The organism is Sporosarcina sp. AD_1 (assembly GCF_057373025.1).
Genome location: NZ_JBPVIR010000009.1, coordinates 1 through 190,690 on the forward strand (window position 1 = coordinate 1; position 190,690 = coordinate 190,690).

A 190,690-nucleotide genomic window follows, 5' to 3' on the forward strand; every position below is an offset into this window, starting at 1 on the left:
ATTTGTGGCTCAGTAGCTCAGTCGGTAGAGCAAAGGACTGAAAATCCTTGTGTCGGCGGTTCGATTCCGTCCTGAGCCACCATTTATATCATGCCGGTGTAGCTCAATTGGTAGAGCAACTGACTTGTAATCAGTAGGTTGAGGGTTCAAGTCCTTTCGCCGGCACCATGCTCTTGGTGGGGTAGCGAAGTGGCTAAACGCGGCGGACTGTAAATCCGCTCCCTCCGGGTTCGGCGGTTCGAATCCGTCCCCCACCACCATTTAAATAGGGGCATAGTTTAACGGTAGAATAGAGGTCTCCAAAACCTTTGGTGTGGGTTCGATTCCTACTGCCCCTGCCATTACTGTTTTAATTCAATATTATGGCGGTCGTGGCGAAGTGGTTAACGCATCGGATTGTGGTTCCGACATTCGGGGGTTCGATTCCCCTCGTCCGCCCCATCTATGCTCAGTATTAATTCAGTCTTAATTAATGTCATCCAATTTTATTATGGCGGTCGTGGCGAAGTGGTTAACGCATCGGATTGTGGTTCCGACATTCGGGGGTTCGATTCCCCTCGTCCGCCCCATTACTTTGGGGTATAGCCAAGCGGTAAGGCAACGGACTTTGACTCCGTCATTCGTTGGTTCGAATCCAGCTACCCCAGTTTCGCGGAAGTAGTTCAGTGGTAGAATACGACCTTGCCAAGGTCGGGGTCGCGGGTTCGAATCCCGTCTTCCGCTCCACTTATTCTACGGCGGCATAGCCAAGCGGTAAGGCACGGGTCTGCAACACCCTTACCACCGGTTCGATTCCGGTTGCCGCCTCCAAGTTTTATGACGCTGTTGCAAAACTTCATATGCCCGAGTGGTGGAATGGCAGACACGCCGCACTCAAAATGCGGTGCCGCGAGGCGTGCCGGTTCAAGTCCGGCCTCGGGTATCCACTAAAAAAGATACAACTTCGGTTGTGTCTTTTTTTCTATCCTCTTTTTTTCCGTTTCCTATTTAATTCTCCGAATCCACTGTAATGAATCCGCATTTCGTTCGTCTACTTACTAGGAGGGGATCCACGTGCCGGATAGGGTTGAAGAATGGTTTCATTTATATGAGCGGGATCTGACCAGTTATCTCGTTTATTTTACAGGGAGCTTTGATGTGGAGGATTATGTCCAGGAGACCTTTCTCATCGCTCTGCAAAAACAAAGATCTTTTCATCAGCGCTTCCATCCAAGGACTTGGCTTATCTCCATTGCCCGTAATCACGTATTGGACACGTACCGACGCAAAAGGTTATGGGAGCGGTTAATGCCCTTTTTACATGCTTCTCCACCTGTGCAGGCGTCCTTGGAGGCTGCCCTGATTGCCACAGATGATCAACAGACCTTGTACCACGCCATATCGCAGCTCTCCGCTCGTTACAGAGACGTGGTCATTTTACGAGGGATTCTCGAGCTCTCTGTCAGCGAGACGGCGCAAGTCATGAATTGTTCTGCCAATCATGCTCGTGTGCTGTTTCACCGAGCTTTGGCAAAGCTGAGAAAATCCTTGGAGGAGGTTCCATATGAAGAAGCCTAAAGATGACTTGGAAGAGAGATTGAATCGCTTGCCTACTTTCACTTTGCCAGAGGAACAGAAGGCCAGGATTCTGCAGTCTCTCCAAGGCCACTCTCACGAAAGGAAAAAGTATTCCTTCCGTCCTTTCTTTGTTTGTGCAGCCTTGCTCTGCATTGCTTTTCTGTTATTTGTCCCGCTTCGAACGAATCTTTCCCTCACCGGCGACGGGCAATTGACACTTCCGCCCGGCAAAGAACTGGAACAGTTCCTTATGTCTCCTCGCCAACAGGAAGTATTAGGGATTGAAGGCCGTTTTGCGATGCTTGGTTCTCTCAAACCATTTGTCGCAGAGGATTGGAGGAGAGGAGCGAAAATCATGTTGTTCTTCTGGGGGGAGCCAGCCCAACTTGTTGACAAGCCATTCCGTATGGAAGCTGTCCATTCCAACCAGGCAATCACACTAGCTGAAGGGGTGCTGAGCGGTCCTCTGAACGATTCTGAAGATGCACACGTCCTGACGAGATTTACACCATTCCCGGAAGAAGGACGTTGGCATGTCAAGGTATATGTAAATGAAGAAGTCTTTGAGACGTTCGATTTGGATGTACTGCCTCCATTTCCAAAAACGAAGCATTATACGCTAGAAGATTCTCCTGCTGAGTTGGAGACAGGAAAAGAGGTAGACATCAGTATCGAACGGTTCGGAGAGAGTAAGAAGGAGATTCAAGTCGAACTTCAGAATAAAAAGGGTAAAGTGATTGATAGACAGTGGTTCAAAGAAGATGGAGAATTTATCGATGCTAGAGGATCCGGTATTTTGCATACTTTCACAGGGAAACTGACATTTCCGGAAAAGGGTACATGGATACTCGTCATTGATGGGGAAAAGACGCAGCCATTCAAAAATTGATTCATAAAAAAATGCAGTCATTCAAACATTGATTCAAAAAACGCTCTCGCCTATGAAGGCTGGAGCGTTGTATTATGGAATTTCTTATACAGTTAGTGCTTATTCAGGAATGACGATGGACCTTAGTGCAGCATGTAACACATGCGTTGTAGCGTCTCCGCCACTGATCGAGGTGAACATGTTAGCAGCGGCGTTTGTCAATTTTGCAGCGTTGTCTAGATCAAGAGAAGGGCGCAGAAACAGCACTTGCAAAGCGGATGTCGTTTCTTCCGTTACTGCAGTACGGATGGAATCAACAAACGGGCTGCCGAACGGACTATACTCATCTCGCAGGACTAACATGTTTTCCAGTGTGTTAAAACGGCCGTTCAGCCCATCATATCCTGCCGCCTCATCACCTACTGTCAGCATAACGTCACCTACGATTTTCTTCCGATCATAAATGCCTGCAGGAATTTGATATTGCAGTGAGAAGAAATTGTTCAAATCGACGGCACTATGATAGGGTGCTATGTAATTCTGCTTATTTATTCTCCGATATAATGCCTCTACGGAAGGCCGGTAGCGGCTCGCATCGGCTCCAAATGCCTTCCAGACCGTTCTCCATTCATTGATTCCAGGAAAATCGGTCAGCTGTTTGTCTTCTAAATCAAAAAACAACTGCTCCTGAAACAATTGCAACCGCCCTTTTAACATTTGAGGCGATTCTGATACTGTTATTTTGTTATAATAGATAAGGCCGATTTTCAAATCGGGCATGGCATGAAACAATTTTTCATCCATTTCTAGTTTCAATGAAATCACCCTTGTCTTTTTGTTCAATCTTACCATAAGGGAGGCGAATCTGTATGAATGTCGCTCAGTTCCAACAAGAGATCTGTGACTATGCAAAAACAATAGGCATCGATAAAATCGGCTTTACTACCGCTGCGCCTTTCCGGGAATTGAAGAACCGGCTGAGACGGCAACAGGAGCTCGGCTACCAATCCGGTTTCGAAGAGAGTGATATCGAAAAGCGTACGAATCCAGTTTTATTGTTGGATCAAGCTGAAAGTATCATTTCAATCGCCATTGCCTATCCATCCAAAATGGAACATGCCCCGAAGGGAAGAAAAGGTGAAAGACGGGGAATCTTTTGCAGAGCTTCATGGGGATTGGATTACCATGTCGTCCTGCGCGAAAAGCTCGAGTTGCTCGAGACATATATGAAAGAACGGATTCCCGGCGTTCAGTGCCGATCCATGGTAGATACGGGAGAGCTTGTCGATCGGGCGGTTGCGGAACGGGCCGGAATCGGCTGGTCTGCCAAGAATTGCTCTATAATTACACCGGAGTTCGGCTCCTATGTCTATCTGGGCGAGATGATCACCAATATACCATTTGCTCCAGACGAACCGATGGAAGACGAATGTGGCGACTGCACGCTTTGTCTGGACGCCTGTCCAACCGGTGCCTTAATACAAGGAGGACAGCTGAATGCCCAGCGTTGTATTGCTTTTTTAACACAGACGAAGCAACCGATACCAGAGGAATTTAGAAAGAAAATCGGGAACCGGATTTACGGCTGCGATACATGCCAGACGATTTGTCCGAAAAATAAAGGCAAGTATAATATGCATCAGGAAGCTTTTCAACCGGATCCCGAACTGTCAAAACCAATGCTTGAACCAATGCTTTCCTTAACAAATCGGGAGTTTAAAGAAACTTACGGCCATATGTCCGGCTCTTGGAGAGGGAAGAACCCGATCCAGCGAAACGCGGTCATTGCATTAGCGCATTTTAAAGAGGAATCAGCCGTTCCAACATTAGCGAAGTTATTGCAAACAGATGCGAGGCCGATGATTCGAGGTACCGCAGCGTGGGCATTAGGTGAAATTGGCTCCGCTGAAGGACGGCTTGCATTGGAACAAGCATTGGCGACCGAACAGGATTCCGGAGTGCTCACCGAGGTGAGACAAGCACTACAGATTACTTGAAAGAAGGGCTATATTATGGCGATACATGTCGCTCTATTTGAACCGTTGATTCCCGCTAATACGGGTAATATCGCAAGAACATGCGCGGGAACCGGAGCAAAACTTCATCTGATCAAGCCTCTCGGATTTTCAACAGATGATAAAATGTTGAAGCGGGCGGGCCTCGATTATTGGGAACATGTTGAGATTACGTATCATGAAGGCATACATGAATTTTTTGCAGCTTATCCCGATGGGGAGTTTTATTTCATTACGAAATTCGGGAAGCAAACGTATTCTGACTACGATTTTACCGACAGCTCCAAGGATATCTTCTTTGTTTTCGGCAAAGAGACGACAGGGCTGCCGCCAGAAATCATTGAAACGCATAGGGAGAATTGCTTGCGCATTCCGATGAATGGCAATATCCGCTCGTTGAACCTCTCGAATACGGCTGCCATTTTAATTTATGAAGCGCTTCGTCAGCAGTCATTTTTGGATTTGACATAAAGAAACGGGACAGCCAATTGGCATGTCCCGTTTTCTCATTGCATTATTTTTTTACTTTGCCTGGTTTGTCTTCATAGCCACCAGTTAAAATCGCAGATAGGAATGCGAAGCAAACGCCCATGATAAGGATAAGTTTCATCGGAAGTACCTCCTGTAAAAATCATTAGTCCTTCATTTAGTATACATGAATCTCATGTGAAATGAAATGAATGATGCCAATATTTGTGACAAGAAACGCAATAATTATGACATCAATGAGGCAGGAATAACAGCTGGTATGCGAATAACACAGCAAAGAAATACAATAAGAGCGGAACTTCCCGCCATTTGCCTTTCACAACTTTTAAGATTGGATACGTGATAAAGCCAAGCGCAATTCCCGTTGCGATGCTGGATGTCAAAGGCATCGTCAAAATGACAAGAAACGCAGGAAACGCTTCATCAAACGAATCCCAGTCAATATGCTTCACGGCACCGATCATCAAGCTGCCGACGATAATCAAAGCAGGTGCAGTAATAGCTGCCACATTCGAGAGAGCGCCGACTACCGGGCTAAAGAATGCCGCAATAATAAAGAAGATGGCGACTGTCAAAGTGGTGAGACCGGTCCGTCCGCCAACAGCTACTCCTGACGAGGATTCTACATAAGCGGAAGTCGGGCTTGTCCCTACCATAGCGCCGGCTGTTGCAGCAATGGAGTCTGCCAATAAAGCATGTCTTGCACGCGGAAGGGATTTGCCTTTCATTAAACCTGCCTGCTTCGCGACACCAATCATCGTACCTGTCGTATCAAACAGCGTCACAATTAAAAAGGCGAAAACAACACCATATAAGCCATGGCTGATGACATCGCCAACCGCTTGAATCGGATTCCAAACAAGAATGCCTTCCGGAAGATGAGGGACTTTCCATGGGGCCCCTTCAAAATGCAATTGCTTCGTAAAGAAGGCGACGATTCCGGTGGCGATCATGCCGATAAAGATGGCGCCATAGACGTTTAACGTCATCAGGATGACAGTTACAATCAATCCGAATAGCGTCAATAAGACAGGCGGGGAAGTTAAGTCACCAAGCCGGACAAGCGTCGACTCGTGAGAAGCGACAAGCCCGGATAGGCGCAAGCCTAAAAATGCGATAAATAAGCCAATGCCTGCTGTAATTCCATGCTTCAAATTTTCCGGAATGGATTCAATTAGTTTCTCCCGAAACGAAGTCAGGGATAGAATAATAAACAGCAAACCGGCGACGAAAACGGCAGAAAACGCTGCTGTATAATCAAGGCTGCCGTCGGAACCGATGACGACCGATGCAAAATAAGCGTTCAACCCCATGCCAGGAGCGATGGCAATCGGATAATTAGCACATAACGCCATCCATAACGTACCGATGACCGTTGCAATAATGGTCGCTAGAAACACTTGGTCAAAAGGCACGCCAGCATCCGATAAAATAATTGGATTGACGATGACGATATAAGCCATCGTTAGAAACGTTGTCATGCCTGCCAATAATTCAGTTTTAATCGATGTATTATTTTTTTCTAGTTGAAACAATGGTTGTACCCCTTTCAATAAAACACGAACATTTTTATTATCCTTATACATAATATTCGTTTCTTTGATTTTTTGCAATGACTATCCTAACAACAATAGGAAAATTAGAATGAAATCGGTACAATGGTACATATATAAGGAGGTTGTGGAATGGGTTTTATTTATCAAGAGAAAATTACATTGGCAAATGGTGTCAAGATGCCTCAACTCGGATTGGGAGTTTACAAAATGACCGATCCGGAAGAAGCGATAGCTGCGATATCGTATGCATTGGAACTTGGCTATCGGGCGATTGACACAGCTGCCATTTATGAAAATGAAGAAGAAACAGGCGAGGCTATTACGTATTCTGGTATCCCAAGGGAACAGTTATTCATCACCTCGAAAGTGTGGAATACCGATCAAGGCTATGATGAGACATTACGTGCGTTTGAAAAATCGTTAAAGAAGCTGAAGTTGGATTATTTAGATCTATACTTGACGCATTGGCCCGTAGCAGGGAAATATCAAGATACGTATAAAGCAATTGAACGTTTGTATGATGAGAAGCTGATTCGCGCGACTGGGGTTTCCAATCATCATGTGCATCATTTAGAAGAAATCTTATCGGAAGCGTCCATTCCTCCAATGGTTAACCAGGTTGAATTGCATCCTCTTTTATCGCAAGTCCCTTTGCGCTCTTATTGCGAGCAACATGGCATCGAGGTCACCTCTTGGTCGCCGCTCGCCAGGGGCCGGATTTTAGCGGATGAAACATTAGTGGAAATCGGCAAGGCTCACGGCAAGACACCAGCACAGGTCATTATTCGTTGGCATTTGCAACATGGGTTGATTGCCATTCCAAAATCAGTGACGAAGGAACGAATCAAGGAAAATGCCAGTGTCGCAGACTTTGCACTTTCGCTTGAGGAGATGCAAAGGATCGATCGATTAAACAAAGACGAACGGACTGGAACGAATCCAGAAAAATACGATCAGCTTTAATTGGGTATTTATACCCTCTGACTTTTCTCATAATAAACCGATATATAAAAGTAGAGAATAGACAGGGGGAATTAGAGTGTTCAGAAGCAAGAAGAGTGTAAGCCATGATGAGAGTTACTTGAAAGAGATCGAGCAATTGAAAGAAGACTATAGACGGAAAGAAGTAGAGGAAGCGGCACGGCTTGACGAGTTGAAAAGTGAACTGGAGGCAGCCGTTTCACAGCATGAAAAAGTGAATGCACAACATAATGTGTTGGGTGAAGCCGTTGCCCAAATCGAAGAGAGATTTGATAAAGTCGAAGGTCTAAGTGACAGCTCGGCTGTGAAATCAGAAGATCTGTTTGAAAAGGGACGTTCGCTAGAAGAAAAATCAAATCAGATGGTGACAGAGGCTTCAGAAGGGGCGAAGGAAGTCCATGGAACGGCGGATGTCATTAACCAACTAGGCGTACAAATCCAATCTTCTGAGCAAAACATGACAAACTTAAGCACTCGTTCTGTTGAAATTCAATCGATTGTTGGTGTCATTGAAGATATTGCAGCGCAAACGAATTTATTGGCTTTGAACGCTTCCATCGAGGCGGCGCGTGCAGGGGAATCTGGCAAAGGGTTTGCGGTAGTTGCCCAAGAAGTGAGGAAGCTTGCGGAAAGCACATCAAATAGCACGGCGAATATCCAGACATTGACGAACGCGCTTCGTGAAGAGATTGAGCAAGCATTGCAAGCGACACGGAAAAGTGCGCAGCTGGTAGAGAAAGGCATGCAAGTCAGCTTGGAAACAGAAGCGAAAATTGAACGGATTTTGCATACGGTTGAGGACAGTCAAACAGATATTACTGCCGTGCAGGACATGATTGAAGAACAGAAGAAGCTGTCGAGCAGCGTGAAGCAGGAGCTTCTCGAAGCGAAACAATTATTTGCGGAAGCGCACGCATTAATCATGGAGCATATTGATGACGCGAAAGAAGTGGACATGCGCCTGGAGAATGGTATCAAGCAGCTGGCGTATAATTGATTCCATAGAAAAAGCCGGAGAAATGGCTCTCCGGCTTTTTCTTATTCAATTGTCAATGATTCTTCCGTCATCGGATGGACAAAGGAAACTTTGACTGCGGTCAAGCGATATTGACCATCACCTGTTTCCGTGCCGCCGTATAAAGTGTCTCCTGTAATCGGATGGCCGATATGGGAAAAGTGGACACGGATCTGATGAGTTCGTCCTGTATCCAGTCTGGCTTCAATAATTGTCGAGTTCTCAAGCCGCTCTAGAATGCGGAAGTGGGTCGTAGCGGATTGGCCGCCTGGTGAGACCCTTCTCCGGGTTGGATGATGCCGGTCCCGTCCAATCGGGTACTTCAGCGATCCCCTCATACGGTTTAAGCGACCATCGACTTCCGCCACGTACGTCCGGGTCACTTCGTTCTGTTCCATCATCCGGTCAAGCAGCCCTTTGGCAATGGGGTGTTTGGCGACGACAATTAATCCACCTGTCCCTTTATCAAGCCGCTGCACATGCTCGGCATAGGTTCCTCCACTGCGTTGAACATGCCCCATGACCTGATTCATGAAGGTTCCAGTGCCATCTGGAAGATCTGGATGCGTTGCGATTCCGGCTGGTTTTCTTGCGATGAGAAGATGTTCGTCCTCCCAGACTACTTCAATTGATCCCGGATCCTCGGGTACATAACTTGATGTGATATCTGGAAAAGTGAATTTGAGAATAGTCCCGCTTTCAAGCGGCTCTCTCCAGTCAGCGGAAACTCCAGACGAATCATAAATACTTTTCGCCATCCGCATCTGGTGAACCGTTTTTTTGCCCACGACCCACTTATCTTGAAGCAATCTTTCAATGGTCAGCCCATCTTCTTTTAATGAATAATGAAATGTCGGTGTGGCTATCATCATTTTCCTGTATGTTCCTTAAGAAATTCTTCGATGGCTTTTTCAGGTTCTTCTGGCGGCAAACCAACAAGCCTGCCGACTTCTTTTCCGTTCTCATATTGAATGAGGGCCGGCCAGCTTTCAATTCCATATGGAGCCGCTTCTTTTTCAAACTCAAGCAGATTGTATTGATAGACATGAATCCCTTTATCTTTTGCGATCGGCATAAGAATTGGTGTCATCTTCATGCAAAACGGGCACTGAGGAGAAAAGAAATAGGCAGTAACTGGTTCCCCTGATTTGATCTTTTCCATCAGCTCATCAGGAAGGACGATATTGCTGTAATTTTTATTGCCAAGCAAATTTATGGTGGATGGTTCCAGTTCCTTTGTTCCGTAAGGGTTGTCCTTTAATTTTTGTTTGTTTGATTGATTCGTCAAGACGACAATCAAAACAAAGATGGCGATGATGACACCACCGATAATAAGCAGTTTTTTCATTTGGTCGAAACTCCTTTTGCCTGTTTTAGTAAGATTAGGCTTGTAATTAAAATAAGTAAAAATGCGACGAATGCCATAAATGGGATTGTAATAAATCCTAAATAATTGACGTATTGCCCTGTGCAAGGGATATTCCTGCAGGCGGGTGCGTGACTTTGGAAAAATGAGAGCTTTTGGATGCTGTAATGGTAAAGCGATGTACCTGCTCCGATAACTGAAAAGACGGCTGTCGTCATTGCAATTCTGGCATTCTTCTGAACTAGAGCAACTCCAGATATGAGAACGAGCGGATACATGAGAATCCGCTGATACCAGCAGAGGGTACAAGGAGTAAATCCTTTAATCTCTGAGTAATATAAGGACCCCAGTGTGGCAATCAATGAAACGGTGAAAATGAAAAGAAGTCCATTCTCCTGTCGTTTATCCAATATAACGAACCCCCTATCTTGCAGACTTCTCTTTGATTATAGAGTGTCCCATCAGGGCTGTAAATTATTCACTCTTTCATGACTTGTTAGCAAGCAAGTTGGGTAAACAAATAGGAGAGGTGATAGTAGTGAGTGAACAATTTGATTTAACTTCATTTGAAATGAGCATGGTAATCAGGCAAATGGAGTACGAGGACATTGCAAAAATACTAAGCATGCAATCTGTCTGTTTTCCAGGGATGGAGCCTTGGAAAAGGGAGCAGCTGGAAAGCCATCTGGACATTTTTCCGGAAGGCCAATTTGTGGCGGAACTCGATGGCGAAATCATCGGCTCCTGTTCAAGCTTGATTGTTAACTTTGACGAATATGATGACCGCCATACATGGGATGATATTTCTGATGGGGGTTACATAACCAATCATAATCCGGAAGGGTACAATTTGTATGGCATCGAAGTGATGGTCCATCCGGAGTACCGCAGAATGAAAGTCGGACAGCGTTTGTATGAAGCGAGAAAAGAGCTTGTCCGTCAAATGAATTTAAAATCGATTATTATCGGCGGGAGAATCCCGAATTATCATAAATACGCAGCAGAATTGTCTCCGCGCGAATATGTTGATGCGGTGAGCCGGCATAAAATCTACGATCCGGTTCTCTCCTTTCAATTATTAAATGATTTTACGTTAATGCGAATCAATCCGAACTATTTGCCGGATGATAAAGCTTCGAATAAATATGCGACATTGATGGAATGGAATAACGTCGATTACCGGGCAATGACGAAGCGGCATTTTAAAACGAGCTTTCCGGTGCGGATTTGCGTCGTCCAATATTTAATGAGGAAGATCTCCTCGTTTGACGACCTTGCCAACCAATGTGAGTATTTTGTGGATGTCGCTTCCGATGCCGGTTCTGATTTCGCTGTGTTTCCAGAGATTTTCACGACACAGTTGATGTCATTCTTAGATGAACGCTCTCCAAGCCAGGCAATCAGAAGGCTGACAGAATATACGCCGCAATATATCGAGCTGTTCACCAACTTGGCGGTTCGGTATAACGTTAATATCATAGGCGGCTCTCATTTTGTGGAGGAAGACGAAGAAATTTATAATGTGGCATATTTATTCCGCCGCGACGGTTCGATTGAAAAGCAATACAAGCTCCATATTACACCGAATGAACGAAAATGGTGGGGGATCAGCCGAGGAGATTCCGTCCGCGTGTTTGATACGGACTGCGGGAAAATTGCAATTCAAATCTGTTATGACATTGAATTTCCTGAGCTGGCCCGCATCGCTACGGATAAGGGAGCGAAAATCATCTTTACGCCGTTTTGCACAGAAGATCGTCAGGGCTATTTGCGCGTTCGATACTGTGCCCAGGCACGTGCGGTCGAAAATCAGGTATATACCGTCATTTCCGGTACGGTAGGCAATCTGCCCGAAACAGAAAATATGGACGTGCAATACGCCCAGTCGGCGATATTTGCCCCGTCTGATTTTGAATTTGCAAGAGATGGAATTGTAGGCGAGACGCATGCCAACGTAGAAATGGTGCTAATCGGAGATGTCGATCTTGAGATCTTGCGACGCCAGCGCCAAAGCGGTACGGTCAAGCAATTGAAGGACCGTCGGCCGGATATCTATCGAGTGGAATATTTGCGTGACTGAAAAAACATCTGTAAACCTTCCATATGGATGGTGAATATGATATAGTGAAAGGAGAAAGGGAAAGGGAGGATGCAGATGGTGGAGTCTGAAAAGATTACAATTAATATGAATGTCGTCGATTTGGGAAAGGTAGATCTGTTAGTAGAGCAAGGGTTTTATTCCAACAGGACAGATTTCATCCGGACGTCGATCCGAAACCAGCTCGCGACGCATGCGGCAGAAGTACAGGAGATTGTCGTGAGGAAGTCATTTGTTGTCGGCGTCATGCGGTTGAGCCGCGAGGATTTAATAAAGCACGCGGAGCATCACACGAAAATAGACATTAAAGTGGTCGGTCTATTGATTTTGGACAATGACATTGATGTGGATCTGGCACAACAGACGATCGCTTCCGTGCAGGTGAATGGGGTATGGAAAGCGAGCGCGGAACTGAAGGCGGCTTTGGGTTAGTTGTCATATGGAAAGTAGAAACGAAAAGTGACCTGCAGATTGTTTGCTGATTTGCAGGTCTTTTTTTGTTTGGAATTAATTTATCAGTTCTTAGAAAGTGCTCATATCCGTCGGCGAACCACTCGTATCCGCCGCCGAACCACTCGTATAATCCAGTAACCGCTCGTATCCGTGTGCGAACCCCTCGTATATTCTTCTAACCGCTCGTATCCGCCGCCGCACTACTCGTATATTCCTCTAACCGCTCGTATCCGCCGCCGCACTACTCGTATATTCCTCTAACCGCTCGTATCCGCCGTCGAACCCCTCGTATATTCTTCTAACCGCTCGTATGCGTCGTCGAACCCCTCGTATATTTCCGCAACCGCTCGTATCCGCCGTCGAACCACTCGTATATTCCCGCAACCGCTCGTATCCGCCGCACTACTCGTATATTCCTCTAACCGCTCGTATCCGCCGTCGAACCCCTCGTATATCCCGGCAACCGCTCGTATCCGCCAGCGAACCACTCGTATATTCCCGCAACCGCTCGTATCCGCCGCCGAACCACTTGTATATTCCTGCAACCGCTCGTATCCGCCGCCGAACCTCTCATATATTCAGGCAACCTCTCCTATATTCCAACCGGTCCAAGCCCCATCCATAAACAAGCCCTATAACAAAGGACTGTGTAGAAAATCAGATTCCGCTGACTTTCTGCACAGTCCTTATGTTTCGTTATCTCTTTTTTTGAGTTGCTTTCTTTTGTGTCTTCCGTTCTTTCGCTTCGGATTGCTTTAATTTCCGTTCTAGGAAGGCGAGTTCTCTTTGTAATTTTAAATAGCTGTCATAGCGCTCAGCGGGTAATAAACCTTCGGCAATGGCGGTTTGTACGGCGCAGCCGGGTTCTTTTTTATGCTGGCAGTCGCTGAACTTGCAGGAACTGGCGAGCTGGTCGATGTCTTGGAAGCTTGCGTCCAAGCTGTCACCCTGATCCCAGAGCTGAAATTCACGCATTCCTGGTGTGTCAATGAGGATGCCTCCGTGCGGCAAAAGCAGCATTTCCCGGTGGGTTGTGGTGTGCCTTCCTTTGGCATCATCTTCACGAATATTTTGAATCTCCATCTTGCCGTCTTCTAAAAGGGCGTTGGTCAGGGAAGATTTACCGACGCCTGACGATCCGAGAAGGGCAGCGGTTTTTCCATTTTGCAAGATCGCTTGCACTTCTTCGAGTCCTTCTCCTGTATGATTGCTGACTGCGATGATATCTGTTCCGGGAGCAATCCGTTGTGCTTTTTCAATAAAGACTTCTGCATCAGGGCATAGATCTTTCTTGGTCAATAGGATGATCGGCAACGCTCCTGAATCGTAAGAAGCAATCAGATATCGTTCGAGTCGTCTTTCATTGAAATCCTGATTCAGTGACATAACGAGGAATACGATATCGACATTGGTTGCGATGATCTGTTCTGTTATGGTCATGCCTGCGGATTTTCTTGAAAAGAGTGAAGTCCTGGGGAGGAGGGAGTGGATAATTCCCCGTTGCTCGCCTGGCATCTTTTCTACCGCCACCCAATCACCGACTGCGGGGAAGTCCCTTCGTTCGCTCGCCATATGTTCCATCGTGCCGGAACAGACGGATAGCCATTCGCCTTCTTCAGTGATGACGCGGTACATTCTTTTATGTTCAAGTGTAACTCTTCCGGGTAATGATTTCTGTTTCATTCCTTCGGGTAATGCAGACCAGTCCTGCTCCCGTAATTCTGTCCAACCTAGCTGTTGTAAGTTTGTCATTCAAAAGCCTCCTGTTTTGTGCGAATCAAAAAACCGTGGGTCCTGGATCGGACACCACGGCTTTCACGCGCATAACAGAATAGACATATCGATCAGTGCGATAGGTCAGGTGAAAGCATGGGTCCGATCCACATTACAAATAATTGAGTGTAAGTAGTAGTCTTTTTCATATGCCTTCACCCTCCTTCTATCAGTTGAACTAACAATAGCAAAAATATCCACAGCCGTCAATATGGTGAAAAAAAAACGGCGAGATGCCGTTTTTTATGATTCATAGGATAGATCGGATGAATCGCTTACTTCTTCTTTCTCGTGTTTGATAGCTTCCAAGTAAAGGATATGATGGCCTTCCACATCTTTTACTGTGAATTCATAGCCTTGTTCAATGATCTTTTCACCTGGGATTGCTTCAAAGCGTTCAGACATGAACCAGCCGCCGATCGTATCAATGTCTTCTTCGACGATATGGGTGCCAAGCACATCATTGACATTTTCGATCAGCATTTTCGCGTCGAAAATATAGTGGTCTTTATTAATCATTTGGACTTCCGGTATTTCATCCATATCAAATTCATCTTGAATTTCCCCGACGATCTCTTCGAGTATGTCTTCTATCGTTACGAGACCGGATGTCCCGCCATACTCATCCATCAACACAGCCATGTGGATTCGTTCCCGTTGAATCTTCAGCAAAAGATCGCCGATGGACATCGTTTCGATGACGCGGATGATCGGTTGCATGTATTCAATAACCGGCTGTTTACCGGTCGTCGGGTCTTTGATGTAGGCGGTCAACAGATTCTTCATATTGATGAGACCGATGACATGGTCTTTATCTCCGTCTGTTACGGGATAGCGCGTATACTGTTCCACGCCGATCATTTCAAACACGTCTTGTAACGTCATATCTTTTTCGATGGTCATCATTTCAGTCCGCGGCACCATGATTTCGCGAGCGACGCGGTCATCGAATTCAAAGATGTTATTAACGAATTTGTATTCGGCTGGATTGATCTCTCCGCCTTTCAGACTGTCAGACAAAATCATGCGGAGTTCGTCCTCGGAGTGGACTACTTCTGATTCGGATACTGTTTTGTAGCCTAGCATATGTGCGATTCCTCTTGCAGCGCCATTCATTCCTTTAATAATCGGATACATGACATTATGGAAAATGATCAATGGTCGTGAAAAGGATAGTGTAATCGCTTCGGCACGCTGTATGGCAATGGTTTTCGGAGCCAACTCACCGACTACGACATGCAAAAATGTCACGATTGTGAATGCAATTGCAAAAGAAAGGAATGTTGTCACATTCGGTGTCAAATCAAAATGGGAAAAAACTGGTTGTAAGAGCAGCTTGACTGTCGGCTCGCCTAACATACCGAGTCCTAATGCTGTGATGGTAATGCCCAATTGGCATGCCGACAAATATTCATCCAAGTTGCTGACCACTTTTTTCGCGATCATGGCTTTGCGGTTTCCTTCTGCGACAAGCTGATTAATGCGTGTTGTCCGTACTTTCACTATTGCAAATTCACTCGCAACAAAAAATGCGGTGAGAGCGATCAAGGCAGCAAATGCTGCCAATCGTATGGCAATGTCCAAATAAGTTTACTTTGCTCCGCGCCCGAATGAGGGGTAGAACAAAGTACACACCTCCTGTATAGGTAAAATAGTTAGTTAAGATTATGATAAATTATTTACAAGAAAAAAACAAATGATTTTGCCCGATTCAGGTATACTGGATGGAAGAGTGAAAGGGGGAGGATTTCGAATGAATACATCAAGGTATTGGGAGATCTTAAAGGCATCCACTAAGCTTGGGCTGACGTCATTCGGCGGTCCGGCCGCTCACATCGGATATTTCCGGGATGAATATGTGAAAAGGAAAAAATGGCTGGATGATAAGATGTATGCCGATCTCGTGGCGCTTTGCCAATTTCTGCCCGGACCGGCAAGCTCTCAGGTCGGCATTGCCATCGGTCTGATGCGCGGGGGATTGTTTGGCGGCCTGTTATCATGGATAGGATTCACTTTGCCATCTGTTCTTTTATTGATGGCATTTGCTTATCTCATGTCCAATGCGACGTTTGATATTGGTTGGCTGAAAGGATTAAAAATTGTTGCGGTTGCTGTTGTCGCGCATGCGTTGCTCGGGATGGGCAAAACGTTGACACCGGACCGGCAACGGATCACAATCGCTGTGCTGGCAGCCGTAGCTACATTATTAATGCCAACTGCATTTGGACAAATCATGATCATCGTGCTTGCAGGAGTGCTAGGATTTTATTTGTATAGGAAAGAAAAGACCGATGTAGTGAAGGATTTGTCTCTTTCCTTCGGGAAACGGATTGGAATGGCTGCATGGGTTGTATTTTTCGGACTGCTGGTCGCTTTGCCGCTGCTGCGTCCGTTATGGAATCATTCATTAGTAGCTATTTTCGATATTTTCTATCGGGTTGGTTCCATAGTATTCGGCGGAGGGCATGTTGTTTTGCCAATGCTGGAAAGAGAGATTGTGCCGGGGGGCTGGATGGATGCCGAGACATTCATCGCAGGTTATGGAGCTGCGCAGGCAGTGCCAGGTCCACTTTTCACCCTTTCCGGCTACTTGGGACAATACATGGATGGACCTGTCGGAGCGCTCGTTGCAGTTACGGCTATGTTTCTGCCTTCGTTTTTGCTTGTCATAGGTGCCCTTCCTTTTTGGTCGGCCGTTCGTTCGAAGCCAGGCATCCAGGCGGCATTAAAAGGAGTAAACGCGGCAGTAGTCGGCATTTTGCTGGCGGCTCTATACAATCCAGTATTTACGAGTTCCATACATAAGCCAGTCGATTTTGCCATTGCGTTAATTGCTTTTGCCCTGCTCGTCCATTATAAGCTGTCTCCATGGATTGTCGTCATTGTTACGACAATTTTAGGCGCTACGGCATTTTCGCTGTTTGGCTGAATGAATGAAGGGTTTTCATCATAGGATAGGACGGTCAAAAAAATACCAGGAGCGTTTTTCGCTCCTGGTGCATATGTTACATTGCCGTGGGGTTGTATGACGTCAAGGGGAATGGCGCCAACTTATCTTGCTAGTAACAGTATAATCAGAAATGTTGCAAACTATTCGCTGCAATCGGGAGACCTTTTCGGCCTTGCTCTATCATTACCCGGCGAGGACGTGGCTGAAACCAGGCAGGGCATAGTCCGAAGAACAAGAAAAGTAGGAAATTAGTGTCCAACTTTTTCCGATATTTTATTGACAAATGTAAATTGAACATGTAATGTAGAATTATTCGAAAATCGAAATAGTGAGGGAGGTGCGGAAAATGAAAACTTTGCAAACTGGATTTCAACATCTACAATATCATATTCCGTGCCGGCCAACTCGTTGAATTATAACTAATTCATATTTGGACGGCAAACAGCCGTTCCTTTTTTGAGCACACGCTTATTGTAGGAGGCGTGTGTTTTTTTGTCTTTCCAAATATGGAAATTGGGTGTTTTCACGCTATGCGTGTGACATATAAAAATACGAAGGAAAGGAGTGCTGGTGATGACTTTCATCAAACAGCAACGGAAATTATTAAAAAAGGAATCTCTTGAAAGTGGATAGTTACGAATCAAGGAAGAGGTAGATACGTATGTTTTCGGTTTTATTTAAATTAAAGTGGTTTTTCAAGGAGAATCGCAAGCGGTATACGATTGCGCTCGTTCTCCTAATGATTGCGAATGTGCTTGTCATTTTGCCGCCGTGGATTATCGGCCAGGCAATTGACGCTATCCATACGCAGACGATGACGACCCATCTATTGGCACTGTTCATCGGCGGAATGTTCTTGATCATGCTCGTATCTTATGTCGGAAACTTTGTCTGGCAATACCAGCTGTTTGGAGGAGCCTATGTCATTGAGCGGCAATTGAGGACTCGATTAATGCGTCATTTCCTAAAGATGACACCAACATTTTATGAAAAGAATAAGACGGGTGATTTAATGGCCCGTTCTACAAATGATTTGCGTGCTATTTCTGAAACAGCCGGCTTTGGTATTATGACGCTGATCGATTCGACTGCTTATCTTGGCACATTGATTATTACAATGGGATTCATTATCTCGTGGAAGCTGACACTCGTCGCCATCTTGCCGTTGCCGATTTTGGCATATAGTTTGCAAGTGCTTGGCAAGAAAATTCACGAACGGTATATGGTCGCGCAAGATGCATTCGGAGATTTGAATGACAATGTCCTCGAGGCGGTCGCAGGTGTCCGTGTTGTTCGGGCTTATGTGCAAGAACGTGCGACGGAACAACGGTTTGCGGATATGACAGAGGATGTCTATAAGAAAAATATGCATGTCGAAAAGATTGACGCGCTCTTCATGCCGTTTTCCAAAACATTTACGGCTTTAACGTATATGATCGGGCTTGGTTACGGAGCTTATCTCGTATCGACTGGAGAGATTACGCTTGGAAAGCTCGTTACATTTAACGTCTATTTAGGGATGATCGTCTGGCCGATGTTTGCAATCGGGGAACTGATCAACGTATTGCAAAGAGGGAATGCTTCCCTAGACCGTGTCATGGAGACGCTGGAGTACGAAGAAGATGTGAAAGATCCTGAGAAGCATATAGATGTAGAGAAACCGGAAAGTGTCGGCTTCAACGATGTCAGCTTCCAATATCCGATGTCGAGTGCAGTCAACCTCGATCATATCGAATTACGGCTTGAACGCGGGCAGACTCTCGGGATTGTCGGGAAGACAGGAAGCGGGAAAACGACGTTCGTTAAACAGCTATTGCGTGAGTATCCTGCTGGGGAAGGGGATATTGCGTTCTCGGATGTTTCGCTTCATTCATTAAGGAAAGACCAAGTGCGCGACTGGATCGGCTATGTTCCGCAAGATCATGTGCTGTTCTCGCGTTCGGTTCGGGAAAACATCTTGTTTGGCCGTCCAGAAGCGACAGAGGCCGATATCGCAGAAGCTATTCGACTTTCACACTTCGAAAAGGATTTGCAAATGCTTCCGGCTGGTCTTGAAACGCTCGTCGGTGAAAAAGGTGTTGCCCTATCTGGAGGACAGAAACAACGGATTTCCATTGCCCGTGCACTCGTGAAAAATCCTGAGATACTCATTTTAGATGACTCGCTTTCCGCCGTGGATGCGAAAACGGAAGCGAAGATCATTGAGAATATCCAGACGGAACGGGAAGGCAAGACGACCATCATTACAACGCATCGCCTTTCCGCCATTGAACATGCGGACTGGATCATCGTCCTGGACGATGGCAAGGTCATTGAAGAAGGAACACATGAAGACTTGCTTACGATGAATGGATGGTACAAAGAGCAATTCGACCGCCAGCAGATCGGGGAGGTTGAATAAGATGGGTACAGGAAAACGCTTATTGCATTATGCGTTGTTTTATAAAAAGCTTCTTATTACAGGATTGGTGTTGCTGGCGTTTGCCGTTGGAGCTGACTTGATGGGTCCATTGATTGCGAAAAAGATCATCGATGATCATATTGCCACATCGGTGGATCAGTCAATCAATTTCACACCAATTGCTAAATTACTTGCCGTCTTCTTCGGATTGGCAGTCGTGACAGCTATACTGCGTTATTTTCAATACTTGCTGTTGCAGCAGGCGGCAAACCGCATTATCCAAAAATTGCGGAATGAGCTGTATGCTCACATTCAAAGACTTCCGATCCGGTACTTCGATAATTTGCCGGCAGGGAAGGTAGTCGCGAGAATTACGAACGATACGGAAGCAATCCGTAACTTGTATGTGACGGTTGTATCGCAATTCGCAATCAGCGGCATGTATATGCTCGGTATTTTCATTGCACTCTTCTATTTGGATCCGAAGATGGGGGCGATCACCCTTTTCGTCTTGCCTGTCCTGTATATTTGGATGAAGGCATATCGTAAATTCGCTTCCAAAGTGAACCATATTATCCGAAGCAAGAACAGTGAAATGAACGCGATGATCAATGAATCCATTAATGGGATGACAATCATCCAGGCATTCCGTAGGGAAAAGCAGATGGATTCGGAGTTCAATGCTATCAATGACGAGCATTACACGTATCAAAGCAAGTTATTGAAAGTGGAGGCGGCGACGTCCCATAACTTGGTTGATATTATCCGCTCACTCGCTTTCGTGTTCCTTATCTGGTATTTCGGCGGGGCTTCATTAAATGCTGAAAGCGTTGTGTCTGTCGGGTTGCTGTATGCGTTCGTTGATTACATTACGCGTTTATTCAACCCGATCACAGGTATCGTCAATCAGTTTGCCCGGTTGGAACAGTCGCTTGTTGCTGCCGACCGTGTCTTTGATTTGATGGATCGCAACGGGGAGCCGGTCAGTGATGAAAAGATTGCCCGCTACCGTGGAAACGTACGCTTCGAGGATGTCTGGTTTGCGTATAAAGAAGAGGAATATGTGCTGAAGAATATTTCATTCGAAGCGAAGCAAGGTGAAACGGTGGCGCTGGTTGGCCATACCGGATCCGGAAAAAGTTCGATTATGAACTTGCTATTCCGTTTCTATGATGTATCGAAAGGTCGTATTACCATAGATGGCAAGGATATTGGCCAGATTCCGCGCCAGACGATCCGTGACCATATGGGAATCGTTCTACAAGATCCGTATTTATTCAGCGGAACAGTCGAGTCGAACATCAGCCTCGGGGATGCACGCATTTCCCGGGAAAAGGTTCAGCAATCGCTTGATGCGGTAGGCGGCGAACGCGTGCTGAAGCACTTGCCGGGTGGCATTGATGAGCCGGTTGTCGAAAAGGGAAGTACCCTTTCTTCCGGACAACGGCAATTGATTTCATTCGCGCGGGCATTAGCCTTCGATCCAGCCATTTTGATTCTGGATGAAGCAACTTCGAATATTGATACAGAAACAGAAGAAATCATCCAGCATGCGATGGATGTGCTGAAAAAAGGACGTACGACATTCATTATCGCTCACCGGTTATCGACAATTAAAAACGCGGATCGGATTCTCGTCTTGGACCGCGGAGAAATTGTGGAGCAGGGTACGCATGATGAATTGCTTGCTCTTGGCGGCCAGTATGCACAAATGTATAAATTGCAGGCGGGTAATGGCGCGAAGGTAGGATAAAGGAAAGGAGGCTCGGTAATGGGCCTCCTTTTTGCGTGCAATCGACCAGGTTCAAAGGCTTTTAGAAAAGCATGAATGAAGGCAGACGGAAGGTGCTGCAACAGGTTAATTGGCATAACCAGTTTTACGTCTGCTAATTCTCCAATTCTACTTGCGAAACTATTCAGTAACACGTATATTTAGATTATCGAAATAGTGTGCTAGGAAAGTTGGAAACGAAAATGAGATGGATGTCGGACTGGAAACGGAATTTCTTATCGTTTAACCGGAACGTCCGGTTTTTTATGTTAGGCAATATACTCATCCAAATTGGGATGGGTGTTTTTATGGTGATGTACAATTTATACATCCGTGAGCTTGGCATGCCGGAGACGGTCAACGGAAAGGTCATTTCCATGACGGCTACGGCTTCGGCGATCATGCTCATTCCGGCAGGTTTCTTAAGCGATAAAATCGGAAGGAAATGGCTGATTGTCGGAGGAGCCGTCTTAACAGCTTCGACTTTGTTTTTCAGGGGAGCGGCGGTGACAGAAGCTCCGATTATTACGGCAGCCTTTCTAACGGGGCTTTTCATGGCGTTCGTCCAAGTGTCTGGGATTCCGTTTTTAGCGGAAAATTCATCTCCTTCCGAGCGGGTCCACCTGTTCAGCGTCAACTTTGCCTTTATTACCATTGCCAATGTTTTCGGCAGCCTGTTTGGCGGAATTATTGCCGATGCCTTGGAAAGCCTGTTGAAAATGAGCACTGTGGATGCCATTCGTTATTCACTATATATTGGAGCAGCCATTTTTACGGCTGGGCTCATTCCTTTCTTTCAATTGAAGGAGAAGCAAAAGGAACATGCTGAGCAGAAAAGTGAAAGAGTCTCTAAACAGCAGCAAGCGGACGACAGCTTAAAACGTAATTTAATAGTTATTTTCCACTTCTCGTTCGCGGGCTTACTCATCGGTTTTGGATCAGGCCTAGTTGTTCCATATTTGAATCTTTATTTTGCGAATCGCTTTGGCGCCAGCAATTCCTATATCGGCTTGGTACTGTCGCTGGGCTCTGCGATGACAGCGGTGGCGGCGATGATTGGTCCTGCCCTGTCCAGAAGGATGGGGAAGGTAAAAGCTCTCATTCTCTTTCAAATGCTGTCCATTCCGTTTTTAATTTTAACTGCCTATACGACTTCCTTATGGCTTGCGTCGCTCGGCTTTTTAATGCGTCAGGCGTTAATGAATGCGGGCAATCCGATTCAAAGCGCAGTCGCGATGGAAGTGGTATCTGATAAATACAAGGGGCTTGCCAATTCGACGAACCAGATGGTTTTTAATTTAGGGTGGGCGACAATGGGGCCGATTGCAACGGGGCTCGTCGTCTCGCAAGGCACGTATTGGGGATATGCCTACGCCTTCACGATCACAGCCGTGCTTTATGTCATTTCATCTACTTATTATTATTTCATTTTTGGCCGCAGGAAATTGGAGGATGAATAAATCAATCAAAACTACAGACGAAATTTGTCTGTAGTTTTTTAGGTTTGAACTGATGTGTGAAATAATGCGCGGGTGGGCATCGCTTAGTGAGATTTTGGACAGTCATCATAAGGGCTAGGTAGACTTTTTATACATGATGCTGAGGAGTGTATTGATAATGAAATTAGTAGAAGTAGATGTGTGAATTGTGATCGAATATCTATTGAGCTTTTCCCTGAAGGTACTGACTTTAGTAAGTTGAATACTGATTTCGAACATGATTTCGATTGCAGCCAACTGGACTCAGAGGATGACTGTTAGAGATCCCTAATTTATCAGCTACCTCTTTCCTGGTTTGGCGTATTGATAGACGGAATTTAATTTATTATCGCAGGCATTCTATGGTGAAAGTGTACGGTAAGCACAGCCCGTAAGGTAAATATCTATATACCTGTTGTAAAGGCCCTACGCCACCCAAAACAGCTAATCAATTTCATAAACTCAGCAACGGATCCCTCTCCGGTTGGAGCCGCTGCTGTTTTTGCAATTTTGCTATTGACTTCGCATAGTTGGTCTTATACTGTACGATGCACTATTCAAATTGTTAGCTTTATAATCCGAGTCTGGCACCTACTTCTGCATACTCTATATCTTTTCTTTCTGCATTCCAATTACCCAATGTTTGTCCGTCCCATATCGCTCCTGTTTCAACGAAACCGACAGACGCATACAACTTCCGGGCGGCTTCGTTTACCATCCAATATGATGTAGAAACTGCATCGGCTTTTCCTTGTGGAAACGACTTTATGTAATCAATAACTTTCATCATTGCTTGTTTGCCAAATCCTTTGCCTTGATGCTTTTTATCAATCATAAAGCGATTAAGCCCATAAGTAGATTTATCTCCATATTTTTCACATAAAAATGCACTTTCCGCCAGTTCGAAAAATCCAATATCGACATATCCTATGACTTCATCATTGTTGCATATAGCGAAGATCATAGGAGGTTTTTCGTCGTTGAGTATCTTTACATAGGCTTTAGCCAAACAATATATGCTGGGATCCACATTTCCTTTCTGCTCGTCTGTTATGCTTAACTTCAACACTGCCTCAAAATTATCGTGGGTAATTTTTCTTAATTCAATCATTTTTCTTCCCTACTTCCGAAAATATAAATTCGCTGCATCTGCCCGTAACGCCGTTCCCGTCCCTAAGGGCAAGGGTGAAGCGCAGCGCCGACATTTTTACTATCTTTCAAGACGGGTCCTTTTTTATATAAAATTACCTCCTATTCTGTAATGTAATTACAATTATAAGTAAGCTAGAAAAGATAATCAAACTCATTATCTAAAAATTTTAAAAATGAATCCTTGGATGTAATTAATTTATTAATTATTGAAGTGGGATAGTAAGAATAATATATGACAAATTATAACATAAGGAGTTTATGAATATGAATTAATATCCATTTATTTACTCGTAACTAATGTGGAACACCCAGTACAATAAAATCCGAAACACGAAACAACAAAGAACAATGGTTCCTAAAAAGGGATCCGTTGCTCTTTGTTGTAGAGAGACTTCTTAACGACGCCGTATACGACTGCGCAGACCATCAAAAGGTACTTCTTTATAATTAACGATAAATAGTCACCTGAATGTTCAATTCGCGATGCAACCCATTTTATCGATGTCGTGGAAGTCATCATGGTAAAAGAACTCAATTCGGGATCCGGAATATAATTCATGATCGTTTAAATGGAAGCGCCCGCCAGAATTCCTAACAAGGTCTCCTTCAGTAATTACTTCTTTGTCCAGGTAATCTAAATCTGAAGATATAGTGTCCAATTGTTCAACAATCGAGAAATACTCTTCATCCAAAAGACTCATAATCATCAGGATCGATCGGGAAATGAAACTCACCATGTTTTTCGTAACCGGAGTCACGAATTATTTGTTTACTACATAGCCATATTAATTGAAAGCGGGGCGTGGCCATTTTCTTGAAGTAATTTGAGTTCGTTTTTGTCGGTAGAGGAAACGAGTTAATATGCGCGTATGCTGGCTTAATGGCGGGTACGAGAGCTTAATGCGCGGGTGGGCACTTATGCGCGCCTACACCTGTCAGTGGGTGCGGCGAGAATCGCGGGAGGATCCGTGGGAATGCAAGATATTAATCGAACAGAATGCCGTTGACCAATCAGGGGCTTGCATTTTATTAAATGAGGATATGGTTCTTTGATTGAAGGGAATAGGGAGAGCGTGGTAACAGGAGTTTCTGATATTTGCCGACATCCAAAAGGGTTGGAATTCAGTTCGAATTCCCAACCCTTTTGTCATTAAAACCGTTCAGGCTGCGTTTCTTTCCAGGCGTTTTGCTCATTCGGGACGCGGCTTTTGTCTTCAAAGACATTTTCGGTTTTTTGGTTCTGGATTTTCAATTGCTCTTTTTCTTTCCGCAATTGTTCCGGTGTTTTTTCTTTATCCATCATATCTCCTCCTCATCGGAAGGTAGTATATGTGGAATTCATTCTTTCATTCATAGACGTGAAACGTCATGAGCTCATGGATCATTTTTTTGACGGTCTCTTCTTCAGGTGGTGTGTCTCCGGTCCATCGGATTTCGCCGTCCGGCATGTAATCTCCTGTGTAGCGTTGTTGTTGATAGAAAAAAGAGAACGTCCAGCCTGGCAGTGTGCCTTCCGTATACATCGGTTTATAGTTGAAATGCTGCAGCAATGAAATCGCTCCTTTCATATGGCAGCTTTCCCATGCATAGAGTGAAGAAATGAGAGCGAAAGGATGCTGCCGTGTTTGTGAATCAATTGAAGCAGGCCATCGAGGACGAATATCGGTCCTATTATTTTTACAAATCCATGTATGAGCAGACAAATAATCAATTGTGGCGGGATTTCATTCAACATGCGTACGAAGATGAAAAAAGCCATTACGAGATGATGCAACAGCTCTATTATATGATGACCGGGACATTTGTTCAAAATCCTAGAAAACCGGTTGCATGCCATGATTTGAAAGAGTGCGCAAGGCGGGCGCTTGTCGATGAACTGGATTCCGTCGAGCATTATAAGATCATGCTGCTGAGTATACCATTTCAACAGGCACACAATCCAATTTTCATTGCCATGCATGATGAGATGGAGCATGCCATCCGAATGACGGCGATTTACAATGCATTGGGTGGATAAAAGAAGGGCTGTCTGAAGTCAGTAGACATTCATGACAGCCCTTTTGACGTTATAATTTAAATTGTCTTACTAGACCATTTAGGTTTTCTGCAAGCTTGGCAAGCTGCTCGGAGCTCGCTGCGACTTCTTCCATGGAGCTGGACGTCTGTTGAACCGAAGCGGATGTTTGTTCAACACCTGCCGCCGCTTCTTGAGAGACGGAAGCGATATCGTCCGCTGCCTGGTTCATTTGCTGGCTGTTTTCGGCAATCTCATTCAAGTTGCCAGCAATGGTAGCAATGCCGGTTTCCATTTGATTGACTGCTTCATTGATGCGCTCAAATGTTTGAACCGTATCCTTCAATTGGTCCGAACCGGATTCCACTTCACTATAACCATCCTTTAACGTGTTCGTCACCTGGCTCGTGTCTTGCTGAATCCGCAGGACAATCGATGAAATATCCGAGACGGATAAAGCGACCTGTTCGGCCAGTTTCCGCACTTCATCAGCCACAACAGAAAACCCTCGTCCGGATTCGCCTGCTCGTGCCGCCTCGATGGCTGCATTCAGCGCAAGCAGATTAGTTTGCTCGGCAATATCTTTAATAGTAGAAACAAGCAATGAAATTTGAGCTGAGTTGTCTTGCAATTTCTCCACTTTGTCAACTGAATCACGCACGATTTGGTTAATGCGCTCCATTTGGTTCATAGACGAGTCCATGAGTCGATTCCCTTCGGAAGCCATGTCGCTGACTTGGCGGGAATACCCTTGAATCCTCGCACCGCTCTCATCCGTTTCTTGCACTTTTTGATGGAACGAAGCGGTTAAAGAGGCAAGATCTCCGGCATGCGAGGCTTGTCGTTCCGTACCTACCGCCAATTCCTGCATTGTCATGGCGACTTGCGCCGATCCGGCCTTCACTTCATTAGCCGATTGGGTCAGTTCCTCGCTATGGGAAGCGACCGTGTTTGCTACCTCGTTGATCTGTTGAAGGATCGAATGCATCTTGGCATTCATTTCATTCGTCGCTCCGATCAGCTGCCCGATTTCATCACGTGATTTTGTAACTAACGGTTCCTGGCTAATATCGCCATCCGCAATGGCACGCATACGACCCGTAACGGACTGAATCGGTTTGGAAATGAGACGCGCTGTTACGAATGCTGCAATGATGGCTAGGATTGTTATCGTAATGGACGTAATAACGCCAATGATGGAATTTGTCTTACTATGCTTAAGCATTTTATCGCCTAAGGCTTTAATTTCCGCTTCCCGCTCTTTTGCCATCTGTTCATAGCCGTCTTTGATGACCTTCAAGTCATTGCTTGAAATCATCAAATTTCGAAGGGCATTGTCTTTATTGCCCCGATCGTATTCATTGAAAACTTCCTCTTTCATATACTCCCGCCATGCGACGGTTTGCTGGATGAGCTTTTCAAATTCTTCGCTGTCATCCAAAGAGCGGACAATATCTTCATTCGTTTTTCCCAGCTCGGTATATTGATCAAACAGATCTAAATAAACGGTTTGGCCAGTTAGTAAATACCCTTGAACAAAAGAAATTCTTGAGGATAATGAGTTGGACAACAGCTGATTGGCAATCAACAATTCGGTCTGCCGGTTAATAATCTCTTCCATTTGCTTGTTTTCACTTTTCGTAACGTAGAAATTGAACGTGCTATAGGAAGAAATTAATAAAATAACAATGCCGAAACCTGCCAATATTTTCATAGCAACGCTCTTAAATGCAAAACGATTCACAATGTATACACCTCTTATGGAGTTTAATGAGCCATTAGTAGCACATTTAGTATAGATACCATAGAGGATGATAGCATGCCTATCAAACTATGTAAAGTATAACCAATTAGTAGATTGGGCATATAAAGGTTGATTACAAACCTAGATTTTTAATGAAATAGTCTGGTGCCTCAAGCATTCGAGGCCCATACCAAAGCATCTCGCCATCGATCAGGACCACTTCAGCTCCTGGCGCCATTTTCCTGAATTCATCCAGATGTTTCTCTTTAAACGGATACGGCTCAGAAGCTAAAAAGATCGTATCCAACTGCGCTTCCTGAAAATCATCCGGTGTGACTGCGGGATAACGGCCTTCCTTTTGAAGGAAGGGATTTTCAAATCCGAGTCGTTGCAATACATCGTGTATATACGTATCTTTGCCGACGACCATGTAGGGCTTTTTCCAGATTACATAAGCGGCCCGCGCACCTGCTCGAGCCGACAATTTTTCAAATCGCAATTGTATGTCCGCCACCAGCTTTTCTGCTTGAAGCCGGCGATCCGTCAAGTCTCCCATTGTCTCAACCATTTGCAGTGCTTCTTTGACCGTCTGCACTTCTGCCACATAGACAGGCACATGCTGCTCCAGCAGCTCTGCCATTTCCTTCGTGTTTTCCTCTTTTTCCAAAATAACTAGATCGGGTGCTGCTTCCAGGATCGCCTCAAGCTTCAAGTCCTTTGTACCGGCCACAGCGGGCACCGATTGGACACGATCTTCAGGATATTTGCAAAAACGGGTTCTGCCGACAATCTCCTGTTCCAATCCGAGAGCGAATAAAGTATCTGTAATCCCTGGACACAAGGAAATGATCCGCTTGGGTGGATAAGTAAAAGTCACAGGACGTCCAGTCCGGTCAATCACTTCTTTTTTCATCAAAAACACCTACTCTATTAGTTTTCTGCAAAATGGAGTTTGGCCGCCTTCGCCACTTCCTCCGGAGCTTTCAAGGAAAGCGGTTCTCCGTGTAAATAATTAAAGACATTCATATCGCTCGTCTTCAATATGCCAATTGTCATCCTTGGAATGAGGCGGATATGAACCCGCTCGGCTTGGGAACCGGAGAGGGGAATGAACAGGCCTAAATTAAAACTGTTAATGCCGGCTTGTTGGAAATAAGCGAAGAATGCTTTTAGACTTTCCGCCAAGCTTTCATAATGTGCATCCGTTAAATCCTCTAAGGCAGCTGCATCGATTATGCCGATAAAGTCGGCATGGCTGAGCGGGGCAAAGGCGTGAACCCATTCAATGGATCCTTTAGTGCCGATCCAACGCTCTCCAAGTGTTTTCTCCTCCGCTGCCAATGATTCAAAAAAGCCGACGCCTTCCCGCTCGGTAAAATTCCTGCTGGAGAGGGCGATTTTTGCCTGATAGTTTGTTGGATGTTCAGAAGCGAGCACATGGATGTGCGGGTGAATAATACTGCCTCCAGAGGGAGGGAGATAGTTCCAGTTGATGGATGCGTATGCCGTTTTCGGATCAAACTCCGCGACTTTCTCTACATATTGGTGAGCAGTCATGAATGCATCCTTTAGAAGCGGCACTGTAAATTCATCCAGCTTCACATAATGCTGATCGCTCATCCGGACGACGGCATTATGCTTACTATAAGGGAAAAGATTAGGGAATGCGACAGCCTCACCATGAATCAGACGCCCTCCGTCGAATAATTCATCAGGAAATCTAGGTGTTGAATCAAAGACATTTTCAGGACAAAACGGACACTTCTTGCCTTCTGTTGATACAGCTTCTTCAGAAAAATCAGCAGGAGTGAAAGGCGCTCCCGGATCAAAAATGATACGCGCTGTCTCTCCTGTCAGCGGATCGAATCGAACTTCTGTCTTGCGATCAATTAGTTTGCCACCCTGCATCGGGTCATGGAAAGTAAAAAACTCTTCTTCTTTTCGAAATTGAATTGTCATCGTGCTCCTCCTTTGAGTATGTACAGCCGCGGGACAGCTGCAGCATGGATATGTTAGAATTGTTGTATAATAGTTTACCAATAATTCTTGAAATAGTCACTGTGATTGGATGGTTGATATAGCTAGGATTGGGGGGAGAATATGCTGCGCTATAAGAAGTTATTCGGCTTTTGTGTCTTATTTGTTGCGCTTTCAGCTTTGATTATTCCGCAGCCCGGATATCGCTTTGGCTGGCCGCTTCGCTGGGTTGAATACTATGGAAAAGAACCGATTGCCGTATCGGCTGACTTGTTTAAACCGGGTAACTTACAACATCTGTTTTTTGATTTATGGAATTTAGTCTTTGGCTCATTGCTTCTATACTTTACTCTCATACTTTTGCATAAACTGCTTTCAAAAGTGATGGGGAAAACAGACGGGAGAATCCAGGGATGATTGAATCAGCGACATTTTATACAAATAAATTAAAAGCATTGAAACGGTTTTACGTAGATTTACTGGAGCTGGACGTAGTCGAACAGTCAGAAGGGCAGATGACATTTCGAGTAGGTGAATCAGAAGTAACCTTCAAAGAAATGGAACAGCCCGCATTTTATCATTTCGCATTCAATATTCCGGGAAATCAATTCTCCATGATGAAATACTTTATCAAAGACCGGCTTTCTTTAAATTGGGAAGACGGACGGGATGAGGTGTATTTCCCGAGTTTCGATGCAGATTCGATGTACTTTGAAGATCCTGCGGGCAATATCGTCGAGTTGATTGGCAGGAGAAAAAGAGATTTGTTTGGCGATTTGACAAAAGAGTCCTTCCTAAATATTAGCGAGGTCGGTATCGTCACGCCAGATGTCGCGGGAGTCGGAGAACAGCTTCTGGATGCAGGCATCCCACTGCGGAAAGGAACGGATATCCATCCGGATGAGTTAAACTTCCTAGGAAGAGGAGACACGTACATTGTGCTTGTCCCTCCCGGCAGGCGATGGTATTTTTCGAAGAAGGCATCCGAGGTATTTCCACTTGAAATGTCCTGGAATGGAAAGAGGATTGGGATAGACAACGATGGAAATTGGCTGAAATGATTTATAGTCAAGCAGACCTTATTCTTTTTGCCTATGCGATGGTTCTGTTATAATGTAGCGGAACTATGTAGGAAAAGGTGAAGCGATGAATTTCATATGGACCCTTCTGTTCATGGCAGTCATCGGGGCTTTGATCGGCGGCTTTACGAACCATTTGGCCATCAAGATGCTCTTTAGGCCGCATGAACCGAAATATATCGGCAGCTGGCGGGTGCCTTTCACCCCTGGCTTAATTCCGAAACGGCGTGATGAGCTGGCGAAGCAACTAGGGAAGACTGTGACGAATTATTTATTGACCCCTGAGACATTCCGGAAGAAACTGCTTACTCCGCAAATGGAAACGAAAGCGGAACAAATTGTACAGCGCAAATTGGATGAGCATATTCTCCAATCTGACAAGACATTGAACGATTGGCTGGCAGTCGCTGGCGCTTCTGAATTTGCAGGGAAAGCGGAAGAAAAGGTCATGGCAGTCATGGACGGGCAATTGGCATCTGTACGCCGAAAATTAATGACCGGGACAGTCGAGGAAGTGGTGCCGGCGCAATGGCTTCAACAGGCAAGCGGACATTTGCCTACCATTACGAATCACATTTTGCAAAGTGCTGAGAATTATATTGATTCCTATGAAGGAAAAGTGATGTTTCAGAAGCTGATTAATGATTTTCTGGAGTCCAAAGGAACATTCGGTGGCATGTTGAATATGCTATTCGGAGATTCGAACTCCCTTGTGGAAAAAGTTCAGCGGGAAGCTTTGAAATTCGTCACCGCTCCGGGGACATATAACTTGGTACATTCCTTGCTTGAGAAAGAGTGGAATAAACTCACAAAACGTCCAATGGAAGAGCTGATCGGCAACTTCGATTGGGATGGACTGTTCATTTCCATCAAAGCATATGCTAAGAGGGAGCTTGCGATCGAAGCAAGATTGGATAAGACACTGGCCGAGTATTGGCCGTCAGGATCCGATTGGACTTCGGCCCATATTACGCCGAAGCTTGTGGGGTTTGCATTCGACCAGGCAGAAAAGCAGTTGGAGGCATCTCTTAGCAGGCTGAAGCTAGATGAAATTGTCAGGGAGCAAGTAGATTCATTTCCGGTTGCCGTGTTGGAAGACTTAGTATTAGGCATTTCCAGACGGGAATTTAAAATGATCACCGTTCTCGGCGCTTTGCTCGGAGGTCTCATTGGAATCGTGCAAGGCTTGATCGTATTTTTTACAACATAATCTGAGGGGGACCTACTATGACAGTAAATATTTATGACGACGTAAACCGATTGGAAGCAACACTTCGCAAGACCGATGAATTTGCGGAAGTCGAACAAGCGATTAACGAAGTAAAAACAGATTCGACGGCATTGGAGCTTTTCAAGAGCTTTCGTCAAATCCAAGTGACATTGCAGGAGAAGCAAATGAAAGGGGAAGAAATTGCCCCAGAAGAATTTGAGTATGCACAGAAAACAGCTCAATTGGCGCAACAAAATGAGAAGATCATGAACTTGCTCCAAGCGGAAATGAAGCTGAGCGGCTTGATTGAAGAAGTCAACCGGGTACTCATGAAGCCGGTGCAAGAATTGTACCAAACGATATCATAACGAAGTGGACGGCCTGTCATCAGGTCGTTTTTTTATTTCGAGAAGCGGTTTTTCGGGATTTTTGATACAATGTGGAAAGGTATTTGAGTAATCAAAGAAAGTTGGTACTTCAATTGCAAAAAATCATTACACAGCAATCGTTTCCGCAAGATTGGATACGCATGTTCACCCATTTGGCGAATCTGTTTTTTGAAGAAGCGAAAATTGAAATAGAAAACACGGACGATGCAATTCAAGTTGAATTTACTGTCGAGCAGGCTGCAGGCACATGGCGAGGGGAATCCACCTTGAAGTGGAACGGGCATGTATACCATTCTGCTTTCTCGGAAAAGGAAGAAGAAGGGGACGAGAAGCAGCGCAACCGGCAATTAAAACGGATTTACTCCCATCTCTTCCTCGATTCACTGGAGCAGGCTACAGGCATGGAGCAGGCTTGGGGGATATTGACCGGCATCCGCCCGACGAAGTTGTATCATAAGTATCGAAACGAAGGACTATCAGTAAAAGATACAAAGGAATTGCTAATGAAGCAGCATCGGATCTCGCAGGAGAAAGTGGATTTGCTGGCGAAAATAGCAGACGTGCAATTAGGAGCAATACCTGATCTGCATGACTTGAAAAACGAAGTGAGTCTGTATATCGGAATTCCATTCTGTCCAACGAAATGCGCCTACTGCACGTTTCCTGCTTATGCCATCCACCGGAAAAATGGACGGGTCGAGTCATTTTTGGATGGCTTGCACGAGGAAATGCGGGAAATTGGCAAATGGCTGAAAGAACGAGACATCAAAATTACGACCATTTATTTTGGCGGAGGCACGCCGACAAGCATTGAAGCAGACGAGATGGACGCTCTCTATCAAACGATGTATGATTCATTTTCGCATATGAAAGAAGTGCGTGAAGTGACCGTAGAGGCGGGGCGCCCGGACACGATTACTCCAGAAAAGATTGAAGTGCTGAAAAAATGGGGTATCGACCGGATCAGCGTCAATCCGCAATCCTACACCAATGAGACATTGAAGGCGATCGGACGACACCATACAGTACAGGAAACGATCGACAAGTTTTGGCTGTCTCGAAACATGGGCATGCGAAACATCAATATGGATCTCATCATTGGCTTGCCAAATGAAGGACTGGACGAGTTCCAACATTCATTAAATGAAACCGAAAAAATGCAGCCGGAATCATTGACGATTCATACGCTATCATTCAAACGCGCCTCGGAAATGACCCGGAATAAGGACAAATACCGGGTAGCCGACCGCGTGACTGTCGAGCAGATGATGAAACGGGGCGAGCAATGGACTGCCTCAAACGGCTATGTTCCATACTATCTGTATCGGCAGAAAAATATCCTCGGCAATTTGGAAAACGTCGGCTACGCAAAACCAGGAGAAGAGAGCATATACAATATCCTCATCATGGAAGAGGTTCAAACGATCATCGGGATCGGCTGCGGGGCGTCCAGCAAATTCATGGATCCCGTCACCGAAAAGATTACACAATTCCAAAATCCGAAAGATCCGGCTGCTTACATTTTGACGTTCGAAGAGTATATTGATAAAAAGATCGAACACTTGGAGCGAATCTTCCCCAACCGCCCGGTTGTTTCGGAAGCATAAATATGAATGAAAACCGCCTTTGAAATCAGTATGTAGCTGATTTGCTAGGCGGTTCTTTTTTTTGTTTAGTTACCACTTTCCGGTGGATGAGCAAACAGCTTCGCGGGGATCGAAAGATGTAAGAACAAATGATGGTGCGCTAAATGCCTTTGACCAACTATGGGTTTTTACTGAAAGACGCATCCATATCACGAGGAGCCTGTTAAGAAACTAGTTTTATGCGCGGGTGAAGCTGCGTTATGCGCGGGTGTCCCGACTTAATGCGCGCCTGGGGCAGGGGTATGCGCGGGTGGAAGTAGTTTATGCGCGGGTAAGGCAGTGTAATGCGCGGTTACGGTGGTTTTATGCGCGACTAGCGCGGCTTGCTGAATACCAGCTGCGCGAACAACAAAAATGATGTAGAACAAATGATGTCCCGCTAAATGCCTTTGACCAACTAAGGGTTTTTATTGAAAGACGCATACATATCAAGAGGAGCCTGTTAAGAAACTAGTGTTATGCGTGTCTGACCGAAGCAACCCCCGCGGACAACAAAAAGGATTTAAATCAAATGCAACCAAAGTGTAAAATACTTTATCCCCACCGATTAAAGGATTTTAGCGAAATACGCCGAATAGTACATTATGAACGGCTATTCATTTTAAAAGGGGTGTCATGATGTATCAGACAATTAGATTGGTGAAAGAGGGAAGACTTGCACGTTTGTATTTAAATCGTCCAGCAGCGATGAATGCGATGGATGATGTGATGATGAAGGAGCTGGCGGATGCGTTTGAGGCATTGCGCGATGATGCGTCTGTGCCGGTGCTGATCCTTCAAGGAGAGGGACGGGCGTTTTCGGCAGGCGGGGATATTAAGAAAATGATCGATCCGGAATCGCCGATGGATATCGGGAAAGTGATGGTGGATGTGACCCGGCTCGCGAAAGGGTTGTACAGTTTGCCACAAGTGACGATCGCGGCTATACATGGTGCGGCTGCCGGACTTGGCTTCAGCATGGCGCTAGGCTGCGATATTATTGTTGCCGAGGAAGATAGCAAACTTGCGATGAATTTCATTGGCATCGGTTTAGTGCCTGATGGGGCAGGCCACTTCTTCTTGAAGGAACGGATTGGAGTCGCGCAAGCGAAGCAACTCATTTGGAAAGGCGACGTGATGACCAGTTCAGAGGCAGAGGCGAAGGGGCTGGTGGATCAAATCGTTCCAAGTGGACAGCTGGATCAAGCGGTTTCGGGACTCGCTGCACACTTGCTGGCATCCCCGATACAGGCGATGCTGGCTACGAAAAAGATTTTACACGCTCCAAAGATGAGCGAACTGGATGACATGCTGCAAATGGAGAGCGAAGCCCAAGTAGCGATGCGCAGCACTGTCGATCACATGGAAGGAATACAAGCATTTATTGAAAAAAGGAAGCCTTCTTTTACAGGGAAATGAATGTATTAAATTTCCAGTGAAACTATCTTTAAGTAAAGGTTTATTCTCTCTCTGAAACGGCTATATATGTAGATGCATAGATGTAAAAGGGGGAGCAAGAATGGACCGTATCTTCAACAATGAATCAGCTGAGAAGTACTTTGAAGAGAATAAGAAGTTGTTCGAACAAGAACTTTTGAATGAAGCTGTAACCGTCAGAGACAAAATAGATGACATTCTTGAAATCGGTAATATTGACTTGATTAACAATGCACATCATCTCGTTTCCTGTATTATGGAAGGCAGGGAAGAGGAGCTTCTCGCATTTGCCAAGCAGGAAGGAATTGCTTGGGCAACCCACTCGCTTACCTTATCCTTCAAGCTCGAATGGGTACAAGCAATCCGGAGAACGATTTGGTCCTTTATTAATAAATATACAGAAGCGGAACCAAGCAAGTTTGACTTCTTCAGTTTGGAAAAGCAGATTAATAATCGCGTAGATACATTTTTGAATGCATTTTTTATCAACTATTCGACATACAAAGATTCTTTGCTAAAAGCGCAAAGAGAATTAGTAGAAAATCTCTCGGTGCCGATCATTCCTATCACTCAGCATATATCCATTCTTCCTTTGATCGGAACGATCGATTATTTCCGTGCCAAAGTGATGGAAGAAAAAGTATTAATGGAGATCAGCCGTTTGCGCATTCAAACATTGTTCATGGATTTATCGGGTATAGCCAATATGGAAGCCGAGGTAATTGACCAATTGATGAAAATCATTGATGGCGCAACAATGATGGGATGCCGAACCGTGATTACGGGACTGCGGCCAGATGTTGTGCGCAACATTATTAGGCTCGGCGTCCGATTTGATGAACAGACAGAAACGATTGGCTCCTTGCAGCAGGCACTTCGTACGCATTTGTTGTAATAAATATAATAACCCGCCTCCACATTTGGAAGCGGGTTTTATTATGATTTTTTACATGAGCCCTTTGGAACGATATTTTTCTGCGGTATCCCGCCAGGAGAAGTAGCCTTTCTCAATCGCACGTATGAGCAGTTCAGCCGTCGCAATATTTGTTGCGAGAGGAACTCCGTATACATCGCATAAACGCAAAAGGGCACTGACATCCGGTTCATGAGGCTGTGCTGTTAGCGGGTCGCGGAAGAAAATGATTAAGTCCAGTTCCCCCGTCGCAATCATCGAGCCGATTTGTTGGTCGCCGCCTAATGGCCCGGACATTAGCCGATTGACATGCAAGTCGGTTTCCTCCATAATTCGTTTGCCCGTTGTTCCTGTACCATATAACGTATATTGTGAAAAGATATGCTCATAGGCAATCGTGAAATTCACCATTTCATCTTTTTTCTGATCGTGTGCAATAAGCGCGATGTTCATACAGCTACCTCCGGAAGTATTTTCTTCAGTATATCATGTATGGAAGAGCAATAGCTTCCCTGCAGGCGAAGCAAGGCGATGCGTCTTTTCCGCCAAGGCTTTCTCTTCCAGCAGGGCACGTCCTTTTTCCTTCGCTTCTTCGTCTGTCGCCGCGGTAAATGTCTCTTCCGTCAGCAATTCCCCATTTTTCTCATACGCCGTCAATTTATACGTTCTCATATGTCCATCCCTCCGTTCGCTTTTCTCTATTATACAATGCCAGGCCAATAAATGAACAGCCATTCAGTCGTTAAGGTAAAATAATATGTAAAGGTTGCTTGACAATGAATTCGAGGTAAAGTAAACTTTACGTAAAGTTAGCTTTACGTAAAAGAAACTTTACAAACGAGGGGAGGAGCATCCAACTGAATAACTTGATAAAGGAAAAGAGGACAGAGATGGGTTGGACGCAGGACGATCTTGCGGAAAAGCTGGATGTATCCAGACAAACAATCATTTCCTTGGAAAAAGGACGATACAACCCATCCCTCATATTAGCCTTCAAAATCGCAAAGCTCTTTGCTTGCAGGATTGAAGATATTTTCTTACCGGAGGAGGAATGACAGTTGTACGAAGGATTTGATATATGGGCATTTTTGTCCGGGTTGCCGTTAGGTTTGGCGATTGCCGGTATTATCTTCTATTTCAGCAGGCGGAAAGGAAAAAAGGAACGCAGGTTTGACGAGCGTTATACAAATATTCACCGGCAAGCCAGGTCGATCTCCTGGAGTGCGACGACCGTTGCGATTTTAGTTGCATGGGCCATTGTCATGATTGTGGAAGGCCCCAAGTTAGCCTTCTTCATCTTAGCCGCGATCTGGGTCATCCATATGATTTCCTACGGTATTGGCGCAGCCATAGCGAATAAACAGAATTAAAGGGGGGATTCTTATGAATCCAACATTGGAAACACTCGCAGGGTTTATTACAGGAGCGGGGGCTGTCCTGTTAGTTGCTTTGATTTACTTCCGGAAAGGCAGGAAAGAGCGGAAGTTCGATGAGCGCTACGAAGCGGTGCATACGAAAGCCCGCACAATCTCTTGGGCGATCACGGTCATTGTCCTTGCACTCATGTGGCTCGGTGCACTCATTTTTGAAGGTGTCGCTCTCGCATTCGTGCTTGTTGCCTCGGCATACGGCATTATGCTCATTTCATATGTAGTGGCGGTTATGATTCTAAATAAAAGATTATAAGTGAAACGAATATGCGGCCTATTGCGTAAGTAGGATAGCAGAGAAAGAGAGAGGGGAAAAAGATGACACTATTATTGGAGAATGTGACGAAACGGTTTGGTGATTTCACGGCAGTCGATCACCTGAACTTATCGGTAGAGGAAGGGACCATGTATGGTTTTCTGGGGGCCAACGGGGCAGGGAAAACGACAACGTTCCGGATGGTGTTGGGATTGCTGACGCCAAATGAAGGGACGATTACGTGGAACGGCAAAAGAATTTCGTATGCGACAAGTCCAGAAATCGGCTATTTGCCGGAGGAGCGCGGACTTTATCCGAAAATGAAAGTCGAGGATCAGCTCGTCTTTCTCGGGGAACTGCGAGGCATGAAAAAGAGTGATGCAAAAAAGGCAATCGATCATTGGCTCGAACGGTTCGAAGTGCCGCAATATAAGAACAAACGGGTGGAAGAGCTGTCAAAAGGGAATCAACAAAAGATCCAAGTGATTGCCGCTTTGATGCATAATCCGAAGCTGCTCATCTTAGATGAACCGTTTTCGGGCTTGGATCCCGTCAATGTGGAGATGTTAAAAAGCGCTATCCTCGATTTTCGGAATAATGGGGCGACGATCGTTTTCTCAAGTCACCGGATGGATCATGTCGAGGAGTTATGTGAACAGCTAAGCATTATCCATAGAGGTAATCAGATTGTCAGAGGATCGCTGCGCGATGTGAAGCGCTCATTCGGCAGACAAAATGTTCAAATCAAAGCTGATCATGATTTGACGGCATTGGAATCCATTGCGGGTGTCACCGGCTTTACGAAAACGGTAGAAGGGGGCATCTTCCAAATCGAGGACGAACAGGTTGCTCAACAGTTGCTCACTGGCGCAATGCAAGCCGGCCCGATCCGGCATTTTGAGATCGAGGAACCGTCCTTGCAGGAAATCTTTATAGCGAAAGTGGGGAAAGAGCATGCGTGAGTTTTGGATTATTTTTAAACAGGCTTTTGTCACGAAGGCAAAGGCGAAGTCTTTCATTATTACGACAGCCATTATGGTGGCGGCGATATTCATATTTGCCAATATCGGCAACATCGTTGACACTGTCAAAAATGTCACTGGGGATGATGAGGCTGCAAACGAGCTGAAGGTCATTGATAATAGCGGTGTACTTTTCCCGATGTTGAAAGCGCAGATAGATGCAGATGATTCATTGAAGCTTGTCCAATCCGATCTTGCGGAATCCGAACTTGAAAAGCAAGTGAAAGAAGGAAAACTGGATTCGTTTGTTACGTTGAATTTGAACGAAACGAATACAATCCAAGCGAAGTATATGACGAAAAGCGTCATAGATTTCGATATCCCGGGACAACTGCAAGAATCGCTTCAAACCATCCAAACGCAAATGAATGCTCAACAATTATCGTTGACAGGAGAGCAGGTGCAGTCGCTTTTCACCCCGATCCAGTTTGAGCAGAAGAACGTATCTCCTTCTGCGAAGTCGGAGGAAGAATTGATGCAGGCAAGCGTTCTTGTATACGTGTTAATGTTTGTCATTTATTTTTCGGTCATCATGTATTCCAGTATGATTGCGATGGAAGTCGCTACAGAAAAATCGTCCCGAGTTATGGAAATCCTTATTTCCAGTGTATCGCCCGTAAAGCATATGTTTGCAAAAGTATTCGGCATTGGAATGCTTGGCATCGTTCAAATTATCATCTACGGGTTAGCCGGTTTCATTGCTTTCAATACCTCTAAAACAAAAGAAACAGGCGGCTTTCTGGATATGCTGAATCTATCAAATTTCAATGTCGCCACCTTGGTGTATGCAGTTATTTTCTTCTTGCTTGGCTATTTCTTATATGCCACACTGGCGGCATTGCTCGGCTCGCTCGTCAGCCGGACAGAGGATGTCCAGCAAATGATTATGCCGATGTCGTTGCTAATCGTTGCGGCATTCCTAATCGCAATGGCCGGTCTCAATAATCCGGAACTTGGCTTTTTGAAATACGCTTCGTATTTCCCGTTCTTCACACCGCTCGTCATGTTCTTGCGTGTTGGTATGCTGAACTTGCCGCTATGGGAACCGCTTTTATCCATCGGCATTATGCTAGTCACCTTGTTCCTGCTTGGCTGGTTTGGGGCTCGTGTCTACCGCGGCGGCGTCCTAATGTATGGCCCGTCTCGTTCCTTGAAGGACATTAAAAAAGCAGTTCAGCTAGGGAAGGAATAAAAGAAAGGAAGTCTTCTACTAATGGGTTGGGTTAATATAACGTACATCAATTTTCACCCTAATCAGCATACGGTTCGCACCGATTAACAGTATAAATAGCAAGTAAAAACGCACAGTGTCGTCTGTGCTTTTTTACTTGCTATATTCTATTGTAGCGAATTATTTGACGATTTCGCCCTTATCCGGAATAGAATTAATCCCCGTTGAGTTGCGTTCCAGCCGGACGCTTTCCTGGGGGCGTGCGGTGAGCCAATCGAACAACGAAGAGTTCGATTTGCCGTATTTCTGTGTTCTTTGCAGAAATTAAGGCATCCTCTACCTGTTGTTTCGCCATTCAAGCTTGCTCCAAACACTTTGCTTATTATCGCAAAAGCCGTTCCGTGTTACGGTTTTTCCTGCGGGGTCTCACCTGTCACGCTTATCCCCAAGGAGTCGCCAGCTTCCACTCCAATCAACTAAGTACCTCCCTCTTAATTCTGAACCATACGGGCAATCCATTATTCCATATAACCATCCGTTTGTTGTTATTTCTAAAAACCATATCTGAAAACAGTAAATAGCGAACTGATAGCGGTCAGTCCTGCTAACGGGGCAGCAACTTTTATATTATTTTATGAACTCATAAAGAGTTGCGATTACACCCATTCCGCATAAAAGTAACCATATCGGTGTAAATGAAGCAATGCCAATCTTTCTAGGCAGTAATGCATATCCGTTAACAAGAAAGAATAACCACTGGAAAATTAACAATCCAAATATTATATGTGAAAATATCCGAGTTCTTTTTCTCTTTCTTTAAGAGCAGAAATAGAAAGGTGATAATTGTAGCAAGCACAATAACCACAGCTAGCCCCCATAAATATCTGTGTATCCCCATTCTTATCCCCTTAGAAAATACTATACTCAGTAATTAGACTTTATCTTCTGAACAATTGTTCTGCTGAAGGCTCCGATTGTAGAAAAACCTATATTCTTAGTGCTTGCCGTTGCTTGGAGTAGAAGGCGGCGACTCCGGGAGGATCAGCGGGACAGGTGAAACACCCTTCGAGCGTAGCGAGGGGTGTGGTTCACCGCCCGCCATCCGGAACGCGTCCGCCTGGAACGTAAAGCAACAGTTTGACAATCCAGCGTTTCCTATCCAACAATCGGCTCCGTCTGTTTGTGTCTCCAATCAGTATGCTATTTTACGTTTTCTCCCTACGTTCCGAACCCGTTAGTCTTCTACGGAGGGCTTCCTTTTATATTTATGTTTCTATTTGTGTTACATATGGTAAAATAGGAACAAATATTCGTTGCGTAAGGAGGAGTGCAATGTCTACTATCCGTTTTATCCATACAGCCGATCTTCATCTTGGAAGTCCTTTCAAAGGGATGACTGACTTGCCGCCATCCCGGCTGGAAGCACTCCGGAATAGTACAATCCGGGCATTTCAGCGTTTGATAGACTACGCGCTCGCATCGAAACCCGATTTTGTGCTCATTGTAGGTGATTTATATGATGGGGAAGACCGGAATTTGAGAGCACAGCTGAAATTCCAGGAAGGGATGGAGCAGCTTTATGGGGCAGGTATTCCTGTTCTTCTTTCTCATGGGAACCACGATCATTTGGGAGGGACATGGACAAGGGTCGCCTTGCCGCCTAATGTCCATGTCTTTGGCGATACAGTCGAAACGGTGACATTCCAAGTGAACGGAGAAGATGTATTCATCCATGGCTTCAGCTATAAAGAAAGGCATGTTCGGACTCCTATGATCCGCGACTATCCAAAAGCGGCAGGAAATAGCCTGACGATCGGCATGCTTCATGGCAGTGTCGCTGGGGATGCCACTCACGCTGTGTATGCGCCGTTTACGAAGGAAGAGCTTCTCGAAAAGCAATATGATTACTGGGCGCTTGGACATATCCATCTTCGCCAGCAATTGCATGAGGAGCCGGCCATCATTTATCCCGGTAATATTCAAGGCCGGCATCGAAATGAAAGAGGTATGAAAGGATTTTATGAGGTGGAGTTATCGAAGAGCGAAACAAAGCTTCGATTTGTGCCGACTTCAGAAATCCTTTTTGAGCGTGTGGAAGTGAACTGTTCGGGGCTGCGGCATGCAAATGAGTGGATACAGCGATGCGATGAAGCGCTGGAGACAGGTGAAACGAAGCGAGGACGCATTGTGGAATTGGTTTTGACCGAAGTGGATGCTGAGGCGGCTGATCTATTCAGTCAAGCACCTGATAATGAATGGGTGGAAATTTTGCGAGAACATCTGGAGGAGAATGAGCCGTTTGTCTGGATTCGGAGCTTGGAACTGGAACGACGTTCTTCAGGTATTCTCGCGGCACCGAATCTCATGGTTGATTCGATCGTCAGGACGATGGAAGACTGGTCAATGGATGATTGGCGATCCACTTTGCAGGAAGTTTATCAGCATGTCCGTATGAGCAAATACCTGGATGTCCTCGATGAAAAGGATGTCTCGCGCATCAAGGTGGATGCCAAGCAGCTTATAGAAAAGGAAATGATCCGTGGGGAGTGAGGTGAGTAAATGATCATCCGAAAATTGGTCATCTACGGTTTTGGAAAACATGAAAATGTGACAATTGATCTTCAGGACGGCATTAACGTTCTCTATGGCCATAACGAGGCAGGGAAGACGACTATCCAGCAATTCCTCCTGCATATTCTTTTCGGATTTCCCCAAAAGAATCATGTTCTACAACGCTATGAACCGAAGACAGGAGGTAAGTATGGAGGACAAGTCCATATCGAAGATCCTGAATCGGGTTCATGCATCATTGAACGCGTGCGGGGCAAATCGGCTGGCACAGTGACAGTCTATTTCGAAGATGGTTCTACGGGAGGGGAAGAGGCGCTCCAACAGCTTCTCCGCCACTACGACCGCTCCTCGTTTGAATCGATCTTTTCCTTCTCCCTCCTTCAGCTGCAAGGATTCGAGAAAATGGATGAGGAACAGTTGAGCCGGACGCTTCTTGCATCAGGAACGACCGGAGTGGATGCGTTGCTGCAGCTTGAATCAAAGCTTGAAAAAGAAATGGGCGAACTCTTTAAGAAGAATGGAAGAGTTCCCGAAATGAACGTACGATTGGCGGAATTGAGGGAGATGGAGAAGGCCTTAAAAGAAGAAAGGGAGCAGGCAGATGAATATGCTCCTGCTGTCAATCGTATGATGGCCATTGACAGAAATCTTGTTGAACTAAAAGACGAGGAACGGGATTTGGATGAGCAGCGCAAGCTGATAGAAACGCAGCGCCAGATGCTTCCATTAATCGAAAAGGAACGGGGATTACTGGCTCGGTTGGAGCAACAATCCGTTCGAAAGTTTCCGGCGGAAGGCATACGGCGGTACGAGATCATAAACGGCAAATTGCTTGACGTCTTGGCAAGAAGGCAAGTCCTTCAAAATGAGCTAGAAAAATTAACGGATTCAGGCGAAATGCGAGATCAGCATTTCCTACCCCGGCTTGACCGGCTCGTTGCAAGAGAAACCGAATGGCATCAATGGCGATCTGATAAGAGAGCTGCTACGGAAGAACTGCGTTTATTGGACAGCAAACGAGAACGTTATTTCGCCAGCCTCGGCATTCGAGATGATGAGAAAGCGGCCTTATTGCTTGCAGCGGATGTCTCTATCCAACAGGAGAAGACAATGCTTACGTTGCTGGACCAGCTGCACCAGCATACGAAACAAGTGGATTATGTACAAAGACAGCTCGCGCAGACATCCAGTGAAGAGAGGGCAATTATGCAAGACAAGCTGCGCCTGGATGAAATGGCTCCTACAGACGAAGAGCAGAAGAAGTGTGCCGACTGGCCGGGCATTCAGCGGCGTCTTGCAGAAGCGAAAGCATTCATTCAACTGAAGAATACACCTTCTGGGAATCTGCGGATCGTTCCGCTCGCTTTACTGCTGATGGCCGTTCTGCTGGCAGGCTTTGGAATCGTCAGCCAACAATGGATCCTTGCCATTTGCGGCGTGCTGCTTGGGGCTGTTGCCACTTTCCTAGTGGTGAAAATGAAGAGTGAGAATCCATCGGATGCAAAAAGAAAAGAGATGGAACAATTTATTGCGCAGCATGCGAAGGAAGAAGCACAGATGGATGCGCTCATTCAAAGAGTGGATAGCTATCTCCGGAAGAAAGAAACGCTGGAAAGTTCATTACTGGCAGTGAAGCGGAATCGGAAGTCATATGAAGAAGAGCTTCGAATGGCGGATAATAGGACGGACCTGGCAGCAGACGAGCTGTTTACGTTCCTGCAAGCGTATGGCTTTGACGAACTGCCAAGTTTGCAGATCATACCGGAAATTTTCCGCATGATCCGAGAACTCCAGGAAGTGGATCGTGAATTACTTGCTGCCCGGCAGCGGGAACAGAATGCCTCCCGCAAAATAGCCGAATGCATGGATAAGGCTCATAGTCTGTTAGGAAAAGAAGTGCCCGAAGAAATGCTTTTCGACCAGCTTCGCAATGAATGGATGCTGCAGAAGGAGCGGATGGAGAAACAGAAGTCAGACTCCGAAAAACAGCTTGGATTGCAAGAGGAACTCCAGCTGGTGAATCAAACTGCAGCTATGCTGCAGTCCCAGAGAGAAGAACTTCTGACCGAAGCAGATGCTACAACCGAGGAAGATTTCTATCGGGCATTCGACGTCTTTCAGGATGCCGAACTAGTAAGAAGGCAATTAGATGATCTGCGAAGTCAGCTCCGTATGCATGACCGTTCGAATTGGTCAGCCGATCTGTCCATCAGCGAATTGGAAGAGGCGGCTAGGCAAGTGGAAAACAGGATAGCAGAAGTTTCCAAACAGCAGTCAGATTTGTTAGAAGAGAAGATGCGTCTGGAGCATCTGACCAAACGGCTGGCGGATAATGAAACCTATGAACGCATGCTGCAACAGTTTGAAAACAAGCGGGCTGAATTTGCACAGCTTGCTAGACAATGGTCCTCGAAAAAAGCGGTGGCGGCCGCCATTCGCCAAACGATGGCTGAACTGAAAGAGAAAAAGCTGCCAGGTGTCTTGCGTCAAGCCAGCCATTATTTTTCCGATTTGACTGGGGGCCGCTATGTCGGTTTAACGGTAGGAGAAGAAGGCTTTTTCCGCGTAATCCGCCAAGAGGACAATATGCTGTTTCCGATAATGGAGCTCAGCCAGGCGACGAAGGAACAAGCTTATATCTCCTTGCGCTTGGCTCTGGCAGAATCCTTGCAGGGGACAGCGCCTTTTCCAATTATTATGGATGATCCATTCGTCCATTTTGACGGCACACGGCTTTCTCGTATGATAAAATTGTTGAAGAGATTGCAAGCGGAGCATCAGTTCATCTATTTCACTTGCCACGAAACGATGACGAAGCATCTGCATGAGGCAAACATCATTACTGTTTCCGAAATCGGAAGCAATCAGGGGGCGGTTCTTCAATGAAAAAAATAGCAGAGCATCAAGTCGGTGAACCGGTTGATCTTTTTCTGTTAATCAAACAATCCGTTAAAGGGATTACACAGCAGGGCAGTCCGTTCATGACATTAATCCTTCAAGATAAAAGCGGTGATATTGAAGCGAAGCTCTGGGACACGGGCGAAGAGCAGGAAAAAATGTATGCTGCTGCAACGATTGTCAAAGTCGGAGGGGAAATTCATGAATACCGCGGCAAAAACCAGCTACGTATTAAAAGCATCCGTCCGGCAAAGGAAGAGGAGGGCATCTCCCTTTCTGACCTTGTACCTTCCGCTGCAAAGAGCAAGGAAGTTTTATTTGAGGAGTTGCTTCAATTTTTCTTTGAGATGAAAAATCCTCATATCCAGCGGATTACCCGGCATATTTTGAAGAAACACCAGACGGAAATTATGGTGTACCCGGCGGCTACTAAAAATCATCATGATTACGTCTCCGGGCTTCTCGATCATGTCGTGTCGATGCTGAATCTCGGAAAGGCGATTGCCGAGTTGTATCCGACCTTAAACAAGGATTTACTATATGCAGGCATTATCTTGCATGACATCGGGAAAGTGGTGGAATTATCGGGCCCGATCGCGACTCAATACACGGTGGAAGGGAACTTGCTTGGCCATATTTCCATCATGGTGAATGAAATTTCAAAAGCCGCGGATGAATTAGGAATTGTGGGCGAAGAAGTGACCTTGCTGCAACATATGGTCCTGTCCCATCACGGGAAGGAAGAATGGGGAAGCCCAAAACGTCCAATGCTGAAGGAAGCGGAAATGCTTCATTATATCGATAACATTGATGCGAAAATGAATATGTTGAACCGTGCGATGGCTAAAACAGCACCGGGAGAATTTACGGAACGTATTTTCCCGCTCGATAATCGTTCTTTCTATAAGCCTTCGTTTGAATAAAAATTACAAAGGGCTGTCCTGTACGAGAATTCGTACGGAACAGCCCTTTTATCATTTATTTCTTTTCAGCTTTTTCTTCTTTAGCAGGAAGGTACGTATCCATCGCGTGTTTGAATTCTTCATCCTTAATATCGATATCTGCATCCTTCACTAGCTCTTTCAAACGAGCTTCAAATGCAACGCTTTTCAAGTTGTTTTCAACTTCAGCTTTGATTTCATCATCTGTTTTATCTGTCTCGGCTTTACGAGTATCAAGCAATTCAATGACATGGTAGCCGAAATCGGATTTAACCGGTTCGCTGATTTCACCTTTTTTCAGCTTGTATACTGCATCTTCAAATGGTTGTACCATTTTACCTTGTCCAAACCAGCCAAGGTCTCCGCCAGTTTTTTGCGCGACTGGCTCAGTGGAGTATTCTTTCGCCAACTTCTCGAAATCTCCGCCGTCTTTCAATTTTTGAATGACTTCTTTCGCAGTTTTCTCATCGTCCACTAAAATGTGGCGGGCATGAACTTCGGTTTTCGCACGTTCGACGCCAGCTTTAATGTCTTCGTCAGAAACCTTCAAAGAATCGACAAGTTTCTTCTGCAACAATTGGGACTTAACATTCTTCTCGAAGAACTTTTCAGTAATGCCGTTTTGTTGCAAATATAATTCGAAGTTATCACCATACATATCTTTTTGCTGCTTAATTGCTTCTTTTAATTCTTTGTCATCAACCTTATATTCATGTTCAATCGCTTTTTGAAGAAGCATGTTTTCGACGACTTGAACGCCAATCGCATCTTTCATTTCTTCATAGAAGTCAGCTTGTGTAATGTTACCATATTTCGTGGATGCGATCATTTCGTCATCGGATGCTTTTTTATCGCTGCAAGCCGATAGGGCAAGTACGGATGTAGCTAAGGAAACGGCAATTAATGTTTTTTTCATACGTTTTCTCTCCTAACTTTTGTCTACAACAGTTGATACTATACCATAAAAACGTATCGAAAACAAAAAGGTTCCATCGGATAAACAGCCTATGAGCGGAAAATTGCTTCGCATACCATATAGGAGAGAGGAGGTGCTCCAATGGGTGGATATAGCGGGCAAGGTTCCGGTTTCGCGTTGCTGGTTGTGTTGTTCATCTTGCTGATCATCGTAGGTGCAGCATTCTGGTACTAAGCAGCAGCTAATTACTAAAGGTCCATTTTCCTTAACGGGAAAATGGACCTTTTCAAATTGTTAACTCATCAGACCTTTAACAGGACTTCCAAGTAAAACGATAAAATTAATATGGTAATAAGTATATTTACTGTGCGATAAATCTTAGGTTGTTTTTCCTCAGGAATTTCCCTCGACTGACAAAGCGCAAATGTCATTTTGTTTATTTGATATAAGTAAAATAATGAAAACAGAACCGTTACTGTAAGGATCAAATCCATACCTCCTCTTCGTTCCTACTTAATGATAGCAGAAGCAAAACGAAAATGAAATTATTTTTCCTCCCTACCTCGTTTACAGGAAACAGAAGAAGAGGGAGCTAGCCTGGTTTCGTCAAGGCCCGGCAGCCCGCTATTAGAATCTCGCCTTCTCGGATGTATGGACGGCGACCAGGTCACCTTCAGCTTCATCAAATGAATCATCAATGTTCTTGAAGCCTTGTTCGAAGATTTCCATAAAATCCTCGCCATAAATATTGCGGATGACAGACATCACTTCCAAAAATTCAGGAAATTTACCATAAATATTTTTGATTGGGAGAGAGCCTTCCAGGATGCCATGCTCGGAATCATAATAGTTTTTATTCATATCATGCAGCAGGGCTTCCCCTTCTTCGGTAACTGTGATGTATGTATTGCGTCGGTCATCTTCCTTTTTGGAAAACTGGACGTATCCTCGCTCTTCCAGTTTTTTTGAGAAGTTGAAAGCGGTCGATACATGCATAACCCCGAATTTTGCGACATCAGAAATCGTCGCACCTTGCAGATGGTAAGCGATCCACAGAATATGGTGCTCATTAATATTGAGATCATAAGGACGTATCCATTGCTGCCAGTCTTTTTCAACGGCTTTCCAAAGAGCCTTCGACATTTGGGCAACCCGTTGGCTATAAATCATTGCCTCTTTACGAGAAAACTTTTCTTCCAATATAAAATACCTCCAACTTCGTATATTTTACTAGTTCTTTCATTATAGCAGGAAAGTAACAAAGAAAAAAGTTGGAATTGCAACAATATTAATTTTCTGATGAAAAAAGGTTATCCCTCATTGTCAGGATAACCCATAATACTTATCGTTGTTCTGCGATCGATTTCTCCAGTTCTTCGAGCGAGTTTTGGATCGCGAGAATTTCTTTTTCCAATCGCACTTGATTGGAAGCAGTGGACATTTGCCATTTCTCAATCGATTCCTTTACTCCATCCACGGTCTCTGGAATATATTCCTTCGCTTCGTTTGCCAAATGCTTGACTGAACGTTTCATATCAGCCAATTTCACTTTGACGTCCTGTAGTTTGTATTTCAAATCGCTGGATGCGCTCTTCACGGAGCCACGCAATTCTTTGCCCGATTGGGGAGTTGAATAAAGGACCGTAACAGCTGCGGCTGCCGAGCCCGCGACAAGCCCTAGAATAAATGTGGAAGCTTTCATTTGATTCCGCTCCTTCCGTATATAATAGTATTCCTTCTATAGTTTTATTAAAACATGAGGGGCGACCCGCCGGCAAGGAAGAACGTGCTGCCGCCGGAGGCTGGACAAATAAAAAAACCTTCCGCCGGAAGCGGAAGGTGATCAATCAATTGGATAATGCTGTTTTAAATGATGTTCGTTTCAATAGATTCACAATGATCGGATAGATAATGAAGAAGACAACCCCGTTCATCGCCACTGCAGGCAAGACAACTGTGACAAACAGCAAGCCGAACGGTACGTTGGCACCAATCACATAAATCGCTGCTGAAAGGAAAATCGTACCGGACAAAATAGTGCCGATGCAAGCAATCGCTGTCGAAACGACCAGCTTTTGTGAAAGTTTTTTCAGCAGTAAAACGATGGCGAAGATGACAAACGCCGTGATGAACTTGTCAATAATATTCGGCAGGAATCCGCCAGGGAAGCTGGTGAAAATTCCGGATAGAACCCCGGTTGTCGCGCCAAGCAAAAAGACACTTCGCACATCAGGGAATAAGAAGATCCCGATAAACATCATCGTTAGCATGAAATCAGGCTTCATGCCCTCCCCGTAACCTGGAATGACAAGATACAACGCAGCACCGACTGCCACCAAAATGGCCATGAGCATCAAATTTTTCGTATTCATTTCTCAACTCTCCTCAACTGTTCTCTTTTAGTCCTCCTGCCGTATCCTCGTGATCGGCAGCGAAAACGTACATGCATTATATAATTTTTCAGACAAACATTCAAGGTCAATGCTGCAATTGTTTTCGAATGCTGTCCGCAATCTGATGAATCCGTTCTTGTGGAAACTCTTCTACTTTCGGTTCCCACGTTGATTGGTATCCATCGTTCTGGTCATAACGTGGAATGAAGTGCAGATGGAAATGGAACACGGCTTGTCCTGCTGGGGCTCCGTTGTTTTGAAGAAGGTTCAAACCTGCAGGCTTAAATTCTTCTTTTATCGCATTCGCTATTTTCGGAGCCACGGCAAAAAGATGCGACGCTTCCTCTTCGGTCATGTCATAAATGTTTTCCCGGTGAGTTTTAGGGATGAGCAGCAAATGCCCTTCGCTGACAGGCATGATATCCATGAAAGCGACGACATGGTCATCCTCATAAATAATTTCTCCAGGAATGGAGCCTTCAATGATTTTGCAAAATAAACAACTGGTCATTGATATACATCCTTTCGTCGTATGGTTTCCCCTATTATCAGGGGAAGGGGGGATCCCCTGACGCGCTCTTTCGCAAGGCGCAGCATTAATTTCAATAGTGTAGCATATTTTTTCATAAGAAGGGTGAGATGGACGAAGCATTCCAGTCAGATTTTTGTTAAAATGAGGTGAAGAATGGAGGATGGTCATGGCAATTCTCGAAGTAGAACATGTAACAGGCGGTTATACCCGCAATCCAGTGCTGCATGACTTGTCGTTTGAAATTAAGAGCGGCGAGCTGGTGGGACTGATCGGTTTAAACGGTGCGGGAAAAAGTACGACAATTAAACATATTATTGGGCTGATGAACCCACATAGCGGCGATATCCGGGTTAACGGTATGACCTTCAAGGAAAGCCCGGAGCAATACCGGAAATCCTTTACGTATATACCAGAGACGCCGATTCTGTACGAGGAACTAACGCTGAAGGAACATTTGGAGCTGACGGCAATGGCCTACGGCGTCGACCGGGAGGTTTTTGAGGCAAGATCCGAGCGATTGCTGAAAGAGTTTATGATGGAGAAGAGATTGAAATGGTTTCCGGCCCATTTTTCCAAGGGGATGCGTCAAAAGGTAATGATTATGTGTGCATTTCTTGTGGAGCCTTCTTTGTATATTATCGATGAACCTTTTGTCGGTCTTGATCCAATCGGTATCCAATCGTTGTTGGACCAGATTACGGAGCGGAAGAACAACGGGGCTTCCGTCTTGATGTCCACCCACGTTCTATCGACGGCTGAAAAGTATTGCGATCGCATCATCTTGCTGCATGAAGGACGAGTTCGTGCGCACGGGACGATGGACGATCTACGGAAGGCATTCAATCGGCCAGGCGCCTCATTGGATGAGCTATATATTGCAATGACAAAGGAACGGAACAATGAAGGACGTGCGTAATATTTGGAGCGACCGGTTCATTCATTACATGAACGAGGTCCAACGGTATATGAAATTTGTCTTTACTGGACATTTGGCGATCGTTCTCGTCTTTACGATCGGTGCTGGCGGTTATGCCTATAGCAACTGGCTGAAAGAAGTACCTGAGAACTTTCCGGCGGCACTCCTGGCATCCTTGTTAATTGCCCTGCCGCTCGCGATGTCAGCTCCAGTTACCTTGTTGAAGCCGGCGGATGTCGTCTTTTTCCTTCCGCTGGAAAGCCAGCTGGATCACTATATGAAACGATCTCTGCGATGGACCTTTTTCTCACAGCTGCCAATTCCGCTTCTTTTGTTCATCGTCGCAATGCCGCTCTTGTCAGCGACGCATACAGGAGGGACAGCCAGCTATGTGGCCGCAGCCGTCTTTATTGTGCTTCTGAAATGGCTGTTTGCGGAGACAGAGTACTCTTTTCATCACGCCAAAAGCGGCCATGCCATCTGGATCGACCGATTGATACGGTATGTCCTGGCTTTTGCCATCCTTTATTCCGGATTGGCGGGCATGCCCTATGTATTGATTGGAGCCGGGCTGATTGTGGCGCTGTATGACGTGTATTGGAGAAAGGAACGTAAAGAAAAACCGTTCCCCTATGAGCATTTCATTAAGATGGAGCAAAATCGGATGATGCGGTTCTACCGGTTTGCTAACTATTTTACAGACGTTCCCCATTTGAAAGGCTCGGTCAGCAGAAGGGGATGGCTTGGTCCCATCTTGTCGAACCCGGTATTTGGGAAGACAAAGCCACAAGCATTTTTGGTCAAGCGGACACTGGTCCGGACAGACGATATCTTCTGGTTATGGGTGAGGCTCACCGTTTTGTCTGTGCTAGGTGTCCTCTTCATCCCTTTTCTGATCGGCGCTTATATATTCACGGGAGCATTGGCTTTTGCAACAGCTCTCCAGCTATATAACGCGTTGAAAATGGGCGATGACTTCCGGATGGATATGCTGTTTCCGGAAAGTGACAAAGAGCGGCCGCAAGCATTGCGGACTACAGTGAGAAATGCACAATGGCTGCAGGCGCTCGTTGTAGTGGTGGGAGCATTCTTCATGTTCGGCTTGTCCGTTCAGCCTATCTTGATTGGGCTTGTGGTCATGCTTATTTCGGAAGCTACCATCCGATCTGCTTCCAAAGAAGCTTAAAACCGGGACATCTCTTCCCTTAAATAGTTAAATCGGTTCAAAAAATAGAATATTCCCAAAACCCTTGCAACTATTCTGATTTGTTATGTATAATAACGAAAAGGGCATCAGGGGTGAGGGAGATGGAAAATAACTATTCGTATACAGAGTTCCTAAAAGCCGTGGGAAAAAACAGTTCGACGATGCATGCCGAAAAGCTACTGAACGAAATTTATATGGATCTGTTCCTCAACCATATCCACCGGGAGCAGACGAAGAAAAGGTTGCTGGAAATGATCGATGCATCACTTGATAACCGTGATGTCTCGGCATTTGAAAGGTATACGGATGAATTGTTAAAGTTAGAAATGGTCAATTGATGAATAAGGCGCTGTACAAGGTATGCACTTGTACAGCGTCAGACTGTAGACAAGATCCACTCCGAGTTAAATAAGAATGAATAATCAAATCGGCAGGGAGCGCAACTTCGCTTTCCATGGGCTTGGCTTCAGCCAATCGAACAGTGAAGGTTTCGATTTGTATAATTCCTGCGCCTGGCGCAGAAATTATACATCCGTTGCTCGTTACGCATTCGCTTGAGCTCGCAAAAGCCGTACTACGCGACGGCTTTTCCTACGGGGTCTTCAGCACAAGCTATTCCCATAGGAGTCAGCGTTGCGTTCCCCGCCTTAGATACAAATTTTTTATGGATGAGTAACTACATGAAGACCTTTCTACTTTCTGTAAAAGGTACTATCCTTTTTTATTTTTCTTAGTTCCTTGTTAGCAGAACATCTATTGATTGGAGCGGAAGGCGGCGACTCCTGGGGGATGAGCGGGACAGGTGAGACCCCACAGGTAGCGTAGCGGACGAGGAGGTTCACCGCCGGCCCCCCGGAAAGCGTCCGCCAGAAGCGGAAATCAACTTTACTAGAAATCTTAAGTGAGTAGCTGCTGTATTTTAATTTTATACGTCACAACAAATTAATATGCTTTTGTCTATGCTTGGGCGCTGTACAGGATCTTCACCTGTACAGCGTTTTTATTTGTTCTGGGATAAAAGTGGGTATAGATTCGTAATAAGCAGGAATTATTTCGCTTGCTGCATAAAAAACGTACGTTCGCTTATTTCTTTAGATATGGCGAGTACTGTGATAGAATAAAGACAATTCATTCAGGGAGGGACTCGTATGGTCCAAACTTTCAATTTACAAGCCCCTTACACGCCACAGGGGGATCAGCCATCCGCGATCGCCAAGCTCGTGCAAGGGGTAAAAGAGGGGAAGAAGCACCAGACCTTGCTGGGGGCTACCGGGACAGGCAAGACGTTCACTGTTTCCAATGTAGTAACTGAAATTAACAAACCGACCCTTGTCATCGCACATAATAAAACGTTGGCAGGGCAATTATATAGCGAATTCAAAGAGTTCTTTCCAAATAACGCGGTAGAGTATTTTGTCAGCTTCTATGACTATTACCAGCCGGAAGCGTACGTGCCTCATACCGATACGTATATCGAGAAAGACGCGACGATCAATGATGAGATTGATAAGCTCCGCCACTCTGCGACGTCGGCTTTGTTTGAGCGCAATGACGTCTTGATTGTCGCTTCGGTATCGTGCATTTACGGCCTCGGTTCTCCGGAGGAATACGGGAAGCACGTCGTTTCATTGCGTCCGGGCATGGAAATCGGCCGAAATGAACTGCTTAGAAGGTTCGTAGATATCCAGTATTCACGCAATGATATTGCCTTCACCCGGGGGACATTCAGGGTAAGAGGAGACGTCGTAGAAATCTTTCCGGCGTCCGAAGATGAGCATTGTATCCGCATTGAATTTTTCGGAGATGAAATCGATCGGATCCGTGAAGTCGATTCATTGACAGGGGAGATTTTAGGAGAACGGGAACATGTTGCGATTTTCCCGGCCTCTCACTTTGTTACCGGTGAGGATAAATTGACAAAAGCCATCGCCAACATCGAGGTCGAACTCGAGGAGCGGTTGAAAGTACTGCGCGAACAGGACAAATTATTGGAGGCACAGCGGCTCGAGCAAAGGACGCGATATGACCTCGAAATGATGAGAGAAATGGGATTCTGTTCCGGCATCGAAAACTATTCAAGGCATTTGACTTTGCGTCCGGCGGGAGCGACGCCTTATACGCTCCTTGATTATTTTCCGGACGATTTTCTCCTGGTCATTGATGAGAGCCATGTTACGCTGCCGCAAATCCGAGCCATGTACAACGGCGACCAGGCGCGGAAGCAAGTGCTTGTCGATCATGGTTTCCGTCTGCCATCCGCGCTGGACAACCGTCCGCTCATGTTCGAGGAGTTCGAGCGATATGCCCACCAGTCCATCTATGTATCTGCGACACCGGGACCTTATGAGATTGAACACTCCCCGGAAATGGTCGAACAGATCATTCGTCCGACCGGATTGCTTGATCCGATCATCGAGGTGCGGCCAATCGAAGGCCAAATTGATGATTTGATTGACGAAATCAATGAGCGTACGAGGAAGAATGAAAGGGTATTGATTACTACACTTACGAAGAAAATGTCCGAGGATCTGACGGATTATTTGAAGGAGATTGGCGTGAAAGTGCAATATCTCCATTCTGAGATAAAAACGCTTGAGCGGATTGAAATTATCCGTGAGCTGCGGCTCGGCACGTATGACGTCTTAGTCGGCATCAACCTGCTGCGGGAAGGATTGGACATACCGGAAGTATCTCTCGTTGCCATCTTGGACGCGGATAAAGAGGGCTTCCTTCGTTCGGAAAGATCGCTTATCCAAACGATCGGGCGTGCTGCACGGAACTCAGAAGGACATGTCATAATGTACGCGGACCGTTATACGGATTCGATGAATAAAGCAATTGAGGAGACCAAACGGAGACGGGAAGTGCAGATGGCGTACAACGAAAAGCACGGCATCACTCCGACGACAATTAAAAAGAAAGTGCGGGATGTTATCCGTGCGACTCAGGTTGCCGAGGATGAGGTATCCTACTTAGAAAAAGCTACAAAAGGAAAGGCGTTGACGAAGGCAGAAAAAGAAACGCTCCTCGTTACGCTTGAAAAAGAAATGAAAGAAGCGGCGAAAGCTTTGGATTTCGAAAGGGCCGCGGAATTGCGTGATACGATTCTAGAATTGAAGGCTGAAAGGTGAAATGCACATGAGGAAGAATGAGATAGTCATTCAAGGGGCACGCGCCCATAACTTAAAAAATATTGACGTAACGATTCCGCGTGACAAGCTGGTCGTAATGACCGGTCTGTCCGGCTCCGGGAAATCTTCGCTCGCTTTCGACACGATCTATGCGGAAGGCCAGCGCAGATATGTCGAGTCGCTGTCCGCCTATGCACGCCAATTTCTTGGACAGATGGACAAACCTGATGTGGATGCCATTGAAGGGCTGTCCCCTGCCATCTCGATCGATCAAAAGACGACGAGCCGCAACCCGAGATCCACGGTCGGTACGGTAACCGAAATCTATGATTATTTACGATTGCTTTATGCGCGAATCGGCAAACCGATCTGCCCGGTACACGGAACAGAAATTACGTCCCAGACGATTGAGCAGATGGTCGACCGGATTATGGAGTTTCCCGAGAGGACACGCCTGCAAGTGCTGGCTCCCGTTGTATCGGGACGGAAAGGCACGCATGCCAAGTTAATAGAAGATATTAAGAAGCAGGGATATGTGCGGATCCGCGTCGACGGGGAGACGATGGACCTCGATGACAACATCGAGCTGAATAAAAATAAAAAGCATACGATCGAAGTGGTCATTGACCGGATTGTCTTGAAAGAAGGCATCGAATCACGGTTGAGCGACTCGCTCGAATCTGCTCTTCGTTTAGCTGAAGGAATGGTGCTCGTCGATATCATCGACGGAGAGGAATTATTATTCAGTGAACACCATGCTTGTCCGCTCTGTGGATTTTCAATCGGAGAGCTGGAACCAAGAATGTTCTCGTTCAACAGTCCTTTTGGTGCGTGTCCGGAATGTGATGGGCTTGGCACGAAGCTGGAAGTAGATCCAGATCTGGTCATCCCGGATCGCGCTTTGTCCTTAAAAGAAAATGCCATCGCTCCATGGGAGCCAACGAGCTCACAATATTATCCTGAATTGCTCAAGACGGTTGCGAAGCATTTCGGCATTTCAATGACAGATCCGGTAAGCGAGCTATCGGATGAAGATTTGAACAAATTGCTTTACGGTTCGCGGGACGATCTTATCAAATTTAAGTATACAAATGAATTTGGGAATACCCGTGTGAACAATATTTACTTCGAAGGGGTATTGGCGAATGTGGAAAGGCGTTTTCGCGAAACGTCTTCCGATTATATTAGGGAGCAAATGGAGAAATACATGGCTCAGCGGCCTTGTCCGGCATGTCATGGCTATCGCCTGAAGCAAGAGGCACTGGCGGTAAAAGTGAACGGCCGCCATGTTGGCCAGGTGACGGAATTATCGATAACGGAGGCAGACCGTTTCTTTAAAGGCCTGACTCTGTCAGAGAAAGACCGCCAGATCGCCAATATGATATTGCGAGAGATTGAAGAGAGGCTCGGGTTTCTCATTAATGTCGGTCTTGACTATTTAACGTTATCCCGTGCGGCAGGTACATTGTCCGGAGGAGAAGCACAGCGTATCCGGCTGGCGACTCAAATCGGCTCCCGCTTAACCGGTGTCCTTTATATTTTGGATGAGCCGTCTATCGGACTTCACCAACGGGACAATGACCGTCTGATTGGCACGCTCCAAGATATGCGGGATATAGGAAATACGCTCATTGTCGTCGAACACGACGAAGATACGATGATGGCCGCCGATTATTTGATTGATATCGGACCGGGAGCCGGAGCGGCTGGAGGACGGATCGTCTCTGCCGGCACGCCAGAGGAGATTATGGAGGACCCGAATTCTTTGACGGGGCAATATTTAAGTGGGAAACGGTTCATACCGCTGCCGCTTGAAAGAAGAGAGCCGGATGGCCGTAAAGTGAGCATTACAGGTGCTTCGGAAAATAATCTGAAACACGTCGATGTCGACTTCCCGCTCGGTCAATTCATTGCGGTGACTGGGGTTTCAGGGTCCGGGAAAAGTACGCTTGTCAATGAGGTGCTTTATAAAGTACTTGCCCAAAAACTGAACCGTTCCAAGCAGAAGCCTGGCGAATTCGATTCGGTTTCCGGAGTCGAGGAACTTGAAAAAGTAATTGATATCGATCAATCTCCGATTGGTCGTACGCCGCGTTCGAATCCTGCGACATACACAGGCGTCTTTGATGATATTCGGGATGTATTTGCGATGACGAATGAAGCGAAGGTGCGGGGCTACAAAAAAGGCCGGTTCAGCTTCAATGTGAAAGGCGGCCGTTGTGAAGCATGCCGAGGGGACGGCATTATAAAGATCGAGATGCACTTCCTTCCGGATGTCTACGTCCCTTGTGAAGTGTGCCATGGAAAACGGTACAACCGTGAAACCCTGGAAGTCACATATAAAGGTAAAAATATTGCGGACGTCCTGGAGATGACAGTGGAAGATGCGCTTATCTTCTTCGAGAATATACCGAAGATCAGCAGAAAGCTTCAGACGATTGTGGATGTGGGACTTGGCTATGTTCAATTGGGGCAGCCTGCGACGACATTGTCTGGCGGTGAAGCGCAGCGTGTGAAACTGGCTTCTGAATTGCACAAACGTTCCAATGGCAAGACGTTCTACATTTTGGATGAACCGACGACAGGTCTCCATGTCCATGATATTTCGAAATTGCTCCTCGTCTTGCAAAGACTGGTCGATACGGGGAATACAGTCCTTGTCATCGAGCATAATTTGGATGTCATTAAAACAGTCGACCATATTATTGATCTAGGACCAGAAGGTGGGCAAAAAGGCGGGCAGATCATTGCCACCGGAACACCAGAGGAAGTGGCGGATGTACAGGCTTCCTACACGGGTAGGTATTTAAAACCGATCTTGGAACGGGACCGCGAGCGAATGAAAATGAAAATTGAGGAAGCCCAATCCGTCAGCAAGTGAAACTTCCGCACGTCCGATTCGTATATATAAGTATTACAAAATGGGTGGGAGCCGTTTTTTCCTTACGGCTGGTGATCCACCTGTTACTAATGAGGAGGCGGAACAATGCAAAACGAACGCAAACGTATCCTGACTATGGTGGAAAACGGCACTATTACGATCGAAGAGGCACTCACTCTATTGGAAGCGATGGAGAAGAAATCGAATGGGGCCTCTGCGAAGGTGGACAATTCGTCCAACACTTCCTATGAAGAGCCTACATATGAAGGCCGGGTGGAAGAAGAGCCGAAATCTACAAAAAGGGACGAATCCATGGATGACTTCCTAAATGATTTGCGAAAAGATGTCGGGCATGTTGGAGAACGGTTCATGCAATTCATGCAGACTGCCGTGCAACGGGTAAAAACTTTCGACTTTGATGCACCGTTCGGCTCAGGCAGTACATTCACACATTCTGTCATTAAGCCAGTGGACGATCTGAAAGAAATCATTGTGGATATCGATAATGGGAAGTTGACGATCCAGGTGAATGAAGACACGGAAAACAATGAAGTAGTTGCAGACTTCACTGTGAAGGTATTCAATCAGAAAACAGAAGAAGAAGCGAAAGAGGAATTCCTTAAGAAACTAGTGTTCATGAATGATGAGGGCCGACTCCGTCTCGTCAGTGATCTGAAATTGACGCAAGTGAACGTGATCCTCACTGTACCGAAGAAGGATTACGACAAGCTATCGATTCGGCTGTTGAACGGAGAAACGGTATTGAACGACTTGGCGACAGAAAAACTGTACTGCAAGACGGCAAACGGTAAAATTGAAGGCTCCCACTTAATTTTCGGAGAAGCACAGCTGGAAACAGGCAATGGGAAGATCCAGCTGAAGGAAATTACCGGACAAGAACTGGATGCGGAAACAATGAACGGCCGGGTATACGTCAGCGGTGCAATCAAAGACGTGGAAGCGAAGTCATTGAACGGCCATGTCGTCGTGACAACAACCGATTCCGATGCACGCAAAGTAGAAGCCCGTACGGTCAGTGGCTCTGTAGAAATCTATGTGCCTTCCGACGTTCCGTTGTCTGGTGAGATTTCGACGAATATGGGACGTCTTGACTTGCAGCTTCACGATGTAAATCGCACACGAGTGGAAGAGCAGTTTTTGCAGAGATCCATCGGCTTCCATAAGAATTCTGAAGAAGAACGCACGCCGCTCTTCATTAATGGCGAAGCCAAAACAGGCTCTGTCATCGTTTGTTACAATGTGAAATAACATATGAAAAGAAGAGCCGTCATGATTACCAATCATGACGGCTTTTGTCTTTTTAGACGCAATCATGCTAAATTGGCAGACTGCCGTATGAATTTTTTGTAACTAATTCAAGGGGGAGTCCGTAAAAGAATTAGGGAGGTGATAAAATGGTATTTACATCAAAAAGAGACGTGTGGATGGGGATAATAATTTGGACTTTGATTGCTGTGTCTATTCGGGGATTATATATATGCACTATTGTACAATTAAATATAGTAGGCATTGTGGTGATAGTTGCTATGATTGGTTTACTGGGAACCATCTGGTTCAATACTCGATACATAATAGAAAGTAAAACACTTAAAATATCGTACGGACTTATAAAGAAGGCTATTGATATACAAGAGATTAAATCAATTCGGCATACAACGAATCCATTTGTGGCGCCATCACTTTCCGTTCATCGAATTGAAATTAATTACGGAAAATACAATACGATTCAGCTTTCTCCGAAAGATATACGTACATTTGTGGATGAGTTGTTCAAAAAGAACCCAAATATACAACGTAATAAATGAATCTATGTGCAGGTGGACTGCATCCGACCTTAGTAAAGACTGTAGACAAACTCCAAGAATTTGGGAGTTTGCCTACAGTCTTATTTCTTTTGCAATGAATCGCTACGGCGGGATGCTTTTCGCGTGCACGGCTTCAGCCAATCGAACGGCAAAGGGTTCGACTTGATCCAGACGCTATGCTTCTTGACGGAAAAGCTGTTCTTCGTGATTAACTTTTAGTATGCAATTGCCCGTTAATACGCAGAATTGATTTCAATTGAAACGGTTCATGGTAAAATGGTGCAAGGACATACGATGAGAGGTGGGGGAATATTGTCAAAGGTGATAGTCAAGGATATACAAGAAAAGTTCGATCTTTCGCTGTTAGCAGGAGAAGCAGGGCTGAACCGCAGCATTACATTAAGTGATATCTCAAGGCCTGGCCTGGAATTAGCCGGTTTTTTTGAATATTATCCCGCCGCACGCGTGCAATTGTTAGGTAAAACGGAGCTAGCGTTTTTTTATAGCCTTCCGGCTGAAGTCCGGATGGCACGGATGGAGCGGCTCTGCTCTGACATGACGCCTGCCATTATTGTCGCGCATGGAGAGGAAGCGCCTGAGGAGCTGCAAAAGGCTGCCGAGAAGTGCCAAATTCCCGTCCTGCAGACCGATAATCCGACCACCCGTTTTTCCGGCATGCTGACGAATTTTTTAGAGGGGCGTCTTGCGCCGATGACTACGGTGCATGGCGTATTAGTGGATGTGTATGGGATTGGCGTGCTCATTACAGGCAAAAGTGGTGTCGGAAAAAGTGAAACCGCACTGGAACTGGTGAAACGGGGCCACCGCCTGGTCGCAGATGATAGTATTGAAATTAGGCAAGTCGCCAAAAATGTATTAATTGGCAATGCGCCGAAGCTGCTCCGGCATATGCTAGAGATACGGGGCATCGGCATCATAGATATGATGACGTTATTCGGGGCAAGCGCGGTGAAAGATGATAAACGGGTGTTGCTCGTCATTGATCTGGAAGTATGGGATCCGGAAAAAGTATATGACCGGTTAGGCATCGATGAGGAGAAAATGGCGATCATGGACTCCGAGTTGACCAAGCTAACGGTGCCAGTACGGCCGGGACGAAATTTATCGGTTATCATCGAAGTTGCTGCCATGGATTACCGGATGAAACGTCTTGGGATCAATGCAGCCGAGAATTTTACAAAGAAACTAGAAATGGAAATAAACAGGAAGATGATTCCTGTGGAAATAGAGGGGAACGAATGATTTATGTTTGAATTAGCTGCAATCAATCCGGTTGCATTTGAGCTCGGTCCGATTTCGGTCCGCTGGTACGGAATTTTAATCACACTCGGAATCGTGTTGGCTTTCATCGTTGTGCAGCGGGAAATGGTCAAGCGTGGCATGCATCCTGATTTTCTGACGGATTTGCTCATTTGGGCCGTGCCGATCTCAATTATCAGTGCGAGGATTTATTATGTTATTTTCCAATGGGATATTTACAAGGATCATCCTGCCGACATCATTAAAGTATGGGAAGGCGGCATCGCGATACATGGAGCTCTGATCGGGGCATTCCTGACTACGTATATTTATACGAAGAAGCGGGGCATTTCGTTTTGGAAAGTCGCTGATATCGCGGTGCCCGGCATTTTGATCGGCCAAATTATCGGCAGATGGGGGAACTTCGTCAACCAGGAGGCACATGGTGGTCCGGTATCCGAATCGTTCAAGCAGAACACGATCATTCCTGACTGGATTATGAATCAAATGACGATAGATGGTGTGACGTATCATCCGACCTTCCTGTACGAATCTCTCTGGAATGTTGTCGGGCTGCTGATCGTTTTGGTCATCCGGAGAATGAATTTGAAACGCGGAGAAGTGTTCTTCTTTTATCTCGTCTGGTATTCGATCGGCCGCTTCTTCATTGAAGGCATGCGGACAGACAGCTTGTATGGCGGGGACCTCAGGGCTGCGCAAATTGTTTCCATTATTGCCATCATAGCTGGAGTGAGCCTGTTCATTTACAGACGCTTCATACAGAAAGTAGAAGTGAATTATCAAGATAAATAAGCAAGGGGCCGGGGAAATGAGAACAGTACAAAATGGCTTGAAAGCAGGTTTCAAAACGACATGGACATTAGGGAAGATCATTTTCCCGATTACGATCCTTGTTGTCATCCTGCAGCATACACCGATTTTGCCGTGGGTCGTGAAGTTGGTTTCCCCTTTCATGGGGTTATTCGGCTTGAGTGGGGAAGCGGCCATTCCGCTTGTGTTAGGGAATGCCTTGAACTTATATGCGGGCATTGCGGGTATATTATCGCTTGATTTGACCGTGAAGGAAGTATTCATAATCGCCATCATGTTAAGTTTTGCTCATAATATATTCATTGAGACCGGGGTGGCATTGAAGGTCGGGGTTAAACTTTGGGTCGTCCTCGTCGTTCGGTTCGGTCTGGCGGCATTTTCAGGCATTATCATTAACCTTTTCTGGAAAGGCGGCGGCGAACTTGCGAAGTATGGCATGGCGCCCCAAGCGACTGCCGTACCGGAAGGCTGGATGGAAATCGGGCTTCTCGGTTTACAGAAAGCTTCCTTCGGCATTTTGCAGTTGGCACTCATTGTCATTCCATTAATGGTGATTGTCCAATTCTTGAAAGACCGAAATTATTTACAAAAATTTTCAAATGCATTGGCACCTTTTACAAAGGTGATCGGAGTTCAGCCGAATGCGTCGATGACACTCGTCGCAGGACTTGTCATCGGATTGGCTTATGGAGCCGGCGTGATGATTCAGGCAGTGCAAGAGGACGGCGTCAGCAAACGCGATGCCACATTAGCTTTTATCTTTCTTGTCGCCTGTCATGCCGTAGTGGAAGATACGTTGATTTTCGTGCCGCTTGGCATACCGGTTTTGCCTTTATTGCTCATCCGCCTTGTGACCGCATTTGTATTGACCATCGTAGTGGCCTATTTTTGGAAGCAAGCAGAACGACAGAAACAGAAGGAGGTCATTGTGAATGGCTAAACCAATAAAAGCATTACTATTTGATTTTGATGGTACGTTGCTGGATACGAATGAATTGATCATCCAGACATTCCAAACGGTGCTCGACCGTCATTACCCAGGAAAATATTTGCGTGAACATATTATCCCCTTCCTCGGTCCAACTTTGGTGGAGTCGTTCGGTACAGTAGATCCTCTAAAGGCAGATCAGCTGGTAACGGAATATCGGGAATGGAACCTTGAACATCATGACGATTTGGTTACGGAGTTCGAAGGAGTAGCCGACACGTTACATAAGCTGCATGCATTAGGCATTAAAATGGCGATTGTCTCTACAAAGAGACATGAGATGATCCTGAGAGGGTTGCGCCTTCTTCAAGTAGAAGACGTATTTGAGACGATTATTGGCGTGGACGATGTGAAAAAGCCTAAACCGGATCCCGAGCCTCTACTGCTGGCATTACAACGATTGGGTGTTGAAGCTGATGAGGCGATTATGGTCGGAGACAATTATCACGATATTGAAGGCGGCAAGAATGCCGGCGTCCGGACGGCAGGCGTTGCCTGGTCCTTAAAAGGAGAAGCGTTTTTACGGACCTTCCATCCAGATTACATGCTACAACATATGTCTGATCTGCTTGACATTGTCCGTGGAGAAGAACAGTGAGACGGACGGAGAGGTATAAGGCGGTAGGGGGCGCCAATTCCCTCTGGCATATTTATAAGACGGTCTCCTTTTGGAAAGTGGCAAAAAACTTTTTGGTCATTCAGATCGCCCGCTATACACCGTTCATCCCGATGAAGAACTTCCTGTACCGCACGTTCTTGAAGATGGAAATCGGTAACCGGACGTCGTTCGCCTTGATGGTTATGCCGGATACGATGTTTCCGGAACGGATTAAAGTAGGAGAAAACACAATTATCGGTTTTAATACGACCATTCTGGCGCATGAATATTTGATTGACGAATATCGTCTTGGCGATGTCGTGATCGGCAGCGAAGTGATGATTGGTGCCAATACAACGATCTTACCGGGCGTTGAGATTGGCGACGGGGCAATCGTTTCGGCGGCCTCCCTCGTCAATCGGGATATCCCGCCTGGTGCTCTCGCAGGCGGCAATCCGGTGCGCATCATTTATACGGCGGAGCAGATGCGCGAGCGCAAGGCGAAAGAGGCCCCGTTGACGGATTCTGTCAAAAAGTGATGACGAGACTAGAAGTTATGATATAATGAAGCAAGTTTGTTGGAAGGGACGTACTGTACGTTCCTTCTAACTTTTTTCGGAGGAATATGATTGGATAATAAGCGTAACAACATAAATAAGAAGGTCATTTCATTTATCCCGGATGGTGAGTTTTACTATAAGAAGGGCTTGCAGGCGATGCAGCGCGACAAGTTCAGCGATGCCCATAAATATTTTGGGCGTGCGGTCGAACTGAGCCCGAATGATCCTCTTATTCTTATGCATTACGGTGTACTCGTAATGGAGGAGGGGCGTTTTGAAGAAGCCTATGAATTGCTGACAGCGGCTCATGGCTTGAACCCCGAAGAAGAGGAAATCATTTTTTACTTGGCAGAAGTGCATGCCCACTTAGGCCTGCTTCGTGACGCCAAGATTTATGCGGAGAAATATATTGCCCTCGCACCGGATGGCCCCTTGGCAGATGAGTCGATGGAAATCATCGATTTTGCGGAGCAAGAGGAAGCCTACTTCGATGAGGAAGAGATGCCGGACAGTGAAGTGTATTTCTTGCAGGAGAAAGCGCGCCGGCTCATGGAGTCGGGCAACTTTGAAGAGGCGGTCGACATACTGGAGTCCATCATCGTCGATTATCCAGAGTTTTGGGCGGCATATAATAACTTGGCACTGGCGTATTTCTATATCGGAAAAATCGCACCGGCCAAAGAATTATTAGATGAAGTGTTGCAGAAGAATAAAGGGAACTTGCATGCCCTTTGCAATCTCGCGGTCTTTTATTATTATGAGAAAGATAAGGAGAAGCTCGATTCCTTACTTGAGCTCTTGCTGAAGATCAAACCGTATCAGTTTGAGCATCGCTACAAGCTAGGCGCGACGTTTGCGCTAGTCGGCAAGCATGAGGAAGCGTACAACTGGCTGCGCAGCTTGCAAAAGAGAGGGTTTGAAGGGGATGCGGGCTACTATTTCTGGCTGGCCCACTCAGCTTATTTTTCGGGACACGAGGAAATGGCGAAGCAGGCGTATGCCAAGCTCGTTGAATTGGATCCGTCCAAGGCGGGATTTGAACCTTGGAAAGACGTCCATTCATCTGCCCGGCCGGAATCTTATGAGCAAGACCGGGAGTTTCTGCTTAGCAAAATCGCAAATAAATACCGTAGTGAAAGACTGTTAGGGTTCTATTTGCTCGGCAAATCTGCGCATAAGCAGGAGATCATCTCGCACCCTACGTATATTGACGTTTCGAAATTAAGTGTGTACGAGCAACTGTTTCTGGCGCATAGCCTGCATTATGATTTTTCGGCAGGAGCCGGTTTTGAAGATTACTTCTTGCGTGCACTGGAAACGACAGATCTACTCTATGACGCGTATGAGCCGTTAGATAAGGAAGGAACGCATTTATTCCAAATGTGGTTCACCTTATGCGAGATGGCGCTTGTTAAGAAATACCCATTCAAAAACCCGCATGCCCTTGCCGCTGCGGCTGATTATATGTTCCTGTCATCCCGGCATCCCGGCGTGACGAAGACCGCCTTGGCTGGAAAATACGGTATTTCGGTGAAGACGTTGACGAAATATGTCAATGAATTGATCGAGTTTCTCCCGCACTTCAACTCCTAAGCTGGGAAGGATGTCGAAGCAAGCAGAAAAATTGAATGGTCTACTAGAATCTTATATGATTTGAGCAGGCTTACTTGTATCAGAGGAGGAATTTTTCATGTCAACTGAGAAGATTTATGATGTGATTATAATTGGAGCTGGTCCTGCGGGAATGACAGCTGCGGTTTATACATCTCGCGGCAGTCTGTCGACGCTAATGCTGGAACGCGGTATACCTGGCGGCCAGATGGCAAATACAGAAGAAATCGAAAACTATCCGGGCTTTGAGTCCATCTTAGGACCGGATTTATCGACGAAGATGATGGATCACGCGAAACGTTTCGGTGCGGAATACGCATACGGCGACGTGAATGAAATCATCGACGGAGAAGAATACAAAACAATCATCTCCGGCAAAAAGCAATATAAAGCACGCTCCATCATCATCTCAACGGGTGCGGAATATCGCAAGATGGGCATCCCGGGAGAAAAAGAGCTTCAAGGCCGCGGCGTCAGCTATTGTGCGGTATGTGACGGTGCGTTCTATAAAGACAAAGAGATCGTCGTTATTGGCGGCGGTGACTCGGCTGTCGAAGAAGGCACATACTTGACTCGGTTCGCGAAGAAAGTAACGATTATTCACCGCCGTGATGAGCTGCGGGCACAAAAGATTCTTCAAGACCGTGCGTTTGCGAATGAAAAAATCGATTTCATCTGGAACTCGACTGTCAAGCAAGTGAATGGCGAGAACAACAAAATCAGTTCTGTCACACTCGTTTCGACTGTGGATGGTTCCGAGACGGAATTCAAAACAGAGGGTATGTTCATCTACATCGGTATGGATCCTCTGACAGCACCATTCAAGAACCTAGGCATCTTGGATGAAAACGGCTATATCGTAACAAATGAGGAGATGGAAACATCCATCCCGGGCATCTATGCAGCAGGTGATGTTCGTCAAAAGACGTTGCGTCAAGTTGTTACGGCAACTGGCGATGGTAGCATTGCCGCGCAAAACTGCCAGAAGTATGTTGAGGAATTGGCGGAGAAGCTGGAAGCCAACGCATAAGAAGCAGGGACGTATCAATTGGATCAGGTGAAGGAAAATGGATTTCTTCACCTGATTTAATAATAATCTACTTAATCAAACCTTAATATGCCTGTAATGGTAATGAAACAACTTTAGGTTATAGTAGAAGTATCAATTGACCCCCCTTTTTATATAGCAAGTTTTAAGGTGATCTGCCGTTCTTCGGCCAGGTTGCCTTCTTTTTTTGTTGTTTGCATCAAAATCGTTGTATACTAGTTATATGCATGCTAAAAAGTGAGGAACGCCTATGCAAAGAATCGCAAATTTACTTGTCGTCAAGGACGGTCAAGTTATTTTATTAAAAAAGCCAAGAAGAGGTTGGTATGTTGCGCCCGGCGGCAAGATGGACCCGGGCGAGTCGATATATGAGGCAGCCATTCGTGAATTCACTGAAGAAACTGGAGCTGTGCCAGTAAAGCCGCATCTGAAAGGGATCTATACGATGATGATCATGGATGAGGAAGGCAAAGAAGTGATCGACGAGTGGATGTTATTCACATTTGCCGCGACCGACCTGACGGGTACACCGTATGAATCGAACAGGGAAGGTGAGCTGGAATGGCATGACACCGAAGCGCTGCACACATTGCCGATGGCGGAAGGAGACCGCATGAATCTCTTGTTTGCGGTGTCAGAGCCACAGTCCATCCAGTACGGCACGTTTTATTACACCGAGGAATTTAAGTTGTTGAGATATGAACTTCAAAATTCAACGGAGGGTGATTGACTAGAATGGAAAACGAAAAACCGAACAGTGATGTAGAAGTCGTTATCATTACCGGCATGTCAGGTGCCGGAAAAACCGTTGCGATGCAGAGCTTCGAGGATTTGGGGTTTTATTGCATCGATAATTTACCGCCCGAACTGATGGTAACATTTTTAGATCTGATGATGAGATCAGAAACGAAAATGCGCCGTATCGCGGCTGTCATGGATACACGAGGCGGCGATCTGTTTGATTCGCTTATTGGCGCACTTGACGAGTTGAACCAACTGGAAGGGGTCTCTGTCAAGCTGCTGTTCCTGGACGCAGAAGATGAAACCTTAGTGAGACGTTATAAAGAGACCCGGCGTTCGCATCCGTTAGCCGAAGGTGGCCTGCCGCTCACCGGCATCCGGAAGGAACGGCTTCTTCTTTCCGAATTGAAAGGCCGGGCCCGCTCCATCTATAACACTTCGAAACTGAAGCCGAGAGAGCTGCGGGAGAAGATTATGGCTGAGTTCTCTGCCAAAGGAAGCACGTTGTTTACGGTCAATTTCATCTCCTTTGGTTTTAAGCACGGTATGCCGATTGATGCAGATGTTGTGTTCGACGTCCGATTTTTGCCTAACCCGTACTACATCCAGGAGTTGAAGCCGAAAACCGGGCTGGAATCAGAAGTATCGGAATATGTCCTGAAATGGAATGATACGCAGATGCTGATTGAGAAGCTCACAGATCTGTTCAAATTCCTAATACCGCAATATAAAAATGAGGGGAAATCCCAAGTGGTCATCGCTTTCGGCTGCACCGGGGGCCAGCACCGTTCGGTTACGTTAGCCGAATACTTTGGCAATCGGTTTAAGGAAGAATACCGGACGATTATTACCCACCGGGATATTGAGAAAAGAAAGGGTTGACAACATGATGCAATCCGGTAAAATGAAAAAAATTGTCGTCTTTGGAGGCGGCACCGGATTGTCCACGTTGCTGCGCGGGTTAAAGAAATTCCCTGTCGAGCTGACTGCAGTTGTTACGGTAGCAGACGACGGAGGCAGTTCCGGGAGGTTATTGGATCAATACAACATTCCACCTCCTGGTGATATCCGCCAAGTAATGGCAGCGCTTTCAGATGTTGAGCCTTTAATTGAGAAGATGTTCCAATATCGTTTTGCGACATCTGACGATCTAAAAGGCCATTCACTAGGCAATCTGATGCTTGCTGCGCTGACCGATATAACCGGGGATTTTGCCCGGGCAATCGAGAAGATGGGCAGGGTGTTGAACATCAAAGGGAAAGTCTTACCAGCTGCCAATCAACGAATTACGTTGCATGCAGAACTGGATGATGGGACAATAGTGACAGGGGAATCGAAAATTCCCGTCTATGGAAGCAAAATCAGAAGGGTCTATCTGTCTCCGCAAGAGGTAGAGCCGCTGCCGGAAACGGTGGAGGCGATTCAACAAGCGGATTTGATTATCTTCGGACCGGGCAGTCTATACACAAGCATCCTGCCGACCATCTTGGTACGGGACATCAGGGACGCGGTAGTGGCGGCTGCGGCGAAGAAAATATATATTGGCAATCTGACAACGCAGGCAGGAGAGACCTACCGCTATACAGCGTCAGAGCATGTAAAAGCATTACATGATCATGCGGAAACAGATTTTATCGATACGGTTCTTTTGAATGGGACGGATTTATCAGCCGAGCTGCAGGCGGAGGGACTTTCCGGCCAGGTGTGGCAGGTGGAGAATGATATAGAGGTGCTGCGGGAAATTGTGCCGCGGATCTTTATTGAGCCGATTTCAATTGTAACTGACGGCAGGGTCATCCATGATGCGGATAAAGTGGCCTCATGGGTAATGAATTTTATAGAAAATGAAACGGCCCGTTAACATGTGGAAGTGCCGGGAAAGGGGATTATCATGTCTTTTGCGGCAGAAGTGAAGAAGGAATTGACGCAAGTGGAATCCGATGATTGTTGCATTAAAGCCGAGATTTCGGCATTCATCCGGATGAACGGTGCTCTCTCCTTCTCGAACAAACAGCTGAGCCTGGATGTTCAAACAGAAAACGCGGCGATTGCCAGGCGTTTGTATTCCAACGTCAAGAAATTGTATCCTTATAAAGTGGAATTGCTCGTTCGGAAAAAAATGAGGCTGAAGAAGAACAATATATACATATGTAGAATCAGGGAAGGTGCCAAACAGCTTCTCGAGGATTTGTATATTTTGACTGGCACATTTCAGTTCAATAATGAGATTGCGGCACCTTTAGTCGAAAATGACTGTTGTAAACGAGCGTATTTAAGAGGTGCTTTTCTGGCCGGCGGGTCAGTGAACAATCCTGAAACATCTTCCTATCATTTGGAGATGTTCTCTTTCTATAAGGAGCATAGCGAGGCGCTGGTGGATTTGATGAACAGTTTTTATCTAAATGCCAAATCAATTGAGCGGAAAAAAGGCTATATCGCTTATTTGAAGGAAGCGGAAAAGATTTCGGATTTCCTCAGCCTGATCGGAGCCCATGTTTCCTTGATGAAGTTTGAAGATGTGCGGATCCTCAGGGATATGCGAAATAGCGTGAATCGACTCGTCAATTGCGAAACGGCCAACCTGAATAAAACGATCGGGGCGGCGCAGCGGCAAGTGGAGAATATCAAGTTCATTGAAAGTACAATCGGAATCGATCAACTGCCGGATCGCCTTCAGGAGATCGCGCGGCTGCGCGTCGAATACCAAGACATCACCCTTAAGGAATTAGGGGAAATGGTCTCAGGCGGACCCGTCAGCAAATCAGGAGTGAATCATCGGCTGCGCAAAATCGAAGAGATTGCAGATAAGCTTCGGGGTGGCGGCATTGAGTAATAGATGAAATCAGTGAGTGGAGAGGAGCCAAGTGTTATGGTGGAAAAAACAGTCGAAGTGAAAATGAAAACCGGGTTGCAGGCTAGACAGGCAGCCTTATTCGTCCAAGAAGCCAACCGCTTCTCGGCGGACGTCTTTTTAAAGAAGGACGAGCGTCAAGTGAACGCCAAAAGCATCATGGGCATCATGAGCCTGGCAGTAGCAAGAGGAACGTCTATCACGTTGATGGCGGATGGCGTGGACGAAGATAAAGCGATTGATACGCTTTCTGCGTTAGTGGAAAAAGAGAACTAATAAAATAAAAGTGCTGGAACCGCAATTGCAGTCCAGCACTCATTCTAGAAGATGAACGCCGTTTCTTTAAAAAGGAACGGTTCGTTTCGTTGAAAATAAAAAAATACCTTATCCAGATCAAATCTGAATAAAGTATTTGAGGACGCCCTCGGCAGGAGTCGAACCCACATTTCAAGAACCGGAATCTTGCGTGCTATCCATTGCACCACGAGGGCATATATAGTGTCCATATCTGTAACGGACAAGTTTCATTATACAAAAGAAGTGGAATGAATGCAATAGGTTTTTTAAAATGCATTATATTTGACCATTGTTGACTATAATAGGTATGATAAGGGTACAGTTGAAATACACTTTCAACAGACCGATAGTAACATCCACCTTAAAGGAGGAAATGGAATGAATTTAATACCTACAGTTATTGAGCAAACGAACCGCGGAGAACGCGCATACGACATTTACTCCCGTCTTTTGAAAGACCGGATCATCATGCTGGGAAGCGCGATCGACGACAACGTCGCAAACTCCATTGTAGCACAACTATTATTCTTGGAAGCAGAAGATCCAGAAAAAGATGTCTCCATCTACATTAACAGCCCGGGCGGCAGCATCACAGCCGGTATGGCGATCTACGATACGATGCAGTTCATCAAGCCGGACATCCAAACCATCTGTATCGGGATGGCAGCTTCTATGGGTTCATTCCTCTTGACTGCTGGAACAAAAGGCAAGCGTTATGCGCTTCCTAACGCAGAAGTCATGATTCACCAGCCACTCGGCGGTGCTCAAGGGCAAGCGACGGAAATTGAAATTGCAGCAAAACGTATTCTCTTCCTTCGCGAAAAATTGAACACGATCCTATCCGAGCGCACAGGCCAGCCGGTCGAAGTCATCGCGAAAGACACAGACCGCGACAACTTCATGACTGCAGAGCGTGCGAAAGAGTATGGTCTCATTGACCACATCATCACGAGAAGCGACATGAAAGATCTTTCGAAATAAGTTAGAATCGGCGGCTATCCTCTATTCCGGAGGGTAGCCGTTTTGCGTCTAATCCAATCCGGAATAGCGTATGCTGCAAAAAAGGTGAAACTTTTTAACAAGCCAGCCAGTAGAATTAGACAACCAACGTTTCAGAGCAACCGGCAATCGGGTACAAGAAACGTATTGATGAAAGAGGAGTGGAGTTCAATGAAAAAGATTTTAGGACCGATCGCAGTCATCGTGGGCATCATCGTCATACTCGGTATTATACTTGTTCCGAGTTACAATAAGTTCGTTAATTTAGAAGAAGATGTGGATCAATCGTATGCCCAAGTAGAAAATCAATTACAGCGGCGGCTGGATTTGATTCCAAACTTGGTCAACACAGTGAAAGGGTACGCGAGCCATGAAAAAGCAGTCATGACCGAAATCGCGGATGCCCGCTCCCGTTTGGCTGGAGCCACAGGACCCGAAGAACAAGCTGCAGCTGACGCTGAGCTTACAAGTGCTCTTGGCCGACTGCTCGTCGTAGTTGAAAACTATCCAGACTTAAAGGCAGACCGACAATTCATCCAGCTCATGGATGAACTAGCCGGCACTGAAAACCGAATCGGCGTCGCACGAAAAGACTACAATGACGTGGTGGCAAACTACAACCGACAAACGAAGCGCTTCCCGGGTAAACTCGTCGCTTCCATTTTCGGATTCGATGAAAAAGAATATTTCAAAGCAGACCCAGCTGCAACTGAAGCGCCTAAAGTTGACTTCGAGGATGGCAAAGACTGATGCGCACCGCATCCCGCTTCATCCTGATGGCCCTCATCTTCATAGCGGCCATCCTGCCGGGACGGGCATTGGCAGCGGATGTCCCTCCTTGGAACAAATATGATGAGTATGTGCAAGACCATGCGAATATCTTATCAGAAGAAGAAAAGGCGGAGTTGAATCGGTTAGGGAAACAGTTGAATGATGCAACGACAGCTGAACTAGCAGTTTTGACTTTGCCGAGTATTGGCGATGAACCAGTTGATGAGTTTGCAGTAGAGGCTCTTCGTCAATATGGCTTAGGTAAGAAAGGGCAAGATAATGGGGCTTTGCTTGTTGTCACGACTGTTCCAAATTCGAGTGGCGACCGGCATTTTGAATTAACAGTTGGATATGGACTGGAAGGAGCTCTTCCTGACGGAAAAGTTGGACGTATTATAGATGATGTGTCTATACCTTTTTTGCATGAGGAACAACCGGATATGGCCATCACAGAAGCATATAAAGCATTCTATAATGAAATTGCAAAAGAGTATGGCTGGAATGGTGAACTCGCCCAAGTGCAAACGGTTGAACGCCAGGATGATGGGGGCTTAGGTCTCCCTACTCCTATCGTCATCTTAATCATCATTTTCCTCTTACTCCGAATGTTCGGAAGCGGTGGCGGTCGTGGCGGCGGTGGCGGTCGAGGCAGACGCAGTAGATCACGAGGGCCCATCTTCTTCCCAGGATCATTTGGAGGAGGAGGCGGTTTCGGTGGAGGCGGTGGCTTCGGCGGAGGCGGAGGATTCTCCGGCGGAGGTGGCTCCGGTGGCGGAGGCGGCGCTGGACGAAGCTGGTAATGAAATAGGCATCCAATCCTTTTATGGGTTGGATGTTTTTTTGTTGGGCTGGAATGAAGAGTGGAGGTGCCGCGCATATAGCAGTCGCATCTTTGCATAGCCCTTCCCAATTTAGAGGGCAAGATAATTCATTGATTTCTACTAATCAAACCTTTAAGTGGTCAAGTGCATTCAGCGCGATATATGAGTCCAATTATGTTAATTCAACCCGCGAAGAGCACAAGTCACTATCGACAAACCAGGCGCGCATTAAGTAGCCGTACCCGCGCATAAAGAACCCCCAGCCGCGCATACGACACCCGTACCCAAGCATACACGCCATCCACCCGCGCATACAGCAGGCACACCCGCGCATAAAGCCTCTCACTCCGCTCATAAAACCCCTCCCTAGTTAAAAGGGCATGATGATTCATGTTACATCTACTACCCAAACTCTTAATGGTCAAGTGCATTCAGCGCGAATATAAGAAACCAAAGACATAAAGCCAACCCGCGAAGCAGTGTCTCCACCGACAAGCTAGGCGCGCATAAAGTAGTCGTACCCGCGCATACCCAGCTTCCACCCGCGCATAAAACCACCTCACACCACCACCCAACTTGTCCTCCCACTCTCTCATCCGTTATAATCAACCCATATAAAACAAGAACGAGGGTGAAAGCGATGCACGTCACATTTTACTCAAGACCGGGCTGTCATTTATGCGAGGATGCGGAAGCGATGATGAAGCTGGCGCAGGAGGATGTCCCGCTTACGTGGACGAAGGTTAATATTGAAGAGGATGATGAGGTTCACGAAAAGTATATGCTGATGATCCCGGTAATCGAGAAAGATGGCGAGGTTTTGATGTACGGATCCATCGGTTATATTGACATATTAAATTTGTTTGAAAAATGAAAGGAATAGGTATACAATAAATACAAGATCTATTTTTTTATCTTAGGTGGGACAAAAATAAATATGTGGGACATTTTTTGTCCATAGAAAAGAGGGGCTTTCATTGAACTCGGATTTCCTCGAGGCGCAACGGAAGCTTGTGCCTGAAATGATGGATCTCATGCAACAGCGATATAGTGCATTGAAATTGATTGATATGAGCGGGCCGATCGGCAGGCGGCAGCTGGGCCAAGTGGCGAGGCTGTCGGAACGGGAAGCGCGCAATGTGCTGGAGGCTCTTCGGGATGCGGGTTTGATCCGGATTGAGAAGGAAGGCGCCAGTGTGACAGAGGAAGGCAGGCAGATGCTGTCGTCGCTACGTACTAGTATGGATGATTGGTCGGGTCGCAATACGCTCGCGCGCTATTTGGAGCAGACGATCGGCATCCGGAAAGTCATTGTTGTCCCTGGCGACTCCGATATGACGTCTTCTGTCAAAGCCGTCATTGGCAAAGAGGCGGCAGAGCAATTTGTTTCCTTAATCGGAGACGGTCAAATTGTGGCGGTGACGGGGGGCAGTTCGGTTGCGGCAATCCCACCTTATATCGGGAAGTTCCCGGAAGCCGAACGGTTGCGGTTTATTGCAGCAAGAGGCGGCGTCGGGGAGGATATCGGATTACAGGCGAATGTCATCTCGGCTTTGTTTGCACAAGCTTGCGGCGCGACGTACAGCACGTTCTATTACCCGGAGACGCTAAGCAAAGAAGCGCATGAGGTGTTCCGGAAAGAACCAGCCGCACTTGAGATGATGGCCCTGTATGAGAAGACGGATTGCGTCCTGCATGGGATTGGCGATGCGAAAAAGATGGCTGCGATACGGAATTCATCCGATGAGGAATTGGAAATGCTGGAACAGGGGAAAGCTCTTGGAGAGGCATTCGGTTATTACTTCGATGAAAACGGAAACGTCGTCTATCGATTGCGGACGGTCGGCATCCAGACCGAACAGCTGGAACATGTCCCTCTATTAATTGCGGTGGCAGGCGGTGCAAGCAAAGCAGCCGCGATACTCGCCTATATGGCAAGCGCGCCTCGGCAGACGATTTTAGTGACCGATGAAGGGGCAGCCGCTGAAATGCAACGGATATTACGTAAAAATACTTAAATAGATGGAGGTCATTCACATGACATTGAAAATGGCGATTAACGGATTTGGACGAATTGGCAGAGTGGTATTTCGGGAAGCAATGGCACATGACGATATTGAAATCGTCGCGGTCAACGATTTGACGGACGCAGCGATGCTGGCGCATTTGCTCAAGTATGACTCGGTGCACGGAATTTTTGATGCGGAAGTCGGATCGGATGAAAATCATCTCGTTGTCAACGGCAAAAAGATTCGCGTGTACGCTGAAAAAGATCCTGCGGCGTTGCCTTGGAAAGACCTTGAGGTCGATGTTGTCATCGAATCAACAGGCGTCTTCCGCGACCAAAAAGGACTTCAAAAGCATATCGATGCAGGGGCGAAAAAAGTGATCTTGTCAGCTCCGGCAAAAGGCGATATCAAAACATTGGTTATGGGCGTTAACCACAAGGATTACGATGCAGGTTCCGACCATATCGTATCGAACGCTTCTTGTACGACAAACTGCCTGGCGCCTGTCGTCAAAGTGCTAAACGACGAGTTTGGCATAAAGCGCGGCATGATGACAACAGTCCACTCGTACACAAATGACCAGCGCATCCTGGACTTGCCACATGAAGATTACCGCCGTGCGCGCGCAGCTGCGGAATCCATGATTCCAACGACAACAGGCGCTGCATCTGCAGTCACAAAGGTTATCCCTGAACTGAAAGGGAAGCTCGACGGTATGGCAGTCCGCGTTCCGACACCGAACGTATCCCTCGTTGATTTCGTTGCGGAAGTCGGCAAGGAAGTGACAGTCGAAGACGTGAATGCAGCTTTGAAAAATGCTTCTGAGAATGAATTAAAAGGTTTCTTGTACTACAATGAAATTCCGCTCGTGTCCCGCGACTATAACGGAAACACAGCATCTTCCACTGTAGACGGCCTGTCCACTATGGTGCTTGACGGCAATATGGTGAAGGTCATCTCTTGGTACGACAATGAATCAGGATACTCTGCACGCTGCATCGACTTGGCATTATTCATGCAGCAACAAGGGTTCTAATCAAATCATAGCCAACACACAGCCTACGACTTATAATATAGTTGGGTAGAGGAACGGATCAGCCCGTTCCTCTTTTTTCTACATACCGATCCTGGATGATTTTCTGCGGTAGCAGATGTTGGGATATGGTATGATTAGGCGGAAAGAAGTTGCCGGGGATTCCCCGCAAAAGGAAGTAACATTACATACGGAGGTGTGCTATTTTTCATGATGTCCAAACAGACGATGAAAGATATAGAACTAGGTGGCAAACGAGTTTTTTGCCGGGTTGATTTTAATGTGCCGATGGAGGATGGAGCTGTTACGGATGATACGAGAATCCGTGCTGCTATCCCGACGATCGAATATTTGACCAGCCAAGGGGCCAAAGTCATTTTAGCAAGCCACCTCGGCCGCCCGAAAGGCGAAGTGAAAGAGGAATTCAGACTGACAGCGGCAGGAGAACGACTGTCCCAATTGATTGGGAAGCCGGTAACGAAGCTGGATGAATCAATCGGATCCACTGTCGAAGAAGCAATCGCTTCCATGCAGGACGGCGATATCCTATTGCTAGAAAACGTTCGGTTCCATCCAGGCGAGGAAAAGAACGATCCTGAACTGGCCAAACAATTTGCCGCGCTTGCGGACTTGTTCGTCAACGATGCGTTTGGCGCTGCACACCGTGCACATGCATCGACTGCCGGCATCGCAGACTATTTGCCTGCTGTTTCCGGATTGCTTCTAGAAAAGGAATTGGACGTGCTTGGAAAAGCATTATCCGATCCGGACCGTCCGTTTACCGCAATTATTGGCGGAGCGAAAGTAAAGGACAAAATCGGAGTCATCGACCACCTGCTCGACAAAGTCGATAATTTATTAATTGGCGGCGGACTCTCCTATACATTCTCCAAAGCGCAAGGGTATGACACAGGCAACTCGCTTTTGGAAGAAGATAAAATTGAACTGGCAGCCTCATTTATTCAAAAAGCAAAAGACAAAGGTGTCAATTTGTACTTGCCGATCGACGCGGTCATTGCGGATGAATTCTCTGCGACTGCCAACGTACAAACAGTAAAAATCGATGCAATGCCTGCTGGCTGGATGGGTCTTGATATCGGACCTGAAACAGCAGCACTGTATGCAAAAGTAATCGAACAATCGAAGTTGGTCATTTGGAACGGGCCGATGGGCGTATTTGAAATGGAGCCATTCTCGCAAGGGACGAAGCAAGTGGCTGAAGCAATGGCCCGCACGGAAGCGTATACCGTCATCGGCGGCGGCGACTCTGCAGCAGCTGTTGAGAAGTTCCATGTCGCTGATCAAATGGATCACATTTCTACAGGCGGCGGCGCATCCCTTGAATTTATGGAAGGCAAGGAACTTCCGGGCGTATCTGCTTTAAACGATAAGTGAGAGGAGAGATCGAAGTGCGGAAACCGATCATTGCAGGAAACTGGAAAATGTATAAGACGATGGGGGAAGCGAAAACCTTTGTCGATGAAGTAAAAGGCAAGCTGTCCGCCTCGGATGTCGATGCGGTCATCTGCTCGCCGGCACTCTATTTGGCTGAGCTTGTACAAATGGCGAAGGGTACCCCTCTCTCCATCGGTGCCCAAACGATGCACGACCAGGACGAAGGCGCGTTTACGGGCGAAGTGAGCCCGACAATGCTTGCAGACCTTGGCGTCGGGTATGTCATTTTAGGTCACTCCGAACGCCGGCAATATTTCAATGAAACGGATGAGTCGGTCAATGCGAAAGTGAAAGCTGCTTTTGCCCATCAATTGACACCAATCGTCTGTGTCGGCGAAACATTGGAAGAGCGTGAAGCAGGCGAGACGGTCAGCCGCGTTTCTGTCCAAGTGAAAAAAGCGTTCCAAAACATCAAGGGAACAGACGCAGTCAATGCCGTTGTCGCATACGAACCCATCTGGGCGATCGGCACAGGGAAAACAGCGACGGCTGATGATGCGAATGAAGTATGTAAAGAAATCCGTTCCGCCATCGCAGCATTATACGATCAGGAGATCGCAGACAGCATCCGTATCCAATACGGCGGCAGCGTGAAACCTGAAAATATCGTCGAGCTTCTGTCCAAGGAGCATATCGACGGCGCACTCGTAGGCGGTGCGAGCCTAGATCCGGCATCCTTCCTGAAATTGGTGGAGGCGGGCGTCCATGAGTAAAGGACCGGTAGCACTCATCATCTTAGATGGCTTCGGCCTGCGGGATGAGAAATTCGGCAATGCGGTCGCTCAGGCGAATAAGCAGAATTACGATTTACTATGGAACAACTTCCCTCATTCCACGCTCACGGCATGCGGCGAAGCCGTCGGTTTGCCGGAAGGCCAGATGGGGAACTCCGAAGTCGGCCATTTGAATATCGGAGCCGGCCGGATTGTCTACCAAAGCCTGACGCGCATTAACAAGTCCATCAAAGATGGAGACTTCTTTGAGAACCCGGCTTTGCTGAAGGCGGTCCAGCATGCCAAACAAAATGGCACCGCGCTGCATTTGATGGGGCTTGTATCGGACGGGGGCGTCCATAGCCATTATGAGCATATGTTCGCCCTCTTGCGATTAGCGAAAATGAACGGGCTAGATAACGTATATGTTCACGCTTTTCTGGACGGCCGCGATGTCGGACCGAAAACAGCGATGGAGTACATCAGCCAAACTGAAAAAGTTATGGAGAACTTGGAAGTCGGCAAGATTGCGACGGTCTCGGGACGTTATTATGCGATGGACCGGGACAAGCGATGGGACCGCGTGGAACTGGCGTACCGCGCGATCGTCGACGGATCTGGAAACACGGCTGCTTCTGCGTCCGAAGGAATTCTCAAATCATATGATGAGGACGTAACGGATGAATTCGTCGTGCCATTTGTCATTGAGAAGGATGGAAAACCGGTCGCCACTGTTAATGAAGGAGATGCGGTCATCTTCTTTAATTTCCGTCCAGACCGCGCAATCCAGCTATCTCGGGCGTTTACAGATCCGTCCTTCGACGGGTTCCATACAGGACCGAAAACGCTCGAAAACCTGGAGTTTGTCACCTTCACTGAATACAGCGAGGAAGTCCAGGCGGATGTTGTGTTCCGAAACGACAACCTCGTCAACACGATCGGCGAAGTGCTGTCGGCAAACGGGCTGCGGCAATTGCGTATCGCAGAAACTGAAAAGTACCCGCATGTCACCTTCTTCATGAGCGGCGGACGGGAAGAGGAGTTTGAAGGGGAAACCCGGATTCTCATCGCATCCCCGAAAGTCGCGACGTATGACTTGAAGCCGGAAATGAGCGCAGTGGAAGTGACGGAAGCGCTGCTTGCGCAAATTAATGATGACAAGCAGGATGCAATTATCCTCAACTTTGCCAACCCAGACATGGTCGGCCATAGCGGTATGCTGGAGCCAACCGTCAAGGCAATCGAGACGGTGGATGTATGCCTCGGCCAAATCATTGATGCCATCCATGCGAAGGGCGGCGTTGCGATCGTGACAGCTGACCATGGCAATGCGGATGAAGTGAGGACAGAGGAAGACAAACCGATGACAGCCCACACGACGAATCCTGTGCCTGTCATTATTACGAAACATGACATCACGATCCGCGAAGGCGGTATTCTAGCTGATCTGGCACCGACGATGTTGAAGCTGCTCGGAATTGAACAACCTGCTGAAATGACAGGAACACCATTATTTTAATTAAGGAGAGAATAACTATGCCAATCATTACACATATCCAAGCAAGAGAAGTCCTTGATTCACGCGGAAATCCGACAGTCGAGGTGGAAGTGTTCACAGAAAGCGGCGCATTCGGTCGCGCGATCGTCCCTTCCGGAGCATCGACAGGCGAATACGAAGCGGTTGAGCTGCGTGACGGAGATGCGGACCGCTACAATGGCAAAGGTGTTCTAAAGGCGGTTGACCATATCGAAGAAATCATCGCAGAAGAGCTTGTGGACCGGTACTCTGTCCTTGACCAAGTACTTATCGACAAGGCATTGATTGAACTGGATGGCACGAAAAACAAAGGAAAGCTTGGCGCTAACGCGATTTTAGGCGTTTCCATGGCGGTTGCACATGCGGCTGCTGACTATCTCGATATCCCGCTTTATCAATACTTAGGCGGAGTCAACGCGAAGCAATTGCCGGTACCGATGATGAACATCCTAAACGGCGGCGAACATGCGGATAACAACGTAGATATCCAGGAATTCATGGTTATGCCAGTCGGTGCAGAGTCATTCCGCCACGGACTTCGCATGGGTGCGGAAATCTTCCATAGCCTGAAGAGCGTCCTCAAAGCAAAAGGCTTGAATACGGCTGTAGGTGATGAAGGCGGCTTCGCGCCGAACTTAGCTTCTAACGAAGAAGCACTTTCTACGATCATTGAAGCGATCGAAAAAGCGGGCTACAAGCCAGGTGAAGAAGTATTGCTTGCAATGGACGTCGCGTCTTCCGAGTTCTACGACAAAGAAGCAGGCAACTATAACTTAGCGGGCGAAGGTATCGTCAAGACATCTGAGGAAATGGTTGATTGGTACGAAGAGCTTTGCAATAAATACCCGATCGTTTCTATCGAAGACGGCTTGGATGAAAACGACTGGGCGGGCCATAAATTGCTGACAGAACGCCTTGGCAAAAAAGTGCAGCTTGTCGGTGATGACTTGTTCGTAACAAATACAGAAAAATTGGCACGCGGCATTGAAGAGGGCGTGGGCAACTCCATCCTCATCAAAGTAAACCAAATCGGTACATTGACAGAAACATTCGATGCAATCGAAATGGCGAAACGCGCAGGCTATACAGCCGTTATCTCCCACCGTTCCGGTGAGTCGGAAGATACGACAATTGCCGACATCGCAGTAGCGACAAACGCTGGCCAAATCAAAACGGGTGCACCTTCCCGTACAGACCGCGTGGCGAAATACAACCAGCTTCTTCGCATCGAAGATCAGCTGGATGATACAGCGCAATACCTCGGAGCACGCACTTTCTATAATTTGAAAAAGTAATAGACCGAGCAGGAACCTCTTCACGACATTTCTGCATAATCAGACGGAATTGACAAATGTTGTTGTCACGTTTGGCAATGTTTGATAGAATAGAAATGTCGTGATGTACTATGCAGGAGGTGGGAACAAAGTGCATGCTTTGTTAATGACGTTGCTTTTAATTGTCTCAATCGCTTTAATCGTAGTAGTCTTATTGCAATCCGGAAAAAGTGCAGGCCTGTCAGGAGCCATCTCCGGTGGTGCTGAACAACTTTTTGGAAAACAAAAGGCGCGTGGATTGGACCTCGTCCTCCAACGGGTGACGATTGTATTGTCCATTCTGTTTTTTATTTTAGCAATTGCGATCGTTAAATTTTAACAACATATTGTAAGCAGACTTGCTCAGCGCCTGACCTTCCAAGTAGGGTCAGGCGTTTTCTTTTCTCTTTCATTGGGAAGAATAGGATAAGAGAAGGAGCGCATGATACATATAGGTGACCATTTACATCTAAACGTTTTGGAAGGATGATTGATTTGAGAATTGCTCAACCGAAACCGTTTTTCTTTGAAAAGGGGAAGCGTGCTGTCCTCTTGCTGCACGGATTTACCGGCACATCAGCTGACGTCCGGATGCTCGGCCGTTTTCTGGAGAAGAAAGGCTATACATCACTTGCGCCGCATTACCGCGGGCATGGCGTGCCGCCCGAGGAATTGATCGAGACGGGACCGGATCAGTGGTGGGCCGATGTCGAAGCAGGATACAATCAGCTGCGCGAGGCAGGCTATGAGGAAATCGCAGTCGCCGGCTTGTCGCTGGGCGGCGTGTTTTCATTGAACGTAGGAATGAATTATCCGGTAAAGGGTATTGTGACAATGTGTGCGCCGATGTCGATGAAGACGACGGACACGATGTTTGAAGGTGTATTGAAATACGCGAAAGACTATAAGAAGTACGAAGGAAAAGAGGAGTCCGTCATCGAAGAGGAAGTGGATGCTCTTCGCGGAAAAACGATGCCGTCTTTGGCAGACTTGCGGGCCCTTGTATATGATGTCAGAGAGAAGCTCGACCATGTGTATGCGCCGTTATTTGTCGTCCAGGCGACGCAGGATGATGTCATTGATCCCGATTCGGCCAACGTCATTTACGACAACACCGAATCGCTCGATAAGCAAATCAAATGGTATGAAAACTCCGGCCACGTCATTACATTAGGGCCGGAAAAGGAACAACTCCATGAAGATGTATTTCAATTTCTTGAATCATTGGATTGGAACGTGTGAAACTGTAACTAGATGAACATGTTGTAGATAGAAGGAGGGGACTTTATCATTGGAATTTTTTGATGAGCAATTAAGAGAACGTCTCTTGGCATTCATGAAAGAGGAATCGTATAAACCGCTCACGGTCCAGGAGATCCAGGAATCATTAGGAATCGAAGGGGCGGCGGAATTCAAGGAACTGGTTAAGATGCTTGTCCATCTTGAGCAGAAGGGCGACATCGTAAGATCCCGGACAAACCGATATGGCGTGCCGGAGCGCATGAATCTCGTGCGGGGCAAATTTATTGGCCACGCGAAAGGCTTCGGATTTGTGGCCCCGGAAACGGAAGGCATGGATGATATTTTCATTCCGCCGACAGAAGTGAACGGCGCGATGAATGGCGATATCGTACTCGTCCGCATTGCGAACAGCTCCATGGGCGACCGCCGCGAAGGAACGATCATCCGAATCGCGGAACGGAAGACGACAAAAGTCGTTGGAACATATCAGGACAATCGCGGCTTCGGCTTCGTTATCCCGGATGACAAACGGCTGCCGATGGACATTTTCATCGCGAAAGGCCATAGCCTGAATGCGGTGGAAGGCCATAAAGTCGTCGTTGAAATTACGGAATGGCCGAGTGAACTGAAATCGGCTACGGGCATGGTCGTGCAAATTCTCGGGCATAAAAACGACCCGGGTGTCGATATTTTATCGATCATTTATAAACACGGCATTGAAATCGAATTCCCGCAAGAGGTCATGGATGAGATTAAATCGACTCCGGACACGGTGCAGGAAAAAGACTTGTTCAAGCGCCGCGACTTGCGCAACGAGCAGATCATTACGATTGACGGCGCAGATGCGAAAGACTTGGACGATGCCGTTTCCGTCGTGAAGAACAGTGATGGCACGTACGTGCTGTCCGTCCATATCGCTGACGTCAGCCATTATGTGCGGGAGAACACAGCGCTGGACGATGAAGCGTATGAACGCGGAACGAGCGTCTATTTGACTGACCGGGTGATTCCGATGTTACCGCATAAGCTGTCGAACGGCATCTGTTCGTTAAATCCAGGCGTCGACCGGCTTACATTGTCGTGTCGGATGACGATTGACGGAAGCGGGAAAATTACCGACCATGAAATTTTCGAAAGTGTGATCCATTCGAAAGAGCGGATGACGTATACAGATGTGTATAAGATCATTGCGGAGAAGGACGAAGAGCTGCTTAAAAAGTATGAGCATATCGTTCCGATGCTCAATGACATGGGCGAACTCGCTGCCATCCTGCGCCAGAAGCGGATGAGCCGTGGCGCGATTGACTTCGATTTCAAGGAATCGAAAGTCCTTGTCAATGAAGAAGGCTGGCCGACGGATATCGTGCTGCGCGAACGGACGGTTTCTGAGCAGCTGATCGAGGAATTCATGCTCGCGGCGAATGAAACAGTGGCGGAGCATTTCCACTGGCTGAATGTGCCGTTCATCTACCGGATCCACGAAAATCCGAAAGAGGAGAAACTAGCGCGTTTCTTTGAGTTCCTGACGAATTTCGGTATCGTCGTGAAGGGGACAGGAAACCATGTCCACCCGCGTGCCTTGCAGGAAATTATCGAATCGATCGAAGGCCTGCCGGAAGAAACGGTCATTTCGACGATGTTGCTTCGTTCCATGCAACAGGCGAAATACTTCGAGGAAAGCCTCGGCCACTTCGGCTTGTCGACTGATTTCTATACGCACTTCACATCACCGATCCGCCGTTATCCGGACTTGATCGTCCACCGGCTGATCCGCACGTATTTGATCGAGAAGGACCTGTCGTCCGAAACGATCGCCCACTGGAACGCTGCGCTGCCGGAAATCGCTCAGCATACATCCGACAGGGAAAGACGTGCAGTCGATGCAGAACGCGATACAGACGCACTGAAGAAGGCACAGTACATGCTTGATAAGATCGGTGAGGAATTCGACGGAGTCATTTCGTCCATTACGAATTTCGGTATGTTCGTTGAGCTGGAAAATACGGTGGAAGGGCTCGTCCATGTTAGCTATATGACAGACGACTACTACCGATTCGACGACCGCCAAATGATGATGATCGGCGGACATACAGGCAAGCAGTTCCGCATCGGGGACGAAGTGACGATTCGCGTTGTATCCGTCAAACCGGAAGAATCCGCGATCGACTTTGAAATCGCCGGCATGAAGCAATCATTCCACCGGACGCGCAAAGAAGCGCCGAAAGTCATCCATGCGAAAAAGCAAGGAGGATCGGAAGGCGGCAAACGCGGGGAAGGCAAGCGAAGCGACAAGTCGTCACCAGGCAAGAAACAGGGCGGACCGAGCCAGAAGAAGAAATTCTATGAGGGCGTCGCCAAGAAAACAAAGAAACGTCCAAGAAAGAGAAAATAGGCCGGAGCGGCAATCCCCTCCGGCTGCTTTAGAGGGGTGTTGACAATGGGAAAAGGCCAAGGAAAAGTCATTGCGGTCAATAAAAAAGCAAACCATGACTTCGCAATCGAAGAAACAATCGAAGCGGGCATCGTCCTCCAAGGAACGGAAATCAAATCAGTCCGCAACGGAAAGGTCCAGCTTCGCGACGCGTTTGTCCTCATTCGCAACAACGAAGCATGGATCTCCAATATGCATATTAGCCCGTACGAGCAAGGGAACCGGTACAACCACGATCCCATCCGTTCCCGCAAGCTGCTGCTGCACCGCAAGCAGATCAGCACGCTCGTCGGCCAAATCAAAGAACAGGGCGTCGCCATCGTCCCACTCAAAATGTACTTGAAGGACGGCTTCGCCAAAGTCCTGATCGGCATCGGGAAAGGGAAAAAGCTCTACGACAAACGGGACGACCTGAAGAAAAAAGAAGCAAAACGCGAAATGGAACGCGCCTTCAAAGCGAAGCAGCAATACTAAGCGGAAGCGTTTTCCATTGAAATTGCAGCAAAAACATTGTATGATAGGGACAGTGATAGTTCAGAAACCTGCTATGCTTCGGGCATAGCACTTCCTGACTCTCCAGTTGATTGTGTTGACAGGCAGGCATAGCGCCTAGCTGGTCAACCTTTTATACCGGGGACGTTACGGATTCGACAGGGGTGGTCTGAGCTTGAGCTGCGCGTCGGAGGGCTCGACTCCGTCAGAAACGGCAGTTAATAATAACTGGCAAAACAAACAACAACTTAGCATTCGCAGCGTAAGCTGATGAATCTGCCTAGCAGTTCCATCGCCCATGTGGCATTGTTAGGCTCACCTATTAGTGGGATACGGTAACGGTCGCCTCCTGAGGCCGTTGCAAGAGATTACCAGGATAGCGCTCAAGACGCCTTGATTGACGGCATAATGCAGTGCGAATCGTAAGTAGTCAATCTACACGCGTAGACGCTTAAGTATTGGAGCCTTTGGACGTGGGTTCGACTCCCACCGTCTCCATAAGTTTTATGGAAAATAGAATTGAAAAGAAGCATGAACTTTCCGATTGGAGAGCTCATGCTTCTTTTTTGTTTATTAGAAAGGGACATGATTATAATATTAATTAAGCATGTGACAATTCGTTCAAGTTGGGAAGTGTGACATCTCAGCACGTATTAAGGTACATGATATTTGTTTAATAGGTTCTTGTGAGACCGAGAAAAGAAAAGTAGGTATCGGTATTATGGTCTGGTAGATGCCCAATATACATAAGAAGTTCAAAAACTTTTTCACAAAAATTTATTCTATCTATGTACCTCTTAAAAAGATAGAATATATAGTAGAGATATATTTTAATTTAGGGGGTATTTTAATGTTTTCAAGGGCAACGTTAGTTGATATTTTTAGTTTATTCAGTGAACAAACACATTCAGCTTTAGACAAGTTTTTTTATAAATACGGTATTGACTCATATACAGCCAATGCATCTAATAAAGAAAATAAAGCAATGGCAGCAGTAAGATATTTAGAAGACAACCCTAATGCAAAAGGAATTTTAGGGGGAGATATGGCTTTTGAAATGGCAGAAGAGATAATAGAGATTTACGCTAATAATTCATATTATTATGATGTAACAACGGGGGAACTTAGAGGATATCCTAATTAAAAAGATTACTATTAAAAGATGGATTTGATATTAGGGATGGTCAATTAGTGAGATTAGTTGATTCTACGATTGACTATGTAAAAAATGAGATTTTGCTTTTGAAATTGTTGGAAGAGCATAATTTTAGTATAGCTAAAGGACATTATACTCAAGCAGTGAACGCTTTTACTAGAGGAGACTGGGCTGCATGTAACAGTCAGATAAGAACTTTTGTCGAAGAATTGTTATGTAAATTAGCAGAAGATATTACTGGGAATAACTTTAATAATAGTAACAGTGCTAGAACTGCATTATCACAAAGTTCCCCTAAATTATTTTATCCAGAGTTGAATGAGTGGTTAAATAATGGTCAGGGATATTTTGAAACATTTTGGAAGAGACTGCATCCTCAAGGTTCGCATCCTGGTTTATCAGATGAATATGATAGTATGTTCAGATTAAACATAGTACAAATTTCTATTTTAGAAGTATTAAGAAGATACGATAATGATAAGATGGGAATTCAAAGTTAAATTTATTGATGTTATAAGAAAGGTGTTAAAGAGTTGAATACAAATGATTTTGGAACTTTACTTGTGATATTTATCTTAATTTTATTAACAAGTGTATTTTTTTTCCCTAGTACAATAGTTAAGGTAGCATTCTTAGTTGCATTAGTTATCGTTTTTGTGGGTAATGAGTGGAATGAATGGAATTCCAATAAAAAAGGAGTTATTAAACCCTCTAGAATTTTCTTAGGTAAATTAGAAATTCATATTGGAAATAAAGCTGAAGGAAAAAAAAGGAAGTTTTTTGCGATTTTCATAGATAATGTAATTTGGGCAAGAGATAACAATATTGAGTGTGTTGAATTTTATTCGTGGTTTGATGTAGAAGATGAAATTAAAAATTTATTTAGAGATTCAGTAATTATTACTAGACCGAACCTTTATAAAACTATTGGTAATCAATATATCAACCCGTACTATTGGATAAGTAAAGATAAAAACCCTTTATTAAAATGTACAATCGATACTTCAAAATTTGATGAAGAAATTTTGAAAACTTTAAAAGAAAAATCTATCAGACTTAATGGAAAGAAATTATAATTATATCAGGTCTCCGAACTAAGTTCATAAATATGTAATACTCCCTAGTGGAGAAAATCGTTTGTAATAGAAGTGTGGAGTAGTCTTCAATCTCTTGCAGCAGTAAGTGTCGGCATATTGAAGCGTGAATCCTAAATAGGCAAGATACACGCGTAGAAGCTTGAGTGTTGGAGTTTCTGGACGCGGGTTCGACTCTCGCAGTCCATAGCTATTATGGACAATAACAAAGAAAAGAAGCGCAAATTCTCTATATGGGGGATTTGTGCTTCTTTTTTAGTGTGCGAGCATTTAAAACTCCTGTTCGCTTTTCAATTCAACGCTTAGTGATAGCATGGGAGGTACAGCTACATACGGCGGATGGGCGGTTGGCACTCCCTTGTTATAAAGGAAAGGCGGGCTACGAGCGCCACGTCCTGTGGCAACGCCATGACCCACATCGTGTGGGCCCGTGTATTGTGACATACGAAGCAATGAATATGATGTTCCAGTTTGGAATGTTCCTCGTAGCAACGGCAATAGCCATTGTAGCGATGATTGCTCTATACACCAAAAGAAAAAAGTAACTACCCTCCGCTAACCGGTAAGTAAGCAGGGTAGTTACTCTTGTAAAAACTCTCGTGATACTGGACGACCGCACTTCATGCGGACGTCAGCTGTAATGACTGGTTGTTAGCGCACCCGGTCACTTCTAGTATATGTTTAGTTTACCACGAGCATCGGGTTCGACTTCCACCGACTCCATAGTTAATATGAAAAACAGCAAAGTTGATTAAGAAGCACAATTTCCTTAAATAAGGATTTGTACTTCTTTTTTGTGTGAATCATTATTAGGAATTAAATGCTCGAATTTCTGATATTAAATAATAGAAATGTGTGTTACTTGGATTATGCTTCTTTTCTGTTAGTTTGTTTATGATTGACTTACTTAATGTTAAATTATTTCCCTGGATAATATTATTACCGACGATTGAATAAATTCTGGAATTAGCTTACAATAGACGAGATTAGGAATTTAATCATAAGTAACTAGCCCTGAATATAAATATATTGAACTATAGTAAATTGAGAAAATGATTATAGTACCGGATTTGGTGAAATACAATACTTACTTGAAACTTCTTGTGTTCAAAAACAAAGGGATAATTATGATTAAAATAAATCAATAGCCAGTTAGTTATTTGTTGTAGGTTAATACATAATTTTAAAGGAGAAAAAAATGGATACCTTAAAAATTAAGGAAATTGATATTTTGGAACTTCAAAAGAAAGCTAAAGAGCGGACAGTAAAAACACAAAATGTAGAATATGATTTAGAAACAATGGTAAAGCGAATAAATTCAGGACAAATAAAATTAGATCCAGAATATCAGAGAAATCATAGATGGTCAGACGAAGCAGCTTCAAAATTAATAGAAAGTTTGATTTTGAATATACCTATTCCTACAATTTATTTATCTCAAGATATAGATGCGGATGAAGAACTTGAGGATGAGAGTATATCTAGATTTTCTGTAATAGATGGTCAACAGCGACTAACATCTATAAAAAGATTTATTGAAAATGAACTAAAATTAACAAAAATGGATGTTCTATCTAGTTTAGAAGGGTTTTCTTACAAAGACTTACCAGGCTTTTTAAAAAGAAGATTAGATGAAAGAACTATAAAGTGTTTAAGGATTGATTCAACTCTAGATGATCAAGTGAAGTATGATATTTTTGAGAGATTGAACTCTGGTTCAGTAAAATTAGAACCTCAGGAGTTAAGAAATGCAATTTATAGAGGCGAATTTAATAAGTTAATAAAAAAATTAGCGAAAAATACTGACTTTATGATTCTAAACCAAATTGATGTTAATAATAGGGAAGAGAATAAAAAAGTGAAAAAGATGGAAGATGTAGAATTGGTCTTACGTTTTTTATCTTTAGTCGATAATAGATACAAAAAATATAGACCGAATTTAAAAACATTTTTATCGGATAGTATGAAGCAATTTACTAATGAAGCAAAAAATATAGATTTGGAAAATTATAAGTATGTATTTGAAAGCACGATGGCTTTCATTAGAAGTAATTTTGGAGATGCTGCTTTTGCTAAATATAAATATTTAGGTAATGAAGACGGTACTGAAAAACTAGTCTATGCTTCTAAATTTAATGCTGCAGTTTTTGATGCATTAAGCGTTGCAATTGCAGACGAGCTAATAATAAATAGTTCTTATGGAACTTATAATATTGCTGATTTTAAAAATGAATATTTACTACTTTTCAAAAATACTGACTTTATCGACAAAATTTCTGGAAGTATTAACGATAAAACAAAATTAGGGTCACGGATTGAAACTGTTAAAGGTTTACTAAGAGGTGAATAATAATGAACTCCCGAACTAGTGATATTGTAATTGAAATTTTAGAACAAGAAGAGGAATGGGAAGTTGTAGAAAGTGAAAATTCATCTGATTCCTATGTAGATAATATAGAACAGACTGGGGTGGTCGTAGAAAGTGAGGTTTATAATTTTCTCCAACTATCCGAAGAAAGATGGAAAGAAGTCCAATTATTAATTAGTAAAACTGTAGAGCACGCAGAAGACGAAGAATTTTATGATGCACTTTGTAGGTCAACGATAGTATTATTGGTTGCTCAATTAGAGGGTTATATTAAAGAGTTAGCAAAAGCAATTATTTCGGATTTAAATGATAATGTTAATTTCTCTTTATTACCAAAGAATATAAAGAAAAATTTTACAAGTTACTTTCTAGGAGAAGGAGGTAGATATAATGAGTTATCTGAAATATTCATTAGATTTAATCCTGATTTAAAAATAGATCCATTTTTATATGAAAGAAATAAGAATCCTTCTCCTTCAGTTATAGATAAGATATTGGGTAATTTCGGTATAGAAAGTTTTTTTAGTTATTTGTATGGCTCTAAATTAGATACTGTATTCGAAAATGACACTTCTATTACAGAAACCTTATTAAATGATTTGAAGACACATATTTTAGAAAGGACTAAACATTTTCCGTACAATGTTGACTTGGGACAATTTGAATTGGAGAAAAGTGAAGTTAAACTAACGAAGAGAAATAGAGAATTATCTCTTTGGATGACCTTTTTAGACAAATTATTGCATTCTAGACACAGTGTAGCGCATGGTTCAATATTTAATAATGAATTAACTACAGATTTACTAAGAGAGTACGAGAAGAAAACAAAAATTCTTCAATATGCTATTGCTCTTGTTCTGATCCACAACATTAGTGATGGTGTACAAAATAATTGAATATATTAATATTTCCTGTTGAGGTGTTCATAGTTTTTTGATGAAAAAAAATATAAAAATTTATTTAGGTAGAAATATGGGGTTTTAACATCTTATATTTGAAAGTGTTTGAATACCTCGAAGCTAAGCTCGAAGCTATAGTCTCCACATTCGCTGGTCAAACTAATTAGAGAAATTATCTTACTGGGAGTACCAGCTACCTTGGAATACGATCAGCACAAGAACACTGGTTGGAAAAGCCGGAGACTAACAGAGAGCGGGTTCCTATCTGAACTATGAAGGTGTCGTTCTCGGTCATTCTTTTGAGTGTGATGCAGAGAAGGTTAATAATGTAATAGACACGGGCAAGTATATGATATCTTACGGTGAAAAAAAAGGAAAAAAATATTTGAAAATGATGTAGGGGATTATGGGACATTGTTTAGGATGCTAGTGATGAAGGGGAGAATTCCTTGGTTTAAGCTGAGTACCCTTCCTTTCCATCCTCGGTCTATCGTTAAATCGTTTTCGGAGAATTGGCCACCTATATTAATTCTATACTCATAGTGTTACTAATCCTTCTTATCGATATGTTTTACGGATATTCCTTTATTTACTTTTTTTAATACCAAGATGTTGATTCATGTAATAACCTGCGGGACTATTATCAAGGTAAAAGTCTAATTAAGAATAGATAAAAAAATTTATTATCCAAAAAGCAGATTATATAGAATAATTAAATTATAAGTACAGGAGTGCATTTAATGAACTATATTATTGATAATAAATATATTTTAATCGAGGAAATTGATAGAGGTAAAGATAGCATAATATATGATGCGAAGCATAGAAAAACAAAAGAATTCCTTAGTATTAAGTTATTACAATTTAATTTGGATGATGGTGAACATGAATATCTTTCAGAAATATACAAAAGAGATGTAGAGGCCTTATCTAGATTAAATCATCCAAACATTATAAAATATATTAATTCAGGATTAGATGAGAACAAATTTTATATAGTAATGGAAAATTTTTTGAGTGATAATTTAGGGAAATATCAAAAAGAAAACAATTTAAAAATAGAAGAAATAATAGTTATTATAGAACAAATTTTAAATGGCATGATTGAAGCACATAATAAAAATATTATACATAGAGATATCAAACCATCAAATATCCTAGTTTCAGAGGAAGGAAAAGTTAAGATAATTGATTTTGGTATAAGTAAGATTTTAGATCTCTATAGTTTTAATACAGGATATACATTAAAAGACCGTATGACTAAGGAATATGCTTCGCCAGAACAAATACTAGGTAAGGAATTAAATTTTCAAACAGACATTTATTCAGTGGGTCTAGTCTTACTGAAGATGTTAACAAGCCAAACTCCTTCAGTCGATAAAGAAGAAGTTTATTGTAGCATAGACAATTTATTTGTTGATATTGAGTTGAAAATTATATTAAAAAAAGCCTTAGTTATTGATCTAAATTTAAGATATAAAACCTGCTATAGCTTTTTAGAAGATTTACAGGCTTATAAAGAAAAGTTTTCAGTTATAGATGGTGATTTATATATTTTTGCACCAAAATATTTATCAAAAAAATTATATGAAAAGGGAATTATTTTTAACAATAATGAAAGAGAATTTTTAAGTTTTTTAAACTCGGCACTAATATTACCATCTATTTACAAATCTAAAAATAGTTATTATTTAATTGGTGAAGAAGTTAAACTCGTTTTGAAACCAAATCATTATGATGGATATTTTGAAATTAAAGAAATTGATTCATTAATAGATTATTCTATGAATGAATACGAGCGTAATAAAGGCATAGAGGTTAATACTGGAATAAATGTTTCTACTAAGAAACCAGTATCTCAAAATCATAACAATTTCAAAGTTTTAATAAAGGCAATGGATAAGAAATATGAGCAACATAACTCAAAAGAAAAATCAACAGAAGAATCAAATAAATTAATTGAAGAATGGGAAAATGTTCTTGATACTCTAAATGATTTTAATTATAAAAGGCAAAATATCGGTAGCTATGATGATTTTGAAATTGATAGTAGTAAAAATGAAATGAAAATAAAATTAGGTTTAATTGTTGATGATCAATTAATAGGAGAAAACGACTATATAAATTTGCAAACGATAAGCGCAGAAAAAGTTACTATTGGGAAATTTAAATATATTAAAGATAATATTTTGGTAACATCAATTGTTCCACACTTAGATTTTGAAAAAATTAGTCCAATTGGAAACCTTTCAATTGATATGACTCAAGCCTTAGCAATGAATAAAAGATTAAAGAACGCACTAAGAGCGTTAAGAAACGGTCACACTGCAAATAGAGAATTGTTTAATTATTTAATAGATCCCTCAACCTTAACAATTAATAATTCAAATAAAGATTTAGATTTTGTAAATCAGAGTATTGATTCAGAAAATAAAATAGCAGTTAAAAGAGCTTTAGATACTAATGACATATTTCTTATTCAAGGACCTCCTGGAACAGGGAAATCAACAGTCATTACTGAAATTATTAATCAAATATTTTTAGAAAAAGATAGCGCTAAAGTACTAGTTACTTCGCCTTCTCATGTAGCAGTAGATCACCTATTAAAGAGTATAATTAAGACACAAGAGGAAAGAAAAATCATAAGAATCGGTAATAGTGAAAAAATAGCTGTTGAATCGGAAAACTTACTAGTTAATGAGCAATTAAGAAAATGGGTTCAACAGGTCAAAAAATCGTCTTTAAAAAGCACACGCAATAAATTTTATTTCAATTCAGAACTTAATACTGATGAAAGGAAAGCATTAAAAAACTTTAGTACTACTAGTAAAGATGCTTTTGATAAAGAGAATGTTAATCTTAAACTTAGGCAAACATTAGAAATTATTAAGTCATGGCATTCAAGGTTAGAATTAATGGATGAATTTGATGATATATTTGCTCAAGAAGCATCTATTGTAGCTTCGACGTGTGTGGGAATAGCGTCACGACATACTCTAAGAAGTATTGTTTATGATTGGGTTATAATTGATGAAGCTGCACGTGCAACTGCACCTGAAATGATTTTACCAATGTTGTTAGGATATAAAATAATACTTGTAGGGGATCATCATCAATTACCACCAATAATAAACTTAATTCAGGAAAAAGAATTAGGTATAAATGTTAAAAAACTTGAGAGGAGTCTGTTTGAAGATATCTTTAACAAGACTTCTGAAGAGGCTAAATATACATTAAGCTCCCAATTCCGTATGCATCCTGTAATCTCGTCTATGATTAAAAATGTTTTTTATCCTACTCATAAAATTGAAACTAAGATTGCAAAAGAAGAAAGAATGCATGGCTTAGATGAGAAAGAAATTATTATCTGGAAAGACACTAGTAATATTAAGGCACGTAAAGAGGAGAAATTCGGGGAATCTTTTAGAAATATTGAAGAAGCAAAAATTATAAATAGAGAATTAGAAAAAGTCAATAGAGAATATTTTAGGAAAGGGATAAAGAAATCTGTAGGCGTAATTTCTGGATATAATGCTCAAAAGCAATTATTAAATTCAACAATATCACCTAAAGATCCAAAATGGAGTAACCTTGAAATTCAAATTGATAATATTGATGCTTTCCAGGGATCTGAAACAGACATCGTGTTTTATAGTCTGGTTAGATCTAATTTGGATTATAATATAGGCTTCTTGAGTGATGAAAGAAGATTAAATGTTGCATTATCTAGAGCCAAAACGAGATTATATATTGTTGGTGACAGTAAGGCGGTTGTTAAAGCGCATAATAATAAGGGTGGTTATTTTAGAAGAGTAATTCACTATATAAATCAACATCCAGAGAGTTGCTCGTTTCAGGAGGTTTATTAATGAGTAAATCACTAGTGTATAGTGCGGTTAAAAGAGAATTCCCTCACTATAGAGTAATAAATATTTTCGAAATAGGTATGCCTATTTTTAAAAAAAGCGCTAAGTGTTTAGCAACTGTTGAAAAGGGATTGCCTATTGTTCAAGAATATACTTTAAAATTGTCAAACTTAGAATATAGTATTGAAGAAATTTCAGAAATGTTAGCTTTGGATAAGGATTTAGTTCAATCTGCATATTATACTCTTATCCAATTAGATTTAATTGATTTTAAAACGAGAAAAATTACTGAAAAAGGAAGAGAAACAATTAATAAGAGTAAGTATACAAAACTAGAACTTACTGAAGTTAGTCTATCTATTGATTCGTATACAGGACTGATATATAAGAGTGCAAATTTTGTTAAAGCTAAAAATACTAAAAAAATGAATTTATTTACTGTAAAACCACTCTTATCAAAAAGTAATCAGGATTTGGTGGATTATCCCAAAGTTCGTGAAGTTTTTAAATCAGTAAAAAAGGAAGAAGATGCAGAATTTGAGGGGAATTTAGTAGAGATTTCGAAAGTAGTTAATAAAGCGGATGAATTTTATAAACTATACATTGTTATACTTGAATCACCAGATAATGAAATTCGATTATTAGCTTATGATTTGGATTACCATTTGGAAGCATTAGAACTTAAGTTAAAGCAGGGTGATTTACAAGGAATTAATTATTATATTACTAATTCTAAGTTTTTAGAGGAAATGAATGTAATCGATTTTTTACACGGTGTAGAAGATTCAGAGCTTGATTTTTGGGATATACTTGATTTAAACATTTTAGATTCAGATTATAATCAATTAGAATTAATATTACCTATTAATGATTATTTTATTCCAAATGACGGATGGATTGCTGCCTTAGGTAATCTACTAAAATCAAAGACAAATGTTATTATTACCTTTACAGGTAACTATTCCAATACTTATCAAAAAGAACAAATTAACAAACTAATTAATATGAAGAGCGCTACAGAATTTTTAAATGTTTATCATTCTATAGCACTTCAACTTCCGACCTTATGTATAAATAATAGTATAGGTTTTATTATAAAACCATATAGTTATAATTTAGATTTAGTTACTAATAGCAAATGTATGGCATCAAAGATTTATAAAATTACTGAGTATAAGAAAGCTGAAGTTACCGAAAGAGTATTTGATAAGCAGGAATTGTTGAATAAACAAAGTCTTAAGAAATCTTTAAAAGACCTAGTGGTGTTAATTAAAGATTTAGATTTATTAATGAATGATTATTATGGACTGGGCTGGCTAATAAACAATCGTTGTAATAACGAATACTTATTCGAAAATATGGGACTAGCAAATAATTTGAACAGTTTTACCACCTTTACTTCTCAGTTATATGGTTGTATTGGAGAAAGTATTAAAAATGTTGGTGATAAGGAAAATAAAAAAGGTTATTTTTTTAAGGATTTTAAAGAACGAGTTCCACAAGCACAACATGCGATGAATAGGCTTCGGGTATATAGAAATTCTTTGCAGCATAGCCATTTAGATGAAAATCAAATTGAAATTTATTTAAATTTTATTAAACTAGATTTAGATGGTACCTTCCCTGAATTTATAGATAACGGGTATCTAATATTACAATCAATTCTCATAAAAGAATTGATTGAAAATGTTAAAGAAGAAATCGGAAAATTAAAGATTAACCTTGAAGAAATGGAATAAATTAAGTAGAAGGTGACTAAACAACTCAGAACAATCCTCTTTGAAAAATTGCAACACGTTAAAATGTACATGATAAAAAACTTGCAATAGAGACTTTGCCGTGTATGTACTTAATCCGTACCTTGCCCCACAATTTATTTACCGTATCTGTAGCGGCCGACAATTTGAATTGGAATTAATGGATAATTGAAATAGCTGAAAGGACACAAGTGAAAGTGTCCTTTTAGCTTTTTTTATTTAAAGCATTCGGAATTACTTATTGTTAATAAACCTCTTCCTAGAATTTATTAACTTGACTAAAAGCCTCAAGAGGAGTACTATGTTTTAGTTGTTGCATAACGTTACTTTAAAATAACATTTTCTATAGATTAGAATTACATTAAAAAGCAGAAGGTTGGTGGTTACATGAGAAAACATGGGAGTGTGAAAGATTTTCTTTTACGCAACTTTTTAGGATTATATGCTGTCGCAGTCTTGATGCTATGGATGAAAACATATATCGCTCAAACCACTCAATTTGAATTAGGGGTAGAAGGAGCACTTCAACACTTCCTGTTACTGCTCAATCCGCTCGGTTCAGCGATGCTGTTTCTAGGCATTTCATTCTTGTTTAAAGGTAAGAAAAAATATACAGTGCTCGTCGTCGTGTACACACTGATGTCGATTCTTTTATATGCGAATGTCGTTTATTACCGGTTTTTCAGTGATTTCATTACACTGCCTACCCTTTTCCAAACACAGAATTTCGGGGATCTAGGCGGAAGTATTTTGTCTTTGCTACAACCATTTGATATTTTGTTCTTTGTGGATGTACTCGTCATGATGTACCTTCGATTTTCACGTAAGGTTGAAAAAGGGACGAATCGTATTGGAACTAGAACAGCGTCTGCCATTATTGCTGGCGCATTAGTCATTTCTTTGATTAATCTAGGACTGGCTGAAGCAAGCCGTCCGCAGCTGTTGACTCGTGGCTTTGATCGAAACTATATTGTGAAATATCTAGGGATGTACAATTACTCGATTTATGACTCGGTGGAAACGGCGGCCGCCTCTACGCAGCGGGCAATGGCGGATAGCAGTGATATTACCGAAGTGATCAACTATACACAATCTGCGTATGCCGAGCCGAATCCAGCCTATTTTGGGAAGGCCAAAGGAATGAACGTCATCTATTTGCACTTAGAATCATTCCAAAACTTCCTGATTGACTATAAATTGAACGGGGAAGAAGTAACACCGTTCTTAAATTCATTAACGAAAGATAAGAACACCGCGTATTTTGATAATTTCTTCCACCAAACGGGCCAAGGGAAAACGTCCGATGCGGAATTCATGTTGGAGAACTCCCTATTCGGACTGCCGCAAGGATCTGCTTTTATTACAAAAGCGCAAAATACGTACCAAGCTGCGCCGAGTATTCTAAAGGATTACGGCTATACATCGGCTGTCTTCCACGGCAATAACGGCAGCTTCTGGAATCGAAACACCATCTATAAAGGATTTGGGTTCGACCATTTCTACGATGCGAGCTATTATGATACGAGTAACCCAATCGACATGGCGGAATATGGATTGTTGGATAAACCCTTCTATGAACAGTCGGAAAGTATGCTCAGCTCACTGCCGCAGCCTTTCTATTCGAAATTCATTACGGTTGCCAACCACTATCCATATGCGATGGATCAAAGCTTAGTGTCGATCGATAAAGCTCAGACTGGGGACACCAGTGTGGACGATTATTTCCAAACTGCTCGGTACACAGACGAAACGATTGAAAAAGTCTTCACCCGCTTAAAGGAAATGGGCTTATACGATAACTCGGTCATTGTTCTGTATGGTGACCATTATGGTATTTCCGAGAACCATAAAAAAGCGATGGCACAAGTCATGGGTAAAGAAATAACACCTTATGAAAGTGAAAACTTACAGCGCGTTCCTTTATTCATACACGCTCCTGGAATGAAAGGCGGCGTCAACCATACGTATGGCGGCCAAACAGACCTTCTTCCGACGTTGTTGCACTTGCTTGGAATTGATACGAAGAACTTCGTCCAATTCGGTTCTGATTTATTCTCGAAAGAGCATAATGAAGTGGTCCCTTTCAGAAATGGCGATTTTGTCAGCCCGACAATCGATTCCATTAATGAAAAGTATTATGACAGCCAAACAGGCTTGCCACTCGACGAAAGTAAATTGGAGCAAGCTGAAGCGATGAAAAAAGAAGTGGCATTTAAATTGGGGCTATCCGATAAAGTCGTCAATGGCGACTTGTTGAGATTCTATACACCAAAAGGATATACGCCTGTCGATCCATCTCAGTATAACTACACGAAAGATGCAGATGTACAAGCTGGTGAATGATATTTTAAAGCAAAGAAGCATGTTCTCTCCTGAGGGGGGAGGGCATGCTTCTTTTTTCCTCGGCAATGATCAACATCAAACTGACAAAATAAAGGATGTAGTATTAAAGAAGGGTGTATGTACAAGCAAGATGAATATCTAAACAAAAGATTACTTGGAAAAATAGTGGATAAATTTATGGGGGTTTAAAAAAGTGATGGCGGCTGGCTCCAAAATTTATTGATTAAGTGATTGTACCCATGGGATGACAGATTGGCTAGATTTTTGACTTGTGAATCTAAAAAGCCCGTTATGTTTAAGGGAAGATGTGGTTAATCTCTCTTTTTATAAAAAAGATTAAAGTGACAAAGTACAGAAAACATATCTTGCCATCGTACACGGGCAGTTCCTATTTTTCTCAGCGACACCTACTTTTAGTACTGGGAACATGATAAAATTAATTTTATTGTTATCTCCATTGTCTAAATGTGAGTTTTTTAATGCGTAATGAAAAAACACAAATAAAATCCTAAGTCTAATTAGCTTTATTTACAATGAGGAAAAGAAAAATAATAATAAATGAGGGAGTCAATTGAATGTATTTAACGAGAGAATAGTGGGTAACGTGGGTTTCAAAATTGTATCTCTATTTTTATTTGCAATTTCATATCCCCTATACTCTTCGAATAAGACTATTTTTTGGTTACTGTTAAGTTTGATACTTTATATAGTAGGATTCTTTATTAATCTTATTTTTGATAGAACACAACGTGAATTGTTAAACTGGATATTCTTCTTTCCTTGGGTAAGAATGCTGCTATTTTTATTTGGTACAATAACATTATTAAATGGTTTAATTAATATTAGGAATTACATGGATAAAATTGCGATTGTTGTTATATGGTTGATTCCTATTATATGTTTAGCAGGAATATTGGAAGTCCTATTTATTATGATTTTGAAAATTAGGAGTATTGGTAATACAGAAAATCGGATTAACAGAATTTTGGCGATAATAATAGCGTTTTTTGCATTGATATCTGCTTTAATTTTACCCGATTTTGCATTTGGCTATGGTTATAAGGTTTTTTTCGGTGTATTATTTCCGGAAGAAGTTATGTTTAATTGGTATTATTTAAGTTTTGTTATCTCTAATACATTACCAGTCGAGAATATTAATTTAGAGAACAACATAGAGAAAATAAATTCAAATCACTCATTAAGAATTTATCAAATATTTCATGTATATATGAGTAAATTAATAGAGCTATTATTAATAGCGATAATACTAAATAGCTTAATCTCAAATATATTATTTACTAGGAATAGGAATGCAAATGTTTGACGACCGTTAAAATAAGTCTGAAAATAAAGTTAACATAGTTACAGGCAAGACGGTGACTATGAACAATATCCTTGTTTACGAATAATTTTTTCATTTTTCTGAAGGAAAATACAAAAATTGGTTTTCGTCATTGAGGTAAAATGATGTTAGTTGGAGGTCTGCAGAAAATCTCTACGCCTGTCGTTCCATCTCGGTATAAATACAACAAAGATACAGATGTACAAGCTGGTGAATGATAGATAAAGGCAAAAGAAACATGTTCTCTAGACTGACCTAGCAAATATATGAGACACATATAAAACACCTTGATTAGGCTGCCATTACACCATATTTTACGGGTGTCAGGTAGCCTAATTTTTCTTGGATCCGTTCTTCATTATAGTAATTCAAATAGGTCGCAATCCGTACACTGACCGCATGATTGCCTAACGAGTTGAATTTGACATATTGGAATTCCTCAGACTTCAAGTTTGAATGAAACGATTCAATCACCGCATTATCCCAACAGTTTCCCCTCCGAGACATACTACTTATCAGATCATTTTTCTTGATGAAATCTTGGTAGTCATACGATGTGTAAACACTTCCTTGGTCTGAATGTATAATGACCCCCTCGGGGTTATTTCGTTGTTCTAATGCTGCCTTTAATGTATCGATAACGAGCGGCGTCTGTTGATGGTCGTATAATTTGTAAGCAACGATTTCTTTATTAAATAGATCCATGATGGTAGGGAGATATTTTGTGATACAGCCGTATTGGATATAGGTAATGTCCGTGACCCACTTCTTGTTAGGTACAGTCTGTAAAGTCACGCTTAAGAAGATCAGGAGCGGTTATTATGCTTTCACCCTGAGATTTCCATTTGCGTTTTGGCTTGATGCGGCACTGTAGATTGTGCTTTTGCATGATTGCCTGGACTGTATTACGGTTTAATTCCAGTTTATACTTTTGCTTTAAGAGAGCCTTTATTTTCCTATGGCCATTTCGATACTTTGTGCTTTTACATAATTCAATGATTGCTTCTTCTATTGCCGAAAGCCGTGCCACGACTCCTTCAGCACACCATCTGTAATAGTTTGCCCGCGGTACGTCTAAAGCACTTAGGATGACAGTAACCGTATATTTGCCCCTAAACTATTCTACAATTTGTAGAACTATTTCTTTTTCAACTCCTTTTCGATCTCCATATACTTTTTTAAGATTTCATTCTCCATTTTCAGATGAGACAGTTGTCGCTCTCGCTTGTCGTCTTCACTCACAAAATCAGGGCCATGACCGAAGGTATATTGTTTGCCGATCGGCTGATCAAATCGATAGATCTCATTTGATCGATACCATCTCATCCAGGTTTCAACTTGAGATTTGTTTTTGATTCCGTGCTTCTCCATAATTTCTTTGGTCGTCAGTTCACCACTTAGTTTATCTTTCACAACTGCCCATTTCACTTCGCTTGAATAAACGTTTTTGCCCACGCAAAAACACCTTCGATGTTAGTACTTTTAACAAGTGTACCACTCCGAAGGTGTTTTATATTGTCTCAAAAATTTAGGTTAGCCCACTCTCCTGAGGTGGAGGTCATGCTTCTTTTTTGCTTTCATCAACTTTGGTGCATTCCCACATGCCAAATTCCAAAGCATATGCGTGGAGGTAACTATCAGGATAGCGCTCAATCTACAGCTTCACAGAATTTACACTTAAATTTTGGACTGTCTCCTGTTTCCTGCGGCGACAAGGATGATCGTTAGGGATAGGACAATCATGCAGAGTATGACAGTCAGTGTAATAGCGGGGTATTGGTTGTTAAATCCAGTTTCAGATGTATGTTTAGAGTAGATACCGAAATAAGCCCATAATACAGCCAAACCATATGCAGGGTTGTGTAAGCGCAGCATGGTTCCCACACTGATGATCGTTCCGATAAACAGGATAAGTATCGTCCATGTCACTTCAGATAGCCCAAATCCATCCCATTCGATGGAGACAAGGAAAGCTGTAATGTTGGCAATTGTTGCGACTGTTATCCAGCCAAAATATATACTAAAGGGAAGTTTGATAAAAAAGCTCTCTTTTAAAGAGAGGGAAGCCTCTGCGGTCAATTTGTTGATGTTGATCAGGCATAGGAGCAATCCGACCATGAGAATGACAGAAAGGAATAGTTTTTCGTAATGCCATGCTAATATCCAAAGGGTATTCAGTATGGAAGAAATGGAAAAGTAGATGCCGACTTGTGTTAATAGACGGGTTGTTGAAGGTTTTTGCTTTTTATGAAAGAAACCGAGTTGGTATAAAACATGTAATCCCAGTAAGACATATATGACGCTCCAGATTGAGAATGTAAAGCCTGCAGGAGCAAATAAATTACTGTATTTCGCTGAAACTTCTCCCGTCGTTTGGCCATTAATGGGTAAGACGTTCGCCAAGACATTGGTGACAATCATTAAGACGTATGTTAGAACGATTATTGTATTCAACCATACTCGTTTGCTTGTTAACTTCATTGAATCCTCCTTTCTCGATCACGATAGGAATGATCTGATGGGGCTTACTACTCTTTGCTAGGATACTCCCTTCGGAAACGATAGTGACAACTGACCGCGATCCCAAGCCGCTTAACCAATCATGATACTACCGAAGAAAGTGTAATTTTCACAGGCATCGATATACGTCCGTCCCCTTATTTACCTGCCTCCATCGAGACCAACTCCGTAATAACCTTGCCATTCTTATCGGTACTCTTTATAATTCCAACCCCTTTAGCAAAGTACGCCCTTGAGCCATTTGAATATCGAAGGATGACAGTATTCGTAAAGGTACCAGCCTTGACTGTCACCTTTTTTGTCGTGCTTTCAACCAACACCTTTTGTTCCTCAAACATCATCGATGAATCTGTTGTGGTCGATCCTTCTTTTAATGGATAGGGAACGTTGACGAAGATAACGTCGGAGCTCGATACACCCATTAGCAGCCTTTTGCCGTCTTCGATATAGGTGAAGTTCGATAAATCTGGGTAAAGCGGACTCTTCTTATTATATAAGTACGTGTACTCGTCCTCTGTTTCAACGTAAAACGTCTCTCTCGTTTGTTCTAAAAATGAGGGTTCGTACGTTAGAATTAATCCTTCTTTAGGTGCCAGGCCGCCAGTAACAGTGGAGGCTGCTGCTTTCGGTTTCTTCTTTGATAGAGCAGATGTATACACAAACCCCTTGTTTTTGCCGACTTGCACATAGGACCATCCATTTGAGGAGGACAATACAGTTACCTTGGAATGGTTTTTAATCGTACTGATTTTAGTGGCATTTTGTTTTGGTTTTTCTCGCAAAATAATATCAGCTTTCGCGTTTACATACATGTCGGATGCCGCCGCTTTGGATGTCTGGAGCGGAAAGGCGTAGGAATAACCAAGCATCAGCACCATTATCACCAGGAGTGCTTTTCGAATAGTGAATCACCCTTTCATATCGTTCATGCTAGACGAGGTTATGAAGCGAGTTTTGAAATTAGAACCCTTAGAACGCGACAGATCGTCCGGTTCGTTCACTTAGAGGTTTTATTGATGTAAGCTTTAAACATTTCCCTGCCGCTTGCAGTTCAGTTTCTGCTAGTCGCCCCAATAGTTGTAAATAATAAATACCCCGTCTTTCAACCAATTAGTCATTTCCATTCATCCTGATATATTCATAATAGATGTGTCACGGCAAAGTCCGCTTCATTCTCCTTTTAGTCTGATTGCCGGCATCACTTATGCTAGTGAAGTTAATTTCGAGGTGGGAATTCTCAATTAACATGCAGCAGATTTGTTTCGAGTCATACGTCAAATGGCTATACACATGTCGATTGATAAAAGTATAACCACCTTAATAATGATGATGATGAACGATATTGTTTTGCGAAAGAAGCAAGTTCTCTCCAGGGGGAGGACATGCTTCTTTTTGTGTCGACCACCCATTAAGATTGACCTTACGTGATATCTGTTCTACTATTAGTATAACAAGTGCTTGTAATTTTATACCTAGTAATATGTGAAAATGTCGGCATCGTTATTACGGGAGAAAAGGGGTAATCATTTTGAGTAAAATTAAAATGAAAAAAGGTAAGAAGATCTTGCGTGTTTTTGCATGGATCCTAGGAATCATTGTTTGTTTGAATGTAATAGGGTTTGCAGTCAACAAAATCTTCTTTGCAAATGAGCTGGAAGCGATCTCGCCTTACGGAGAAATGGTAGAAGTAAACAATCAGAACATGCATGTCTATTCAATGGGACAGGGAGAGAAAACCATTGTTTTGTTACCTGGCTTTGGGTTGCCTTTGCCAAGTGCTGATTTTGGTCCTTTAATGAGAGAACTCTCGAAAGACTATACTGTAGTGACTGTTGAATATTTTGGAATGGGGTTCAGTGACAAAACAGATACACCACGAACAAATGAAAATTATATGGAGGAAATCAGAACAGCATTATCACAGGCTGATATGAAGCCGCCTTATGTCTTAATGCCGCATTCTGCGTCTGGAGTTTATAGCGAATATTATGCATCACAATATCCTGAAGAAGTCTCTGCGATTATTATGCTGGACACAACTCCAACAGTAAGTATGGAATCAAATTTACAAACTTTCATGTTGGCGCCTAGAAATGTGAAAGTCATATATGGTTTTAGTACATTACTTCAAGAAACTGGAGTAAATCGGATCATCAATGGATTGCTACCTTCTGAACAAACAGTAGAAAATAACTATACCGAAAAAGAAATCAGCGATAATAAATTATTCTCTTATCATGTTGTCAACGATACCATCATTAATCAGATTTCGAGTTTAAACGACAACATCAATGAGGTAAACAGCATCGCCTTCCCTGCAGAAGTGCCTGTACTGAAACTAATATCCTCGGTCTCTCAAAAACAAATAAAAGATGGAGAAGAGATTCATAAAAATCATTTGAAGCGCCTTGGTGAAAATGCTGAGTCTCAAATTATTGACGGCTCTCATGGGTTCTATCAAACGCATGTTACAGATATTAGTGATGCCACAAAGAATTTCCTTGATTGATTCGACTAAAGTTTGTTGAGAATTAAGACTGAAGGGAGCTCGATATCCAGTATCGGCTCCTTTTTATATTTTGTTAGGAATGTACTTCAATAATTCAAGACGAGGGATTAATGAATAGGAAACGAACTTGACATATTATCATTCGATTCTTCCAAAGAACTCAACATCTAAAATTTAAAGTATAAGCGATGGTACATTCATTCGTGAAGTATCTCGCAATTCTTATAAGAAACAGTTAACAAGAAAACTCAAAGTTGAAGCCAGTTACAGCTGTAATTCGAAAGGGTTTAGTGGAATCAAATAGATTGCAGACAATAACTTGGCTTCTTCCCTTAACTTGCAGTCAGCTCAAATTTGTAACAGCAATGTTATATGCCATTTGAACAACTTTGTGATAATATAATACCAATTGAAAGAATAATAACAACTTTCAAACGTTGTTATATTTTGATTGGGGGGACAAGTCCACAGTTTTAAAACGCAAGATCGGTCATACAGTAGGGGGAAGTAGATTAAATCTCGTTCGTTAAATGAAAAGGAGGCTTTATCTATGAAAAATGAAGTAAGCGTCAGCGAAACCTTGAGTGAAGCGCACACATTGCCGGCTTGGCTGTACACGGATCCGGAAGTGTTGGACTTCGAATTGAAAGAGATCTTCAGTAAAACGTGGCAGTATGTTGGACATGTCAGCGAGTTTAAAAAAGCGGGCGATTATATTACAACTGAAATCATAGGCAAGCCAATTTTTGTGACATTGGGTGAGGATGGGGAGATTCGTGCCTTTTATAATGTCTGCAGTCACCGGGCTGCAAAGCTGGTCGAAGGGGAAGGGAATAAGCGCATTATCACTTGTCCGTACCATGCTTGGTCTTATCGGCTGGATGGGTCGCTCAATCGTGCTCCGAATATGAAAGGTGTCGAGAACTTCGATGCATCTGCCTTTTGCTTGCACGATGTCAGATTGGAGATTTTCGAGTCGTTCATTTTTGTGAATCTCGATCAAGATGCAGAACCGATGGCCAAGACGTTTGGAGGATTGTTTGAGCATGTGAAAAAAGACAACTTGGATCAATTTAAGAAAACGCGGGTGAAAGAAACGATTTGTCATTCGAATTGGAAAATCGGCATCGATAATTATTTGGAGTGCGATCACTGTCCGGGCGTTCATAAATCACTCGTTTCCAAAGTGGATATGAAGCAATATGAATCGATTCTTTACGACAACTATGTTTATCAGGCGACTCCTCTGAAGGGACAAGCCGCTGATTTTGAAATGGGACAGGGCGGGAGATATTACTGGCTTTATCCAAATATGTGGTTTTCATTCGATCCCGGACCACCCAATTTATCCATTCACCAGTCGATTCCGATTGATCATAAAACAACAAAATATATTTATACGACATTTTTCATGAACGATACGATCACGGAAGAGGAAGAAGAGCTCATGTCTGTCGATGAAGATGTGCGCCGGGAAGACAAGGAGATCTGTGAGGTTGTCCAAAAAGGGATCGAAACGGGTGTGTACCAGCAAGGAAGGTTTTCACTGACTGAGAATTGTGTCCACCATTTCCATTTGCTCATGCAACAAAGATTAGAACCGATTTTGCCATTGAAAGAAGTTAAGGTCTGACATTTTGTAAACGCTTTCATTCTAAATGATGGGGATGGTGAGTGGAGATGAAAACGACACAGGATAATCCGCAGAAGCTTAGGCGGGAGATGAAGAGCAGACACCTATTTATGCTTTCGCTCGGTGGCGTTATTGGAACCGGCCTATTTCTCGGTTCAGGGTATGCCATCGGGGAGGCTGGGCCAATTGGTACCATATTAGCCTATCTGGTAGGTGGGCTCTTAATGTATCTGGCCATGGTTTGTCTAGGAGAGTTATCCGTCGTGATGCCGGTTTCAGGTTCTTTTCAGGCTCATGCGACGAAGTTTATCGGACCTGCCTCGGGATTCGTCATCGGGTGGGTGTACTGGCTGAGTTGGGCACTTTACGTCGGTCTTGAATTTATCGCGGCCGGCTTGTTGATGGGCAGATGGTTTCCGGATGTCCCTGTGTGGATCTGGTGTGCAGTATTCGTCGTTCTCCTGTTCGCCATCAATTCGCTTAGTACGAAAAGCTTCGCCGAAACAGAGTATTGGTTCGCGGGCATTAAAGTATTGGCGGTCCTGCTGTTCATTGGAATCGGCTTTTGTGCCATGTTCGGTTTAATCTCGATGGACGGGACACCGGCTCCCTATTTATCGAATATCGTCGGAGATGGTGTGTTTCCTACAGGGCTGACCGGGGTTTTCATCGTCATGATGACTGTCATTTATGCATTCCAAGGTTCTGAAATCATGGGCGTGGCAGCGGGGGAAACGGAGGAACCGGAAAAGAATATCCCGAAGGCTATCCGCAATATCGTTGTGCGGGTTCTGGTATTCTACGTATTGGCGATTTTTGTCCTGTCGGCAATCGTCCCTTGGAAAGAAGCGAGTGTTCTGGAAAGTCCGTTTGTCACTGTTTTTGATATCGTCGGGATTCCATACGCTGCAGATATCATGAACTTCGTCATCTTGACGGCCATCCTATCCGTCGGAAACACGGGACTATTCGCTTGTACGCGGATCCTTTATTCGTTGTCTAAAGACGGTATGGCGCATCCGATGTTTGGGAAGCTAAACAAACGAGGCGTTCCGATCAATGCGCTGCTTGTTACTCTCGGCTTCGCGCTCCTCTCCTTGCTGACTAGTATCATGGCTGAGACTACGCTCTTTGTCGTCCTTCTATCGGTCAGTGGAATTGGGGGAACAATCACCTGGATGGCTATCGCAATTTCCCAAATCCGTTTCCGGATGCAGTATGTAAAAGATGGAGGAAAGCCGGAAGATCTTAAATTCCGAGTCCGCCTGTTTCCGGTCGTTCCGATCCTTTGTATTGTAATTTGCGCATTGTTATTTGTATTTGCTGCAGTCGATCCGACGCAGCGGGTGTCGCTTGCTATCGGATTCGGTTTTATCGGGGCATGTTATTTGTATTATTATTTGCGATATACGCGAAAGAGGAAAACGGTTCTTTCTTCGTAAGAAGAGAGGAATCTTGGAAATTGGGAATCTACATGGTGATGCTTAAGTTGATACCATTTGGTTATAATTACTTTACTAATTTTTTGCTGACATATGGATGGTTAGGCAGTACACTAATAAAGTAAAAAGGTTTACTTCAGTAAATAAGGTATTTTATATTTGTTGAATAGATTCTCTTTAAGGTCAAGAAAAGTAGGTGAGCATAGTGGGGAAATATCAATTGGATACCAAAGGTCAGATGGCTGTGGCAAAGTATCATGAAAAACACAAGCCTGCCAACTTTGATAAAAAGCAGCAACTTGAAAAATACGTGCGGAGTATTTGAGAAAAAAGCAACAACAAACAGAAAAATAATAGGTACCTGAAAAAGAGTCGATTCCTCTTGGACAAAGGAATCGACTCTTTTCTATTTAAAAATAGAACTTTGATTTAGATCAAAATAAACATGTCCTATCGACATTAATGGGATTTAAACGAGAGCGGATAGTATTTCTTTTTTTTCACACATCTCAGTGTAAATACGCCAAGGATGCAGATGTACAAGAAGGCGAATATATAGGAAAGCAGAAGAAGCATGTTCTCTCTGGATGGGGAGGGCATGCTTCTTTTTGCGTTGGCCACCCATAAAGATTGACCTTATGCGATATCTGTTCTACTATTAGTATAACAAGCGCTTGTAATATTTTATCTAGTAATATGTGAAAATGTCGGCATCGTTATTACGGGAGAAAAGGGGTAATCATATTGAATAAAATTAAAAAGAAAAAAGGTAAGAAGATCTTGCGTGTTTTTGCATGGATCTTAGGGATCATTGTTTGTTTGAGTGTAATAGGATTTGCAGTCAACAAAATATTCTTTGCAAATGAGCTAAAAGCGATTTCGCCTTACGGAGAATTGGTAGAAGTAAACAATCAAAAAATGCATGTCTATTCAATGGGACAGGGAGAGAAAACCATTGTTTTGTTACCGGGTACCGGGGCGCCTTTGCCAAGTGCAGATTTTGGTCCATTAATGAGAGAACTCTCGAAAGAATATAAAGTAGTTACAGTTGAATATTTTGGAGTGGGGTTCAGTGACGAGACAGATACACCAAGAACAAATGAAAACTATACGGAAGAAATCAGAACAGCATTATCACAGGCGGATATCAAGCCGCCGTATGTCTTAATGCCGCATTCTGTGTCCGGAGTTTATAGCGAATATTATGCATCGAAATATCCTGAAGAAGTCTTTGCAATTATTATGCTGGACACATCTCCAACAGTGAAAATAGAATCTAAGTTATATTCTTTCTTTTATAACCCAAAAATTTTAAAAATCATAAATGGTTCTTCTAAGTTACTGCAAGAGACTGGAGTAACTCGAATAACCATTGGATTGCAACCTTCTAATCATACAGTTGTAAATGGCTATACTGAAAAAGAAATCAGGGATCATCAATTATTTTCTTATCATGTTCTCAACGATACGCTCAATAATCAGATTCTGAATTCAGATGACAACATCAATGAGGTAAACAGCATCGTCTTCCCTTCAGAAGTGCCTGTACTGAAACTAATATCCTCATACTCTCAAAAAGAAGTGAAAAATGGAGAAGAGTACCAAAAAGATCACTTGAATCGACTTGGTGCAAATGTTGAGTCCCAAATGATTGATGGCTCTCATATTTTCTATCAAACGAATGTTAAAGATATCACTGATGCCACAAAGAATTTCCTTGAAAGAATCGAGTAAGTATTTGTTATAAAAACAGATAGCAGAAAATACAATCTGCGCACCTTTATTAGTTTTAGAAATGAATTTACCTCAATAAAGGCACTTTGTATATGGAATATTAAAGGTGGCTATTCCCTCTTGGATCTGGGGCAATCAATTCTAGTAAAAAATTTATCGTTTCATCATTCTACGAAGAACGCTTATTTATCAATGATTCTGCTTGTAAGGTTATTATCGGACCACTTGATATGGAGAGGATTCAACACTTTAATGAAAGATATAAAAAGTGAGTTTACAACTTACGATAGTTCAATTCGGTATTCTCAGATTGAAAAAAACAGCCGAATGAAGAGGCAAACCCTCTCTCATCCAGCTGTTTTTTCTTATCATTTACTCTCAAAATCACAGTCCTTCAACGGAACCAATTTCGTCTTATGCTTTACTTTATAAATCAGCCAAACAATCAAGAAGAGGGGGAGCCCAATATAAGAAACAAGGGCGCCGTTCCAATCGATTTTATCACCCGTAAACGCTTGGAAGTTTTGGCCGGCGATGATAAAGAGACAAAGGACCAGTGCGAGCAAAGGACCGAGTGGGAACCATTTTGCACGATAGGGAAGATCCGATAAATTCCTGCCTTGTGCAATATAAGCTTTTCTGAACCGGTAGTGACTGATCGCAATGCCAAGCCACGTCACAAATCCAGCCATCCCTGATGCGTTCAGCAGCCAGACGTACACCGTGCCATCTCCGAAGAAAGTGGAGAGGAAGGCTAGGGATCCTACTAATGTAGTCGCAATCAATGCATTCACCGGAACGCCTCGTTTGTCCAATTTCCCTAAGAACTTAGGTGCCTTCCCGCTGCGTGCCAAATCCCAGAGCATACGCGTGGACGCATACATCCCTGAATTCCCCGCAGATAAGACGGCCGTCAAAATGATGGCGTTCATGACGGAAGCGGCAAACGCAAACCCTGCCCGTTCAAAGACGAGTGTGAAGGGACTAACCGAAACCGATTCACTCAATAATCGAGAATCTGTATACGGAATAATCATCGCAATAACGAAAATCGCCAAGATGTAGAATAAAAGGATACGCCAGAATACGGAGTTTACTGCTTTTGGAATCGTTTTTTCCGGATTTTCACTTTCCCCGGCAGCGACGCCAAGCAATTCTGTACCTTGGAATGAAAAGCCGGCTGCCATAAAAATACCGAGTATCGCAAAGAATCCTCCATGGAACGGAGCATCGCCCATTGTAAAGTTGGAGAAGCCGATCGCTTCATCACCCATGATGCCAAAGATCATCAGCAACCCGGTAATGATGAAGATGATGACGGTCACCACTTTAATGAGTGAGAACCAAAATTCTGCTTCGCCAAACCCTTTGACGGACATATAGTTGAAGCCGAACATGATGAGGAGCGCTAGTCCGCTCCATAAGAACGAAGGGCTATGCGGAAACCAGAATTTCATGATCAACACGACAGCTGCGAGCTCTGCGGCAATTGTGATCGCCCAGTTGTACCAATAGTTCCAGCCAATCGCAAACCCGAATGCCGGATCGACGAAGCGTGTTGCATATTCTTTAAAGGAGCCGGCTACCGGCATATACGCGGCCATTTCCGCAAGGCTTGTCATGAGGAAGTACACCATGATACCGACAGCGGCATAGGCGACCAATGCGCCTCCTGGTCCCGCTGTATGAATGGCCCCGCCACTCGCTAGGAAAATACCGGTTCCGATAGATCCCCCAAGTGAAATCATCATCAGATGGCGTGCTTTCAATGTTCTTTTCAATTGAGGTGTCGTCGTAGATGTTGTGTTGCTCTCCAAGTTGTCCACTCCTTTAGTATGGTGGAAGGGGGTACTCTAAGCATAACTACAAATAAAAAACAGCCTTCGAAGAAAATCGACGGCTGCAGATAAGTGCGTTAATCCTTCCGAAGATAGTTCTCCACGTTGTACAACGTGACAATGATGTTCCTATTCGAAAACATCACCAGCATGGATATCCAATGATCTATCCACACTTCGGCAACTTATCCTTTCAAACGGAGTCCACAATCTCATAGAATCTCGTCCGTCCTACTCTTATAAGCAGCAACCTCTATCCCATCGGTAAATGGGAGTATTAAATTAATATATAAATTATAGTTGAATACTATTTGGAATGCAATGGGAAACATTGCATAATCATGTGCGTCGCAAGTAGTGAAGCATGTTAGAATAGTTATATTGCAGGCAGAGATAAGGTCATATGAAGATAAAATAACTTTTACAAAGGAGATTTCTTATGGATATTCGCGAAGTAGATGGGATAGTAAAAATAGGCGACTTTGAATTGTATGGTCATATCGAACAAGGAAAATATTGTCCGGAATGCAAGTTTGAATTAGTTTACTATGATAAATTTGATACATATTTTTGTCCTGTCTGTAATAGTTGGACGGAATCTCTATGTAATGATCCTGATTGCGACTATTGTTTGAATCGTCCGGAAAAACCTTTAAAAGTAACAAATGGTTGAGATTCTAATATTATTTGTAGACACGATTACAAATCAAGAATTATTGGTACGTAAAATATTGAGGTTAGAGTTTGAAATATTTCGTTCGACTGTCATAACAGCGATCACAGCGTTAATTACTTTGTCGACCAATAGAAAAAGTAACCACCCTCCGCTAACGTCCAAGTAAGCAGGGTAGTTACCTTCAAAAAATTACTCATAACTGGCTTGCGGAATGTCCGTTGCACTGACTGGATGTAACCTCATCCAGTCTTTTTTTATACTACATACATTTTACCACATATATACGCAATAGACATTATAGGCGTAATGAAAGAGAAGGCTGTGTTTTATTTTGGAACTTTTTCCAATGGGTACCGTCAATCTAAGTAAGAGGGTTTTTTGAATGCGCACTTAATTTTTCAAGGGGGAATGTAGTAATGATAAAACAAGCTATTATTTCAGGAGTAGTTTGTGGTTCCATTTTATTGGCTGGATGTAATGGAAGCGAAAGCGAAGAACAAGTTCTTGCAGTAGGAAATGACCAAAAAATAGCAGCAAGTGAACAGAGTAAAATATTATCTGAACTACAAGATGAAATAATTACATCTATTTCAGAACAAACCGCAATTGAAGAGGATGTCATCTCCATCATGTTAGGTAGTGGTGCTGGAAGTTTTGATGTATCAGTAGGTTTCCCGAAGAAGCTAAAAGTTGATAAAAAGTTGATTGAGCAAATAATTGAAGACTCTATTAAGAAAGTGGCTGAATCAGAAAACGTAACCATTAGCGAAGAAATAATAAATATAAAAATTGAGAAATACTAACGCCTAAATATACGGAGGCTAGTCATGTTATTTTTGATATTTGGGGTCATCGCGATAGTAGCAACTTTTTTCAATCTGTATTTGTATAAGGCAGGGAAGGATTATAAGCTTGCTATGGCGCTCGGATTATCATTTACAGCATTATCACTTTGTGCAGAATACAGTCTTGTATCTAGGTGGGTGAATGTAGAAGATTGGGCAGCTTTAATGGATGTGGTACCTGGTATGGAAAGGGCATTATGGTTTTTGACAATTGTTTCGATCTTATTAAATTTGACCCCTAGTCTTTTAGAACGAACAGGTAAGAAATAATTACTGATTGCCATATGATCTATATTGCTTTTTGAACTTTGTGGTTAATGGATAGAGGTGAAGAGAGAATGTCTCTGAAGCAAAATGCATGGCTAGTTGGGATAAGTCTACAAACTCTATTCATTATTTTATTCTTCGGAGAACTTTTGGCCGGAATGAACAACATATTAGGTGCTATTGTTTGTTTTGTTATTAGTTTTTCAAGTTTATTCATAGGCATAAAATCGCTAAAACAGCAACATAAACCGGTTTTATCCATAATAGTTATAGCGATTGCAATTCTAATTTTGTTGTTTACTTTTTATGTTTATTTCTCAACTGAAGGTGGGATTCCACCATTGATACTGCAATAAACACAACCTCAATAAAACAGGCAAGCCGCATAACTAGCAGCTTGCCTGTTCATTTCTATTTTACAAATACCTATCCAAAAACTCACGGATTGCCCGAAAACCTGTTATTTGATTTTCACGTTTCGTGAAGCCATGTCCTTCGTCTTCAAAAATGATGTACTCCACAGGGACACCATTCGCTTTCACTTTTTCCACAATATCATCAGACTCGGCTTGCAGCACACGTGGATCGTTTGCGCCTTGTAAGACGATGAGCGGCTTGTTGATTTTTTCGGCATGGAAGAGTGGAGAGATGCTGCGAATATAATCGGCTTGTTCATAAGGATCGCCGATTTTCTTGTAAAGCAGGTCACGCATCGCTTCCCACCATGGCGGAATGCTTTTTAACGTCCGTTCCCAGTTGGACACGCCGAAAATGTTTACACCGACTTCAAATGAATCAGGTTGGAATGCGAGCGCGGCCAGCGTCATATACCCGCCGTAACTGCCTCCGATGATGCCGATTCGGTTTTCATCTATTTTTCCGGTCTCGATTAAAAACTTTTTCCCTTCAATACAATCAGCCAAGTCAACATCGCCATGCTTCAAGTCAGCTGCCTTAAAAAATGTTTTCCCATACCCAGAACTGCCGCGGTTGTTGACAGCGAGTACAGCATATCCATGATTTGCGAGGTACTGGTACATTGGGCTGAAATCGACTGTCGACTGGCCGCCGGGCCCACCGTGCACCCAAATGAGGGCAGGTGCTTTTTCACCTTCTTCCAAGCGCGGTTCATAATAAATAGCTGGAATTTCGAGTCCGTCAAATGAAGGATAATGTACCACCTTCGCATTTACTAAATCTTCTTCCTCAATCTCCGGATTAAGAGTGTCTGTTAAACGAGTCAATTCCTTAGCTTCAAAATCGTAGACATATAAGTTGGCAGGAGCTGTAGACCGGTTAACTAAAAGCGCCATATACCTTTCACTTTTTGAAATGGCTACTCCACTAATTTGGCCTTCAGGAAGACCAGCTATTTCAACGGAGGTTCCTGTTTCTGACTCGATAATACGGACTTCAGATTTTCCGTTGTTATTTACATAATAGTAAAGGTATTTGTGATTAGGAGAGAAGCGAGCGATTTGAATATCCCAATTTTCCTTTGCCACGACTTCTGTCTTGCCTGACGTTAGACATAGTTTCTTCACGTACAAAAACTCATGATCTTCATCCGTTAGATAGTATACGTGCGAAGAATCTAAATCGAATGCGACTGGGTGAAACTGAACATCGCCTTCATGCTCGGATACGTGTTTCACTCCATCTTCTTTCGTGTAAATGAACATGTCGGAATCATTTGAAGTTCGCGGCTTGGACAAAGCAATATATTTTTTATCATGGGAAATGGCGGAAACTACGTAGCCATCTTCATTTTGAAACAGTAATGTCGGCTCCAGTGTGTCACGATTCATTTCATATAAATCCATATAACGTGGATCCCGTTTATTCGATTCATAGAAGAAGGAATTTTCATCCTGGCTCCATCGGAGAAACTCTGCTTTTTCCTCCTCGCCAGGTGTGAGATCGACGCTTGTTCCATCGTCCAACTGCATATAAAGATGTGTTATTTCATTGCCGCCTTTGTCACTGTAATACAGAAACTTGCGGCCATCCTTGAAATAACCCTTCGGAAGGATCATATCGTCTTCTGAAAATGTCAGTTGCTCTACACTGTTTCCTGTACGAGAAATCGCATAGGCATTAAAGACACCTGTACGATCACTGGCAATTAATATGTTCTCGTCATCAGGAGAAATCGAAACCCCCACCAGTTTCTCGCAATCAATAAATTGTTCGATCGAATACTTTCGCTTAACGTTAATCATGTACTTGCCCCCATCCCTCGTAAGATACACTCTATGTATATGTTAAACTATTTTTACTTTTGGGACAAATTTTTCCTGTGTTAAAGGATTAGGATAATTTAAAGTGAATGTTATGTTGACACTAACATATAAATAATATTCTTACTATTTGGTTATTCCTGTTAAGTTAAGAACAAGTTTGTGAAGGATAACATGTAAACTAACCCACCAGTTCATGTGGATGAGTATTATTCCACTATTGTTCAGCAATCATGCTAGAAAGTGGAATAGAGGGGTGAGTACTATGGGAAACGAGACAGCAAGTGATTGATTAAGGAACAGAAGATTGTCTGCTATTGAAATACTATTTCAAACATAAAGGGGTTGGAAGACTAATGGTGAAAAAGTTACTAGGTAGTATTACAATAATTGGATTATTAATTGCTTGTAGTAACGAGGGGAATCAAACAAATAATAATCAAATTAGTGATGGCACGAATGATAATCAAGAAGAAGATATAAAGGAAAGACCGGAAAATGATAAAAATCAAGCGGATTCAGATGTGGGGGAGGACAATGAATCTAACATGGTGCTTCATACAGGACCCACCGAAACAGTAACTAGAAATGTTGAAGGCAGGGACATGGAGGCTACCGTTATTAATTATGAAATACAGCCATATGACCTAGGCTATCAATTGGATGAGACGTTCGGTGTCCCTGAAGTGAATCAAAACCAAATTACTTATTCAAAAGATGATGATAATTACCAGGTTTCATTAGAAGTGATAGAGTACACCACGCTCGATCAGGCTGTCTCGCACCTACAGGAACGGTTTGAAACAGAAGGGTACGAAGAAATTCTTGAATTGGAAGACACACCTGCAGAAGAAAATGCGTTGGAGGGAAAAATGCAGTACTTTTATGATCCGATAAAAGGATTTATTGCTTATGAGATTGATGGACACGTACTGGCCATTACTTTTCGATATCCAGTAGAAGCTGGGGATGGCATGTACCCACTTTTAAAGGACTTACGAAAATCGATTCATGTACAATAATTATTTCATAAACAAAGCAGGATTTTCCATAAGAACGAAAGAGATAGATATCTACAACAATCATTCAAGTTTTACTAATTTTCTCTTCTGGTATATTGGTTTGGCTTGTTGCTTTCTTCAAAAAGCGTAGTCGTTAGAGAATTAGAAAGCATATTGCCTGTTGAAGTAAAATACTATGAGCTTGGAAATACATTTTCCAGCTCATTTTTTTCTGCATTTTTATTCCCTATAAAAACGAATAATTGGTAGATGACTTTCTTTACATACTCTTTCATACTGCCGTTTATGATGACATGCTCCACATTCTTACTAGACAAAAAAGGCTGAGTAACCATATTGGCAATGTTCACTAACAGGTGTACTCATTATAAACCCACTTCAACAAAAAGGTGAATTTTAACAGTCAAAATGCTAAAATGGTTGTTATGCAGTCCCATTATTAATTGAGAAGAAAGTAGTGAAAATGTATGGCAATCGCATCTCATTCTGTAATCATTCCTGCATCTGTAGAGAACGTATGGAATTATGTAAGTCAAATTGAGAACTGGGCAACGATGGTTCCAGCTTATAAGGAGCATGAACTAATTGATGAGCATAGGTCAGTTTGGACATTCGAAGGGAATTTTAAAGGATTTACAAAGACTGTGAAAATGGAGTTAACCATCACGGAATTCCATGAGCCATCCATGATCCGTTTCGAATTAAATGGCATTACGGATAACTTTACAGGAAGTGGAGAGTTCACTGCTGAGGAAACAGCAGGGGGCACTACGATGACAGGGACGGTTGAAGTGAATGCAGGTGGCCTAACCGGCGCTGTGTTATCACCTGTTATTAAAATGGTACTGCCTAAAGTGACAATACGTTTAACTGAAAAAATTGCCCGCAACGTGAACCGAACAGAGATGCCAATTTCGTAAGTACCTTTGACTAGTTATAGGTAAGACCACTTAATGTTCGCGCATTAAGTGGTCTTTTTAGGTTCATTGGAGTTTTATGCTTTTATTCATCATGGCGCCAACAGGTTGATTGTCGTGATAATGATCGGCGCGCTAAAAATAACGTCCATCAGAAAGGCACCAACAATCGGTACGACCAAGAAGGCGGTGCGTGAGGGGCCGAACTTATTGACCGTGGCACCCATATTGGCCATGGCGTTTGGCGTAGCACCCAATCCGTGACCAAGGAAACCGGCGATCATGACAGCCGCATCGTAATCCTTGCCAAGTGCGCGGAACATGAAGAACACGGCGAATCCGACAATGAAGACCACCTGAATCAGGATAATGCCGACGAGCGGAAGCGCAAGATCTGCGATTTCCCATAGCTTAATGCTCATAAGCGCCATGGAAAGGAAGATGGCGAGCGACACATCTCCGATCAGATTGATCTCCTTCATGTTGATGGTGCCTGGCAAGAAACGATCGACGATGTTGCGGATGAGAACCGCGAAGAACATGGCACCGATGTAGGCGGGTAAAACGAATCCGGTGGCTTCGGTGAATAGGTCACCAAGCAATGTTCCGCCTGCCATTGATAAAGTAATCATGGTGACCTGTATCATGAAAGAGTGTTGATCGATCGGCTTTTCATCTTTTTCCACGTATTCTTTTACTACATCTGTATTCGGCTTCAAATTATATTTTCGGATCAAATGCCGCGCAATCGGTCCGCCGGACAGGCTACCGCAAATAAGCCCGAGTGTCGCAGCAGCCATCCCAATCGTCACCGCGGATGTAATGCCGAGATCCTCAATCGTCTGACCATATGCAGCGGCTCCACCGTGCCCGCCGCTCATCGATACAGCGCCACTCATGACCCCGAGTAACGGATCGATATTAAACACTTTCGCAAGGGAGACGCCAATCACGTTCTGCATGAAAACGGTTACGCCGCAAAGCAGTAAATAGATGATCAAAAGCTTTCCCCCAAGCTTGATCAGCTTAAAACTTGCGCCGAGTCCCACGGTCGTAAAAAAGGCAATCATGAATAAGGATTGCAAGGAAGTATCCAAAGAAATTTCCACAATGCCGGATGATTTCAGAAGGAGCGCGAGAATAGCGAATAATAGACCGCCGACAACTGGTGCCGGGATGAGGAACCGGTCGAGGATACCAATGCGATTGACAAGCGCCATGCCGAGCAGGTACAGTGCTGCTGCTAGAAATAATGTTGTAATCTGGTTGAGTTCCATAAGCAATTTCACCTTTCTTTAACGCATATACAATTGTTCGATCTCTTTTTAGTAGACAATTGTAATAGGCAGTACGTGAGTACAATACCCGATTCGTCTAAACACACACCCATCTAATGAATGTATCAAATTCATCATCAGCTTGAAACCATTTGTACCGCGCAACTAATATTAAAATATCTTGGCAATTATCTTTAAATATAAATAAAACCCGCTGACCGCAGAAGGATAGCAGGTGACATGCGGTTACAAAAAAGGTATGTTGGAGTAAATTGATTCATTGTAACGTTCAGCTGGTTGATTGAGAAAAATAATGAAAGACACTAGGGGATTTTTGTGAATGAGTTTGGTAGCAGAAGGTTTTTGATGCAGTTCCTCGAATGAATGGGAAGAGTTAAAAAGTCTAACAAATAAAGCATGGCCTTGTAAAGCCTCATTTCTTGATGAAATTCAAGCCAATCCAAATTTCATGATTTGGAAGCTATATTAAAAAGTTGAATGAAAGTATTATGAATAGAAACATGTTAATGAGGTATTTGAAGTCGTGATAAAGAAGAATATCGGATAAAAAGATTAGTAATAGTATGATTTTAAAATCAGAAAGAGTTTGATAATTTGAGTACAAATAAATTGAAAGTCATAGCCTTAATGGCTATGTTGATTGATCATATTGGTTATTTCATATCTGGAACTCCCGAATGGTTTCGCTGGATTGGGCGAATTGCCATGCCTATTTTTATTTTTACACTCGTGATCGGTTTCCAATATACCTCTAACCGAAAACACTATTTGATACGTCTATATGCATTTAACTTAGGAATGTGCTTTGTTAACTTTGTCATTAATTATTTTTTTAGGGATTTTAGTATAGAAGATTTGAAAACGAATTTCTTTGCCCCGTTATTTCTTATTGCTTTCATTTTAACTTTAATCGAAAAGAGACAGTCGAAGTTGATCTTGTATTTTTGTGTCTGGCAAGTAGTAACCTTTATTTTTTTTGTGTTTTTAGCGGATGGAATCGGATATCCTAAATTTAATTCACCTGAAGCCAATGGTCGTATTTGGGGCTCTATAGTGGGGAATATAATATTAGTAGAAGGCGGTCCCCTACCCATCATTATGGGAATATTACTTTACAAAGTCTTGACCAGAAAGGTAACTATTGCGTTAGTATTTACTCTCTTTTCCATATGTTATTTCCTAGTTTCTTATAAATGGTCCCATCTTTACACTATTTGGACCAAACTATTTTTCCCATTTCCCGAATGTCAGTGGATGATGATAGCTGCATTACCACTAATTTTATTGCATAATAACAAAAAAGGTAGAGGGATGAAATATTTCTTTTATATTTTCTATCCGATACATATTATCATCTTGTATTTGATAGGATTTTATCTAATGGAACCTTCATCATTGAGGATACAATAATAGTTTTTGGAGCCTACCCGGCGCTGTGTTAGCATCTGTCGTTAGAATGCTATTGCCGAAAGTGACTACACGTTTGACTGGGAAAATTGCCGTAACGAGAACCGCTAAGAGATGGCAGCTTTTCTTATGATATGGAGGGGTTAATCATAAAGCTGAATAAGTACACATTTCTTATTTTAGTCGTTTATTGCATACCATTCACATTTCTGTCCATGTATAATGACCTGACAAATCAGTCCATTGTTGTTTACATTGTGTCCTTTATCTTTGTGTCATTTATGGCTTTCTTGGCTAAAAGGAAGTCTTCCCTCATCGTATTGCTTGTGGCAAATAGTTTGTCTCTCTTTCATTCTTATGTCTGGGTGACACAAGCCACGGAGTTTGAAGAAAGAGGATACTATTTCAGTCCGTTTATGCCGGAAACGCTAGTCATCGTTGTAGCGGTGCTGTTTGTACTACTGCAACTGGCCGTCTATGTATTCACTAAGCCAACGGGTTATAAACAAAAGTTAAAAGAAGATTGAGGAAACAAAAAAAAGGGATTCCGCTCCCGTCGTAAGAGCCAGATACCTAGTGGGAGGTACCTGGCTTTTAGCGTGTTTGTGTTTAGGAAATTCCCTCATTAGATACTTTACGCAGTCTGGATAACTATCGATCACTTACGAGTGATTGAAGCAGAGTAGTGGAATTTTCCTTTTCCTGATTATAAAGTAGTGGTATTAATACTTTAGGAGGAATTGGATTGAGTATTTTTAACTATTTGGTGAAAAAGCCTAATGGCGAAATTCTGTCGATGGAAACATATCGTGGCAAGGCGATTTTGATTGTCAACACGGCGAGCCGCTGCCGATTCACGTATCAATTCGAAGAGCTTCAGAAGTTATATGATCAATACAAGGAACAGGGGCTGGTCGTGCTGGGCTTCCCGTGTGATCAGTTCGGCCAGCAGAATCCGGAGAATGGGGAAGAGTCCGTACAATTTTGCCAGCGGAACTACGGGGTCAGCTTTCCAGTCTTTGACCTGGTGCAAGTGAATGGGACAGAGGCAGAGCCGTTATTTACTTATTTGAAACACGAAGTGCCGTTCCGTGAGCTGGATGACTCCATTGCAACGGAAAAGATGCTGAAGGCACGGTTGCAGCAGGAGTATCCCGACTATCTGATCGGCCGGAACATCCGTTGGAATTTCACGAAGTTCCTTGTCGATGCAAACGGAGCTGTCGTGAAACGATTTGAGCCGACAGAATCGGTGCTGGATGTCGAGATGGAAATTGAACGTATCTTGCCTGTTTCGTCCTTAGCTTAACGAACAGCTGTTTTTGAAGAAAAGCCAATCATGTTAGTCTGTGATTGGCTTTTTACATTTTGTGAAGTTACGGCACGAAACGCAGTTACCGCAGGATGACATGTACCTAATCAGTTTGATTTTAAACAGATAAGAATAAGCGTAATCCCTGCAAAAAGACAAACCATTCGAGTGACAGAAATTTTTTCGGAGAGACCGATTAATGCGAATGCCGTGGTGATGATTAATACACATGGCCCTACTAGAGCTAGTAGCGTATTGATGTAAAATGCTTTTTCCAAATCATTGAACTTGTACATTAACAAGGCTGCCGTAATATCCACACTGCCGGAAAATATCCTCAATAAGATAATCAGTAACAAAGCTCTTTCAATCAATCAAGTTCCTCGTTCCCTTCTTTGTCTAGTTCCGATTGTATGTTTCCTACTATATGTAAGTTGTTTCAGCTTCATTAGGAAAACTTCAGCAGATTAATTAGGTCTGGCATCCGACGAGTGTTTGCTTTCCAATCGCCAATAGAAAAAACCGCCCTATGTATTTCACATAAGGCGGTCCCTTCTTATCTGACTCTTTGCTTTCTCATCCACTGCGTCGCGACCCACTTTTCACCTGTAATCACAGGTGCTCCGCCATGCAGCGTTAACTCGTTTAACGCGTGATCGTTATAGAAGTACTCAAAGTAAACGGCCATACCCTTTTTCGGTGTTACGGAAAAGTTCACTTGAGGGAAGAAGGTTTCTCCGCCTTCTTCGACATCATTTAAGTACATGACGAGCGTGCTGATACGATTGTTCGTTACTTTGCTGTTGGCAGAAAAGTAGTCATAATGTGCTTTATATTGTTGCCCCGGCGTATACCGAAGGATTTGAAGGCATTCTCCATGTTCAATGGGGATGTTCATGATCGTTGCAATTCTATTTTCGACTCTCGTGACAATTTCATTTTCGCTTTCTTCCATAAACATTCCGCTGCTTGTTCTTAGTTCATTTTCTACGTGTGTCGTCCCGATCTTCGAGCGTTTCATTTTGTCCATCGACATTTGGATCAGTTCATCGCATTCTTCGTCGCTCAATACATTTCCTAGTACTACAATTAGAGGCTCTTCCAATCGCGCAACAATGTCAATTTCTCGATCTGTCGTTATCTTACTTCCCGTGTGGTTAAAAATCGTTTGCTCTTTGATCTCCGCTATCAACTTCAAACACCTCTTCAGTCGTTAAATTTCAAAATAAAATACAATCTAGGCTAATGGGTTTATGTGCAATAACGGACTACTTGTTGGGGTTCCACATCCTTTTGGAATTAAATTCAATATATTTTAGCACGCTGATTTTATCTAGTAAATGTTAAATGAAGGGTTTTTTGAACGTTTTCTAAAAACATCTGGAGCTGCATGGGGACAATATTCTTTATAACAATTAGAAATGCGAAAGTATTAACTTATGGAAAATATTTCTTTAAATAATATTTATACATATACTATATATTCTCTTTAACTAACCGATAATACTAAGGAACTAATATACGGAAGAGGAGTTAAGGACTATGAAGAAGATGGGGACATTCCAGAGAAATTTAATATTCACCTTAGTTATTTCAATCTCCATTCTCGTCATTTCGATTGTTGCCATCAACTATTTTCGAAGTCAAGAGAGCCTGGAAGTTGAAAAAGAGGAAACGGAAAAGTTGATCGAGGATCACTTGTTAAGTGTGATTGAGGGCTCCGATGTAGCTTATTCAATTATTGAAGAATCGCTTTCCGGGAAAATGGAAGCATTCACGAAAATCCTGCAAGAAGAGTACAAAAAGAATCCTGATGTAGCATCATGGGATTTAAATGCGTTTAAGAAACGGTTTGATGGTTTCGATATTTTCATCATAAACGATCGTTTCGTAATCGAGTATGCAACAAGGGAAGCGGATCTCGGGCTCGATCTTAAAGAGTTTGGCTTGGAGAAGCTATTGCAGCAAAGAATGGATTCGGGTGCTTTCTTTACGGACCGTCTAGAGATCAGTGAAGCGACAAAGGAAACGAATAAGTTCAGCTATACCGCCACTGCTGACAAGAAATATATGATTCAAATTGCTGCGACGGCTGATCAGTTTTCTGATTTGATTCAATCCATGAACCTTGAAACAATCTCAACTGAATTAAAAGAGAAATATCCATATGTGAAGGATATTGGGATCTATACGATTACAATTGATGGGGAGCCTGCCTATTCCATGAATCAGAAGGATGCCAATGGGGAAGCTGCTCTCCTATCGGATTCCTTGATGGATGAAGGGAAAAAGGCAATTGCGGAAGAGAAGGAAGTCGTTGTTCGAAACATGGATGGGGAAGAGGGGATTGTCCATAAACTTATCCCCCAAATTAAAGTGGATGCCAATGGTGATAATACTTATCGGCAATCACGCCTTCTTACTTTGACGTATGATGAAAACTATTATAACGATCGATTACATGCGAATAATGTTACATCGATTGTTATGATACTCATTTCTGTCATCGTTTCGGTTTTATTATCAATTATTATTGGACGCCGGGTTTCCAAACCGATTCATCAGTTCAGCCAAGTCATTAATCGGACAGCTCAATTAGATTTCACGGAAGATGAATATGTTGAGAGCTTACTGAATCGAAAAGACGACTTTGGCGTGTTAGCAGAGCAGTACGAGGGAATGCTTGCTTCGGTTCGAACGGCTTTTGATAAGGTAATTAGCTCGTCCGATCAATTACTCGCAATGTCGAGTGAATTTACAGCAAGCGCGGATGAGACGAAAATTGCCTCCATCCAAATTGCCGACTCCGTCCAGCAAATGTCGTACGAAACGGAAGGGCAAACGAAGACGGTCAACCACGCGGTATCTGATATAAGCACGATCACCGAGGAAGTACGAGGACTGTCTGAAAAAATGAGTAAGGTAAATGAACTCGTTCAACAAACGGTATCCATCTCGACCGACGGAAATACCAGTGTGGCCAATACCGAAAAGAGTATGGAACAGATCAATGCCTATACAAAACAATCGAAGGAAACAGTCATTGCGCTGCATGAAAAATCCTCGCAGATTGAGGATTTCTCGAAATTCATTACATCCATTGCGGAGCAGACCAATCTTTTGGCCCTCAATGCGGCCATTGAATCTGCGCGTGCAGGGGAAGCGGGCAAAGGATTTGCCGTCGTTGCAGATGAAGTCCGAAAACTAGCGGAGGAATCAAGCAATGCCGCCAGCCATATTCGCAAGCTTATTAGCGAAATTAAACAAGATATCTCTCATACGGTAGACAGCATGACAGATGGATACGAAGCTGTGCAAAACGGCTCAACATTGGTCAATAGCACAGGAGAAGCATTCAAAAGCATATTACAGGCAGTCCATACCGTCTCTGAACAATCGTCCGAAGCGACAAGCATTTCTGCCGAAGTCGAAAGCGTCATGGGCAATTTATTGAACTCCATCGAGCAAATTTCTTCATTGTATGAGAAATTAGCGATGCACTCTGGAGAAATCGCGGCTACAACGGAAGAGCAGACAGCTACAGTAGAGGAAGTCTCCTACGCCGCCAGAAACTTAGCGGAAATAGCGGAAGACTTGAAAAATGAAATTGGAAGGTTTACGGTTTGATAATTATTAGAGATTCAGTAAAAATCCCGTTGGAAAGCGTTTTGCTTTCTGGCGGGGTTCTTTTATTTGAAGGAAATAGTTCTTTTATTTGAAGGAAATAGTTCTTTTAAGAGGGATTTTCATATATTTGGGAGAAATAGAGTATAGCAGGATGGATTGATTTTTGGATAAAGAGGGGAAGCGAAACAGTTGGAATGGAAAGAGATAAAAGGAACAGATGATATAAAGGAGCTTCAAACTACCTTTGGTTATTTTCATGACAGCTGCTTAAAAGAGATGGTTATGTGGAATGGCTTTCATGTGAATGGGGATTTATCAATGGCATTTGGAGACGGGCTGCATAACAACGTACGTATTCTTTTTCAAAGACAATATAAGGAGCCTTCGGCAATTGAGTTGCTATTCGAAGGAATTGAAGAATTGCATCTAGGTAATGCCGGATTTATCTACGATGTAACGTTCACTTATCAAGATGGGATGTTTTTTTGGGCGGATCTGTATGGGGTGGATCGAAATGATAACAGGGAGGATGTTACTTGGGTTGTAGCTAAGAATAGTAAATGGCGTGATGTAAGTCGGTGGATGGGTGAAACGAGAAGATACGGAGAGTTAGGTGGTAATTGAAGGCACTTTAAAGCATTAAGGTGAAAGAGAGGGAAAGTCATGAAGTTACAATACCACGAATGGGGCGATCCAGGTAAACCAACATTAGTTTTTTTGCACGGCCTTGGCTCTTCGGGCTTAAGTTTTGCAGAAATTGCGCAGCAGACCATGAATGATTTTTACATCATTTCTTTTGATCTGCCAGGACATGGGGAAGCGGCGGGATTGGCAAACGAGGAAGAGTATCTGCCGGCAAAAATGGCTCAACGATTGCATCACATGCTTCATGCACTGGGGCTAACGGATATTTATCTTGTGGGACATTCATGGGGCGCACATCTGGCGTTGTATGTGGCTGGATTGTATCCTAAAGCAATCAAAGGAGTCATCTTACTGGATGGTGGCTATTTTCAGCAAGATCCGTTCGGGGATTCTTTGGAAAAGCAGCTGTCAGATGTGGATGATTTTATAGAAAGCATTCGTTTTCCTTCTTGGGAAGCCATGCTAGCAGCAGAGAAAGCAAATTCCTCAAGATGGTCCGAACAGATGGAAGCGGCATCTTTAGCTCAGTTTACTGAGATCGAAAGCGAGATACGACTGGCGGTATCCCCATTTACAGCGAAATCCATCGTAAAAGGGATGGATCAGCAGCCTACTGCGGATATCTTTTCAAAGGTTCAGTGTCCAGTTCTCTTAATGCACAGTACATTACCTGAAGAGTTGGAGAATGAAAGGCACGCGGCCATTACCTATTTTAAGGATGGTATCCCACAAACTAAGATTTTGAATATCCCCAATGCGAGCCATGATATATATCGGGATGCTCCGGACTTAATTGCTCGTAACATAAAAGATTGGGTCAGTATACAAGTTTCTATTTCAAACTAGCTATGTTGGTCATTTCTATTCCGTAGTTTTTTAGACGGAATGCTTGGATTTCAACAGCCGTAAAGGAAGTAGATGGGGGGATCATATGGAGTTAGTTTTTATTCGTCATGGCCAGGGAGAACATACACTAGATATACCTGATAGCTTTCAAATAAAAAATCCTTCACTTACGTCAAACGGTGTAAATCAAGCAAAGCTGCTGCAAAACAAGTTCCTCTTAACGGAAGATGATGTGATCCTCATAAGTCCTCTTAAAAGAACGATCGAAACGGCTTTAATTTGGTCTGAAAAAGTGGAGTGCCGTAAGATTGTTACACCCAAAGTGGGCCCAAGGATTTTTCCCGCACGCCCTGCCGGAAATACTTTGCCCTGTGATGAAATCATGGATTTTGCGAATTTGAAATCAACATATCCGAATCTTGAACTGGATACGAATGCGACTTCTGATTTATGGCGTCATGGTATTAATACTTTGCCAGAGTATGAATTTGATAATATTGCACGCGACTTGATTGAAGAACTAAGGTCGTTAAAAAGAAATAGGATTTTTATTGTCTCACACGATGGCACGATTACAGCATATCGTCAATTTATTACTGGGGGCAGACTATCTAGAAGCGACTTCTTGGATGAAACAGGAGGGTGTAGATTGAATCTTGGCTGAACTCTCGTTTAGGGAGTACCAACTAGCACTTAGACTCCACATCTAGGCTTCAATAAGAGCATGCTATTATCCGTTGCATAGATTGAATCGTTAGGTCATAATAGTTTTTTTAATCAAGCCTATTGACAAGCTAAGCCGAATTATGATAAATTTATCTCGAATTAAAGATATCTTAATTCAAGATAATAAAAGTATTTCTATTTGCCCTATTTAATTGGTAGGGCAAAAAAATTTCATATATATCTCGAATTCGAGATAAAAACAGGAGGAATTTAAAATGAAGAAATGGACAGTAGATTTATCTCACTCAACGGTAGGATTCGAAGTAAAGCATATGATGGTATCGAAAGTGAGAGGTCAATTTACATCATATACAGCAGATGTAGCCGCTTCAGATTTAGAAGATTTGTCAACAGCTTCGATTCAATTTACTTTTGACGTTGCAAGTATTGATACGAATAGCGAGGATCGGGATAATCACTTGAAATCAGCTGACTTCTTCGATGTAGAAACATATCCATCCATTACATTCAATTCAACAAACATCACAAAAGATGGGGAAGACTACAAAGTAACGGGTGATTTAACAATTAAAAATGTAACTAAGCCAGTAACATTTGATGTGGAATATGGCGGGAAAGGCATAAATCCATGGGGTGTCGAAGTTTACGGATTTGAAGCTGAAGCAAAAATCAATCGTGAAGAATTCAGCTTAACTTGGAACGCAGCATTAGAAACTGGCGGCGTACTGGTTGGGAAAGATATCAAGATTAAAGTGGAACTAGAAGTCAATCCAAGTGCTTAAGGTTTAAGCAGTGGAAATCATACGGCAAGAGTATATGTTCGTCCTATTTCCACCAATATAGGAGGGAAGCAAATGGGACTAGGCAGTGATGAATTAAAAGCAGTTACCGTTATACTTCGTGCCTCCCAAGCGATTCTGGAGGCCATTCGAAAAGATGTTGCTAAATATGGATTAAATCCAACCGAGTTTTCTGTTTTAGAATTGCTGTATCACAAAGGCGATCAGCCTATCCAGGTGATTGGGAAGAATGTTCTTATATCAAGCAGCAGTATCACGTATGTCGTTGATAAATTAGAACAAAAAAACTATGTAGTTCGGAAAGACTGTCCAGAAGACCGACGAGTTACGTATGCAACGTTAACGGGTGCAGGAAGAGCATTTATGGAAGACATTTTCCCGCAGCATCAGGAGACCATTCGCAAATTATTTGAGGATATAGATGCATGCGATGTTCAGGGAATCATTACTTTCATGAAACGGATCGGTGGCAACGCAAAGACACTATAATTTTTTGTGAGAATTTACCTTGAAATCGAGATAAAAAGGAGGAAATACGTGTGAATGAAATAAAAGGGATCCATCATGTGACAGCCATTACAAGCAGCGCGGAAAAGAACTATGAATTTTTCACCTATGTGCTAGGCATGCGTTTAGTTAAGAAAACTGTCAATCAAGATGATATTCAAACCTATCACTTATTCTTCGCAGACGATAAAGGATCTGCCGGAACAGATATGACCTTCTTTGACTTCCCGGGAATTCCTAAAGGAACTCATGGAACAAACGAAATATACAAAACGGCTTTCCGTGTGCCGACAGATGAAGCGTTGGCCTACTGGGTGAAACGTTTTGACAAGTATGAAGTGAAACATACAGGAATTAAAGAAGTCTTTGGGAAGCAAACACTATCGTTTGTTGATTTTGATGACCAGCAATATATGTTGATTTCGGATGAACGAAATGAGGGTGTCGCATCTGGCACACCTTGGCAAAACGGTCCTGTTCCATTGGAGTTTGCCATTACAGGATTGGGTCCCATTCATGTCCGAATTTCCGAGTTTGGTTATTTTAAAGAAGTACTTGAAAAAGTCATGATGATGCGGGAGGTCGCAAAAGAAGGTTCACTTCACTTATTCGAAGTAGGTGAAGGAGGGAATGGTGCTCAAGTGATTGTAGAACACAACGCCATTTTACCAAATGGACAGCAAGGATTTGGAACTGTACACCATGCGGCATTTCGAGTGGAAGATACAAAAGTGTTATATGAATGGATTGAGCGCATGAAAGGTTTTGGATTTGGCACATCAGGTTATGTGGATCGCTTCTTCTTTGAATCACTGTATGCCCGGGTGGCACCTGGGATTTTATTTGAATGGGCTACGGATGGCCCTGGATTTATGGGCGACGAACCGTATGAAACAGTGGGAGAGAAATTATCCTTGCCACCATTTTTAGAGCCAAAACGTGAGCAGATCGAAAAGTTGGTGCGCCCCATCGATACCGTTCGCAGCACAAAGCGGATTGAAAAAGAGTACTTGTAAGAGGTGAAGAAATGGGATTTTTAAGTAAAATATTTAGAAATGAAAAACAGGAGGAAATGACAATGACTAAATTAAATATTGGTATCATTTTAGGTTCCACTCGTGAAGGACGCGTCAGCCCGCAAGTCGGTGCCTGGGTAAAAGAAATCGCAGATCAACGGGGAGATGCCAACTATACCATCATTGACATCGCAGAATATAAATTACCACTTTTAGGTGAGCCGGGTGGAGATGCTTCGAAAGCAGGCGCTTGGTCGGAAGCTGTTGCAAAACAAGACGGTTTCGTATTTATTGTGCAAGAATACAACCACTCCATTACAGGTGCACTTAAAAATGCATTGGATTACTTGCGCGACGAATGGAACAACAAAGCCGCTGGCATCGTATCATACGGATCCGTAGGCGGTGCTCGTGCAGCAGAGCATTTACGCGGTATTTTAGGTGAATTACTAGTAGCGGACGTACGAGTTCATCCTGCGTTATCTCTATTTACCGACTTTGAGAACGGTACAGACTTCAAGCCGAAAGAAGTCCAAGTCGATTCAGTCAATCAAATGCTAGATCAAGTCATTTCTTGGGCAACCGCATTGAAAACCATCCGCTAATGGTTTAATTAGACAACATGTGCATGATGTTTCATGTGCATGTTGTTTATAAATATGAGGCTTCAGATGATGAAAATGGAACAATCACTGGAGGAATAGCTCGTAACAAGATAGAAAATAGAAACGGGGAATCTAACTATGAGCTTTGAAAACCTGGTAAAAGAGCGCCATTCTGCAGTTAATTTTATGGTAGATGTAGAGATGACAGAAGAAGATTTTAAAAACATATTTGAATTAACAAAAACGGCACCAAGTGCATTTAATTTACAGTTTGCTGAGTATCTCGTCATAACAGACAAAGAGAAAAAAGAACGTGTGAAAGAATTAAGCCATAACCAATATAAAATACATACCGCAAGTGCTGTGATTCTTGTCATGGGAAATAAAAACAGCCTTGAAAAGTCCGAAGTGGAAAAAATTTATGGTCCGATGAAAATGCTGAAAATGATGGATGAACTAGAATATGAGATGGTCGTCGATACAATCAATAGATATAGTGAGGGGTTAAAAGCGAATCCGAGTGAATTGGATATGGAGTTAGCCCGAAATGTGGGGCTCCATGCCATGCTGTTTATGTTAAGCGCCAAGCATTATGGATTTGATACTTGTCCGATGCATGTTCACAATGTAGAGGAAGTAAGAAAAGAATTTAATATACCTCAACATGTAGAACCGATTATGATGATAACGATTGGGAAGAGTGTGGATAAAGTTCGCGCACGCGGCTATCGTAAACCCGTCGGAGAATTCGTCCGCTTTAACGGGTATTCCTCATAGGAAATGAAGTAGAGAAGGAATTTATAATGTCCTTAACAAATTGGTCAAATAAAAACTGGCTGGCGTGAGGACGGTTCCACACCGTCTTCAAGCCAGCCAGTTGCGTTCGAAGTCTTTATTATAGACTAGTTCTGCATACTTGTTTTTTGTTGATGTTCAGGTTAGCGTCATCCATTTTTAGAATGCAGCAGCACAAGGATTTTTCCATTCTCCACATCGGTAGAATACTGCTCAGCATCTTCATCCGGAACGCCGGCTTCCATAAGAGCATGCTTTAATCCGCCGGCCTGGGAGTTGGCACCAATGACCGCCCCTCCAATGGTTGTCAGAATGGGTCCTGCAGCTAACACAGCACCTAGCCCCGGAACCAACACAGTGGATAAACCTACTAGTAGTCCCGCAATGCCTATTGCTCCTCCAGTGGCAGCTCCTGCAATAGCTCCATCCGTAGTAGACGGTTTTACTTTCTGCGTGATTTCAGGCAATTCCTTTGTATTTTTAGCAACAACTGAAATTTCTTCAGTCGTATAGCCTTCCTTTTTTAAGTTCTCTACAGCCTCAACTACTTGCTGTTCATTGTCATATAAACCAATCACATGATTCTGCATTGAAAAGACCTCCTGTTGTCTGGAAATATGTATTCTTTACCCGGTCTTTTATTTTTTTAGACATAGTTAGTTTTAACTGGCATGGTTATTCGTATGAATTTTTATTAATAAAGCCTCAAAGTATGCTCCGTACACCTCTACAAACTTCCAGCATTTCAGTGACTCCTGCCAACCGCTCATATAATTGCCGCAACCACTCGTATCTATCCGGGACCGCTCGTATATTTCAGGAAGCGCTCGAATAAGTTCAGGAACCTCTCGTATCCTTTGGCAACCGCTCGTATATGATCTTGAACCACTCGTATATGCTCAGAGACCGCTCGTATCCGCTGGATGACATTGCTTATAGGTTATTGACGCAACCATATCTCAGCCAGAAGTATATTGATACTCGCTCGAAGTTCTCGTAAATCAAAAAGAGTCCTCGAAAAACATTGCGGAGTCCTCGTAAATTCCGCAGAGTGCTCATATCTTCCAGAAAAGTGCTGGTAAACTGTTGTCGACTTCTCCTAAGTATTTCTTCTTTTCTGGAACTAGATTGACCCGTCCACGTAATACACAAAAAAGCATGAGAGACAGCCCTCTCATGCTTCAATTTCCGTTCGCTTAAAAACAAGTAAATGCATCGATCCGATCTAAATCAATACCAAAATACTCCCAACGTCTTGTGGAGCTGCGCCAGCGGAATCCGGCGACGGATGTCCGGCCGACGAAGGTCGGATAGAACCAGAAGCCGTTTCTGCGGGACAGCCAAATGTACGTGTAGCGGAAGAGGCAACCGCGGATGCCGCCTGGGTCGACTCTAAAAAGCTGTTGCTCTGGGTAGGCCGGTGTATAGCTTGGTGGTGGAGCGGTCGGTGCTTGACCGGCACCCTGTCCGGGGGACTGGCCTGGGAAGCCCCCTTGCCCTGGAGGGAAACCTCCCTGTCCCGGTGAGAATCCAGGTGGTCCTGGAGGAAATCCACCTTGCCCCGGGAAGCCAGGGCCTCCAGGGAAGCCTGGTGGATCGTATGGATTATTCTGCGAAGGCCATCTGCCTGATGACGGCATGCCTGGGATCATGTTTCCGCCTGGCCAGTTTTGACCTGGCATCCATCCACCACCGAACGAAGCGGGCATCACACCTCCGCCACCGTACATACCAGGCATGCCAGCACCAGGCATCATACCTCCTCCGCCATACATATCAGGCATGCCAGCACCAGGCATCATACCTCCTCCGCCATACATGTCGGGCATGCCAGTACCCGGCATCCAGCTGCCGCCAGGCATGTTTGACATGCCAGTACCCGGCATCCAACCATCCATTCCTGCTGTATTCATTCGATCATCCTTTCCTTCAAAGCCTTCCGGCAAACGTGGATACCATTGTTCGTTTCCTAAGCTATCTGATTTCATTTTGCTGCAAGCTCTCCTTTCACGTTATCAACCTAGTGTATGCACCTAGATGAAAATTGGTTGGACGCTACTCAAATTTGCCCCGGCAAATGAATTGAATCAATTGACTAATCGATAGGAGCAGAAGCTTTCTTCAGCATAGTAAATCGGCAGCACATTACCATAGAACAAACTTTCGGAAAAATGAACAAAAAGGGTTTGAAATCGTGTACGATGTCGGTAGAGAAAACGTTTTCATTTTCATGAGAGGGATGGTAGGCATGGTGGTTTTAACAGGATCTTCATTAACACTCGAACAGATGAATGAGATTTTATATAACAATCAAAGGGTTACTTTGGACGAAGCGGCCCTGGAACGTGTGCAAAAGAGCAGGGAAGCGGTGGAGAGTATTGTCCGAAACGACAAAACCGTGTATGGCATTAATACCGGGTTCGGCAAATTCAGTGATGTGAAAATTGACGAAAAGGATACAAAGGCGCTGCAGCTTCATCTCATCCGATCACATGCTTGTGGAGTCGGAGAGCCGTTTCCGGAAATGGTATCACGCGCGATGGTGGTTCTCCGGTTAAATGCGTTGCTTAAAGGATTTTCCGGCATTCGGCCAGTTGTCTTGGAGCGCTTTGCTTATATGGTGAACAACGGAATCCATCCGGTTATTCCACAACAAGGCTCGCTTGGCGCATCGGGTGATTTGGCGCCGCTTTCCCATTTGGCACTCGTGCTGCTGGGGGAGGGATACGTTTGGAAAGACAGCAAACCGGAGCCGGCGGCAAACGTTTGGAAAGAACATGGAGTAGAACCGATTGTCCTGGAGGCGAAGGAAGGGCTGGCGCTCATTAATGGGACGCAGGCCATGACCGCGCAAGGCGTTGTGAATTATCTTGAAGCAGAAAAATTGGCGTACGTCAGTGAATGGATTGCCGCGATGACGATGGAAGCGCTCTTTGGCATTACGGACGCATTCCACCCGGCCATCCATGAAGCGCGCGGTTACAAGGAGCAGGTGGATGTTGCCTCCCGCATGCTGGATTGGCTACAGGGAAGCAGCCTGACAACGACACAAGGGGAGAAGCGGGTACAAGATGCGTATTCAATCCGTTGCATTCCGCAAGTGCATGGGGCGAGCTGGCAAGTTCTCATGTATGTAAAGGAAAAGCTGGAGATCGAAATGAATGCGGCGACAGATAATCCGCTTATTTTCGAAGATGGTGATGTCGTCGTATCAGGCGGCAATTTCCATGGGCAGCCGATTGCGTTCGCGATGGATTTTCTGAAAATCGGAGTCGCAGAGCTCGCGAATATTTCGGAACGCCGAATCGAACGGCTCGTAAATCCGCAGCTGAACGAAGGGCTGCCGCCATTCTTAAGCCCCCAACCTGGCTTGCAGTCTGGCGCAATGATCCTGCAATATTCTGCGGCAAGTCTTGTATCTGAAAACAAGACGCTTGCCCATCCGGCTTCCGTCGATTCCATTCCTTCTTCAGGAAACCAGGAAGACCATGTATCAATGGGGACAATCGGATCTCGCCATGCAAATCAAATCATTCAAAATGCTAAACGTGTGCTGGCGATCGAAGCATTATGTGCATTGACGGGCTGCCGTCATCGCGGAGAAGACCAGATGGCGCCAAAGACGAAAGCGAAGTTTGATGAATTGATTTCTGTGGTGAATCCGATTGACGAAGATCGGGTATTTGCACCGGATATTGAGAAGATTGCTGGTTTGCTTGGGAAGTGAGAGTTGAAATTGAAAAGAGGTGAAGGGAGTAAACCAACCCTTCACCTCTTTTTACTTTTACCGAATAATCGCTTCCGCCCTCCCAGGCACACTCCGATCCAGCCCGACAATTTCCGAATAGGCCGGTTCCTTTCCTTGAATCAACTCAGCCAGCATCTTCGATCCGAGCATGCTGTACACGGTTCCGTTTCCTCCGAAGCCGAGCAAATAATAATGGTTCGGTTTTTCAGGATGCCTGCCGATAAAGGGAAGTTCGTCTTTGGATTCTCCGAATAGGGCGCAGTAAGCCATGTCCACTTCTAGCTGGAGGCCGGGAATTAGCTTGTTGGCCTCTGCAATCAGCTCATCCGCCTTTTCTTGGATTTTCTCCTGGGAGATATCCATTTGGTCGGTTTCCTCATCTAATCCGCCGATGATGATCCGTCCATCGACAGCAGTCCGCATATACAAATAAGGGCGTTTTGTTTCCCAAATCATAGCATTTTCATACCAGGCAGGCTGCTTGACCGACTTGCTGACGGCGACATAGGACCGTTTTATGATGTCTCCTGTCAGCTTGCCGACTGGCGGTCTTATATAGCCGGTCGTAAAGACGACATTTCTGGCTTTAATGCTGCCGTCCGATGTCAGGATGTGCAAGATTCCTTTTTCTTCCCGGACATCTTCCACTTCCAAACCGTCATGTAGATCTGCGCCTTGCGACTGGATTAATTGCAAAATGCCTCGCACCAATTGAAATGGATTGACTTCAGCATCACCGCAAGTCCATAAGGCGCCCGGCTTATCGATGCCGGTCTTTTCGAGAAGGGCAGGGCGGTCCCAATACTCGCAAGGGAAGTCATGTTTTGAAAGGGCTTTGTATTCCTTTTGGATTTTCATCAAGTCGTTCTCGTCGCTTGCATAATAAAGGCTCGGCCTTGTGATAAAGGCGGGATCGATGGGCAATTGTTCCGCAGCTTCTTGTAAATCCTTCAGCGCATCGTAGCACAATCGATAAAATGCAACCGCCTTTTCCTCCCCAATTTGTTCAATCAGCTCGTGAAGCATGATATCATTGGAGTATTGCAGCAATCCAGTGTTCGCGGCTGTGCTGCCGTAAGCGAATTTTTCTTTCTCGACGACGGCCACTGTCATCCCAGCGTTTACTAGGGATAACGCGGTCAGTGCGCCTGACATGCCGCCGCCGATGATGACGGCATCGTATGTCTTATCCGCTATGTGATTTTGGATTGGATTTGCTTCGTTCATTGTGGTCGGCCAATATAACTGGCCCGCATGGATTGGCATATGGATTCCCCCTTGCAAGCAATATACCCGCTAACTGAATGACTATAAACGAGGCGACACAAAAAAAGGAGGACATAGAAATGGAAACAGATCAAAAACCACATATATTACTCATCGATGGGATGGCGCTGCTGTTCCGTTCGTTTTTCGCAACATCGGCCATGGGTCATTATTTTCCGAATGCAGCAGGCGTTCCGACAAATGGCGTTCAAGGTTTTGTCCGGCATGCTATGACGGCGGTGTCGATTTTCAAGCCGACCCATATGGCTGTTTGCTGGGATATGGGAATGCATACGTTCCGGAATGATTTGTTTGATGGATACAAGGCGAACCGTCCCGCACCGGCGCCTGAGATGGTCCCGCAATTCGATATGGCTCGGGAACTGTCGGAGAAAATCGGATGGAAAAACTACGGCATTGCGGGCATGGAAGCAGATGACTTGATCGGCTCGCTCGTTTGCGAGTGGGACGGCCAAGCGGAAGTGACAATCGTGACAGGAGATAAAGACTTATTGCAGCTGCTGCGGCCGGACGTCAGGATTGCTTTTATGAAAAAAGGATATAACATCTATGATGTTTACACAGAGGATCGTTTTCGGGAGGAATACGAGATTTCGCCAATGCAGTTTATTGACACGAAGGCATTTACAGGTGATGCGAGCGACGGCTATCCCGGCGTCAAGGGCATCGGGCCGAAGACCGCATTGAAACTCATTCAGCAATATGGCTCTGTCGAGGGTGTCATTGAGGCGCTGGATGAATTATCAGCAGGCACGCGAAAAAAGATCGAACAGGACATGCCGATGCTGCGCCTTTCGAGACAGCTGGCTGAAATTCACTGCAAGCTCGACTTTGACGATCCTCTGGAAGCATTGAATCTTCCTGACTTCAATACTGCCTTGCGTGAGGAATTAGTGGAGATGGGATATACAATGATTGTGCGGCAGATGGATTCGTTGTTCCAAACTTCATCATAAAAAAGGACCGCTGCATATCAGGCAGCGGTCTTTCTAATTTTCACGAACGATAGGATGGCTCGGTTCGCTCGATAGGATACCTTGCGAAGGCGGCTTTCCCGGTGGCGTCCTCCGTTGTCATGGATCAGGAGGAGGATGTCATCTTCTGCCTGTTCGTACCCGACGACCGGCACCCAGTGATAATCAAATTCGTATGTACCCAGCCAGTTGAAAGTGAACCATTTATCGAACTTGGCAGCGACAGGCCGGCCATGTTGGAGTTCGGTCTTTAGTTCTTCAATCGTGCAAGATTCCACTTCCCAGGCGTTCCCTAGCAGTTTTCGTAAATTTCGTAGCAGACGCCATTTGAATAAACCGATCCGGGTACTGCCCAGTTTTCGGTACAGTTCATTCACATCGAGTTCGCCATGTTCATCTAAATAGCGAAGGATCGTGTAGGCGGTTACAGGACCGCAGGCGGATGGCCTGTAGTTCGGTTCAATGTCCTCATCATATTGGGATTTTCCGTCAAAAGGGACGTGATGCATCCGAGCGCCTCCTTCTTGCGGCATCGGTCAAATCGTGGACAATGAGCGTCCTTCTTCTTTTAAGAGGACCTTTAATGCCGTTTTGAAGTTGATATACGACTCAAATTCCATTTGAATGCCTGCAGCAACGATTTCCCGGACGATATGCGGATTGAAACCGACTGAAATCGGACGGACCCCCATCAGTTTCAATGTGCTGTTCAGCATGTCCAGTTCCACCGCCAGTATATTCAGCTGATCGTCTTTCGCTTTATTCAAATCTGCGCCTGTGAAATCAAACACCGCACAATTGACCTGACGGTTCTTGTCCAAGTATTCCAGCACGCGTGAACGGATAAGCTCAAACCGTTCAGAACCGGCGTAGCCGACAACCGGCACTAAAATTGTATTTTCTACAATGGATGAAATGATCGGCACGGACGTTTCCCTGATGATCTGTTCACATTCCGCGATTCGTGCCTTTAATCGCTCGATCTCTTTTTCGTTGTCCATGTTCCACCTCATGATTGGTTTTCTTTAGTATAATTGATTTTTTTCAAAACAGATAGAAAAATAGCGGCAGCAAGTTTTGAATAACTGCTACCGCTATGGATGAAGCTTATTGTTCCTTTACGCTCTCCAAGAAATCGACCACTTGATCAGGTGTCTTGGCGCTTGCGCTGTGAAGATGTGCTTTTTTCTCGCCATTTTGGAAGATCAACAAGCTTGGAATCCCCATGACATCATATTTTTCAGCGATTTCAGGAAGAACGTCACGGTCCAGGTCGTACCAAGAGTACATATCGTATTCTTCTACAATCGGATCGATGAACATATCCATACGGGTGCAGTCCGGGCACCAGCCTGCCTGGAATTTAACTAATGCTTTATTATCGCTAGAAATGATTTCGTTAAATTGTTCTACTGTCGTAATTGACTTCATAAATTTATCCCCCTCCAAGTTGCTACCAACTAGTTTACATCCTTTTGCCTGAGGCGTGTACTAAAATGCCCTGAAGGAGGGAAGTGGAAGATTTTTAAAAATTTCCGATTTAAATATTGCGAAAACAACTCTAATGTTCTAAAATGATAGACATAGAGTTCGAGGTATTTTTTTTACTCGCAAAATGAATGAGCATTCATTCAAATAAAGGGAGGCTTCGCACGTGGCTTATCAAATTAAAAAAGCAGCAGTATTAGGTTCAGGCGTCATGGGATCTGGCATTGCAGCCCATCTCGCGAATATCGGCATTCCCGTCTTGTTGCTGGACATCGTCCCGAACAAATTGACGGCGGAAGAGGAAGGGAAGGGACTATCCCTTGATGATCCAAAGGTTCGCAATAAGTTTGTAGCAAGCGCTTTGGAAAAACTCGTGAAACAGAAACCGGCACCGTTAACTTCGAAAAAGAACCTATCTTTAATCCAGGTCGGCAACTTGGATGATGATTTGGAGAAATTAAAGGATGTCGACTGGATCATTGAAGTCGTCGTAGAAAACTTGGAAGTGAAGAAAGGGTTGTACGAGAAGATTGATGCGATCCGCAAGGAAGGAACGATTATCAGTTCCAATACGTCAGGCATCAGCATTGAGGCGATGGCGGAAGGACGATCGGAAGATTTCCGGAAGCATTTCCTTGGCACCCACTTTTTCAATCCACCACGCTACTTGAAACTGCTTGAAATCATTCCGACTGAAGCGACATCAGCCGAAGTTGTGGAATTTATGACGAATTTTGCAGAAGATCGTCTCGGCAAAGGCGTCGTTCTTGCGAAAGATACACCGAATTTCATTGCCAACCGGATTGGTACATACGGTTTGCTGATCACATTGCGTGAAATGGAGAAGCGAGGCTTTTCCATTGGAGAAGTCGACTCCGTCACGGGTACACTGATCGGCCGTCCGAAATCGGCGACGTTCCGTACGCTGGATGTGGTAGGTCTTGACACATTCATGCATGTAGCTAAAAACGTCTATGATCAAACGGAAGGTGAAGAGCAGAAAGTGTTCGAATTGCCGCCTTTCATGAAGAAAATGATCGACAATGGATGGCTTGGCGCAAAATCCAAGCAAGGATTCTATTTGAAGAAAGACAAAGAAATCCTTGAATTGGACCCAGAGACATTTGAATACGGACCGACGAAAAAAATGAAAACGCCTTCAATTGAGATGGCGAAGCAGCAAAAAGGGCTTGCGAACAAAGTGAAAAGCCTGGTTTACGCTAAGGATCGGACGGGAGAGATCCTTTGGCATATCCTTGCGCCAACACTCGTCTACTCTGCTCAATTGCATGGCGAAATCGCTGACGATATTGTTGCAATCGACAATGCGATGAAGTGGGGCTTCGGCTGGCAGCAAGGCCCGTTCGAAATTTGGGATGCGATCGGCGTAGCGAAATCTGTCGAGCGGATGGAAGCAGAAGGGCTGGAGATTCCAGCATTCGTACGTTCTTTATTGGATAAAGGCTATGAAACTTTCTATAAAGAAGAAGACGGGGATCTATTCTATTTTGACGGCGAAACGTATCAGCAAGTCCCGGTCAATGAGAAAGTCATTGATTTAAAACGCTATAAGAAAAAGCACGGTGTCATTAAAAAGAATTCCGGCGCCAGCCTGATTGATCTTGGAGACGGTGTCGCGCTGCTTGAATTCCATTCACAGTCAAACGCCATTGGGCTTGATATTATCCAAATGATCAACTTCGCGATTGACGAAGTGGAAAAGAACTATAAAGGGCTTGTCATCGGCAACCAAGGTAAAAACTTCTGTGTCGGGGCGAATCTTGGCATGATTTTGATGGAAGCGCAGGATGATAATATTTTTGAACTTGATTTCACGATTCGTCAATTCCAGAACGCGATGATGAAAATCAAATACTGTCGCAAGCCTGTCGTGGCGGCTCCATTCCAAATGGCGCTTGGCGGCGGTGCGGAAGTCTGTTTGCCTGCGGCTCATATCCAAGCATCGATGGAGACGTATATCGGTCTTGTGGAAGTCGGCGTCGGGCTTATTCCAGGCGGAGGCGGAAACGTTAACTTGTACTCAAAACATTTGAAAGGCCTGCCGAATGGCGTCCATGTTGATTATCAATATGTGGCGAATAAAGTGTTCGAAACGATCGCGATGGCGAAAGTGTCGACATCTGGGGAAGAAGCGCGGGAGAATAACTTCCTTGATTTTGCGGATGGCATCAGTGTCAATCCGGATCATCTGCTATATGATGCGAAACAAGCGGCACTTGCTCTCTATGAAGGCGGCTATACACCACCTGTCAAAGCACAGATTCCAGTCACGGGAGATTCCGGCTATGCGACGATGCTGCTTGGAGCGGAAGCGATGCATCTTTCCGGCTATATCAGCGACCATGACTTGAAAATCGCGAAGAAATTGGCCTTTGTTCTTTCGGGAGGAAAAGTGCCGTACGGAACACTTGTCGACGAACAATACATGCTCGACCTAGAGCGGGAGGCGTTCCTGAGCCTTGTTGCGGAACCGAAGTCTCAACAGCGGATGCAGCACATGCTTCTGAAAGGGAAGCCGTTACGCAATTAACAGCGCACTTTAGCAAAGGAGGAAGTCGAATGCGGGAAGCAGTACTAGTGGCTGGTGCACGTACACCGGTCGGTAAAGCAGGGAAAGGATCGCTGGCAACGGTCCGCCCGGATGATTTGGCAGCACTGACTGTCAAAGAAACGTTAAAAAGAGCAAATGGATACGATGGACCAATAGATGATTTGATCATGGGGTGTGCGATGCCGGAAGCAGAGCAAGGAATGAACGTGGCGCGCAACATCGGAGCGCTTGCCGGATTGCCTGATACGACGCCGGCAATTACGATTAACCGGTTCTGTTCTTCTGGTCTGCAATCCATCGCATATGCAGCAGAACGGATCATGCTCGGCCATTCACAGGCAATTATCGCTGGCGGAGTGGAATCGATGAGCATGGTGCCGATGATGGGCAACACGATCCGCCCGAATTTCAAACTCGCCGAAACAGCGCCTCAATATTATATGGGAATGGGGCATACGGCAGAGCAAGTAGCGCAGAAATACGGCGTAAGCCGAGAAGACCAAGACGCGTTCGCAGTCCGTTCACACGAAAGGGCAGCCGCTGCAATCGAAGCAGGGAAGTTCGTGGACGAAATCGTGCCGGTCGAAGTGACGAAACGGTATGTCGATGCGTCGGGTAAATACCAAGAGACGACTTTCCAATTTGAAATGGATGAAGGAGTCCGCGTGGGTACGTCAATGGAAGTGCTCGCGAAGCTGCGACCTGCGTTTTCCGTAAAAGGATCTGTCACGGCGGGGAATGCGTCCCAGACGTCAGACGGAGCCGCATCTGTCCTCGTCATGGACCGGGAAATGGCAGAAGCACAAGGTCTCAAACCACTTGCGAAATTCCGTTCCTTCGCGGTAGGCGGCGTTCCGCCTGAAGTGATGGGAATCGGTCCAATCGAAGCGGTGCCGAAAGCATTAAAGCTTGCCGGACTTTCTATCGAAGATATCGATCTGTGGGAACTGAACGAAGCATTCGCATCCCAGTCTCTGCAAGTCATTCGCCATCTCGGCCTGGATATCGATAAAGTGAATGTCAACGGAGGGGCAATCGCACTCGGCCATCCGCTAGGAGCGACAGGATCCGTCTTGACATTGCGCCTGATGAATGAGCTGCGCCGCCAGGGCAAACAGTTCGGAGTCGTCACCATGTGTATCGGCGGCGGCATGGGAGCAGCAGGAGTATTTGAATTACTGTAATGAGGGCAACCAATTGTGTCTGATGAGGCATATAGATAAGTATTTTATTTTGATAACTTAGGGAGGAATACCAATGACTGAAACGAAAACGACAGATCTTATCCGGGGCGGTGCATTCTTAGTCGAAGATATCGAAGCGAATCGTGTCTTCACGCCGGAGGATTTCACTGATGAGCATAAAATGATAGCCAAGACGACAGAAGAATATGTGAAGAACGAAGTGGCGCCAGTTATCGAAAACTTGGAGCACCATGAGTTCGAAAATTCCGTCCGACTTTTGAAGTCAGCAGGAGACCTTGGTCTTCTCGGCGCTGATATTCCGGAAGAATACGATGGCTTGGGCTTGGATAAAATCTCGTCCGCTTTAATTGCCGAAAAGATGTCCGTTGCTGGCGGCTTTTCGATCACTCACGGCGCGCATGTTGGAATCGGTACGCTTCCGATTGTGCTGTTCGGCAATGAAGAGCAAAAGAAGAAATACTTGCCGAGCTCTGCAACGGCTGAGAAAATTTTCGCATATGCATTGACTGAGCCGGGCTCCGGTTCTGATGCACTTGGTGCAAAAACAACGGCGAAATTGAACGAAGCTGGCACTCATTATATTTTGAACGGGGAAAAGCAGTGGATTACAAACGCAGGCTTCGCGGACGTATTTGTTGTCTATGCGAAGGTTGATGGCGATAAGTTCTCCGCATTTATCGTAGAAAGAGAGTTTCCTGGCGTTTCGGTTGGCGCAGAAGAGAAGAAGATGGGAATCAAGTCATCCTCTACCCGTACTCTTATTTTGGAGGATGCGGAAGTGCCGGTCGAGAATTTGCTCGGAGAAATCGGCCGCGGCCATATTATCGCCTTCAATATTTTGAATATCGGGCGCTACAAGCTGGGCGTGGGAACAATTGGCGGATCCAAGCGTGCACTTGAGCTGGCGATCACTTATACGAATCAACGCCAGCAATTCAAGACGCCGATCTCCTCTTTCAATTTGACGAAAGAAAAATTGGCGACAATGGCTTCTAAATTATATGCGACAGAAAGCTTGATCTACCGTACGGTCGGCTATTTCGAGGAGCGCAACAGCCAAATGACGCCGGAGCAGCAGAAGGATGGCAAAGAAGTGGCTGCGTCCGTAGCGGAATATGCGATCGAATGCTCGATAAATAAAGTGGTCGGCTCCGAAGTGCTTGACTATATCGTCGATGAAGCGGTCCAGCTGCATGGCGGCTATGGCTTTATGCAAGAGTATGAAGTAGAGCGCATTTACCGTGACTCCCGTATTAACCGAATTTTTGAAGGAACGAACGAAATCAACCGGATGATCGTGCCGGGCACGTTCTTGAAAAAGGCGATGAAAGGCGAATTGCCATTGCTGGAGAAAGCACAAAGCCTTCAGGAAGAACTGCTCATGATGATGCCGGAAGAAATCGGGGACGAAGCGCTTGCTCAAGAGAAGGTGCTCGTGAAAAATGCGAAGAAGATCGGTCTTCTTGCAGCGGGCATGGCGGCGCAGCGTTTCGGCACGAAACTCGAAACGGAACAAGAAGTGCTCGTGAACATTGCTGATATCGCAAACAATATCTTCGCAATGGAATCGGCTTTGCTCCGTACAGAAAAAGCAGTAGCGAAAAACGGCGAAGAAAAAGAAAAGCAAAAGATCCTTTACACGCAAATCTTCTGCCAAGAAGCATTTGAAGCAATTGAAAAAGACGCGAAAGAAACCTTGCTCGCTTCTGTTGAAGGGGATAACCAACGGATGATGCTTTCTGCATTGCGCAAATTGACACGTTCCAATCCTTATAACATTATCGGGAAAAAACGCGAAGCTTCCGCGAAGTTGATTGAAGCTGAAAAGTATATCGTTTAATAGCAAACCATCTGGGCAACCACTTTTTGTCCGGATGGTTTTTCTGTTATACTGAATGGAAAAAGCGGGGTGCATACGATGGCAATTACAGTTTATGGTTATCCTAAATGCGGTACATGCAAGAAAGCGGAAAAATGGATGGAGTCGAAAGGGCTGCAGGTGGACTATATGAATATCGCAGAACAGCCGCCGACAGAAGATACCCTTCGTACGTTCATAGAACAGTCGGGCTTGGATATCAAGAAGTTCTTTAATGTGAGCGGGTTGAAATATCGGGAATTGCAATTAAAGGACAAGCTGCCTGAGATGTCGGATGATGAGAAGGTGGCGTTGCTTGCATCCGATGGCATGCTCATCAAACGGCCAATTGTGACAGATGGAAAAAGGGTAACGGTCGGCTTTGATGAAAAGCAGTATGAGGACACGTGGGGCAAGGAATAACTTTCTTGTCTTTATGCTAGGAATATGTCAAAATTGAATGGAATGAATATTTGTATACTTAATGGAGGGTTATGGGATGAGCACACCTACAAACTTGCGTTATTCAGAAGAACATGAATGGGTAAAAGATGAAAACGGCAAATACCGCATCGGCATTACGCACTTCGCGCAATCCGAACTTGGCGATATCGTATTCGTCGAACTTCCACAAGTCGGTGACGATGTAACAGCGGACGAGCCTTTTGGTAGCGTTGAGTCTGTTAAGACAGTTTCCGAGCTTTACGCACCAATCAGCGGTAAAGTTGTCGAAGTGAACGAAGAGCTGGAAGACAGCCCAGAACTAGTAAACGAATCACCATATGAAGGCGCTTGGATGATCGTCGTAGAAGCTTCCGACGAATCAGAACTAGACGCACTTATGTCTGCAGAAGACTATGACAAAATGACTGTTGGCGAGTAATTAAGGGTACGCTGAACGTAACGAGCGCAACAGGCTGAGGTAATTCAAACCTCAGCCTAGTTGAAAACTCTTGTCATAGAAGAAGGCAGTCTAAGACCGCGACGTCCTGTCGCAACGACTGCAGACCTGCATCCATGCAGACCCGCGAAGATGAGCGAAGACTCGAATAGAACTATAGTTCATGAGAGGACGAGCGTAGGAAAGGCAACCTAAGATCGCCGCGTCCTGCGGCAACGGTTGCATGACCCGCTTCCTGCGGGACTCAACAACGTATGAAAGCGTTTGACAACAGGCTGAGGCGCCGGAGAAATCCGGCGCCTTTCATGTTCCGGATAGGGGTGCAAGATGATGAATGAAGACAAAGTGATCTTTGTGGAAGGCCATTCAGATAAAAAGCGTCTGCTCGCTGTATTGGCGGAGCCCGTCGAAATCGTATGCACGAACGGAACAGTCAGTCCGTACAAATTGGAAGAGCTCCTCGCTCCCCATGAGCACCAGGATATCTATGTATTCGTTGATGCGGATGCGTCCGGAGATGCGATACGCGCACTTTTTAAACGAGAATATCCTGAAGCCATTCATCTGTATACAGAACGGGTGTATCGGCAAGTCGAGACAACCCCCTACCGGGCGCTTGCCCTTATTCTTCTGGCAGCGAATTTCAAGGTGCATCCCGACTTATTGTTCTGAATAAGGCCCGTCACAACACTTGAATCACAAGGAGGACATCTATGGATAACTGGACACGTGAGCAATGGGAGGAAAAACGGAGCCAATTTCCAGATGCCGCATTTTATTTATATACACCGCTATGCGGAACATGCGCGGTCGCTTCCAAAATGATGGAAGTCATTGCGGAGCTGAAACCTGATTTGCCTCTCGGCAAGGCGGATTTGAATTACGTCGAATCCATTGCGGTTGATTACGAGATCGAAAGCGTACCTTGCCTGCTCATTCAAAAGGATGGAGAGCTGGCGCATAAGATTTATGCGTTTCAATCCGTGCCGTATTTGCTTGAAAAATTAAGTTGACAGTAAAAACACCGCATGGTATAACTGTTAACAATCAATTGAATATGTCGCTCTTATAAAGAGAGGTGGAGGGAAGTGCCCTATGAAGCCCGGCAACCGTCACATTTGTGAAATGGTGCCAAGTCACGCAAAGCAAATTGCTTTGAGAGATGAGAGATCGGACGAACGTTTATTACATAATACGTGATGCCTTTCTGCTTGTCTGCAGGAAGGCTTTTATTTTTGGCCTGACAAGCGGATACTAAACGGCAGCGACATGGTCAGCGAGAATAGCAGAGGTGAACAAAATGATTGAATTAAAAGATGTCAATAAGCGATATGGCCAAAAAGACGGTTTACTGGCCGTCGATGGTGTCACGCTTTCTATAGGGGACGGCGCTATATTTGGCATCATTGGATATAGTGGAGCCGGCAAGAGTACGCTCATCCGTTTATTGAATGGCTTGGAAAAGCCGACGTCCGGAACAATTACCATTGCAGGACGTGAGATCTCCTCGGTTTCTGCAAAGGAACTGCGGAAAGTCCGCCAGAAAGTAAGCATGATCTTCCAGCACTTCAACTTACTCTGGTCCCGGACAGTGAAAGGGAATATCGCATTCCCATTGGAAATTGCCGGTGTGCCAAAAGCGGAACGGGATCGCAAGGTGGAGGAACTCATCGACCTTGTTGGACTTCGCGGCAGGGAAAATGCCTACCCATCGGAGCTTTCCGGCGGACAGAAGCAGCGTGTCGGCATTGCACGGGCGCTTGCGAATGATCCAGAAGTACTTCTCTGTGATGAAGCGACATCCGCACTGGATCCGGAAACGACTGATCAGATTTTGGATTTATTGACCGATATCAACCAGCGTCTTGGATTGACGATCGTCATGATCACGCATGAAATGCATGTCATCCGGAAAATTTGCCATCAGGTGGCCGTTATGGAAGCCGGCCGTGTTGTCGAAATCGGCAATGTGCTGGATGTGTTCCAACAACCGAAAGCTGCGATCACCAAGCGGTTTGTTTCCCAAGTAACCGAGCCGGCTGGTACGGAGCAAGCTCTGGCTCATGTTCGCCAGGAAGTGCCGGACGGAACACTTGTCAAGCTGGTGTTCATCGGTGAGAGGACAGAACAGCCGGTTCTTTCCAGTCTGATTCGTTCCTTCCAAGTGGATGTGAACATCGTGCAAGGGAATATTACCCATACGCAAGGCGGGGCATACGGAACATTGATTCTGCAAATTCTTGGCAATGAAGCGACCGTCCAAGAGGCGATTCAATACTTGCACAACGAAGGTGTTCAGGCGGAGGTGATCGTCCATGATTGAAAAATTCTTTCCGAATGTTGATTGGGAACTAATGTGGGAAGCGACGAAAGAGACGATCTATATGACGGCCGCTTCGACTTTCTATACTTTCATCTTTGGTCTGATCCTTGGGATTGTATTGTTTTTGACGAGTCCCGGACAGCTATGGGCAAATCGCACCTTGAACTTTATCACGGGTACATTCGTCAATGTGTTCCGGTCCATACCGTTCTTGATTTTGATCATTTTATTGATTCCGTTCACGAAGTTGATTATGGAATCCATGCGAGGACCGCAGGCAGCATTGCCGGCGCTCGTTATTGGTTCCGCTCCGTTTTACGCGCGGATGGTTCTGATTGGCCTGCAGGAAATCAATAAAGGTGTCATTGAAGCAGCCCGCTCGATGGGAGCCAAAACGAGCACGATCATCTTTAAAGTACTCATCCCAGAATCATTGCCGGCACTTATTTCAGGGATTACTGTAACAGCCATCGCTTTGGTCGGCTACACAGCAATGGCTGGCGTTATCGGAGCTGGCGGTCTAGGGAATCTGGCGTATCTCGATGGTTTCCAGCGAAACCGGGGAGATGTGACGCTGGCAGCGACGATTCTCATCTTGATCATCGTCTTTATCATCCAATTTATCGGTGATCTGGCTGTGAAAAAAATCGACAAGCGCTAAGTAAGGAACTGCAAGCTTCGGCTTGTTGACATAAAGCAACCAAAAGGAGAGAGAATACATGAAAAAGATTATTTCGGCATTATTGCTCGCAACGCTTGTTTTGGCATTAGCGGCTTGCGGCACAAAAGATAAAGACAGCAATAACGCGTCTTCTGGAGAAGGGTCACAAGAAAAAACGAAAATTGTAGTCGGAGCTTCGAATACGCCACATGCGGTTATCTTGAAAAAAGCAAAGCCATTGCTTGAAGAAAAAGGGTATGAGTTAGAGATCGAAACGTACCAAGATTATGTCCTTCCGAATAAAGATTTGGATGCAGGGGACTTGGATGCGAACTACTTCCAGCACATTCCGTACATGGAAGGGCAAATCGCTGACTTCGGTTATGATTTTGTCAATGCAGGATCTATTCACATTGAACCAATAGGCGTTTATTCAAAGAAATATAAGTCACTGGATGAGCTTCCGGACGGTGCGACAATCTTGATCAGCAACTCGGTTGCAGACCATGGCCGTGTACTTGCGATGTTAGAAGAAAAAGGACTTATTACACTCGCTAAAGGCGTAGATAAAGTAAAAGCAGAATTGAGCGACATCGTCGACAATCCGAAAAACCTGAAGTTTGATCCAAACTATGAGCCGGCTCTTATGCCACAGCTTTATAATAACGACGAAGGCGATGCGTTATTGATCAATTCTAACTATGCGATTGATGCAGGTTTGAATCCGCTTGAGGATGCGATTGCTCTGGAGAGCCAAGACTCCCCATATGTGAACATCATTACTGTCAATAAAGGCGATGAGAATAACGAAGCAATTAAAGCGCTAGTCGAAGTGTTGAAATCAAAAGAAATCCAAGACTTCATTCTTGAAGAGTGGAAAGGCGCTGTAGTGCCTGTTAAGTAATCAAATGAAACTGACCTCTTTCCGTCATGGAAAGGGGTCTTTTTGATAAATAATTATGAAAACTCCCTGTGCTGTTCCACTGCTTCCAATAGTATGGTAGAGTTAAATGGTTGGAAATACAGTTGTACATCTAGGGAGGACATGGGATGAGAATTAAACTAGGACTTATTTGGCGCATCATTATCGCCATCGGACTCGCTATCTTATTAGGATGGTCACTGCCTTTGCTTCATGAAGGGTTTGCAAAAGGCTTCGGCAGGACGTTTGCCACGTTCAATATGATTTTCGGCGGCTTCTTGAACTTCGTTGTGCCTTTAATCATTGTCGCTTTCATTGCACCGGGAATTGCAAAGCTCGGAAAGGGTTCCGGAAAATTGCTTGGATTGGCCACGGCCTTTGCCTATATTTCGACGATAGTCGCTGGCGTGCTCGCGTTCTTTGCCGCAACTACGATTTTGCCAAACTTTATTAAGACAGGTCAAAAGGATATCGAAGGAACGCATCATGTGCTGGAGCCGTTTTTTGAATTGGAATTGACTCCGCTGATGGGCGTCATGACTGCTTTATTGCTTGCTTTCATTCTCGGTATCGGAATGGCATCTATCAACAGCAAGTCGATGCTCGCATTCTTTGATGAATTCAATTTGTTAATCGAGAAAGTCATCTCGTATATCATCATTCCGTTGCTCCCGATCCATATCTTTGGGATATTCCTTAATATGACATACACAGGCGAGGTAGCGAAAGTTCTCTCCGTCTTTGCAATGGTTTTTGTCATGATCATCGCACTTCACTTGATCATGCTAACTCTGCAGTACACAGTGGCGGGAACTCTGAATGGAAAAAATCCATTCATGCTTATGAAAACGATGGCACCAGCTTATATGACGGCAATCGGTACACAGTCTTCAGCGGCTACAATACCTGTTACATTGCGCCAGGCGAAAAAGACGGGTGCTTCGGATAAGGTGACTGATTTCACCATCCCGCTTTTTGCGACAATTCACCTGTCAGGAAGTACAATCACACTCGTGTCATGTTCTATTGGTGTTCTTCTAATGAACGGTATGCCAATCGAGTTCGGCAGCTACTTACCTTTCATTCTCATGCTTGGTGTTACAATGATTGCGGCACCGGGTGTGCCTGGAGGAGCAGTCATGGCTGCTGTCGGTTTACTTGGAACAATGCTTCATTTTGACGAGTCGATGATTGCGCTTATGATCGCTTTATATATGGCGCAAGACAGCTTTGGAACAGCTACGAACGTCACAGGAGACGGAGCGCTCGCGATGATTGTCGACCGCTTCACTCCGAAGGAAAAAGCGTAAACAACTGAAATTCACAATTAATCATCCCGGTTTTGTCTTCCGGGATGATTTTTTTCGTCGTGTATTCTCAATCAATAGTGGATAATTGAAAATATCATTTTAGTGGAAAGTCAATAATTTTCTGCGGAGAAAGAGGGCAAACGGCAATTACTTTATAATGATTCTCAATGATTTGCAACGTAGCTGGGAATGCGATAAGATTAGAATGATACTAAAATGAGAATGGATAAACCGTTCATCTTGATCATACTGGAGGTAGTGGAATGGCAACTTTGGAAATTAAGGACCTTCATGTCGAAATTGAAGGCAAGGAAATATTGAAAGGTGTCAATTTGACAATTAATACAGGCGAGATCCATGCGATTATGGGTCCGAATGGTACAGGTAAATCAACGCTGTCATCAGCGATTATGGGCCACCCTAAATATGAAGTAACATCCGGAACAGTTACACTGGACGGAGAAGATGTCCTTGAAATGGAAGTGGATGAGCGGGCCAAAGCAGGTCTTTTCCTGGCTATGCAATATCCAAGTGAAATTTCCGGCGTAACAAATGCTGACTTCTTGCGCTCTGCAGTGAATGCGCGCCGTGAAGAAGGCGATGAGATTTCATTGATGAAATTCATCCGTGAACTAGACAGCAAGATGGATCTCCTTGAAATGGATCAAGATATGGCAACGCGTTATTTGAACGAAGGATTCTCCGGTGGAGAAAAGAAGCGTAACGAAATCCTTCAATTAATGATGCTTCAGCCGAAATTTGCAATCCTTGACGAAATCGACTCCGGTCTTGATATCGATGCTTTGAAGATCGTGTCGAAAGGTATCAACGAAATGCGCGGAGAAGGATTTGGCTGCATGATCATCACGCACTACCAACGCCTTCTTAACTACATCACTCCAGACTTCGTCCATGTCATGATGCAAGGGAAAGTCGTTAAATCAGGTGGAGCAGAGCTTGCGAAGAAGCTTGAAGAAAACGGCTACGACTGGATTAAAGAAGAACTTGGAATTGAAGACGAGACTGTTGGACAAGAAGCTTAAGAAAGGGGACGATTCAAAATGACGGTTGAAACAACAATGGCATTGACCGAACAGGACGTCCGCTCTTTTTCCGCAAAAATGAATGAAGCCGACTGGATGGCTGAATTCCGTGCACATGCACTGGCGAAAGTGGAACAGCTTCCGATGCCAACACCAGATAAAACAAAAATTGATAAATGGAATTTCACAAGTTTTCCGGTCCACGCGGTGGAATCCGGCACGTATGCATCTTTAGACGAACTGCCTGAAGAAGTAAAAGGGCTCGTGAACGTCGAAGAACAGAAAAATATCTATGTGCAGCGCAACAACACGCCTGCATATCTATCTCTTTCTGAAGACTTGAAAGCACAAGGCGTTATCTTGACGGACATTTTCACTGCCAGCCTTGAGCATTCTGAACTTATTCAAAAATACTTAATGACGGACGGCGTAAAAGTGGACGAACATCGCTTGACTGCGCTTCATGCAGCTTTGCTGAATGGCGGCGTGTTTGTCTACGTTCCAAAGAACGTGGTCGTCGAAGAACCGATCCAAGTTGTTTATTTACATGACGATGCGAAAGCATCCCTGTTTAACCATACATTGATCGTCGCAGATGCGAACAGCTCCGTCACATATGTTGAGAACTACCAATCCACAGTTGCGGAAGCGCAAGGTTTAGCGAACATCGTTGCAGAAGTATTCACTGGCGACAATGCGAAAGTGGAATACGGTGCAGTGGATGTATTGGCAAAAGGTTTCACAACCTATGTCAACCGACGCGGCGTCGCTGGCCCAGGAAGCCGCATCGAATGGGCGCTTGGTCTTATGAACGACAGCGACACTGTTTCGGAAAACATTACACACCTTGTAGGAAACGGCTCTTCCAGCGACCTGAAAACAGTGGTCGTTGGCCGTGGCAATCAAAAGCAGAACTTTACTTCCGAAATCGTGCATTGGGGAATGGATACTCAAGGTTTCATCCTTAAGCATGGTGTCATGAAAGAAGAAGCTTCTTCCATCTTTAATGGAATTGGCCGCATCGCGAAGGGCGCGACGAGATCGGATGCTGTTCAGGAGTCCCGTGTCTTGATGCTGAGCGAGAAGGCTCGCGGTGATGCGAACCCGATCCTTTTGATTGACGAAGATGATGTAACAGCAGGACACGCCGCTTCTGTCGGCCGTGTTGATCCGCTTCAGCTATTCTATTTGATGAGCCGTGGAATTTCGAAACAAGAAGCAGAACGCCTCGTCATCCATGGTTTCCTTGCACCTGTTGTAAACAGCTTGCCAATCGAAGGTGTCAAGAAGCAATTGACGGAGGTCATTGAAAGGAAAGTGCGCTAATGCTCAGTAAAGAGATCCGCAACCATTTCCCGATACTTGACCAGGAAATCAACGGGCATCCGCTCGTTTACTTAGATAGTGCTGCGACTTCCCAAAAGCCGCAGCAAGTCATTGATGCATTGACGAAGTATTATGCCGAGGACAACTCAAACGTCCACCGAGGTGTCCATTCCTTAGGGAACCGGGCAACCGAAGGCTATGAGAATGCCCGCGAAAAAGTACGGGAGTTCATCAATGCGAAATCGACCCAGGAAATCATTTTCATGCGTGGAGCGACAACTGCTTTAAACACTGTCGCCCAAAGCTATGGACGCGCCAATGTCGGTGAAGGCGATGAGATCGTAATTACGTACATGGAACACCATTCAAACATCATTCCATGGCAGCAGCTTGCGAAAGAAAAAGGTGCAGTGCTGAAGTATATCGATCTCGAGGAAGACGGTACGCTATCTCTTGATAAAGTGCGTGAGACCGTGACGGACCGGACGAAAATCGTCTCCGTCATGTATGTGTCGAATGTTCTTGGAACGATGAATCCAATTAAGGAAATCGCTGAAATTGCACATGCTAATGGGGCTGTCATGGTAGTGGACGGTGCACAAGCCGCTCCTCACCTGAAGCTCGATGTGCAGAAGCTCGATTGCGATTTCTTGGCTTTCTCCGGCCATAAAATGTGCGGCCCGACTGGAATCGGCGTCCTTTACGGCAAAAAGGAATTGCTGAACCAAATGGAGCCAATCGAATTTGGCGGCGAAATGATCGACTTTGTCGGTTTGTATGATTCCACATGGAAAGAGCTTCCGTGGAAATTCGAAGGCGGCACGCCGATTATTGCTGGTGCGATCGGTTTAGGCGTTGCGATCGATTTCCTCAGGGAAGTTGGATTGGATAAGATTGAACGCCATGAACATGAGCTGGCCGGTCTTGCGATGGAAAAGATGTCTGAAATCGAGGGCCTGCAAATTTATGGTCCAGTCGATCCGAAAAAACGGGCCGGCATCGTGACATTCAATCTCGAAGGCGTCCATCCGCATGACTTGGCGACTGTGCTTGACATGAACGGCATTGCAGTTCGTGCCGGCCATCATTGTGCCCAGCCGCTCATGAAATGGCTTGATGTTTCTGCCACGGCTCGCGCCAGCTTTTACTTATACAACACCGAAGACGATGTGGATCGGCTTGTAGAAGGGCTCCGCATGGCAAAGGAGTATTTCCAATAATGTCAATTAACAAATTAGACCAATTGTATCGGTCCGTCATTATGGACCATTACAAAAACCCAAGAAACAAAGGCGTATTATCCGACAACAATGTAACGATCGATATGAATAACCCGACTTGCGGCGACGTCATCCATTTAACACTTCAAGTGGAGGATGGGGTCGTGCAAGACGCGAAATTCGAAGGGGAAGGATGTTCCATTTCCATGGCATCCGCATCGATGATGACCCAATTGGTCAAAGGCAAAAAGACGGAAGACGCCGTGAAATATGCCCATCTATTCTCGGAGATGATGCTTGGCAAGGATGTAGATGATTCCGTCGATTTAGGAGACATTGAAGCCTTATCGGGTGTCGCGAAATTTCCAGCCCGCATCAAATGTGCGACATTGGCGTGGAAGGCGCTGGAAAAAGGAGTCGGGAACGAATCCGAGGATTAATCATTCTGCCTCGGATGAAGGAACCTGGCTATCCACAAATAAGAACGGAGGATTCAAATGGCGAAAAAAATGCCTGAAATCGGCGATTATAAATATGGTTTCCATGACAAAGACGTATCTGTTTTCCGTTCGGAGCGTGGATTGACGAAAGAGATCGTTGAAGAAATTTCTCGAATGAAAGAAGAGCCCCAATGGATGCTCGACTATCGGTTGAAATCCCTTGAAATCTTCTACAGCAAGCCAATGCCACAATGGGGCGGCGACTTGAATTCATTGAACTTCGATGAAATCACATATTACGTCAAACCATCCGAAGCGACAGAACGCTCATGGGATGAAGTACCGGAAGAAATCAAACGGACATTTGACAAACTCGGTATTCCGGAAGCAGAACAAAAATACTTGGCAGGCGTATCCGCACAGTATGAATCCGAAGTGGTTTACCACAACATGAAAGAAGATCTCGAGGAAATGGGGATCGTCTTCAAAGATACGGATTCTGCCCTTCGCGAAAACGAAGAGCTATTTAAAAAATACTGGGGCACTGTCATTCCGAACACGGATAACAAATTTGCAGCTTTGAACTCTGCGGTCTGGTCCGGTGGTTCTTTCATTTACGTACCGCCTGGCATTAAGGTGGAAACACCATTGCAAGCCTACTTCCGTATTAACTCGGAAAACATGGGTCAATTTGAGCGGACGTTGATCGTTGTTGATGAAGGCGCAAGCGTGCATTATGTCGAAGGATGTACAGCACCTGTTTATACAACGAACTCGCTGCACAGTGCAGTCGTTGAAATCATTATCAAGAAAGACGCGTACTGCCGTTATACAACGATTCAAAACTGGGCGAACAACGTCTACAACCTCGTTACAAAGCGTGCTGTTTGTGAAGCGAATGCAACGATGGAATGGATCGATGGCAACATCGGTTCCAAATTAACGATGAAATACCCGGCTTGTATCCTAAAAGGCGAAGGCGCGCGCGGAATGACACTTTCCATCGCACTTGCCGGTAAAGGCCAACACCAAGATGCTGGAGCTAAAATGATGCACTTGGCGCCGAATACATCATCTACAATCGTATCCAAATCGATTTCCCAACACGGTGGTAAAGTAACATACCGCGGTGTCGTGCACTTCGGCCGTCGTGCAGAAGGCGCTCGCGCGAACATCGAATGTGATACGTTGATCATGGATAAGCTGTCTACATCTGACACAATTCCATACAACGAAATCCTAAACGATAATATTTCACTCGAGCACGAGGCGAAAGTTTCCAAAGTATCCGAAGAGCAGCTCTTCTACTTGATGAGCCGCGGTATTCCGGAACAAGAAGCGACTGAAATGATCGTTATGGGCTTCATCGAGCCATTCACAAAAGAATTGCCGATGGAATACGCAGTTGAAATGAACCGTTTGATCAAGTTCGAAATGGAAGGATCCATCGGTTAAATTAATATTGCCCTTGTCACAATTCGTTTGTGGCAAGGGTGTTTTTTTGTTAAGGTAAAACCCTTAGTGGAAATTGCAAAAATTAATCTGGTGCTGTAAGTAACATAGAGGACCTTAGAACCAGCAGCCTGAAAGTTAATGGGAAGCTCGTTTTTTATCCTCGGAGGGAGCGGAACTTTTCAATAAATGCAAAAGGGTATTCGTATGCAAGTCCAGAATTCTTACTGTATAAGGAGGATGAGAGGATGGATATAGCAAACAGTGCATGGTGGAACGGGAACGTTGTGATTTGGCATTATGTGAAAGACCTGAAGCGGGCAATTGAATGGTACTCTGAGATTCTGGGGATACAGCCTGTGGATCAATTAGATGTAGCTTGTTTTTTTCGAATAAATGAAAACACAAAGCTAGCACTAAGTAATCGTTACAAAGCCAATGAAGATAACGACCTGCCTGTCAGTTCCGTATTAGATCTGCAATGTGATGATATTTTATCGGCACATCGGTTGTTAAAGAGCAAGGGGGTAGATGTGGAGGAACTTACAAATCCGCTGCATACCTATTATGAATTTTATTTCAAAGATTTAGATCAGAATCAAATTAAAGTCCACGGATTTGTACAGAGCAAAGAAGTATCTGAACTTCCATCCATCGAGTGAGTAAAAGTGATACACCCCAGTAGGACGAGTAAAATCTCGCCTGCTGGGGTGTATTATAATTTCTATGGATATTTCTCTGTCAGGAAGATAAAACTCGTTTACCGGTGATTGAACAGTCTCAAGAGGTGATAGAATCCATTTACCCGGTGATGGAACGGTTAAAGGAGGTCGTCTTCTTAATGTTGACGAATATATGAATAGGTACTTTTAATGGTATCTGTTTAACAACCTTCTCCGGTATCCACGATCCCGAGATCCTCATTCGCACGCTTACTTAACTTGAATCATACCGTCTTTCGTCTCGATAGAAAGCATATTGGTCCCTTCACCGATTATACCGGTCTTTTGAATGAAACTAGGCAGTTCTATTTTAACAATTTCACCACGCGTCGAGAGTTTCAGCGAGGACGGGGCTATTTTATAGATAACCTGAATGTCGCCGGTTTTGCTATGTAGTCTGACATCGGATTGCTCTGTCGCTTCCGTCAATTTAATTTGCCCGTCTACAGACTTTGCGACAAGTGTTGCGCCCTTGCTCTCCCGAATGGTTACATTGCCGGAAGTCGTGGCAATGCTGCTATTTTCCATAACGCTGTTGTGAATCGTTACATTTCCATCTGCCGATTGCAAATTAGATATTGAAGCGGTCATTTCCTGGATGGTCACTCTGCCTGTCGTTGATTTCACTTGAACTGTATCTACAGCCAAGCCTTTCAAAAAAGAATCTCCATCCTTATTGGAAACAGTAATTGAACTCTCAAGGGCTTTAGGAATTTGCATCATAATCTTTGGTTGAGAGCCTATCGTGATAAAATCATTCCACTTCTTCTCATTTTTCTCTCTAACTAGTAGTTTGGTCTCGTCATGGTCAATCACGAGTTGCTCCTCCACTCCCTTTTTCCCTTCCAATAGCACATGGATCTTATCGTCAGGGGAACTCGACATTTCAATAGTCATCATTTGCAGATCTGCTTCAATAGTAGGGACAGCATCGTATGTCCCGATAGTAATTGTTTCGGTTGGTTTTTTAAAGAATACAAATATTCCTATACCGGCAGCTGCTAGCAAGACGACTACAATTAATTTCTTCAGCATTACACGACATCCTTTCTGTCAATATTGCGAATGGATAAATATGCGATTCCTGCACCTAACAAAGAAAAGATCAATGGTACTACAATCACATCGCTTAGGCTGAAGGAGGCACCACCATTGGAAACTGTGGAATTGATCAAAAATCCAATAATGACTGCTGATGTGATTGTCGCTGAGGTTGATTTCTTCCGCATGCCAAAATAGAGAGGGATTAATGCAATCGCTCCCATCATGATTGCATTCGTTACTGTTTTCGGGATTGTGGCGAGCATCTCTTGCATTGTAAATGTCCCTTCAAAGAGTCCGAGAGATGGCTGCAGGAAATAGGTGAGCACCTGCATCATCCAAGTGCCTAGGAAAAGTCCAACGGAGGTTACCGTAAAAACAAGCAGCAGCTTGGACAGCATCAATATCTTTCGCCGGATAGGATAAGTAAATAATACATTTATTGTCTTGGTGCGGAACTCAGAAATGATGACACGTGACAGAATGACGCCGCCGAGTATGATAAATGTTATGTTTGTCAGTAGCGTAACTAAGGTCAGAAATTCTTGGTAAGATGGGATCAAACCGTCTATATCGTGTTTTGAACTCAATGCTGCAAAGATGACGAATCCATAGATCCCCGCTACACATAAGAGGAAGCTTAGGAAATAGCGGGCCATCCGGTGTTTTCTCCATTCAAGTTTAACTAATTGCCACATGTTTTTTTCCTCCATTTATCCGATTGACAAAGTACTCTTCCAGCGTTTCATGGAAGGTGACGACTTCTTCTACATCGACACCTTGGAAAATAAGCCGCTTGATCAATACTGCAGTGGTTTCCCTTGTCTTGGTCACATGAACTGTTTTGTCATCAATGATTTTTGCTTGTGTGTAATCAAACCCTTCGAGCAAGCGCTTGGCTTCCTGAACATTGCTGACGACCATTTTAATTGTGGGCTGGTTCCGTTGACGCAAGGAAGACATTGAAATTTCCTCAATTAACTTCCCGTCATCAATGACGCCGATGGTATCCGCAATCGTTTCAATTTCAGAGATGATGTGGCTCGATATAAGTATCGTCATTCCGTATTGGCGCTTCAATAATACGAGAAGTTCTCTCACTTCTTTTATCCCGATTGGGTCCAGTCCGTTGATTGGCTCATCTAAGATCAAGATTTTAGGCTTCGTTACAATGGCTCGTGCAATGGCAAGCCGTTGGCGCATGCCGAGTGAGAATTCCTTCACTTTTTTTCGGTCGATATTACGTAATCCTACTGTATCCAGCACGCTTACAATATGGTTGTCGTCCTGCTGGCCAACATACGTGCAGTGTATTTGCAAATTCTCATATGCCGTTAGATCCTCATAAAAGATAGGATACTCAATGAGGCTGCCAATCTCTTTCAAATAGTGATAGGACGTGAGATTGACGGGATTACCTTGAATGAAAATGTCCCCGGATGACGGTTTGACCAGATTCAATAACATTTTCATAATCGTTGTTTTGCCAGCCCCATTGGGACCGAGGAATCCGTATATTTCTCCTTCTTTAATATTCATCGTAACGTGGTCGATCACAAGATCGGTTGCAAACCGTTTTGTCAGTTGATGTGTTTGAATGATAATAGTCATAGCGAACCTCCTGTCTAGTGCTTACCTTTATCGTACTAGTTGAAAGTAAAAACAAAGTAAACAGGAAGGAAAAAGTACGTAATCTTTTAGATTCATATAGGTGCTTAGAGAAAAACTTGGTAGGATGTAGATAGAAGAGAGGGGATCACATGTCGGACGATGCAAGAATCTTAATAGTGGATGATGAAATCGGGATTATTAAGTTGCTGGAAATCACATTGAGAAAAGAACATTTTTCGCAAATTGTCACCGCCACTTCGAAAGAAGAAGCGCTGCAAGCGTTAAAGGGGAATGACTTTGATGTGATTCTGCTCGACGTCATGCTGCCGGACGGAGATGGGTTCACGCTTTGTTCCGCGATTCGGCAACTGACAACCGTTCCGATTTTATTCATTAGCGCCCGTTCCAGTGATTTTGATAAATTAACCGGCCTTAGTGTAGGTGGAGATGATTATATTACGAAGCCGTTTAACCCGCTTGAAGTGGTGGCAAGAATCCGGGCAATATTACGCCGGCAGAGGGTCTATGAAGCGCCTGCTCCCCCTGTGCCTAAAGTTTACGAGTATGAGGCTTTCCGTTTTTCACCTGATGAAGCCGTACTGACAGTGGGAGGGAAAGCGGTAGACACGACGGCAAAGGAGTTGGAGCTGCTTCATTTCTTTTGCAAACACCCGAATCGCGTATTCACGACGACACAGCTTTACGAGAACGTCTGGGGCGAGGATGTATTCGGGGAAGAGAAGACGGTCACTATTCATATAGCGAAATTGCGCAAAAAGCTTGGCGACGATACAAGGAAGCCGAGAATCCTAGTTAATTTACGAGGAATTGGCTATAAATTTATTCCTCCGAATGGAAAGCCATCATGAAAATACAAAGACGATTTATCATACATTTCCTATTAGGAGTCCTGCTTTGGATTCTGCTGTTGGCCGCAACGCTTCCTGTGACGATGGAGGGAATCCTGCCTCACTACGGTTTAGTGGGAGAAGGCTATGAGTGGGTCGTTCTAGTGGTCGTTGGGATTGTTTCCTTGATTAGCATCGTTTGGTTCGGCTGGTATTTTGGCAGCCCGCTCATCCAGATCATGAGATGGATTAAACAGCTAGCCGAAGGTGATTTGGCTTCGTTCCATGGCTATGAGAAATCATGCAAGAAAAATGGGAAGTTCAAAATGCGATATCAGCTCTATCAGGAAGTCATTGATCAATTAATGGATATGCGTGCACGGCTGGAAAGGGCACGGATCGAACGTGTGGAAGTGGAAGAGGCGAAACGTGACTGGATTGCAGGTATATCGCATGACTTGAAAACGCCGTTGACCTATATAAAAGGATATTCTACTTTATTGCTGAACCCAGATTATAAATGGTCGGAAGAGGAACAACGCAATTTTGTGGATGAAATCGATAAAAAAGGAACGCATATGGAACAGCTCATAGAAGACTTAAATCTCGCGATGCGATTTGATAGTTCTGAGGCAGTCCCGATTCATAAAACGACACAGGATCTCGTCTGCTTTATACGAGAGGTGCTCACAGAGGTTAGCAACGATCTCCGTGCGCAGCTCCATCATTTTGAACTGCTCGCTGAAGGTCCAATCCAGGTTGCTTTTGATCCGAAATTGCTGAAACGGGCATTGCACAATCTATTAATGAATGCTGTCGTTCATAATGATTCGTCCGTGCATATTGTGACAGCCATCGAACAAATTCCGGAACAAGTCGTAATAACAATTCAGGATGACGGCATTGGCATGACGGAGGATACATTGCGCAATGTATTCAACCGTTACTACCGTGGAACGACGACAGAGCAGACATCGGAGGGGACGGGCCTGGGAGTTGCCATCGTGAAAAGCCTGATTGAAGCGCACGGTGGTACGATTGAAGTAAAAAGTGTTTTTCAGGGAGGGACGGCCATCACTCTCATCTTGCCGAATTAGGCGTAAATGGGCAGCAATGTGTAGAAGTCGTTTGTCGCAGGTGTAAAATATAAAAGGAAGAACAGAGTCTTTCGGACTCGTTCTTCCTTTTTTTGTTACTTGCCTGCTATGTTCATGCACCAAGTAAAGTTCTCCCAAGCGGTATACCAGCCCGTGAAAAGCTCTTGCGAATCATCCCAACGTACTTCAAACTTTTTCTGGCCGTCCACTTCTATTAAATACAGCTCGAGAGTAGGATCGTCTTTAGACACTGCAAGCTTCATGCCGTTTTGAAGTTCTTCCTCGGTAAACACTACATCTGAAACCGAACGTACCTGTGCTTGTTCAAATACTGCTTTGTTGCTGATTCTATAATTCATAATAACCTCCAAATTAAACAATTAACTTTATCCAATCTCATTCTGCAAACGATAGAACTACAACAGTATATACTAAAGCATTTAGAGATGAAATCAAGTATTAAATTAGCAGCTGGAGGTTCTAGATACAGTTTATTTCCTGCATAAAAAGGAAAGTCCCCTTATCTAATGCCTTTGAAGAGGCAGACACGGACGGTTACTGCTTTTCCATAAAGGGAAAGGGAGATTGTGATTCAAAATGCAAACTAGCAATGCATCCTGTTAGGCATATGCTATGATGGATTATACGAAATCTAGAAAGGGGAGAGGGCATTGATTCAAGTCGGTTTGACAGGATGGGGAGATCATCCCGATGTTTATAGCCCCACTTCGAATGCCAAAGAGAAATTGATTGATTACAGTACCCATTTCCCAATCGTCGAATTGGATTCGAGTTTTTACGCCATACAGCCGGAGCGGAATATCCGGAAATGGATCAGGGAAACGCCAGATACATTTCAATTTATCGTCAAGGCGTACCAAGGCATGACTGGCCATCAGAGAGGGAAGATCCCGTATGATACGCCGGAAGAGATGTTTCAGGCATTCCGGTTGTCGATCGGGCCTTTAAAGGAAGCGGGAAAGCTGGCGATGGTGCTTGTCCAATTTCCGCCATGGTTTGATTGCATCCGGGCGCACGTAGAAGAAATCAGATACATATGCAGAGAGCTGGCCGATTACGATGTGGCGATTGAGTTTCGCCATCAAAGCTGGTATTCAGATGAATTTAAGGAGAAGACTCTCGAGCTGCTGAGGGAATTGAAGGCAATTCATACGGTTTGCGATGAACCGCAGGCCGGAGAAGGCAGTGTGCCGCTCGTTCCGATCGCAACCCGGGCTGACAAAACGTTTGTCCGTCTACATGGACGGAATGTGGGTGGCTGGCGCAATGTCACAGGAGATAGCAAAGAGTGGCGCAAAGTGCGGTATCTCTATAATTATTCCGATGAGGAGCTGGAGGGAATTGGGGCGGCGGTTGCCGACCTTGAAAAGCAATCGGAACAGATTTACATCGTGTTCAACAACAATTCCGGAGGGCATGCGGCAGAGAATGCAAAGCGTTTTCAGTGTTTGCAAGGACTTGATAGTGCCGGCCCAGCACCGAAGCAGTTGGACCTCTTTGGAGGAGATGAGTAATGGAATACGTATTATTAGCGATTATCGGTGCGCTAGCAGGTGTGCTTGGATCCATCGTCGGCTTAGGGGGCGGGACGATCCTTGTACCCCTTACTTTGCTCGTCGGCATTGATCTCGGTTGGATTCCCGGCATCACACCGCAAAGTGTTGTCGGGTTGTCCGTCATCATGATGATTTTCAACGGGCTTTCTTCGACCATATCTCACATGAAGGTAAAGACGGTCGATTATCAAAGCGGCTTCATTTTCTTTATAGGAACGGTCCCCGGGACTTTGATCGGGGCATTTGTGAATAAAAATGTAGACTTGCCATCATTTAATTTATATTTTGGTATTTTGCTTATTGTGTTGGCTGTTTTATTGCTCGCTCGAAAATATTTAAAGCCGATCCATTGGTTTGTGAACCATGGGAAGGAACGTGTCTTCATTGATCCAAAAGGAGAAACCCATGTATATGGCTATCCGATCTGGTTTGCCTTGCTGCTCACGTTTGTGATTGGCTTCACGTCTGGGCTCTTCGGCATTGGCGGGGGTACAATGATCGTGCCAGCGATGATTTTACTTTTCCTATTTCCTCCGCATGTTGCGGTCGGTACATCGATGTTTATGGTGTTTTTATCGGCTATCGTCAACTCGATCACGCATATTTCGCTCGGGCATGTGCCTTGGCTGTATACACTTCCGGTCATTCCCGGTGCGTACATCGGCGGTACGATCGGTTCGAATCTGAATAAAAAAATGAATTCGGAAACGCTTGTTGTTGTTCTGAGAGTCATTTTATTGCTGTTTGGAATTCGATCGATCATTGAAGGGATCTGGGGTTGAAATGAAGGAATCTATTATCTCAATTCATCTTTACCATACAAATGATCTTCATAGCCATTTTGATAACTGGCCGAAAATAAGCCGTTATTTGAAAGAGAACAAAGTAAAGCATCAGCTGCAAGGTGATGCTTGTTTTGTATTCGATATCGGCGATCATATCGACAGATCCCATCCCTATACGGAGGGCACGAGAGGAAAGGGAAATGTCGCCCTTTTGAACAGCGCGGGATGCGATGCAGTGACAATCGGCAACAATGAAGGGATCACGTTGTCGAAGAATGCATTGAACACATTATACGAAGGGGCGGCGTTCGACGTGATTCTCTGTAATTTGGAGGAGCCGGATGGGACGTTTCCCAAGTGGCTGAAGCCGTATCGCATTTTTGAAACGGCAGAAGGCGTGCGCATCGGTGTGATCGGCGCAACGGCGATGTATCCGGCTTTTTATTCCCGTTTGGGGTGGAAGATATCAGAACCGCATGCCGCCCTTCGAAAGATCGTGGCGGAAATAGAAGGACAGGCGGATGTTCTAATTTGCCTTTCCCATCTAGGTATCCATGAGGACCGGAAGCTTGCGGAAGAACTTGATTCGATCGATGTCATCCTCGGTGCGCATACCCATCATTTATTTACAGAAGGGGAATGGATCGGGGATACATTATTGGCCGCGACGGGGAAATTCGGGATGTACGTCGGGCATGTCGCGCTTGAATACGACGTTGAGAAAAAACGAATCACGCATAAAGAGGCGGCTGTAGTCCGATGTGATGGCTTGGACAGTGATCCGGGAGATACGGCGATGGTTAATGAATTGATGGATCGCGGAAAGAAGACGCTGGACGAAAACGTCTTTTATAATATTGAATCGATGCCTCAGGAATTGTTCGGTCCAAGCAAGCTGTCCTCTTTCTTCGGAGAGGCGCTGATTGCTTATACAGAGGCCGATTGTGCATTGTTCAACGCCGGCATCTTTCTAGGCGGGCTGGAAAACGGCTGGGTGACCAAAGGGGATCTGCATGCATTGCTGCCTCATCCGATCAATCCGTGCATCGTTAGTCTGAACGGCAGAGAGTTGCGTGAGCTTTATGAGCTCTCCCTGAACGACGAGCTGCCACGGACAGAAGTGAGAGGTCTTGGCTTTCGTGGCACCCTAATGGGAGCCATGATCCGTGAACGGCTATGGATGGATGAAGGAATGTTGTGCGTCGGTGACGAGGAAGTGGAGGATGACAAGAGCTATCGGCTTGTTACGCTGGACATGTTCACTTTTGGCTACTTCTTTCCGTTATTGAAAGATGCGCCAAAGGAGTATATTATGCCTGAATTGATCCGAGATGTCGCCGGTTGGTATGGCAAACGCTTGCTGGAGGAGAAGCGGACTGGCAGTCAGCAAATGGAATGAACGGCTCCTTGCCTGCATAGATTTATGTAGGAGGAGTCGTTTTGAAATTTTATGGTCAAGTCCCGCGTAAATATTACGGCAGGAAAAAGAAAAAGCGTAAATGGATATCCCTTATATTGCCTGCGTTTCTTCTGACAATCGCTATTTTCCTCTATATCGTAAACGCCAGACTTACCCCTATTTACATACAGTACGCGGAGTTTCAGACGGAAATCATTGCGGCGCATGTCATCACGCAGGCAATCAAATCCCGGTCCACAGAAATTTATAACGTCAATGATATTATTAAAAACATTCCCAATGATTCGGGTGCGATGGTCACAACACAGTTCGATACGGAGATCATCAGTAAGACCATGGCGGAAATCCATAGTTTAGTGGAGTCCCATCTCGATATGGCGGAAAGCGGCAATATGGATATGCTGCCGCTTAATGAAAATATCGAATACGACCCGCAAGCGATGGAAAGCCATGGAGGCGTTGTCTTTTTTGTCCCGGTTGGGCAAGCGACGAACATCCCACTGCTCGGTAATCTCGGCCCGAAAATCCCTATTCGCTTTCATGTGGTAGGAAGCGTGCATACCGATGTGGAAACGGTTGTGACCGAGTTTGGCATCAATAATGCCATTGTTGAGTTGAATGTCCTTGTTACGGTGGATGTCCAAATCATCGTACCACTTGCGACACGTACGACAACTGTGGAGCAGCGCATTCCGGTAGCGTTCGGCATGATTCAAAGCCCGATTCCGCAAATTTACAATAAGGGTGATGGAAACGCGCCGCAAATCGAAGTGCCATTGCAGAAAGGCAAGGATAATTAACCATTGATTTTGCCATCTATTCTTGTTAGGCTAGTAAATGTTAGAAGAATATCGATTAGGTAGAGGCTGCATTGCTTATGAGTAACGTACGAGAGGGTGACACCGTTGACCGTGCTAGAAAGGAAGCTTTGCCGAAGCTGAATGGATTGTCAGGTCCTTCAAGCTGGGGTCATTCCGAACAGGGATGACACTGTCATACATGATTAGAATGTATGATGAGCTACAGATCGTACGTTAGATAGTATGAAATTATCCAACAAACGAACCGTAGATAGCCGATACCGGATGCACGCAAGTGTGAAGGTATCGGTTTTTTCATTCCCCCTACTTGGCCTCGATTCATAGAAATGGAGGAAAGCAACTTGATTGGAACTTGGGTATCAATTTTACCGCCGCTGATTGCCATTGTGATGGTGTTGGTGACAAAGCGGGTCTTATTATCATTAGGAAGCGGTATTGTGGCCGCGGCTTTATTGGTCGCTTCGTTTTCACCGGCTGAAACAGTCAGCTATTTATGGAAGGGGATGATCGTCTCGTTTTGGGATGACGGCGCCCTGAATACGTATAATATTTTCATTATGCTTTTCATCTTATTGCTGGGTGTGATCACTGCGTTTGTCAGTCTCTCGGGAGGGAGCAGGGCATTTGCGGAATGGGCCGTTCGCCGAATCAAGACAAAACGTGGTGCCAAATTGCTGACAGTCATTGTCGGCGTGCTCATCTTTGTGGATGACTATTTCAATGCGCTGGCAGTTGGACAAATTGCGCGTCCCATTACGGACGAGCATAAAGTGTCCAGAGCAAAACTTGCTTATTTCATCGACTCGACATCCGCACCTGTCTGTGTCATCTCCCCGATTTCCAGCTGGGGAGCATTCCTGATCGGCCAGCTGGCATTGATCCTCGGATCGACGGCAGCATTGAGCTACTCGCCGCTATCTGCATTCCTGCTGATGGCACCTATGAATTTCTATGCAATCATCACTCTATTGATGGTGTTCTTCTTCGCTTGGACAAACATCGACTTCTTTACGATGAAAAAGCATGAGGAACTGGCGGACGAGGGCCAGCTCTTCCACCCCGACAAAGATATCCCCGGCCAGCTGAAAGAGGATTTTCCTGTCCATTCCTACGGCAAGGTGAGAGATTTGGTAGCGCCAATTATTACGCTCGTCGTTGCGACGTTCGGTATGATGATCTACACTGGCTACCAAGCGGGCGGAACGATGAATATCTGGTCGATTTTTGAAAATACCGATGTACCAAGATCCTTGCTGATCGGCGGATCGATCGGAACGCTTGTCGCGGGCTGGTCTTATATCGCTCAACTGAAACATAACGAAACCGCGTCGATGCAATGGCTTGGAAAAGCGTTTATCAGCGGTATTAAAGCGATGATGCCCGCTGTTCTAATTCTGGTGTTCGCTTGGGCTTTGACTGATTTGATCGATGTATTGGAAACAGGACAATTTTTATCTGGCGTCGTAGAGAAATCCAATATCCCTGTCGGTTTCATTCCTGTACTGATGTTTGTGCTGGCGGGTGTCATGGCGTTTTCCACAGGCACTTCTTGGGGATCTTTCGGCATCCTGCTGCCGATCGCCGGTACGATTATGCTGAATGCAGAGCCTGAGCTTCTGCTGCCTGCACTGTCAGCGGTACTCGCGGGTGCTGTGTTCGGAGACCACTGTTCTCCGATATCTGACACGACGATCCTGTCATCAACGGGAGCGGGTTGCAACCATATGGACCACGTGTCGACCCAGTTGCCTTATGCCTTGGTGGCTGCAAGCATCAGTGTGGTGGGTTATATTGTTTTAGGATTGACCGGTTCTGTCTGGATAGGTCTGATTGTGGCACTTGCTGTACTCGGAACCTTGTTCTTTGTCTGGACCGCAAAGAGTAAAAAAATGAAAGCAGGGCATTCCGCATAATGCGTTATTCATCTTTGGTAATTAAGATAATTGAAAGGAAGGGGCGATGATTTTTCATCGCCCTTTTGTTATGGATGCGTTAATTGTCGAATAAAATATTGTTTTGACAATAGTCAGTTAGACGTATATACTAATCTCTAAGATTATATACTAATCTGAAAATATATAACTTTGACTCCTTTTAGAAAAGGAGCAATAGGGAAAGGGGAGAGCTTTATGGAACAGCGTTCGCAATGGGGCACGAGGGCCGGATTTATTATGGCTGCTGTTGGTTCCGCGGTAGGGCTCGGCAATATCTGGCGTTTTCCATACGTGGCGTATGAAAACGGCGGAGGGGCATTTTTCATTCCATATTTATTCGCACTACTGACTGCCGGCATACCGATTTTGATCATGGAATTTACAATAGGCCATAAGTATCGTGGTTCCGCTCCATTGTCATTCTTCCGTATGAACGGAAAAGGAGCGGAGTGGCTCGGATGGTGGGGGATCTTTGTTTCGTTCGTCATCTCGACTTACTACGCTGTCATCATCGCGTGGGCGATGAAGTATACGATTTATTCCTTCAATATGGCATGGGGGGATGATACGGGCGGTTTCTTGTTCGGCTCCGTATTGCATCTCGCGGACAATCCGGGAGAAATCGGTGGAATCGTTCCAGGCGTATTACTTCCATTGTTGCTCGTTTGGGCAATTGCCTTCATTATTTTGCTTGCTGGAGTCAAGAGAGGGATCGAACTGGCAAACCGTATTTTCATCCCGACACTTGTCGTCGTCTTCCTTCTAGTCGTTTTGCGTGCGGTCACGCTCGATGGAGCGGCTGTAGGATTGCAGGCTTTCTTCAAACCTGATTTAAGCAAGTTAGCGGATTCGACCGTCTGGGTGGCGGCGTATGGGCATATCTTTTTCAGTTTATCCATCGCCTTCGCTATCATGATTACCTATTCCAGCTATTTGCCAAAAAAATCGGATATTACGAACAACGCATTCATCACAGGATTTGCGAACTCCGGTTTTGAATTGCTTGCAGGAATTGGGATTTTCGCGGCGCTAGGATTCATGGCGACGCAAGCGAACGTGCCAGTCGGCGAAGTGGCTACTGCAGGTGTAGGCTTGGCGTTTGTCGTATTCCCGCAAATTATTAATGAGATGCCGGGGATGAATGGAATCTTCGGAGCACTCTTCTTCCTGTCACTCGTACTGGCAGGGCTCACATCGCTTATTTCGATCTGTGAGACGTATATTGCAGGGGTTTCCGATAAGTTCAATGTGTCCCGTACCAAGTCCGTTATCATCGGGGTGGGGGCAGCTGCGCTTATCTCCTTGCTGTTCGCAACGAATGGCGGTTTGTATTTGCTTGATACGGCCGATTACTTTATCAACCAGTTCGGAGTTGCAGCGATTGGATTAATAGAAGTCATTCTCATTGCTTGGGCATTCCGTAAGCTTCGCGTGTTCGAGACGCATGCCAATGAGATATCAGATATTCGGGTGGGAACTCTCTGGCGTATTTGTTTGAGCGTCATAACACCTATCGTATTGGGCTGGATGATGATCGACTTGTTTCGTAAAAATATTTTCAAGTTGCATGACACGGATAACGGAAACTACGAAGGCTATCCGGACGGATTCATTTTGGCTGGCGGATGGTCAGTTGCCATCTTCGCCATTGTCATGGCACTGATTTTCACAGCAATGAAGTGGAATAAGAAAGCGACAGAATTCAATGAATATGATAATCGATAAGGAGGATTCACAATGAGCGGAGATGCAATTTTAATGATGGTTGTTGGGATCCTCATTATCTGGGGTGGTTTAGCGGCAAGCGTCGTTTATGCAATAATGAAATCCAGAAGCAGAGCTTAATATGGAAAGAGCGCCTGATAGAAGGCGTTCCAGACTGCAGGCAAAGTCAAGAAACCTTGATTTTGTCTGCAGTCTTTTTCTTGTGAATCAAACCGTACTCCCGCTTCGGCATTTAGAAGAAAAGAGAATGCCAAGTGTCCTAAGAAAGAGGTTCCATTTCATGCGAACAGCTTTAGAATTATTTTAGTTCTGGAGGCGGCGGGAGGTTGTTTGAAGTCTGAATATATGTTACATTGACAGGTATAAGGGAATATATCGTCAAGCAGATTGGAGTCGGTTGTCTTGTCATGCAGACCAGAAGTCAAAAAAAGAGATGAACATGTCCGTAAACCGGATTGGTTGAAAATCAAGCTGAACACGAATGACAATTATACAGATTTAAAAAAATTGATGCGTGAAAAGAACTTACATACTGTTTGTGAAGAAGCACGCTGCCCGAATATCCATGAGTGCTGGGGAGAGCGCCGAACGGCTACGTTTATGATTCTAGGGGCTGTCTGTACTCGTGCATGCCGCTTCTGTGCGGTAAAAACGGGTCTTCCGAATGAATTGGATCAAGCAGAACCGGAACGTGTCGCAGATTCGGTTTCTTTGATGAACTTAAAACACGTCGTGGTCACCGCGGTAGCGCGCGACGATTTAAAGGATGGCGGTTCTGCCATTTTTGCGGAAACGATCCGGGCCATCCGGCGTAAAAATCCGTTCACAACAGTGGAAGTGCTTCCTTCTGATATGGGCGGAGATTATGATAACTTGAAGCGTCTTATGGATGCCAAGCCGGATATTTTGAACCACAATATTGAAACGGTTCGAAGATTGACACCAAGAGTCCGTGCACGTGCGACGTATGATCGTTCCTTGGAACTTCTGCTTCGTGCAAAGGAAATGTATCCTGATATTCCAACCAAATCTTCTTTAATGCTAGGACTTGGAGAAACGTGGGAAGAAATCATCGAGACGATGGACGACCTCCGTGCGCATCAAGTGGACATCATGACGATCGGCCAATATTTGCAGCCGACAAAAAAGCATTTGAAAGTCCAGAAGTATTACACTCCACAGGAATTTGGCGAATTGCGGAAAATTGCGATGTCAAAAGGTTTCTCACATTGTGAAGCAGGGCCGCTTGTTCGTTCGAGTTACCATGCAGATGAGCAGGTTAACTCGGCAGCGAAGGAAAAGCAACGGATTGGTGATGAATTATTGGAGTCAGCGGTGAAAAGCTGAATGGTGGTGTGACATTGATTACGATAGAAAATTACACATATGATCTCGTTAAAGAGTATCGCGATGGTTTTAATGAAGAGGCGCTGAACGCCCGGTTCAGTGACGTCTTGTTAAAGTACGATTATATTTTGGGGGATTGGGGATACGGCCAGCTTCGTCTCAAAGGATTTTTTGAGGATCGGAACAATAAGGCGACCTATGAAACCAAAATTAGTACGGTTCAAGATTATTTATACGAATACTGTAATTTCGGATGTGCCTATTTTATCTTGAAAAAGACCGGGAAAGTGAAGTCGGCTCCTGTCGAGACTGTACCGGATGAGCAAACGCATGTGTAAACTACACATGCGTTTTTCCTTGCCTTTATTTGACGAGCCTGATGGCAACGAAATGACGGAAAAGAGTATAATAAGATATGTGATATGATGGAAGCATGAAATTGCTTACTTAGGAGGAGACCCAATTGTATTTCATTGATCGCAAGAAAATTTATGCTACCCTTACCTACATGGAGCAGCTGCTTGAGTTATTCCGCCAGGAGGCAGGATGGCAGAAGGATCAAGTCCACGCACTCGCATTAGAAAGACTTTCGCACGGAATCGTAGAATCGATCATCGACGTCGGCAACTCGATGATTGACGGTTTCATCATGCGGGATCCGGGTAGCTATGAGGATATCATCGATATTTTAGAGGATGAAAAAGTGATCACTCCACAGATGGCTGAACCGTTGAAACGTGTTGTGGAACTTCGGAAAATGATTGTCCGCGACTTCGTGAAAGTGGATATTGGAACATTGGATACCGTGTTATCTGGATCGCTCGAGGAACTGGCTGCATTCCCGCCGAGGGTTCGTGATTATTTGGAGAATGAACTAGGTCCGGTTTCCGCTTTTTTACCTTCGGATTCGGAGCAGGAGTAATAGAGAATGGACAAGTATAAAGCGGTCTGTTTTGATTTGGATGGGACAGTGTACCGAGGGAAGGAAGCCATTCCGGAGGCAGTTGAGCTGATTGATGCACTGGGCAGCCGGGGAACAGCTCCGTATTTTGTAACGAACAACTCGTCCATGACTCCATTCCAGCTCCAAGCTAAACTTGCCACTCTAGGCATTCAGGCAGAAGAGGACCATATTATGACGTCTGCGATTGCGGCGGCTGCGTATTGCAAGGAACATTTTGACGGTGCCTCTGTCATGATGATCGGAGAGGAAGGACTGCGTGCTGCGTTAGTGGAGCAAGGGTTCTCCCTGACGGATCGCAACCCGGATATTGTCGTGATGGGCATTGACCGCGGCGCCAACTATGCCAAGCTGGCGGAAGCCTGTCTAGCCATCCGGGCGGGAGCCGGATTTGTCGCGACGAATGGAGACAAAGCGTTTCCGACTGAACGCGGACTTGTGCCTGGAAATGGCTCGTTCGTAAAGCTTATGGAATATGCCACTGATGTCGTTCCGGTCATTGTAGGCAAACCAGAGCCGCATATGCTGCATTTCATCCAACAGCAAGGCGGATATCAGAAGGATGAAATGGTGATGATCGGGGATAATTATGAAACGGATATCGAAGCCGGCCTTCGTTTCGGCATTGACACGATTCACGTGGAAGGCGGCGTCACAAGCCGTGAAACTGTACTGCAAGCGGCAAAGCAGCCGACACATCTCTTTGCAACACTCACCGATTGGAACCGATAAAGGACTACGCATAGACAATATAAAAGGCAATCCATAAAACTGGATTGCCTGCATTTTTCCTAATCAGTTCATTAAAATAAAGGATTTTCTTCGATGAATTGATAGATTTTCTCTGTCAATTCCTCTGGCGTTTCCGCTTTCACGATTTCCCCATTTACGAGGGCGTAAAGCGAGTCCGCACAGGCTGTGCAATAACTGAGACAGCCATATTCCAATACATCTATGTTTGGATCCCTTTCTAACACTTCCAATGTTTTTTGTGAACCGTTTGCAAGATTGCTCATGCAAAATTCAACTATCGGATTCACGACGATCACCTCACCTAAATGGCATCCTACTCTTTTTTCCGAACGGCGTCAATTTTCAAGTCTTATTGTGAAAGTTATCACAAACTGATATAATAGGGTGGAAAAATAACGGAAACTGTTAGACGAAGGAGAATAATATGAAAAAACTTGTCTTATTAGGTGCAGGGTATGGAAACATGCGCATCTTGCTCCGCCTTTTGAATAAAGAACTTCCTGACGACATTGAAATTACACTGGTGGACCGCACGCCATTTCATAGTTTAAAGACAGAGTTCTACGCTCTGGCTGCAGGCACCGTTCCGGACTCCGAAGTACGAGTCGCATTGCCTGTGCATGATCGGCTGCGTGTAGTAGAAGGGGAGATCGAGGATATCGAACTGGCTGAAAAGCTGGTCCTTCTGCAGGATGGCAAGGAAATCCCTTACGATCAGTTGGTGATCGGTCTTGGCTGCGAGGATAACTATCATGACGTTCCAGGAGCCGCTGAGAACACGTACAGCATCCAAACGATCGGGAAGTCCCGAGTGACGTACAAAAAGCTGCTAGGCCTCGGTGGCGGCGCTACAGTCGGCATCGTGGGCGCAGGGCTAAGCGGTATTGAATTGGCGAGCGAGCTGCGCGAAAGCCGTCCCGATTTGAAAATCAAGCTGTTCGATCGCGGTTCCCGAATTTTGAAGGACTTTCCTGAGCGGCTCAGTAACTATGTAAAGGATTGGTTCATCAAGCATGACGTCGAGGTTGTCTCCAATTCGAATATTACAAAAGTAGAGCCGAACGCTCTCTACAACCACGAAGATCAAATTGAAGTCGATGCTGTCGTCTGGACAGCCGGCATTAAGCCAGCTGGATTAATTGAAAATCTGGACGTGGAAAAGAATCGGTCGGGCCGTGTGGTGTTGAACCAATATCACCAAGTTCCAGGTCATACGGAAGTGTATGTCGTTGGAGATATTGCAGCTCTGCCACATGCCCCGAGCGCTCAGCTTGCAGAGGAACAGGCCGAGCAAATCGTCCGTGTCCTTCGGATGGAATGGAACGGGGAGCCGTTGCCAAAAGAAATGCCGGAAATCAAACTAAAAGGATTCATGGGCTCCCTTGGGAAGAAGCAAGGATTCGCCTACCTAGCCGACCGGACCGTAACCGGCCGGATTGCGAGATTATTGAAATCCGGTGTTCTTTGGATGTACAAATGGCATAATGGCTAATATGAAAAATCCCTTCAGCATGTGAAGGGATGTCAGACTGTAGACAAACACCCTGCGCTTTGGTGTTTGCCTACAGTCTTTTTCTTTTCAAATAGAGATGAACTAACAGTGTTGATTTCCGCTACGAGCGGACGCTTTCCGCGGGCACGGCTTCAGCCAATCGAACGGCGAAGGGTTCGATTTGCCGTATTTCTGGGGTTTTGCAGAAATTAAGGCAGCCCTATACTCCAAACGCTCTGCTTTATATCGCAAAAGCTGTTCTTAGTGGCGGCACTCGCTTCGCTCAGTCCAGGGTCTTCAGCCCGTGCTGTTCCCGCAGGAGTCGCCGCTCTCCGCTACAATCAACGGAGTCCATTACCAATTGAATGAGGTAAAGGATAAGATGTCGAACAATAAAATTGATGAACTGGAACTGTTATAGATGCTAATCAAAGAGCAATTGATTCCTCAAGAACATCTGGTGCGAAAACTGTATGCGGCTCATGACTTCTCCTACATATCTATTAGTTGAAGATCTGTATTCAATCATTGGACAGCTAGCATAGAACCTATCGTACTCATCAAGATGACATATAATCAGTATATCTGCGGCATCCGTTCATGTGCCAGACAATCAAGGAAAGTGCAATGAAACAATTGACGCGTCTTTACAGAGACAAAAGAAAAGCATGGCAAGGGAAACACTGCATGGACTTTTTTTAAAAAGTCCATGCAGGCAATACGGGCTTTTGATGTCATAAATTTGAAGAAGCTGGCCAGTAGGCTATGGAGGCAGAAATGATGCACCTGTCATAAAGGATCTCCAGTTGATTGTAGTGCAGGGCGGCGACTAAAAGCAAAGCGTTAGGAGCAGCCAGATGCCTTAATTTCTGCAAAGTTCGCAGAAATTAAGGCCAAGCGAACCCTTCGTTGTTCGCTTGGCTGAGGGCAAGCCCCCCCGGAAAGCGTCCGCCCGGAACGGAAATCAACGTTATTTCAGTCTACTAACAGTTAAATGCACATGTTTAAGCAAAAGGGATAGAAATCTATATGATTTCCATCCCCTTTATTTTCACTACATATCGATTAGCCTTGCGGTACAAAGCCGTGTTTCTCGAGTTCGGTAAAGACAGGTTTTAATTGAATATAGCCTTCACCGACCACTTCTCCCTCTACCATGACGAGCGGGTAAAAGTATTCATCGTTCAATACTTGCTCGGCAACCAATTTTTGAGCCTCATCCGCAATATCCGATTCAATATCGATGTATTCGATGTGATACGGATGTCCGGGATATTTCCGGTCAATGGCCGCCTGCAGCCATTCATATGTATCCTTTGACGAAGGCGCGTTGACACAGCTTGCACAGACGACATCCGCTCCGTAAATTTCTATTCTCACTGAACTTTCCCCCATTTGACAGTTCCCTCCGATCTGTTAGCGAATCTTCTATCTTTATGATAAGAAAGATATGAGATTTTAGCAAACTATTATCCGGTTCGGAGTTAATAAACTGTTTCATTAAAATCGACGGTTCAATTGCTGGTATGCACATATGTCCAGTTGATATGGAATAGCCTATTGATGACAACGCAATGGGGAGGAATTTGTATCGGGTATTACGTCAATGTGGACCGGGGAGTGAACTTGTATGTGGAAGACCTGAACCCGGAAGCTGAACATACGATCTTGTTCATCCATGGCTGGCCGTTAAGCCACAAACAGTTTGAGTATCAGTTTGATGTTCTGCCGGCTATGGGATATCGTTGCATCGGCCTAGATTGGAGAGGGTTTGGTTTATCGGATAAGCCGTTCAACGGCTACACATTAGATCGACTGGCGGATGATCTCCGGGCTGTAGTCGGGGCGCTCGAGCTCCGAAATTTTACGCTTTTGGGCCATTCAACAGGCGGGGCAATTGCCATCCGGTATATGTCGAGATATCATAGCTATGGCGTGTCCCGGCTAGTTCTCGTTGATGCGGCAGCGCCAACAGGTTTTTCTATCGAAACGGCAAACCGTTATTTAACACAAACCGTGAACGACCGCCCCAAACTGATGCAGGAAGTCACAGACGGCTTCTTCTTCCAATATATTACGAAGCCTTTTTCGGATTGGTTTTTTCAAATGGGGATGCAGGCAGCAGGTTGGTCGACGGCAGCTATTGTTGTTTTATTGCGTGATGAAAACGTGGAAAGAGATCTCGCCGCCATTCAGGCACCAACGTTACTCATTCACGGCATTCACGATAAAGTGATTCCATTTTCTCAAGCGAAAGAAGTAAATAGAAGAATCGCCAATTCGCAGCTCATTCCTTTTCATTACAGTGGACATGGTCCATTTTGGGAGGAACGGGAGCGTTTTAATCGCTTGTTGATAGAATTTATTCAGTAGAAACTATTTCAGGAAAACACAAGGTTTCGCCTTTCTGCATACAAACGAAAAAGCGGTAAAAACTAAGATGGAACCAGAACTTTCAATTGCGGACAAATTTATTAATTTGTATTTGCAGTGCTCTTTAATTATAATAAGTATAATGAAAGGGGAGAACTTATACCATGACAGATACAACGATGATCGATTCTGTACAAGAAGTTTTAAATAAATTGCGTCCATTCCTCTTGCGCGATGGCGGCGACTGTGAATTGGTCGATGTGGAAGATGGCATCGTCAAGCTTCGTCTATTGGGGGCTTGCGGCACTTGCCCGAGCTCGACGATCACACTGAAAGCCGGAATTGAGCGCGCATTGCTTGAAGAGGTACCTGGCGTTGTAGAAGTGGAACAAGTATTTTAATGCAAATGTCTAAATGAGAAAGCGGCCTGTGCAATGGGCCGCTTTTTCATGGTTGTGTTTTCAGTTCACGTATCTCCTGCCAACGATCTTTCGCGAGTTGGATGACATGGGGTTCTGTCGAAGTGCGCTGGCTCTCAATAATACGGGATAAATTCCGTATCGCTTCTTCCTCGTCACCAATTTGCCAGGACAGTTCTGCGATCATATAAAGGACACGGGTTTCTGACATTTGGGTTCCGGCAAAATCCCCATTTGAATACGCTTCTGTGTATAGGTCGCGTGCAATGGCTTTAAATCTTTTCTCGGAAGCCTCGTCGTCTTTGTCTTTGTATAGCCAGGCAATCCGCAACGTGATGCCAGCCATCGTCAGTGATTTTTCCCTTTTGATGCTGGCGCTCAGATAGGCCAGCTTATAGGACTCGATCGCTTCATCTATTGTCCGCTCGTTGCCGAATGAGCGGCCGCTCCAGAGCGAAGTGATCGTTTGGGCAATTTCTTCTTTGACGCCAGGGCCAAAATAAGGTGTGAAATCTTCTGTGAAGGAAAAACCACAATGCGGACAAACCGCGACATTATAAAATAACGGATGCAAATCCGAGTTGTTGTAAATTGGCTTGAAGTCACTCTCATGCTTGATGACGCGCACGAAACGAGAACGGATTTTAGTAGTAGTAAATTTTTCCTTGCAATGAAGGCACTGGATTTTCTTTTCGTAGGTAGGATTTATCTCCATAGCGCACCATCCTTTCGTACTATTATCTTCATTATAACCTAAATCTTTAGAACTGGAAGCAACTATATTTGCACAGCTCCGAAAAACCTTGATATGATTAGGGAAATGATAAAAAAATAAATGACATGCCGTATAAATCGGCAACTATTTTGCAGGAAGGTGAATAAAATGACTCAATATGTTGAAATTACAGAAGCGGCTGCTTTTCAGGTGAAAAAGATGATGGAGCATAATGGGGAAGAAGGTTCATTCTTGCGTGTCTCTGTCAATGGAGGCGGCTGCAGCGGATTGACATACGGATTAGGCTTTGCGGAAGAACAAACAGATGATGATATTCTATCCATACAGCACGGTATCAATGTGCTCGTTACGAAAGAAGATGCGCCGATTCTCACGGGGACCAAAGTGGATTATAAGGAGTCTCTCATGGGTGGAGGTTTCACAATCGATAATCCGAATGCCATTGCTTCATGTGGGTGTGGAACGTCCTTTAGAACCGCATCTAAAGCAGGATCGCCGCAGTCTTGCGATTAATTAAAATAGAGGGGTATTCCCTTTGAAAATACCTACGGGCATAGTTTGCCCTATTTCAGTATTTTCAAATCATAACTATTTTTATTATAGTGTTGAAAACGCTTATTAAAAGGGCTAGTATAAGTATAGAAGTTTGTCGAAAATGGACAAATGCCAGGACTATGAAAATCGTCTCACATACCGATTTCCTATGGGCCGGGCGCAAAAAGTGATACTTCAATCGATGTGGGGTCCCCACACCCTCCGATTGCAAGTTAGACCATTTGGCCGACAGGTTGTGCTACCTGGTAAGCCAGCGGGTGTAACACTTTTTTTAAGTGGGGGCTCTCCCGTTTTGCGGGCTAATAAATTCAAAGGTGGTTTCGATTTTCGTGAAAAGACCGACAATCTTAGTACTAGGTGCGGGTTACGGCGGTTTAGCTACAGTCGTTAACTTGCAAAAATCGATTGGAACTGATGAGGCGGATATCGTACTTATCAACAAGAACGATTATCACTATGAGTCGACTTGGCTGCATGAAGCTGCAGCTGGTACATTATCTCCTGAGCAGGTCCGTTATGATATAAAGCATGTTATCAGCCAAGATAAAGTCAAGTTCGTCAAAGCTGAAGTCCAAGCGATCGACGTGAAGGGCAAAGTTGTTACAACTGATGTGGGTACGCATGCGTATGACTATCTTGTTATCGCACTAGGTTTTGAAGGAGAAACATTCGGCATTACTGGATTGGACAAATATGCTCTTTCCATTGCGAATGTTAAAGCAGCACGTCAAATCCGTGAGCATATTGAATACCAATTTGCTACATGGTCATTGGAAGACGAAAAAGACGATAGTCGCCTGACAATCGTAGTAGGCGGAGCTGGTTTCACAGGTATTGAATTCCTAGGTGAATTGGCAAACCGTGTACCGGAACTTTGCAAAGAATTCGATGTACCGCGCGAAAAAGTCCGTGTTATCTGTGTAGAAGCGGCACCAATGGTTCTTCCAGGATTCGACCCTGAACTAGTCGATTATGCAGTTCGTCAATTGAAGTCTAAAGGAATTGAATTCTCAATTGGCACGCCAGTTGTAGAGGCGACTCCTGAAGGCGTTAAGATCAAAAAAGGCGAAGAGGAATTCGAGTTCATCAAAGCGGGAACAGTCGTATGGGCAGCAGGTGTCCGCGGTAACCGTTTGATCGAAGAAACTGGCATCGAAAACATGCGTGCGCGTGTCAAAGTTGAAAAGGATCTTCGTGCTCCTGGCTTTGATGACGTATTCATCGTGGGCGACTGCGCATTGATGATCAATGAAGAAACGAACCGTCCATATCCTCCAACTGCACAAATCGCGATGCAGCAAGGTGACATGTGTGCAAACAACCTAGTTGCCCTAATAAAAGGACAATCGACGTCCGAATTTGTTCCTGACCTAAAAGGAAGCATTGCGTCCCTTGGTGATGACGATGCAATCGGTGTTGCTTTCGGCAAGAAGATGACAGGTAAAAAAGCATCTTTCATGAAGAAGATGGTCGACAACCGGGCATTGTTCTTGATTGGCGGTCTAGGCCTCACATTGAAAAAAGGGAAGTTCAACCTTTTATAATAAGAAAAGTTCAAGATGAGCATCTGCCTATAGTACAGGGCAGGTGCTTTTTTTTAGAAAGGGGGATCTTTCTGTGACAGCAAGGGGCAATGTATGGCTTGGTGCTGCCGGCCTCGTGATAAACAGTAATGGGGAATGGCTCGTCGTTAAAAAGACGTATGGCGGATTGAAAGGTTTCTGGTCCCTTCCTGCAGGTTTTGTGGAAGGCGGAGAGACGGCGGATCAGGCAGCCATCAGGGAAGTGAAGGAAGAAACAGGAATCGAAAGTGAGCTGGTCGGTATGATCGGCTTCCGCACAGGCGTGCTAAATGGCACGATCAGTGATAATATGGGCATTTTCTTATTGAAGCCGATCAGTGAAGGGCAGATGATCCAGCGTGATGCGAAAGAGATTGCTGCCGCCGCCTGGCAATCTCCTTTTGAATTAATGGATGGGGATGATGTTTCCCTAATGCTTCAAGAGATGGCAGAAAAAACGATAGAGTCCGGCCTGTTTCGAATGAAGGATCGAAACCCCGGTGATTGGTTTGGCTATACGGCTTACAAACTATTTTTCAGTGAGTGATCTTTGACAAATCGGTGACTGTTCCTCATTCTGTTGAAAGGGTGCCGATGTTCCTGTAAAATGGTGATTGGAAAACGGGGGTAGTCGAATTGGAACAAATTTCTTTGGTGGAAGTCATCTTATCCGTGTTAATTTTCGTTGTCATGTTCTTTGGCATCGGTTTTTTATTAAATATGCTGTTGCGGATGTCTTGGCTGATGGCCATCATTTATCCGATCGTTGTCATCTTGATTATCGATGAAGTGAAATTTTATGAGTACTTTACGAAACCGGCTTATGCATTCAATGCCTTGGGACATAAGATCATGGCTTTGCATGCGGTCGATATTATCATTTTGACAAGTGGTCTTGTCGGTGCCATCATCTCAGGGATCGTCATCAAAGCATTGCGGAAACAAGGCTATCAAATGTTTTAACTTAGCACGCAGCATACTGTTTTTATACATGAGAAAAGGCTCAGCTTGGAGGGTATCCCCCAGGTGAGCCTTTTTCATTTGATAAAGGTGTACGTAATAAGGGAAATGAGTATCCCCGTAACAGAACCTGCAAACACTTCACTCGGCTTGTGGCCAAGCAATGTTTTCAGCTCCTGTATTTTTTGCTGTCCGTCTTTCTGTGGCCAGCCTTTTATCTCCTGAACAAACGTCTGGAAGTCCAGCCGCATCTGATTGATAATCAGTGCTTGCTGCCCCGCCTGATAGCGAATGCCTGTCGCATCGAACATCACAATAACTGCGAAAATCGCAGACACAGCGAAGAGGGGAGAATCTAAACCAGTTTCAAAGGCAATGGCTGTCGTCAAGGCTGATACGGCTGCCGAATGGGAACTCGGCATGCCACCGGTGGACGTCATCAGTTTCCAATCGAGTTTTCGTGTCAATAAATAATGGATTGGAATTTTGACGAACTGCGCAAAGAAGATGGCAAATAAAGCCGCCAAAAGCGGAGTGTTTTGTACTATACCCATCTGCTTACACTCCTTGTTAAAAGATAATGGCCGTAAAAAAACTTTTTTCGGCGAATGCAGTGCTTCTTATTCGATTTTTCAATCGTTTTTTTCAGTATACCATAGCGATTGGAAGAGGGCTTGAAAATTACAACTTTTACGTTCCAAAATTTTAAGTAAATGGACCAATGGTATATAATACAAGATGTATGAAAAGTCAGGAGGAGTCAAATGAAAACACTATCAATTGAAACAGAACTCAGCAAAGTGACAGCAGACGTTTTAGTTGTCGGCGTACCCGAACATCCTGAAAATGTAGAGGGGTGGGCGGCGTTTGCGGACTCATTCAGTTCCAGGATTTTGGATTGGGTGCGCGCCGGAGATATTAAGACTGGATTTAAAGAAATCGTCAAAATGCCGTCTTTATCCGAACAGAGCTATAAACGCGTGCTGTTTGTGGGACTAGGCGCACCGAAAGACTTGACCGAGGAGAAACTTCGCCAGACGTTTGCGGCTGTCGGAAAAGAATTGCTTGCAAGCAAGTATGAAAACGCAGCCATTTGGACAGCTCCGTTCACAACCGAAGAATTGACATGTGCGGATGTCGCCTATGCGGCAACTGAAGGTATAGGCCTGGGTACGTATAAATTTGAAGGCTACCGGACGGATTCCAATGAGAAGGATTTCGCTATTGAGTCGCTGCAGTTCATTTCATCATACGATGAAGATGAATTGAAAGCTGCTTATGCCGTTGGAAAAGCATATGCAAGTGCAGTAAAGGAAGCTCGCAACCTTGTGAATATGCCGCCCAACTTGCTGACGCCTACCAAACTTGCGGAATATGCTGAAGAACTAGCGGAGAAATACGAATTCGAGATTGAAACACTTGGCAAGAAAGAGATGGAAGAGCTCGGAATGGGAGCGATTCTTGCCGTCAATAAAGGTTCTGTCGAGGAACCGCGCATGATCGTGTTGAAATATACGGCAACAGAGGAATGGGGAGATGTTGTCGGTTTGGTCGGTAAGGGCGTTACATACGATACAGGCGGCTACTCCTTGAAACCACGGGAGAGCATGGTCGGAATGAAAGGAGACATGGGAGGAGCTGCTGCTGTTCTCGGAGCCATGGCGATCATCGGCGAATTGCGTCCGGCCCGAAATGTCATCGCCGTAATTGGTGCCACGGATAATATGATTTCTGGTGAGGCGTTTAAACCAGACGATGTCATCACTTCATTAAGTGGAAAAACAATTGAAGTACTGAACACGGATGCGGAAGGAAGGCTCGTGCTGGCAGATGCTGTGACGTATGCGAAGCAGTCCGGCGCAAACTATCTGATTGATGTTGCGACATTGACAGGTGGTGTCATCGTAGCTCTTGGAAATGATAAAACAGGTGCACTCACAAACAATGAGGAGTTCTTCGAGGAATTCATGGAAGCTTCCTTGGAAACAGGCGAATTTGTATGGCGTCTGCCGTTGACGGAGAACGACAAGAAGCGAATCCGAAAAAGTGATGTCGCGGACTTGAACAATTCGCCGGGCCGGGATGGCCATATGATTTTTGGCGGTGGATTTGTTGGAGAATTCGTTGGCGACACACCATGGATCCATTTGGATATCGCGGGCACGTCCGATGCATCTGCTCCTCATGATCTCGGACCAAAGGGCGCAACAGGTGTCATGGTACGCACACTTGCAACTTTGGTTGAAAGAATGGCGGAAAAGGATTCAGAATAGGCCATTGTCCCTCCACAAATCATCTATGTTGAATAGGATAGGTGGGAAAGGGGGATGAAGATGGTACGTTACGGTAGAGGTGGTCGTGGTTATGGCGGCGGATTTGGACGGGGTTTTGGGAATAATGGGTTTGGATTTGGATTCGGTGGATTCGGTGGTCCATTTTTAGGAGGTTTGGCAGGCAGCTTGCTAGGAAATGCGTTTTTCCCGCAGTCTTACTATCCGACTCCATATTATAATTATTATCCGTATGGAGGTTATCCGGGGTACTATCCTCCGTATTATCCGCCGTATTATCCATATTGATAAAAAACGCGCAAAGGGAACAAGTACGTTCTCTTTGCGCGTTTTGTTATTGATCTTCGGATTTTAATGAACCGCTTTCCTTCTTGGCTTTCTCGACAACTTCCTTCAGGTCATCCCCGACTGTCAATTCAGTTGGTTTCACACCTGCCATATAAGCCGCCCGGCTCATCAAATGTCCGCCGATCGGAGAGGTCACGAACAAGAAGATGATACCTAACAGCAGTTGAATGCTGAAATGTCCCTCGTTATACCAGAAGTGAATGAATACACCAAGCAGGATACTCATGACACCCAGTGTGGCACTCTTAGAGGCTGCGTGAGCCCTTGTATAGACATCAGGGAACCGAAGTATCCCTATGGTCGTAACAGCCGTAAAAACAACGCCTACGGTAATTGTAATGACAATTAGAATGTTAATGATGACGCTCACGTTCGATAATCTCCCCTCTTTCAATGAATTTGGAGAACGATACAGTTCCGATGAAGGAAATAATAGCGATGAGCAAAATCACATCGATATAAAATCTCGTATCGAACAATATCGAAAGCAGCGCAATTGCTGAAATGAGCATGACACCGATGCCGTCCAGCGCAATGAGCCGGTCAGGCACAGACGGCCCCTTGAATACACGATACATCAGGCCGGCCATGGATAGAGAGACCACAATCATACTGATCCAAATGAATATCGTCATGCGCGGCTCACCTCCATAATCGCTTTCTCAAAAGAGTTTTTAATGGATTCGATCGCTTCATCCACATCGTCAACATCCAACGCATGAATATAAAGCGTCCGCTGATCATCCGATACATTGACCACTATTGTACCTGGAGTCAATGTGATAAGGCTGGATAACAGCGTAATCTCCCAATCATGCTCCAGCTCAGTCGGCAATGCGAAAAACATTGGCTGGAGATTCAACTTCGGCCGGATAACGAGCATGAAGACCGAAATGTTGGAGAGCGTCAATTCCTTCAGGAAAAGCAAGGTCAGTTTGAGCGCAGCCCAAAGCTTCCAGACATAAAGCCTGCTTTTGAAAAATCGCCGTGTCAAAAAGAGGAGGATCAATCCAATCAGGTACCCGATTACGAAAGTCGAAGCACTGAAGGAAGACGTCATGAACATCCAAGTGACTGCGATAAAAACATTTAATAATATTTGAAAGGCCATCGACATCTACTCCTTTAACACCGCATCAATATAGATGGATGGTTGTAGTAATACATTCGATGCATCCGTCATGTAAGGGAGAAGCCATTCTGTCCCGACACCATAGAGGACAGAGAGAACGACGAGCACAACAGTTGGAACCATCATCCGTCTGTACGGTTTCCGCTTCACTGAAGGCAATGCTTGAGGTTCGCCCCAAAACGCGTAGATGAAAATACGGATGACAGATAGTAACACAACAAGACTGGAAGCCAAGACGACAATGCTTCCCCATATATGGTCAGCTTGGAATGCCCCTTCCACAATAAGCAGCTTTCCGATGAAGCCGCTCAAAGGCGGGATGCCGGCCAGGCCGAATGCCGCGATTAAATAAAACCAGCCTAGTGATGGATGAGTCTTCATCAGACCACCCATTTTTCGCAAATCGGAAGTGCCTGTCACATAAATGATCATCCCGATCAAGAAAAACAAAGCCCCTTTGATCAGCATGTCATGAAGTAAATAAAAGACAGCGCCGGAAAGACCCGATTCGTTCATTTGTGCAGCGCCGAACAAGATGACTCCGACCGCAATGACGATATTGTAAATGACAATTTGTTTGAGGTCGAAATAAGCAAGGGCACCAATACATCCGGCAATGATCGTCAAAATGGATAATACCATCAGAAGCCCGTGTGTAAAGTCCGTATGGTGGACGAAAAATAAAGTGTAGGTCCGCATGATCGCATACACCCCGACTTTTGTCAGCAAAGCTCCAAACAGAGCCAGGACAGGTATCGGCGGTGCCGCATAAGAACCAGGAAGCCAGAAGTAGAGTGGGAAGATAGATCCTTTAATCCCAAACACAATGAGCATCAGCACGGCAATGACCGTAATAATGCCCGGCTGGCCAATCTCAGCAATTTTCACCGAAATATCGGCCATATTCAGCGTTCCGACAACAGAATACAAGTAGGCGACTGTAATGACGAATAAAGCAGATGAAACGACATTGATCAATATGTATTTGATAGACTCACGCAACTGTCTCTTTTCTCCACCAAGAACAATCAAAACATAAGAAGCAATGAGCAGCACTTCAAAAAAGACGAACATATTGAAAATATCACCTGTCGTGAATGCACCATTCACACCAGTAACCATGAAGAGGATTGCCGAGTAATAGAAATAATGCTCTCTGGCCTCCCCTATGGAAGTGAAGCTATAGATGACGACAAGCAGCGTAATAATGATTGTCGTCGTGACCAGCAAGGCTGAAAACATGTCCGACACCATCGAGATACCGAAAGGAGCAGGCCAGCTGCCAAGCGTAATCGTTTGCACGCCATCTTGTTTAACGGAGTGAACGAGAAACAAGGAAGCTGCCAGGGCAGCGATCAGGCCAACTGCAGCCAATACTCGCTGCAACACGATCCGTTCCTTGAAAAACAGCAGCACGATGGCAAAGAGAAATGGAATTATGATAGGAAACAAAAGTAGATTAATCATGTTCGTCATTTCCTCTCATCAAATTCATATTATCTGTTTTGTGTTCGCCGTACGTACGGTATGCAAGGACGAGCATAAAAGCTGTCACTCCAAAACTGATAACAATCGCTGTCAAAATCAGAGCTTGCGGCAAAGGATCCGCAAAATCGGTAGCTTCTTTATCCAGTACAGGAGGGGCAGAACCGCCAAGCCCTCCCATTGTCAAAATGAGCAAATGCGCTCCGTGGCTCAATAGCCCGGTGCCTAAAATCACTTTCAACAGGCTTCTGGATAAGATAAGGTAGACAGCTGCCGTGAACAAAATACCGATTAGAATCGCCATTAGCAATTCCATTACGCATCCCCTCCAATCGATTGGATGATGGTCATCGCTGATCCGACAACAACCAAGTAGACTCCCGCATCAAACAGCATCGCTGTATGGAGGGAGGTCTCCCCGAATAGGGGGAGCGTAAAGTCGTCAAAGGCATGGGTGAAAAAAGGAACATTGAAAAGGATGGAGCCAGCCGCTGTGCCGAGAGCCAGCAGCAGTCCGATGCCAATGACAATAACAAAATTGAAAGGCAATGCCTTTTGGACCGTTTTCAAATCAAATGCGAGCAACAGCAGTACAAGGGCTCCTGTCGTCAGCAATCCGCCAACAAATCCGCCACCTGGCGTATAGTGGCCCGCAAAGAAAATATGGATGGCGAAAAGGAAAATGATGAAAAAGACAACTTTTGTTGTCGTTTGCAATATGACATCATTTGTTCTCATCCGAATTCTCCTTTCTTCCAAGGCGAAGCTTAATCATGCCTAGCACGCCGATACCGGCGATCGATAAGACGGCAATTTCAAACAATGTATCGAAACCACGGTAATCCACCAGGATAACGTTTACAATATTTCCGCCACCCGCCTCGGTCTTCACTGTGTCTTTGTAGAATTGAGCAATGGATGGAATCAGCTTTTGAGAGTGGGCTGATAAAGCAACCAATGTCACTGTGATTCCGACCCCTATTGCGACAATGCCATTCGTCATTTTCGTTTTTACCGTTTCACCATGATCCTTTAGAGCAGGCAAATGCTTGAATGCGAGCAGGAACAGAGCGACTGATACGGTTTCGATGACGAGCTGCGTCAACGCCAAATCTGGCGCCTTGAAAATGACGAAGAACAAGGCGACTGAATAGCCGACAGCGCCAAGAGCGATGATGGCTGCCAGTCTTGTTTTCGATAACAAGACGAAGCACACGGCCAATAGTAAGATGACAGCATTGATCACACTATAGACTCCAATATGCGCAAAACTGTCCATATCAACGACAAACGCGTCTTGCGTGAATAAGATGACAAGAACGGCGATGCTGATGAAAGAGAAGATGTAAATCATATACGTACGGATCAACCCGGTCATATAGAAACGGGAAATCCGATTCATCCCTTTTTCACTGAAATTCATCATGCCGTCATACAAGGCATTTAGAGAAAGCTTGGCAGGCTGCAAGCCATACACCTTTTGCCATTTGGATAGCGAGATGAAGAGCAAGGCTCCAACTATAATGACGCCCACTGTCAGCCATAGTTCAACTGATTTAAAACCATGCCAGGCAGCTACATGGATATCTATGTCACCAGGCTGTGAATATAAATTCGGCTGAATCGCTGCAACAGCCGGTTTTATTAGCCACTTTGCAACAAGGTTAGGAATAAAGAATATTCCGACTACCGAAACTCCGAGAATGACAGGAGAAATGAGCATGCCGACAGGTGCTTCATGCGGCTCCTGAGGCAGCTGGCCTTCTTTGCGCTTACCTGCAAACGTTCGGAACACAAAATAGAAGCTGTAGACAAACGTGAAAACGCTAGCAATCCATGCGATGACAGGGAACAGGATGCCCCATGTGTCGAATTGGAACAGTTCGAACTGCCGGATCGCCACCATCGATTGCAGGAACATCTCTTTACTGAGGAATCCATTGAATGGCGGAAGACCGGCCATCGACATGGAACCAATAAATGCGACAGTGAAGCTGACAGGCATGATGCTCATCAAGCCACCCAGTTTCCGGATATCCCGTGTCCCGGTTTCGTGGTCAACAATGCCTGCAATCATGAAAAGACTTCCTTTGAACGTCGCATGATTGATCAAATGGAAAATTGCCGCGAACATGGCGAATTTAAATACCGTATCATCCGAGTGGAACGTAATTGCTCCCGCACCGAGAAGGGACATGATCAATCCGAGTTGACTGACGGTTGAGAAAGCTAAAATCGCTTTCAAATCCGTTTGTTTCACAGCAAATAACGAACCCCAGAAAAGGGTGAGCAAACCGATTCCAGTTACAAGCCATACCCAGACCTCTGAAAAAGCAAAGATTGGCGTGAAGCGAGCTACTAAATACAGTCCTGCTTTAACCATTGTCGCAGAGTGGAGATAAGCACTGACCGGAGTCGGCGCTTCCATGGCATCGGGCAACCAAATGTAGAACGGGAACTGTGCTGATTTCGTAAACGCCCCGAGCAATAGAAGAACTAGCGCGAGAGTGAAATAGTCATGCCCAACAAAATCAGGAGCGGACGCAATCAATTCACGAATGGAGTATGTATCCCCCATAATGCCGAGAAGGACGAATCCCCCGAGCATCATCAAACCGCCAAAAACAGTGATCATCATGGACTTCAATGCACCGAATCTGGAACGGTCCCGGGTAAACCAGTAGCCGATCAAAAGAAATGAAGAAATCGACGTCAATTCCCAAAACAGATAGAGGGAGATGACATTATCGGACTGTACGACTCCGAGCATGGCGCTCATGAAAAGGAGAAGATAGACATAAAAGTTACCTAACTTCTCCTTGTTTTTATCCAAATAGAAGATGGAGTAAAGTACAACAAGTGATCCGATCCCTGTGATCAGCAATGAGAAAAGCAGGCTGAGCCCATCAATGTAGGAGACAAATGAAATGCCCATGGATGGAATCCACTGCAGTTCGGATATAGCATGTCCGCCATCCATTGTGGACGGGATATATGTTGCGTAATAGAGAAACAGTACGAGAGGGACTGCCAGAACAAACCAACCAGTATGTATACGTTTCATTCTTTTAAATAAAAGGGGAATGAATAAGGCAGCCACAATCGGCAAGAAAATCAGTAATACGAATTCCAAGAAAATCCTCCTTCCAACAACTGAATCAAAATTCCTTACATTGCTTAAAAGTATAACGTAATTCGGGCATATTTGCATAGGCGATGTCGACACTTTATTGCTAAAGTCGACTCTCTTCCTATATTATAGAAAATGATAATATTTTTTGGGGTGTCAAATGAGGAATCCATATTTGTTCGGTTATTTGCCTTTTGTTACCATATCACTATTCAGTTTAACGTTTGGTGTTTATACAGTAAGTGCATCGGTCGGGTTTTTTCAGGAAATCGGGCTTTATGCTGGAATGCGGGAGTTTTTGACGGATGCTCAGCTCCGGCTCTTCTTGCTTATCATTTATGCACTTGTTTTTTTTATGCTGTTTTCTGCGTTGAAACTCATTGCAGAAACGATTCATGAAACAGCCATGCTGTTTTTTTCGAAGGACGCGAAAGGTGAGTCATATAGCGAGGCGAAGGGCGGTAATGTCATTTATTTTTTCGGTGCCCTGACTTCTGTTGTCGGAATCCAATCGGTCACCATCCTTTTGCTCGTCTTCATCCTGACGACATTCATTTATTTCATCTACATCGTGTTCAAACTAACAAAGTTCATGACACTGAGCAGCACAGTCGGTTTAATTGCATTTGAGATTATTATTTGGAGCCTGTTTCTGTCTTGTATTCTTTATATCTTGTTGAAATTATATAACGGCGTCATGGCCAGTTTGCCGAAAGTATAGAGGAGCAGCCCAATAAGGGCTACTCCTCTCAGAGCGTAGACAAAAGTATATTAATTTGTTGTCTCGTATAAAAATAATAAACATCTGTTACTCACATA

188 protein-coding genes, 11 tRNA genes, 1 other RNA gene, 1 pseudogene and 3 riboswitches are annotated in these 190,690 nt (G+C 44.3%); of the genes and pseudogenes, 147 read left to right on the plus strand and 54 right to left on the minus strand.

Annotated elements, in window-relative coordinates; translation table 11 throughout:
- Positions 1-6: 6 nt before the first annotated feature.
- The 12 genes from ACSW3C_RS16310 (at position 7) to ACSW3C_RS16365 (ending at position 2,446) form a co-directional block, all read left to right on the plus strand.
- Positions 7-82: transfer RNA gene (locus ACSW3C_RS16310), tRNA-Phe, on the plus strand.
- A 10-nt stretch (positions 83-92) separates the two neighbouring features.
- Positions 93-168, plus strand: a tRNA-Thr gene (locus tag ACSW3C_RS16315).
- 7 nt (positions 169-175) lie between these two features.
- A tRNA-Tyr gene (locus ACSW3C_RS16320) sits at positions 176-260 on the plus strand.
- Between the two features lie 7 nt (positions 261-267).
- Positions 268-341, plus strand: a tRNA-Trp gene (locus tag ACSW3C_RS16325).
- A 24-nt stretch (positions 342-365) separates the two neighbouring features.
- Positions 366-441 (plus strand) — tRNA-His (locus ACSW3C_RS16330).
- Between the two features lie 52 nt (positions 442-493).
- Positions 494-569 (plus strand) — tRNA-His (locus tag ACSW3C_RS16335).
- Positions 570-575: 6 nt separating this feature from the next.
- Positions 576-647: transfer RNA gene (locus ACSW3C_RS16340), tRNA-Gln, on the plus strand.
- Between the two features lie 4 nt (positions 648-651).
- Positions 652-726, plus strand: a tRNA-Gly gene (locus ACSW3C_RS16345).
- Between the two features lie 10 nt (positions 727-736).
- A tRNA-Cys gene (locus tag ACSW3C_RS16350) sits at positions 737-810 on the plus strand.
- A 31-nt stretch (positions 811-841) separates the two neighbouring features.
- Positions 842-922: transfer RNA gene (locus ACSW3C_RS16355), tRNA-Leu, on the plus strand.
- A gap of 131 nt (positions 923-1,053) precedes the next feature.
- Positions 1,054-1,557 carry an RNA polymerase sigma factor gene (locus ACSW3C_RS16360; RefSeq protein WP_486563882.1) on the plus strand — a complete coding sequence of 168 codons (504 nt, stop codon included), beginning with the start codon at positions 1,054-1,056 and terminating at the stop codon, positions 1,555-1,557.
- Positions 1,544-2,446, plus strand: a complete 903-nt coding sequence (locus ACSW3C_RS16365) for a hypothetical protein (RefSeq protein WP_486563884.1) — start codon at positions 1,544-1,546, stop codon at positions 2,444-2,446. Before ACSW3C_RS16360 ends, ACSW3C_RS16365 begins: the two co-directional genes overlap by 14 nt.
- Before the next feature lie 99 nt (positions 2,447-2,545).
- Here ACSW3C_RS16365 and ACSW3C_RS16370 read toward each other — a convergent pair whose 3' ends face one another.
- Complete coding sequence (locus ACSW3C_RS16370) at positions 2,546-3,241, minus strand: B3/B4 domain-containing protein (RefSeq protein ID WP_486563885.1); 696 nt, start codon at positions 3,239-3,241, stop codon at positions 2,546-2,548.
- A gap of 53 nt (positions 3,242-3,294) precedes the next feature.
- On the opposite strand from ACSW3C_RS16370, the gene queG reads away from it, so the two are divergent.
- Entirely contained in the window at positions 3,295-4,422 is a 1,128-nt protein-coding gene (gene queG, locus ACSW3C_RS16375) for a tRNA epoxyqueuosine(34) reductase QueG (protein ID WP_486563886.1), read from the plus strand.
- 15 nt (positions 4,423-4,437) lie between these two features.
- Positions 4,438-4,911 (plus strand): tRNA (uridine(34)/cytosine(34)/5-carboxymethylaminomethyluridine(34)-2'-O)-methyltransferase TrmL, encoded by a 474-nt coding sequence (trmL, locus tag ACSW3C_RS16380; protein WP_486563888.1) that lies wholly within the window; start codon positions 4,438-4,440, stop codon positions 4,909-4,911.
- 251 nt (positions 4,912-5,162) lie between these two features.
- On the opposite strand, the gene ACSW3C_RS16385 is transcribed toward trmL, so the two are convergent.
- Entirely contained in the window at positions 5,163-6,464 is a 1,302-nt protein-coding gene (locus ACSW3C_RS16385) for an NCS2 family permease (RefSeq protein WP_486563889.1), read from the minus strand.
- Positions 6,465-6,614: 150 nt separating this feature from the next.
- On the opposite strand from ACSW3C_RS16385, the gene ACSW3C_RS16390 reads away from it, so the two are divergent.
- Together ACSW3C_RS16390 and ACSW3C_RS16395 are read left to right on the plus strand one after the other, a co-directional pair.
- Positions 6,615-7,448, plus strand: a complete 834-nt coding sequence (locus tag ACSW3C_RS16390; RefSeq protein ID WP_486563890.1) for an aldo/keto reductase — start codon at positions 6,615-6,617, stop codon at positions 7,446-7,448.
- 76 nt (positions 7,449-7,524) lie between these two features.
- Positions 7,525-8,463: a methyl-accepting chemotaxis protein gene (locus ACSW3C_RS16395; protein ID WP_486563891.1), complete on the plus strand. Its 939-nt coding sequence runs from the start codon at positions 7,525-7,527 to the stop codon at positions 8,461-8,463.
- 41 nt (positions 8,464-8,504) lie between these two features.
- Here ACSW3C_RS16395 and ACSW3C_RS16400 read toward each other — a convergent pair whose 3' ends face one another.
- Genes ACSW3C_RS16400 through ACSW3C_RS16410 form a run of 3 tightly spaced genes read right to left on the minus strand, consistent with a single transcriptional unit; the run spans position 8,505 to position 10,257 of the window.
- Positions 8,505-9,353 (minus strand): RluA family pseudouridine synthase, encoded by an 849-nt coding sequence (locus tag ACSW3C_RS16400; RefSeq protein WP_486563892.1) that lies wholly within the window; start codon positions 9,351-9,353, stop codon positions 8,505-8,507.
- Positions 9,350-9,829 carry a thioredoxin family protein gene (locus tag ACSW3C_RS16405; protein ID WP_486563893.1) on the minus strand — a complete coding sequence of 160 codons (480 nt, stop codon included), beginning with the start codon at positions 9,827-9,829 and terminating at the stop codon, positions 9,350-9,352. Before ACSW3C_RS16405 ends, ACSW3C_RS16400 begins: the two co-directional genes overlap by 4 nt.
- Positions 9,826-10,257: a disulfide oxidoreductase gene (locus ACSW3C_RS16410; protein WP_486563894.1), complete on the minus strand. Its 432-nt coding sequence runs from the start codon at positions 10,255-10,257 to the stop codon at positions 9,826-9,828. Before ACSW3C_RS16410 ends, ACSW3C_RS16405 begins: the two co-directional genes overlap by 4 nt.
- Before the next feature lie 128 nt (positions 10,258-10,385).
- On the opposite strand from ACSW3C_RS16410, the gene ACSW3C_RS16415 reads away from it, so the two are divergent.
- Entirely contained in the window at positions 10,386-11,927 is a 1,542-nt protein-coding gene (locus ACSW3C_RS16415; RefSeq protein ID WP_486563895.1) for a GNAT family N-acetyltransferase, read from the plus strand.
- Between the two features lie 75 nt (positions 11,928-12,002).
- Positions 12,003-12,377, plus strand: a complete 375-nt coding sequence (locus ACSW3C_RS16420) for a CopG family transcriptional regulator (RefSeq protein WP_486563896.1) — start codon at positions 12,003-12,005, stop codon at positions 12,375-12,377.
- Positions 12,378-12,467: 90 nt separating this feature from the next.
- Here the strand turns inward: ACSW3C_RS16420 and ACSW3C_RS16425 are convergent, their stop codons facing one another.
- From ACSW3C_RS16425 to ACSW3C_RS16440, 4 genes are all read right to left on the minus strand, one after another.
- Entirely contained in the window at positions 12,468-12,599 is a 132-nt protein-coding gene (locus ACSW3C_RS16425; protein ID WP_486563897.1) for a hypothetical protein, read from the minus strand.
- A gap of 56 nt (positions 12,600-12,655) precedes the next feature.
- Complete coding sequence (locus tag ACSW3C_RS16430) at positions 12,656-12,943, minus strand: hypothetical protein (protein WP_486563898.1); 288 nt, start codon at positions 12,941-12,943, stop codon at positions 12,656-12,658.
- Positions 12,944-13,094: 151 nt separating this feature from the next.
- The gene (rsgA, locus tag ACSW3C_RS16435; protein WP_486563899.1) at positions 13,095-14,150 is read right to left on the minus strand and encodes a ribosome small subunit-dependent GTPase A; all 1,056 of its coding nucleotides are present in this window, start codon (positions 14,148-14,150) and stop codon (positions 13,095-13,097) included.
- A gap of 264 nt (positions 14,151-14,414) precedes the next feature.
- Positions 14,415-15,755, minus strand: a complete 1,341-nt coding sequence (locus tag ACSW3C_RS16440) for a hemolysin family protein (RefSeq protein WP_486563900.1) — start codon at positions 15,753-15,755, stop codon at positions 14,415-14,417.
- 169 nt (positions 15,756-15,924) lie between these two features.
- Between ACSW3C_RS16440 and chrA the strand changes: the two genes are divergently transcribed.
- The 4 genes from chrA (at position 15,925) to ACSW3C_RS16460 (ending at position 22,753) form a co-directional block, all read left to right on the plus strand.
- On the plus strand, positions 15,925-17,100 hold the full coding sequence (gene chrA / locus ACSW3C_RS16445) for a chromate efflux transporter (RefSeq protein WP_486563901.1): 1,176 nt from the start codon (positions 15,925-15,927) through the stop codon (positions 17,098-17,100).
- A gap of 682 nt (positions 17,101-17,782) precedes the next feature.
- Entirely contained in the window at positions 17,783-19,522 is a 1,740-nt protein-coding gene (locus ACSW3C_RS16450; RefSeq protein WP_486563902.1) for an ABC transporter ATP-binding protein, read from the plus strand.
- A 1-nt stretch (position 19,523) separates the two neighbouring features.
- On the plus strand, positions 19,524-21,275 hold the full coding sequence (locus ACSW3C_RS16455; protein WP_486563903.1) for an ABC transporter ATP-binding protein: 1,752 nt from the start codon (positions 19,524-19,526) through the stop codon (positions 21,273-21,275).
- A gap of 221 nt (positions 21,276-21,496) precedes the next feature.
- Positions 21,497-22,753 carry an MFS transporter gene (locus ACSW3C_RS16460; RefSeq protein ID WP_486563904.1) on the plus strand — a complete coding sequence of 419 codons (1,257 nt, stop codon included), beginning with the start codon at positions 21,497-21,499 and terminating at the stop codon, positions 22,751-22,753.
- 589 nt (positions 22,754-23,342) lie between these two features.
- On the opposite strand, the gene ACSW3C_RS16465 is transcribed toward ACSW3C_RS16460, so the two are convergent.
- From ACSW3C_RS16465 to ACSW3C_RS16475, 3 genes are all read right to left on the minus strand, one after another.
- Positions 23,343-23,882 carry a GNAT family N-acetyltransferase gene (locus tag ACSW3C_RS16465; RefSeq protein ID WP_486563905.1) on the minus strand — a complete coding sequence of 180 codons (540 nt, stop codon included), beginning with the start codon at positions 23,880-23,882 and terminating at the stop codon, positions 23,343-23,345.
- A 1,191-nt stretch (positions 23,883-25,073) separates the two neighbouring features.
- Complete coding sequence (locus ACSW3C_RS16470; RefSeq protein WP_486563906.1) at positions 25,074-25,223, minus strand: hypothetical protein; 150 nt, start codon at positions 25,221-25,223, stop codon at positions 25,074-25,076.
- Positions 25,224-25,269: 46 nt separating this feature from the next.
- Complete coding sequence (locus ACSW3C_RS16475) at positions 25,270-25,473, minus strand: YheE family protein (protein ID WP_248513249.1); 204 nt, start codon at positions 25,471-25,473, stop codon at positions 25,270-25,272.
- A 77-nt stretch (positions 25,474-25,550) separates the two neighbouring features.
- Here ACSW3C_RS16475 and ACSW3C_RS16480 point away from each other — a divergent pair, with 77 nt between their 5' ends.
- Entirely contained in the window at positions 25,551-25,940 is a 390-nt protein-coding gene (locus ACSW3C_RS16480; protein WP_486563908.1) for a ferritin-like domain-containing protein, read from the plus strand.
- Positions 25,941-25,989: 49 nt separating this feature from the next.
- Here ACSW3C_RS16480 and ACSW3C_RS16485 read toward each other — a convergent pair whose 3' ends face one another.
- From ACSW3C_RS16485 to ACSW3C_RS16495, 3 genes are all read right to left on the minus strand, one after another.
- A complete protein-coding gene (locus tag ACSW3C_RS16485) occupies positions 25,990-27,681 on the minus strand; it encodes a methyl-accepting chemotaxis protein (protein ID WP_486563910.1) in 1,692 nt (563 codons plus the stop codon).
- A gap of 133 nt (positions 27,682-27,814) precedes the next feature.
- Positions 27,815-28,594 (minus strand): ABC transporter substrate-binding protein, encoded by a 780-nt coding sequence (locus ACSW3C_RS16490; protein WP_486563911.1) that lies wholly within the window; start codon positions 28,592-28,594, stop codon positions 27,815-27,817.
- Between the two features lie 17 nt (positions 28,595-28,611).
- Positions 28,612-29,640 (minus strand): hypothetical protein, encoded by a 1,029-nt coding sequence (locus ACSW3C_RS16495; RefSeq protein WP_486563913.1) that lies wholly within the window; start codon positions 29,638-29,640, stop codon positions 28,612-28,614.
- 141 nt (positions 29,641-29,781) lie between these two features.
- Between ACSW3C_RS16495 and ACSW3C_RS16500 the strand changes: the two genes are divergently transcribed.
- From ACSW3C_RS16500 to ACSW3C_RS16530, 7 genes are all read left to right on the plus strand, one after another.
- On the plus strand, positions 29,782-30,075 hold the full coding sequence (locus ACSW3C_RS16500) for a hypothetical protein (protein WP_486563914.1): 294 nt from the start codon (positions 29,782-29,784) through the stop codon (positions 30,073-30,075).
- Positions 30,072-30,719: a hypothetical protein gene (locus tag ACSW3C_RS16505; RefSeq protein WP_486563915.1), complete on the plus strand. Its 648-nt coding sequence runs from the start codon at positions 30,072-30,074 to the stop codon at positions 30,717-30,719. Before ACSW3C_RS16500 ends, ACSW3C_RS16505 begins: the two co-directional genes overlap by 4 nt.
- A gap of 85 nt (positions 30,720-30,804) precedes the next feature.
- Positions 30,805-31,947: a DUF445 domain-containing protein gene (locus ACSW3C_RS16510; protein WP_486563916.1), complete on the plus strand. Its 1,143-nt coding sequence runs from the start codon at positions 30,805-30,807 to the stop codon at positions 31,945-31,947.
- Positions 31,948-31,964: 17 nt separating this feature from the next.
- The gene (locus ACSW3C_RS16515) at positions 31,965-32,315 is read left to right on the plus strand and encodes a YlbF/YmcA family competence regulator (RefSeq protein ID WP_248513241.1); all 351 of its coding nucleotides are present in this window, start codon (positions 31,965-31,967) and stop codon (positions 32,313-32,315) included.
- A 161-nt stretch (positions 32,316-32,476) separates the two neighbouring features.
- Entirely contained in the window at positions 32,477-33,943 is a 1,467-nt protein-coding gene (locus tag ACSW3C_RS16520) for a coproporphyrinogen III oxidase (protein WP_486564043.1), read from the plus strand.
- A gap of 654 nt (positions 33,944-34,597) precedes the next feature.
- Positions 34,598-35,380 carry an enoyl-CoA hydratase gene (locus ACSW3C_RS16525; RefSeq protein WP_486563917.1) on the plus strand — a complete coding sequence of 261 codons (783 nt, stop codon included), beginning with the start codon at positions 34,598-34,600 and terminating at the stop codon, positions 35,378-35,380.
- Positions 35,381-35,480: 100 nt separating this feature from the next.
- A complete protein-coding gene (locus ACSW3C_RS16530) occupies positions 35,481-36,293 on the plus strand; it encodes an STAS domain-containing protein (protein ID WP_486563918.1) in 813 nt (270 codons plus the stop codon).
- A gap of 51 nt (positions 36,294-36,344) precedes the next feature.
- Here ACSW3C_RS16530 and mgsA read toward each other — a convergent pair whose 3' ends face one another.
- A complete protein-coding gene (gene mgsA / locus ACSW3C_RS16535) occupies positions 36,345-36,764 on the minus strand; it encodes a methylglyoxal synthase (protein ID WP_238081208.1) in 420 nt (139 codons plus the stop codon).
- 33 nt (positions 36,765-36,797) lie between these two features.
- On the minus strand, positions 36,798-36,983 hold the full coding sequence (locus ACSW3C_RS16540) for a YhzD family protein (RefSeq protein ID WP_486563919.1): 186 nt from the start codon (positions 36,981-36,983) through the stop codon (positions 36,798-36,800).
- A 185-nt stretch (positions 36,984-37,168) separates the two neighbouring features.
- Between ACSW3C_RS16540 and ACSW3C_RS16545 the strand changes: the two genes are divergently transcribed.
- From ACSW3C_RS16545 to ACSW3C_RS16565, 5 genes are all read left to right on the plus strand, one after another.
- Positions 37,169-37,366, plus strand: a complete 198-nt coding sequence (locus ACSW3C_RS16545; RefSeq protein WP_269135977.1) for a helix-turn-helix transcriptional regulator — start codon at positions 37,169-37,171, stop codon at positions 37,364-37,366.
- Positions 37,367-37,369: 3 nt separating this feature from the next.
- Positions 37,370-37,681: a DUF2178 domain-containing protein gene (locus tag ACSW3C_RS16550; RefSeq protein WP_486563920.1), complete on the plus strand. Its 312-nt coding sequence runs from the start codon at positions 37,370-37,372 to the stop codon at positions 37,679-37,681.
- 13 nt (positions 37,682-37,694) lie between these two features.
- Entirely contained in the window at positions 37,695-37,997 is a 303-nt protein-coding gene (locus ACSW3C_RS16555) for a DUF2178 domain-containing protein (protein WP_486563921.1), read from the plus strand.
- Positions 37,998-38,059: 62 nt separating this feature from the next.
- Complete coding sequence (locus tag ACSW3C_RS16560; protein WP_486563922.1) at positions 38,060-38,959, plus strand: ABC transporter ATP-binding protein; 900 nt, start codon at positions 38,060-38,062, stop codon at positions 38,957-38,959.
- Positions 38,952-40,211 carry an ABC transporter permease gene (locus ACSW3C_RS16565; protein ID WP_486563923.1) on the plus strand — a complete coding sequence of 420 codons (1,260 nt, stop codon included), beginning with the start codon at positions 38,952-38,954 and terminating at the stop codon, positions 40,209-40,211. Before ACSW3C_RS16560 ends, ACSW3C_RS16565 begins: the two co-directional genes overlap by 8 nt.
- A 193-nt stretch (positions 40,212-40,404) precedes the next feature.
- Here ACSW3C_RS16565 and ACSW3C_RS16570 read toward each other — a convergent pair whose 3' ends face one another.
- Positions 40,405-40,545: a hypothetical protein gene (locus ACSW3C_RS16570; protein WP_486563924.1), complete on the minus strand. Its 141-nt coding sequence runs from the start codon at positions 40,543-40,545 to the stop codon at positions 40,405-40,407.
- Between the two features lie 977 nt (positions 40,546-41,522).
- Here ACSW3C_RS16570 and ACSW3C_RS16575 point away from each other — a divergent pair.
- The 3 genes from ACSW3C_RS16575 to yhaM are packed head-to-tail and all read left to right on the plus strand — an operon-like array spanning position 41,523 to position 46,582.
- Entirely contained in the window at positions 41,523-42,740 is a 1,218-nt protein-coding gene (locus ACSW3C_RS16575; RefSeq protein ID WP_486563925.1) for a metallophosphoesterase family protein, read from the plus strand.
- 9 nt (positions 42,741-42,749) lie between these two features.
- The gene (locus ACSW3C_RS16580; protein ID WP_486563926.1) at positions 42,750-45,647 is read left to right on the plus strand and encodes an ATP-binding protein; all 2,898 of its coding nucleotides are present in this window, start codon (positions 42,750-42,752) and stop codon (positions 45,645-45,647) included.
- On the plus strand, positions 45,644-46,582 hold the full coding sequence (gene yhaM, locus ACSW3C_RS16585) for a 3'-5' exoribonuclease YhaM (RefSeq protein WP_486563927.1): 939 nt from the start codon (positions 45,644-45,646) through the stop codon (positions 46,580-46,582). Before ACSW3C_RS16580 ends, yhaM begins: the two co-directional genes overlap by 4 nt.
- Positions 46,583-46,637: 55 nt before the next feature.
- On the opposite strand, the gene ACSW3C_RS16590 is transcribed toward yhaM, so the two are convergent.
- Positions 46,638-47,516 (minus strand): peptidylprolyl isomerase, encoded by an 879-nt coding sequence (locus tag ACSW3C_RS16590; RefSeq protein WP_486563928.1) that lies wholly within the window; start codon positions 47,514-47,516, stop codon positions 46,638-46,640.
- Positions 47,517-47,657: 141 nt separating this feature from the next.
- Between ACSW3C_RS16590 and ACSW3C_RS16595 the strand changes: the two genes are divergently transcribed.
- Positions 47,658-47,750 (plus strand): YjcZ family sporulation protein, encoded by a 93-nt coding sequence (locus ACSW3C_RS16595; RefSeq protein ID WP_486563929.1) that lies wholly within the window; start codon positions 47,658-47,660, stop codon positions 47,748-47,750.
- A gap of 68 nt (positions 47,751-47,818) precedes the next feature.
- Here the strand turns inward: ACSW3C_RS16595 and ACSW3C_RS16600 are convergent, their stop codons facing one another.
- The 5 genes from ACSW3C_RS16600 to ACSW3C_RS16620 form a co-directional block, all read right to left on the minus strand.
- Positions 47,819-48,010, minus strand: a complete 192-nt coding sequence (locus ACSW3C_RS16600; RefSeq protein ID WP_375709196.1) for a hypothetical protein — start codon at positions 48,008-48,010, stop codon at positions 47,819-47,821.
- A gap of 133 nt (positions 48,011-48,143) precedes the next feature.
- On the minus strand, positions 48,144-48,719 hold the full coding sequence (locus ACSW3C_RS16605; protein WP_336246393.1) for an HTH-type transcriptional regulator Hpr: 576 nt from the start codon (positions 48,717-48,719) through the stop codon (positions 48,144-48,146).
- A gap of 139 nt (positions 48,720-48,858) precedes the next feature.
- Positions 48,859-49,218, minus strand: a complete 360-nt coding sequence (locus ACSW3C_RS16610; RefSeq protein ID WP_486563930.1) for a YtxH domain-containing protein — start codon at positions 49,216-49,218, stop codon at positions 48,859-48,861.
- 145 nt (positions 49,219-49,363) lie between these two features.
- The gene (locus ACSW3C_RS16615; RefSeq protein ID WP_486563931.1) at positions 49,364-49,888 is read right to left on the minus strand and encodes a tryptophan transporter; all 525 of its coding nucleotides are present in this window, start codon (positions 49,886-49,888) and stop codon (positions 49,364-49,366) included.
- A 106-nt stretch (positions 49,889-49,994) separates the two neighbouring features.
- Positions 49,995-50,420 (minus strand): HIT family protein, encoded by a 426-nt coding sequence (locus ACSW3C_RS16620; protein ID WP_238081179.1) that lies wholly within the window; start codon positions 50,418-50,420, stop codon positions 49,995-49,997.
- Positions 50,421-50,607: 187 nt separating this feature from the next.
- Between ACSW3C_RS16620 and ACSW3C_RS16625 the strand changes: the two genes are divergently transcribed.
- The 19 genes from ACSW3C_RS16625 to ACSW3C_RS16715 all read left to right on the plus strand — a co-directional run bounded on the left by ACSW3C_RS16625 (position 50,608) and on the right by ACSW3C_RS16715 (position 71,166).
- Positions 50,608-51,357: an ABC transporter ATP-binding protein gene (locus ACSW3C_RS16625; protein WP_486563932.1), complete on the plus strand. Its 750-nt coding sequence runs from the start codon at positions 50,608-50,610 to the stop codon at positions 51,355-51,357.
- Positions 51,341-52,543 carry an ABC transporter permease gene (locus ACSW3C_RS16630; RefSeq protein ID WP_486563933.1) on the plus strand — a complete coding sequence of 401 codons (1,203 nt, stop codon included), beginning with the start codon at positions 51,341-51,343 and terminating at the stop codon, positions 52,541-52,543. The genes ACSW3C_RS16625 and ACSW3C_RS16630 overlap by 17 nt, the downstream gene beginning before the upstream one ends.
- Before the next feature lie 122 nt (positions 52,544-52,665).
- Positions 52,666-52,902 carry an IDEAL domain-containing protein gene (locus ACSW3C_RS16635; RefSeq protein ID WP_238081173.1) on the plus strand — a complete coding sequence of 79 codons (237 nt, stop codon included), beginning with the start codon at positions 52,666-52,668 and terminating at the stop codon, positions 52,900-52,902.
- A gap of 810 nt (positions 52,903-53,712) precedes the next feature.
- Positions 53,713-55,695 (plus strand): excinuclease ABC subunit UvrB, encoded by a 1,983-nt coding sequence (uvrB, locus tag ACSW3C_RS16640; RefSeq protein WP_238081171.1) that lies wholly within the window; start codon positions 53,713-53,715, stop codon positions 55,693-55,695.
- A 7-nt stretch (positions 55,696-55,702) separates the two neighbouring features.
- On the plus strand, positions 55,703-58,576 hold the full coding sequence (uvrA, locus tag ACSW3C_RS16645) for an excinuclease ABC subunit UvrA (RefSeq protein WP_486563934.1): 2,874 nt from the start codon (positions 55,703-55,705) through the stop codon (positions 58,574-58,576).
- A gap of 105 nt (positions 58,577-58,681) precedes the next feature.
- The gene (locus ACSW3C_RS16650) at positions 58,682-59,845 is read left to right on the plus strand and encodes a DUF4097 family beta strand repeat-containing protein (RefSeq protein ID WP_486563935.1); all 1,164 of its coding nucleotides are present in this window, start codon (positions 58,682-58,684) and stop codon (positions 59,843-59,845) included.
- Between the two features lie 146 nt (positions 59,846-59,991).
- Positions 59,992-60,402, plus strand: a complete 411-nt coding sequence (locus tag ACSW3C_RS16655; RefSeq protein WP_486563936.1) for a PH domain-containing protein — start codon at positions 59,992-59,994, stop codon at positions 60,400-60,402.
- 312 nt (positions 60,403-60,714) lie between these two features.
- A complete protein-coding gene (hprK, locus tag ACSW3C_RS16660; protein WP_486563937.1) occupies positions 60,715-61,665 on the plus strand; it encodes an HPr(Ser) kinase/phosphatase in 951 nt (316 codons plus the stop codon).
- Between the two features lie 3 nt (positions 61,666-61,668).
- A complete protein-coding gene (gene lgt, locus ACSW3C_RS16665) occupies positions 61,669-62,475 on the plus strand; it encodes a prolipoprotein diacylglyceryl transferase (RefSeq protein ID WP_238081163.1) in 807 nt (268 codons plus the stop codon).
- A 16-nt stretch (positions 62,476-62,491) separates the two neighbouring features.
- Positions 62,492-63,433: a nucleoside recognition domain-containing protein gene (locus tag ACSW3C_RS16670; protein ID WP_486563938.1), complete on the plus strand. Its 942-nt coding sequence runs from the start codon at positions 62,492-62,494 to the stop codon at positions 63,431-63,433.
- Positions 63,426-64,079 carry a pyrophosphatase PpaX gene (ppaX, locus tag ACSW3C_RS16675; RefSeq protein ID WP_486563939.1) on the plus strand — a complete coding sequence of 218 codons (654 nt, stop codon included), beginning with the start codon at positions 63,426-63,428 and terminating at the stop codon, positions 64,077-64,079. The genes ACSW3C_RS16670 and ppaX overlap by 8 nt, the downstream gene beginning before the upstream one ends.
- Positions 64,076-64,618 (plus strand): acyltransferase, encoded by a 543-nt coding sequence (locus ACSW3C_RS16680; RefSeq protein ID WP_486563940.1) that lies wholly within the window; start codon positions 64,076-64,078, stop codon positions 64,616-64,618. The genes ppaX and ACSW3C_RS16680 overlap by 4 nt, the downstream gene beginning before the upstream one ends.
- 90 nt (positions 64,619-64,708) lie before the next feature.
- Positions 64,709-66,232: a tetratricopeptide repeat protein gene (locus tag ACSW3C_RS16685; protein ID WP_486563941.1), complete on the plus strand. Its 1,524-nt coding sequence runs from the start codon at positions 64,709-64,711 to the stop codon at positions 66,230-66,232.
- 97 nt (positions 66,233-66,329) lie between these two features.
- A complete protein-coding gene (trxB, locus tag ACSW3C_RS16690) occupies positions 66,330-67,280 on the plus strand; it encodes a thioredoxin-disulfide reductase (RefSeq protein WP_238081152.1) in 951 nt (316 codons plus the stop codon).
- A 268-nt stretch (positions 67,281-67,548) separates the two neighbouring features.
- Complete coding sequence (locus ACSW3C_RS16695) at positions 67,549-68,028, plus strand: NUDIX domain-containing protein (RefSeq protein WP_486563942.1); 480 nt, start codon at positions 67,549-67,551, stop codon at positions 68,026-68,028.
- 5 nt (positions 68,029-68,033) lie between these two features.
- The gene (gene rapZ / locus ACSW3C_RS16700) at positions 68,034-68,921 is read left to right on the plus strand and encodes an RNase adapter RapZ (protein WP_486563943.1); all 888 of its coding nucleotides are present in this window, start codon (positions 68,034-68,036) and stop codon (positions 68,919-68,921) included.
- Between the two features lie 4 nt (positions 68,922-68,925).
- On the plus strand, positions 68,926-69,900 hold the full coding sequence (locus ACSW3C_RS16705; protein ID WP_486563944.1) for a gluconeogenesis factor YvcK family protein: 975 nt from the start codon (positions 68,926-68,928) through the stop codon (positions 69,898-69,900).
- Positions 69,901-69,930: 30 nt separating this feature from the next.
- A complete protein-coding gene (gene whiA, locus ACSW3C_RS16710; RefSeq protein ID WP_486563945.1) occupies positions 69,931-70,872 on the plus strand; it encodes a DNA-binding protein WhiA in 942 nt (313 codons plus the stop codon).
- Between the two features lie 36 nt (positions 70,873-70,908).
- Positions 70,909-71,166 carry an HPr family phosphocarrier protein gene (locus ACSW3C_RS16715; protein ID WP_238081142.1) on the plus strand — a complete coding sequence of 86 codons (258 nt, stop codon included), beginning with the start codon at positions 70,909-70,911 and terminating at the stop codon, positions 71,164-71,166.
- Positions 71,167-71,309: 143 nt separating this feature from the next.
- Here the strand turns inward: ACSW3C_RS16715 and ACSW3C_RS16720 are convergent.
- Positions 71,310-71,381 (minus strand) — tRNA-Arg (locus ACSW3C_RS16720).
- A gap of 184 nt (positions 71,382-71,565) precedes the next feature.
- On the opposite strand from ACSW3C_RS16720, the gene clpP reads away from it, so the two are divergent.
- From clpP to ACSW3C_RS16845, 25 genes are all read left to right on the plus strand, one after another.
- Positions 71,566-72,168 carry an ATP-dependent Clp endopeptidase proteolytic subunit ClpP gene (gene clpP / locus ACSW3C_RS16725; RefSeq protein ID WP_238081140.1) on the plus strand — a complete coding sequence of 201 codons (603 nt, stop codon included), beginning with the start codon at positions 71,566-71,568 and terminating at the stop codon, positions 72,166-72,168.
- 189 nt (positions 72,169-72,357) lie between these two features.
- On the plus strand, positions 72,358-72,936 hold the full coding sequence (locus tag ACSW3C_RS16730; protein ID WP_486563946.1) for a LemA family protein: 579 nt from the start codon (positions 72,358-72,360) through the stop codon (positions 72,934-72,936).
- Positions 72,936-73,757: a TPM domain-containing protein gene (locus ACSW3C_RS16735; RefSeq protein ID WP_486563947.1), complete on the plus strand. Its 822-nt coding sequence runs from the start codon at positions 72,936-72,938 to the stop codon at positions 73,755-73,757. The genes ACSW3C_RS16730 and ACSW3C_RS16735 overlap by 1 nt, the downstream gene beginning before the upstream one ends.
- 661 nt (positions 73,758-74,418) lie before the next feature.
- Positions 74,419-74,652, plus strand: coding sequence for a glutaredoxin family protein (locus tag ACSW3C_RS16740; protein WP_486563948.1), 234 nt, complete (start codon positions 74,419-74,421; stop codon positions 74,650-74,652).
- A gap of 103 nt (positions 74,653-74,755) precedes the next feature.
- Positions 74,756-75,796, plus strand: coding sequence for a sugar-binding transcriptional regulator (locus ACSW3C_RS16745; RefSeq protein WP_486563949.1), 1,041 nt, complete (start codon positions 74,756-74,758; stop codon positions 75,794-75,796).
- Between the two features lie 19 nt (positions 75,797-75,815).
- Positions 75,816-76,823 (plus strand): type I glyceraldehyde-3-phosphate dehydrogenase, encoded by a 1,008-nt coding sequence (gene gap, locus ACSW3C_RS16750; protein WP_486563950.1) that lies wholly within the window; start codon positions 75,816-75,818, stop codon positions 76,821-76,823.
- Between the two features lie 207 nt (positions 76,824-77,030).
- Positions 77,031-78,215: a phosphoglycerate kinase gene (locus tag ACSW3C_RS16755; protein ID WP_486563951.1), complete on the plus strand. Its 1,185-nt coding sequence runs from the start codon at positions 77,031-77,033 to the stop codon at positions 78,213-78,215.
- 14 nt (positions 78,216-78,229) lie between these two features.
- Entirely contained in the window at positions 78,230-78,988 is a 759-nt protein-coding gene (gene tpiA / locus ACSW3C_RS16760) for a triose-phosphate isomerase (RefSeq protein ID WP_486563952.1), read from the plus strand.
- A complete protein-coding gene (gene gpmI, locus ACSW3C_RS16765; protein ID WP_486563953.1) occupies positions 78,981-80,507 on the plus strand; it encodes a 2,3-bisphosphoglycerate-independent phosphoglycerate mutase in 1,527 nt (508 codons plus the stop codon). The genes tpiA and gpmI overlap by 8 nt, the downstream gene beginning before the upstream one ends.
- Before the next feature lie 17 nt (positions 80,508-80,524).
- Positions 80,525-81,820, plus strand: a complete 1,296-nt coding sequence (gene eno, locus ACSW3C_RS16770) for a phosphopyruvate hydratase (RefSeq protein ID WP_486563954.1) — start codon at positions 80,525-80,527, stop codon at positions 81,818-81,820.
- A 130-nt stretch (positions 81,821-81,950) separates the two neighbouring features.
- Entirely contained in the window at positions 81,951-82,178 is a 228-nt protein-coding gene (gene secG, locus ACSW3C_RS16775; protein WP_238081121.1) for a preprotein translocase subunit SecG, read from the plus strand.
- A gap of 146 nt (positions 82,179-82,324) precedes the next feature.
- Positions 82,325-83,080: an alpha/beta hydrolase gene (locus tag ACSW3C_RS16780; protein WP_486563955.1), complete on the plus strand. Its 756-nt coding sequence runs from the start codon at positions 82,325-82,327 to the stop codon at positions 83,078-83,080.
- Between the two features lie 94 nt (positions 83,081-83,174).
- Positions 83,175-85,472 (plus strand): ribonuclease R, encoded by a 2,298-nt coding sequence (rnr, locus tag ACSW3C_RS16785; RefSeq protein ID WP_486564044.1) that lies wholly within the window; start codon positions 83,175-83,177, stop codon positions 85,470-85,472.
- Between the two features lie 45 nt (positions 85,473-85,517).
- A complete protein-coding gene (smpB, locus tag ACSW3C_RS16790; protein ID WP_184211722.1) occupies positions 85,518-85,985 on the plus strand; it encodes an SsrA-binding protein SmpB in 468 nt (155 codons plus the stop codon).
- 158 nt (positions 85,986-86,143) lie between these two features.
- Positions 86,144-86,504, plus strand: a transfer-messenger RNA (tmRNA) gene (gene ssrA / locus ACSW3C_RS16795).
- A 349-nt stretch (positions 86,505-86,853) separates the two neighbouring features.
- A complete protein-coding gene (locus ACSW3C_RS16800; protein ID WP_486563956.1) occupies positions 86,854-87,147 on the plus strand; it encodes a hypothetical protein in 294 nt (97 codons plus the stop codon).
- 47 nt (positions 87,148-87,194) lie between these two features.
- Positions 87,195-87,659 carry a hypothetical protein gene (locus ACSW3C_RS16805; RefSeq protein WP_486563957.1) on the plus strand — a complete coding sequence of 155 codons (465 nt, stop codon included), beginning with the start codon at positions 87,195-87,197 and terminating at the stop codon, positions 87,657-87,659.
- A gap of 33 nt (positions 87,660-87,692) precedes the next feature.
- Positions 87,693-88,235 (plus strand): hypothetical protein, encoded by a 543-nt coding sequence (locus ACSW3C_RS16810; protein ID WP_486563958.1) that lies wholly within the window; start codon positions 87,693-87,695, stop codon positions 88,233-88,235.
- A 470-nt stretch (positions 88,236-88,705) separates the two neighbouring features.
- Positions 88,706-88,798, plus strand: coding sequence for a putative holin-like toxin (locus ACSW3C_RS16815; RefSeq protein WP_486564045.1), 93 nt, complete (start codon positions 88,706-88,708; stop codon positions 88,796-88,798).
- Positions 88,799-89,451: 653 nt separating this feature from the next.
- Positions 89,452-90,603: a GmrSD restriction endonuclease domain-containing protein gene (locus ACSW3C_RS16820; protein ID WP_486563959.1), complete on the plus strand. Its 1,152-nt coding sequence runs from the start codon at positions 89,452-89,454 to the stop codon at positions 90,601-90,603.
- Between the two features lie 2 nt (positions 90,604-90,605).
- Positions 90,606-91,517: an MAE_28990/MAE_18760 family HEPN-like nuclease gene (locus ACSW3C_RS16825; RefSeq protein ID WP_486563960.1), complete on the plus strand. Its 912-nt coding sequence runs from the start codon at positions 90,606-90,608 to the stop codon at positions 91,515-91,517.
- A gap of 743 nt (positions 91,518-92,260) precedes the next feature.
- Positions 92,261-95,389: an AAA domain-containing protein gene (locus ACSW3C_RS16830; RefSeq protein WP_486563961.1), complete on the plus strand. Its 3,129-nt coding sequence runs from the start codon at positions 92,261-92,263 to the stop codon at positions 95,387-95,389.
- Complete coding sequence (locus ACSW3C_RS16835) at positions 95,389-97,125, plus strand: hypothetical protein (protein WP_486563962.1); 1,737 nt, start codon at positions 95,389-95,391, stop codon at positions 97,123-97,125. The genes ACSW3C_RS16830 and ACSW3C_RS16835 overlap by 1 nt, the downstream gene beginning before the upstream one ends.
- A 405-nt stretch (positions 97,126-97,530) precedes the next feature.
- Positions 97,531-99,486, plus strand: a complete 1,956-nt coding sequence (gene ltaS / locus ACSW3C_RS16840; protein WP_486563963.1) for a lipoteichoic acid synthase — start codon at positions 97,531-97,533, stop codon at positions 99,484-99,486.
- Positions 99,487-100,057: 571 nt separating this feature from the next.
- The gene (locus ACSW3C_RS16845) at positions 100,058-100,810 is read left to right on the plus strand and encodes a hypothetical protein (protein ID WP_486563964.1); all 753 of its coding nucleotides are present in this window, start codon (positions 100,058-100,060) and stop codon (positions 100,808-100,810) included.
- Positions 100,811-101,119: 309 nt separating this feature from the next.
- On the opposite strand, the pseudogene ACSW3C_RS16850 reads toward ACSW3C_RS16845, so the two are convergent.
- From ACSW3C_RS16850 to ACSW3C_RS16860, 3 genes and pseudogenes are all read right to left on the minus strand, one after another.
- Positions 101,120-102,283 (minus strand): annotated as a pseudogene (locus ACSW3C_RS16850) (IS3 family transposase).
- Positions 102,284-102,505: 222 nt separating this feature from the next.
- On the minus strand, positions 102,506-103,309 hold the full coding sequence (locus ACSW3C_RS16855) for a tryptophan-rich sensory protein (RefSeq protein ID WP_486563965.1): 804 nt from the start codon (positions 103,307-103,309) through the stop codon (positions 102,506-102,508).
- A gap of 176 nt (positions 103,310-103,485) precedes the next feature.
- Positions 103,486-104,226: an SH3 domain-containing protein gene (locus ACSW3C_RS16860; protein ID WP_486564046.1), complete on the minus strand. Its 741-nt coding sequence runs from the start codon at positions 104,224-104,226 to the stop codon at positions 103,486-103,488.
- A 650-nt stretch (positions 104,227-104,876) separates the two neighbouring features.
- On the opposite strand from ACSW3C_RS16860, the gene ACSW3C_RS16865 reads away from it, so the two are divergent.
- The 4 genes from ACSW3C_RS16865 (at position 104,877) to ACSW3C_RS16880 (ending at position 110,666) form a co-directional block, all read left to right on the plus strand.
- Positions 104,877-105,857 (plus strand): alpha/beta fold hydrolase, encoded by a 981-nt coding sequence (locus ACSW3C_RS16865; RefSeq protein ID WP_486563966.1) that lies wholly within the window; start codon positions 104,877-104,879, stop codon positions 105,855-105,857.
- A 550-nt stretch (positions 105,858-106,407) separates the two neighbouring features.
- Entirely contained in the window at positions 106,408-107,490 is a 1,083-nt protein-coding gene (locus tag ACSW3C_RS16870) for an aromatic ring-hydroxylating oxygenase subunit alpha (protein WP_486563967.1), read from the plus strand.
- A 47-nt stretch (positions 107,491-107,537) separates the two neighbouring features.
- Complete coding sequence (locus ACSW3C_RS16875; protein WP_486563968.1) at positions 107,538-108,932, plus strand: amino acid permease; 1,395 nt, start codon at positions 107,538-107,540, stop codon at positions 108,930-108,932.
- Positions 108,933-109,676: 744 nt separating this feature from the next.
- On the plus strand, positions 109,677-110,666 hold the full coding sequence (locus ACSW3C_RS16880) for an alpha/beta fold hydrolase (RefSeq protein WP_486563969.1): 990 nt from the start codon (positions 109,677-109,679) through the stop codon (positions 110,664-110,666).
- A 368-nt stretch (positions 110,667-111,034) separates the two neighbouring features.
- Here the strand turns inward: ACSW3C_RS16880 and ACSW3C_RS16885 are convergent, their stop codons facing one another.
- Positions 111,035-112,492 (minus strand): amino acid permease, encoded by a 1,458-nt coding sequence (locus ACSW3C_RS16885; RefSeq protein ID WP_486563970.1) that lies wholly within the window; start codon positions 112,490-112,492, stop codon positions 111,035-111,037.
- Between the two features lie 97 nt (positions 112,493-112,589).
- A riboswitch (Lysine riboswitch) is annotated at positions 112,590-112,768 on the minus strand.
- A gap of 175 nt (positions 112,769-112,943) precedes the next feature.
- On the opposite strand from ACSW3C_RS16885, the gene ACSW3C_RS16890 reads away from it, so the two are divergent.
- From ACSW3C_RS16890 to ACSW3C_RS16905, 4 genes are all read left to right on the plus strand, one after another.
- Positions 112,944-113,177 carry a hypothetical protein gene (locus ACSW3C_RS16890; protein ID WP_486563971.1) on the plus strand — a complete coding sequence of 78 codons (234 nt, stop codon included), beginning with the start codon at positions 112,944-112,946 and terminating at the stop codon, positions 113,175-113,177.
- Between the two features lie 419 nt (positions 113,178-113,596).
- Positions 113,597-113,983 carry a topoisomerase gene (locus ACSW3C_RS16895; RefSeq protein ID WP_486563972.1) on the plus strand — a complete coding sequence of 129 codons (387 nt, stop codon included), beginning with the start codon at positions 113,597-113,599 and terminating at the stop codon, positions 113,981-113,983.
- 24 nt (positions 113,984-114,007) lie between these two features.
- The gene (locus tag ACSW3C_RS16900) at positions 114,008-114,295 is read left to right on the plus strand and encodes a hypothetical protein (RefSeq protein ID WP_486563973.1); all 288 of its coding nucleotides are present in this window, start codon (positions 114,008-114,010) and stop codon (positions 114,293-114,295) included.
- Positions 114,296-114,363: 68 nt separating this feature from the next.
- A complete protein-coding gene (locus ACSW3C_RS16905; protein WP_486563974.1) occupies positions 114,364-114,648 on the plus strand; it encodes a hypothetical protein in 285 nt (94 codons plus the stop codon).
- Positions 114,649-114,708: 60 nt separating this feature from the next.
- Here ACSW3C_RS16905 and ACSW3C_RS16910 read toward each other — a convergent pair whose 3' ends face one another.
- On the minus strand, positions 114,709-116,514 hold the full coding sequence (locus ACSW3C_RS16910) for a S9 family peptidase (RefSeq protein ID WP_486563975.1): 1,806 nt from the start codon (positions 116,512-116,514) through the stop codon (positions 114,709-114,711).
- A gap of 374 nt (positions 116,515-116,888) precedes the next feature.
- Between ACSW3C_RS16910 and ACSW3C_RS16915 the strand changes: the two genes are divergently transcribed.
- Positions 116,889-117,554 (plus strand): hypothetical protein, encoded by a 666-nt coding sequence (locus ACSW3C_RS16915; protein WP_486563976.1) that lies wholly within the window; start codon positions 116,889-116,891, stop codon positions 117,552-117,554.
- 467 nt (positions 117,555-118,021) lie between these two features.
- Positions 118,022-118,474 (plus strand): SRPBCC family protein, encoded by a 453-nt coding sequence (locus ACSW3C_RS16920; RefSeq protein ID WP_486563977.1) that lies wholly within the window; start codon positions 118,022-118,024, stop codon positions 118,472-118,474.
- An 89-nt stretch (positions 118,475-118,563) separates the two neighbouring features.
- Here the strand turns inward: ACSW3C_RS16920 and gltS are convergent, their stop codons facing one another.
- Positions 118,564-119,754 carry a sodium/glutamate symporter gene (gene gltS / locus ACSW3C_RS16925; protein WP_486563978.1) on the minus strand — a complete coding sequence of 397 codons (1,191 nt, stop codon included), beginning with the start codon at positions 119,752-119,754 and terminating at the stop codon, positions 118,564-118,566.
- Between the two features lie 609 nt (positions 119,755-120,363).
- On the opposite strand from gltS, the gene ACSW3C_RS16930 reads away from it, so the two are divergent.
- The 3 genes from ACSW3C_RS16930 to ACSW3C_RS16940 all read left to right on the plus strand — a co-directional run bounded on the left by ACSW3C_RS16930 (position 120,364) and on the right by ACSW3C_RS16940 (position 122,485).
- Complete coding sequence (locus tag ACSW3C_RS16930) at positions 120,364-121,179, plus strand: TraX family protein (protein ID WP_486563979.1); 816 nt, start codon at positions 120,364-120,366, stop codon at positions 121,177-121,179.
- A gap of 131 nt (positions 121,180-121,310) precedes the next feature.
- Positions 121,311-121,703, plus strand: coding sequence for a hypothetical protein (locus ACSW3C_RS16935; RefSeq protein WP_486563980.1), 393 nt, complete (start codon positions 121,311-121,313; stop codon positions 121,701-121,703).
- Positions 121,704-121,921: 218 nt separating this feature from the next.
- A complete protein-coding gene (locus tag ACSW3C_RS16940; RefSeq protein ID WP_486563981.1) occupies positions 121,922-122,485 on the plus strand; it encodes a glutathione peroxidase in 564 nt (187 codons plus the stop codon).
- Positions 122,486-122,595: 110 nt separating this feature from the next.
- On the opposite strand, the gene ACSW3C_RS16945 is transcribed toward ACSW3C_RS16940, so the two are convergent.
- Together ACSW3C_RS16945 and ACSW3C_RS16950 are read right to left on the minus strand one after the other, a co-directional pair.
- On the minus strand, positions 122,596-122,862 hold the full coding sequence (locus ACSW3C_RS16945) for a YqhV family protein (protein WP_486563982.1): 267 nt from the start codon (positions 122,860-122,862) through the stop codon (positions 122,596-122,598).
- 182 nt (positions 122,863-123,044) lie between these two features.
- Positions 123,045-123,680, minus strand: coding sequence for a 2OG-Fe(II) oxygenase (locus ACSW3C_RS16950; protein ID WP_486563983.1), 636 nt, complete (start codon positions 123,678-123,680; stop codon positions 123,045-123,047).
- A gap of 350 nt (positions 123,681-124,030) precedes the next feature.
- Between ACSW3C_RS16950 and ACSW3C_RS16955 the strand changes: the two genes are divergently transcribed.
- From ACSW3C_RS16955 to ACSW3C_RS16995, 9 genes are all read left to right on the plus strand, one after another.
- Positions 124,031-126,115 (plus strand): methyl-accepting chemotaxis protein, encoded by a 2,085-nt coding sequence (locus tag ACSW3C_RS16955; RefSeq protein ID WP_486563984.1) that lies wholly within the window; start codon positions 124,031-124,033, stop codon positions 126,113-126,115.
- A 189-nt stretch (positions 126,116-126,304) separates the two neighbouring features.
- On the plus strand, positions 126,305-126,739 hold the full coding sequence (locus ACSW3C_RS16960; RefSeq protein WP_486563985.1) for a hypothetical protein: 435 nt from the start codon (positions 126,305-126,307) through the stop codon (positions 126,737-126,739).
- A gap of 39 nt (positions 126,740-126,778) precedes the next feature.
- Positions 126,779-127,606: an alpha/beta fold hydrolase gene (locus tag ACSW3C_RS16965; RefSeq protein WP_486563986.1), complete on the plus strand. Its 828-nt coding sequence runs from the start codon at positions 126,779-126,781 to the stop codon at positions 127,604-127,606.
- Positions 127,607-127,691: 85 nt separating this feature from the next.
- Positions 127,692-128,270 (plus strand): histidine phosphatase family protein, encoded by a 579-nt coding sequence (locus ACSW3C_RS16970; protein WP_486563987.1) that lies wholly within the window; start codon positions 127,692-127,694, stop codon positions 128,268-128,270.
- A gap of 277 nt (positions 128,271-128,547) precedes the next feature.
- Entirely contained in the window at positions 128,548-129,075 is a 528-nt protein-coding gene (locus ACSW3C_RS16975) for a YceI family protein (RefSeq protein ID WP_486563988.1), read from the plus strand.
- Between the two features lie 72 nt (positions 129,076-129,147).
- A complete protein-coding gene (locus tag ACSW3C_RS16980; protein ID WP_486563989.1) occupies positions 129,148-129,582 on the plus strand; it encodes a MarR family winged helix-turn-helix transcriptional regulator in 435 nt (144 codons plus the stop codon).
- A 50-nt stretch (positions 129,583-129,632) separates the two neighbouring features.
- Positions 129,633-130,616 carry a ring-cleaving dioxygenase gene (locus ACSW3C_RS16985; protein WP_486563990.1) on the plus strand — a complete coding sequence of 328 codons (984 nt, stop codon included), beginning with the start codon at positions 129,633-129,635 and terminating at the stop codon, positions 130,614-130,616.
- 11 nt (positions 130,617-130,627) lie between these two features.
- The gene (locus ACSW3C_RS16990) at positions 130,628-131,221 is read left to right on the plus strand and encodes an NADPH-dependent FMN reductase (protein WP_486563991.1); all 594 of its coding nucleotides are present in this window, start codon (positions 130,628-130,630) and stop codon (positions 131,219-131,221) included.
- Positions 131,222-131,359: 138 nt separating this feature from the next.
- Positions 131,360-131,998 (plus strand): nitroreductase family protein, encoded by a 639-nt coding sequence (locus tag ACSW3C_RS16995; RefSeq protein WP_486563992.1) that lies wholly within the window; start codon positions 131,360-131,362, stop codon positions 131,996-131,998.
- A gap of 167 nt (positions 131,999-132,165) precedes the next feature.
- Here ACSW3C_RS16995 and ACSW3C_RS17000 read toward each other — a convergent pair whose 3' ends face one another.
- Together ACSW3C_RS17000 and ACSW3C_RS17005 are read right to left on the minus strand one after the other, a co-directional pair.
- Positions 132,166-132,606, minus strand: a complete 441-nt coding sequence (locus ACSW3C_RS17000; protein ID WP_486563993.1) for a general stress protein — start codon at positions 132,604-132,606, stop codon at positions 132,166-132,168.
- 606 nt (positions 132,607-133,212) lie between these two features.
- Positions 133,213-134,004 carry a hypothetical protein gene (locus ACSW3C_RS17005; protein WP_486563994.1) on the minus strand — a complete coding sequence of 264 codons (792 nt, stop codon included), beginning with the start codon at positions 134,002-134,004 and terminating at the stop codon, positions 133,213-133,215.
- 260 nt (positions 134,005-134,264) lie between these two features.
- Here ACSW3C_RS17005 and hutH point away from each other — a divergent pair, with 260 nt between their 5' ends.
- Complete coding sequence (hutH, locus tag ACSW3C_RS17010; RefSeq protein ID WP_486563995.1) at positions 134,265-135,743, plus strand: histidine ammonia-lyase; 1,479 nt, start codon at positions 134,265-134,267, stop codon at positions 135,741-135,743.
- A gap of 57 nt (positions 135,744-135,800) precedes the next feature.
- Here the strand turns inward: hutH and ACSW3C_RS17015 are convergent, their stop codons facing one another.
- Positions 135,801-137,030, minus strand: coding sequence for an NAD(P)/FAD-dependent oxidoreductase (locus tag ACSW3C_RS17015; protein WP_486563996.1), 1,230 nt, complete (start codon positions 137,028-137,030; stop codon positions 135,801-135,803).
- Positions 137,031-137,110: 80 nt separating this feature from the next.
- Here ACSW3C_RS17015 and ACSW3C_RS17020 point away from each other — a divergent pair, with 80 nt between their 5' ends.
- Positions 137,111-138,007 (plus strand): 5'-3' exonuclease, encoded by an 897-nt coding sequence (locus ACSW3C_RS17020; RefSeq protein ID WP_486563997.1) that lies wholly within the window; start codon positions 137,111-137,113, stop codon positions 138,005-138,007.
- A 17-nt stretch (positions 138,008-138,024) separates the two neighbouring features.
- Here the strand turns inward: ACSW3C_RS17020 and ACSW3C_RS17025 are convergent, their stop codons facing one another.
- The 3 genes from ACSW3C_RS17025 to ACSW3C_RS17035 all read right to left on the minus strand — a co-directional run bounded on the left by ACSW3C_RS17025 (position 138,025) and on the right by ACSW3C_RS17035 (position 139,456).
- Positions 138,025-138,534, minus strand: a complete 510-nt coding sequence (locus ACSW3C_RS17025; RefSeq protein WP_486563998.1) for a C39 family peptidase — start codon at positions 138,532-138,534, stop codon at positions 138,025-138,027.
- Positions 138,535-138,561: 27 nt separating this feature from the next.
- Positions 138,562-139,026 (minus strand): STAS domain-containing protein, encoded by a 465-nt coding sequence (locus ACSW3C_RS17030; RefSeq protein ID WP_486563999.1) that lies wholly within the window; start codon positions 139,024-139,026, stop codon positions 138,562-138,564.
- Positions 139,027-139,132: 106 nt separating this feature from the next.
- Complete coding sequence (locus ACSW3C_RS17035) at positions 139,133-139,456, minus strand: thioredoxin family protein (protein WP_486564000.1); 324 nt, start codon at positions 139,454-139,456, stop codon at positions 139,133-139,135.
- 223 nt (positions 139,457-139,679) lie between these two features.
- Between ACSW3C_RS17035 and ACSW3C_RS17040 the strand changes: the two genes are divergently transcribed.
- The 17 genes from ACSW3C_RS17040 (at position 139,680) to ACSW3C_RS17120 (ending at position 157,408) form a co-directional block, all read left to right on the plus strand.
- Positions 139,680-142,064, plus strand: a complete 2,385-nt coding sequence (locus ACSW3C_RS17040; RefSeq protein ID WP_486564001.1) for a 3-hydroxyacyl-CoA dehydrogenase/enoyl-CoA hydratase family protein — start codon at positions 139,680-139,682, stop codon at positions 142,062-142,064.
- A gap of 29 nt (positions 142,065-142,093) precedes the next feature.
- Entirely contained in the window at positions 142,094-143,269 is a 1,176-nt protein-coding gene (locus ACSW3C_RS17045; protein WP_486564002.1) for an acetyl-CoA C-acetyltransferase, read from the plus strand.
- A 73-nt stretch (positions 143,270-143,342) separates the two neighbouring features.
- The gene (locus tag ACSW3C_RS17050) at positions 143,343-145,130 is read left to right on the plus strand and encodes an acyl-CoA dehydrogenase family protein (protein ID WP_486564003.1); all 1,788 of its coding nucleotides are present in this window, start codon (positions 143,343-143,345) and stop codon (positions 145,128-145,130) included.
- A 78-nt stretch (positions 145,131-145,208) separates the two neighbouring features.
- Positions 145,209-145,571 (plus strand): arsenate reductase family protein, encoded by a 363-nt coding sequence (locus tag ACSW3C_RS17055; RefSeq protein WP_486564004.1) that lies wholly within the window; start codon positions 145,209-145,211, stop codon positions 145,569-145,571.
- Positions 145,572-145,647: 76 nt separating this feature from the next.
- Entirely contained in the window at positions 145,648-146,031 is a 384-nt protein-coding gene (gene gcvH / locus ACSW3C_RS17060) for a glycine cleavage system protein GcvH (RefSeq protein ID WP_207962766.1), read from the plus strand.
- Between the two features lie 348 nt (positions 146,032-146,379).
- The gene (locus tag ACSW3C_RS17065; RefSeq protein WP_486564005.1) at positions 146,380-146,721 is read left to right on the plus strand and encodes a toprim domain-containing protein; all 342 of its coding nucleotides are present in this window, start codon (positions 146,380-146,382) and stop codon (positions 146,719-146,721) included.
- A 41-nt stretch (positions 146,722-146,762) separates the two neighbouring features.
- Positions 146,763-147,062 carry a thioredoxin family protein gene (locus ACSW3C_RS17070; RefSeq protein ID WP_486564006.1) on the plus strand — a complete coding sequence of 100 codons (300 nt, stop codon included), beginning with the start codon at positions 146,763-146,765 and terminating at the stop codon, positions 147,060-147,062.
- A 50-nt stretch (positions 147,063-147,112) separates the two neighbouring features.
- A riboswitch (SAM riboswitch) is annotated at positions 147,113-147,218 on the plus strand.
- Between the two features lie 131 nt (positions 147,219-147,349).
- Positions 147,350-148,372: a methionine ABC transporter ATP-binding protein gene (locus tag ACSW3C_RS17075; RefSeq protein ID WP_486564007.1), complete on the plus strand. Its 1,023-nt coding sequence runs from the start codon at positions 147,350-147,352 to the stop codon at positions 148,370-148,372.
- Positions 148,365-149,033: a methionine ABC transporter permease gene (locus ACSW3C_RS17080; RefSeq protein WP_238081001.1), complete on the plus strand. Its 669-nt coding sequence runs from the start codon at positions 148,365-148,367 to the stop codon at positions 149,031-149,033. Before ACSW3C_RS17075 ends, ACSW3C_RS17080 begins: the two co-directional genes overlap by 8 nt.
- A 58-nt stretch (positions 149,034-149,091) precedes the next feature.
- On the plus strand, positions 149,092-149,937 hold the full coding sequence (locus ACSW3C_RS17085) for a MetQ/NlpA family ABC transporter substrate-binding protein (protein ID WP_486564008.1): 846 nt from the start codon (positions 149,092-149,094) through the stop codon (positions 149,935-149,937).
- A 146-nt stretch (positions 149,938-150,083) separates the two neighbouring features.
- A complete protein-coding gene (locus ACSW3C_RS17090; protein ID WP_486564009.1) occupies positions 150,084-151,265 on the plus strand; it encodes a dicarboxylate/amino acid:cation symporter in 1,182 nt (393 codons plus the stop codon).
- A gap of 263 nt (positions 151,266-151,528) precedes the next feature.
- A complete protein-coding gene (gene sufC / locus ACSW3C_RS17095; protein WP_184211526.1) occupies positions 151,529-152,308 on the plus strand; it encodes a Fe-S cluster assembly ATPase SufC in 780 nt (259 codons plus the stop codon).
- 18 nt (positions 152,309-152,326) lie between these two features.
- The gene (sufD, locus tag ACSW3C_RS17100; RefSeq protein WP_486564010.1) at positions 152,327-153,634 is read left to right on the plus strand and encodes a Fe-S cluster assembly protein SufD; all 1,308 of its coding nucleotides are present in this window, start codon (positions 152,327-152,329) and stop codon (positions 153,632-153,634) included.
- Positions 153,634-154,854 carry a cysteine desulfurase gene (locus ACSW3C_RS17105; RefSeq protein ID WP_486564011.1) on the plus strand — a complete coding sequence of 407 codons (1,221 nt, stop codon included), beginning with the start codon at positions 153,634-153,636 and terminating at the stop codon, positions 154,852-154,854. The genes sufD and ACSW3C_RS17105 overlap by 1 nt, the downstream gene beginning before the upstream one ends.
- On the plus strand, positions 154,854-155,294 hold the full coding sequence (gene sufU, locus ACSW3C_RS17110; RefSeq protein ID WP_486564012.1) for a Fe-S cluster assembly sulfur transfer protein SufU: 441 nt from the start codon (positions 154,854-154,856) through the stop codon (positions 155,292-155,294). The genes ACSW3C_RS17105 and sufU overlap by 1 nt, the downstream gene beginning before the upstream one ends.
- Before the next feature lie 57 nt (positions 155,295-155,351).
- Entirely contained in the window at positions 155,352-156,749 is a 1,398-nt protein-coding gene (sufB, locus tag ACSW3C_RS17115) for a Fe-S cluster assembly protein SufB (protein ID WP_486564013.1), read from the plus strand.
- Positions 156,750-156,994: 245 nt separating this feature from the next.
- Complete coding sequence (locus ACSW3C_RS17120) at positions 156,995-157,408, plus strand: VOC family protein (RefSeq protein ID WP_486564014.1); 414 nt, start codon at positions 156,995-156,997, stop codon at positions 157,406-157,408.
- Positions 157,409-157,678: 270 nt separating this feature from the next.
- Here the strand turns inward: ACSW3C_RS17120 and ACSW3C_RS17125 are convergent, their stop codons facing one another.
- From ACSW3C_RS17125 to ACSW3C_RS17135, 3 genes are read right to left on the minus strand one after another with little or no spacing between them, the layout of a single operon-like run.
- Positions 157,679-158,503: a DUF4097 family beta strand repeat-containing protein gene (locus ACSW3C_RS17125; RefSeq protein ID WP_486564015.1), complete on the minus strand. Its 825-nt coding sequence runs from the start codon at positions 158,501-158,503 to the stop codon at positions 157,679-157,681.
- The gene (locus tag ACSW3C_RS17130; RefSeq protein ID WP_486564016.1) at positions 158,503-159,207 is read right to left on the minus strand and encodes an ABC transporter permease; all 705 of its coding nucleotides are present in this window, start codon (positions 159,205-159,207) and stop codon (positions 158,503-158,505) included. Before ACSW3C_RS17130 ends, ACSW3C_RS17125 begins: the two co-directional genes overlap by 1 nt.
- Positions 159,191-160,120 carry an ABC transporter ATP-binding protein gene (locus tag ACSW3C_RS17135; RefSeq protein ID WP_486564017.1) on the minus strand — a complete coding sequence of 310 codons (930 nt, stop codon included), beginning with the start codon at positions 160,118-160,120 and terminating at the stop codon, positions 159,191-159,193. Before ACSW3C_RS17135 ends, ACSW3C_RS17130 begins: the two co-directional genes overlap by 17 nt.
- Positions 160,121-160,269: 149 nt before the next feature.
- On the opposite strand from ACSW3C_RS17135, the gene ACSW3C_RS17140 reads away from it, so the two are divergent.
- Positions 160,270-160,989: a response regulator transcription factor gene (locus ACSW3C_RS17140; RefSeq protein WP_486564018.1), complete on the plus strand. Its 720-nt coding sequence runs from the start codon at positions 160,270-160,272 to the stop codon at positions 160,987-160,989.
- The gene (locus ACSW3C_RS17145; RefSeq protein ID WP_486564019.1) at positions 160,986-162,065 is read left to right on the plus strand and encodes a sensor histidine kinase; all 1,080 of its coding nucleotides are present in this window, start codon (positions 160,986-160,988) and stop codon (positions 162,063-162,065) included. Before ACSW3C_RS17140 ends, ACSW3C_RS17145 begins: the two co-directional genes overlap by 4 nt.
- A 95-nt stretch (positions 162,066-162,160) precedes the next feature.
- Here ACSW3C_RS17145 and ACSW3C_RS17150 read toward each other — a convergent pair whose 3' ends face one another.
- The gene (locus ACSW3C_RS17150) at positions 162,161-162,424 is read right to left on the minus strand and encodes a hypothetical protein (RefSeq protein WP_486564020.1); all 264 of its coding nucleotides are present in this window, start codon (positions 162,422-162,424) and stop codon (positions 162,161-162,163) included.
- A gap of 312 nt (positions 162,425-162,736) precedes the next feature.
- Here ACSW3C_RS17150 and ACSW3C_RS17155 point away from each other — a divergent pair, with 312 nt between their 5' ends.
- The 11 genes from ACSW3C_RS17155 (at position 162,737) to ACSW3C_RS17205 (ending at position 173,367) form a co-directional block, all read left to right on the plus strand.
- Positions 162,737-163,600, plus strand: coding sequence for a DUF72 domain-containing protein (locus tag ACSW3C_RS17155; RefSeq protein WP_486564021.1), 864 nt, complete (start codon positions 162,737-162,739; stop codon positions 163,598-163,600).
- Complete coding sequence (locus ACSW3C_RS17160) at positions 163,600-164,424, plus strand: sulfite exporter TauE/SafE family protein (RefSeq protein WP_486564022.1); 825 nt, start codon at positions 163,600-163,602, stop codon at positions 164,422-164,424. The genes ACSW3C_RS17155 and ACSW3C_RS17160 overlap by 1 nt, the downstream gene beginning before the upstream one ends.
- Before the next feature lies 1 nt (position 164,425).
- Positions 164,426-165,826, plus strand: a complete 1,401-nt coding sequence (locus tag ACSW3C_RS17165; protein WP_486564023.1) for a bifunctional metallophosphatase/5'-nucleotidase — start codon at positions 164,426-164,428, stop codon at positions 165,824-165,826.
- Positions 165,827-165,867: 41 nt separating this feature from the next.
- On the plus strand, positions 165,868-166,647 hold the full coding sequence (gene yunB, locus ACSW3C_RS17170) for a sporulation protein YunB (RefSeq protein ID WP_486564024.1): 780 nt from the start codon (positions 165,868-165,870) through the stop codon (positions 166,645-166,647).
- Between the two features lie 52 nt (positions 166,648-166,699).
- Positions 166,700-166,878: riboswitch (Lysine riboswitch) on the plus strand.
- Between the two features lie 131 nt (positions 166,879-167,009).
- Complete coding sequence (locus ACSW3C_RS17175) at positions 167,010-168,581, plus strand: Na+/H+ antiporter NhaC family protein (RefSeq protein ID WP_486564025.1); 1,572 nt, start codon at positions 167,010-167,012, stop codon at positions 168,579-168,581.
- A 216-nt stretch (positions 168,582-168,797) separates the two neighbouring features.
- A complete protein-coding gene (locus tag ACSW3C_RS17180; RefSeq protein WP_486564026.1) occupies positions 168,798-170,327 on the plus strand; it encodes a sodium-dependent transporter in 1,530 nt (509 codons plus the stop codon).
- A 12-nt stretch (positions 170,328-170,339) separates the two neighbouring features.
- Positions 170,340-170,447 carry a methionine/alanine import family NSS transporter small subunit gene (locus ACSW3C_RS17185; protein WP_238081022.1) on the plus strand — a complete coding sequence of 36 codons (108 nt, stop codon included), beginning with the start codon at positions 170,340-170,342 and terminating at the stop codon, positions 170,445-170,447.
- Between the two features lie 282 nt (positions 170,448-170,729).
- Positions 170,730-171,674 carry a lipoyl synthase gene (lipA, locus tag ACSW3C_RS17190; RefSeq protein WP_238081023.1) on the plus strand — a complete coding sequence of 315 codons (945 nt, stop codon included), beginning with the start codon at positions 170,730-170,732 and terminating at the stop codon, positions 171,672-171,674.
- A gap of 14 nt (positions 171,675-171,688) precedes the next feature.
- Complete coding sequence (locus ACSW3C_RS17195; protein ID WP_486564027.1) at positions 171,689-172,012, plus strand: YutD family protein; 324 nt, start codon at positions 171,689-171,691, stop codon at positions 172,010-172,012.
- 125 nt (positions 172,013-172,137) lie between these two features.
- Positions 172,138-172,596, plus strand: coding sequence for a DUF86 domain-containing protein (locus tag ACSW3C_RS17200; RefSeq protein ID WP_486564028.1), 459 nt, complete (start codon positions 172,138-172,140; stop codon positions 172,594-172,596).
- A 6-nt stretch (positions 172,597-172,602) separates the two neighbouring features.
- Positions 172,603-173,367 (plus strand): TIGR01457 family HAD-type hydrolase, encoded by a 765-nt coding sequence (locus tag ACSW3C_RS17205; RefSeq protein ID WP_486564029.1) that lies wholly within the window; start codon positions 172,603-172,605, stop codon positions 173,365-173,367.
- Between the two features lie 71 nt (positions 173,368-173,438).
- Here ACSW3C_RS17205 and ACSW3C_RS17210 read toward each other — a convergent pair whose 3' ends face one another.
- Entirely contained in the window at positions 173,439-173,675 is a 237-nt protein-coding gene (locus ACSW3C_RS17210; protein ID WP_486564030.1) for a YuzB family protein, read from the minus strand.
- Positions 173,676-173,812: 137 nt separating this feature from the next.
- Between ACSW3C_RS17210 and ACSW3C_RS17215 the strand changes: the two genes are divergently transcribed.
- On the plus strand, positions 173,813-174,880 hold the full coding sequence (locus ACSW3C_RS17215; RefSeq protein ID WP_238081028.1) for an NAD(P)/FAD-dependent oxidoreductase: 1,068 nt from the start codon (positions 173,813-173,815) through the stop codon (positions 174,878-174,880).
- A gap of 1,065 nt (positions 174,881-175,945) precedes the next feature.
- On the opposite strand, the gene ACSW3C_RS17220 is transcribed toward ACSW3C_RS17215, so the two are convergent.
- Positions 175,946-176,275 (minus strand): YuzD family protein, encoded by a 330-nt coding sequence (locus ACSW3C_RS17220; RefSeq protein ID WP_486564031.1) that lies wholly within the window; start codon positions 176,273-176,275, stop codon positions 175,946-175,948.
- A gap of 195 nt (positions 176,276-176,470) precedes the next feature.
- Between ACSW3C_RS17220 and ACSW3C_RS17225 the strand changes: the two genes are divergently transcribed.
- Together ACSW3C_RS17225 and ACSW3C_RS17230 are read left to right on the plus strand one after the other, a co-directional pair.
- Positions 176,471-177,253 (plus strand): alpha/beta fold hydrolase, encoded by a 783-nt coding sequence (locus tag ACSW3C_RS17225; RefSeq protein ID WP_486564047.1) that lies wholly within the window; start codon positions 176,471-176,473, stop codon positions 177,251-177,253.
- 164 nt (positions 177,254-177,417) lie between these two features.
- Positions 177,418-177,654, plus strand: a complete 237-nt coding sequence (locus ACSW3C_RS17230; RefSeq protein WP_184212455.1) for a NifU family protein — start codon at positions 177,418-177,420, stop codon at positions 177,652-177,654.
- Positions 177,655-177,700: 46 nt separating this feature from the next.
- Here the strand turns inward: ACSW3C_RS17230 and ACSW3C_RS17235 are convergent, their stop codons facing one another.
- Positions 177,701-178,387: a DUF2225 domain-containing protein gene (locus tag ACSW3C_RS17235; protein WP_486564032.1), complete on the minus strand. Its 687-nt coding sequence runs from the start codon at positions 178,385-178,387 to the stop codon at positions 177,701-177,703.
- 168 nt (positions 178,388-178,555) lie between these two features.
- Here ACSW3C_RS17235 and ACSW3C_RS17240 point away from each other — a divergent pair, with 168 nt between their 5' ends.
- The 4 genes from ACSW3C_RS17240 to ACSW3C_RS17255 all read left to right on the plus strand — a co-directional run bounded on the left by ACSW3C_RS17240 (position 178,556) and on the right by ACSW3C_RS17255 (position 181,488).
- On the plus strand, positions 178,556-178,921 hold the full coding sequence (locus ACSW3C_RS17240) for a HesB/IscA family protein (protein ID WP_486564033.1): 366 nt from the start codon (positions 178,556-178,558) through the stop codon (positions 178,919-178,921).
- A gap of 371 nt (positions 178,922-179,292) precedes the next feature.
- Entirely contained in the window at positions 179,293-180,507 is a 1,215-nt protein-coding gene (locus ACSW3C_RS17245; protein WP_238081032.1) for an NAD(P)/FAD-dependent oxidoreductase, read from the plus strand.
- A 73-nt stretch (positions 180,508-180,580) separates the two neighbouring features.
- Entirely contained in the window at positions 180,581-181,072 is a 492-nt protein-coding gene (locus ACSW3C_RS17250) for an NUDIX domain-containing protein (protein ID WP_486564034.1), read from the plus strand.
- 89 nt (positions 181,073-181,161) lie between these two features.
- On the plus strand, positions 181,162-181,488 hold the full coding sequence (locus ACSW3C_RS17255; protein ID WP_486564035.1) for a YuiB family protein: 327 nt from the start codon (positions 181,162-181,164) through the stop codon (positions 181,486-181,488).
- 74 nt (positions 181,489-181,562) lie between these two features.
- Here ACSW3C_RS17255 and ACSW3C_RS17260 read toward each other — a convergent pair whose 3' ends face one another.
- Positions 181,563-182,039 carry a divergent PAP2 family protein gene (locus ACSW3C_RS17260; protein ID WP_238081035.1) on the minus strand — a complete coding sequence of 159 codons (477 nt, stop codon included), beginning with the start codon at positions 182,037-182,039 and terminating at the stop codon, positions 181,563-181,565.
- Between the two features lie 210 nt (positions 182,040-182,249).
- Between ACSW3C_RS17260 and ACSW3C_RS17265 the strand changes: the two genes are divergently transcribed.
- Positions 182,250-183,758: a leucyl aminopeptidase gene (locus ACSW3C_RS17265; RefSeq protein WP_486564036.1), complete on the plus strand. Its 1,509-nt coding sequence runs from the start codon at positions 182,250-182,252 to the stop codon at positions 183,756-183,758.
- Positions 183,759-183,818: 60 nt separating this feature from the next.
- Positions 183,819-184,064, plus strand: a complete 246-nt coding sequence (locus ACSW3C_RS17270; protein ID WP_486564037.1) for a hypothetical protein — start codon at positions 183,819-183,821, stop codon at positions 184,062-184,064.
- Positions 184,065-184,110: 46 nt separating this feature from the next.
- Here the strand turns inward: ACSW3C_RS17270 and mnhG are convergent, their stop codons facing one another.
- Genes mnhG through ACSW3C_RS17305 form a run of 7 tightly spaced genes read right to left on the minus strand, consistent with a single transcriptional unit; the run spans position 184,111 to position 189,874 of the window.
- Positions 184,111-184,494, minus strand: a complete 384-nt coding sequence (mnhG, locus tag ACSW3C_RS17275; protein ID WP_238081041.1) for a monovalent cation/H(+) antiporter subunit G — start codon at positions 184,492-184,494, stop codon at positions 184,111-184,113.
- The gene (locus ACSW3C_RS17280; RefSeq protein WP_238081044.1) at positions 184,478-184,759 is read right to left on the minus strand and encodes a Na(+)/H(+) antiporter subunit F1; all 282 of its coding nucleotides are present in this window, start codon (positions 184,757-184,759) and stop codon (positions 184,478-184,480) included. Before ACSW3C_RS17280 ends, mnhG begins: the two co-directional genes overlap by 17 nt.
- Entirely contained in the window at positions 184,756-185,235 is a 480-nt protein-coding gene (locus tag ACSW3C_RS17285; RefSeq protein WP_486564038.1) for a Na+/H+ antiporter subunit E, read from the minus strand. The genes ACSW3C_RS17280 and ACSW3C_RS17285 overlap by 4 nt, the downstream gene beginning before the upstream one ends.
- Before the next feature lie 6 nt (positions 185,236-185,241).
- On the minus strand, positions 185,242-186,723 hold the full coding sequence (locus tag ACSW3C_RS17290; protein WP_486564039.1) for a Na+/H+ antiporter subunit D: 1,482 nt from the start codon (positions 186,721-186,723) through the stop codon (positions 185,242-185,244).
- Entirely contained in the window at positions 186,716-187,057 is a 342-nt protein-coding gene (locus ACSW3C_RS17295; RefSeq protein WP_486564040.1) for a Na(+)/H(+) antiporter subunit C, read from the minus strand. Before ACSW3C_RS17295 ends, ACSW3C_RS17290 begins: the two co-directional genes overlap by 8 nt.
- Complete coding sequence (locus ACSW3C_RS17300; RefSeq protein ID WP_238081052.1) at positions 187,057-187,479, minus strand: Na(+)/H(+) antiporter subunit B; 423 nt, start codon at positions 187,477-187,479, stop codon at positions 187,057-187,059. The genes ACSW3C_RS17295 and ACSW3C_RS17300 overlap by 1 nt, the downstream gene beginning before the upstream one ends.
- Positions 187,466-189,874: a Na+/H+ antiporter subunit A gene (locus ACSW3C_RS17305; protein WP_486564041.1), complete on the minus strand. Its 2,409-nt coding sequence runs from the start codon at positions 189,872-189,874 to the stop codon at positions 187,466-187,468. The genes ACSW3C_RS17300 and ACSW3C_RS17305 overlap by 14 nt, the downstream gene beginning before the upstream one ends.
- A gap of 157 nt (positions 189,875-190,031) precedes the next feature.
- On the opposite strand from ACSW3C_RS17305, the gene ACSW3C_RS17310 reads away from it, so the two are divergent.
- Positions 190,032-190,592 (plus strand): YufK family protein, encoded by a 561-nt coding sequence (locus ACSW3C_RS17310; protein ID WP_486564042.1) that lies wholly within the window; start codon positions 190,032-190,034, stop codon positions 190,590-190,592.
- Positions 190,593-190,690 lie beyond the last annotated feature (98 nt).

What these genes read in the sequence shown, in the direction of transcription:
- ACSW3C_RS16365 (WP_486563884.1), top strand. Translation starts at nt 1,544, where the DNA reads ATGAAGAAGCCTAAAGATGACTTGGAAGAGAGATTGAATCGCTTGCCT.
- queG (WP_486563886.1), top strand. Translation starts at nt 3,295, where the DNA reads ATGAATGTCGCTCAGTTCCAACAAGAGATCTGTGACTATGCAAAAACA.
- trmL (WP_486563888.1), top strand. Translation starts at nt 4,438, where the DNA reads ATGGCGATACATGTCGCTCTATTTGAACCGTTGATTCCCGCTAATACG.
- ACSW3C_RS16390 (WP_486563890.1), top strand. Translation starts at nt 6,615, where the DNA reads ATGGGTTTTATTTATCAAGAGAAAATTACATTGGCAAATGGTGTCAAG.
- ACSW3C_RS16400 (WP_486563892.1), bottom strand. Translation starts at nt 9,353, where the DNA reads ATGATGATAGCCACACCGACATTTCATTATTCATTAAAAGAAGATGGG.
- ACSW3C_RS16405 (WP_486563893.1), bottom strand. Translation starts at nt 9,829, where the DNA reads ATGAAAAAACTGCTTATTATCGGTGGTGTCATCATCGCCATCTTTGTT.
- ACSW3C_RS16420 (WP_486563896.1), top strand. Translation starts at nt 12,003, where the DNA reads ATGGTGGAGTCTGAAAAGATTACAATTAATATGAATGTCGTCGATTTG.
- rsgA (WP_486563899.1), bottom strand. Translation starts at nt 14,150, where the DNA reads ATGACAAACTTACAACAGCTAGGTTGGACAGAATTACGGGAGCAGGAC.
- chrA (WP_486563901.1), top strand. Translation starts at nt 15,925, where the DNA reads ATGAATACATCAAGGTATTGGGAGATCTTAAAGGCATCCACTAAGCTT.
- ACSW3C_RS16450 (WP_486563902.1), top strand. Translation starts at nt 17,783, where the DNA reads ATGTTTTCGGTTTTATTTAAATTAAAGTGGTTTTTCAAGGAGAATCGC.
- ACSW3C_RS16455 (WP_486563903.1), top strand. Translation starts at nt 19,524, where the DNA reads ATGGGTACAGGAAAACGCTTATTGCATTATGCGTTGTTTTATAAAAAG.
- ACSW3C_RS16460 (WP_486563904.1), top strand. Translation starts at nt 21,497, where the DNA reads ATGAGATGGATGTCGGACTGGAAACGGAATTTCTTATCGTTTAACCGG.
- ACSW3C_RS16465 (WP_486563905.1), bottom strand. Translation starts at nt 23,882, where the DNA reads ATGATTGAATTAAGAAAAATTACCCACGATAATTTTGAGGCAGTGTTG.
- ACSW3C_RS16470 (WP_486563906.1), bottom strand. Translation starts at nt 25,223, where the DNA reads ATGGATAAAGAAAAAACACCGGAACAATTGCGGAAAGAAAAAGAGCAA.
- ACSW3C_RS16490 (WP_486563911.1), bottom strand. Translation starts at nt 28,594, where the DNA reads ATGAAAAAAGAAGTGATTGACCGGACTGGACGTCCTGTGACTTTTACT.
- ACSW3C_RS16495 (WP_486563913.1), bottom strand. Translation starts at nt 29,640, where the DNA reads ATGACAATTCAATTTCGAAAAGAAGAAGAGTTTTTTACTTTCCATGAC.
- ACSW3C_RS16500 (WP_486563914.1), top strand. Translation starts at nt 29,782, where the DNA reads ATGCTGCGCTATAAGAAGTTATTCGGCTTTTGTGTCTTATTTGTTGCG.
- ACSW3C_RS16505 (WP_486563915.1), top strand. Translation starts at nt 30,072, where the DNA reads ATGATTGAATCAGCGACATTTTATACAAATAAATTAAAAGCATTGAAA.
- ACSW3C_RS16510 (WP_486563916.1), top strand. Translation starts at nt 30,805, where the DNA reads ATGAATTTCATATGGACCCTTCTGTTCATGGCAGTCATCGGGGCTTTG.
- ACSW3C_RS16515 (WP_248513241.1), top strand. Translation starts at nt 31,965, where the DNA reads ATGACAGTAAATATTTATGACGACGTAAACCGATTGGAAGCAACACTT.
- ACSW3C_RS16520 (WP_486564043.1), top strand. Translation starts at nt 32,477, where the DNA reads ATGTTCACCCATTTGGCGAATCTGTTTTTTGAAGAAGCGAAAATTGAA.
- ACSW3C_RS16525 (WP_486563917.1), top strand. Translation starts at nt 34,598, where the DNA reads ATGATGTATCAGACAATTAGATTGGTGAAAGAGGGAAGACTTGCACGT.
- ACSW3C_RS16530 (WP_486563918.1), top strand. Translation starts at nt 35,481, where the DNA reads ATGGACCGTATCTTCAACAATGAATCAGCTGAGAAGTACTTTGAAGAG.
- mgsA (WP_238081208.1), bottom strand. Translation starts at nt 36,764, where the DNA reads ATGAACATCGCGCTTATTGCACACGATCAGAAAAAAGATGAAATGGTG.
- ACSW3C_RS16540 (WP_486563919.1), bottom strand. Translation starts at nt 36,983, where the DNA reads ATGAGAACGTATAAATTGACGGCGTATGAGAAAAATGGGGAATTGCTG.
- ACSW3C_RS16555 (WP_486563921.1), top strand. Translation starts at nt 37,695, where the DNA reads ATGAATCCAACATTGGAAACACTCGCAGGGTTTATTACAGGAGCGGGG.
- ACSW3C_RS16560 (WP_486563922.1), top strand. Translation starts at nt 38,060, where the DNA reads ATGACACTATTATTGGAGAATGTGACGAAACGGTTTGGTGATTTCACG.
- ACSW3C_RS16565 (WP_486563923.1), top strand. Translation starts at nt 38,952, where the DNA reads ATGCGTGAGTTTTGGATTATTTTTAAACAGGCTTTTGTCACGAAGGCA.
- ACSW3C_RS16570 (WP_486563924.1), bottom strand. Translation starts at nt 40,545, where the DNA reads ATGGCGAAACAACAGGTAGAGGATGCCTTAATTTCTGCAAAGAACACA.
- ACSW3C_RS16575 (WP_486563925.1), top strand. Translation starts at nt 41,523, where the DNA reads ATGTCTACTATCCGTTTTATCCATACAGCCGATCTTCATCTTGGAAGT.
- ACSW3C_RS16580 (WP_486563926.1), top strand. Translation starts at nt 42,750, where the DNA reads ATGATCATCCGAAAATTGGTCATCTACGGTTTTGGAAAACATGAAAAT.
- yhaM (WP_486563927.1), top strand. Translation starts at nt 45,644, where the DNA reads ATGAAAAAAATAGCAGAGCATCAAGTCGGTGAACCGGTTGATCTTTTT.
- ACSW3C_RS16590 (WP_486563928.1), bottom strand. Translation starts at nt 47,516, where the DNA reads ATGAAAAAAACATTAATTGCCGTTTCCTTAGCTACATCCGTACTTGCC.
- ACSW3C_RS16595 (WP_486563929.1), top strand. Translation starts at nt 47,658, where the DNA reads ATGGGTGGATATAGCGGGCAAGGTTCCGGTTTCGCGTTGCTGGTTGTG.
- ACSW3C_RS16600 (WP_375709196.1), bottom strand. Translation starts at nt 48,010, where the DNA reads ATGGATTTGATCCTTACAGTAACGGTTCTGTTTTCATTATTTTACTTA.
- ACSW3C_RS16610 (WP_486563930.1), bottom strand. Translation starts at nt 49,218, where the DNA reads ATGAAAGCTTCCACATTTATTCTAGGGCTTGTCGCGGGCTCGGCAGCC.
- ACSW3C_RS16615 (WP_486563931.1), bottom strand. Translation starts at nt 49,888, where the DNA reads ATGAATACGAAAAATTTGATGCTCATGGCCATTTTGGTGGCAGTCGGT.
- ACSW3C_RS16620 (WP_238081179.1), bottom strand. Translation starts at nt 50,420, where the DNA reads ATGACCAGTTGTTTATTTTGCAAAATCATTGAAGGCTCCATTCCTGGA.
- ACSW3C_RS16625 (WP_486563932.1), top strand. Translation starts at nt 50,608, where the DNA reads ATGGCAATTCTCGAAGTAGAACATGTAACAGGCGGTTATACCCGCAAT.
- ACSW3C_RS16630 (WP_486563933.1), top strand. Translation starts at nt 51,341, where the DNA reads ATGAAGGACGTGCGTAATATTTGGAGCGACCGGTTCATTCATTACATG.
- ACSW3C_RS16635 (WP_238081173.1), top strand. Translation starts at nt 52,666, where the DNA reads ATGGAAAATAACTATTCGTATACAGAGTTCCTAAAAGCCGTGGGAAAA.
- uvrB (WP_238081171.1), top strand. Translation starts at nt 53,713, where the DNA reads ATGGTCCAAACTTTCAATTTACAAGCCCCTTACACGCCACAGGGGGAT.
- uvrA (WP_486563934.1), top strand. Translation starts at nt 55,703, where the DNA reads ATGAGGAAGAATGAGATAGTCATTCAAGGGGCACGCGCCCATAACTTA.
- ACSW3C_RS16650 (WP_486563935.1), top strand. Translation starts at nt 58,682, where the DNA reads ATGCAAAACGAACGCAAACGTATCCTGACTATGGTGGAAAACGGCACT.
- ACSW3C_RS16655 (WP_486563936.1), top strand. Translation starts at nt 59,992, where the DNA reads ATGGTATTTACATCAAAAAGAGACGTGTGGATGGGGATAATAATTTGG.
- lgt (WP_238081163.1), top strand. Translation starts at nt 61,669, where the DNA reads ATGTTTGAATTAGCTGCAATCAATCCGGTTGCATTTGAGCTCGGTCCG.
- ACSW3C_RS16670 (WP_486563938.1), top strand. Translation starts at nt 62,492, where the DNA reads ATGAGAACAGTACAAAATGGCTTGAAAGCAGGTTTCAAAACGACATGG.
- ppaX (WP_486563939.1), top strand. Translation starts at nt 63,426, where the DNA reads ATGGCTAAACCAATAAAAGCATTACTATTTGATTTTGATGGTACGTTG.
- trxB (WP_238081152.1), top strand. Translation starts at nt 66,330, where the DNA reads ATGTCAACTGAGAAGATTTATGATGTGATTATAATTGGAGCTGGTCCT.
- ACSW3C_RS16695 (WP_486563942.1), top strand. Translation starts at nt 67,549, where the DNA reads ATGCAAAGAATCGCAAATTTACTTGTCGTCAAGGACGGTCAAGTTATT.
- rapZ (WP_486563943.1), top strand. Translation starts at nt 68,034, where the DNA reads ATGGAAAACGAAAAACCGAACAGTGATGTAGAAGTCGTTATCATTACC.
- ACSW3C_RS16705 (WP_486563944.1), top strand. Translation starts at nt 68,926, where the DNA reads ATGATGCAATCCGGTAAAATGAAAAAAATTGTCGTCTTTGGAGGCGGC.
- whiA (WP_486563945.1), top strand. Translation starts at nt 69,931, where the DNA reads ATGTCTTTTGCGGCAGAAGTGAAGAAGGAATTGACGCAAGTGGAATCC.
- ACSW3C_RS16715 (WP_238081142.1), top strand. Translation starts at nt 70,909, where the DNA reads ATGGTGGAAAAAACAGTCGAAGTGAAAATGAAAACCGGGTTGCAGGCT.
- clpP (WP_238081140.1), top strand. Translation starts at nt 71,566, where the DNA reads ATGAATTTAATACCTACAGTTATTGAGCAAACGAACCGCGGAGAACGC.
- ACSW3C_RS16730 (WP_486563946.1), top strand. Translation starts at nt 72,358, where the DNA reads ATGAAAAAGATTTTAGGACCGATCGCAGTCATCGTGGGCATCATCGTC.
- ACSW3C_RS16735 (WP_486563947.1), top strand. Translation starts at nt 72,936, where the DNA reads ATGCGCACCGCATCCCGCTTCATCCTGATGGCCCTCATCTTCATAGCG.
- ACSW3C_RS16740 (WP_486563948.1), top strand. Translation starts at nt 74,419, where the DNA reads ATGCACGTCACATTTTACTCAAGACCGGGCTGTCATTTATGCGAGGAT.
- gap (WP_486563950.1), top strand. Translation starts at nt 75,816, where the DNA reads ATGACATTGAAAATGGCGATTAACGGATTTGGACGAATTGGCAGAGTG.
- ACSW3C_RS16755 (WP_486563951.1), top strand. Translation starts at nt 77,031, where the DNA reads ATGATGTCCAAACAGACGATGAAAGATATAGAACTAGGTGGCAAACGA.
- gpmI (WP_486563953.1), top strand. Translation starts at nt 78,981, where the DNA reads ATGAGTAAAGGACCGGTAGCACTCATCATCTTAGATGGCTTCGGCCTG.
- eno (WP_486563954.1), top strand. Translation starts at nt 80,525, where the DNA reads ATGCCAATCATTACACATATCCAAGCAAGAGAAGTCCTTGATTCACGC.
- ACSW3C_RS16780 (WP_486563955.1), top strand. Translation starts at nt 82,325, where the DNA reads ATGATTGATTTGAGAATTGCTCAACCGAAACCGTTTTTCTTTGAAAAG.
- rnr (WP_486564044.1), top strand. Translation starts at nt 83,175, where the DNA reads ATGAAAGAGGAATCGTATAAACCGCTCACGGTCCAGGAGATCCAGGAA.
- smpB (WP_184211722.1), top strand. Translation starts at nt 85,518, where the DNA reads ATGGGAAAAGGCCAAGGAAAAGTCATTGCGGTCAATAAAAAAGCAAAC.
- ACSW3C_RS16800 (WP_486563956.1), top strand. Translation starts at nt 86,854, where the DNA reads ATGTTTTCAAGGGCAACGTTAGTTGATATTTTTAGTTTATTCAGTGAA.
- ACSW3C_RS16815 (WP_486564045.1), top strand. Translation starts at nt 88,706, where the DNA reads ATGAATATGATGTTCCAGTTTGGAATGTTCCTCGTAGCAACGGCAATA.
- ACSW3C_RS16820 (WP_486563959.1), top strand. Translation starts at nt 89,452, where the DNA reads ATGGATACCTTAAAAATTAAGGAAATTGATATTTTGGAACTTCAAAAG.
- ACSW3C_RS16825 (WP_486563960.1), top strand. Translation starts at nt 90,606, where the DNA reads ATGAACTCCCGAACTAGTGATATTGTAATTGAAATTTTAGAACAAGAA.
- ACSW3C_RS16830 (WP_486563961.1), top strand. Translation starts at nt 92,261, where the DNA reads ATGAACTATATTATTGATAATAAATATATTTTAATCGAGGAAATTGAT.
- ACSW3C_RS16835 (WP_486563962.1), top strand. Translation starts at nt 95,389, where the DNA reads ATGAGTAAATCACTAGTGTATAGTGCGGTTAAAAGAGAATTCCCTCAC.
- ltaS (WP_486563963.1), top strand. Translation starts at nt 97,531, where the DNA reads ATGAGAAAACATGGGAGTGTGAAAGATTTTCTTTTACGCAACTTTTTA.
- ACSW3C_RS16855 (WP_486563965.1), bottom strand. Translation starts at nt 103,309, where the DNA reads ATGAAGTTAACAAGCAAACGAGTATGGTTGAATACAATAATCGTTCTA.
- ACSW3C_RS16860 (WP_486564046.1), bottom strand. Translation starts at nt 104,226, where the DNA reads ATGGTGCTGATGCTTGGTTATTCCTACGCCTTTCCGCTCCAGACATCC.
- ACSW3C_RS16870 (WP_486563967.1), top strand. Translation starts at nt 106,408, where the DNA reads ATGAAAAATGAAGTAAGCGTCAGCGAAACCTTGAGTGAAGCGCACACA.
- ACSW3C_RS16875 (WP_486563968.1), top strand. Translation starts at nt 107,538, where the DNA reads ATGAAAACGACACAGGATAATCCGCAGAAGCTTAGGCGGGAGATGAAG.
- ACSW3C_RS16890 (WP_486563971.1), top strand. Translation starts at nt 112,944, where the DNA reads ATGGATATTCGCGAAGTAGATGGGATAGTAAAAATAGGCGACTTTGAA.
- ACSW3C_RS16895 (WP_486563972.1), top strand. Translation starts at nt 113,597, where the DNA reads ATGATAAAACAAGCTATTATTTCAGGAGTAGTTTGTGGTTCCATTTTA.
- ACSW3C_RS16900 (WP_486563973.1), top strand. Translation starts at nt 114,008, where the DNA reads ATGTTATTTTTGATATTTGGGGTCATCGCGATAGTAGCAACTTTTTTC.
- ACSW3C_RS16905 (WP_486563974.1), top strand. Translation starts at nt 114,364, where the DNA reads ATGTCTCTGAAGCAAAATGCATGGCTAGTTGGGATAAGTCTACAAACT.
- ACSW3C_RS16910 (WP_486563975.1), bottom strand. Translation starts at nt 116,514, where the DNA reads ATGATTAACGTTAAGCGAAAGTATTCGATCGAACAATTTATTGATTGC.
- ACSW3C_RS16915 (WP_486563976.1), top strand. Translation starts at nt 116,889, where the DNA reads ATGGTGAAAAAGTTACTAGGTAGTATTACAATAATTGGATTATTAATT.
- ACSW3C_RS16920 (WP_486563977.1), top strand. Translation starts at nt 118,022, where the DNA reads ATGGCAATCGCATCTCATTCTGTAATCATTCCTGCATCTGTAGAGAAC.
- ACSW3C_RS16935 (WP_486563980.1), top strand. Translation starts at nt 121,311, where the DNA reads ATGGAGGGGTTAATCATAAAGCTGAATAAGTACACATTTCTTATTTTA.
- ACSW3C_RS16955 (WP_486563984.1), top strand. Translation starts at nt 124,031, where the DNA reads ATGAAGAAGATGGGGACATTCCAGAGAAATTTAATATTCACCTTAGTT.
- ACSW3C_RS16965 (WP_486563986.1), top strand. Translation starts at nt 126,779, where the DNA reads ATGAAGTTACAATACCACGAATGGGGCGATCCAGGTAAACCAACATTA.
- ACSW3C_RS16970 (WP_486563987.1), top strand. Translation starts at nt 127,692, where the DNA reads ATGGAGTTAGTTTTTATTCGTCATGGCCAGGGAGAACATACACTAGAT.
- ACSW3C_RS16975 (WP_486563988.1), top strand. Translation starts at nt 128,548, where the DNA reads ATGAAGAAATGGACAGTAGATTTATCTCACTCAACGGTAGGATTCGAA.
- ACSW3C_RS16980 (WP_486563989.1), top strand. Translation starts at nt 129,148, where the DNA reads ATGGGACTAGGCAGTGATGAATTAAAAGCAGTTACCGTTATACTTCGT.
- ACSW3C_RS16990 (WP_486563991.1), top strand. Translation starts at nt 130,628, where the DNA reads ATGGGATTTTTAAGTAAAATATTTAGAAATGAAAAACAGGAGGAAATG.
- ACSW3C_RS16995 (WP_486563992.1), top strand. Translation starts at nt 131,360, where the DNA reads ATGAGCTTTGAAAACCTGGTAAAAGAGCGCCATTCTGCAGTTAATTTT.
- ACSW3C_RS17000 (WP_486563993.1), bottom strand. Translation starts at nt 132,606, where the DNA reads ATGCAGAATCATGTGATTGGTTTATATGACAATGAACAGCAAGTAGTT.
- ACSW3C_RS17005 (WP_486563994.1), bottom strand. Translation starts at nt 134,004, where the DNA reads ATGAAATCAGATAGCTTAGGAAACGAACAATGGTATCCACGTTTGCCG.
- hutH (WP_486563995.1), top strand. Translation starts at nt 134,265, where the DNA reads ATGGTGGTTTTAACAGGATCTTCATTAACACTCGAACAGATGAATGAG.
- ACSW3C_RS17015 (WP_486563996.1), bottom strand. Translation starts at nt 137,030, where the DNA reads ATGCCAATCCATGCGGGCCAGTTATATTGGCCGACCACAATGAACGAA.
- ACSW3C_RS17020 (WP_486563997.1), top strand. Translation starts at nt 137,111, where the DNA reads ATGGAAACAGATCAAAAACCACATATATTACTCATCGATGGGATGGCG.
- ACSW3C_RS17025 (WP_486563998.1), bottom strand. Translation starts at nt 138,534, where the DNA reads ATGCATCACGTCCCTTTTGACGGAAAATCCCAATATGATGAGGACATT.
- ACSW3C_RS17030 (WP_486563999.1), bottom strand. Translation starts at nt 139,026, where the DNA reads ATGGACAACGAAAAAGAGATCGAGCGATTAAAGGCACGAATCGCGGAA.
- ACSW3C_RS17035 (WP_486564000.1), bottom strand. Translation starts at nt 139,456, where the DNA reads ATGAAGTCAATTACGACAGTAGAACAATTTAACGAAATCATTTCTAGC.
- ACSW3C_RS17045 (WP_486564002.1), top strand. Translation starts at nt 142,094, where the DNA reads ATGCGGGAAGCAGTACTAGTGGCTGGTGCACGTACACCGGTCGGTAAA.
- ACSW3C_RS17050 (WP_486564003.1), top strand. Translation starts at nt 143,343, where the DNA reads ATGACTGAAACGAAAACGACAGATCTTATCCGGGGCGGTGCATTCTTA.
- ACSW3C_RS17055 (WP_486564004.1), top strand. Translation starts at nt 145,209, where the DNA reads ATGGCAATTACAGTTTATGGTTATCCTAAATGCGGTACATGCAAGAAA.
- gcvH (WP_207962766.1), top strand. Translation starts at nt 145,648, where the DNA reads ATGAGCACACCTACAAACTTGCGTTATTCAGAAGAACATGAATGGGTA.
- ACSW3C_RS17065 (WP_486564005.1), top strand. Translation starts at nt 146,380, where the DNA reads ATGAATGAAGACAAAGTGATCTTTGTGGAAGGCCATTCAGATAAAAAG.
- ACSW3C_RS17070 (WP_486564006.1), top strand. Translation starts at nt 146,763, where the DNA reads ATGGATAACTGGACACGTGAGCAATGGGAGGAAAAACGGAGCCAATTT.
- ACSW3C_RS17075 (WP_486564007.1), top strand. Translation starts at nt 147,350, where the DNA reads ATGATTGAATTAAAAGATGTCAATAAGCGATATGGCCAAAAAGACGGT.
- ACSW3C_RS17080 (WP_238081001.1), top strand. Translation starts at nt 148,365, where the DNA reads ATGATTGAAAAATTCTTTCCGAATGTTGATTGGGAACTAATGTGGGAA.
- ACSW3C_RS17085 (WP_486564008.1), top strand. Translation starts at nt 149,092, where the DNA reads ATGAAAAAGATTATTTCGGCATTATTGCTCGCAACGCTTGTTTTGGCA.
- ACSW3C_RS17090 (WP_486564009.1), top strand. Translation starts at nt 150,084, where the DNA reads ATGAGAATTAAACTAGGACTTATTTGGCGCATCATTATCGCCATCGGA.
- sufC (WP_184211526.1), top strand. Translation starts at nt 151,529, where the DNA reads ATGGCAACTTTGGAAATTAAGGACCTTCATGTCGAAATTGAAGGCAAG.
- sufD (WP_486564010.1), top strand. Translation starts at nt 152,327, where the DNA reads ATGACGGTTGAAACAACAATGGCATTGACCGAACAGGACGTCCGCTCT.
- ACSW3C_RS17105 (WP_486564011.1), top strand. Translation starts at nt 153,634, where the DNA reads ATGCTCAGTAAAGAGATCCGCAACCATTTCCCGATACTTGACCAGGAA.
- sufU (WP_486564012.1), top strand. Translation starts at nt 154,854, where the DNA reads ATGTCAATTAACAAATTAGACCAATTGTATCGGTCCGTCATTATGGAC.
- sufB (WP_486564013.1), top strand. Translation starts at nt 155,352, where the DNA reads ATGGCGAAAAAAATGCCTGAAATCGGCGATTATAAATATGGTTTCCAT.
- ACSW3C_RS17120 (WP_486564014.1), top strand. Translation starts at nt 156,995, where the DNA reads ATGGATATAGCAAACAGTGCATGGTGGAACGGGAACGTTGTGATTTGG.
- ACSW3C_RS17125 (WP_486564015.1), bottom strand. Translation starts at nt 158,503, where the DNA reads ATGCTGAAGAAATTAATTGTAGTCGTCTTGCTAGCAGCTGCCGGTATA.
- ACSW3C_RS17130 (WP_486564016.1), bottom strand. Translation starts at nt 159,207, where the DNA reads ATGTGGCAATTAGTTAAACTTGAATGGAGAAAACACCGGATGGCCCGC.
- ACSW3C_RS17135 (WP_486564017.1), bottom strand. Translation starts at nt 160,120, where the DNA reads ATGACTATTATCATTCAAACACATCAACTGACAAAACGGTTTGCAACC.
- ACSW3C_RS17140 (WP_486564018.1), top strand. Translation starts at nt 160,270, where the DNA reads ATGTCGGACGATGCAAGAATCTTAATAGTGGATGATGAAATCGGGATT.
- ACSW3C_RS17145 (WP_486564019.1), top strand. Translation starts at nt 160,986, where the DNA reads ATGAAAATACAAAGACGATTTATCATACATTTCCTATTAGGAGTCCTG.
- ACSW3C_RS17150 (WP_486564020.1), bottom strand. Translation starts at nt 162,424, where the DNA reads ATGAATTATAGAATCAGCAACAAAGCAGTATTTGAACAAGCACAGGTA.
- ACSW3C_RS17160 (WP_486564022.1), top strand. Translation starts at nt 163,600, where the DNA reads ATGGAATACGTATTATTAGCGATTATCGGTGCGCTAGCAGGTGTGCTT.
- ACSW3C_RS17165 (WP_486564023.1), top strand. Translation starts at nt 164,426, where the DNA reads ATGAAGGAATCTATTATCTCAATTCATCTTTACCATACAAATGATCTT.
- ACSW3C_RS17180 (WP_486564026.1), top strand. Translation starts at nt 168,798, where the DNA reads ATGGAACAGCGTTCGCAATGGGGCACGAGGGCCGGATTTATTATGGCT.
- ACSW3C_RS17185 (WP_238081022.1), top strand. Translation starts at nt 170,340, where the DNA reads ATGAGCGGAGATGCAATTTTAATGATGGTTGTTGGGATCCTCATTATC.
- ACSW3C_RS17205 (WP_486564029.1), top strand. Translation starts at nt 172,603, where the DNA reads ATGGACAAGTATAAAGCGGTCTGTTTTGATTTGGATGGGACAGTGTAC.
- ACSW3C_RS17215 (WP_238081028.1), top strand. Translation starts at nt 173,813, where the DNA reads ATGAAAAAACTTGTCTTATTAGGTGCAGGGTATGGAAACATGCGCATC.
- ACSW3C_RS17220 (WP_486564031.1), bottom strand. Translation starts at nt 176,275, where the DNA reads ATGGGGGAAAGTTCAGTGAGAATAGAAATTTACGGAGCGGATGTCGTC.
- ACSW3C_RS17230 (WP_184212455.1), top strand. Translation starts at nt 177,418, where the DNA reads ATGACAGATACAACGATGATCGATTCTGTACAAGAAGTTTTAAATAAA.
- ACSW3C_RS17235 (WP_486564032.1), bottom strand. Translation starts at nt 178,387, where the DNA reads ATGGAGATAAATCCTACCTACGAAAAGAAAATCCAGTGCCTTCATTGC.
- ACSW3C_RS17240 (WP_486564033.1), top strand. Translation starts at nt 178,556, where the DNA reads ATGACTCAATATGTTGAAATTACAGAAGCGGCTGCTTTTCAGGTGAAA.
- ACSW3C_RS17260 (WP_238081035.1), bottom strand. Translation starts at nt 182,039, where the DNA reads ATGGGTATAGTACAAAACACTCCGCTTTTGGCGGCTTTATTTGCCATC.
- ACSW3C_RS17265 (WP_486564036.1), top strand. Translation starts at nt 182,250, where the DNA reads ATGAAAACACTATCAATTGAAACAGAACTCAGCAAAGTGACAGCAGAC.
- ACSW3C_RS17270 (WP_486564037.1), top strand. Translation starts at nt 183,819, where the DNA reads ATGGTACGTTACGGTAGAGGTGGTCGTGGTTATGGCGGCGGATTTGGA.
- ACSW3C_RS17280 (WP_238081044.1), bottom strand. Translation starts at nt 184,759, where the DNA reads ATGACGATATTCATTTGGATCAGTATGATTGTGGTCTCTCTATCCATG.
- ACSW3C_RS17285 (WP_486564038.1), bottom strand. Translation starts at nt 185,235, where the DNA reads ATGGCCTTTCAAATATTATTAAATGTTTTTATCGCAGTCACTTGGATG.
- ACSW3C_RS17290 (WP_486564039.1), bottom strand. Translation starts at nt 186,723, where the DNA reads ATGATTAATCTACTTTTGTTTCCTATCATAATTCCATTTCTCTTTGCC.
- ACSW3C_RS17295 (WP_486564040.1), bottom strand. Translation starts at nt 187,057, where the DNA reads ATGGAATTGCTAATGGCGATTCTAATCGGTATTTTGTTCACGGCAGCT.
- ACSW3C_RS17300 (WP_238081052.1), bottom strand. Translation starts at nt 187,479, where the DNA reads ATGAGAACAAATGATGTCATATTGCAAACGACAACAAAAGTTGTCTTT.
- ACSW3C_RS17310 (WP_486564042.1), top strand. Translation starts at nt 190,032, where the DNA reads ATGAGGAATCCATATTTGTTCGGTTATTTGCCTTTTGTTACCATATCA.